A 230,686-nucleotide genomic window follows, 5' to 3' on the forward strand; every position below is an offset into this window, starting at 1 on the left:
TGATACGGCTGGTTTTTTCTTGCTTGGAATATGTTGTAGACAAATGAAAAATCCTTATTCTAATTACATCGTTTGTTGTCGAATAATGATGAAACTCTGAAGTATTTCAAAATTATAGGCGGAAAATATATGCCTATTTCATGCCAATTTAAAAAGCCTTTATGTAAATTTTATTAAATAGGCTTCTAAATTTTTCTCAAAAATATTCAAAGTCGATTTATTATTAATTTAATTAAACAGACTTTCTCCTATAACAACTCACCGAATTAAGCCTTGTGGCTGTAAAATGATAATCAGCGCCCCGAAAATAACCACTCCGCCACCAATGATATCCCATTTAGTAAGATCCATTTGATCCACAAACTTTAACCACAACAATGCCGAACAAATATAAATACCTCCATATGCAGCATATATTCGACCTGATGCTGCTGGATGCAAAGTCAATAACCACACAAAAGCAGCGAGTGCGACAAAAGTGGGTAGCCACAACCAATGCGAACGCCCTTGATTTAGGATCAAATATGGAAAGTAACACCCTAATATTTCCATCAGTGCAGTCAGAAAAAATAAAGCTGTCGTAGATATTACTTTTGTAACTTGTATGTCCATACTTTCACCCAAAAATTAAAGCCCGTTTAAATAAACGGGCTTTAATACAATTAATAACACACTATGCTGGTTCAGCTGCAGAATCTTCAAATACTTCCAACTTTAATCCAACAGCTTTGCCATCTTCTTTTTTAACTGTTACTGCTACATTACCGCCGTTTTCAGCCAGCTCACCAAATAAAATCATTTCAGCAAGCGGCTTTTTCAAATGCTCTTGAATCAAACGCTGCATTGGACGAGCACCCATCAGACGATCATAACCATTTTCACTTAACCAATCTCGTGCAGACTGATCCACCTCTAAAACAACTTTTTTGTCATCAAGTTGAGCTTGAAGTTCTGTAAGGAATTTATCTACCACAGAATCGATTACTGTCGTAGGTAGAGCTTTGAATTGAATAACCCCATCTAAGCGGTTTCTAAACTCTGGTGTAAATGCCTTCTTCATTGCTTCCTGATTATCACGACTATTATCTTGCTCTGTAAAACCAATACTTGTACGGGAAATACTTTCAGCGCCAATATTCGTTGTTAACACAATAATGACATTTCTGAAGTCTGACTTACGACCATTATTATCAGTTAATGAACCATGATCCATGACTTGCAGCAATAAATTAAACACATCAGGATGTGCCTTTTCAATCTCATCCAATAACAATACACAATGTGGATTTTTATGTATTGCGTCAGTCAGTAAGCCACCTTGATCAAAACCAACATAACCTGGAGGTGCACCAATTAAACGTGAAACCGCATGGCGTTCCATATATTCAGACATATCAAATCTGACTAGTTCAACACCGAGTAGTTTTGCAAGTTGTTTTGTTACCTCAGTTTTACCTACACCAGTAGGTCCTGCAAATACAAAACTACCAACTGGCTTATCTGGTGCTTTAAGCCCAGCTCGTGACAATTTAATTGCAGAGGATAATGCGGTAATCGCCTCATCTTGACCAAATACAACTCGTTTAAGATCACGCTCTAAGTGCTCAAGTACAGATTTATCATCTTTAGACACAGTTTTAGGTGGAATTCGTGCAATTTTCGAAACAATATCTTCAATATTTTCAACTGTAATCAAAGTGTTATCTTGATCAGCTCTCAAACGTCGTTGTGCCCCTGCTTCATCTATTACGTCAATCGCTTTATCTGGGAGGAAGCGATCATTGATAAATTTAGCCGATAACTCAACTGCAGAAACAAGAGCTGCATCATCATATTGAACTTTATGAAATTCTTCAAATTTAGACTTGAGTCCACGAAGAATATCAATTGTTTCATTAATTGATGGCTCATTAACATCAATTTTTTGGAAACGGCGTGATAATGCATGATCTTTTTCAAAAACTTGACGATATTCTTGAAACGTTGTTGAGCCAATGCAACGTAAAGTACCATTTGCCAATGCAGGTTTGATTAAATTCGATGCATCCATAGTGCTACCCATACTTGAGCCTGCACCAATGATCATATGAATTTCATCAATAAACAAAATTGCTTCGGGCTTCTTCTTTAGGGCATTTAACAATTGCTTTAATCGTTTCTCAAAGTCACCACGGTATTTTGTACCTGCAACAAGTGCACCGATATCTAAACTATAGATTTCCGCATTCAGCAGTGGCTTTGGTGCTTTATTGTTAACAATCAGCCAAGCCAAACCTTCTGCTATGGATGTTTTACCCACACCTGGATCACCCACCAAAAGCGGATTGTTTTTACGACGTCGACATAGAATTTGAGCTGCACGCTCAATTTCTTTTTCACGACCAATCAAAGGATCGGTTTTACCCTTTAAAGCTTCTGCATTGAGATTTAGGGTATAAAGTTCTAATGGACCTGCATTTGCTGAGGCTGAGTTTTCACCATCTAAGTCATCCGTTTCTTCTTCAGCTGGAACATCTTCCTTACGCGCACCGTGTGAAAGATATTGAGTTAAAGTAAGACGATTGATTTGGTGGCGTTTTAGCAAATAAACCGCAAATGAATCTCGTTCTGAGTACATTGCCACCAGTACATCTGCACCTTCAACCGTCCGATCTCCACCACTAGACTGAACATGGAAAATTGCACGTTGCAATATACGATCAAAGCTTTCTGTAGGATGAGGCGCTTGCTCAGCATTATCGCCTAATTTAGGCGTATGTTGCTCTACATACTCTTCAAGTTCTTTACGCAAACTGACAATTTCTGCACCGCAGGCTTTTAGTGCATTCACGGCAGAATCATTATCTAAAAGTGCGAGTAACAAATGTTCAACTGTAAGAAACTCATGTCTCTTTTGACGAGCCATGCTAACAGCCAAACGCAGTGATACTTCTAATTGACGACTGAGCATGTGATCCCCTTATTCTTGTGGCTCGATCTGGCAAAGCAATGGATGACTTTGAGAGCGCGCATAATTGTTGACTTGATTCGCCTTGGTTTCAGCAATGTCTCTAGGATAGACACCTGCGATACCTTTCCCTTGATAATGTACTGTTAGCATTACTTCGGTAGCTTGGTCAAGATTCAATGCAAAGTATTGTTGTAAAATTTCAATTACAAAATCCATTGGCGTGTAATCATCATTCAACAATACCACATTGTATAAGGGAGGTCGCTTAAATTGCGGTGGTGCTGTTGCTACAGCTAAATCGCCATCGGCTTCATCATTTTGTGCATCACTCAATCGTGGATTGAAGTGCCAATCCACCAATCCAGATTGTTGAAATGATAATTTAATGTCATTGAGACATTTGTGACGTTTATTACTTCGCATAGCACTCTATAATCTATTATTGAGAATTTGCCGCAGCTTGCGGTACTTCAGCTGCAAATGCAGCAGTTGATTCGATTGCTTCACCACGTTGCCAACTAAAGCGCTTGGTTTGAGCACTTGAGCCTTTTACACGGATTTCAATAAATTGGGGCGTAAAGCCTTTTGGCATCGTCCAACGACCAGTTAATCGCTGATAATGGTCGAAATTGAATGATTTTTCTGAAATTGGAACAACCAAGACTTCCGTACCTTGAATTAATCTGATTTCAATTTCACCAGATGCTTTACGTTTATTCGGACTGACTTGAACTAAATCAACCTGATATTCATATACATTTTCTGGAAGCGACTTAACAGCTAAATTTTGCACAGTTAAACTCAATCCACCACGTTGTCTCAGCACTTCTCGGAAAATCGCACTCTGACCTTCAATTTGAAGTTTTTCAGCGTTGGCTTGATTTAATGCAGCATACATATCGTTTGAGTTAGTTACAGCAACATCACGTTCTTGAACTGAGGTATTTAATTTCTTATTCAGCTCAGATAATTCTTTTTTTTGTTTTTCGACAACTTCAACCAATTGTTCCGCGTCAGCATCATAACCAACTACAGTTAGACCTTGACGATGACCAACCGTATAGCCCAGAAGTAAACTGCCTGCACATAAGATGATCCCACCCGCCATAAGGGGTTTATTCGATTGAAAAAAACCGATATTTTTTTCATCTTTATGCTGTGACGTATTATTTGATTCTGAGTTTTGCATCGTCATCTCTAATTTATAAAATCAAAACACACATTTAACTGCAAAGTTAAATGTGTGTGAAGTCAAAAAAGGTTTTTTATGGTAATAAACCAATCACGTTAAGGCCTGCATTTTCCGCAAATCCAAACATTAAATTCATGTTTTGAACAGCTTGTCCTGCTGCACCTTTCACCAAGTTATCTTGGGCAACTAAAATGACTAACTTTGTTGGTTGTGGTTTATACAACGCAATACGTAAATCATTTGATCCACGAACAGAACGAGTTTCTGGTGAACTTCCTGCCGGCATAACATCAACAAACTGCTCGTTTTGGTAGAACTGTTCGTAAATTGTTTGCAAATCGGCTTGCTGACCTGCTTCTGTTAAGTCGATATATATTGTAGATAACATGCCACGAATCATCGGCACCAAATGTGGAACAAAAAGGATATTGTCAAATATACCTTTCTGTCCTGATATATTTTCAAGCGCTTCAACAATTTCAGGATGATGGCGATGCCCTGCTACACTGTAGGCTTTGAAGTTATCAGCATTTTCAGTATAGATCATGCCTAAACTTGCTTTGCGTCCAGCTCCAGATACACCAGATTTTGCATCAATAATAATACTTTCAGGTTTTACCAATACTTCTGAAGATCTAAGTACAGGCGCCAAACCAATTTGAACTGTCGTTGGATAACAACCAGGATTACCAATCACTTGAGCTTTTTTAATTTTTTCACGATTGAGCTCAGAAAGCCCATACACTGAATTTTTAAGTAAATCTGGACAAGCATGCTCCATACCGTACCATTTTTCAAATTGCGCTAAATCCTGCAAACGAAAGTCAGCGGCTAAATCGATTACTTTTGTATTCGCTGCTACTAATTCTTCAGCGTGTTTCATTGCCACACCATGTGGTGTCGCAAAAAACACAACATCGCAAGACTTTAATAAATCTAAGCTTAAATCTGAAAACTCTAGATCGGTATGACCACGTAAACTTGGAAACATATCATCGACACGACGACCAGCCTCAGTACGAGAAGTCAGTGCTTTCACTTGAACATTTGGGTGTCGCAGCAAAAGACGCAAAAGTTCAACGCCTGTATATCCTGTACCACCAACAATACCAACTGAAATCACGATATCTACCTCTAAATGACTGTATTCGTTACAGGCAGTAGTATGACAGGAACTTGTGACTTTCTGAACCCTTTCATATGGGAATGCTGTTATTTTGTAAGTTTAATAATTTAGATGGCTCTGTTAAGCATCTAATAAAGTCTATCATGTGACTTCATTGATTTTCTTGCCAACTGAAATAGCATAAATATAGTGCAAATATAAACCCTGGGAGAGCAAGAAATACGATCGGATCCTGTTTCACAACAAAAGGAGTTACTCCCCATATCGAACATAACCCTCCACTCACGGAAAGCAATTTAGAAATCCTTTTTTGATTTATCCATACAGTTGCCATGATCAATAATTTCAACCACGCTATAGCCCCGCCAAAAAGCGATAAATAGTTCATCCAATGATAGTGAATAGGATTACTGGGGTTCAGTAGAATATACATGAGGATGCTATAAAGCATTAAAGCAGGTACAGACAAAATTAGAATCAAAAAACACACACCAATTCGTCTTATGAGCTTATTAGAGACAAACTAACCAAACAGAGCAATCATGATAGCCAAAATTTAGAATACCAGTCGCCAGATCAGACTAATTGACTAGCGCTAAACAATTGATTCTTTAATATCGACAAAGCAATCCCAGCATAATAATTAATTATGCATCCACCAATATGGCAACGGCGTTATTTTTAATTTTTTTCGGTTAAGTTTAAAATCTGGATCATACTTCGCCACTTCCGCCCAAAACTGAGCACTATGATCAAAATGCTTTGTATGTGCTAATTCATGCACACAAACATAGCGTGTTATTTCCAGAGGAAAAAGCACCAAAGCACTATTCAACATAATGTCATGACGTGCTGTACAACTTCCCCACCGCGTTTTTGGCTGACGAATCTTACAGCCATGATAAGCTAAACCACACTGATCAGATACTTGAGCCAGATATACAGGCAGATGCTGTTTAGCATAATCAATAACAAAGGCTTTTAAATATTGTTGAGGCTGACGATCACTCACACTCAGCTCATTCATCACTGAATCAAACTTATAGTTTAATTTCTGCTGAATATATTGAATTTTAATAGAATTTTCTAAATTAAATAACTGTAAAGATAAAGGTAAAACGCGATCAATCTGTTGAATTTTACTTTGTTGTGCCTGCCAAGTTTGAACGATCCAAGCTTCTGAATCTTGAACAAACTGTTGTATTTGTTTATGGGTACAAAACCATGGCGCAGTCACACGAATTGACGTTCCATCTATACGTAGACGTAGTCTTTTCGATCGAATACTTTTGGTGATTTCAATATCAGGAAGGTCGGATAAAGTCATTGTTATTCTTTAATTATTAAATCCCCATCTCCCCCTTTAAGAAAGGGGGAAGAAAAGCCCCTCTATTTAAAAAGAGGGAGTTTAGGGAGACTAGCTCGTCAAGGAGTTAAAATTAAATCGCTGTACGCTCTTCAATACCGTTGTTGGTCGCAACAATCGCAATGTCTGCTTTATTCAAAGCAAAGATACCGTTGCATACCACACCAGGGATATCATTCAATGTTTTTTCAAGCTCAAGTGCATTTAAGATATTTAAGTTATGCACGTCTAAAATCACGTTACCATTGTCGGTCACTACACCTTCACGGTACGCTGGGTCGCCACCTAAAGAGACAATTTTACGAGCAACAGCAGAACGTGCCATTGGAATCACTTCAACAGGAAGTGGAAAATCACGCCCCAACTGATCTACCCATTTAGAATCATCTACGATACAGACGAATTTTTTTGCAATCGATGCCACGATTTTTTCACGTGTCAATGCCGCACCACCACCTTTGATCATGTGCATATGACGATCAATCTCATCTGCACCATCTACATATGCATCAAGACCACCCACTGAGTTCATATCTACCACTTCAATACCTAGCGTCTTCAAACGCTGCGCAGTCGCTTCCGAACTTGCAACTGCAGCTTCTAATTGAAGTTCAGGAAGTAAATCAATCAAAAAGTTAACAGTACTGCCTGTGCCTACGCCTAAAATGCCCCCTTTCGGTAAGTGTTTTAAAGCTGCTTGTGCTGCTGCTTGTTTTTTCTCATCTTGGGTTGCATATAGACTCATGACTTCACTCAACTAATTTGGACTTTTGCAGTTATTTTAAACCGCTAAGCCTTATGGTTTGTTACAATAAGCGCCTATTTTAAACTGTTAGATGGAAAATTAACATGCTGTCTCGTTTGGTTCGACAAATTTTACAAGCAACGGTATACGACGTTGCTATCGAAACCCCACTCGAAGCGGCACCACGAATTAGTGAACGTCTTAACAATAATATTCGTTTTAAACGTGAAGACCTACAACCCGTATTCTCCTTCAAACTCCGCGGTGCCTATAACAGAATCAGCCAACTTCCTAAAGCTCACCTAGAACGAGGTGTCATTACCGCTTCTGCTGGTAACCATGCTCAAGGCGTAGCACTCTCAGGAAAAAAATTAGGAATTCGCGCGATTATTGTGATGCCCAAGACAACACCAGACATTAAAGTCCAAGCTGTAAAGCGTTTAGGTGGTGAAGTCGTACTTCATGGTGATTCTTTTGACATCGCAAATAAATACGCAATTCAACGTGCGCAAGAAGAAGGAATGACTTTTATTCCGCCTTATGACGATGAACTCGTTATGGCTGGTCAAGGTACAATTGCCAATGAAATTTTACGTCAATGGCGAGATGTGGATTATGTATTTGTTGCCGTTGGTGGTGGAGGTTTGATTGCAGGTGTTGCTGCTTACCTTGGTGATGTAGCACCGCATGTCAAAGTTATTCCTGTGGAATATGACGAGTCAGCTTGTTTAAAAGCTGCTTTAGAAGTAAATGAACGTGTGATTCTGCCTTCAGTTGGTTTATTCGCCGATGGTACAGCTGTGGCGCAAATCGGTGAAAAACCTTTCGAAGTGATTCGTCTGCAAAAATCTGACAATTCAGGTCCAATCGTAGAACCAGAAGTTGTTCTTGTGAATACTGATGAAATATGCGCAGCAATTAAAGACACCTATGATGAATGCCGTAGTATTGTTGAGCCGTCAGGTGCGATGGCACTTGCTGGTATTAAAAAATATGTGGCTGAGCACGGCTTAGAAGGTAAAAACATCGTTTCAATTGTATGCGGTGCAAATATGAACTTTGACCGTTTACGTTATATTGCAGAACGAACTGAATTAGGTGAACGTAAAGAAGCTATTTTTGCTGTCACGATTCCTGAACAAAAAGGTGCATTCCTCAATTTCTGTCGTGCCCTTCAAGGTCGAAATATTACTGAATTCAACTACCGTGCAAGTAGTGCGACTGCAGCGCAAGTATTTGTTGGAATTAGTTTAAAAAGCGGCGAAAAAGAACGTCAAGAAATATTCGAAACATTAAAGTTTCAGTATGATGTGGATGACTTATCTGACGATGAAGTTGCCAAATTACATATTCGCTACCTGATCGGTGGTCATGCTGATATTGAAAATGAACGTTTATTCCGCGTTGAATTTCCTGAACGTCCAGGTGCATTATTAACATTCTTGGAACGTCTTGGTCCAACGCATAACATTACCCTGTTCCATTATCGTAATCATGGTGCGGCTGAAGGTCGTGTATTGGTTGGACTCGAAGCTGAAGATGCACAACAAAACCCTGATGGTTTAGTTGAAACGTTAGAAAGTATCAATTATCCATACGAAGAAATTACCAATAATCTTGGTTATCAACGTTTCCTCAAATAAAATCAATACAGCCTGTCATTTTGACAGGCTTTTTTAATTCAATAATTGATATACAATTAAAATCGAAAGATAGAAAAAACGATCACTTTAAAATTTTAGATATTAAGATAAATCATGCAAATATGGTTCAGTTTTGTAGTAATTCCTTTTCTCATGTGGATCATCTTTTCCGCACTTCTGTTTATTTCGAAATATCTATATCCTGAAGTTACCACCTTAAGCAAATCCCTCGAAGTTTTTATTTTTTTAGGTTATGCAGCACTCCCCTATATCATGTTGGGATTAGCACCTATTTATCGTTATCGTATGACGTTGATATATATGATGGCAATTGTGCTCATGACAAGTTTCGTTCATGCTAACTTTATGATCGATCATATTCATTTAACTTATATTTACTTAGCGCTTTCATGGACATTGATTTCAATTACGATTTACTATTTTTATAGTGATCACAAATAATCCTCAATAAATGAATTGAATCAACTCAGATCAACAAGATAAACTCACTCTAAGCGAAATTAAAATCAAATCATTACTTTCTGATCTTTAAAATTTTAGGATATTCAATGGCGCTATTTGCAGTAATTGGCTTAGGCAGCTTTGGTGGTACAGTTGCATTAGAACTCACTCAATTAAAACATGATGTGATTGGAATCGATACTGAAAAAAAATACGTTGAAAATATCTCTGATAACATCAGTCATGCTGTCATCGCCGATGCCACAGATGAACATGTACTTCGAGAACTGAATGTACAGAATTGCGATGCCGTCGTTGTCGCAATTGGAGAAGATATTGAGGCCAGTATTCTATGTGTCCTCAACCTTAAAAATTTAGGCGTAGAAAAAATCCTAGTAAAAGCAAAATCGAAAGCCCATCATATGATTTTGACGCATCTCGGTATTGGTCAAATTATTCATCCAGAAGAAGACATGGGTATTCGCGTTGCACAATCATTAAGCTACCCAATGGTTAGACGCTATATGGCGTTGAATGATGACCGTTATATTGTCAAAGTGGAGGTGGGTGAAAAACTACAAGGTGTAGAATTTAAAGATATCATGGAGCACAGCGACGGCGTACAAACATTATTATTACAACGTGGCACACATGTAATTTATGACATCGCACCTGGTACATTGCTGCAAAAAAATGACATTTTAATTGTTGAAGGTCCTGTCAATCTTTTACGTAAACTCTCATCGAGATTTATTTCGAAATGATGAAATTTTATGATCAATTGATCAATAAAAAAACGCAAAGTATTAATTTGAGTCCACCAAGTTTGCTTGCTTTGGGCTTTCTCAGTTTTATTATCATTGGAACATTACTGCTAAAACTTCCCTTTGCACACGAAGGAAATGTCTCTTGGCTAGAAGCCTTATTTACCGCCACGTCTGCTGTGACAATTACGGGACTTTCTGTGGTCAATATTGGCGAGGCATATACGACTTTTGGTCAGTTCATCATTATGCTACTCATCCAATGTGGTGGCTTAGGATTCATGACCTTCGCAATTTTGGCTGCATTGAGCCTTTCCACTAAACTTGGTTTAAAGCAACAAGTGATGGCTCAAGAAACAATTGGTCAAACCAGTTTAGCAAGGGCCTCGTTCACTGTTAAAGCCGTCTTATTGTATTCTCTATTTTTCGAAGGGATTGGAACATTCATCCTGACATTTACATGGCTTCAATACTACGATTTTAGTGATGCTCTGTTTTATGCAGCCTTTTACAGTATCTCAGCATTTAATAATGGTGGTTTCTCTCTTTTTCCAAACAGCTTAATGAGCTTTTCAGGTCAATATGCTGTAACACTGACCATAAGTATGTTGTATATCATTGGTGGAATAGGTTTTGTGGTACTTATGGATATCAAACGCGCTCATAAGTGGAAAAAACTCTCAACAAACAGCAAACTCATTCTTTCTACTATCGCAGGACTCAATCTATTTGCCTTTATTATGATTTGGTGTTTAGAAGCAAATAATCCATTGACCCTCGCCCCAATGTCAATTGGAGACCAAGCATTAAATGCTTGGTTTCATGCCACAGTACCGCGATCCTCTGGATTTAATAGTATTGATATGGCCAGTATGAGTGATCCAGCAACCTTGGTGACTATGCTATTAATGTTTATTGGAGGCGGATCTTTAAGTACTGCTGGTGGTATTAAAGTAGGTACATTTATTATTGTAGTATTAAGTGTGATCACGTTTTTGAGACGAGCTGACGAAGTCACTGTTTTTAAACACTCGATTCCTGCAACTGTCACCTATAAAGCTCTTGCGGTCATTAGCATAACTGCTATGCTCATTTTCATTGGTTTCTTTACGCTGTTAATTTTAGAGCCTAATAAACGTTTTCTAGATTTACTATTTGAAGCTGTTTCCGCGGCTTGTACAGTCGGATTATCTAGAGGTATTACTTCAGAATTACAACCTGCAAGTTTATATATGCTCATGATACTGATGTTTGCGGGTCGTCTCGGTCCTTTGACATTGGCTTATTTAATTGCAACCCCTAAAAAAAGCAGGTTGAGTCATCCTAATGCTGAAATCCAAGTGGGTTAGATAGAATTCACTTGGATCTAAGGTGAAGTTGATCGATAAAACACGAACCAATCCAAAAATAGATCAGATGTTTATAGCCATAAGTGCGTTTTATGATAGCCATGATTTCTTTATGCAAAGCATTGAACTTATCATGAAAAAACACAACCTTAGAACTTTGCAATTAATATCAAAATACAATGAAATTAAAAGACTCAAAGTAACCCCAAGTCTTTTGACTATATGCTTATGATTAAAAAAATTATGATTGAAAACCAATATAACGATTGAGGTTTTCGACACCCAGTGCAACTTTATAAATTTTAAACTGAGCTAAATTAGAACGCGTAATCTCAGTAAATACATTCGAGTTTTCGTCATCTGCATGAATTTCATCTACTGTGCGAGGCATAGTTGCTTCAAATTCATCTGAAATAAATTCAAATCCCAAGTCCATAGCAATAAACAATGTATGCTCACAAGGTTGAATATATTGCTCTTCATTCCAGTCGATAACAGCATGTTGACAATGCGGGCACTGTACATTTTCTTGAGGATCTTGAAGTTCAATTGTTGTATAAGCCATGTCAACCTTAAGTATTACGCGCTATAAAACATAAGTTTAACCATTGCTTTTAGATTTTTAAATAGTCCTCTTTATTCATTACTAATTATAACAATCTTAGATTTTAGAGAAAACACAGCAACTCAATTGACTATTCAGAACAATAATGTATTTTTTAACAAAACGTTGCATATATGGAATGAGTCCATGCTTTCAGATTTAGATGATTTTTATTGCTTTGCCCTTGTTGTCGAACATGGCGGTTTTAGCGCTGCTGAACGAGCAACCGACATTCCGAAATCAAAATTGAGTCGACGTGTTTATAATTTAGAAGAAAATCTCGGTGTAAGGCTTATTCAACGTAGTTCACGTCATTTTGCTGTCACTGATATTGGGATGAACATTTATCGCCATGCGCAAGTAATGATGAATGCTGCCCAATCTGCTCATGATCTGGTAGATCATTTAAGTGAACAACCAAGAGGCTTAATTCGTATTAGTTTACCCGTATCAATTGCCCAGCATGAAATGACCAAAATACTGCCAAATTTCCTTAAGCAGTATCCTGAAATCAAAGTTCAATTGATGGTTACTAATCGACGTGTCGATATCATCAATGAAGGAATTGATTTAGCGCTTCGTGTTCGCTCAAGTTTGGATGATGACCCAAGTTTGGTCATTCGAAAATTTGAAAATATTGAACAACATCTTTTCGCCAGCCAGGCTTATCTCAATGAATTTGGATCTATCAAAAAACCTGAAGAACTCTCAAATCATCGAATATTAAGTATGGTTGATGAACATACTGATCAACAACTCGTACTACATGATTCAAACAACAAATCGATTAAAGTCAAAGTGAGTCCAGTCGTGATGGGCTCTGACTTACTTATGCTTGCACAACTTGCAAGTGACAATTGTGGGGTAGCATTACTCCCAGACAGTATTGTTGAAGATTATATTAAAGATGGGCGTCTTGTTAAGGTTCTGCCTAACTGGAATGCGCCACACGGTATTTTTCATGTGGTTTACCCTTCTCGCCGTGGTTTATTACCAGCTGTACGTGTGTTCATCGACTACTTAGTTGAGCACCTCACCAAAAGATAGTCACAACAGCACAAAGATTTAGAAGAATGTTGGCTTATTATTTGCTACCATTCACTCTGCTTTGTGCTAGTTTTTTTAGATTTTTATGACTTCTATTTATCAACAACAACTTGATGCAAAAATTGAACGTATCCGCAATCAATTTGCTGAATATCAACCACCTGAACTAGAAGTTTTTTCATCTCCTGAAAAACATTTCCGTATGCGAGCTGAGTTCCGTATTTGGCATACAGAAGATGATATGTTTTATGCCATGTTTGAACGCGCGGAAGATGGTATTCAAAAGAAAGTAGTACGTGTTGATGAGTTTCCAATCGCGGATAAATCTATTAATGATTTAATGCCAGTTCTCCTGTCTGAACTAAAATCAAATGCAGTGCTCTCTAAGCGTCTGTTTGAAGTACATTTTCTTTCAACGTTGAACGGTGAAATGCTGGTTTCATTGATTTATCGTTGTCCGCTTGATCAAGACTGGGAACAACTAGCAAAAAATTTATCTTCAAAACTCAATATTAAGATTATTGGTCGCAGCCGTGGTCAAAAAATTGTATTGACGGATGAATATGTAGTTGAAGAATTACAAGTATTTGACCGTAAATTCAAATATAAGCAAATTGAAAGTAGCTTCACGCAACCAAATGCGCAAGTTTGTCAAAAAATGCTGGAGTGGGCATGTAATGCAGCTCAAACCAGTGATAAAGATCTTTTAGAGCTTTATTGCGGTAATGGTAATTTTACCCTTCCATTATCGCTAAAGTTTAATCGCGTTCTAGCAACAGAACTGGCTAAATCATCAGTTTATGCAGCGCAATGGAATATTGAGCAAAATCAAATTAATAATATTCAAGTTGCTCGCCTTTCAGCTGAAGATTTTACCTTAGCATTCAATGCAGAACGTGAGTTTAGACGTTTACAAGAAGCCAATATTGATATTCAAAGTTATGACTTCGATACTGTATTTGTAGATCCACCTCGTGCAGGCATTGATGATGATACCTTGAAGCTGCTTCAACGCTTTAACCGTATTATTTATATTTCATGCAATCCAGATACTTTGCACGACAATTTAAAGATGTTATCGGAAACTCATAAAATCACTAAATTTGCGCTGTTCGATCAATTTCCTTATACCCACCATGTCGAGTCAGGCGTTCTTTTAGAGAAAATTTAAACAATTTATTTCTTACTAAATGGACAGTTCTTACACTGTCCATTTTTTATGCTTTTTGAATTTCACTTAAAAATCATATGAATAAAGAAAAATTTAATTTTTCAATGTCATAATTTCGTTAAACTTTAGGTTTATCATCGAAATATTTATTTTAAAATGTGCTTTAAATCACGATTACAAACTTGCATTAAATTTTAAATCGACTATATTTCGACCTATCTTTGGTTGCAAATGAAGGCTCTATGAGTTTTTGGCAAAAGCTGTTTTCATCAGATTCGCAGCAGAACGAGCATAAAAATCAAATTGCTTGTGTTGAAAATGATTGTTCATGTAAGACTAACGATCAGTTGATCGAGGCTTTACAAAAGGCATCAGATGAAGATGTAATCCGCGGAATCAAAAAAGTTCTTATTTCGCGTGGCTATTCAAAAAAAGATCTTACTGATTTATTGAGTAACAAAATCACCCTTCAGTAAAGAAAAAAAGCACTGCATAGACAGTGCTTTTTTTATGATAAATTTTCTGTTCAATTTAAAAATGTTCAATTAAGATAAGCTCATAGGATAATTAAAAATACATTTGGGGATTCAATGAAAAATATTCTATTCATTATTTTAGGGGCGACTTTCATATCGCTTAGTGGTTGTAATAAGCTACCTTCAGCATGTGAGGAAGTTTGGGGCAACATTGAAAAATTAGCGAAAGAGAGCGGTATTCCTCAAACTGCCATAGATCGTCAAAAAAACGAGTTTGAACAGCAAATTAAACAGCTTCCTAAAGAAGATGCAATTAAAAATTGTGAAGCACAAAATGCTTTCTTCTCATAACTTCATTTGAGTTGAATAAAAAATTTAGGCACCTTTTTTAGAGTGCTTATATTGTATTTATACCTCATTATTTATTTCCAATTCGGTTATACTGTGGACTCTCTTTCAATAAATGTACATCTGTAAAGTTATTGGAATATTTTATAAATGCGGCATAAACACGTCAAAACATTCCCTCTTGGTGCTCACTTAATTGTTAAGCATTTTGGTTATTCACATCATGGTATTTATGTGGGTAAGGGTCGTGTTATTCATTATTCAGGTTTTGCTCATCTCTTTAAAAAACATCCGATCGAAATTACATCTCTGCAAAAATTTGCACATGGCAAAAAAATTACGATTCGGCATTATAGCACCCCCAAATATTCAGGTCGTGCTGTCGTAAGACGAATGCGCTCTCGAATGCATGAAAATAACTATCATCTCATTATTAATAATTGTGAACACTTATGTTCTTGGGCGATCACGGGCATCGAAAGTAGCCCACAAGTCATCAAAATGATGAATAGACTCACCACTATTGGTTATATCAGCTCACTCATGAGCTACTTAAATAGTCTTCTTTTAACTTTAGCAACCACCTGTTTTGCTTTGGTATTTTATATTAAGAAAAAGTTAAATGATCAGCGCAAACTGAAAGGCCCTGTGTATATCGCTTTACAGCAGCATCAGAAACTAAAGCAAAAAAAAGCCCCGCTTAAGCAGGGTTTCGAGGAAAACAAAGTTTCAAATTAACCTTTCGGTTGAATTAAATATGCGCTTGAAAATTCAAATAGTCAAATATATATTTGAAATATAATGTTATTTTAGTTTTTATTTATAACTTATTAAATTATTCTTAAATACTCACCTTTATCTAATCATATGAATTTAATCACAAAAATTAATTATTAACCTAAATTTGAATAAAAAAAGCCTGAATCAATCAGGCTTTTTTTGATATTACCAAACTTTATTTTGCAGGCTTAAAACTGTCTTTTAAATCCAAAATACGGTTAAAGACAGGTTTTTCAACAGTATGATCAAATTGATCAGCGACAAAATAACCTTCACGTTCGAATTGGAATCGATCTTCAGGTTTCGCTTGAGCTAAAGCAGGCTCAATTACCGCTTGAACAATTTTTAGAGAATCTGGATTTAAATTCGCTAAGAAATCATCGTCCGCATCAGGTGCGGCTTCAGTAAATAGACGATCATAAATACGAACTTCAGCAGGAATCCCTTTATTTGCAGATACCCAATGAATAACACCTTTGACTTTACGACCTTCTGGATTCTTACCTAAAGTATGCGGATCGATAGAGCATTTAAGTTCAACAACTTCGCCATTTTCATCCTTAATCACTTCATCACATTTAATCACATAAGCATGACGTAAACGGACTTCACCACCAGGAATTAAGCGTTTAAACCCTTTAGGCGGCTCTTCCTCAAAATCTTTACGATCAATATACAATTCAGAAGTCAGTGGAATTACACGATCACCCATATCAACATTTGGATGGCGTGCATGGGTTAAATCCATATCCTCTGGAAGGTTGGTCAATGTCACTTTAAGAGGATTCAATACCGCCATACCACGTGCAGCAGTATTTTCTAATGATTGACGAATGCAGAATTCAAGCATTGCAACATCGACAATACCATCAGTTTTAGATACGCCCACACGCTTGCAGAAATCACGTAAGCCTTCTGGAGTAAAGCCACGACGACGCATTCCCACGACTGTAGGCATACGTGGATCATTCCAACCATTAACGTAACCACCTTCGACCAGCTTACGTAATTTACGTTTTGAGGTGATGGTGTAATCAATATTCAAACGGCTTGATTCGTACTGGCGTGGAACTGCTGGAGAATTTACCTTAGCGACAACCCAATCATAGAACGGGCGATGGTCTTGGAATTCAAGCGTACATAACGAGTGCGTAATGCCTTCAATCGCATCAGACAAAGGATGAGCATAGTCATACATTGGATAGATTTTCCACGTATCGCCTGTTTGATGATGCTCAGAATGTAAAACACGATAAAGAATTGGATCACGCATATGTACGTTCGGTGATGCCATATCAATCTTGGCACGAAGTACTGCTTGGCCTTCTCCAAGCTCACCATTACGCATTTGTTCAAAACGCGCTAAGTTTTCTTCAACCGTTGCATCACGTTGCGGAGAATTTTTACCTGGTTCTACAAAATTTCCACGATTCAGCTTAATTTCTTCAGGAGATTGCAAATCGACATATGCATCACCTTGTTTAATTAATTGAATCGCCCATTGATACAATTGATCAAAGTAACTTGATGCGTAGCGTGGTTCACCATTCCAGTCGAAACCGAGCCATTTAACATCGTTCGCAATACCATCTACATATTCTTGTTCTTCTGCATCTGGATTTGTATCGTCAAAACGAAGATTACATAAACCAGAAAATTCTTCTGCAATACCAAAATTCAGGCAAATCGCTTTAACATGTCCAATGTGTAAATAACCATTAGGCTCTGGTGGAAAGCGCGTCACGACTTTATCTGTACGCCCTGCTGCAAGATCTTCTGTAATTACTTGACGTACAAAGTCTAAGCCCGGTTGTTGTTCTTGCTGCGCAGCATCGACTGATGGATTGTTAGTCGTCGGGGTATTTGGCAGGGATGAAACAACATCATTCGGCTTCATAGTTGATAAATCACTTCTATAAGATAAAATAGGATAATTAAAACGCTATCTTCATATTATTAACAAAGAAAATAACGTTTTTGCTTGCCTTGTAGTTTACAGTTTGCTTATGCTTCTCTCAACCACAAACCCATGGCTTTTTGTCCATGATCAGGAGATTATAGAATGAGTTTTCCTCAAGTCGAATTAAACACCAATAAAGGACGTATTGTTCTAGAGCTTAACTCTGAAAAAGCACCTAAAACTGTTGCTAACTTTTTAGAGTACGTTCGTGATGGTTTTTATGATGGCGTAATTTTCCACCGTGTAATTGACGGTTTCATGATCCAAGGCGGTGGCATGGATGAAAACTTCAAAGAAAAAGCAACTCGCGATTCTATTGAAAATGAAGCTGACAACGGTTTAAGCAATGACGAAGGTACGATTGCTATGGCACGTACTCAAGCTCCTCACTCAGCATCTGCACAATTCTTCATTAACGTGAAAAACAATGCTTTCCTTAACCATACTGGTAAAACAGCTCAAGGCTGGGGTTATGCAGTATTTGGTAAAGTTGTAGAAGGTATGGACGTTGTTAATGAAATCAAAGGCGTTCGCACTGGCAACCGTGGCTACCACGCTGACGTTCCACTAGAAAACGTTGTGATCGAATCTGCTAAAATTATCTCTGAATAAAAAACCTACCCCTTAACTTATTAAGTTTTCAAGCACTGCTTTAAAACAAATATCATGTTCAAGGGATTGTTTCACCATCTAAAGTTGATGGGGATGTAGGCAAATAAGGAATATTAAGTGACCTATCTGTTTATTTCAGATTTACACCTGTCACCTGAACACCCTCGACTCGTTCGAGGGTTTTTAGATTTATTAGATCATTATCAAGACCAGCAAACCCAACTCTATATTTTAGGTGATTGGTTTAATGCATGGATTGGTGATGACTATACAGCTCCTTGGCTCGATGAAATCGTTGAACGCTTAAAAAGATTTACTGCTCAGGGAAATCAAGTTTTATTTTCTGTCGGCAATCGTGATTTTGCGCTGAATCAAATTTTTTTAAATAAATTTGGTGGTCAGTTGCTACCAGAAATTTCTTATTTACAAATCAACGATGTCAATATTCGTCTCGAACATGGCGATGCCTTGTGTACAGATGATATTTCATACCAACGTTTTAAAAAAATAATCCGAAATCCTCTCCTCATTTGGATACTGCGGAAAACCCCACTTTCTTTTCGTACTCAACTTGCAAATGGATTTAGAAAAAAAAGCCACGAATCAAAAGAATTTAAATCTTATGATGTCATGGATGTAAATCAAGATGCTGTCCACGATGCATTGAAAGAAGTTGAGTTATTAATTCATGGTCATACGCATCGCCCTCAAATCCATATCTCTCAAGATAAAAGAAGAATTGTCTTAGGCGACTGGCGTTTGGATCAAGCTCAAATTTTGGAAATTAATCAATCGAAATTCTCTAAGCAGTCAATCAATGATCTGACACTGAAAACATGGTCTTATTAGTTCCTCTATTTTTATAATGATCTCATCAACCTTTAAATTGAAATTTCACTCAATGTTTGAATATTAATCAGTATGTTTTGCTTTAAGTTTTTTTGCATATGATAATAACGACTCAATTCAATTCGTGAGTTTGTCATGTCTAATTTCAGCAATATTACTGTTCAACACCATGAAGATGATAAAGTGTCATTATTAATCGATGGTAAAGCAATCTCTGAACGTTATGATGTACGCCTAGATGCCACAATTATTGATGAACTCAAAAATCTTGCTGATGGCGCCGCATTGACAATCTTTGAACAATTTATATTTTCCCATCAAGATCTCAACTTTGAGCATTCATATCAATATGTGACTAACATCGTAAACCATAATAACGATTACGAATTGATCACCCACCTTGTCTACAAAATTAAGGCCGCAGACCAAGCACCGATCGAACATAATATCAGCAAGAATGGTCAACCTATGACTGAAGAAGATGTGCGCGCATTTATCAACCAACAAATTGCAATGTCATTAGAAAAATATACTGATTTAAAATATGCTTATTGATTTAAAGACAAGTCAGATTTTTCATATCATTTAGCATCAACTATAGAAAATATTTAAGTTCAGAGTCATTTAAAATTTTTAGATGAATATATTGTGAATAATCGGAGGATAATATGGATTTGTTAAACATCTCCCAATCTCGCTACACCACCAAAGCATACGATTCTTCAAAAAAGATCCCTCAAGAAAAGTTTGAAAGATTATTGGAATCTTTAAGGCTCGCACCTTCGTCTATCAATATTCAACCGTGGCATTTCTTTGTCATCGAAACTGATGAAGCCAAACAGCGCATTGCTAAAGCACTGGTTGGTAAGTATGTTTATAATGCACCCAAAGTCCTTGAATCTTCACACACAATTCTGTTTTGTACGCATAAAGACATTACAGACTCTCATCTAGATCGATTATTAAATCAAGATGAAATCAGTGGTCGTTTTAAAGATGACCAAGCAAAACAAGCTCAAAAAGATACGCGCTTAGGCTATGTTGATTATTATCGCAACGAAAAAGGCGATATCCAGCGCTGGTCTGAAAATCAAACTTTTATTGCACTTGGGCAAACCTTATTTGCTGCAGGTTTAGAAGGTATCGATGCCACTCCAATTGGAGGATTCGATGAAAAAATTATCGCTGAAGAGTTAAATCTTGACGCAAAAGGCCTGATTCCGTCAGTGCTATTGGCACTTGGTTATCGAAGTGAAAAAGATTTTAATGCCAAATTACCTAAATCTCGTTTGAATGCAGATCAAGTTTTCACTCGACTATAAATGTATTTGCCACAATAGTTTTCACGCTATTGTGGCTTTTCATTAAGCCGCTATTTTCTGTGAAATTTCTAAACAGATCATTGCAGCAGTTGCAGCTGACAGCGTCCAACCCAGATGCCCATGACCGGTATTATAAAAGACTCTCGGATGCTTCCCTTGTCTTACCACTGGCATCATATTCGGCATCATCGGTCTTAATCCAGCCCAAGGGACACAATGCTCAGTTGAAATATCAAAATTACGATTCACCCAATGAACCAAAGGTTGTATGCGATCCATACGGATGTCTCGGTTATAGCCATTAAATTCTGCAGTACCAGCAATTCTTAAACGATCTCGACCTAATCTCGACGTCACAATTTTTGCACTTTCATCCAATAAACTTACCCATGGTGCATGTTGTTGGCTATGTTCATCATTCAACTGAACTGTAATCGAGTACCCTTTCACTGGATAAACATTGACACGATCTCCAGCCTGTTGTGCTAAATGATAGCTTCCAACTCCACCACAAATGACCATTGCATCAGCTTGAATAAATCCATCGGGTATATCTCTACTTTTAGGATCACAAGCGCGATATTTAGCTGAAACTTGTTCTGTTGAATGATCCAGATTTAAATCTTCAACTTCTACACCGTATAAAAATTTCCCACCTTTATTCACCACCACTTGGGCTAAATGCGTGGTGTATTTGTGTATATCTCCTGTGGCATCGTCAGGACAATAAAAACCACCGTAATATTCTCCCTTCAAACTTGGTTCAATACTGTGAATTTCTCCATTTGTAACAGCGTGACGCTCTAATCCACCTTTGCATAACAAATCATTCACTCTTATTGCGACACCATAATCCTGCTGATTATGATAAAAGTGCAAAATTCCACGCTTTTCCAAATCAAATTGAATATTTTCTTTCTGTGCAATTTCAAACAGCCGTTTTCTTGCCAATAATGCCAGTCTTACCGTTTCTTGTGTGTTGGCTTCGTAATGTTTGATATTACCCATAAATTCAATCAGCCAAGCGTATTTATGCAAATCAAAAGATGGGTTGAGTAATAATGGTGCATCTTTTTGGGTCATCCATTTGATACCCTTCAGTACCGTTGCTTTCTGATTCCACACCTCTGCATTACATGCAGAAAGTTGACCTCCGTTCGCAAATGAAGTCTCCATTGCTGGATATAAGTTTTTATCCAAAATTGTGACTTGATAACCAAGTTCTAATAATTCATAGGCAGTGGTTATTCCTGTAATGCCTGCACCAATCACCATAATATGTGACATAAAAGCTCCTTGAAAATTTTATATTTTCAATGCCCCATCTGTCACGGTACCTGAGAGCTTCGGAAATCTTCATCACATATGATTTTTTCCATCCCCTTCGGTGAGTCTAAACATCATTAGACTTCTCTCCAGATGATTGAGAATAATTACAGTCCTTTTGCCTGAGAGATTCCGGGGTCGTTGCTCCTTCGGCGGATCTACAGAAGACCTCTCTCCTGCAATATTCGTTTAATTCTTATTCAGCAATTAATATGCCATAGTTAATTTTTTTATACATCTACGAGAATCAATTTTAAAAAATATTTTTATAAGCAAGGATCACCAAGTATAAGACAACAGCTAAGACAGGAGTTTTTAGCTAGGGAAACGTAACAAAGATCATTGTTTAGCTCAAATTTTTCTACCATCGAGAACAATTTAGTCATTAAAAACAAATGAGGAAACAATTTATTTTTTAAAGTTACTCTCTGAGAGCTTGGATCATCTTCCATATACACTTTCATCTTCTTCAGCATAAAAGTGTAATGACTGATTAGAGCAATTATTGAAGCTCAAAGTTTCAATAGATGTGAGAGTAAGCAGAATGTGAGTTGAAAATTTGCTGTCAACCCCAGATGTTTTAGCGATGAGTATGTATAGACATTACAATGCCCATACCTGCTAGCGTTGCAATGACTGCCGTACCACCATAACTCATGAGTGGCAATGGATCACCCGTTACTGGAAGTATTCCACTCACCATTCCACTGTTCAAAAACACAAAGAAAAAGAAAGTTAAACCTGCCGCACCCGCATAAAGACGTCCAAAATTATGGAAGCTGTTCATGGAAATAATCAAACAACGAATAATGATCGCAGCAAAAATAACAAATAATACGAACACACCAAAAAAGCCAAATTCCTCTGCATAAGCAGACATAATAAAGTCTGTATGATGTTCGGGGAGATAACCTAAATGAGACTGTGTTCCTTCATTAAAACCTTTACCAAATAGTCCACCAGAACCAATCGCAATTTTAGACTGAATGATATTCCACCCTGCACCTAGCGGATCTGATTCAGGATCAAATAAAGTTAAAATTCGCTTTTTTTGGTATTCCTGTAGAAAGAAATTCCATAATAATGGTGCAACCACTGCAAACCCAGCGACCACAGCCCCAATCAAACGCCAAGAAATACCACTTAAAAAAATGACAAAAATTCCGGGAATAATTAATCCAATGTTTAAGTCAGGCTGTAATGCGACTAAAACAAAAGGAATCATCATCAGAAATAATGCAAAGAGAATATGCATAAATTTGGGTGGTAAAGTCCGCAGACTGAAAAACCAAGCCATCATGAGTGGCATCGTAAATTTCATAAATTCACTGGGCTGCACACTCCCTAATCCAGGAATAGAAATCCAGCGTTTTGCGCCTAAGCGGACATCACCAATTAGCAATACCAAAAGCAGAAGCACAATCGAAAATGCATACAGATAAGGACTGACAATTTGATAAACTTTTGGAGGAATTTGTGCACAAATAAACAGCAAAATAAAACCGATACCAAAACTGGTTGCCTGACGAATCACCATGCTTGAATCATGATTGGTTGCACTATAAACAACCATGAGTCCAAAAGCTGCGTTTAATATCAAAAAACCAAGTAACCATGGATCTAAATGTAATTTAGTCCAACGTGACGAATCATGTTTGATTGTTCGTCCATCTCTCAAGGCATGACGCAAAAAACGGTACTGTTGTGAAGGTATCATTGGCTGAATTGCATATTCTAAGTGGCGTTATTATAAGACAATGTTTTGGCTATTTAAGCAAAGTCCCAAACATAAAACTAAATTATTTCGAGTCAGACTGTGACTGAAGAATCAGACGAGCAAGTTCTAAATCTTCAGGATAAGTAATTTTAATATTATCAGATCGTCCAATCACCACATCTACTGGATGATGAGCATATTCAAGCGCACTCGCTTCATCCGTGATTGTGATCTTGTGAGTTAATGCATGTTCAATCGAGGTTTTTAGCAATTTAATGGTCGACAATTGTGGAGTTTGTGCTTGCCACAATGCACTTCGATCTACAGTTTTTTCAATGGCACTCGACTGATCTACTCTTTTTAAAGTATCACGTACAGGCGTTGCTAAAATTGCGCTATGCTTAGATTCGATAACATGGCGAATCAAAGATTCTAAATTACTCAAGCTCACACAAGGTCGAGCAGCATCATGCACAAACACCAGATCATTTTCATCTGCAATATTGGTTAAATAATTTAAACCATTAAGTACAGAATCAACCCTCTCCTGACCACCTAAGCAGAAATGAAGGATTTCTGATTTAGCAAATTGAAGTGTTTGAGCAAATTGGTCATGCTCTGAGATTGCCAACACATAGCCAGCAATAGGCAATTGAGCAATACGTTCTACAGTATGCTCAAGTACAGTTTTATTCTGGATAATTTGATATTGCTTTAACGCTGATTTGGAAAATCGACTACCAGAACCTGCTGCCGGAATAATAGCCCATAATTTACGGTTGTTCAGATTCAGGTTGTCTAGACTCATTGGTTCTTAAATCTACGTTAGCATTTGGGTCGATGTAAATCGGCTTATAATTCGTACTGATGGTACTCATTTGAATAAACGTTTCATGAGGCTTAATTAAGCCAAGATCTAAACGTGCATGTTCTTCAATCGCCTCTACACCATTTTTTAGATCATATACTTCAGCAGCCAGAATACGATTACGCTCTTTTAACTCTTCATTTGTTTCAGCTTGTTGATTCATTTGCTGAAGTAGCGCCTGATGAGGGAAATATCCTCCTTCACCGAGCCAAAAGCGATATTGAAAGATGGCAATTAAAATTATTGCCACCAGCAAAATCACTTTACTTGAAGTAGTTTTAAAGACGTCTAACATTATATTTGAGGCTTAGTTAACATCATGAAATTAGAGCACTAATATACCCTAAAACAAAGAAAGGTAGTATGTGTAACTGTGTTAAATATGCAAATGTTAAACAAATTCACATTGATTGATTTCTTTTAAAAATATGTACTGTTAAATATCAAAAGTTATTGAATATTCTAGAGTCATTATATTTACACTTTTTATTTCATAGCTTAATAACAAAAAAAACCACTCTTTACAGAGTGGTTTTTTTGAAATTCAAAATAATCTAAACGATTAATTTAAACCTTTAAACTCAGCTTTACCGCGGTAAATAGCATTCGTTAATTCTTCAATACGAAGTAATTGGTTGTATTTCGCTACACGGTCAGAACGGCAAAGTGAGCCAGTTTTGATTTGACCAGCACCAGTACCTACTGCAAGATCCGCAATTGTAGAATCTTCAGTTTCGCCAGAACGGTGAGAAATCACTGTAGAGTAACCATTTGCTTTAGCAAGATAGATCGCATCTAAAGTCTCAGTCAACGTACCGATTTGGTTATACTTAATCAGGATAGAGTTACCAACTTTTTCGTTGATACCACGTTGAAGGATTTTAGGATTTGTAACAAACAAATCATCACCAACCAATTGAATCTTGTCGCCAAGAATCGAAGTTAGGTAAGACCAACCTTCCCAATCAGATTCATCTAAACCATCTTCAATAGAGATAATTGGATATTGGTTTACAAGACCTGCAAGGTAGTCAGAGAATTGGTTGTTTGTGAATGCTTTATTGCCTTCACCAGCAAGGATGTACTGACCATCTTTGTAGAATTCTGAAGATGCACAGTCAAGCGCAAGCATAATGTCAGAACCTGCTTTGTAGCCAGTTTTTTCAATTGCTTCAAGAATAACTGTAATTGCTTCTTCGTTTGAACGTAAGTTCGGCGCGAAACCACCTTCATCACCAACAGCAGTATTTAAACCTTGTTTCTTTAAAACTGATTTTAAAGAATGGAAGATTTCTGCGCCTGCACGAAGTGCTTCAGAGAATGAAGTGAAGCCAACTGGCTCAATCATGAACTCTTGGATATCAACGTTGTTGTCCGCATGTGAACCACCGTTTAAGATGTTCATCATTGGAACAGGCATTGTTAAAATGCTGTTGTTACGAAGGTCTGCGATGTATTGGAAAAGAGGAATTTTCTTTTCGTCAGCAGCAGCACGCGCAGCAGCCAAAGACACTGCCAAAGTTGCGTTCGCACCTAATTTTTCTTTGTTTTCAGTTCCGTCTAAAGCGATCATCGTATTATCGATGTCTTTTTGTTCGAATACTGATTTACCCACTAACGCGTCACGGATTAACGTGTTTACGTTGTTCACAGCAGTTTTAACACCTTTACCTAAGTAACGTGCTTTATCGCCATCACGAAGTTCTAAAGCTTCACGAGAACCAGTTGAAGCACCAGATGGTGCACATGCACGGCCAACTACGCCAGATGCTAAGATAACGTCTGCTTCGATGGTTGGGTTACCACGAGAGTCCAAAATTTCACGTGCACGAATGTCAACGATTTGGCTCATGAACAATTCCTCAGTTGATTAATAAAACGATGCGTCTAACGCTGCATCAGTGTGTATCTAATTTTTTGAAACCTTTAACCAAGGTATCCAATTCTTTAAGCTGAGCTAAGAATGGCTCAAGTTGAGACATTCGAAGAGCGCAAGGTCCATCACATTTTGCTTTTTCTGGATCAGGATGTCCTTCCAGAAAAAGACCTGCTAGACCTGTCGCCATACCCGCACGCGCTAATGTCGTAATTTGTGCGCGACGACCACCTGCTGAATCTGCACGACCACCCGGGGTTTGAAGTGCATGTGTCACATCAAAGAAGACCGGCACATTCATTTCTTTCATGATGTCGAAACCAAGCATATCGACAACTAAGTTGTTGTAACCAAATGCTGAGCCACGCTCACATAAAATCAGCTTGTCATTCCCTGCTTCCAAACACTTATGCAAGATATGACGCATTTCATGCGGTGCTAAGAATTGCGCTTTTTTGATATTGATAATGGCTTGAGTTTTTGCCATTGCCTCAACAAGATCTGTTTGACGGCTGAGGAAAGCAGGTAATTGAATGATGTCAGCCACTTCAGCCACAGGTGCTGCTTGATATGGTTCATGAACATCTGTAATGATGGGTACATTAAAATGTTTTTTAATGTCAGCTAACCACTCAATTCCTTTTTCAAGACCAGGTCCGCGGAAAGAATTTAAGCTCGAACGATTTGCTTTATCAAAGCTTGCTTTGAAAACATATGGAATATCCAAACGTTTGCAAATATCAACATAAGTTTCTGCAATTTCAAAAGCTAAATCTTTTGATTCAAGTACATTCATTCCGCCGAATAATACAAATGGCAAATGATTTGCCATTTGTATATCGCCTAAACGTACAATTTCTTGTGCTTTTAATTGTGACATTTAAACTTCCTAGTTATGTCCTAAGACATTCATTATTTCGATTTTTGATACTGTTTTTTAGCAGCATCAATAAAACCAGCAAATAATGGATGACCATCACGTGGAGAACTTGTAAATTCCGGGTGGAATTGTACAGCAATAAACCAAGGATGTTGAGGAATTTCAACAGTTTCAACTAAACGTTGGATTGGTGAATAACCAGAAATTTTCATACCTTTTTCTTCTAAAGTAGGAATATAACGATTATTCATTTCGTAACGATGGCGATGACGTTCAATAATTTCTACTGAACCATACACTTCTGCAGTTTTAGTGCCTTCAACCAATTCTGATTTTTGAGCGCCAAGACGCATTGTTCCACCAAGATCAGAATCTACAGAACGTTGCTGTACTTCACCACGTTCGTCTAACCATTCCGTAATTAAACCAATTAAAGGCGATTTAGTTGAACGGTTAAATTCTGTTGAGGTTGCATCTGCAATACCAGCAACATTACGTGCGTATTCAATGACCGCAAGTTGCATACCTAAGCAAATACCAAGGAATGGAATTCCATTCTCACGTGCGAATTTAATCGCTTGCATCTTACCTTCAGTACCGCGCTCGCCAAAACCACCAGGAACTAAGATTGCGTCAGCATCTTTCAACACTTCTGCTACATCTTGGCTTTCTAGTTCTTCGGCATTGACATAATCAATTTGAACTTTAACGCGGTTTTGGATACCTGCATGTAAAAGTGCTTCGTTTACAGATTTATAAGCATCTGGAAGTTCAACATATTTACCCACCATCGCAACACGAACAGTGTACTCAGGATTTAACAGTGCTTCTACGACATTATCCCAATCTGAAAGATCGGCTTCTGGTAAATCGTTATAACCAAAACGCTCGCAAATTAAATCATCAACGTCTTGTTCATAGAACGTACGTGGAATTTCGTAAATTGTGCGTGCATCTTTACACACCACAACTGCACGAGCTTCTACGTTCGTGAACAACGCAATTTTACGCTTTGTATCAGCATCAACATCGTGTTCAGTACGACAGATCAAAATATCTGGTTGAATACCGATTGAGAGTAATTCTTTCACTGAGTGCTGAGTTGGTTTTGTTTTCAACTCTGCAGCTGACTTGATATATGGCAACAACGTTAAATGCATCAGCATTGTGCGTTTGTGACCAAGTTCAACCATTAACTGACGAACAGATTCCATGAATGGGAGAGATTCTATGTCACCTACTGTACCGCCAATCTCAACAATAGCAACGTCATAGCCTTCGCCAGCGCGAAGAACACGTTCTTTAATATTGTCTGTAATGTGTGGAATAACTTGAACTGTTCCACCAAGGTAATCACCGCGACGCTCTTTATTTAAAACGTCTTGGTACACGCGACCAGATGTAAAGTTATTAAGCTTGGTCATTTTCGCACGACGCAAGAAACGTTCGTAATAACCCAAGTCTAAGTCAGTTTCCGCACCATCCTCTGTGACAAAAACTTCACCATGTTGGAACGGGCTCATCGTCCCTGGATCGACATTAATATATGGATCCATTTTCACCATGGTTACTTTTAATCCACGGGCTTCTAAAAGTGCAGCAACTGAAGCAGCTGAAATACCTTTACCTAGTGATGAAACAACACCACCAGTAACGAAAATAAAATGGGTCATTGGGTTTCTCGTACAATCGAGCCTAAATCGGCCTGCAATGTTGCGCAATTTTACTTTACTCTGTACCTATAAAGCAAAGTCAATCCGCATCAATTCAAAGAACAATAAACAATTGGTTATTCTATCATCATTTCCAATAAAGATTCACGCACACTTTCAGTGATTTTCATCTGTTAATTTGCTGTTATACTACGTCAGTCGATCTAGCTAGTTTGTTTTGAGCAACTATGAATAAAAAACTTTTAATCGGTGGTGCAATCTTATCTGCACTCCTCGTTACTGCATGTGTAAAAAAAGAAGCGCCTAAGGAAGAAGAACAGGAACAAACTGTTGAAACAACTGAACAGGCAGAACAAATTGAGAACATAGAGATTTCTGAACCTGAAATCGAACCTGAGCCACCAACTCAAGTTGAAATTGAGCATCAGGAGACAAACAATACGTCAGCGACTATTCGTCGTGAATACCGTGATGCTCCTGCACAAACGAATCCTGCCCCAGCACCAGCTGTTGAAAATGTAGAACGCCCTACACCTTCTCCAAGTGCATCAACAGGTGGTTCTCAATCTGAAGATGATGCTGTTGCCGCTGCTATTGCTGCTGCTACCCCTGCTTTAGAAAACTAATTTTCGAATTTAAAAAAACCGAGTGACAAGACTCGGTTTTTTTATGTCAACATAAATGAAAGTCAAATTGTTATTCATTTATAAACAACAAAAATTTTCAGGCTTTCTCTAATTCTAACAAAAATTCTGCAATTAATTTGTGTGCCCAAGATTCTGGATTTTTATTACCTTCATAGAAACAGCAATGGCTTCCTTTTTTTGTGGTCACTACTGCCATGTTCGGCATATGTTGAATCACTTCTTTATAAGGCTCTAAATTGCGGATATGGCATACTGGATCGTCTTCCGAATTTAAAATCATCAACGGCACTCTAATCTTCTCAAAGACATAGATGGGATTTGTCGCTTTACAATATGCGTCATAATTTTCAAATCCAGCGAACTGATAATATGTTTTTTCAAAATCAAATAAATCTATAGCAACACTCAGTTGCTTAAAACTTTCTAAATTTCGCCAATGTTGCTCATATGGTTTTAAAAAATGTGCATTTAACTTTTTTGCCATCAAACGGCTATAAAAAGGATGAACATTTGAAAAACCAGTTTCCGTATTGTATCCAGGACAAAGTGCGAAAGCCGCTTGAATTGGTGTGGAACTTTCTTCCTCCCCTAAATATCTGACCAATAATCCAGTTCCTGCTGAAGACCCAACTGCATACAATTTAGAATATGGCAAGCGCTGTTGAATACGTTCAATCTGCTCTCTTAGATCTTGCGTGTCTCCAAAAAGATTAATTTTAGGAACTGAAAGTGGTAGACCTGCATGCCCTCGTCTTAAACACAATGCGATACGCCAACCAGTTACTTGATGTAAGTCTCTGACCAATTCTCTCATACTGGCTGGGCTTCCAGTAATGGTATGTAGCACTAAAATAGTAGGTGTTTCCGCAGGCAGATGCATACCATACCAAGCAATACCCGTCGTTCCCCCGTCAGACATTGTTAACTGTTCAATGAAGTCATATTCTAATTTTACGGTTTTCTTTCGAATTTTATCAAAATACACCAAGTGAGCATGCGTATTCGAGAGCCACGGCGTTGGTCTATATTTATAATGCAGACGTTTCAAGTTTGAAATCACATGCGCTAACTCACCTTGCGGATTAAAATAGATTGAAGGTATAGCTGCACCAGTAAAATGATCAAGTTGGGTTTGAGTGAATTCTTGCATCCACTTGAAACGCTGATTAAGATTCATACAGACTCCGAATTTACTTACTCCAATTCATAAGCCAAAAACATGCCTAATTTATTTTGGTAGAAATTGAGCCATACGTTGGCCCATTTGCAACGCCAAAGCCTCTAAACCACTTTTAGGCCGAATCATCACCTCAAAGTCAATAATTTGACCTTGCTCATTAAACTGGATCATATCAATCCCTTTTAATGTTTTTTCACCGACATTTGCGGAAAATTCGAGCACAACACTGAGCCCATCTGCTGTATAGAACTCACGGTGATAACGAAAATTTTCAAAGATCTCAATCACATTGGTCAAAATAAAAGTAACAACTTGTTTGCCTGGATAAGGCTTAAATGCGACGGGTGATTTAAATACGACTTCTTCAGACAAAAGCTCATTCAATAGACTTAAATCACGCGTTTCAAGCATGTGGTGCCAACGTTGAATAGATTTTTGTGTGGTTTCGAGTGTCATTTTTATGTCCTTTTTGTTGTATCAGTCCAATGGTTTAGAAGAAAAGGGAGAATACTGCGTCAAGGAGAGGTCTCATTCAATTAAGCACCCTCTCCAAATCCTCTTCTCGCACTTTCATCTAGAATACAGGAGAGAAATTTTCTGGCTTAAATCTTGGCAGCCAATTCAGCACCTTGACGAATCGCACGTTTTGCATCTAGCTCACCCGCTTCTTTCGCCCCACCAATTAAATGAACTTTTTTACCTGCCTGCTCAAGTTGATCAAACATAGCCGTATATGACTCTTGACCTGCACAAATCACCACATGATCCACGTTTAAGACGGTAGTTTGATCATTGATTGTGATATGTAAACCTTGGTCATCAATCTTGTTATACGTTGCACCTGGAATCATTTTTACATCGCGATTTTTTAATCCAGTACGATGAATCCAACCCGTCGTTTTACCCAAGCCTGCACCAACTGAAGTGGCTTTACGTTGTAATAAGTAGATTTCACGTGATGGCTGTTCTACTTGAGCAGGTTTTAAACCTCCTACATTAGAATATGATGTATCAATTCCCCATTCATCATAAAATTTTTGAGGATTCAAGCTTCCACTTTCCCCCTCATGGGTTAGATACTCAGCAGTATCAAAACCAATACCACCAGCACCAATAATCGCAACACGCTGTCCGACTGGTTTTTTCTCTCTTAAAACTTCGATATAAGACAACACTTTTGGATGATCAATTCCTTCAATATCTAAATGTCGAGGTGTCACACCTGTAGCGACTACAATTTCATCAAACTGATCTGTATTGAGCTCTTCAAAAGTTGCAGTATGGTTAAGTTTCAATTGAATTAAAGGCTGCAACTCAATTTTTCGCTTAAAGTAACGCAATGTCTCATAAAACTCCTCCTTTCCTGGAATCGTTTTTGCAATATTAAATTGCCCCCCAATTTGATCGGCTGCCTCAAAAATGGTGACCTGATGACCACGGTCAGCAGCATAAGTAGCAAAACTCAATCCTGCAGGACCTGCACCAATGACAGCAATTTTTTTAGGCGTATGGGTTTCTTTAAAAATGAGTTCAGTTTCATGACATGCACGTGGATTAACCAAGCATGACGCAATTCTGAGTGAAAAAATATGATCCAAACACGCTTGGTTACAGCCAATACACGTGTTGATTTCGTCACTTCTACCCTGTTCAGCTTTTAGTACAAATTCTGCATCTGCAAGCATTGGGCGAGCCATAGAAATCATATCTGCATGACCTGAAGCTAACACGTGTTCAGCCATTTCAGGGGTATTGATACGATTTGAGGTAATCAATGGAATATTAACTTCACCTTTTAGCTTTTCTGTCACCCATGTAAATGCTGCTCGAGGTACTTTCGTTGCAATCGTGGGTATACGCGCTTCATGCCAACCAATCCCTGTATTAATGATAGTCGCTCCGGCTTTCTCAATTTCTTTTGCAAGATGGATGACCTCTTCAAGCGTTGAACCGCCCTCAACCAAATCGAGCATCGAAAGTCTATAAATGATAATAAAGTTTTCACCCACCTCTGCACGGGTACGTTTTACAATTTCAATCGGCAAACGAATGCGGTTTTCATAACTCCCACCCCATTCGTCATCACGGTGATTGGTACGTGCTGCGATAAACTCATTGATGAGGTAACCTTCAGACCCCATAATCTCAACACCATCATAACCTGCATATTGAGCCAGCTTTGCACAGTTGGCAAAATCATCAATGGTTTGATGAACTTCAGCCGAGCTTAAAGCATGAGGTTTAACTGGATTAATTGGTGCCTGAATTGCTGATGGTGCAACATTTTCAGGCTGATATGAATATCGACCAGTATGCAAAATCTGCATTGCAATCTTACCGCCAGCATCATGTACTGCTTGTGTAATGATTTTATGTTTCTCAGCTTCAGCAATCGAGTCTAATTTTGACCCTCCAGCAAAAGTCACACCAGCATCGTTGGGTGAAATCCCCCCCGTCACGATAAGACCGACCTGTCCTTGAGCACGCTCAGCATAAAATGCGGCCATACGTTCATAGCCACCTTCAACCTCTTCTAAACCTACGTGCATTGAACCCATCAATACACGATTTTTTAAAGTGGTAAAACCTAAATCTAGTGGTGCAAGTAAGTTTGGATAATTTGACATTCTGACCTCATGGCTCGCGTTTGCTTGCTATTATTGTGTGCTTCATGCAACTTGTTGCATAAATATATATTCTAATTTTGCTTTTTATGCAACATGTTGCATAATAAAGTTGATTCAAGATTTTACGATATATGATTTATGTCTTTAGCACATGTTTTGTTGACCAGTCTCATTGAAAAACCAAGTACAGGTATTGAACTTGCGCGTCGCTTTGACCGTTCTATGGGATTCTTTTGGAATGCAACTCACCAACAAATCTATCGTGAACTCAATGCTATGCAAAAAAAAGGTTGGATTTCGACTATTGATGAAGGTGATCCCAACTCGAGAAAGAAAAAATATAAAGTTGATGCTCTAGGTCGAACTGAACTTGCCAATTGGATGGTACAGCATAGTGAGCCTGCCCAACTCAGAGAAGAATTGATGGTGCGTTTAAGAGCTGAAGCACAACTAGGTGGTAATAATGTGTTGACAGAATTGGAATCTCATTTAGAGATTCATAAAAATAAGTTAAAAATATATCAAGCGATTTACGATAAAGATTTTGCTAATAAAGATAATGATGATCGTACACTCTATATTCATAAAATGATTCTTCAATTAGGCATTGAATTAGAGCAAGGTTGGATCAGTTGGTTAGAACGTGTAATTCCACAATTGAAAATAATGAATACAAAATAAAGGATATATCTATGCCATTTTATACCATGCAAGATGCCGAAAAATTATATGTTCGTGAAATAGGTCAAGGTGAACCTGTTTTGGTGCTATCTGGTTTAGGAATGCAAAGTTGGCAATGGATTCCTTTTTTTGCATTTAATTTAAAGAAATATAAATTTATTATTCCTGACTGGCGTGGTTTTGGTGGGTCTAAGCATTGTAAAATTCCAGATACTGATGCTATTTCAAGTCACTGGAACGATATTCAGGCATTGATCAGTCAACGCCCTAGACAACAATATAAAGTGATTGCTTATTCTATGGGGGCAACTACTGCCATGCATGGTATGCAATATGGTCAATTTGCTGATCAAATCCAAGCATACTTGCATATTGATCAAACCCCTAAAATACCTTCTGATGAAACTTGGAGTTTCGGGCTATTGGGCGATCGCTATCCAGAGTTCAAAAAGCTACTCATCGAACTTTCTTCTTTTTTACATCAACATGAAAATTATCAAAACCTGAGTGAATTACCTACTCACTTAAGCCGCGAATTAGTCGAGCTTTGGGTTAAATTTTTATCTTTACAAGATAATCATCAATTGAGCGCTAAAATTTTTAAAACAACACTCAATCAACCGAAAATTCAAAAGTTAATCCTCCCTATGCAACGTCTCGACTATATGCGTTGGTACATTGACAACTATCTAAACCATAAAGAAGATTACAGAGCCGCGATCTCAAAGTTAGAATGTCCAGCAACTTTTTTTATCGGCGCTAAATCCGCACTCTATCCAGCGCAAGGGCAAAAGCTCATTGCTGAATCGGTTAAAAATCATCGTATCGTACTGTTTGAGCGCTCAGGGCATACGCCTTTGATCAATGAACCCATTAAATTCGCACAAGAAATTTCTAAATTTCTGAATCAAACTATATAAGCTCTAATGAATATTTGAATATTAAGTTGATCCAGACGTCATACGTGGGCATAAAATCAATAGGATGGAGATTGGATGAATCAGTCTAAAAAAAAGCTTGTGATTTTTTCGGGTGCTGGTATGAGTGCTGAAAGTGGTATCAATACATTTCGAGATAGCGATGGACTTTGGGAAAACCATCGCATAGAGGATGTCGCAACGCCCGAAGCTTGGCGTAACAATCCTGTTTTAGTACAGCGCTTTTACAATGAACGGCGAAAAAAAATTTTAGCATCTGAACCTAATGCAGCACATCTTGCGATTGCAGCACTTGAACAACATTATGATGTACATGTGATCACGCAGAATATTGATGACTTACATGAACGAGCTGGAAGCAAAAAAGTACTACATCTCCATGGAAATATAAGACTGGCAAAAACCTCAGGGCCAGATGCTCAATTCACAGACAAATTTTACACAATTGAAGGTACTGAACTGGATATTTCTCGTGACTTCTGTGACGCTGGATATCCGCTTCGTCCACATGTCGTATGGTTTGGTGAATCCGTTCCCGCTTTTGAAGAAGCAGAAGTCATTTGCCAGCAAGCTGAAATCTTTGTTGTGATTGGAACAAGCTTAGCTGTTTATCCTGTTGCAATCTTAGTACACAGTATTTCACCAAGCTGTGATGCGTATTATATCGACCCTAAAGCCGATCTCGGCCGTGTGCCACAACACTATACATGTATCTCAAAATCAGCAACCGAAGGAATGCAAGATTTGGCTAAACTTCTTTCTTCAGTTCAGCCAAATTGAGGCATGGGCTTATTTGAGTTTATCAAAATAAGGTTTTAACCATCGATATAACAAGAAGCCAATTAAGACAATCAAATAAAAAGGCCAAATCATTAATAAAAACACCAAAAGATCGAGCACAAATTGCCAGCCATATTTGATGCTATTCCAAGCACGCTGAATAAAGTGATCACCATTTAATCGCGCCACTGCATCAATATCAATATCAACCCTTTCTCGGACCAGTGTTGGTTGATTCAGTTGTAAACTGATCGTACTGAATTTAACACGGTCTTGAACTTCGAGTTGAGTGAGCCGTGTGATTTCATTCAAATGAGCTGGTCGTGCTTGACTTGAAATAGTCTGTGCTTGATTCATTTTTTCTTGAAGAAGCTTCAATTCAAAACGTTGTGCACTATAGCGTTGCTGATTCAGAAAAAACATTAAAGGTAAAAGTTGATTAACAACATGTGGGGCACGCTCACTCGGTACACGTAGCACCATAAAAGATATAGGTTCAACTTTTTCAAATACTTTTACTTTACCTTCTGAAATATTCTGACGTTTAAGATCAACCACATTGAAATCAATATCTTTTCTTTCAATAAATCCGCCTGCTTGAAGGGTTATTTTTTCAATCTCTAAACTGCTTTTCACCACATCTTTAACGGTAAAGTTCACTTGCGCCTCTCGAACCATACGACGAGTAAGATCAACCGAATTAACCTCTTGATTTAATATGACCTCAGGTTTTTGCTCCTGGACGGGCAAAGTATTTGGTTCAGCCGCTTCTTGCATATCAACTTGCGTATCAGCAGTGTTTTCTTGAACTGCTTCAGCAGAGTGTTCCTCTATTTTTTTGAACAGGATGCCAGCATCATCGAACACAGCAGCGTGCTTATTACTATTCTTTTCATTCATTTTCTCTAAATTATAATGTTTGTATTGATGGCTCAAAATTTTAATTATTATAAACATTCAATTAAGAAATTATACTTAAAAGTTTCAATGAAAATGGCATACCTCATTGAATGAAATATGCCATCAATTCATATTCAATTGACTTTCAGATTCTACCTACTCTATTAGCTTACTTTGTCCATGTTCATATCATCGACAACATGACCCGCGATCTCAGACACTAAATTTTCAAAAGAGAAAATTTGATTTAACTGCTCTTGCGTCAAAAGACTCTGCTCAATGACAACTTGCTGAATGGTTTTATTTTCTGCAAGACAAACCTTCCCAATTTCATCACATTTGGCATGACCTAAGATCGGATCTAATAATGTGACGATACCAACACTTCGCATCACTGCATCGTAACAAGACTGTTCATTTGCAGTAATACCTTGAATACACTTGTTTTCCAGTGTTTGCATTGCTTGAATTAATAAATTGGTCGATTCATTCATGGTCAGTGCAATTACAGGTTCCATGACATTTAATTGTAACTGCCCCGCTTCAGCTGCCATGGTCACTGTCAAATCATTACCAATGACTTTAAAAGCAATTTGATTCACTACTTCAGGAATAACTGGATTGATTTTCGCAGGCATAATGGATGAGCCAGCTTGTAATTCAGGTAATCTAATTTCAGCTAATCCCGTACGAGGCCCTGAACTTAATAAGCGCAGGTCATTACAAATTTTTGAGAGCTTGACGGCTAAACGCTTTAAAGTACTTGATAGAATAATAAATACGCCACAATCACTGGTGGCTTCAACATAGTCTTCAGCACCTTGTAATTTCAATCCAGTAATTTGAGAAAGCGTTTGAACCACTTCTAGTGCATATCCATGAGGTGTGTTCACACCCGTTCCAATCGCAGTCGCACCCAAATTTATTTCTAGCAGTAAATGACGCATCTTTTGGATGAGGCGATAGTCTTCTTTTAATAGCGTCGCAAATGCACGAAACTCTTGTCCGAGTGTCATGGGTACAGCATCTTGGAGTTGAGTTCGCCCCATTTTAATTACGTGTTGAAATTCAGATGCTTTGATCTCAATAGCAGCGATTAATGAGCGAACTTGAGACAATAAATCTTCTAAACTGTAATATGTTGCTAGTCTCAATGCAGTTGGATAAACATCATTGGTCGATTGCGATTTATTCACATGGTCGTTTGGATGAATTACATCATATTGACCTTTAGGCAAGCCGAGATGCTCGAGTGCAAGGTTAGCCACCACTTCATTACTATTCATATTAATAGAAGTTCCAGCCCCACCCTGATAAATATCAATTGGAAATGATGATTTCCAACTTTCAGGCTGCTCAATCAATTGATCACAAGCCCATTGAATCGCTTGGCTGACATCTTGACTCAATTTGGAAAATTTTAAATTTGTCTGTGCTGATGCTTTTTTTACCTGTGCCAATGCACGAATAAAATGTATGTTTTCACCTATTTGTTGATGCGAAATCTGAAAATTCTCCATCGCACGCAGGGTATGAATCCCATAGTAACGATCGAAAGGAACCGCTTTTTCACCGAGCAGATCATGCTCTATTCTTGTTTTATCAAATTGAACCGTAGACACTTTTATTACTCAACAATAATGCACCATTATCGTGCAATATCGATGATAGGCTTCATGCTTATTTTCACTATTGATTTAATACTTCTTTATGCAATAAAAAATTACAACTTCGCTGTTTAAGTGACAAATGTAACTTTATGTTAAAAATAATCATTTATAGAATTGTTTTAAACTTCAAAGTAAACTTTTTTGAAAAAATAGTCTTTGTAACCAAAATTACATTCAGTTTCACTAAACAACTATAAATCTCACTCAAATGTAACAGAGCGTAATTTTCAAAACGTGCTTGAATCAGCTCCTCGAATAATTCGATTAAAAATTCATCTCGGAAAGATGGTCATTTAGGACAGACAAAGGATGGCATAGCAATGAGCCAATTAAATCCTACGCTAATCACATTTATTTTTTATATTGTGGCGATGCTTGGCATTGGGCTTTATGCCTACAAAGCCACGAATAATTTTGATGATTATATTTTAGGTGGTCGGAGTTTAGGCAGTGTCGTCACTGCATTATCCGCAGGTGCATCAGATATGAGTGGCTGGTTACTCATGGGCCTACCTGGTGCAATTTATCTCTCAGGTTTATCCGAAGCTTGGATTGCCATTGGTTTAATTATCGGTGCTTGGTTGAACTGGCTGTTGGTCGCGGGTCGTCTACGTGTTCATACCGAAATACAACATAACGCATTGACTCTCCCCGACTATTTCACCAGCCGCTTTGGTGATCGGAAAAAAGTTCTTCGTATCATCTCAGCTTTTGTAATTTTGATTTTCTTTGCAATTTATTGTGCCTCTGGCATGGTCGCAGGTGCACGTTTATTTGAAAGCCTATTTGGTTGGGATTACAACACAGCCCTATGGATTGGAGCAGTGGCAACGATTAGTTATGTCTGTATTGGCGGTTTCTTAGCCATCAGTTGGACAGATACATTCCAAGCAGGCTTGATGATCTTTGCGCTTTTACTTGCTCCAGTAATGACCTATTTAGCCATTGGTGAAAATGCTCAGCAAGTTAGTGTCATTGTGGAATCCGCACGCCCATTAGCAAATAATTTACTTTCAGATCTCAGCACTGTAGCAATTTTATCTTCAATGGCATGGGGACTTGGCTACTTTGGTCAACCACATATTCTTGTGCGCTTTATGGCAGCAGATTCCGTGAAGTCTATTCCAGCAGCACGTCGAATTGGAATGACATGGATGATTCTATGTCTTGGTGGTGCAGTCGCTGTCGGTTATTTCGGAATCGCTTACTTTGATACGTTTCCTCAACTCGGTGCTGCAGTCAATGCAAATCCTGAAACAGTCTTCATGGAATTAACTAAAATCTTATTTAATCCATGGGTTGCAGGAGTGATTCTTGCCGCGATTCTTGCTGCAGTGATGAGTACCCTAAGCTGCCAACTATTGGTATGCTCTACCACGCTTACAGAAGACTTATACAAAGCATTTATTCGTAAATCTGCCTCACAAACCGAGCTGGTTTGGGTAGGTCGTTTGATGGTATTAATCGTTGCGATTATGGCAATCTTCCTTGCAATGAATCCGAACAGCAAGGTACTCGGTTTAGTTGCTTATGCGTGGGCTGGCTTTGGTGCAGCATTTGGACCACTGATTATCCTTTCTCTCTTCTGGAAGCGAATGACCATCAATGGTGCATTGGCAGGTATGATTGTTGGTGCTGTTACCGTCATTGTATGGAAAAACACCATGGCTGATACTGGCGTCTATGAAATCATTCCTGGCTTTATTTTATCTTGGGTGAGTATTATGGTGGTGAGTTTATTAGGCCGCCCGCCAGCGCAAGATGTGACTGACCGTTTTGATGAAGCTCAACAGAAATATGAAATTGAAATGCAAGAAATCAAAAATGGAAGGTAATGAGAAATAAAAAATTAAGGGGCTTATAGCCCCTTTCTTATACATTTACTTTTTAAATGTTTGCTTAAGTTGCACTTGCGAAGATTCCTTAATAACTTCCATCACTGGATAGCTACGGGTTTCTTTGATGCCAGGCAGTTGCCATAAAACCTGTCCAGAGATCTTACGAAACTCTTCCATGTTGGCGCAACGAATTTTAACTACAAAATCAAACCCACCGCTGATCATGTGACATTCAACAATTTCAGGGTAACTTCTCACTGCATCAGAAAATTCTTCTAATACATTTGGAGTTGTTTTATCTAATAAAATTTCGACAAATACCACAAAACTTCGATTCAGCAGATCTGGATTTAACTTGGCTTCATAACCTGTAATATATCCATCTTTGGTTAGTTTTTGTACTCGAGCAAGCGCTGCTGTGGGAGAAAGATTGACCATTTCAGCAAGTTTTATATTTGATAGACGCCCATCTTTTTGCAAGATATCTAAAATTTTTAAATCTGTACGATCCAACGTCATCATTTGAGTCTGCATGCGAATTATTCTCTAAATTTAACTCTAATTATAGTGAGTTATGCACCATATTTTCTGTAATTATAAATTAAATAAACCTTATAGATAAATCTATTTCATTGTCACAGGACGCTGGCGTATATCTCATGGAACAACTTAGCTCACCCCTTTCTCGCCCAATAGACATTCAAGACATTACTGAATTTAAAGATAAATCAGATCTAGAATTAGAAATAAATCGTGCATGGCGCCGTGATGAATCTGAATGTGTCGAAACACTTCTCGAACAGACCGAGATTGATCAAGAAATTTCAGACAAAATTTATCAATTAGCCTTCAATTTAGCGCATTCATTACGTGAACGTAAAGGGTCAGCGGGCAAAGCAGGCATTGTACAGGGTTTATTACAAGAATTTTCATTATCTTCACAAGAAGGTATTGCGCTCATGTGTTTAGCTGAAGCGCTGTTACGTATCCCTGATAAAGCAACACGTGACTTATTGATCAAAGACAAAATCAACCAAGGCAATTGGAAAGATCATTTAGGTCAAAGCAGCCTAATGTTTGTAAACGCGGCAGCATGGGGCTTAATGTTGACCGGTAAATTAATGGAAACACCTAAAGCAAATAGTTTATCTGGTCTACTCACAGGCATCTTGGCACGAAGTGGCCGTGGCATTATTCGCAAAGCCGTTGATGTTGCTATGCGTATGATGGGTGAACAGTTTGTTACAGGTGAAACCATTGATGAGGCGTTAAATAATGCCGAACGATTAGAAGAACAAGGCTTCCGATACTCATATGATATGTTAGGTGAAGCAGCACTTACAGATCATGATGCGGAGCGCTATTATCAAGATTATACAAATGCGATTCATGCGATTGGTAAGGCATCGTCTGACAAAGATGTTTACGAAGGCCCCGGTATCTCAATCAAACTTTCAGCACTTCATTCACGTTATCAACGTTCGCAAATTGACCGTGTACACGATGAGCTTTATCACAAAGTCTTTAATCTAGCGGTTCTAGCGAAACAATATGATATTGGTCTAAATATCGATGCTGAAGAAACTGATCGGCTGGAAATTTCATTGGAACTTCTTGAACGCTTATGTTTCGAACCAAAATTGAATGGCTGGAAAGGCATTGGATTTGTGATTCAAGCTTATCAAAAAAGATGTTTTTACGTGGTCGATTACATCATTGATTTAGCTAAGCGTAGTCAAAAACGTTTAATGATTCGTTTAGTCAAAGGCGCCTATTGGGACAGTGAAATTAAGAAAGCACAAGTTGAAGGCATGACCGATTATCCTGTCTTTACTCGAAAAGTGCACACAGATTTATCTTATATTGCATGTGCTCGCAAACTTTTAGCCGAACCAGACTTTATTTATCCGCAATTCGCGACACATAATGCACAAACCTTAGCCACTATTTATCATTTAGCAAATCCTGAACAATATTATAAGGGACAATACGAATTCCAATGTTTACATGGCATGGGCGAACCACTTTATGAACAAGTCGTCGGTTCTAAAGCAGATGATAAACTTGGCATACCTTGCCGAATTTATGCACCTGTCGGAAATCACGAAACCCTTTTGGCTTATTTGGTTAGACGATTGCTTGAAAATGGTGCAAACACGTCTTTTGTAAATCGTATTGCTGATAAAACACTCAAAATTGATGACTTGATTGAAAATCCACATCAAACCATTGATGTCACAAGTCGAATCGAAGGCAAAGTTGGATTAAAGCACCCTGCTATTCCATATCCGAAACATTTATATGCTGATCATCGCCCTAACTCTCTTGGAATTGATCTTGCAAATGACCAAGACCTTGAACATTTGAATCATACTTATCAACAATGGTCTAAAGTTCAAATTAAAGCCACCCCAATGGGTCTGAGATTAGATGAATACGTACACGATACAGAGTCAATGGCAATTCTCAATCCTGCGAACCATCAAGATATTGTCGGTGATGTGACGGAAACTCATGCCATGCAAGTGGAAATGGCGTTAGTTAATGCGACTGAAGCACAGCAGGATTGGCAAAATTTAGAAAAAGATCAACGTGCAGAATATTTAATTACAGCATCCAATGTGATGGAGTCTCGACTTGAAGAGCTAATGGTTCTGCTCAGTCGCGAAAGCGGTAAAACATTTGCCAATGCGATTGCTGAAGTACGCGAAGCAGTAGATTTCTTACGCTACTACGCAGCACAAGTGAAAGATCTAGAACACAAAGCCGTTATTCAACCCTTAGGTACAGTACTGTGTATTAGTCCTTGGAACTTCCCATTGGCAATTTTTACAGGTCAAATCGCGGCGGCACTTGTAACAGGGAATACTGTAATCGCCAAACCAGCGGAGCAAACTCCTTTAATTGCCTCAATTGCAGTTCAGATCCTTTGGGAATCTGGCGTACCACAATCTGTCTTACAGCTCTTGCCAGGACGTGGTGAAACAGTGGGTGCACAACTCAGTAGTGATCATCGTATTCAAGGTATTATGTTTACAGGGTCAACTGAGGTTGCGAAAATTTTGCAGAAAACCGTTGCAAAACGACTGAATCAATTTGGTCAATCAATACCTCTCATTGCAGAAACTGGCGGTCAAAATGCCATGATCGTAGATTCTTCTGCCCTGACTGAACAGGTGGTATTAGATGTTGTCAGCTCAGCATTTGATAGTGCAGGTCAGCGTTGTTCAGCACTGCGAATTTTATGTGTTCAAGAAGATAATGCATATACCGTGATCAAAATGCTCAAAGGTGCAATGAAGCAATTGCGTGTCGGCATTCCAAGTTTATTGAAAACTGATATTGGACCTGTAATTGATCGAGAAGCAAAACAAACCATTGATCAACATATTAATAAAATGAAATCTCTGGGTTATCACGTTCAACAACTCATGTGGGATGAAGATGACTCTCATCTCAAGCAAGGGACATTTGTTAAACCGACTTTAATTGAGTTACCACATTTAGATGATCTTGAACGTGAAGTTTTTGGTCCAGTACTGCATGTCATTACGTATAAATATGGCGAACTTGATCGACTTATTGATCAAATCAATGCCAAAGGCTATGGTTTGACTATGGGCTTACACACGCGTATCGATGAAACCATACAAACCGTAATTTCAAAAGCAGAAGTTGGAAATCTCTATATTAACCGCAACATTGTAGGTGCTGTTGTCGGTGTACAACCCTTCGGTGGAGAAGGTTTATCTGGTACAGGTCCCAAAGCTGGTGGACCGATGTATATTTATCGGTTAATGCATGAATGTACACATAAAAAAATTGAACAACCTTATGCAACGAGCAAAGGCGTTGAATTGACTGAACAGCAAAACGTATTGAATCAATATAAAGATTGGGTCAATAAGTCATTCCCTCATTATCAAATGAAGGTGTTGCAACCAAGTTGTGTCGGACATAGCTATGAATTACAAGGACCAACAGGTGAAAATAATCAATATGTTGTGTTACCGAGACATCGTGTTTTAAGCTTGGCAGATCAAGAAATAGATCAGATTCATCAACTTCATGCCATTCTCGCGGTTGGCTCTCAGCCAACTGTTCTAGGTGAGAATACGTTTGTTTTAAAATACTTACAGTCTATGCCTAAAGAAGTCGCTCAACGTATCGCCATCATTGCTGATATTGAGACAGGTAGTTTTGATGCAATTCTACATCATGGCACCAAAAATCAACTGTTAAAATTGCAAGATAAAGTGGCTCAGCGACAAGGTGCGATCATCGGAATTACACATCTAGAGCCTGGTAATTATGACATTCCTTTAGAACGCTTCTTTATTGAACGTGCAATTAGTATTAATACCGCAGCTGCAGGTGGTAATGCAAGTCTAATGACCATGCAAGCTTGATTCTGTTGAGTCAAAAAAAACCAGTGCATTGCACTGGTTTTTTATTTGTGATTTAAACAGCAAGCATACTATTTAAAGTTTCAGATACATTTTTAGATTTCACGATAGGTTTCAATGCTTCGAGTTTCGCTTTGACTTCGGCTTGTTGAGGTTGGGCTAACGTGTACCAACGTGACAAAAGTTGTAACAAACGTGAGCCTACAATCGGATTCTTTTCGTCCAAATATTGAGCCAACTGAATAATGTGATCTACCCCAAAACTCCAAGTATTCACAGGGTTTGAATTTAAACCACCAGTTACAGCACGGATTCGATTAGGTACTTTAAGATCGTAATCAGCATGTGATGTCAGTTTTTGAATCGTCTCTGCTGTCGCTTTCGGATGAGCTGCTTGGATCATAAACCACTGATCCATTGATAGAGCCTCATCTTTAAAACGCGCATAGAAATCTTCTAAAATTTCAGCAGCTTGCGGTGCATCATTCCACACCAACACTTTTAAAGCACCTAAACGTTCAGACATATTACGTGTTTGACGATACTGTTGCTCAGCTAAGTCAAATGCAGCTTCATCTCCTTGACGCGCAATAAAAGAAAGCATGATGTTCTTTAAAGCACGTGTACCCATAGCTTGGGAAAAATCTGACTGTGTTGCTGGATCTAATGATAAATAAGTTTCTTTAGCAAAATCACCTAAACGGCGAGACAAAGTATCTAATAGAGCATTACGCTTTTCATAGATCGCTGTCGGTTGATAATCGTGGTCAATACGACTACCCAAATAACCTTCACTCGGAACATCAAATAAACGTGAAGCTAACAGCGGATCTTGCTGAATTACTCTAGGTAGCGTTTTTAACATCGCTTCAATATATATGTCAGCAGATTGGTCATTTAGTAAGATGCGCTCAAGCAATGTTTGCGTCGCTTGCCACTGATTAAAGCCATTGGTTTCGTACTGTAATAAGAACGCAAGCTGTTCATCAGTATAATTAAACTCTAAATTCACGGGTGCAGAGAAATTTCGTAATAGTGAAATTACAGGCACCTTCGCCACGTTTTTAAACTCGATCGTTGCTTCATCAGTCGTGAATAAGTAAACACCATCTTTGACTTGATCTTCAACTAAAGCTGAGCATTCAAGTTGAAGTTGCTCACCAGTGTGTTCATCAAACAAAGCCAAAGCGACAGGAATTGGAACCGCTTTTAAGTTTGGATATTTTGGATGTGGTTTTAAACTTTGCTTAAAGTTTAAACGATAAGTTTTCTGCTCAGCATCATACTCACCTTTGGCTTCAAGCTTAGGTGTACCCGGTTGGTTATACCAAGTTAAAAATCCTGATAAATCCACACCAGAACCTGCTGATAATGCAGCAACCCAATCTTCCACAGTCACAGCTTGACCATCATGGCGACGGAAATACTCATCCGTTCCTTTACGGAATTTTTCTTTACCTAATAAAGTCGCCATCATGCGGTTAATTTCTGCACCTTTTTCATACACAGTCGCTGTATAGAAGTTATTAATTTCTACGAAATGATCTGGACGTGGAGGATGAGACAATGGTCCTGAATCCTCAGGGAATTGGTGCGCTTTAAGCACTGCTACATCATCAATTCGTTGAACAGCAGCAGACTGCAAATCCTCAGAAAAAGATTGATCACGGAAAACGGTTAAACCTTCTTTCAGACAAAGTTGGAACCAGTCTCGGCAAGTAATACGATTACCCGTCCAGTTATGGAAATATTCATGAGCGATAACAGATTGAACACGCATAATCGCAGCATCAGTCGTGTATTCTTCATCAGCTAAAACACATGATGTGTTAAAAATATTAAGCCCTTTGTTTTCCATTGCACCCATATTGAATGCACTGGTCGCGACAATCATATAATTGTCTAAATCATAAGGTAATCCATAGTGTTCTTCATCCCAACGCATAGAATGTTTAAGTGCTTCCATGGCAATATGGCACTTCGGAATATCTTTTTCTTCAGCATAAATTTCTAGAGCTACGTCACGACCTTCAGACGTGACGTAACGATCTTTTAATACCGCTAAGTCACCAATGACACATGCAAAGAGATAGGCTGGTTTCTTGGTTGGATCTTGCCAAATGGTATAATGACGTCCTTCGCCCACATCACCCGCTTCAATTAAATTACCATTCGCCAGTAGGACTGGAAATTTCTTATCCGCTTCGACACGTGTTGTGAAAACAGACAGCACATCTGGACGGTCTGGATAGAACGTAATTTTACGAAAGCCTTCTGGTTCGTTCTGTGTAACAAACAGATCAGATGCTGCTTGGTATAAACCTTCAAGTTGTGTGTTTGATTCAGGATGAATTTTAACGACTGTAACGATGCATGCATCATCAGGTACAGCTTTAATCACCAATTGTTCATCATCTAGATAATATTGCGAAGAATTTAACTCTTGACCATTCAGTGTAATTGACTTCAACTCAAGATCACGACCAAGCAAAACCAAATCACCTTCAGTCTGACGTTGCATTTTTAGTGTGCCTGTCACCATCGTATGATCGTCATAGACTTGGATATTTAATTCAATCGAATCCACGACAAATGCTGGCTTCTGATAATCTTTCAAAAAAATCGTTTGATCTGCTTCGATCACTGGATTTGCCGCGATATTCATAACTCGTCCTATAAGCTGTTCTTTACAGCGATTATGCTTTTATGTGAAGTCAATTGATCATAGGTCAAAATTGACGAATTGTCTGTGTTTGACGCTCTATTTAATATGGGTCTATTCATTTTTTTTCAATTTAATTTATTTGTAGTAACAACAGTTTGCTTCTTTATTACCCGTTTCAAATATCTTGTCTAAGTACGATAGAAATGTAACAAAAATTCACTTCTTAATTTTCAAGCATAATTATTGCTTCAGTTTAAGAGCGGTAATCATCAAAAAAATTATAAATCATAAATGAGGTGAATCATGCTCATCAGGGACCATATAGTCAGAGTAGAAAACATCAAAACCATGCAGATGATGGATGCTGCTAAAATTGATCATCGCGTGATTGCAGCATTTTTAACCAGCGAGGGAATGCCTATTGAAACATCAGAAGTCACAGCTGTATTGAAAAACTATGATGCACTCGGAATCAAGAGATTATCTCAAAAGAAATCTCAGGTACTTATCCAAGCTAAAATGCAACATTTTTCCGATTCAGAGCTCCCTTGCCCTTTAACCTATTAAATCCTACATCTAGGTCGATCTAACACTTGAGGAAATAATTTTCCGGTTCGATCTATTCATATCTTTCACATAAGCAGGCATTCACCTGCTTATTTTATTGATCGCAACACCAGTCAGATTTGTTTTCAATCCTGACTCAATCAAGCGATGTTGAACAATCGTGTGTATAATTCTTTTATCTTGAAATTAAAGTGCTGCTATGTTGCAAATTCTCCAAAAAAATGCTGATGAAAGTAGTTTCTGTCCACTTTGTCAGGCCAGTATGTACTTTATTGAAGCAGAAGAATTTGATAAAGAAATCCTATTCCATCAATGCTCTCACTGCCATCATCAAGTCTTTCAAGATGAAAACCGCAACTGTCATTGCGAGCGTTGCACAGCAAAACGAAAGAAAATGATGCAGGAAACTCGCATTCAAGAACAACGTAAAATTGCATCGAAGAATAAAGACATACAAGAACTCGATTTGCATCAACTGAGCTTTATGCACAAGTTGTTTTTACTCTCAATATTAGATCAACAAGTTCATGAGCATACCCAACATCAAGAATTCATCGATTGGGAAAATATTAAATATCACACCATTACTCCAAGTTATTTATTTCAAAATCATTTGATGAAACAACTTTTGAAAGACAATATTCTTGTCCCACGTGACTTTTCGAGTGAACTCAGTCAATACTATATTAATGTCCGTCTTGACGGCTATTCTGAACCGAGCTTGTTTAGTATTACCCAAGCGTTACGTCAGCTCTTTTATGAAAATCTGAGCCAAGGTGTACCATTTATAAATAGTGATGAAGTCAAAAGTGCACTCTATACTCTGTTGTACCAAGAAATTATTCAATTTGCGCAATACTACTGTCGTACTTGGGGCGTTCAAATTGCTGGAAATCAGAGTTTTCAAACCTTTTGTTTTAGATTATTAGACTCTCTCGCTGTGGGTCAAATCTATTATTTAGTTCAAACTGCGCTTGAGTATTTGCACCATCAGAAAGCACTCCAAGCCCGTAATGAAAATTTTATCAATACCAACCTTTTAAAAAAGACCTTACAGCAATATCGTGAACGTTCTTTAGCTGAAAAATGGGAAACCTCAACACTGCCAAGGCTACCTAACTTGCCTTTAAGTAAAATGAGCGAAATCTTATTTTTTCATTTTCTAGGCTATGATGAATCAATCTTTTTTCAACCCGTTTGGCGATCGTGGAGTAAAATTGAGCCACGTTTAAATTTTTACTCACAAAAACGTTGTATGAATTGTGGCTCGAATGAACTTTCTGTGGATTATGACGCAGATGACTATGTCAGTTTAATTTGTCGTAATTGTAATCACCAAGACCACTATTTTACACGCTAGCGAACGACTATGAATCATCCAGAAAACTTGATAGCAAATGCTCCAAAAGATATTGAGGTTCAAACCCAAGAGATTCTTAAACAGGTCATTGAAGCATGGCATCTGTTAAAAACCACTCAACCTTTAGTGCATTGTATGACCAATCAGGTTGCTGCCAACTATGTCGCAAATGTACTGTTAGCTGCTGGTGCCTCACCTGCCATGATTGATAATCCTTTTGAAGCTGAAAGTTTCGTGAGTATTAGTCAAGCTTTAAGTATCAATTTAGGGACTCCTCATACAGAACAAGTTGCCGCAATGAAAATTGCCACAGAAACTGCTCACAAAAAAAATATACCTTGGGTATTAGATCCTGTTGGCTATAGTGCTGTTTTGCCATGGCGTACTGAAATTACAAATGATTTATTGCGGTTTAAACCCACCATTATCCGAGGTAATGCTTCAGAAATTGGGAGCTTAGCAGGACAACAAAATCAATCTAAGGGTGTAGACAGTACCCTCGATAGCGCTGCCGTAGTAGAACAGGCAAAAACTTTATTAGATTACTCTGAATGTATCGCAATTTCTGGCGAATCTGATTTTATTCTTTCTAAGTCTTATGGATGTATGGTTAAGATTAATGGAGGTTCACATTTACAGCCAAAAGTTACCGCTACAGGATGCGCCTTAGGTGCATTAATTGCTGCTTATGCTGGCGTAACAAACCCAACCATTGCCTGTATTGCTGCCCATGTACACTTTGCCATCGCAGGGAAGCTCGCTTATACGCAGGCTCAAACTGTCGGAAGTTTTAATGTCGCTTTTATCGATGAACTCTATAGCTATTCGGCTGAAAAAATTCAAAATAGTGCAGATATCGAAATACTGACTTTTGCTGCATAACAAAAGGCTGAAGATCACTTCAGCCTTTTTTGTCTTACTTCTGAACTCTACCTTTACGATAATGCTCTTTTGGCATTTCCGCCAACTCAATGATCAATTGAACCGTTAAGCCTTGAGCATGATAACCATTAAAGCTATGAAGATACTCATTTAAGCGATCTGAAATAAGATTCTTTTGCTCTTCATTACGCCCCGTCATGATCCCTAAACGAACATGAATATAGGCTTGAGGCTCTTCGCCAAAACCAATCAGGAAATCACTATTAGCACGAATACGTGATTTGATATCAGAAGGATGCCCCACTAGACCTGTATCAAATAAAGCGTGGTTTAAGCCTAAAAGCAACGCTTTCGCATCTAAATTTTGAATATTATCCGAATACTCAACGATCATCTGTGGCATCTTAATTCCCTTTGCTTATGTGTTAAAAAATCAATTTCAAATGCGTAACTCATTATTCAATAAATAATAAGGCTAATCTCACTTGGTCATAGCCCATACGCGGATTGGTATTTTCCACGATCGGACGCAACTTGATCGCACCATCTTCACCGAAATGTTCAGGACTCTGTCTTTTAAGTAATTTTTTATAGATTTTACGTACTTGTTCAACGACTTCATCCCCAGGATGAGCAACCGAGATATCTAAGCCCTGCTCTCGATGAAGTTTGGCTAAGTGGTTAATAATGGTTGCTGGCGTTAAACCACGCTCAACCGCAATATCCTGAATTTCATAACCATTTTCAAAGAGCTCGCGAGTTTCATCGAGAGTCGCGGTGGCATAATTGGCTTTACCTGCATTTTTGGCAATTTTTTTCTCATTACGACTAATCTCAAGCTCATTGAGTGTGCCACCACAGTGCCGAATAAATGCCTTATGTTGCGCTTCTAAATCAGCATCACCAAAATGCGCTTCTGCTTCATCAGAGAGTTCTTGAAATCTTCGGTCGGCTTTAATCGCTAAACTGTCCAATTCTAATGCTTGCTCATTGAAACCGAGTAACCTTAGACCATCAATAGATTTCAAACGAGATAACGCGACATAGCCCTGACCCTTTTCAAAGGTATTCGCCAAATTGATTTCTGCCGCCGATAAAGTCATCCCTTGAGACTTATGAATAGTAATCGCCCAAGCTAACCGTAAAGGAACTTGGGAAAAACTCGCGATTGTCTTTCCTGCATCATTATCAACAGACCAGGTTTCAGGTTCGACCACCAGAACAGTGCCGTCTGTTAATTTAACTTTAGGTAATACCCCGTGATCATCTACTTCTTCAAAGCCAATGACTTCACCAAGGCTGCCATTGATATAACCCACATCAAAATTGTTTTTTACAAACATGACTTTGGCATGTTTCTTTAAGGTCAATTCTTCTGGTGCACGTACGGAAGATTTTAATGTCTCGATTAATTTTTCATTACCATCCATTTGTGCACAAAATTGATGACCATCCCCATCAATCTCATTTAAATGACGGTAATTAATGGCATCAACATCCATATTATGGGTATACAAACGTGTAAATGTTTCACCAATATCTTGCTCACGGGTTTGTTGTAAAGCTTGAATATGCTCAGCTTGAATATTTTGTGCACGAATTGCATTCAAAATATCATTCAAGGCTGAGTCATCTTGTCGATGTTGTTCAGTTAAATAACAAACACGAAATTTCGCCTCTACCCAAGCTTGGGACATAAAACAGAATTTATCTCGATTTTTTTCGTCATTGCGTCCGACTGGTGGTAACTGGAAGAAATCTCCAGCGGCAATCACCTGTATGCCACCAAATGCTTCATCAGACTCTTTAAAAAACTTGAGCACTTGATTAACTAAATTAAGCTGCTTCGCATGTAGCATCGAAATTTCATCAATGATCAATACCTGCGCATTTTCTAGATGCTCTTTAAGATATTTGCGCTCTTTCATGCGCTTTAGATCATCATCTGATAAAAAATCTTTGATGCCGATCCCCGCCCACGTATGAATGGTCATCCCATTCATGTGTGTGGCTGCAATGCCTGTAGATGCAGTAATGGCGACTGAAACTTTTCGTGCCTTAAGATAATTAATATATCGATTAAGCGTATACGTTTTTCCTGCACCTGCAGAACCTGTCAAAAAGACATTTTCTCCTGCTTTCATTAACTTCAGTGCAGTTTCTTGTTTCATATGTGCTTAACCTAATTTGAACGCTCATAGCCTAACGACATTTCATCAAAAAGTTAAGCCAAAAATCAGCCTTGTGATCATGTTAACGCGTGAATACGTCAATTTAAGGCGCATCAGTTGTTGATTTGTTCCGGATCTCCAAAATTCCAAATCAACATTTCATTGACTTGGTGTACAAACTCTTTGGCCTCCCTCACAACCTTTAGATCAGCAACTTCATTATTGGGCAAACGCAGTTGGTCAAAATGAAGCTGATCGAATTTAAAAAAACAACCGAGTGTCAAATGCTGTGAGGGATCATGTAAATTTGACATATGGAACGCCACATATTCACCATCAATAATTCTTTGGGTATAAGATAAAGCCAGACAATGTTTATAATTTACAGACTCTTGAATAATTTGCTCTAATTCATTCAACTCCACAAATTTCCAATTCTCTGTATACATGACTGCTTGAGGTGATACTCGTTTCCAATGACTTTCAGCATGTCTCAATTTCAAAGTCGTCAATGTATCCACATAATGTAAATGCTGATGCCAACGTATTGCTTGCTGATACCATGCGGGCCAAGTCATGTTTTTCGCAATGGTTCGATCTTGTTGAAAAAAATCAATGAGATAATCTGCGACATAAGAGTCAAAAATACTATTGCTGCGGTTATATTGAGAGTTTGGATGTTTAAAGCGCTGCCTAAACTCATCTAGATTGATATGATACTGCTGCATCAAGAAATGAAAATGCGTTTGATGTTGTGTTGAGGGCTCAATAAATTTGATGATTTCATCAGGTAGATCTTTAACTAAGTCATTTAAAAACAACATATAAGACTGCATCACTTGAGAAATACGTTTAAAGACATATTTCACTGAACTCAATCCTTGCTGATCCAATGACCATAACAAGTCCAACCATTCATTAAGATATAAAATAGAAGCCGTGAGAGGTTGTGATTTTTTAGAATATTGAACATTTAGCGGCTCATGCTCAGCAGATAGTTCAAACCATGATTGTTGCTGTGAAATACGTAAACACTCAGAAATAAATAAACGACCGATAACCTGTTCAAAATATTGAATCGAGAGTTGTATGACATGCGGATGTACTTTAGAGCAATCCACAAAACTTAAAGCGGTGACGGCCAATCGAATATTGGGATCTTTTAAATTTTCACTTACCCAGTCGATGACAAGATAATCTTGTTTAAATAACCAATTCACTGCTCTTTTGTGTATAAACAGTGGCGACTGTTGCGCTATATCTTCTACCCAATATTGCACATCTTTATTTAAAAAATTTTGTTTATTGAAAATATCTTGATACTGCCAATACCCTCGTTTGATCCAACGTGTAAAACCTAATAAATGCGGTGTTTGCTCGTTATGCTGTTTGAGTAAATTGAAATCAGGCTCTAAGTCTACCAATTGAGATAAGCTAAATTGTTCTTCGAAAGAAATTTGTGCCATACGATATAACCGTTTTGGCAACATTAATTCTGCTGAAGTGCTTAACCGATCGTATACTGGAATCAATTTTTGCACTGCAAGAAAATTATCTCCCATGACTGAATTGACCAAACACAGATGTTTAAAATTTAGTTCAACTTCCAGAGGTATTTGAGCACCAAATCGACTGAAATTCAGCAAATGAGGTTCATCATAATACTCACTTTGTATCATGATTCGATCTAACTGCATCGCTTGCTGATCGGTCAAATTATAGAGGCACTGTTCAACACGATTTTCTCCATCGACCCATTTAAAGACTTCTTCAACCAGCATTTGACGAAATAACTGCACTTTCGTTTTTAAATATAAAGAATGATGTGAGGCCTTATGATTAAAGATAAAACTAAAATCATTGAACATGAAATCCGCAATTTTTTGAATCTCGATATTTGCGTGAGATGTATAAAATTGAATTTTATAATCATCGATACACTCAACTGTGAGCAATCCATCTGCGATTATTAAGCTATTATTTTCCTGATCAATTACGAATAAATTTTCAGGCGTAATCGTCCATAGATATAACCACTGATCCTGAAATACAGCTTTGAGTGTATCGCAATGATCAATTAATGCCTGTGCAGTATATTGATGACGTTGCTTTGGATTTTGCGGAGGACACGCCAGCATACAGTTTGCCTAAATATGAAAGACTGGAAGATTTTTAAAAATAACAACGATATAACCACATTATTCTATCTTAAAATGAGTTGTGCTATTCAGATTCTGTAACTTTTGTATGAGTCACATTAGCAGTTCGTATCATGCAGCAATTATATGAAAATTTCTTGAAAGTAGGTTTGACTCACTGCTCTGACTGTATTAAAACAATCTCATACTAAGAACTTTAGAGACAATAATGAAAACAGTGGTGATTACAGGTGCAAATACAGGAATTGGATTAGCGACAGCAAAAAAATTTGTTGAAGATGGTCATCACGTCGTGCTTGCTTGTCGTAATTTGGATAAAGCTCAGAAAGCTAAAGCAGAAATCAGCACCAAAGGTCATGGTCAAATTGATATTGTAGAATTAGATTTAAATGATTTAAATCAAGTCAAATCTGCAGCACAAACCTTAAAAGAAAAATATTCACAGATTGATATTTTGGTCAACAATGCAGGTCTGATGACGCCTAAATTAGAAGAAACGGCTAATGGTTTTGAAAAACAAATAGGTGTCAATTATCTAGGACATTTTGTGTGGACAATACAATTGTTACCTTTACTTCAAAACGCGCCTTCAGGCCGTATCATTCATCTTGCATCCATGATGCATGTTCTGGGTAAAATTGACACACATCAATTTAAATTTCATTCTGTTAAAAAGTATAACGGTGTACTCAGCTATGGAAATAGTAAATTAGCAAATTTACTATTTAGTCATGCCTTAGCTGAAAAGCTCAAAGGCACATCTATCACCAGTAATGCAATTCATCCAGGTGGTGTGGATTCCGAAATTTATCGCGAGCTTCCTAACTATCAATATCGCGCTTTAAAATTGTTCTTAATCTCACCCAACAAACCAGCAAATCTTATTCATCAAATTGCGTTATTACCTGAATGGTCTAAGAAAACAGGTCAATACAAAAGTTTGCAAACACCAGCTTTTCAATCTGCACATGCGAAAAATCGTAGTTTAGCTCAGCGATTGTTTGACGAGACAGAACAACTTTTAAAAGAATATTTATAATCAACCTAAACAGTTTTGAATCAGGGAATGAATCAATAGATGATCGAAAAAATGAGTGCTGAGACCACGCTACACTACCAACCCGACATTTTAGGTGAAAAATTTGAGCAACATATTTTCAAATTTTCGCCTGATTATGATGGTGAGGTTATTGCAACATTAGTACGTCGTCCATCAGATATTCCATCAACTAAAGCTGTGCTGTATATCCATGGCTTTATTGATTATTTCTTTCAACAAGAAATGGCGAAAAAATTTAATGCCCAAGGTTTTCAGTTTTACGCCATTGACCTTAGAAAATACGGTAGATCACTACTTCCGCATCAAAAACCTTATTTTGTGAAACACCTAACCGAATACGATGAAGATATTCATGCCGCATTGAATACAATTCAAAGTGAGGGAAATGAATCGGTATTATTATGCGGTCATTCTACAGGCGGTTTAACTGCCACTTATTTTTCAATTCGACACCCTGATCATCCATTGATTAAAGCAATCTGGGCCAACAGCCCCTTTTATGATTTCAATATGAATGTATTAAAAAAGAAATATGCGCTTCCAATGATTGCAAAATTAGCTCAGCAATTTCCGTTGATGCAATTACCAAGTGAGTTAAATAAGTTTTACGTGAAGAGTTTGCACGAAAATTTGAACGGTGAATGGAGTTTTGATCTCAAGCTTAAACCTAAAACCTACACCAAAGTGTATTTGAGTTTTATCGGTGCTGTTGTGAAAGCACAACAGAAAATCCAATCTGGTCCTAAAATTTCAGTTCCGCTTCTTGTTATGCACTCAAGTCGCACGACCAATCCCAAGAAATATAACATTGATGCTCAGACCTCTGATGTGATTTTAGATGTAAAAACCATTGAAAAATATGCAAAAGAATTACAAGGTGATGTCACTGTAATGACAATTAAAGATGGTCTGCATGATTTGGTTCTTTCCAAAAAACTGGTTCGTCAGCAAGTGTATGACCAACTCTTTGCTTGGCTTGCTTCAAAAAATCTCTAAATTCTGTTCATCTAAGACCTCATTTTACTGGTCTTGATTGTTAATGTGTAATGATCAAGCTGAATAGACTTTCTCTTGGTCATACAATATTACTATTCTTCAACCTCCCCATCGCTTCACATACCTTTGCTACCAATCTCCTTTTCACCCATTTGAAATATTATTTCTTGCTTGCTGTTTCTTGTTTTGAGCCATGGAGAAATTGGGTTGGTATTTGGTAGGTACACATCATCGCAAGAGTGTCCAATACTGTAAACACGGTAAATATCACCGAACACAACAATAAATGGTAAAAGGAATCTCACCATGGCTTTTAAAAATATTGCAGACCAAACAAACGGTTTTTATATCCCTTGTGTTTCACTTTTCGGACCAGGTAGTGCTAAAGAAGTTGGAAGCAAAGCTCAAAATTTAGGGGCTAAAAAAGCACTGATTGTGACTGATGCAGGTTTATACAAATTTGGTGTCGCAGATATCATCGCTGGCTATTTAAAAGAAGCGCAAGTGGAGAGCTACATATTTGCTGGTGCCGAGCCTAATCCGACTGATATTAATGTCCATGATGGTGTGGAAGCCTACAATAATAATGCTTGTGATTTTATTATTTCTTTAGGTGGTGGCTCTTCACACGATTGTGCTAAAGGTATTGGTTTAGTGACTGCAGGTGGTGGGCACATTCGCGACTATGAAGGAATCGATAAAAGTACGGTTCCGATGACACCTCTTATTGCAATCAACACAACTGCAGGAACTGCTTCGGAAATGACGCGTTTCTGTATTATTACCAATACAGAAACCCATGTAAAAATGGCAATCGTCGATTGGCGTTGCACTCCACTGATTGCCATAGATGATCCTAAACTGATGATCGCAAAACCTGCAGCATTGACAGCTGCAACAGGTATGGATGCGCTTACTCATGCCGTCGAAGCCTATGTTTCAACAGCAGCAAATCCAATTACGGATGCCTGTGCTGAAAAAGCTATCAGCATGATCAGTCAATGGCTGAGTCCAGCGGTTGCTAATGGTGAGAATATTGAAGCACGTGATGCAATGAGTTATGCACAATATTTGGCAGGCATGGCATTTAATAACGCCTCTTTAGGTTATGTACATGCCATGGCTCACCAATTAGGCGGTTTTTATAATCTTCCCCATGGTGTATGTAACGCGATTTTGCTCCCCCATGTCTGTGAGTTCAACTTAATTGCCTGCCCTGATCGTTATGCCAAAATAGCTGAATTAATGGGTGTAAATATTGAAGGATTAACCATTAATGAAGCTGCATATGCAGCAATTGATGCGATAAAAATCCTCTCTCAATCTATTGGCATTCCAACAGGATTAAAAGAGCTTTCGGTTAAAGAGGAAGATTTAGAAGTGATGGCTCAAAATGCACAAAAAGATGCCTGCATGCTCACTAACCCACGTAAAGCAGATCTCCAACAAGTCATCAACATTTTTAAAGCTGCAATGTAAACTTTTGAGTTGCTAGATCTAAAAGAGAATCTGGATACACTTCAGATTCTCTTTTTTACTCTTTGATTCTCAATCGAATCTGATAGTGCATTACATCAGGAACGGCGGCGTTAAATTTTTGTAGGTATAAATAAATGAGGATAAAATACGTTAACAATACGAAGAATATGCTTTAGGCCGTTGTGTTTTACTTTAATTCGGCTCAATTACGATAGTGCTGTAAAAGTTGTTGCGTTGAATGATCTTGCGGTGACAACTCCATTAAACGCTCCATTGCATCAACTGCATCAGGATTTCGTGCAATGTATTTTAAAAGCACTTCAACATCACAATAGTTAAAAATTGCTTCACTCAAACGCGAATCTAAACAATTTCGCCAAGAACATAAGAATGGGCTTTCTGTTTTTGCGAGCATTACACCATTGACCTGCTGTAAAGCTTTATCAATAAATCCAACGTCTAAAGCATTTTCGATTTGGAGGAAATCAGCCTCAATATGCGCCAGTAATTTATAGGGTCTTGAGCCTAACATTCCACCCAATAAATCTCGAAGCTGGGACATTTCAGCTTTTAAAGTTCCCATGCTTACCTTTCGCTCCCCATACAAAGCTTGATGAAGCGAATCTAAGCTAAGCCCTTGAGGACATAATGCCAATATTGTCAAAATTTCAATCTGTCTAGGGGTAACCACCAAGGTACGTCCGTTAAATATGACTTGAGGAATTCCAAAGGTACGAATAAATAAATGTTGGCGTTGATAATTCAGTAATGCTGATTGTATTAAAGATGCACAACGTTCTGCTGCGAGTAGTCCAAAACTATTGTGATGATCCCATGTCGTTGATAAATCTAATACACCAATGAGTTGCTTCGAAAATGGATCAACAATTGGCGCTGCATAGCACACCCAATCATGAATAGACTCCATATAGTGTTCATTTGAAAACACACAACTTGATTTTTCAGTTTTCAAGGTTAATGCTAAAGCATTGGTTCCAACCACTTCCTCCCGCCATTGACCGCCTTCAATAAAGTGAACACGTTCTGCAGCCTTACGCATTTGTTGACTAGCTTCCGTCCAAATAATGGTGCTGTTGATATCGCCTACCGCAAGTACCATAGATGATTGTTGTGCAACATGTTTTAACTCTTGTTCACATATTTTCAATGCTTGATTTAGGCTGTTACTTTCAACAGTACTCGTTGTGATCAACGGCGCTACCATTCGCTCTTTAGGAATTTCTGCCAACTTCGATCTTTGCCAAGACTTTAAAATATGCTGACCAAGTTGTTTCGCCTGTACAGTTGAAAGACTGATTTTCTCTCTAAGTGTTTCTATTTGTTGTCTTTGCTTGATTAGAGTCTGCATTGAGTTCATTCCTTATTATCTCAACATTTCCCAATATGCATGTGTTGTACTTATTATAGTTATAGTATTTGTTGATCAGTTGTAAACCTTCATCATTCCAACCTTTTTCCAACCTTATAGTGGTTATGTTAACTCATCAATAATAGAAGATATCTAATACCAAAGACGAAGATATTTTCCATAACTTTATAGCACAACCAAAGGATGGACACTATGCGCTACGCTGATCCCAATCAACCAGATTCTAAAGTTCAATTTAAAGCACAATACGAAAATTTCATTGGTGGGAAATGGGTTCCTCCAGTAAAAGGTGAGTATTTTGATAATCTTTCTCCCGTAGATGGGAAAGTCTTTACTCGAGTTCCCCGTTCTTCAGTCGAGGATATTGAGCTCGCTTTAGACGCAGCTCATGCCGCTAAAACTGAATGGAACAAAACGTCTGCAACAACTCGCTCTAACATTTTATTAAAAATAGCAGATCGCTTAGAAGAGAATCTAGAATTACTTGCTGTGGCAGAAACATGGGACAATGGTAAACCTATCCGTGAAACCTTAGCTGCAGATATTCCACTGTGTATTGACCATTTCCGCTATTTTGCTGGCTGTATCCGCGCACAAGAAGGTGGTATTTCAGAAATTGATGAAGATACTATCGCTTACCATTTTCATGAGCCGTTGGGTGTCGTTGGACAGATTATTCCTTGGAACTTTCCGATTTTAATGGCGGCGTGGAAACTTGCTCCTGCATTAGCAGCGGGGAACTGTATTGTTTTAAAACCAGCTGAGCAAACTCCAGTTAGTATTCTAGTTTTAGTTGAACTGATACAAGATATTTTACCACCAGGTGTGCTGAATATCGTCAATGGTTATGGTGTTGAAGTAGGACGCCCTCTTGCCACAAATCCACGTATTTCAAAAATTGCATTTACTGGCTCAACTGCGGTTGGTCAATTAATTATGCAATATGCCACCGAAAATATTATTCCAGTGACATTAGAACTGGGTGGCAAATCTCCAAATATTTTCTTCGAAGACATCATGGATAAGGATGATGAATATCTAGATAAAGCGCTTGAAGGTTTTGCCATGTTTGCCCTGAATCAGGGAGAAATTTGTACTTGTCCATCACGCGCTTTAGTCCAGGAAAGTATTGCTGATAAATTCTTAGAGATGGCTGTAGAGCGCGTGAAGCGAATTAAAACAGGACATCCACTTGATACAGAAACCATGATTGGTGCTCAAGCCTCGCAAGAGCAACAAGATAAAATTTTAGGTTGTATTGCGACAGGTCGTGAAGAAGGTGCTCAAATTCTTACAGGTGGTCAAGCACGTGAAGAAATTGGACAAGGTTTTTATATTGAGCCGACGATTTTCAAAGGCAATAACAGCATGAAAACATTCCAAGAAGAAATTTTTGGACCAGTTTTGGCTGTGACAACATTTAAAGATTTCGACGATGCTATCAACATTGCCAATGACACCATTTATGGATTAGGTGCTGGTGTTTGGTCACGATCAGCGCATACTTCTTATCGTGCAGGACGTGCAATTCAATCAGGTCGAGTCTGGACAAATTGCTACCATATCTACCCTGCTCATGCTGCTTTTGGCGGTTATAAAAAATCAGGGATTGGTCGTGAAAATCATAAAATGATGCTGGATCATTACCAACAAACTAAAAATTTATTGGTGAGTTACTCAACTAAACCAATGGGTTTCTTCTAAAACAAAAGCTAAAGAAGCGGCTGATTGCCGCTTCTTTTCTGCTACAGGAGCTTAATGGATTAGCTGGCTTGTAGACTTTTCATATCAATCACAAAACGATATTTGACATCACTTTGAAGCATTCGCTCAAATGCCTCATTAATATTTTGCATATCAATGACTTCAACATCTGACACGATATTGTGCTGACCACAAAAATCAAGTAGTTCTTGAGTTTCTTGAATCCCACCAATCACCGATCCAGCGATTGATTTTCTTCCCATAATCATGGGCACGGAATTGCTGCTAAATTCTCCGAGATAGCCTACCAATACCAGTGTCCCACTCAATGCAAGTGTCGGAATATAAGGCTTTAAATCATGATCATAAGGCACAGTATCAATAATTAAATCAAACTGATTTTTCACTGATTTCATTTGTGTTGGATCTGTTGATAACACGACATGATCTGCACCTAAATCATGTGCATCCTGTTCTTTATTTGCTGATCGTGTAAATAAAGTCACTTCTGCACCAAGTGCATGAGCAAGTTTAATCGCCATATGACCTAAACCACCGAGTCCAACAACAGCCACTTTAGAGCCTTCACCGACATTCCAATGTTTTAATGGCGACCATGTCGTGATCCCAGCACATAAGATGGGTGCAATGGATTGTGTATCTAAATTTTCAGGTACTTTCAATACAAAATCTTGGCTCGCAATGATCGTTTGTGCGTAGCCACCATAAGTAGGTGTTTGATCATGACGATCTAAACTACCATACGTTTGTGTATTGCCAGCTTCACAATATTGCTCCAAACCTTGGTGACAAGCAGAACAAGTACGACATGAATCTACCATACACCCGATTCCGACCAGATCTCCAACCTTAAACTTCGTTACCGATGCTCCGATGTTTTTTACGCGACCAATTACTTCATGACCAGGTACAATTGGGTAACGACTAAAACCCCAATCATTACGCGCTTGATGTAAGTCAGAATGACATACACCGCAGTATTCAATATCAATAATGACATCATCGGGGCGAGCTTGACGTTGCTGAAACGTATATGGAACCAATGGACTTTTAGAATCAAGCGCTGCGTAAGCTAAAACATTATGGGTCATCGTGACTCCCTCAAGCTGTTAATTTCGTACTCTCTTATTCGTTATATCACATCAATATTTTTAATAAATTTAGCTGAGTCTCAATTTAATTTCTTTTTCACTTATTTTTGTAATTCGCGCTCTACAAAATGCAAGCGATCTTGCCCCCAGTACATATTTTCCCGCAAAAAAAATGTAGGTGCTCCGAATACCCCTCGTTGTACGGCATTGTTTGTTTCATCAATCAATTTTTGTTTTACTACCTGATCTTGGCTTAAATCCAAAAGTTGCTGACCGTCGATTGCATCACCTTGAAATAAATTTATCAGAACTTCTGGATCGGCTAAATTCAAGGGCTTTCTAAACATCGCATCGAAAAGCTTGGTCAAAATCACTTCAAAATATTCATCATGATAGATTTTGACTCCCGTTAATATACGCATTAAAGTTAATGTATTCATTGGAAAATATGGATTCATCTGCATCGGGATCTGATAATAATCTGACCAACGACTTAAGTCTTGCATTGAATAGATCCCTTTAGCAGGCACCTCAATTGGACTCTTGTTACCAGTCGATTTAAAAATCCCACCCAATAAAATTGGTGTGTAATCAATCACTGCATTATATTTTTTGGTGATTTCTTGTAGCTTGTAAAAAGCCAAATAACTAAATGGACTGCCAAGGTCGAAATAAAATTCAACTTTTTGTTGTTGTGTAGTCATGTCTTATCCTTATTAAATATGATTACCACTGTTCAGACCATGGACGCAAATCCAATTCATGTGTCCAAGCATCTCGTGGTTGATGAGCAATATGCCAATAGTTATCAGCTATATGTTGAGGATTTAAAATACCGTCATGCTGTTTTTTTTCATACAAATGAGGGAAAGTATCTTTAATAAAATCAGTATCAATCGCCCCATCAATAATGACGTGCGCAACATGAATATGATGAGGCCCTAACTCTTTCGCCATACTTTGGGCTAAGGCTCTTAACGCATGTTTAGCGCCAGCAAAAGCGCTGAAGTATGATGAACCACGAATACTTGCTGTTGCACCAGTAAAAATGATAGTGCCGCGCTGCCTTGCGACCATCCGTTTAGCTACTTCACGACCATTTAAAAAAGCACTAAAACAAGCCATTTCCCAGATTTTAAAATATTTACGTGCTGTTTCTTCTAGAATGCTACACGGCACATTTGCTCCAATATTAAAAACCAATACTTCAATCTGACCAATGTCACGTTCAATTGTGTCAATCAGTTGAATCACTTGATCTTCTTTTCTTGCATCTGAAGCAAATCCATAAGCTTTACCACCGTGTGCTTCAATCTCTCGGATGACAAGTGCAAGCTTGTCTGCATTGCGTCGAGTCATACAAGCAGTATATCCACCTCGTGCAAAGCGTTTTGCGATCTCACTGCCTGTGGCATCTCCTGCACCAATGATCAGTGCGACCTTGTTATATGTTGATTTTTCTTCTGAATGATTAATTTCTGACTGCTGATCGTTCATCATCTCTCCATTAAATAACGATCGTTATTATAACGATCACTATGTTATAGTTTTGAGGCACAGTCAATGGTTATTGAATATTCAATATGAGATATAAAGCAGGATATAAAGAAGAAAAACGTCGTGATATTTTAAAAACCAGTGGTGAACTTGCAAAAAAACAAGGTTTTAACAATACTGGGGTTGATGGTTTTATGCACGCTGCAAATATGACCAGCGGTGCTTTCTATTCTCACTTTTCTTCAAAAAACGACTTATTTAAAGCCTTAATCGAATCTGAAATCGGAGCAAGTATTCAACAGTGGGAAATGAATCCTCATCAAGATCCAGAATCTTGGTTAGATTTTGAAATGAACCGATATCTTTCTCTATTACACGTTCAACACCCAGAAAAAGGCTGTGTTTTACCCTCACTTGCTGCTGAAGTTTCACGCGCTGATGCTGACATTAAACAATGTTTTGAAAAAGAACTTCAGCGTGGTTACAAACTATTTGCGCAGCATGCTCCAGAACCTGATTTCGCTTGGGCAATACTCTGTCAAATGGTGGGCTCCGTACTATTAGCACGTGGAGTTCAAGATGAACGCTTAAAAAAAGATATTCTCAATTCTAGTCTAGCTATGCTCAAGACATTATTAAAAAATGGGATTGCGAAATAAATCGTTTTATATTGTTTTATGGACGAAACCTTAGTTCCAAAAGCTCTATAATTTCCTCATCATTCTTTTAAGAACGTCACATCATGAGAAAGCTTCCTGAAACAGTATATGCAATACAGCATTTAGCCTTTGAAGATCTAGGTTCTTTTGAGGAGACACTATATCAACTGGGTTATCGGGTCAGATATTTTGATGCAGGTGTGGATGATCTTTCAGTAGCATTAAACTACGAAGGTCTGACCATTATTTTGGGTGGACCGATTGGTGTTTATGAAACAGAAGATTACCCTTTCCTACAAACAGAAATAGACTTACTTAAAGAAAGATTAAAACTTCAACGCCCTACGCTTGGCATCTGTCTAGGTGCTCAACTCATTTCAAAAGCCTTGGGTAGTGCAGTATATGCCGGCCACACCAAAGAAATTGGCTGGAGTACGGTAGATATTATAAATGAGCAAGACAACGTTCTAAATTCTTTAAATGGTGTGCCAGTTTTGCATTGGCATGGTGATACCTTTGATCTTCCCGCGCAATCGAAACTTCTGGCGAGCACTCAAATTTATAAAAATCAGGCTTTTCAAGTTGGATCTAATATTTTAGCACTCCAGTTCCATCCTGAAGTGACCTCAGATAGTTTAGAGAAATGGTTGATTGGTCATACTTGCGAATTGCGTAAAGCGGGTATAGATATTACTCAATTACGTGCAGATAACCATCGTTATGCTGAAAAACTTGAATCTGTGGCAGGTTCAATCTTAAGCCGTTTTATTGAACAGATTAAATGATTTTGATTTAATTGCCTTCAACCCAACTGTAGATCAGGATATTGGATTGTGCTATACCTAAATTCAATATCCAAAAATTATAATGAAGATATAAATGTCACCACTGTTCAGTTTAGCCATCATTCATTTCTTTGCACTTATTAGTCCTGGACCAGATTTTTTATTTGTCACGCAAAGTGCGGTTCGACAGTCTCGCATACATGCACTTTTTGCAGCATTAGGAATTTCTCTTAGTATTTTAGTTTGGGCAATTTGTGCTATGAGTGGATTACACTATCTATTCCAAAAAATGGCTTGGCTCCAAACAATTATGATGATTTTAGGAGGGGTTTATCTCATTTATTTAGGCATTCAACTCTTTAAATCAGGGCTAACGAAATTAGAGCCTGCTTCAGCTTACGTTACAAAAGGCATAGTCAAGAAAAAATACAGTTCTTTACTGATTCAAGGCTTTCTCACCAATATGGCAAATCCTAAAGCATTAGTTTACTTCAGTAGTGTTTTCGCGCTTGCGATGAATAGTGATGCAACTCTGATACAGCAGAGTTCCCTGTTAATGTTAATTTTTGTTGAAAGCTTGATTTGGTTTGCGATAGTTGCTTTTATTTTTTCTGCTAAACAAGTAAACACAATATATCAAAAAATCAGCAAGAAGATTGATCTTATAACAGGTAGTATTTTTATCAGTTTTGGATGTTTCTTAATTTTTAATCGTGATTAAAAAAGCACCCGTAGGTGCTTTCTAAAATGTACTGTTTTTGAAGAATATTATTTCTTATCAGTTGCAACTGAAGCTTCAGTCGTAATATTCACCGTGATTTTGTCGCCTACATTAGGCACATATGCGCCTACACCGAATGCAGAACGGTCAAATGAAGTCGTTGCATTGAAACCAATAGACTGCGCTTTCGTCATAGGATGTTCAGCTTGTTTATTCAAAACAGCATCTAGTACGACAGGCTTAGTAACATTTTTAATCGTTAGATCACCTGTGATCTTATACTTGTTCTTACCATTTGGTTGAACTTTAGTACTTTTAAAAGTGATATTCGGATATTTTTCAGCATCAAAGAAATCTGGTTTCAATAAATGTTCATCTAAAGCTTTGACATTTGTATTGATACTTGAAAGTGGAATTGTGACATTCACCGCTGAATTTGCAGGCTTTTCATTGTCTACTTTGATCGTCCCTTGGATATCGCTAAAATTACCTGATGGTGTAGAAAAGCCAAAATGATCCCAAGTAAATACTGTCGCTGTATGAGTTGGATCAATTTTATACTCAACTGGTTCAGCAACTGAAACTGTTGCTACAGAAAGCACTACGGCACTTAACGCTATTGTTTTAAAGTTCATCAATTTTTCCTCAAATTTTTTAAAAACATTTATGAAATGGATAGTGAATAATGTATAGCATTCTGAAATTCTTGCATCAGTACAGATAGAACAGTTTGTTGCAAGATTAGAACGCACCTTAAGAAGGTGTCACTTTTATCAAATCAATTTGATCAGATTATGACTATCACTTGTGTATAGATCATGTTTTTCATCTTTCAGCTTTCTACTAATAAGCAGTTAACATCAACACATATCTTAAATATGAGATTAAATTAAACATTTATACAATATACTAATATTTTGTCTCATTTATAATACTAAAATTACCACTTTGAACTGGAGAATAATGATGAGTGAACAACAACAAGCGATTGATAAAGCGCTTAAAACTAAAGCACCTAAAGATGTCGTATTGGCTTTTTTATATAATACTGATAAATCAAGAGTAGCGATTGCTTCAGAAAAGTTAGTGGCTGAAGATGCCATTTATACTTCGCTAAATTTCAACAATCCTGAACTTAAACAAATTGAACCTTGGGCTGGTACTTCTACAGGTCGTGATGCCTATATATATACTTTTTCTAATGTCGGAACTTATTGGACGATCGATGATTTTCAAATCACAGATATTTTAGCTGAAAATGAAACAGTGGCTGTATTCGGTCAATTTACTTATACATCTGTTCACGCTAAGCGCACTTTTACTTCACCTTTTTCAATTAAAGCAATAGTTAAAGATGGCTTAATCACGTATTTCCAGTTTATGGAAGATACTTACGCTTCAGCTGCATCTTTCAGAGTAAGTGGTGAATGGACAATTCAACAAAATGCTGATCCAAAATTAAATTTTACCGTGTCAGAAACTACGGCTAATTAACTGTAAAATAATAAAAATAGGATAATAAAAAAGCCTCATAAGAGGCTTTTTTTATGACTGTTAAAGCTTTTCAATCAGAATACGATCAATCTGTTTTAATCCTGAAGTTTTTTCACGATTTTTTCGACGTACTTTAATGATTTTCTCTTCAGCCATATCTTGTAGCAATAATTCTACTGCTACCATCGCTTCAAGTGGTAAGTCTTCACCAATCCACTTTTGCTCACCCGCATCCATTAAAGTAATTTCATCACTAATTTGCTCATACAAACTCATTGCGCTACTCACTTCCAATCTGAAATCTAGGGAATGAATGTATCTATATAGATACATAAAAATAAAAAGACGCCCCACAGTTGGGACGCCTTTTAAAACACTTAATTCTAAGAATTAAGCAGTAATTTCTTTCACTGCTGCGACAACTGCTTCAGTCGTAATACCGAAGTGTTGGAATAAATCTTTTGCAGGAGCAGATTCGCCATACGTAGTCATACCAATCACACGACCATCAAGACCTACGAATTTCCACCAGTAGTCAACATGAGCCGCTTCAACAGCAACACGTGCACGAATGTTAGATGGAAGAACTGCCTCACGGTAAGCAGCATCTTGCTTAACAAATTCTTCAGCACATGGCATAGACACAACACGCACACCTTCAAGCTGTGCATAAGCTTCCATTGCCAATGCAACTTCCGAACCTGTTGCAATGATAATCGCTTTCAATTCGCCTTTTTCTTCAGCCAATACATAACCACCTTTCGCAACATCAGCGATTTGTGCTTCTGTGCGTGTTTGGAATGCTAAGTTTTGACGAGAGAAGATCAAAGCAGTTGGACCTTCAGAACGAGTTAACGCAGATTTCCAAGAAATTGCTGCTTCAACTGTGTCACATGGGCGCCATGTGTTGAGGTTTGGTGTACCACGTAAAGATGCGATTTGTTCAATTGGTTGATGCGTAGGACCATCTTCACCCAAACCAATAGAATCGTGTGTGTAAACATGAATCACACGTTGTTTCATCAATGCAGACATACGTACTGCGTTACGTGCATATTCCATAAACATGAGGAATGTTGCTACGTAAGGAATGAACCCACCGTGAAGTGCAACACCGTTTGCGATTGCAGTCATACCGAACTCACGTACGCCATAGTGTACGTAGTTACCTGCAGCATTGTCTTGAACGCCTTGTGCGCCTTTCCAAAGTGTTAAGTTAGAACCTGCTAAGTCAGCAGAACCACCTAAGATTTCAGACAGCATTGGGGCAAATGCTTGGATTGCATTTTGGCTTGCTTTACGTGTTGCGATAGTTTCAGCTTTTGCGTTTACTTCTGCAATATACGCATCGGCTTTTGCAACGAAGTCAGCAGGTAATTCACCGCTTAAACGACGTTTAAGATCAGTCGCTTCAGTTGGATATTTTGCTTCATATTGTGCAAATACTTCGTTCCAAGCTGCTTCTGCTTGTTGACCTTTTTCTTTCGCGTCCCATGCAGCATAAACGTCAGCGGGAATTTCGAATGGACCTTCAGTCCAACCCAACGCTTCACGCGTTAATGCGATTTCGTCGTTACCCAGTGGTGCACCATGGCAATCTTCTTTACCTTGTTTGTTTGGTGAACCTAAACCAATAATCGTTTTACAGATAATGATTGTTGGTTTCTTCGTTTCAGCTTTAGCTTCTAAAGTTGCCGCACGTAATGCATCTGCATCGTGACCATCAACTTTCAATACTTGCCAGCCATAAGCTAAGAAGCGTTGTTCTGTATCGTCAGAGAACCAACCTTCTACTTCACCATCAATTGAAATACCATTGTCGTCATAGTAAGCAATTAATTTACCTAGACCCAAAGTACCTGCCAATGAACATGCTTCATGAGAAACACCTTCCATTAAACAGCCGTCACCTAAGAAACAGTAAGTGAAATGATCAACGACTTTAATGTCTTCTTTGTTGAATTGCGCTGCTAAGGTTTTTTCAGCCAAAGCAAAACCAACAGCATTCGCGATACCCTGACCCAATGGACCAGTGGTTGTTTCGATACCAGGTGCATAACCTAATTCTGGGTGCCCCGGTGTTTTTGAGTGCAATTGACGGAATGCTTTTAAATCTTCAATTGAAAGATCATAGCCAGTCAAATGTAATAATGCATATTGAAGCATTGAGCCATGACCATTTGATAATACAAAACGGTCACGGTTAGCCCACTGAGGGTTTGTCGGATTGTGATTTAAGAATTCACGCCATACAACATCAGCAATATCAGCCATCCCCATTGGTGCACCTGGATGTCCAGAATTTGCTTTTTGCACAGCATCCATTGCAAGTACACGAATTGCGTTAGCAATGCGACGTTCATTCAGCGGGGTTGTCATAGATCAGTGTCCGATAAATTAAAGATGGGAAATGAATAAAATTCAAAAACTGGGTGTATTGTCTTAAAAAAATCAAACAGCGTAAAGCCCAGAAACGTATATTTCAGCCCTAAAGCGAAAAAATTCATACAAAGCGAGTCGGTTTTATCAATATTCAATTCAATCCAATATTTTTTGGTCGCGTGGCCTATTTTTAAAGTACTGATGTTGAATCATATATTCACATTCTTTCGAAGCAACTTAAGCTGTTTTTTATTTCAGTTCAGCTTTAAAAAGAATAAGTCTTGTACAAAAGATTTCGCTTATCAATTTAACAGATGATGATATCAATTAAAAAAACACAAAAATGACATAAATTCATGCTTTTTAGTCAGGTTAAGCTAGTCCTTAACGTTAAGTCGATGTACCATATTGCGTCTTTAGAAATAACTGTGATAGGACTTATGCGCGAGTACGCTGTATTTACTTCAGAATCTGTAAGCGAAGGCCATCCAGATAAAATGGCTGACCAAATCAGTGATGCTATTTTGGATGCAATCTTAAAAGAAGACCCATATGCGCGGGTTGCTTGTGAAACGCTTGTAAAAACAGGTGCTGTTGTTCTTGCAGGTGAAATCACAACAACTGCAAATGTAGACTTTGAAGCAATTGTACGCCAAACCGTAAATGGCATTGGATACCATCATTCTGATTTAGGTTTCGATGGTTCAACTTGTGCTGTTATCAACATGATTGGCAAACAATCTCCTGAAATTGCTCAAGGTGTAGATCGTCAAAAACCTGAAGATCAAGGTGCTGGCGATCAGGGCTTAATGTTTGGCTACGCAAGTCGCGAAACAGATGTTTTAATGCCTGCTCCTATTTCGTATGCGCACCGTCTTATGGAAAAACAAGCAGAACTTCGTCGTAACGGAAGTCTGCCATGGTTACGTCCAGATGCGAAAAGCCAAGTGACTTTTGCATATGAAAATGGCGTACCTGTTCGTTTAGATGCGGTCGTATTATCGACTCAACACGATCCTGAGATTTCACAGACTGATTTAAAAGAAGCTGTCATTGAAGAAATCGTGAAAAAAGTGATTCCAGCAGATATGTTCCATGCGGATACCAAATTCCACATCAACCCTACGGGTATGTTTGTGATTGGTGGTCCAGTCGGTGACTGTGGTTTAACAGGTCGTAAAATCATTGTAGATACATATGGTGGTATGGCTCGTCACGGTGGCGGTGCTTTCTCTGGTAAAGATCCATCTAAAGTAGACCGCTCTGCTGCTTATGCTGGTCGATATGTTGCAAAAAATATTGTTGCCGCTGGTTTAGCCGATAAATGTGAAATTCAAGTGTCTTATGCGATTGGTGTTGCTGAACCAACATCTATCTCAATCAATACATTCAATACTGCTAAGGTTTCTGAAGAATTGATTATTGCATTGGTACGTGAGCATTTCGATTTACGTCCATATGGAATTACACGTATGTTGAATCTCATTCAACCGATGTATAAGCAAACTGCTGCATATGGTCACTTTGGTCGTGAAGGTTCTGATACTGCATTCACTTGGGAAAAGACAGACAAAGTTGAAGCGCTTAAAGCATCAGCTGGTCTGTAATTTCCAAATAAAAAAGCCCACATTGATGTGGGCTTTTTTATAGATTCAATTTGCTTTATCACTTTGATGAAGCGTGTCCAAAAACGACTGCTTCACAGGGACATTTTGGTTATCTTGTAAATATAAATGGGCCACTTTAAACACAATGGCTGCGGCTAAACACGCAATGATACAAAATATCCAAAAACCATAAGGTGTTCTGATATTTTGTGATCCGCATTCAGAACACACTTTGTCTGTCGAAGCAACCACCTTGTCGCAACACGCACAATGATACTGATACAGCATACTCATCCTCCCGATTTGACTGTCTTTTTTATTTTTATCCACATCACCTTAGAGGCTAATATTTATACTATATAAGCCTTCACCAATAATCAACCTTATGATGTAGCTATAAAACAGCAACCATCTATGTCTTCATTCAATATCTTGTATTATCAGATATCTATATGAATTTTTTTTGACAACCTGCTCTATCATTCTTTTTTCTTCTAGAGATTATCCATATTTTATTCACGCACTCGCCCATCATATCCGCATGGAAATCATAAATTGAAGTAAAATAAACGTAGTGAAAAAATGATGATATGACGATGGTTCAATTAATTAAGAAAGGCGGCTTGAGAGAAAGAGCAAACAGAAGTCGCTCTTATCAAGGTTCTGAAAATACTGAAGCAACTTTGCGACCAAGACGTTATCAGCAAGACACGCTCGTTCTGACTCAAACAGAAGAGTTAGATCAGGATTCAGTTAAGCAAAATAAGCGCATCTATCCACAACCAGACTGCAAAGATCAAAAATAGACCACCCGATGCCATATCTATGTAATGCCCTGAACGCTGGTAGAGCTGTTTAATTTTAGGTCGTGCTAAAACGACCATCAAAAACGTAAAGGTTAAAAACGTTTGAATCGGAATAATGACTGCCAGTTGTATTTTCAACATCTCTGGTGCTGAAGCAGTTAAGGCAAGTGAAAATACACTACTAAAATAAATCAGTGTTTTAGGATTGGATAGGTTTGTAAACAACCCCATCAGAAAGTATTTTTCAGCTTTTAAAGGTAACTGATTTTCATCAATTGCATCAAATTTGAAAGACTTATAAGTTTGCCAACCACCCTTTAGCATCGCCCAACCCATTTTTGCCAAAAATAAACCACCGACTAACATTAAGACTTGTTGAATCCATGGGAACTGGGCAATCAAAAGCGCAAAACCTGATAAGGTTAAAATCACCCAAAATAAAATTCCAATAGAAATGCCTAAAATAACTTTCAACGTATTTGCGATTGTGGTTGACGCTGCGCATTTGGCAATCAACAAAATATCAGGTCCAGGACTCAATTGAGCAACAAGATGTAGGACACAGATGGTAAGTAATAGAGACATAAATCAAAAATGAATAAAAATTGTTTGAATTATACTGTTTTTTAGGAAAATCGAGATACAAAAATAAAAAAACCAGACATTACATCTGGTTTTGAACATGCGCAATTTACTTTTGATTAACGTCTTTCATTTCAATTTTCTTTGCTTCAGGTGTAATTTCTCTTGCTTCACCATCAATGATAGTAGAGTCATTTGAACCACGACCGTGCTGCTGGCTTTGCATTTCTTGCATTTGGCGCATTAAATCTGCAAATGGATTCTGACCATTTGCTTGACCACCCATGCCGCCCATATCTCCCATCATACCACCCATCATTTTTTCCATCATGGCTTGCTGACGCTTCATCATGGTTTTCATCATCACCGCTTTAAATGCTGTTTGAACAGGTGGAATTAGAATAAGTAAGGCGAATAGATCGGAAATTAACCCCGGAATCAAAAGGAAAATACCCGCAATAATTTTAGGTAAGTTATTGGTCAAATTCGGATCAGCACTCATATGACCTTGTTGCATTTGCTGCATCTGTGGCATTAAACCTGATGCATGAGAACGAACCATATTTAAACCAATAAAGAATGCAGCAATAAACCAGAAGAATACATACCACATACTTCCGACTAGATCACCCACACCGACCCATACGAAGATTTCAAGGACTATACCGATTAAAACAATAAGAGCTAATTTCATGAAATGTAATCTAATCTCAAAAATTTAAATATAGGGTCGTAATCATCTGCTCAATCTGTATCAAGCTTTTTTCATACGCTTATGTAACAATATGGGCATTATTTTATTTTTAAAGTCATGGAATGTCATTAATTATCGGAATTGATCCTGGTTCACGTCTAACAGGTTACGGTATTATTCAAAAAGAGGGGCAAAAACTCACTTTTGTTGATGCTGGAACAATTCGCACTGAAACACCTGACATGCCTGAGCGTCTAAAACGAATTTTTTCAGGCATTGAAAGAATCGTTAAATTTCATGGTCCTACTGAAGCTGCTGTTGAACAGGTTTTTATGGCGGTCAATCCTGACTCTGCCTTAAAACTTGGTCAAGCACGCGGTGCAGCTATAGCGGCATTGGTCAATTTAGATCTACAAGTGGCTGAATATACTGCGCGTCAAATTAAACAATCTGTTGTTGGCTATGGCGCTGCTGATAAAGAACAGGTTCAAATGATGGTCATGCGCATACTTAATTTAAATATTAAACCACAAGCCGATGCTGCAGATGCACTTGCCGCAGCAATTTGCCATGCACATGCCTCTGGCAGTATGAGTAAATTGGCCGTCTTAAATGCTTTAGGTGGAATGGCACGTGGACGAAGCCGCAGCAGTAGTCGTCGACGTTAAAAGTCTCTCGACACTCAATGCACTTATTGGCGAATTTTAAAGCTATCGAAATCACGCTCTTTGATGTCAATTAAGTCTTCATAGAAGATTTGCTTAACTTTACTATTATGAGGCCCTGCCATGGCCAGTTTGATCATGTCATTGACATCTTGATATGTACCAACAATGACAGCTTCCACATCCCCATTATCCATATTTTTAACGTAACCAGTTAAATGCAACTTTAAGGCTTGTTCCATAAACCAGCGACGAAATCCGACCCCTTGAACAAGACCTTGTATGGTTAATTTTAAATATCGCATATCTATCCCTGAATTTTATTTTAGATTTACTATTTGATAAATCGCTTGAGCCATATTCTGAGCTAACAAACCACGTTCACCCTGTTGAGCCAATACATCACCTGCCACGGCATGTAAGTTAACAATTTCATGAAGCTGGATGGAATTAGACAATTGTCCTTTAAGACTAGCAATCATTCCTGCAAGAATATCCCCCATTCCACCTGTACCCATTCCTGGATTACCCTGGGTGCAAATCCAAATGGTTTGCTGCGTGTCAATTGTTAAACTTCCTGCACCTTTTAAAACCCATTCACCAGCATACAGTGTTTGTAATCGTTTAATTGTTTTGATGCGGTCATGCTCAACTTCCGCCACGCTAGAGTGTAAAAGTTTTGCAGCCTCACCAGGATGTGGCGTTGCGTAAGTTCTCTCATTGAGTCGAATGGGCTTTTCAGATAAGAACCACAATGCATCAGCATCGAGTACAGTCGGTTTGTTCGTAGAGGACAGAATACTCATCCATTGATCATATTGCTCAGCTGCCCAATCATCACGTCCCAACCCCATTCCAAAACAAATCGAATCGACTTGCTGTAGCAAATTTTTTCGTTGTGATGGATCGAAACGATTAATATCCTGCACCATTACATTGGGAGATCGTGACAAAATTGCTGAATGATGTTTAGCATCACACACGATCGTGACTTTACCCGCCCCAGCGGCAAATGCAGCTTCAGCCGCCATAATCACCGCACCTCCCATTTGTGCATGACCGCCAATCACGAGCACATGCCCATACGTTCCTTTATGTCCTGTAGAGTGTCGTCGCGGCAAAATTGTTTTGACTGGGCTTAATCGGGCCACAGGTTTTAAATCTGAGTCACATGGTAAAATGGGAATGAGTTTTAGATGTCCTATAAAATCCTGTGCACGCCCTACAAATTGCCCTACCTTATATGCGAGTGCGGTAAGCGTATGCTGAGCATGAATAGCCATTGGTAATGGTTGACCTGTATTTGCATCTAAACCGCTCGGCATATCAATCGCAATTTTGACGCCGTCTTGCTCATTAATATGATGGATAATTCTCTGCCAGTCTTCACTTAAAGTACGATTAATTCCAATTCCAAACAATGCATCAATATAGACATCATAACCCTTACAATGGTTCAGATCGGTGAACTGCTTAAGTGGTATGGATTGACTCATTTTATAAGCACTCTGCAAGGAGTCAGCCGAGTGATGATCGACTTGTGAAAAAGAAAAAATATCGATTTCTAGATTTTGGTTGAATGAACAATGTCGTGATAAAGAGTGCTGTGCTAAATAGTACGTAACAAGATAACCATCCCCTGCATTATTTCCTTTGCCGCAGCAGACTGCGATACGGATTTTCTTTTTTTCAATACCTTGAAGAATTGTGATGATTTCTTGTGCCATCATCCAAGCAACTTGCTGCATAAGACCAAAAGCACTATTTTGATCGTCAAACCAGCGCTGTTCCCAAGCTTGTATCTCACTGCTGTGATAAACTTGTTGATGCATTATCGTTCCTTTTTTTATTTATGACTCAATCTCTCTCATCTATACCAGCTCGTATTCCAACACAGCAATTTGATCCTCATGCGCTTAAAGCTTGGATTAAATCTCAAGCATTGGAACTGGGCTTCGCTGATTGTGTCATTGCCCGACCTGATGCTCAAGATGAATTACCTCGATTAAAAGCATATTTAGATCAAGGATTTCATGGTGACATGAAGTTCCTCGAAGAAAATTTGGAAAAACGTGCTAATCCAACACTGTTGGTTCCCCATACAAAAAGTATTATCTGCGTCAGAATGAATTATTTGGTTGAACGACCTCAACCTCGAACAGTACCTGATTTCCCTAATTCTGCCGTTATTGCGCGATATGCACGCGGACGGGATTACCATAAAACCATGCGCGGTAAATTAAAAACACTTTCAAACCTTATTCGTGAAAAAGTCGGTCCGTTTGAATCAAGACCTTTCGCCGATTCAGCCCCTATTTTTGAAAAATCACTCGCTGAATCTGCAGGTATGGGTTGGACAGGTAAACATACCCTGCTCATCCACAAAAAATCGGGTTCCTTTTTTGTACTCGGTGAACTGTTTAGTTCTCTTGAATTACCCTTTGACGAGCCTGCCAGTGCACATTGCGGATCATGTACAGCATGTATTGATATTTGTCCAACGCAGGCGATTGTAGCGCCATATCAATTAGATGCCCGAAAATGTATTGCCTATCTGACCATTGAATACCAAGGTGTGATTCCTGAAGAACTACGCCGTGGCATAGGTAATCGCGTATTTGGATGTGATGATTGCCAGCTGATTTGTCCTTGGAATAGTTTCGCACAAACCACAACGGTTACTGATTTCCATCCCCGTCATGGGCTGGATCGTCTTTCTTTAATGGAATTATGGCAATGGGACGAAGCAACATTCTTAGCCAACACAGAAGGCAGTCCACTGCGTAGAACAGGCTATGAAAGCTTTATGCGGAATATTGCGATTGGAATCGGGAATGCACCCTATCATCCAAACAATATTGAGCAATTGATACTAAAAAGAAATCAGTCTAGTGAGATTGTGCAAATCCATATTGACTGGGCAGTACAAGAACAACACTCAAAAAGAAACAATTAACACTACTTTTCCAAGATGACTTGACAAGACAAAATCACCATTTTGAGCATGATCTGAAATTTTAAGCACACGTTAGCAACAAGTTCTCAACATCAAGTTCCCAAAAAATAATTTTGCGGCGAAAAACGCATAAAAATAGTCAAGTTTGTAACTAAATCCACAATGATTAATTTCTATTGAGTTGGCAAATTTGATAATTTTTTTGAGTCATTATTGTCATATTTTACGATTTTGCATTATTAAAATTACAGTATGATCAAATAAGTAGCTTTTCAATTGATGGATAAATTATGCAAGTACGCAATGATTGGACGCGTGAAGAAATACAAAAACTCTATGAACAACCCTTCATGGACTTAATTTTCGAAGCACAACGCGTGCATCGTCAACACTTTGATGCAAATACCATTCAGGTCAGTACATTACTATCGATCAAAACGGGTAAATGTCCTGAAGATTGTAAATACTGTTCTCAATCTGCACGCTATGATTCCAAACTTGAAGCCGAAAAAAGAATTGCTGTTGAAAAAGTAATTAATGAAGCCAAAGAAGCTCTCGCTTCTGGATCATCTCGTTTTTGTATGGGTGCTGCATGGCGAAATCCTCATGAACGCGATATGCCTTATGTACTTGAAATGGTACGTGAGGTAAAGGCCCTAGGACTTGAAACTTGTATGACCTTAGGGATGCTCAATCAATCACAAGCGGAACGTTTAAAAGAAGCAGGTTTAGATTATTACAATCACAATTTAGATACCTCTCGTGAGTACTATCCAAATGTGATTACCACACGCACTTATGATGATCGTTTAAATACTTTAGACTTTGTACGCCAAGCAGGCATGAAAGTGTGTAGCGGTGGAATTGTTGGCTTAGGTGAAGATACTCAAGATCGTATTGGTCTATTACATGAACTTGCGACCTTAGCTATTCATCCAGAATCGGTACCAATCAACATGCTTGTACCGATCGAAGGCACACCCTTAGCAGATGTTGAAAAACTCGATGTGACTGAATGGATTCGCACTATTGCCGTAGCGCGTATTATCATGCCAAAAAGTTATATAAGACTTTCAGCGGGTCGTGAATCTCTTTCTGATTCGGATCAAGCATTAGCGTTTATGGCGGGTGCTAACTCTTTGTTCTCAGGTGAAAAGCTTTTAACGACACCCAATGCTGGTGAAGGCAAAGATAAACAGTTGTTCGATAAGTTAGGTCTAAAAGCCGAAAAAGCGAAGCCGACTGTATCAGAGCTGACTATAGATGCAATGGCAAGTTAATTTATAAGATTCGCTCAATCAAAAACCGAAGCTTTGCTTCGGTTTTTTATGATGTGATCAATATGCCATAACTGGCATTAAGATACTGTCCTGGCTTAATTTCATCTGTTCCATTGGCATGGTGTACCGTTATTTTTTGACTAAATGCATCAAACTCAAAGCGATCATAACTATCTTGGTGGTGCATCAACCAATAAATCGTATCTATGACATGATCATCACAAATATAAGTATTCGATTTAAAATCTTTACTCATTTAATTTAAATCCTTTTTTTTCAATCACAATATTATTATATCTCAATTCATTTTATTGAATATCATTTTCTTTATTTAAGATAATGTCTATTTTTTTATTAATCCAACATATTATATTTACATATCACAATAAATCGATTTTCACCCATTTTATAAGCGCTATTATTTTATTTCAATTTAAAATAAAGACTGAGTATTATGAGTATCGTTAATTTAAAAACTCAAACTGCATTGCAACATCGTCCCAGCGCACTGACCACACAAATTAATGCTGTATGGGGACAAGGACCTTCTTCACGTTATGAAAGCCTCGCCTCGTTATTCAGACCTACATTTGAAAAAATCAAAGCTTCGCGATCAGAACGCGAAAAAAAACGAATTTTAGCTTTTGAACAGATTCAATGGTTAAAAGACATCGGTTTTACGAAACTTCGCTTACCCAGTTCGCAAGGGGGATTTGATGCAACTATTCCAGAATTATTTAATCTATTAATCGAACTTGCCGAAGCTGATGCAAATTTACCTCAGGCACTTCGCGTACATTTTGGCTTTGTGGAAGATTTACTGCTCAGCCGCGACCCACAGTTTAAATCTATATGGCTTCCTAGAGTAGCTCAAGGTCAAATTATTGGAAGCGCATGGTCTGAAGGTGGAAATGAGTCCATTCATGAATTTAAAACGAGACTTTCCAAAGATGCTGAGGGACGCACGATATTGAATGGACAAAAATTTTATACCACAGGAAGCTTGTATGCAGACTGGATTGATGTGGGTATTACTGATTTGTATGGAGAATCAGCCAGTATTCTAATCCCTCGACATGCTGAAGGTGTTGAGATTGTGGATGACTGGAATGGTTTTGGTCAAATTCTTACAGCAAGTGGTACTACTAAGTTCACTGATGTTGTTGTGAATCAACAAGATGTCATCGGAGACCAACAGCGCTTTAAATATTCAGCAGCATTCTATCAACTGATTCAATTGGCAATTATTTCAGGACTTACAAGAGCAGCAAGCTATGAAGTATCAGCTGAGGTTTATAAACGTGAAAGAAATTATACGCATGCCAATGCTTCCTTCGTCCGTAATGATGCTCAAATCCTACAAGTGGTGGGTCAAATTCGTGGTGTCGCGTACACCACTGCAGCAATTATTGGAAAAAATGCACAGGCTATACAACGTGCTTTTGAAGCTGGGTTGAATGATAATGAACAACTCGAAGCAGATCAAAATGCCATAGCAGAATTAGAGGTTGCTCAATCTCAAACCATTATCACCACACTTGCATTAAATGCTTCGACCATCATTTTTGATGCTCTAGGAGCATCAGCCACTGATAAAAACTTAGCTTTAGATCGTTTCTGGCGAAATATTCGTACGCTCGCATCACACAACCCAAGAATTTATAAAGATCGAATTGTCGGAGACTTTAGCGTAAATGGTGCATTGCCCCCTTATCAATGGCGTATCGGTAAAGTTGATGAATCAGGGCTTCTACAAACAGATAAGGCTTCTTGAGCTCGCTTTAAATCTTTAAGACACTATTCTTTAGTGTCTTTTTTTAGTGTTTTTTAAAGTGATCTATCTAAATCGCTTAGGCTATTAGAGCTCTTATTTACGAACCTAGTAAAAAGGTCCTTAACAGGACCTTTTTAGCATCATCGAAATTACATCAATTAGGCAGCTTGAGTTTTCAAATGTTTCGCCAAAGGACTATTACCAATTTGCCATACAAATGGCAATTCAGTTTGATTCACGACAAAAGCACCCACCACTTTCTCCTTATAAATAATCGGATTATGTGAGGATACGACTCGTGCATTACGCCAGAAACGATCTAACTGTTTTGATGAAGCGCTGGCTGAAGCGCCCAAACTATTGAATAGTTTAGTTGTTAAATCAAGTACAAGATCTGAAATGACGACCTGCCCTTGAGCAGATTCTAGTTCCGCAATTTGGTTAATCTCATGATCTTTTTCAGATGACGCATTAAAGTGACTTAAATATGCATCATCCAGTGCTGCAGCTGTTTTTAAAGTAATGGCTTGACTGGCAAATGCTTGAGCAGATGCCTTACCAATCACTTGTAGAATCTGAGCATCATCACGGACAAGATCAGCATTCCCGTGGCTAAAGATTCGAGTACGCTTACGCACTTCCTCACTAAAGGTCTCCACCGCAGAAAATGCGATGCCGGTCAGTGTTGCTAGATGTACAACTTGATAAAAAGCTGTTTGATATTTAAAACGCTGATCAAACGGGTAAATATGATCTCGTTCAATCGACACTTGGTTGATTTTTAGCGTCCCGCTTCCAGTGGTTTTTTGACCAAATCCATCCCAATCATCATGTACTTTAATTCCATTAGCTTTAGTTGAGACCGCTGCAATCACATGCTGATCAGTGGTCTCATCATAGGCAAAAAGATCAATCCAATCGGCAAAAATAGTACCTGTAGAATAGAACTTTTCTCCTGAAACTTCATATTCGCCTTGTTGATTTTGTTTCACTCGGGTAATGACGTCGCCTATCTCAACATTACCGACTTCTGTCCAAGCGTTTCCTGCGATTTCACCATTTACAAATCGCTTAAACCAAAACGCTTGTGATTGATCTTTATGCGCCACTAAACGGTCTTCGACAAATGCAAAATGTCCACGTAAAGCTTGCACAATATTTGAATCCGCTGTCGCCAACTCGATTAAGATTTGGAAAAGTTGCTGTTGGGTAAAACCTGCACCGCCATATTTTTTTGGTACACGTAATGCACCAAAACCTACATCGTTTAACCATTTAATTTGTTCATGAGGCAAATCACGATCGGTTTCTCGTTGAACGGCCCCTTCTGCAATCTGCTTAAAAATCGGTCGAAACTTTGCTGCAACCTCTTCATAGTTGGCACCAAGTGAAAGTTCTTCATTCTGATTTAATATAGTCATAATAAATTTCTCCTTAGCTCCATGGATGACGTGGTGGTGGGACATCATTTAGAAAATAATTTCCTACAATGTTGTATTTCCAACGCACGGGATCATGCAAAGTGTGTGTTCTAGCATTGCGCCAATAACGATCTAAATTTAATTCTGATAAGGTCGAACGCGTGCCAGAAAGCTCAAATAATTTATTCGCTGCTAAAATCGCAATGTCAGTCGTTAAGACTTTTGCTTCAGCCACGAGCAATGTTGCTTCATTAATATGATCTTCGGTCGGTTCAGCAAGTGCTAAATCAATCGCTAATCCTGCCAAATCCAGAACGGCTTCAGCAGCACGCAGCTTAATTTTCAATTCACCAATATTGGCAATGGTATATGGATCTGAACTTGCTTTATCTAAACCTGAATCAATCCATGGACGTGCAAAGTTACGAACGTAATGAATCGTTTCTTGAATCGCACCACGTGCAATCCCAGCATCTACAGCAGCTTGAATAAATTGAGAAATTGCTCCAGCTGCTGTCGGTCTTACAAAAGCTTGATAAATTGGAACGATATATTTTGCATCTACTTTAACGTTGTTTAATTCGACTGATCCACTGACCGTTGTACGCTGACCAAACCCACTCCAATCATTGGTAATTTTTACACCTTCTGTCCCTTGTGGCACGATTGCAGCAAATGGTTTTCCTTCAGCATCAATCGCAACAACTGGAATGCGGTGTGCCAGTAAAGCTCCAGTCGCAAAGAATTTTTGTCCATTCACAATCCCATTGCCAGAAGCATCAAATTCTATTTTTGTGGTGAGATCGGCAACCGTCTTAGACCCTTTTTCTGAGAAAGCATTCCCCAAACGCTCTCCACCCAGTACTGCTTTAAAAAAGAATTGTTTTTGTTCTTCGGTGGCATCTAAACGGATATGCTCTAGAAACACCCAATGATTTTGTGCGATTTGACCTAGTGATGGATCAGCGCTAGAAATGGTTTTAACAACTTCAGCGAGAGTCTTGTAGCTCGCTCCTGCACCGCCATATTGCTTTGGAATGTTAATTGCCCAAAGCCCTGATTGAGAATACTTGTTTATTTCACTCAAAGGTAAACGGCGTTCATGATCACGAATGGAGGCTTCCTTTGCAAAATCTTCAGCGAGCTGTTGTGCGATTTGAATCGCTTCTTGATCTGTCTTAATCACATGCGCTGGCTGATGAATTTGGTAGAATTCTTTTGAAATTTCAGCCTCATGCAATTTTATATCTATTTGTGCAGTCATTTTATTCTCTTCAAAAAAATTGAATAAAATTAAACTAGCACTAATTATTTTAATTTTTTATACGATTATTTTATTTACTAATCTAATTTCAAACAAAATAAATCATTTATTTTTTTATTATGTATATTGCAGTTTTTCTCATTAAATAATAAGTATGACATTTCATATAATCAGAATATAAACATTTAATTATTTTATATTTTCATTATGACTAAACATATACGATTTAATGCTTTTGAAATGAATTGCATTGCACATCAGTCCCCAGGCTTATGGCGTCATCCGCTCGATCGCTCTACGGAATATAAAGATTTGGAATATTGGACTGATTTAGCAAAAATATTAGAAAAAGGTATTTTTGACGGTATTTTTCTTGCAGATGTTTTGGGTATTTATGATGTGTATCATCAATCGGCTCAACATGCTTTAAATGGTGCTGTTCAAGTTCCTGTGAATGATCCAATTCAAATTGTTCCAGCAATGGCAGCAGTCACCCAACATTTAGGCTTTGGCGTAACCACCTCTATTTCATTCGAGCATCCTTATCCCTTCGCACGACGTATGAGCACGTTGGATCATCTCACCAAAGGTCGCGCGGGTTGGAATATTGTGACTTCATATCTAGAAAGCGGATCCAAAAACTTAGGTTTAAAAACCCAAGTAAGTCACGACAATCGTTATGATATTGCAGACGAGTATCTGGAAGTTTTATATAAACTCTGGGAAGGTTCTTGGGAAAATGATGCGGTACGACGCGACAAAGCTGCTGGTATTTTTGCGGATCACACCAAAGTTCATCCAATCCTTCATGAAGGTACATATTTTAGCGTGCCAGGTATTCATATCTGTGAACCTTCTCCGCAACGCACACCTGTATTATACCAAGCTGGTGCATCAAAGCGTGGACAGAAATTTGCCAGTCAAAATGCAGAGTGCGTATTTATATCTGCACCAACGAAAGTTGCTGTAAAAAAGTTAGCACAAGGAATTCGTCAGAATCTTATTGAGGAAGGTAAAGATCCAAACGCAGTTTTAATTTATACAATGCTTGCGATTGTGGTCGATGAAACTGATGAAAAAGCGCAGGCTAAATTTGCAGAGTATCAATCTTACGGAAGTTATGATGGTGGATTAACACTCGCTTCAGGGTGGTCTGGTGTAGATTTTTCACAATTCAAAGCTACAGACCAGGTTGAATATATTCATACCAATGCCATTCAATCTATGTTGCAATCATACGTAGAAGCAGATCCAGACAAAGTTTGGACCATAGAAGAAATTGCAAAATGGACCAGTGTTGGTGGAAATGGACCCGTGATTGTCGGCTCACCAAGCACAGTTGCCGATCGTCTTCAAGAATGGGTGGATGAAACTGGCATTGATGGATTCAATTTGGCTTATATTTTGGCACATCAATCTTTTGAAGACGTGGTCGAATACGTCGTTCCTGAGTTACAACGTCGCGGTGTTTACCCTACTGAATATACCAAGGGGACACTGAGAGAAAAGTTGTTTGGTCATGGACCATTACTTCCAGATGATCATCGTGGTGCTCAATACCGTAAGTCATCAACGAATGGGTTGCACACTTCAACCCAAACCGCAACACTTGAATCTGTGTAGATCAATTTAAATTCTCTATATGTAAAAAAGCGCTTTTCGGGGCTTTTTTTAATGCTGATGTTCTAGTTCATGGTGATATGCATCATCTTCTATCTGCAAGGTCATTTCAGTAATATGGTGATCATGACTTAACATTTCAAAAGCTTGTTGATGTAAACGTTTAGGATCGACATTCGGTGCAACCAAATGAACTGTGAGCATGACTTTTTTTGATGTGATCGCCCAAACTTTTAATTGGTGAATGTCCTTAACTCCTTCAAGCGATAATAAATCTGTACGGAGCTTTTCAATATCAATCTCATCAGGCACACCTTCAAGTAGGATATTTACACTTTGCTTGGCGAGAATCCAAGCACGTGGTAAGACCCAAAATCCGATCAGGACTGCGATAATCGTGTCAATAAGTACCCAGCCTGTAAAATAAATAATCACAGCACCGATGATCACACCTACAGAACCAAGTGCATCACTTAATACTTCTAGATATGCACCTTTGACATTGAGGCTATCTTTACTACTCGAAAAAAGAATCTTCATCGAAATTAAATTAATGATTAAGCCAATGACGGCGACTATCATCATTCCAACACTCTGAATTTCAGGAGGATTACTTAATCGATGAATCGCTTCTATCAAAATATAAATTGCAACGATAAATAACATCACCGCATTAAATAGAGCTGCCAAAATTTCAAATCGCTGGTAACCAAAAGTTCGCTTATTGTCTGCAGGCTTTTGACCAATCTTAATTGCAACCAACGCGATGGCTAGAGCAGCAGCATCAGTAAACATATGTGCAGCATCTGACAGCAAAGCTAAACTTTGAGTAATAAATGCAGCAACAACTTCAATAATTAAAAATGTCGTGGTTAAGGCTAAAGCAAAAGTTAGTTTCTTTGCGTTGTCTTTACTGACTTCCACATGACTGTGATCATGATTATGCGAACTACCCATTTTATACTCCTCATCAGAAGCCTCACTTAAAATAAAGTGAGGCTTCTGATTCATATACATAATGTTATTGTTTAATTTATTGTTCTGCTTTTGCTTGATTCATCCACCTATACAATACAGGTAAAAGTAGTAGCGTCAGTATGGTGGATGAAATAATTCCACCGATAACCACTGTCGCAAGCGGTCGCTGTACTTCAGCACCCGTACCCGTAGCAAGCGCCATTGGAACAAATCCTAAAGACGCCACAAAAGCAGTCATCAGCACAGGACGTAATCGCAACATTGCACCTTGCCAAATGGCATCTTTTAAACTGTATTCACTTCTTAGCTCCTTAATAAAGGTCAACATAACCAGTCCATTCAGAACAGCGACACCTGATAAAGCGATAAAACCAATACCGGCAGACATTGAGATAGGAATATCACGTAACCATAAAAATAAGACTCCACCCGTGAGAGCAAAGGGTACGCCCGTGAAGACCAATAAACTTTCTCTTATATTTTTGAATACAGCCATCAGCAGGATAAAAATCGTAATCAAAGCCAATGGAATCACGATAGTCATTCTAGCTTTGGCAGATGCCAAATTCTCAAACTGTCCACCATACTCAATCCAATAGCCGCTCGGTAATGCATATGTCGTGAGGCTAGATTGCAACTCTTGGACAAATGAACCCAGATCTCGCCCTTCAACATTTGCCGTCACAATAATCCTACGCTTGCCATTTTCACGACTCACCTGATTCATACCATCAATATTTGAAACTGTAGCCACATCTGCCAGTCTTACTGTCCCACCATTGGGGAGTTGTATGGGTAATTGTGCAATCCCCATGACTGTCCGATCTTGATCAGTAAGTCGAATAACAAAATCAAAACGGCGGTCGCCTTGTAGAATTTCACCGACTTGTTGACCACCGATACTTGAAGCGACTAAATTTTGTATTTCACGAACCGAAAGACCATATTGCGCTGCTAAAGAACGATTTACGTCTATATTTAATAAGGGTAAACCTGAAGTCTGTTCTACTTTGACTGCGGTACTGCCACTGATTTTTTGCACAATCTTGGCAATATTGGCAGCTTCATCATTTAACACCTGCATATCATCGCCAAAAATTTTTATACCTATGTCACTGCGCACCCCGGAAATGAGCTCATTAAAACGCAGTTCAATGGGTTGAGAAAATTCACTATTGTTGCCAGGCAAAGTCTCCAAAAAAGTTTCAATACGTGACCTTAAATCATCTAAGCTTTCTTTGGGATTCGGCCACTCTTGGCGAGGTTTCAACATGATGAATCCATCTGAGATATTGGGTGGCATCACATCTGTAGCCACTTCAGCAGTACCCGTTCGTGCGAAAACATTTTTAATTTCTGGAAAATTTTGAAGCAAAAGTTTCTCAGTCATTTCCTGCATTCTTAATGATTCTTCTAAGCTGGTGCTGGGTGAACGCATTTGTTGAATAGCAAAATCACCTTCGCTTAATTGCGGTGCGAATTCACTTCCTAGACGTGTAGCCAACAACCCTGTTAAAACCAAAATACTAACTGCGAGCGTTAACATGACCGTTCGATATAAATAAGTCATATCCAATGCTTTTAGATATTTTTGCTTTAACCATAACATCCATCTACTTTCAGTTTCTTTTACTTCACCTGTTACAAATAAAGCAACTGCAGCAGGAACAAAAGTGATGGATAAAATGATCGCAGCAATAAGAGCTAATACTACGGTAAGTGCCATAGGGTGAAACATTTTTGCTTCAACACCACTTAAAGCAAATATGGGCAAGTACACCACTAAAATAATCGTTTGACCAAAAATTAAAGGACGGCGCGCTTGACGAGCAGCAAGGAATACTTCTTTAAATCTCTCTGAACGTGTTAAAGGTCGTCTTAACTGTTCTTGGGCATGAGCTAATCGGCGAATACAGTTTTCGACAATTACCACCGCGCCATCTACAATAATTCCGAAATCTAGCGCACCTAAACTCATAAGGTTGGCACTAATCTTTTGCTGTGCCATACCTGATAATGTAAATAACATCGAAAGTGGAATCACGCATGCTGTAATTAAAGCTGCTCGAATATTTCCCAAGAAAATGAATAAAATCACAATCACCAAAATCGCACCTTCGACTAAGTTCTTTTGAACTGTCTTAATGGCTTTCTCGACTAAGGTGGTACGATCGTAAACAGTTTCAATTTTTACGCCTTCGGGCAGTGTGGTTTGAATTTCTTGAATTTTTTGATCAACAGCTTGTGCAACACTACGGCTGTTTTCACCCATCATCATCATGGCGATGCCGAGTACGGTTTCTTCTCCATTATTGGTCGCACCACCTGTTCTAAGATCATGTCCGATCGACACTGAAGCAATATCTGAAACACGGACAGGATTTCCATTCAAGGTAACCACCGTTGTATTTTCAATATCCTGTATCGTATTCAGTGTTCCAGGAACTCGTACTGTCAGTTGTTGACCTCCATCTTCAATAAATCCTGCTCCACGATTTTCATTGTTCTCAGTGAGGACCTGTTGAAGTTGCGTCAAACTGACTTGTAATTGCTGCATACGATTCAAGTCTGGCGAAACAACATAAGTTTTATTGAATCCTCCAATAGTATTCACCTCTGCAACGCCTTTTACGCGTTGCAATTGTGGACGCACAATCCAATCTTGAATTTCGCGTAAATCCATTGCTGTGTATGAAGCACCATCAGGCTTTTTAGCCTTTGGGTCTGCTTTTAATACCCATTGATAAATTTCACCCAGTCCCGTAGATACTGGAGACATGGTAGGTGCGATATCATCAGGTAATTCGGATTGAACCTCTTGCACATGCTGATTGATTTGTTGACGTGCCCAGTAAATATCTGTGCCATCTTTAAAAACAATGGTGACCTGAGATAAACCATACCTAGAGATCGAACGTGTTAATTCAAGATCTGGTATCCCCGCCATGGCATTTTCAATTGGAAACGTAATGCGTTGCTCAACTTCGAGCGCAGTAAATCCATTGGCTTGGGTATTAATTTGAACCTGTGTATTGGTAATGTCTGGAACTGCATCAATTGGCAATTTTTGATAACTATAAATTCCAACAGCAATCCAAGCACAGGCAAACAGCATGATCCAAATCGCATGTTGAATTGAAAACTGAATAATTCGCTCAAATAGCCCTTCAGCCTTCGGCATGTCATGATTAGTGCCCATGGTCAGCTTCTCCTTTTTCTAACTCCGATTTCAGTAAGAAGCTGCCTTGATTGACATATTTTTGCCCCGTTTGAAGACCAGACTTAATTTCTGCCCATTGACTATCTGAAGACATTTCACCTACTTCAATGGGTTGTGCTTTAAAGTGGAGTTTTCCATTTTTTTGTTCTGTAACAATAAATACTGCTGATTTACCTCCGATTTGTTGCACTGCATTTTTTGCAACGCGTAATACATTCGATGCATCGGGACTTTGAAGTTCAACATTTACCATCAGATTTGGTCTTAACTCACTTGCCTTTCCTCGAACTTTAGCGCGAACAATCAAGCGACCAGTCTGCGCATCTGCTTGCGACGTTAACGATTGCACAACTGCTGTATAGGTCTGACCTGATTGTAAAGATTTGAATTGAATATTTTGTTGTGCACGCATTTGATTACTCGCATCTGCAGGCAATACAAATTCGAGCCATAAATCTTTTAATTGTTCGATGATGAAAATCTGATCTGCAAGTTGCACATTTTCACCCACCACAATGTCTTTTTGGCTGATCACGCCCGAGATTGGCGAACGAATGGTAAAACGACCATTCGAACCTGCTGAGGCACCCAAAGCTTGTAAACGTGCATTGGCACTTTGCACTGTGATTTGTGCTTGACGATATGCATTTTCAGCACGTTGCAAATCCTGTTTTGCGGAGATCCCCTGCGACCACATCTGTTGTTCACGCTGCAAATCTTGACGTGCCAAATCTAAATTGGATTGCGCCATTCTCAAATTCGCTTGTTGGTCAATAAGTTCTGGGACACTTAGTACTGCAAGTACTTGACCTTTAGTCACTTCTTGTCCCAGTGCCACATTCACTTGCTCAACATGACCAGCAAAATTAGGGGAAATATGCGCTTGCTGATCTGTATTTACCATCAATTTTGCAGGCAAGTTTGTGTATCGCGGAATTGCACCTAATTGAGCTGATTCTATTTTTATACTATGTTCGACTAGCTGTTTAGATGTGAGTTCAATCTCACCTTCTTCTGCATGATCAGCTTCTGCGCCATTCGACGTTTCAGCTTGCTCTTCACTCTCAACAATTGCTGTTTTCTTATTATCTTTGAAAAAAATCCAAATCCCGAAAACTACGGTCACCACAATAATGAGGGCGATGAGGAATGCTTGGTTTATTTTTCCTTGTTGTATAGATCTCATTTTATTCTGCCCCTATATTGATGAAATTTTCTGACTGTGACACAGCATCTTTGAGTAATTGGGTATAGGCATCCGAACGACTAATTTGTTCATAACTGGTACCAATACTTAATGCCTCAGCAGCTAGTGCGGTTTGCCATGCCTCTCTTAAGAGCTGAATTTGACTGAGCCGAATATTTTGTAATTGTGTCGTTGCTTGTTGCACCTCAGTGATTGAAAGTTTTCCATTTTTAAAACCGAGCAAAGAGCGCATCTGTACTTTTTCAGACAAATCTTTTTGTCTCAGTACAGCGTCAAATTGAAGCTTTAAGCCACGCACCTGATGAAATGAGTTTGCAATCTCTAAAATTTGTTGTTTGAGTTCTCTTTGTTGTTGACGCTCAAGTAGAGATTGCTGACGTTGAGCAAGCGGAATTTGGTATTGCTGACGATTAAAAATATTGAACGGAATATCGACACCCACAGATAAACTAGTATCGTTTGTCTCATTGGGCGCTTTTGTTCGCGTCATTCCTACATTCAAATTTGGATTTGGTTTTGCTTTTACTTTAAGTTGCTCAATTCGTTGATTAGCCTGCACAACATTGAGTGCATAAAGCTTTTCTAAATAACCTGCAGAAATATAATTTTGAACATTCTGTTCAACTTGGTCAGGCCAATAAATCCGATTTGAATCAACCTTCACCTCTGCTTCAGTTTCTCCCCAGAGATTAGAAAGATTACGTTTTGCAATTTCCTTATTTAAAATGGCTTGCTGATAATTGCGTTCATTTTCTGCCGCTTCAATCTGCGCTCGTTCATACTCAACTAAGGCTATGCTTCCTGCCTGATATCGTTTTTTAGCGCTGTCTAAAGTTTCACGACTGACTTGCAGTTGAGACTTTTGAATTTGCGCTTCAGATTGCGAAATTAAAAACTGTGACCAAGCATACTTCACGATTAATTGGCTTTGTGCTTCCCACAACTTTTCTCGCAATTCATTTTGTTGCCCAGCCAAACGCGCTATATTTTTTTGAATCCGTCTTTGACCAAAAATGTCGATCGGCTGACTAATACCTAGACTTAACTCTTGATCTTGATTCGAGCCAAAGCCATCTCGAGAGAGATTGATAGTCGGGTTTTGCCAAAGTCCACTTTGCTTGACTGCAAGTTCTGACATTTCTTGTCGTTGCTGCCAAATCTGTTCTGATTGTTGATATTGAGACACTTGAACCAGTGCTTGTTCAAGCGAATTGACTGTCATTGCTTGAGCATTTGCACCCAAACTAAGCGAACCTAAAACCAGCCATAATCGAATGGAATGTTTTAATTTAAAAGACATGTGAATTTCCCACTAATTTAAAAATAAGTGGTGGGAAATTTTTAGGCTACCCCACCAATAGCGGGGTTAATTCAGGAGGCGGAGGGATTTTACCTAAATGAGGCGATTGATAGGCATTAATCCAAAGAAAGTGATTTTGGTAAATCTTTTCGATGTGTTGTGACGAAGGCAAATTCTCGTTTACAGCAAGAATAAACTGAGACATTGACGGCAGATGATCTTGATGATCCAAAAAATCGATTTGCGCTTTTTCTTCTAGCGTCACGCTTTGATCATCACCAAGCACGAAGCCTTTTTCAATTTGGGACTTCGGACTTTTATTTGAAAGATCGGCTTGGCAAAGTACAGGTTGATGATGACCAAAGTGAAAACTTTGTGTCGATGTTGAGTCGCTTTCATGAACACAAAAAGCCGCCGCCACATTCCAAAGGCTTTGGAACATGAACATACATGCTAAGAATGTCACAAATTTAGCCGATCTCATTTAAGCAGGCTCTCATCTTTTCTATCTGCATTTAAAACGTGATAGTGATCACCATCAAGTGAAGAGTTGTAATTCTCCATCATATTTTGATGATCGAAACCTTGATATTGAAAGAATGTACATAAGAAAAATGAATGAAAACTTAAAAATTTAGCGCTTTTAAAGCACGCTTCGAAAATGGCATCGATTTTGCAACCTAATCATACGAATTTTATTTTTTGTATTACTGAGGTGGCAACGATGAGCTATGTTGCACGAGAATTGAGTCAAAAGCATAAATTTTTGCTTGGTTTTGGATCGTTTTTAATTCCAATTTTAATCTGGTGTGCAGTGAGTTATTTGCCTTTTATTTGGCATCCCCAAGTTCAAATCACAGATTCTGGTAGCACAACATTTTTACAATTCGATAGCCGTGTCAGTAGAGAAGTTTATTATGCTGAAGCGCAATTGGCAGTCGATCAAGGACTGCCACCACCTCGGGGAATTTTGGTCAATCCCATTTACCTACCCGCACCAGATGAAGTCGCTACAGCCTTAGTGACCGCATTTACAACGCCACCCGCTCAAGCAAATGCACCATGGTTTCATGAAAGTTTATGGCACAGCATTAAACTGGTGTTTACCGCATTTTTTATTTCTTCTTTGATCGGGATTCCTTTGGGTATTCTTTGCGGTTTTTCTCATAAAATTTCTCAGTTAACTGAACCTTTTGTAGAGTTCTTTCGCTATCTGCCTGCACCAGCCTTTGGCGCTCTTGCTGTTGCGATTTTGGGCATTAATGACGCACCTAAAATTGCCATTATTGTGATTGGTACCTTGTTCCAACAAATTCTGATTATTGCCAATACCACCCGTCTGGTCGACCGCAGTCTTATTGAAGCTGGATTCACCTTAGGAACTAATAAAATCAAAAGTTTATTTTATGTGGTCATCCCTGCTGCACTCCCAGAAATTTATCGAAACCTTCGTGTACTTTTAGGTTGGGCTTGGACCTATTTAATCGTTGCAGAACTCATAGGAAGTACATCCGGTATCACGTGGTTCATCACTCAACAAGCTCGCTATCAAAACTTTGACAATGTTTTTGCCGCAATTTTGATTATCGGTTTGATTGGTCTGATTTGCGACGTGATTTTAATGAAACTTGGACAGCAATTATTTAAATGGAAAACGGGAGTTCGCTAATGTCTTCAGCACTTCAACCCTCAGATTTTGATGCCCGCGCTTACTTTGACAAAATTTACGCTCGTCCCGTCATTTTAGAAGCAAAAAATCTCACCCAAAAGTTTAGCCACGGAAAAACTGAGCGCACCATTTTAAATACTTTAGATTTAAAAATTCATAAACGTGAATTTATCTGTGTTATTGGTCCTTCAGGATGCGGTAAATCTACCTTTAGCCGTATTGTGGCAGGTCTTGATCCATATACCAGTGGTGAATTACTGGTAGACGGTGAAACCATCACAGGACCGAGTCCAGAGCGTGGCATGGTTTTCCAAGGCTACACACTGTTTCCATGGAAAACGGTAAAAGAAAATGTCATGTTTGGTCCACTCATGCGAGGTGCCAGCAATGCTACAGCTGAGGCGCAAGCCCGTGAATGGATCAACATTATCGGACTTGAAAAATTTGAGCAGCAATACCCTCATGAACTTTCTGGAGGGATGAAACAACGCGTTGCCATCGCTCGCGCGCTCGTGAATCAGCCAAAAATTCTCTTAATGGATGAACCCTTTGGGGCTTTAGATCCTCATACGCGTCAAAAAATGCAAAAGCATCTGATCGATCTTTGGGCCAATATCGATATCACGATTATTTTTGTGACACACGATATGGACGAGGCAATTTTACTGGCCGATCGGATTGTGGCATTGAAGGCCAATCCTGGCGAAATTAAGGAAATCATTGAGGTTGATCTACCAAGACCACGTCAGCATGAATTGATGCTCACTGAAAAATTTAAATCGTTAAGACAACGTGTAGATGCTTTGGTACATGCTGAAGAAGATGAACTTGATCCAGCACTCGCCGACTTACCTAAAATTCCAAGAATGACCAAGGTCAGTCATTCTAAATAAGACGCTATATCCTGATCACACAAACGGTCAGGATAAAGCATACAACATCAATCCTTTTGACCACACCATTTTAAATGCAGACTTGGATTAATCACGACTTCATGTCATCACGCTCAATTCGCCCATCTACCAATTGAATGGTTCGATCACATGTAGCGGATAATCGTGGATCATGGGTCACTAACAATACCGCACAATTTTGTTGCTCATTTACTTCACGAAACAGCTCAAAGACTTCGCTCGCTGTTTGACTGTCTAGATTACCTGTAGGTTCATCAGCGAGGAGTAAAGCAGGCTGAGTGATTAAAGCTCTGGCGATTGCGACACGTTGTTGCTGCCCACCAGAAAGTTGACTGGCTTTTCGTTGTGCAAATTGACTCAATCCTACCGCTTTTAACAAATCATGTGCTCGATCCAAAGCTTGTTGATTGGGTTTGCCATGCGCCAACATTAGAGGCATCAAAACATTCTCAATAACGGTGAACGCTTGAATCAAATGATGAAACTGAAACACAAATCCAATGCTCTTCCCACGCAATTCCGTTCTTTGTTGATCTTCCATTTGACTGGTTGGTTGACCAAGTAAATAAATTTCACCACTGGTGGGTTGATCCAGCAAACCTAAAATATTTAATAACGTACTTTTACCTGAACCAGAAGGTCCAATTAACGCAGCAAAATCTTGACGATGTATGGCAAAATCAATCCCATGCAGCACTTCAATTTCATTGGGTTGTCCAATATTATAAGACTTTTTCAAAGCCTCTAAACGCAGTACTTCATCATCATTAGACATGACGGATTGCCTCCACAGGATCTAAACGCGCTGCACGACGGGCAGGAATCGCCGCTGCAATTAAACCGCTCAATGTTGCAAGTAATAAAGCGGATCCAATCAAATAAGGTGAAATTGGAATGTAGAATAATCCTGGGCCAAATTCATTAAATGACCAAACCAATGCATAACTGGTCAGGATTCCGACAATAGAACCAAGTAAGCCGAAAATCGCACCTTGAATGAGAAAGATCATCAAAATTTGTTCTCGGCTCGCACCTGTCGCACGCAAGATTCCGATCTCACGTGTACGCTGTACCACTGTAATGGAGAGTACGCTGGCGATCGCAAATGCAACAGATATTCCAACAAATATAATAATCATATTGGTTGAAAGACTTTGCGCTGAAATCGCATTCATCAATTGCGCATTACTTTCAATCCAACTTTCAGCTTTTAATCCAGTGAGACGATGAATTTGAGTTGCGACCTGATCTGCGGAGAAAATATCAGAAATACGAAGATCAATAATGGTAACCCCACCCGGCAAACCCAATAAAGACTGTGCCCGCTTTAGATCGATATACATATAGCGTGAGTCTAGTTCTTTTACCCCGAGTTCAAAAATACCCGTTACATTCATGACGGCGTTAATATCTTGACCGTTATCAACGCGAATTTTACTGCCTACGCGCACACCAAGGTCTTTGGCCAACTCACTTCCGATGAGTACATCATCTGCTTTTAAACGAAGCTGACCAGTTTTTAGATACTCTTGCAAAGGTACAATACGTTGATACCGTGGTAAATCAATCCCCATAATCGCAACTGACTGAATCGCTTCCCCCCGTTTTACCAGTGCAGGTCCTGAAACCATGGGAGAAACGGCATTGAGCGTCTTGATATTGTCTAGATTTTCAAGAACTTCTTGCCAGTTATTGATCGACTTGAGTCTTTGAGCCCTTTGATCTTCATGGATGATGTGTGCTACGCCCTCAGGCACTTTAACGACGCGATTGACCTCATCTGGTGCATGTAAACTAATATGTGCCTGAGTGCCCAACGTACGCTCAATCAAATTGGACTGAAGTCCCTGAATTAATGCACTAATAAAGACAATAACGGCAACACCAATAGCAACACCACCAATAATCATCAGTGTTTGACTGCGACCTTCGCGTAAAAACCCAACAGCGATGAGCCAATTGGTCCATAAACGCTTCATCTTCAAAGTGCTTGTACCTGCTTAGTTCTGACACGCTGATCCGCTTTTACTTGATCAGGCTTAATAACGACCTGATCATTGTGATCCAACCCTGATAAGATTTCAGACATGGCAGTCCCACGCAACCCTAATTTTACAGATTGACGTTGGACCTTGCCCTCTCTTACCACCATAACTTCAGCTTGCGTGGTTGAAGGGTCAATAAGCGCGTCATTGGCTATTACTTTGGTTTTATTTCGACGTGCTGTTTCGACATTCACTGAGACTGTCATATCTTGCTTCAAAAAATTGGGTACAGAATTCACCGCCAATTTTACTTCAACCGTACCACGTTGAGGATCAATATTAGGTGCAATAAAGTTAACTTCAGCTGGAAATGCTTGCTCTGGATAAGCATCTGCAATCACTTCCGCTTTTTGACCCAATTTCAGATAAGGTAAATTTTGCTCATCCACCGCCACTTTAATTTGCGTTGGACTATCAACTGCGACTGTAAAGAGCACCTTTCCAGGTTGAATCGCATCCCCTTTTTCGACTTCACGCGTTAAGATCGTACCCGATACTTGTGCCCGAATTTCACTTTTTGCCAATTGGGCACGTAGTGCATTTAATCTTTCACTTAAGGTTTTTTCTTCCACTTGACCTGGAGCAAGGCTTTGCGCCTTCAGTTTTGCCGCAGATAATTGATTTCTGGCTAAGCGTTCAGCTTCTAAAGCTTGTTCTTTTTCTTCAACAGAAAGCACTCCCGGTTCCGTTTGCTGACGACGTCTTGCTTCGCGACTGGCTTGTTGTAATTGGAATTCTGCCGTTTTCAATTCAACCTGCGCTTGTGGATAGCGAATTTTCCGCAATTCCTCTAGCGCAACTTCTGCTTCACGGACTTGTGCTTTTAAATCATCAGATTGAATAATTAACAGTACATCTCCTGCTGCTATTCGTTGACCTTCTTGCACGCGTCGCTCAATCACCACACCCGAAATTTCACTCCCAATTTCACTACGTACTACATTTTCAGCACGACCTGAAGCAACCACTGTTTGAATCAGTGGTTTTTCTTCGATTAGGTAAGTTTCGACTACAGGACCTTGCCACCAACGGAAAATGAAATATATCCCACCCATCGAAATAAGCAGAATGAGAATCCACCATTTTCGTTGTTTTAAAATACGCAAAGCTTTATCTCCCAATAGGCCTACTTCGGTTTATATTGTCGAGTACAGTAAGCTCTTAAAATATCTGGTGAGCGCTTGTGAAGATGCTTGGTATTCCGCCCCGCAACACGTTTACGCCAGATTTCAAAACTACTTTTTTTTAATTGTTGTCGCATCAATCGAATAACTGCACTTTCGTTTAATCCGTATTCCAGCAGAATGGCTTCAAAGGGTGTCCGATCTTCCCATGCCATTTCAATGATTCTAGAAATATCAGCTGTTGTATACAACGCACATGATCCTTTTTTATACGCATTAAACTTCGATGTTAATTGTTCATTCGTGAAAAATATGTGATTTTTTGTGGATTTATAGACACTTCATACACGCTAATGCATTAATCGCATAAAACGATTGATTTTATAATTTTAATCCGTTTCCTAGTTTTTTCATTTTTATCTATTCTTAATCCATACAAGGTAGGCAACTCTGTTGCTCTACCGACCAATCATTCAGTCCAACTTTGTGCCCAGTGCAAGCCCCTCTGCACTGGGCTTTTTTTTATTTAAATGACTCAACCAATTTTGGATAAATCAGTCCATCAATATCTAGTTTTACCGTATAAACTCCATTTTCAAGATTAAACTTATTGACATGATAAGTTGATCCATAAATAGAATCTAAAGTTGAAGAGCGTTTAAATACCTTTTGATTTGCCTCAAGATCCAACAAATGTGTGCCTTGAATAAATTGTTCATATTGCTCAGGTTCAACACCAACACGCTTAGACATAATCATCAAAGCATCGTTTCTCGTCTCAGGGTCTTGAATATATTTGACGGTTCGATCCCATACTTGCAGCACTTTTTTCCACTCTGCTTGATGTCTAGATAAATGCGTCATATTTACCGTCAACGTATCATAGATCAATCCTGGTTTATCTTGAGAACTATAGATGATTTTGGACCCAGCTACGCTTTTTAAAGCTTGATTTGCTACTGGTTGCCATACAGCGATGGCATCCACATCTGGGCTGCTAAACACTTGGGGTAATTCGTTGGTTGCTGCATTAATCAGTTTGATTTCATTGGCTGATATATTTTGATCTGAAAGTGCGGTATTTAATAAATTATGATCGACCAGCCCTTTTTCGACTGCAATCGTTTTACCCTTAAGATCTGCCACACTATGAATGCCCTCTTTTGCAAGAATGACATCATTCCCTGATGAATAATCAGTTGCTAAAATCATAATGCCACGTGTTCCACCTGAGGCGATGACCAAATTATCCCCATGAGAAACAGAAACCGCATCCAATTGGTTTGCTGCAAAAGCATTCATAGAGGCTGAATAATCAAACCATTTAAACTCTACGTTTAATCCAGCTTCTTTAAACCACCCTTTCTCAATAGCAACTTGCCATGCCACCCATCCCGACCAATCACTGTAACCAATCCGAATCGGTTGCATTGATTTTTCGGCTTGAGCATGTTGACTTGGTTCTGGAATTTTTGCGGTTTTATCACAACCCACGAATAACAGTGCAGTTCCAATGACTCCCCAGACCATCGTTTTCATTGCACCACCTCACCAATGCTCGTGCACTTAAATTTAGTATTGGTAAAATTTGAGGCTTGAATATAATCATGCCATCCACCAAAGTGACTGATATCAAGTGCATCTGCTAAAGCATGGTTTTCACATATAAAGCCTTTCACCCATGTTCCATCAATAAGTTGTACATTGCCAATACCAAGTGGTGCTGGGACTTCAGCAACAATGTCACCGAACAATGCTCTTGGTACATCCCACACTTCCACTTCAATAGAATGACCTGAAGTATCTCGTTGTAGCCCCGGCTTAGGTGGCTGAGTATTTTTTAAAGCAAATAGTTTGTAATACGGCGCAGTACGCGTTTTTTTAACTAATGTGGCTTGTCTGCCCGTTAACTGAAAATTCAGCGGCATGCCTGTAAGATGTGCTCCCACCACTGCCAATTTAACGGTGTGCTCAGATCCTATTGATTTATGAATTTGATAGCCTTGCTTTGACGTTGCTAAATTTAATCCTGCAGTCGCTTGCCATTGCTGACCGAAGTGTGCCAAAGCTTGATCCATCCAAGCGCCAGCAATTAGGGTGATACCACTTGGCAAACCATCATCACGGATGACATTCGGAAGTGCCAATGCAGATAAATCAGCAAAATTAACAAAATTCGTATAAGCCCCCATATGCGAATTCTTTTGGATCGGATCTGCTTCAACATCTGCAATGCGATAAATCGTAGGAGCTGTTGGCACCATCAACGCATCATAATTTTCTAATTGATGATTGATCTGCCTAGCCCATTCTGCACGCTGATACTCATCTTGCATCACATCTACAGCATTGAAGTGATCAGCTTGATCAATAATTTGCTTAATTACCGGATGACATTGCTCACGTCGAACTTTGTGTTCGACGGCATGCGTACGCTCCGCAACCCATGAGCGGTTATACAATGCAGCAGCCAATTGATTAAATACTGTGAAATCAATCTCTTCAACTTGAAATCCGAGCGATTTCATTCGAGCAATGGCTGTTTGAAATGCTTGCTCACTTTGAGTATCACCATAAAATTCTAAGTGATCTGGGATTGCAATCTTGCCCTTCGAAAATTGTGTCGGGACTGTTCTCGGATGCTGTCTTGAATAAGCATCGGTCGCATCATAACCTTGCATCAATTGCGCTACCGCCCAAGCATCGTCTACTTGAGTTGCAAAAATTGAGATCACATCAATACTTCGACATGCAGGGATTAAACCTGTGGCTGAAAACCAGCCTTTGGTTGGTTTGAGTCCGACAATATTATTGAAACCCGCGGGAACTCTGCCAGAACCTGCTGTATCAGTACCGAGGGCGAATGGTACATATCCATTTGCTACTGCAACCGCTGAGCCAGAGCTTGATCCACCGCTAATATAATCCGGATTGAAACTGTTTTTTACAGCCCCATAGGGTGAACGCACGCCAACCAATCCCGTGGCAAATTGATCTAGATTGGTCTTGCCCACCACGATTGCACCAGCAGATTTAAGCTTAGCCACGACGGTTGCATCTTGCATTGCTAAATAAGCAGCATCTGGACACGCCGCAGTGGTATAGAATCCAGCAACATCAATATTGTCTTTGACAGCAAATGGCACACCATATAACGGAAGATCAGCGATATCCTGATGGGCTAATGCATCAATCTGCGCCTGTATTTGCTCGGCACTGGCTACTGATATCCAAGCGTGATCATCATTGGATAATTCAGCAACATAACGCTTTAAGTCATTCAGCTGAATAGTTTGATTTGCATAAGCCTGCTGCCAATCTTGTATAGTCCATAATGTCTGCACGGCGGTGCTCCTTATACGTGTTCCGAATTTTGAGGAATAGGTGGCATGACTGCATCCATCAGCTCTAAATGCCCCTTAATTACCCCTTTTAATGCTTTAAATTGCTCACTTATGGCTTTTAGGTCACTGCTGACCCCTTGCATCAACATCACCTGCATGACTTTGTCATCATCTAATTGGATATGTAGTGAACTAATCACCTGAGTCAAAAACTGTTGCTGTAAATCAATAAGTTGTGTTCTTAATGGCTTTAAACTGACGTCATACAATAAGGTTAAAGTACCGACCATGACTTCATTGCGGCTAACAAGGTCATTGATCAAATGGTGGTTAATCATGTCAACAATGGCTTGAGATCGGCTTTCATAATGTTGATCTACAATTTTTTGATCCATAGCCTGCAATGTATTTTCAGGTAAAGTGATGCTGATCCGCGCCAGCTTCTGTTTAGGCACGTTTGAGCTCCTTAGGTTTTTGAGATTGTTGTAGGTGTAAACCCGCACGGACACTCATCAGTTCAATGAAGAATTGAAGGATGGGATGCTTCGATTGTTTGGATTGATTTGTCATCATCTGCAGCACCTCTAGGTATTACAAAAAAAAGAATTGGTAAGACTTAGTAAATGCAGAAAACGTGCCAAAACTTTTCTTGAGATATATAAAAGAGAGCTAGAAAAAAAGTCGTCGGAAAGATTCAAAAATGTGCATGAATCAAAATTGTGCACTTGATTTGTTCAATGTTCAGAAATGCAAAAAGACCGCCTTTCTGGAGATAGACGGTCAACTCGAATGGTTATTATTTTGTCTTCTTGTTCTAATGAAATACTTTACTGGATATCAGTGACGAACTCCTCACGTGGAATACGGAATTTCTTCAATCCAATTAACCAATCTTTTTCTGGGTTACGGCGACCTAGTGCCAATAGCACCACAGACTTTAAGCCTTTTGCTTTTAAACCTAATAATTCATCCAGAGCGTCTTTATCAAAACCTTCCATTGGCGTTGCATCTACACCTAACTCAGCTGCTGCCGCAATTGCCATACCAAAGCCAATATGTGCTTGTTTTGCAGTATGGTGGTATTGCTGCTCTTCAGTAAACGTCGAGAACAGGTTCTTTAAGTTTTGCACCACATCCATGGTCGTATCTAAAGGTAAATGACGCTCACGATTCATTGCGTTATAGCGTTCATCGATACGCTCGTCTGGAATCGTATCCCAAGCCGTAAATACCAAAAGATGCGATGACTGGGTAATTTGTGGTTGATTCAATGCAACTGGTGAAATTTTCTCCTTAAGTTCTTGGTTGCTGATCGAGATAATATGGAACGGTTGTAAGCCCGCTGAGGTCGGTGCTAAACGCGCAGCTTCAAGAATTTGATCGACTAATTCTTGCGGTAGTTTTTCACCAGTCATTTGTTTGGTTGCATAACGCCACTGTAAAGCTTCTAATAATTTCATGTATTTACCTATAATGTTTAAATGTGAATATTTTTAATTCTTTAAGCGTATAAACTCGCCAACATTGATTTGAGTGATTGGCTTGGACGACCTAAAAGTTGTTCTATATCTTGGCTTTGAACTTCATACTGTCGATGTTTAATATCTACGACTGTGCCATGTGTGAGATAGATCAGAAATTCGGGCAAACCGATTCTTTTTAAGAACTGTTGATAGGCTTCTTCAGTGAGATCGTGATATTCCACTGGTATTGTTTTGAGTTGACTTAGCTCATCAGCAATATCTTGATAACTATAAGCTTGGCTGCCGACTAACTCATAGACCTTGTTCTCATGATCATTTTGAATTAAGGCATTTGCTATTGCTTCTCCTAACTCTGCTCTTTGCACATAAGGCACTTTTCCCGCACCTCCAGAGAGCTGGATGCCTGTATCGATTACTCCCTCACCGATAATTTGTGGAATCGCTTCTGCATACATGGTGTTGCGTAGGAGTGTATATTTCAGTCCGCTTGCTTTGAGGTAATCTTCAGTTTGAAAATGACTGATCATCAAATCCTTCACCGCTGAATTTTCAATATTTTGAATGGACAAACCTGTGTAATACACATGTTGAACACCTGCTTCACGCGCAGCATCAATGACATTCTTATGTTGTTCAAAGCGATTCATTTCCATCGTTGAAATGAGAAGTAGCTTGTCGATACCCTGAAAGGCTTTGACTAAACTTTCAGGTTGATTGAAATCTCCTTCACGGACTTCAATATGTTCATTGACATAAGGTTTGGCTTTTTCTAAGTTTCTCGCCAATACAGCAAATTCATTGTTTTGTAGCTGTTGCTTTAATTGTTGCACTACACTTCGCCCTAAATGGCCAGTAGCACCAGTAACTAAAATCATTCAATAACCTTGGATTATTTTTGCAATGATGTAATTTATAGGCGAGTTAAAAAACGAGATCACTATACTGTTGTATAGTGAATTTAGGATTTCATTTGATTAAATTTTATGACGAGATGGGAGGATAGATGGCTGATTTTATGAAAGAGAATGCAGAAACATTAAGCGAGGATGACCAATGTAATTTGATGTTTATTGTGGCGCTTAAAAATGCCATGAACGTCATTAATGGCAAATGGAAACTTGCGATTGTTGCAACCATGATTAAACAGCCACGCCGTTTTAATGAGATTGAACGTCTGCTGCAAGGCATTACACCAAGAATGATTTCTAAAGAGCTCAAAGAACTTGAATTGAACAATGTTGTTGAAAAAATTGAGTCTCTTGATGAAATTACAGGTAAAACAACTGCAATGTATGATCTGACGCCATCAGGTCGGAGATTAGAAAAGTTGATGGTACAAATGGCGGTTTGGGGACAAGAGCATAAAGAGAGTTTGAAATAATTATTATTTATAAATCGTATCACGGCTGTCTATATCTAAAACCAATACCACTATTTTTGAATCAATGCTTTGCTAAATCAAACGATAGCCTGGCGACCTGAGTTTTACCTTACACAAATCAACCGATCCACTGAGTTTGTTTTTCGGAATCTAGGGATTGTCTAAAATGGCATCATATTACGAATAAACTGTTCCACTTTTTTTGGATTAAGCTTATCAAACTTTTTAAGCGTGGTTTTTATGAACTCGAGCTCGTAGCTCGTCTAAAGTGAGTTTAATCGTTTTTTGCCCTTTAGCTTTTTCTGCTAGTTTTGTTAAATGCACATCTTCCCAAAGACAATCGTTCAAAATTATTTTTGCATTTTCCATAATTCGCTTTTGACTTTCAGAACTACGATTGCTCAAAAGATCTTGTAATTTTTTACCCATATTTGAAATCTCTTTAAGTCGTTTTTGGGTATGAAAAGCTAGAAAAAATGCGTTTTAATCAACCAATAATTGTTACATATACATCATCTTGCTCTTGTGTAGGAGTAGCTTTTATTCCAAATAGATTAACAATATTATCTAGTAATGGAGCAATTTTATTTAAATTAGAATCTTCAAATGCATCATTTCGTATTTTATCGTATGCATCGGATAAGACTTCTTCGAGTTGAAGAATATGGTCAATAAACCAAGTATCTTTTAGTTTGTGGTATAAATCAGTTCCTGTAAATTTTTGATTTAATCCATGAATATGACCAAGAAAGTAGGAACATGATTTTAATAAAACGGCAATAGGCATATAAATTTCATTCATCAAAACACCATGATTACCTGTTTGATAGAATTTTTTGAATGCATTTTCTACTTCATTTGGACAATCGTTAAAATGGATTAATACGTTATCTTGAAGTGATCTATAAGTTTCGGGCTGGTTAATTCTAATTGAGGAGGATGCATATAGACAGGCAAGATATTCATTTATACATGCTTTTTGGGTTGAATGATGAAATCGAGTATATAAATTGCGTGTGTCAAAATCCTTTTCTAGAACAAGCTTAGAATTTGAAGCTAAAAGTCGATTGTTAAAATGAACATGTCCTAATTCATGGAAACAAATATTCAATGCATGTTCCAACTGAAATAATCTATCCGCTTCATTGATATTCAAGAGATCATTATTTTTTTCATTTAAAAATATTAATCCCCATATTTTACTGATATCAAAAAATAATTGATGTGAAATTTTATCACTTGAAGTTATATGGTGCATTGCAACCCCAACAACTTTCCCAGCACTCGGTTTTAATCCATGATCATCTAAGGCTAGTGGATAGCTTTCTTCATCTGCAAATATAAAATTATTAGTCAACCCAGAAAAATCAGAATCTTTTTGTAAGTCAAAATATATTTGAGCAAAATATTGGATTACAAATTGATAGATGTCATTATTTTGATTATTTACAGTTTTTAATTGTGCGGAAAAAGACATTACTAACCCTAATTTATAAATTATTTCTTTGACTATTATAAGAAAAAACCGCCCTTATGGACGGTCTTTTTTATTCCTATCTCATCAAGCAACTGGCGCCAACGTAAACAACACCTGCCCCGTTTTTACCGTTTGCCCTTTTTCAATCGTTATCGCATCTACACGCATACGCTCAGGCGCAACAATCGGAATCTCGATCTTCATTGCTTCAATCACCGCAAGCGTTGCACCTTCTTCCACAATATCGCCTGATTGACATTCAATTTTCCAAATTGAACCCGGCATATGCGATTCCACCGCACAGCCCCCTTCAGGCACTTCCAAGCCTTCACTATCATCCACAATATCAAGGCTTTCAGACACGTATTCTGCAAGTCCTGCCTCATGCCAACGACGACGTTCTGCATCAAAGTTGGCTTGTTGCACAGACTTAAATGCCGAAATGGACTCTTGGTTTTCAGTTAAGAAGTCGTTGTACTCTTTTAAGTTTAATACGCCTTCTTCAATACGCAGTTTTAAGCGACCAGCTTTAAAGTCCTCACGCATCTGCATAAGTTCTTCTTCAGACACTTCATAGAATTTAATTTGGTCAAAGAAACGCAGTAACCACGGTTTGCCTTGCTCAAAGTCAGCATTTTTACGGTAGCGTGACCACATTTGCGTGGTACGACCAACAAACTGATAGCCCCCCGGACCTTCCATGCCATACACGCACATATAAGCACCACCAATGCCCACGGCATTTTCAGGGGTCCATGTACGTGCAGGGTTATATTTGGTCGTCACCAAACGCTGACGCGGATCAAGTGGTGTTGCGACAGGAGCACCGAGATAAACATCGCCCAAGCCCATGACCAAATAACTTGCGTCATACACCACATCTTTCACAGCTTGTTTATCTTTTAAGCCATTAATACGACGAATAAATTCGATATTGTCCGGACACCACGGTGCATCTGGACGAACGGTTTGCATATAGCGCTCGGTGGCAAGTTGCGTTTGTGAATCTTCCCAAGCCAGTGGTAAATATACAGTCCGTGATGGGACTTGCATCTCGGTCACATCAGGCAATTCAGCTTCAGCCACTTGCAATAAACGCAGTAAATCAAGCTGATCGAGTTTGATCGAGTCAAAATGGATTTGTAGCGAACGAATACCCGGTGTTAGGTCAATAATGCCCTGAATATTCTGTTTTTGAACCCATTGCATGAGGGCATGAATACGGAAACGTAAGTTTAGATCCAGCACCAATTCGCCATATTCCACCAACATGTAGTTGTTGCCGGCAGGACGATACACCACATCAGGCGCACCATTTTCACCTTTTAAGGTATCGAGAACCGCATTTTTTAGAGTTGCGAGTTCAGGATAGAAAGACTCATCAAATGCCACCGCTTCTGTATCTGAAGCTTCTAATTGCGCATGATATTTTTCATTTAAAAGTTTGGCTTGGTGATAGCTTACAGGGACAAATTTCACTTTGTCACCGGCTTTAAGCTGACCGAGTTTCCATAGTTCAGAATTAATCACCACTGCAGGACAAACGAAACCGCCGAGACTTGGACCATCTGGACCCAAGATAATTGGCATGTCACCGGTAAAGTCGATGGCACCAATGGCATAGGCATTATCATGAATATTGGATGGATGTAGACCCGCTTCACCACCGTCGATACGTGCCCATTCAGGCTTTGGACCAATCAAGCGGATACCGGTACGGCTTGAGTTAAAGTGAATCTCAAAAGTATTGGCAAAGAAAGTATCAATATCATTTTTGCTAAAGAAATCAGGCGCACCATGTGGGCCATACATCACCGCAATTTCCCATTCATGGCTAAATGACGGCAATTGTTCAGGTGCAAGTGCTTTCACTTCATCGGAACTAAATGCCGTAATTGGAAGCATATCGCCTATCAGTAAGTTACGCCCTGCATGACCTCCAAACTGACCTAAAGTAAAGGTTGCTTGTGAGCCGAGATATTCAGGTACATTCAAACCACCTTTAATGCCGATATAAGTACGGCAACCTGTGGCGATTTTGCCACATTTTAGCACCTGACCTTTACGTACATTGACAGTTTGCCACATCGGCACAGACACACCATCCAACGTTGATGGCATATCACCACCGGCAAGTACGATTTGGCTGTCACAATGGAATTTTAAGGTTGGCCCTTGTAGGGTACATTCAAGCCCTGCAGTGTTATAGGCATTACCAAGCAACTGGTTTGCAACATTCAGCGATAATGGATCTATCGCACCTGAGGGTGGCACACCGACATCCCAATAGCCCAAACGCCCTGTGACATCTTGCACGGCGGTTTGAATGCCGGCTTGTAGCACTTCAATCTTTTGAGTTTTCCACTCAAAGGTATTTAAGAAGCGTGTGGTTTGTGTGCCGGCTTTAAACACTTCACAGTCGATGATGTTTTGTAGATATTCAAGATTGGTTTCAATCCCCGCAACAGAGGTTTTCGCCAAAGTATCGGTCATGGCTTGAATTGCAGAAGCACGATCATCTGCAGTGACAATGATTTTAGCAATCATCGGGTCATAGAATGATGATACATTTGAACCTGTTTCTACCCATGTTTCATTACGGGCATTAGCATCAAACTCAACATGTGTCAGTAAACCGGCACTGGGTTGGAAGTTTTTAATTGGGTCTTCAGCGTACAAACGCACTTGAATCGAATGACCTTTGGATTCGAGTTTTTCAGTTGGCGCAGTCCAATCACCGCTGGCCAATGTCACCATCCAATCCACCAAGTCCACACCAAAGACTTGCTCGGTCACACCATGTTCCACTTGTAGACGGGTATTCACTTCCAAGAAATAGAATTCTTGTGTGTCGGTATCCATCACAAATTCAACCGTACCCGCAGAACGGTAATTTACCGACTGCATCAGTTGAATGGAAACATTTTGGATGTAGGCACGTTGTTCATCATTGATATGCGGTGCCGGGGTTTCCTCAATCACTTTTTGGTTACGACGCTGTACCGAACAATCACGCTCACCGAGTGCGATCACCTGACCTTGACCATCGCCAAAAATTTGCACTTCAATATGACGGGCATTTTGTACAAATTTTTCAAGATACAAACCGGCATCTTTAAAGTTGGCTTGGGCTAAATAAGACACGGTTGCATAAGCATCTTTCAGTTCAGCTTCATTCCAGACCAAGCGCATGCCGATCCCACCGCCACCTGCGGTACTTTTCAGCATCACAGGATAACCAATACGATTCGCTTCCGTTAAGGCTTCAGCTTCATCTGCAAGTAATTGACTACCCGGTAATAATGGCACATTGGCTTGAATCGCAAGCTCACGCGCCGTGTGTTTCAGACCAAAGGCACGCATCTGCGCAGAATTTGGTCCAATAAAAGCAATACCCTGTGATTCACATAGGTCGCAGAATTCAGCATTTTCAGACAAGAAGCCATAACCCGGATGAATGGCTTGTGCGCCGGTTTGTTTAGCAACCTCTAAGATTTTTTCAACGTTTAAGTAGCTTTGGCTGGCTGGTGCTTCTCCGATATACACCGCTTCATCCGCTAAAGTCACATGCAGTGAATCACGATCGGCCTCTGAATAGACTGCAACTGATTGGATACCGAGTTTTTTAAGGGTACGAATGACACGACACGCAATTGCACCACGGTTGGCGATCAAAACTTTATTCAATCCATATTTTTTAGTCATGGTTATGCGTCCTCGCCTTCACGGATGATCAATTGAATTTTGGTTGGGTTATAGGCATTACAAGGATTATTCAGTTGTGGGCAGTTGGAGATCAGCACGATTAAATCCATTTCCGCTTTAATTTCCACATATTTACCCGGTGCAGAAATACCATCATCAAACTTTAGATGCCCCTCAGAGGTCACGGGCACATTCATAAAAAAGTTAATATTTGGACCGATGTGGTGCACGTTTAAGCCATGTTTTTTGGCAATTGGATGCTGAGACAATGCAATCATGAAATTGTTACGGCAACTGTGCATTGGATATTTGTCATGTGCATAACGAACGGTGTTACTTTCACATGAACAAGCACCGCCTAAAGTGTCATGGCGACCGCAGTTATCATCATGGATGGTGGCAATTTTGTTGCCAAAGTTGGTGTATAGAGCTGTGCCTTTTTCTAAATAGATTTGTTGATTAATCGCTAAGGTATCAGTTGCGCTATAACGCTCTTCAGGGTTTGATGCCGAGATAAACAGCGTATCCACCGCTTGGTTGCCTTCTAAATCCACAATACGGAAATACTGTCCTTTTTTGACTTCGCACATCCATGCTTCACCGGCAGGACAAACTTCGCTTAAAACTGATTTTTCTAATTTCACTAATGCAGTCATGTTGTATCCCCCAATTAAGCGCTGAGTGCGTAGTAACGATTATTGTTTTGAAATGCACGCTGATTTTGCGGGCATGAATCACGACATACATCGCTGTCGCTTAAAGGAAGTGCTTTGTATAAAGACAATTGAACATCGACAGGCGCATATTCCGTGCTGTTATCTAAAGCATGCGGTGCGGATGATAAGAACACTAAGCAATCCATTTCAAAGCGCAGTTCAATCACTTGATCAGTATTGTCAGATGCCACATAACTGAGGTTGCCATTGTCATCTGGTTGAACTTTGGAAAACAGATTTAAAGTACTGCTAAGGTCTGTTGCGGATAAGCCGAATTTGGTCATTTCAAGCAGTAAAGAATCTTTGCCGTTACGGTACATGTCATTACGGGCATCTTGAAAGGTTTGCGTGCCAAATTGTTTTTCGATTTGTTGTGCATTACTTGGTGCGCAGAATGCATCATTCCACCCGTGGTCGTCTTTGACAATGGAAATCATCGCGCGACCCAGGTCAGATGCAAGGATATGCCCCGTGCTTAAAAATGCCGTATGTTGCCCTTTTAAGCTGTCTGGCATGTTATAGCGTTCGAGTTTATCTTCTGAATTTACACAGTATAGAGCCACATTGGCATTTTTGCCTAAGGATTTGAGTTGTAATACTGCGCCACGCTGAATGCGTGCTGACCAGTGGTGTCCACCCGGTAAACGTTCCGTCCAAAGGACTTGATCTTCGTGATAATTTATTGTGCTCATATGCATCCATCCCAATCTTTTACGGTTTACCTCCCGGGCTTTTATCCCTCCGTGTAGCTTAAGCTTGCAACTTAAGCCGTGAACTCTCGGTCGCAGACCTACATGAAACTTCATGTATCGGAACCCTAGATCACTTTATGATTGAATAAATAGATGCAAAGGCTGTGCCAAAGTAATACTCTTTTGTGTTTTAGTATTACTGTCGCTTGATATATAACATTTCTCTTAGAGCTGATTGTATTGAACGGAACTTTATTGAAGTAAACCTGTTGAATCAGTCGGAGTAAAGAATACTCGGTAAGCACCGAAATTAACCTGCGTGCAATTTTCTTGTGCAAAGAAAAAAGCTAACACATGATTCTATTTTGTTTGTTATGAGCGGTTATTTTCTGATTGCTTAAGTAGGTTTAGACTCTGGTTGATATCACGCACAGTGATTAACTTAAAAATCATAACTAAGCTTCCAAGTGCTACGAACAAAAGAAATACAAGTAAAATGATTAAAGTCATCCCTGTGTTTAATGCGCTATCTGAAGTATAACGAGCTAAAAACCAAGTAAAATTTGAAAATATAAAAAAAGCTAAAGAACCGGTGACGGTATATAAGGCACCATACGCTAACCCTTTAAAGACTAATTCCCGTTCTGAATAAATACATTGAATTTCTCCATTTTCAACTTTAAAAAATTTCCATGTAGTGCGAAGGGACTTCACTAAGTAAAAATAGTAATCTGCATATTTGCGTATAAGTATATCGGTTAAAAATGAAGGAATCTCGACACCGCCATTGAGTTGATCACTGGCAATTTTCTTCAAAAAAGGATCTATTGTTTTATTCGGGCTTACAGAGATAAATTCTCGAATGTAAAAAGATGCAGCCTCATATAAATTTTTATTTTCATTAAAACTTTTCAGACTCACAAAATACGTTTTTCGACCGTAAAAGACAGCGACGATACCTATAAGCGTCGTACAAATAATCGAAAATAAGCTGAGATAGTCTGAAACTGAAAATGAAGGTATGAGTTGTATCATGGATATAATCTTAAATTTATAATGAATTGAGTTTTATAATTAAAAAAAAACACTTAGATAAATGACCAAAATGGTGGACAATGGACTGAGATCAGATCGTTTACTTTCTACAAACAGATGATGAGTCCAATGTCTCGATGTCAGACATCAATCTTAGTTAAAAAAGTATAATCAAAAGCAAAAAATTCGTCTTCATACAAATAATAGCGACTATCTAATTTTCATCTTAACTTCGCTCATTATTGATATGAAGATTCATTCGAGGTTCAATCTTCACTTTATTCAGAATGATTAAACTTTATTACATGTAATAAAGTTTTCTTGATTCTGAAAATTTAGCTAATTTTTTTATAAATGAATCGAAATAATCTTTTTCCTTATCTTCAGTTCGAAAACCTGCATATAAAGTACGCCTTAACCCCTCTGGTGCAACGCAATCTAGGCGACGTGAAGTGACCCACCCTTTGGTTTCATATTCGTTTACCACCCAATCTGGTAAAGCTGCGATTCCACGCCCACTTGCGACTAACTGAATCAGCATCTGGGTCAGATCTGTGGTTCGAATATTTTTTGGAAGAATATTTGCAGGAATGAACAACTTCGACATGATATCTAAACGATGTTTGTCTACTGGAAATGTAATCAGCGTTTCATCAGCTAAATCTTGAACAGTAATGTTTTTTGCACGTACCAAAGGATGTGTTGTAGATAAAACAAGTCGTGATTCATATTCAAATACTGGGAAATATTCAACTCCCTTTAATGCAATTGGGTCTGCAGTAATCAACAAATCAAATTCGCCATTTTGTAGCAATTCATGAGGATTTGCTTCAAACCCTGATGCGAAATCTAAATCAACATCAGGATATTGGTTTCGATACTGATTTAATATCGGCATGAGCCAATCAAAACAACTATGGCATTCTGAAGAAAATGTAATTCTGCCAGTTTGCCCATGGATAATACGCGTGATATCGCTTTGAGCAATCTGAACTTGCGGTAAAATTTCATCCGCTAACTGCAACAGTCTTAAGCCAACATTAGAAAAAGTAATTGGTCTCGTCTTGCGGTTGACGACTTCAACCCCCATCCACTGATCAAGCTCACGTAACTGATGAGATACGGCTGAAGGTGTAATGCAGAGATCACTCGCTGCAGCGACTAAAGAGCCATGCTCTCTCAAAGCCAATAGCATTTTCAAATGTTTTAGTTCGATCATATGGGAAAAAACTCAAATCATGATCCCTCTAGGGACATATTAAAATCTTCGCTTTAGCCCACATTAAGTGAGCTATCTAGGCTGATAAGACATTTGGGTGAAATTAAATCAATCCTTTTACAAGGAAGATACTTCCTATGATAACCAACAAGACAGCGAAACATTTCTTTAACATTGCTGGCGATAAGGCATGTGCAGTTTTGGCACCAAATTTTGCTGTTATAAAACTCATCACACTAATGCCAATGAAAGCATAAATATGAACATACCCGATGGTATTCGGCACATTGATCTCAGCAGTCATACCAAAAACCATAAACCCTATAGCACCAGCTAGAGCTATTGGTAATCCACAAGCAGCAGATGTACCGACAGACTTTTGCATCACCACCCCATAACGATTCAGATATGGAACGGTCAGACTACCACCACCTATCCCAAAGAGTGCAGATGCAATCCCAATGACACTACCTGCTGCAACTTGCTGACTTGATGAAGGAAGAGCCATTGTTGAATTAACTGCTTTGTTCGCGCCTGTAAACATAGTATACGCCACCCAAATCAAAAATAAGCCGACCATGATTTGAAGATGTAATCCCGGTAACAAACCAGCAATTCCAGCACCTGCAAAACAGCCGATGGCCATGGGTGGAGCTAAATTTTTAAATACAGGCCATAGCACAGCACCATTTTTATGGTGTGCCATTAATGAGCTAATCGAAGTGACAACGATTGTTGCTAAAGATGTTCCTAGTGCCAGATGCATAATGACATCAGGATCATAACCCATTTGGGTAAAGACAATAAAAAGTAGTGGCACAATAATCGTACCACCGCCTACACCAAACAGCCCAGCCGCAAAACCAGCAAATGCACCGATGATTAAAAAGGTTATAAGTTCCACAATAGACTAACTTTTAAAAAGATGAAGGGATTAAGGGGTTGAATTAAGCGTGTTCCAACTGACCCACTTGATGATAAGCACGGTTAAAGTACACCAAACTTTCTTCTTGATTACTTTGCTTTACTGCAGTCACACGGCATAAAAAAATACTATGTGTACCGACTTGTTGAATAGTCTCAATCTCGCAATCAAAACTGACTAAAGCATCTTCTAAAATCGGCGACCCAGTTTTTAAATCAATCCAATCACCTAGTCTGAAGCGATCTTCTGAGCTGAGCTTGCTTGAAGCAAAAGCATTCGAAAGCTGTTCATGCTGAGTACTCAGTACGTTTACAGCTAAGATTTTATTTTCAACAAAATGTACATGTGAACGAGAGGACTGATTCATACAGACTAATAGTGTTGGCGGAGTATCTGTGACACTACATACCGCAGATGCAGTAAAGCCATGCATCCCTGCTTCGCCTGTGGTTGTAATCACATTTACCGCAGTTGTAAGTAAAGACATTGCATTTCTAAAGTCTGTTGCTTCAATCATCTCTTTCATCTCAAATATACATATGACGTGTCGTACATTAGACAGAACAAATGATCTTGCGACGATTTGCCCTGATTAATACAAGACTACGTTTGATTAAGCTTCTAGCTCTTTACGGACAATGGCAGCTCCAGCACTTAAAGCCTCAAGCTTGCCACGTGCCACTTGACGAGAGAGCGGCGTCATACCACAGTTCGTTGATGGATAAAGCTTATCCGCGTCCACAAATTGCAAAGCTTTACGCAGGGTATTCGCGACTTCTTCTGCGGTTTCAACTTGATTAGTTGCCACATCAATTGCACCGACCATGACTTTCTTACCACGAATCAATTCAATCAAATCCATTGGCACACGTGAGTTTTGGCATTCAAGCGAAATAATATCGAGCTTAGATTGTTGTAGCTTCGGAAATGACTCTTCGTATTGGCGCCATTCATTACCCAAAGTTTGTTTCCAATCGGTATTGGCTTTAATACCGTAACCGTAGCAAATATGAACCGCAGTTTCACATTTTAAACCTTCAAGTGCACGCTCTAGGGTTGGTACCCCCCAATCATTTACTTCATCGAAGAATACGTTAAACGCCGGTTCATCGAATTGGATAATATCCACGCCTGCTGCTTCAAGCTCTAAAGCTTCTTGGTTTAAAATTTTGGCAAATTCCCAAGCCAATTTTTCACGGCTCTTGTAGTGACCATCAAATAAAGTATCAATCATGGTCATTGGACCAGGCAACGCCCATTTAATTGGCTGATTGGTTTGGCTACGCAAGAATTTCGCATCTTCAACAAATACCGCTTGTTTACGAGAAACTTCGCCCACAACAGAAGGTACACTTGCATCATAACGATTACGAATACGCATGGTTTCACGCTTTTCGAAATCCACACCATCAAGATGCTCAATAAATGTGGTGACGAAGTGCTGACGGGTTTGTTCACCATCACTCACGATATCAATACCAGCAGTGACTTGCTCATGTAATGATAATTTCAATGCATCACGTTTTGCCTCAAGAAGCTCTTCCCCTTCGAGTTTCCATGCAGACCATAGTTTTTCAGGCTCAGCTAACCAAGATGGCTTCGGTAAACTACCCGCAGTTGAAGTTGGGAGTAATAATTTCGGTGGTGTAAGTGCCATGTCTAATCTTCTTTCTCTAAATTCGTGAATCTGTATATCAATTGGATGTTTTAAGCAGCTGTTTCGACTTCGAAATTTTCAGCCCATTCATTTAAAATGTCTTGATAAGGCTTAATGAAATTTTCTTCTGTCCATTTACCTTGTTTGACTGCTAACTCAGCACGTTCTACACGGTCATACACCACACGTGTAAGTGAATAATCGCCATAGCTTAGACTTGGTTGATACACCACACCTGCAGGAGAGTTGGTGTTGTAGATTTCAGGTCGATAGATGCGTTGGAAACTTTCCATAGTTGCAATCGCACTGATCAATTCAAAATCAGTGTAATCACGAAGTAAATCTCCAGCGAAATAGAATGCGAGTGGTGCGTTACCACCTTCAGGTTTGAAATAACGTACACGTAAGCCCATTTTGGCAAAATATTCATCGGTACGTGAATATTCATCATTTTTGTATTCCACACCCAAAATAGGATGTACGTTGGTGGTACGGTAATAGGTTTTAGAGGTTGAAACACTTAAGCAAATTACCGGTTCTTTGTTGAATTCTGCTTTAAATACTGCTGAATTCACCAGATGTTTATACAATTTGCCATGTAGATTACCAAAATCTTCAGGTTTTTCACCCACGCCACAACCCAACTGAGGCAATACCACACTGAAGTCATAATCACGCACATAAGATGAGAAGCTATTGCCAATCATACCTTCAATACGTTCACCTGTTTGGTGGTCAATCACCACACTTTTCAGTGTTTCAATAAATGGGAAAGTTTGTCCATTGCCTTCGATATCAATTTCTGCAGAAATGATGTCGATCTCAAGTGAATAGCGATCACCTTTAGGATTATCGACAGTCGCCAAGCTATTAAAACGGTTGTTGATCATCGCAAGTGTACGGCGCAGATTTTCCTGACGACTTTCACCACGAGCCAAATTAGCAAAGTTTGTAGTCAAACGTGTACTTTCTGCTGGCGTATAGTTTTCATCAAAACGGATACGTTTAATTGAACACTCAAATGCTGTACTCATGGAGATTGCCACCTAAAATTTTATAAAAAACTAAATTTCTGAATGGCTGTATTTAAACGTGAATAATAAAGTGAGTAAAACGATATAAATTCAGCTTAAGATGAGAATCCCTCATGTTAAAGCATATTCGCTATTTCAAAGCGATTTAGAATAGATGAGCTAACTTATCCATGCAGTTAATGAGTAGATCACTGGTATACGGATGCGATTCCGTTCACTCAAATGGTGCACAAGTGAATTTATCTCAACCTAACCTTAGAAAATATCAGCTTATTAGAGGTTTAATTATCAACTCAATCTTTAAAATATAGGGTTTAAATTTAAACCTATATAACCATGTCAAACAAACTTGAACGTCAAAAACTGTCTCTCCCAGCAGGTCACGACAAACTTCTACTTCATTCCTGCTGTGCACCATGCTCGGGTGAAGTGATGGAAACCCTGATTGAATCAGGCATCAACTTTTCGATCTTTTTTTATAACCCCAATATTCATCCTGTCAAAGAATATGAAATTCGTAAAGAAGAAAATATTCGCTTTGCCGAAAAACATAACATTCCTTTTATCGACTGTGATTACGATACAGACAATTGGTTTGCACGCGCCAAAGGTATGGAAAATGAACCTGAAAAAGGCATTCGTTGTACTATGTGTTTTGACATGCGTTTTGAACGTACAGCTTTATATGCAGCTGAAAATGGCTTCAGTCTAATAAGTAGTTCGCTTGGTATTTCCCGTTGGAAAGATATGAAGCAAATCAACGACTGTGGTCATCGTTCAGCTTCACATTATGAAGGGATAACTTATTGGGATTACAACTGGCGTAAGAATGGTGGTGCTGTGCGTATGCTCGAAATCAGCAAAAAAGAGGAGTTTTACCAACAGGAATATTGTGGTTGCGTCTATTCCTTACGTGATACTAATCGTTGGCGTATGAGCCAAGGGCGTGATCGCATCAAAATAGGTGTGAAATTCTATTCAAATGCTCTGGATGATCTAGACTGATTACTTCAGTATTTAGCTATAATCTATATAAATAATTAAGCTTATGGCTAAATTTCAAAATCGTTGATCAGATTTTATAGTTCTTAACATATGAATGGTATCGTATGTTTTTAACCATTCACGCTTAATTATTTCGAAACCTTGTAAACACCAAAACTTCTCCGCCGCAGGTAAAAATGGATGTGTATGCAAATACAAGGTTTCTATGCCGTGTTGCTCGGCATGTGTAAATAATAACTGACACAGTTGCGTGGCAATGCCTTGTCGACGATATTCAGGCAGTACAAAAAGTTTGACCACCTCAACAGCACCTTCAGCAATATCCAAATCAAAACGTCCGTCATAGGCACGGTAAGCAAGCGTTGCAATAATTTTGGCTTGATTTTTGACCACGATAAAACAGCCTAAAGGACTGTCCACATAGTACTGCTCAAACTGGGCAATATCTTTTGGAATACAAGCACCATACAGTTCTGGAAATAAAAGCTGCCGTGAATCTAAAGCAAATTGAATGACAGATTGATCAGCGGATTGCAGTGTTTCATAGGATAAATTCATTTTACAACCAAGAATGATCAGGGATAACAATGGTCTTGTCTTGAATCATGGCTTCATGAAACTCCACATCGTAGACGCTTTTTAAAAATTTCGGATCGGTGAGACGCGCTTTTGAATCAGGGCGAATCACTTCATGTTCACGCATAAAGAACAAATGATCGGCAAATAAAAATGCCAAATTCGGGTCATGCATAATGGCGATCACAGTAAAATTCTGCCGTGACAATTGACGCAGTTTTTTCATCAAATAAGATTGATAATAGACATCCAAATGATTGGTCGGCTCATCTAATAAAATCACTTTTGGTGCTTGCACCAAAATACGGGCAATCATCACCAATTGACGCTCTCCGCCTGACAGCTCGGTATAAGGGCGTTCTTTTAAATGTTCGATATCGAGATCAATTAAAGCCTGATCGACCATGTCCCAATCTTGTTTAGATGGACGAAATCGACTAAATGCAGCCCGACCTGTAATCACCACATCTTTAACTAAAAATGGGAAAACCGTTTTATGGAACTGCGATAAAAATCCAAGTAGCGCGGCCCTTTCTTTACCTTTTATGTTTTCTAAAGCTCGACCTGCATAAAGTACTTGCCCATCTGTGGTCTGTTCTAAACCTGCCATCAGTTTAAATAGGGTCGATTTGCCACAACCATTGCGACCTAAAATCACCGAGAACTGATGGGCTGGAAATTCAAGCTGAATATTTTTTAACACGTGTTTATGCCCATAGGCATAGTTCAACTGTTCAATATGAATCATGCCCAAGCCGTCCTTTGTGTTTTGATTAATAATAAGAAAAATGGCGCACCGAGGAGCATGGTGAAAATGCCGATTGGAATTTCAAAGCTCAGTAAAACTCGTGAAAAATTATCAATCAGCAGTAAAAAACTACCGCCTAGAATCATGTTGGCAGGAATACTGTAGCGGTGGTCAGGGCCGACCAGCATGCGCACAATATGCGGCATAAATAGTCCGTATAGACTGATAATGCCTGCGGCAGCTACTGAAGTGGAGGTGCATAGCGTCACCAATACAATCAGTATGAGTTGCTCCCACTTCGGATTCACCCCCACCGCTTGTGCTTCATCAGCTCCCAATGCCATCAGATTCAAGCGCCAACGCATGGCGTATAAGCCCATTAAAGCCACCGTAATCGGCACAACCGCATATTGGACTTTCTGCCACGATGCCTGATGTAAATTCCCCATGGTCCACTGCACGATCGCTTGTAATTTAAAAGGATCACTTAAATATTGAATAATGGTCAGTCCTGCTAAAAACAGACCTGAAACAATCATGCCGGATAAAATCACCATCACCAATGAAGTTTGGCTTTCATGCTTTTGCTGGGCAAACACATAGGTTAATGCCACTGCACATACGCCAAAAATAAACGCCGATAAATTGGGCGATAACCAACTCAAAGATAATGCTAGGGCGGCACCAAAGGCGGCACCTGATGAAATCCCCAGCACATAGGAATCCACTAAGGGATTGCGGAACAAAGCTTGCAAGCCATTGCCGGCTGTTGCCAAAGCAGCCCCGACCATAAAGGTCAATAAGATGCGTGGTAGGCGAATATTGAAGACAATATTTTGCATCAAGCTAAATTGTTGCGCATCAAAATACGCTGTACCCAACATCCACTGGATAAACCACAGTGCATAATCCCCTGCGCTTAATGTTTGACTCGGTCCTAGCAACAGCGACATAAAAATCAGTAGAATCGGCAATGGATAAAACCAGGTGTATTTCAATTTTGCCTTATTCATGACATCAACTCCTTGGCAATTTTCTGACCATAGAGTTTCTCTAAAATTTTGAGTTGCAAGGCTTCAACTGCTAAGTCTGAGGTGTCAGGGTAAATGTGATGATGCAGATAAATCGCAGTCACAAGAATTTTGATGGTATGTGGGTTATAGATAAATGCAGGGCTGAGATTAAACACTTTCTGTTGTTGTACTGCTTTTAGACCTTGCAATTCTTTACGCTGATAAATCAGGTTTGGGTCGGTATTCCACAGTACAATATTGTCAGGATTCCACTCAATCAACGTTTCTGGATTGACATTCGGTTGATTGGTCTCCGTTTTAACCACGTTGTAAGCCCCTGCCAATTCAATAAAATCATTGGTAATCGATTTACGGCCTGAGGTTGAATAAATTCGTCCACCTGACCATGCGTAATATATTGATTGCTTATATTTTTGCTTTGAGGTTTTGAGTGCCACTTCAGCCAGAAGCACATCTGAAAAATCCAGAATTTCTTTAGCCCGTTGCTCAGCACCTGTAAGCTGTGCAATTTCATACAGCTCTTCTTTCACCTGATCGTAAGTGCCTGATTCCATCACATAGACTGCAATACCAAATTGTCGAAGCAATTGAATGGTTTGTGTTTGCCCACTACCTAAAATCACCAAATCTGGCTTTAATAGCATTAAGCTTTCAATGTTGGTGGCATTTGAGCCTTGTGAAGGTGTAGCGAGTTGCTTATTGGCAATACGTGGATCCATTTTGGAATAAGCATGAAACAACAAGGTCTGTAAATAGACCTCAGCAGGAATCCCCACGACCTTTGCACCCTGCCCCAACATATATAGCCCGTCTAAACCTGATTCAAACAAGGACACAATACGCTGTGCTGGCTGAGCTAGGCAGACTTCGGTCTGTGAGCTATCCATCACACAACGCGATGTTGGGCTTTGTATTTTTGCTGGTATCGGTTGCTCTGTTGCCGTACAAGCCAACAGTACACAGCTCAGTAAAATGACAATAAATCTTTGCATTAATATTGCCACTGTACCGATAACGCTGCTTTGATCGGCTCACCGGGTTGAATCCATACATGGCTATAACTGGATAGATAATATTCTTCGTTTAACAAATTATGAATATTCAATTGATAGCGTAAATTTGGATTTGCTTGGTAATAAGCCCCAAGGTTCAATACGGTATAGGCAGGTAAGCTGAAACCATTAGCCGTATTGGTTGGGCTGTCTCCACTCCGTTGCCCGACATAATGGAGATTGAAATTTAGACCTGCTGCATGTTGCGTATTTTGCCAAAGGTCATAACTTGCCATGACATGTGCACTATGTTTGGGTACGTTGCTCAGTGCTGAGCCTGCAGGTAACACATCATCTTTGCTGACTTTGGCATCCATATAGGCGTAGCCTGCTGACACCATCATCTGGTTATTGATACGATGGTTGAAGTCAATTTCGAGCCCTTTGCTTTTCACTTCGCCAACCGCAGCTTCAAAATTGGGGTCAATTGCATCTGTCATCAGGACATTTTTTTTGGTCATATCAAACAAGGCGATGCTAAGCATACTGTGATCTTGCGATTGGTATTTCGCGCCAATTTCATAGCTTTTCGCTGTTTCAGGTGCAAACGTCTCCCCTGTACGACCCATGCCATTATTCATGGAAAAAGCTTCGCCATAATTGGTATAAAAAGACAGTGCTGGTGTAGGACGATAATTCAGACCAATTCGTGGGCTAAACTTTTGTGCTGTGCTCTCATCTTTGAACTGCGTGCGATGATTGATAAAGCGCTGTTCGACACGATCTAATCGACCACCGAATAAAATATTCCATTGATCATTAAAAAAGACCTGATCTTGTACATTCACAGCCATGTACTGCTGACGTTCATCCGAATTGGTATGTAAAGGCAGTTCAGGGCTAAATTGCCCATAAATAGGAGCGTAAATGTTGATCCAATTGGGCTGAGCAGCCGAGTGATTGAGACGCAATTGACGTTGCATAAAATCTAAACGCCCTGTTTCTACACCGAGTACAAATTCATGCTGAACATGACCGAGTTGCAGTTGGCCAAGTACTTCAGCTTGGAGCAAAATATCATCGGTCTGATAATCACGATGACGACGCTGACGCTCTAGCGTTTCTAAGTCTGCTTGTAATTTGCGTGGTTCTGTCGAATAGCCCACCATCTGGGCGTCTTTATAACTGATCGCAGCATTCATCTGCCATGCGTCATTGAACTGATGCTTTAATCGAACTTGATAGAGATTGTCTTTGACGCGCATATCATCATCAGAAGGCTCACCGGTAAAGGTCTTTGGATCCATCAATAACTGGTTATTTACAGCCGTGATACCACGGTCAAATGTGCCTAAATGCTGGGTAAATTCAGTATCTAAATGCACTTGGGTATTTTCAGATAATTTCCATGAGAATTGCGGTGCGACAAATAAACGTTGGCTACTGACATGATCACGGAACGACTGATTATCCTCAACTGCAACTGCCATTCGATACGCCAACGCATCGCTGATTGGCGCAGTCTGTTCTAGACTTAAGCGATATTCATCTTGTGTTGTCCCACGAAGATTAAGTTCTGTTTCAGACGTCCATTTCGGTTTTTTTGTGGTGACATTCAATGCCCCACCGACCTCACCACGTCCATACAGTGCGGCACTGGGACCTTTTAAAAAATCCAGTGATTCAATATTGACCATATCTTTAGGTGCAGAAATGCCACGATTGACACTCAGCCCATTACGAATGGCATCCACACCCATATTGGGATTGCCTTGAAATCCCCGGAATGAATAATTATCCCAAAAGCCCCCACCATAATTATTTTGATGCAGTACCCCACTCACGATGCTAAGGGCTTGATCCATGCGCTGAATATCTTGCTGCTGGATGATGTCTTGCGACAGATGACTTTTACTAAACGGGATATCAAATAGATCATGCTGAAATTTGGTAAGCGCTTGAGCGTGCTGTGTAGATTCTGAGGCTAAAGCTGTGCTGACATAAATCGTATCTAGGGTTTTGACCTGATCTGTTGCAAACACCCCTTGATTGATGCCAGTTAAACCTATTAATAAAGTTACACGAGATCTCAAAAAAACTATCCTCATTTATACGCACAATATTGATGCGTTTACAAATATTGAATTCAAATTGGTGCACTATTCATTAAATCTATGCACTAAAACTAAGCAAATGTTGTTCTGGCATCGCTGGATTAGTTTTGTGTACATTCTTGTATACAAGATATGAATTAGAGGCAAAAAAAATGCCAATTTTTTTAAAATTGGCATTTTTTTAATAATTTATCCTAAACAGTCGAAAATATTTTAAGAGTAATTTTCTTCACGTCCTCAATACTATGTAAGACATGATGTTCTGCTAAATGGATCGCCCCATCAGCATCACGAGCTAAAATACATCTAAGTATTGCAGCATGATCTTGATAAGCATGCTGGATATCGAATTCACGCATGGCGCCTAGACTGAGCACAATTCGGATTTTTTCACTGATTTCATGATGAATCTTGGCGATTTGACGATTTCCTGCAGCTCTAACCAAGGCACAATGAAAATCTTCACTTTGCAGCACCAATGCTTGGGTGTTCTGGTTATAGTCCTGTTCGTCTACAAGCCATAATCGCTTTAAATTCTGTAATTCTTCAGATTGCTCATGATCCATTACGCATAAACGTTTAACAGCCTCTTTTTCCAAGATCATACGTAAATCAAAGAGCTCCTGATAAAAGGTAAAATCTAAAGGCTTAATTTCCCAACCACTGCGGAAATGCACATTCACATAGCCTTCCTGTTCAAGACGATACAGTGCTTGCCGTGTTGGGGTACGGCTGACCTCATACTTTTCAGAAAGGTCCGTTTCAGTAAAACGTTGTCCAGGTTTGAGCTTAAAGCTAAAAATATCATCTTTTATTTGTTGATAAATCACATTAGCTAAATTGCCAGTGCCTGACTTAATGGGCGTTATGCTCATCCTTAATTCTCGTTTTACATCTATGTAATAAATAAATAAATTATAGAGTCATCATGAGAATTTAAGAATCAGTAAATGTTGATATATAGGAAAATAGATTAAATTTTGGCTTGAAGATTTATACGATAATTTAATTTAAGCCCCTATATAACGTTAATTAATAATTGAATTTCAATACTATAAATCAACTCATACAAGAAATTGAACACACTCAAACTTTTCCCAAAAACCAATTTTTCCAAGAACTGGTTCCACGAACTTCAACGGGTACGGTTGCAATCAGGGTATCTTTTAAAACGTCAGTTTGTCCTACAGCTTTGGCTAATCGGGCTTTTACAGAGTGAATGCATTCACGATCTCCAAACTCACATCGATCTAATGTGGTGCCACCGCAAGGGCCATTTGCAAGTCCTTTAGGACATGTTTCAGGGCAAATATATAAAGTATCAGCCAATCTACATTGACCACAATTTTCGCAGCCCACAACCATATGTTTTGTCTTAAATTCGCTTTTTAACAAAGTTTTTGATGCTAGCTCGTTATTCCAAAAGGACGCTTTAAAAATAAACCTACCTACACCTTTAGAGATTTTGGACTCAAAAAGGGCTTTATGCATGACATGCAAATGATGATATTTAATCAGCTGACCTAATGTCGGTTGACGTGCATAATAAGTCAATTCTGGAACAAACTCATTTCCAGTCTTAATCTGCCAAAGAGATTTCCACCGTGCTTCTAGTTCCTCCAAATCATCATCTTGATATTGCTCAATATAATTTTGAAGAATCTTCTGTTCTTCTGACTTTTCACATGCTGAAAGATGAACACCATTAAAACCTAAAAGCTTACACATCAATATTTGTATGGCACACCGCTTATACGCATTTTCAGCCAATCCATTCTGTTTTTCCTGAGCCAACACTCTCAACATATAAGGTGTAATCACAATACCAGCGACTTTATTTTTCACTATAAAATTGGCCCGTGCCAAGCTCAGTGGCATAACGCAAGCCAGTATTTTTTGTTTGTAATGGTAATGCTTTAGGAAAAACTTTAGCTGTTTTAAGGCATCCATGTCATACCCTAATTGGGTAATAATAAAATCTGCGCCGGCTATAACTTTTTTATGTAATTTTAAATATTGAGCATAATGCTCAGCCTCAGTATATTTAAAGGGATTAAATGCTACACCTATATTAAAGCCACCATAATTCTTTGCGGACATCACTGCATTAATCGATTCTAGATATCGGGTACGTTCAAATTGATCATTCCCATCACTATGCTCTTTAAGCTTATCACCAGTGATCAAAAGTAAATTTCTAATCTGAGCTGAACTAGCCTGATGAAGAAATAACTCAAAATCCTTAATATCACGACCTTTCCCTGAAAAATGCAAAACTTTATCGATTGATTTTGGATAATCCTGACTTGCTTCAAGGGGTGCCATATCGTCATCCGATTGGACACGATCGGCAATGGCTACAAAGGCTGGAAAGCCCGCTATATTACGTGTGATCTGTTGGCTTTTGGTTGAGGTTAAATACTCTACTAAAATACAGAATTTTTGAAGTTCTAAGTGTTGAAAAAAATTAAGCATGTGTCTTGATTGACCGGATTTTTTAGACTGCAATCATCTTCTAAATCCAAATGAATAGAATTCATGCACTTATTCAAGGATTAACAGAATTTATTAAATTAGATGTAACCCATTTCCAAGTTATCTATTAAATTTAAATAGCTTGGGAAAAATCGGCTTTTGAACAAGATTGTAAAACAACCATTAAATTTGATTAAATCAGGATATTCTATCTTTGAACTCTTTGTGCCCTAAAGCTCATTATAAATAATTGATGATTTAAGCTGTTATCATTTACTTACCAAAATTTAAAAAAAAACCACTTACGATTAATGCACGTAAGTGGTCGTTTTATTTGGTGGGCCCAGACAGACTTGAACTGTCGACCAACGGATTATGAGTCCTGAATTTTACCAATTTACCACTATTTATCAATGTTGAAAAACACACTAAATATCTTATTAAATTAAACACTTAATCAAATACAGCATTTATTTGTGTTGACCGTTATTGGATTAATTTGCTTACATAGTGCTTACACCACCCCTGATGTAAACACTTGTAAGCAAATGAAGCTCAAATTTACGACCGCCAAGGTCTTAAAACTTGAAAAGCCCACTGATGGCAAAAATCAAATTTTCTATTGGGACCTAGATTCACCTGGTCTTTCTGTTCGCGTCACTCAAAACGAAAATCGATCTTACATCTTTCAAGGACGTGCTTCAGGTAAAAGTTTACGCATAACCATTGGTGATGTAAATGTTTGGTCGCTTGATGATGCGCGAAAAGAAGCGAGACGACTGCAGCAGCTTTGTGACCAAGGTATTGACCCTAGAAGAAGCAAGGCTGAGGAAGATCAAAAGAATGATGAATTTTCTCAATCTAAGCAAAATGAAAAAATCACGTTTGGCGATGTGTTTGCAGAATATGTAAATGCAAATAAGCATCTGTGGTCGGATCGCCACTTGAGAGATCATATTGAGCTATCACATCGTGGTGGTGAAGAAAAAGTACGCGGCAAAGGTTTAACTGTACCTGGTGCTCTCGCCTCAATGTTGGATATCCCACTTGTTAAAATCACATCAGACACTCTGATCGATTGGCAGACCAAAGAAGCCGAGACACGACCAGGGCGTGCAGCACTTGGCTTTAGAATCGCGAGATCATGTATAAATTGGTGTCAAGAGCATGACATCTATATGCATTTAATTGACGCTAAAGTACATCAAGCCAAACGTGTACGTCGAGCTGTGCCGGTATTAAAGCCAGTTAAAAATTCTGTACAGCGAAACCAGTTAAAAGATTGGTTTTTAGCGGTCAATGACATTCAAAACATTATGCATAAGACATTTTTACAGATCAGTATCTTGTGTGGTCCACGATCTGAGTCAATGCGATCACTCACCTACTCACAATTAGATTTTAAATGGAAAACGATTTCTATATGGGATAAGGTCGAGCAAGAAGATCGTATTATCCCTATGACCCCCTATGTGGAAAAATTGTTTAAAAAACTCCCAAAACACCCCGAGTTAGACTTTGTTTTTTGGTCAGAACAGTCTAAATCGGGTCATATTACTGATATACGAAGAAGCTACTATGCAGCTTTAGAAGAAAAAGGCTTACCGAAATTTACTATCCACGACTTACGTCGATCATTCTCAAATTTAGCTGAATGGCTCGAAATACCAACTGGTGTTGTAGCTCAGATTATGGGTCATAAGCCAAGTGCTACTGCAGAGAAACATTATAAGGATAGACCGGTGGATCTATTGAGATTACATCATACAAAGATTGAAGAATGGATTTTAAAAGAGGCAGGAATGGAATAATGAAAACATGGACCTACTTTTATATAGAACACGCGATTAAGAATGGGGAGATTTTTAGGAAGGAGCCTGGGTGGGGTTTGGGTAAATTGGAGATTAGCAGTGAATAAATTTTTTAGTTTTTTTGATCGCGGTTTAACTTGGGCTGATCTGCTTTGGAGATTGGTTACATTTATCATTGTTCTTTTTGGTGGCACTACAGCGGCTTTACTTGCAAAAGCATCTGAGCTATTTAAAGGAAGCTCACCTTTTGTTTGGCTGACAATAGGGATATTTTCCACTCTTATTTTATCTTCAGTTTTTTGCTTAATAAACATTTCTCGCAAGCAGGCTGCTAACGCAAAATACTTGTCCTTGTTGTCTTCGCCTATTTCAACTATAAATCCGCTTATGAATACTTTTGAGGACAAAATTATTAAACTCTCGGATTTGCAATTACCCTTAAATCAAATTCATAAGTTTAAACATTTTAGGCGTTGTAAAATTGTTGGACCTGGAACTATTGCAATGCTTGGAGGAACCTATAGTAACTCAGGCTTTATAAATTGCGGGGATATAATTATGGTTCCAGAAGATACCTTTTTGACAGGCGTTATTGGTTTAGATAGTTGTACCATAGAATCCTGTGAGTTAATCGATATAACAATTATTACTCGGTCCAGTCCGGAAAATATTGCAGCATTTAAGGGGTTAAATTCAAGAATTATAGTTGGGGAATTTAGGTAAATACCCCTCAAAAAGCCTTCACACATATCCCCACCTTCACATTCGTCGTAATCGAATGAGCTGTGCAAGCCCTCATTTAGAGGGCTGATGGATTTTAATAAATGCTTTAACTTTAGCTCTACAATCTGCGTATTGCTCAGAAGTATCAACAATCCAAATTAATGCCTCACCCATTTCGCCAGTCTCCAATTGATTTAAATCTTGGCAATCAGTCAATAGGCTTGCTGGAATTTGCGGTAGCGATGGCGGTTTGGGCGATACGCAAGCCGTCATCAGTAAACTTGCAATCAGTGTAAATGCGGTCAGTAATGATTTTTTGAGTCTCATGTCGAATATCTCTAAATTCAATTTTGATGTTGTTGCGTTCGGCTTCGAGTTCGTTTTCAACAATGAATACTTTTGCTTTCCAAGCCTCTAAAGCGCTTTGGTAGGCTTCATTAACTTTGTTTATTCGCTCAACACATTCTGCATCAGCACCATTAAATTTGTTTTGCCAGTGGCTTACACGCCATGACTGAACACCAAGCCCAATAAGTGTGAGTAATAAAAAAGCCGTCAGAGCAATAATGACGGCTTCGTAAAATTTGGCGATGAATGTTTTTATCATTAACCACCCCACTTCTTATAAGCATTTGCAAGTTTTGTGTTGTAACTATTTTTTGCATATGCTGGACCATTATAGCCACGCGCAAAACCCTTCCAGTCTTTACGCTTAAGCTTATCAATCAATCCATTGACTTTAATATAACGACACATTGCTTCAAGCTGTGATTCTTCATCCTTATACATTGCATTAATAAATGCTTGTAGTGATGCATACCCTAAAGCTTTCCAATGATAGCCCATGACTTGCCCTAAACCCCAAGAACACGATTCTAGTGCTACTTCACGATTCAGTTTTGATGCTCGCTCAAGTTTGCTGTGTTGCTGTGAAAACTTGCCATAATTACCAGAAATAGGATTGCATAGGTCGGGATGTGTTTTAGACCATTCCACAGATTTTGATAGCCAGTTTATTACGCGTAATCGTTGATAGAAAACATGACGCTCATAAAGAATGACTGGTGTTCCATCACTATTAAACCCAGAGCTTTTACATTCAACCTCAATTACCGCACGCAAAGCAGCATACTCAACGCCAAGCAATGCAGCTTGATTATGAATTTGTTGGGTTGTTATCTTTTTTGACATTTAAATCAACCTTATCTATTTTATCACTGACGTAATGAGTACCTTTAAAACCAATTGCAGATGAAACACCCACTGCAACAATTTCAGGTATTCCAAACCAAGTCATTACCGACCAAGCGCCGATGGCAAATAAACCACACATAAAAGCTTCAAGCCAGTCTGCCTTGCCGTGTTTTCTAGCCGTGCGAAAAATCGCCATTAAAAAAGCCATCACGAAAGACGCAATGGCTGTATAGAATGGCTCAAGTGACGCAATGACTATTTTTAAGTCATCCATATATTCCCCATAAAAAAAAGGGCGCCTATTCCTAGACACCCATATGTAAATTTTGTAGCTGTGGACGCAGCAACCGCTGCATCAACTGCTAACTGCGCCTTTTCGGACATAGCTTCCTCAACACTAAAATTAAGCTTAGATTAATTAAAGAACAGGGTTGATATAGAATTTTGGGTTTATCACGGATTCTGCAGCAAATAGCGTAACGTAGAATACAAGCAATCTGCTTGCTGAGCTGCTGATATCCATGACGAATGAACTATGTCGGTCGTCATGGGGTATTCATCCATCCAGCGCTCTAAAACACGTTCTTTAACTTCAAGTCCATAATCATTTACAACTCTGTCTGTCGCTTGTTCAAGCGTCATCCCCTCTTGAACATACTTATTAATAAGCAGATTCTTAGCATCAACAATACGCTTGTATGGTTCACGGTATGGGCGAACTTGACGACTTCCGTAAATATTGTCAGTCCATATACCGGTCGCAGCAATAAATACTTTTTCTGCATATTCAGGTTTTGTAAACTCTTGAATCAATGCTTCATAGTATTCAATGTTCCACTTTCTACGTGCATCCATCGACCAAAACTTACTACCCTGCGTTGGCATAGAAACAATGAACACACAGTTAGGAAAGTCTCTCCACAATAAATCTAGCATAACCTTGATTCGAGCAATGATATTTGGAGTTGAGACCCCGTTCGCATAATCATTGACCCCCATAGGGAAAATGAAATAATCAAACTCATCATTTGCATTAAAGTCAGGGTTCGATGCAGCAAGATTCGCCATGTAGTTCTTAAAATCAATTCCCGCACCACCAACCTTGTTAGGGTTCCAGAAGGGGGAAGTGCTTGTTGTGAAATAAGTAACCTGCTGCCCACCGTAACCTTCAGCTAAACAATTGATTGTGCGATTCTCTTCAGGAGTATCACCGTAAATTGTCAAAGGAAAATTCTTTGTTCCAGCAAATAGCATATTCATGTCACCTTGCTGCTCGAACAAATCTTTCAGATAAGGCGCAAACGAAGTCTTGCGTATAGATGAATCAGGTTCAATCTGAGAATCGCCGCAAATCATGGTGATTTTCCTACGCCCTGCACCATTGTTATTTGGTACAGATATAAGATCAAAGGTTCGCTTATTTAAAGCAACATAAGAGTTTAGTTCTCTAATCTCTGCTGTAATTGTTTCTGTTAAACCTGCTGTCGTTGGAGTCCACTGCAAGGCTCGTTCAGTCTGAAATGTACTGTAGATAAAAGGATTTGTTAAATTTGATGCAGGTTTAGCACCTTCGTACATAAACAATTCCGTAGTCGAGTTAACTGGATTTGCTCTAAAATTATCGTAGTACAGGTTCATCTGCACACCCACAGCGACAGGAATTAGCGGCGGCAAACTTAAATTGGTATTCACTTGTTTAGTAGTTTTTGGCTCACCACCAGCCGTCATTATAAATGTTGCATATTTACCAGCGGTCAAATTCTTAGAAATGTATTTGGCACCTATTGGTATTTCTGAAGGTGAAATCGTGACATTACCAAACTTAGACAATGTTCCAACTATTGAGTATTTATCATCAAAGAAAGAGATAACACCCGATTCAGTATCATCTGTTTGAATTGTTACAGGATAATCTGAATTGAACGATACTGGTGATGTTAAACGGTACTCTGCAATATACTCATAAATCGGGGCATTAGCACCACCTGTTCTAATTCTTCCGGGATGAAGCATGTAATTTTGAGTAGACATTTCATACACAACATCTGTCGGTTGCGTTGGTTTTGTAACATGAAGTTCATCAACTACTGTATATAAAGAAAATTTAACTTGCGAAACATCCGTGACACTTTGCGGGGCTACATTCAATACAATGTATGCTTTATGCAGCGTGTTTGATGCAGTGGGAACGGGGTTTGTACCTGGATTTACCAAACTTAAATCGCCAGACCCCATGTATAAATTCTTGTTCTCAACTTCTGATCGATTAATTTTTACTACTTTCTCACCAAATTCAATCGGGATTCGCACATGAAATCCTCCTGCCACCACGCCAGACTGGTAGTAGCTTCCAGCCAGTAGCTCAATATTTGCTTCAGAGTAGTATTTTTTCTTCCGAAAAATAACTGGTTTAGACAAAGTTTCACTTAGCTCATCTATTGTCTGAGTTACTACAAAATCAACTTCCTGAGTTGTTGTAATATTTGTATTTAATCCGAGATATGCGGCATTTGCAGGGATGTAAACTGCTTGCTCAGCTAGACCTGTCACATTTCTGCGGTTTGTAGCCACAATTGCTTGCCCATTTTTGTCAAACCAGTACATCCCTCCATATTCTGAAGCTGAGCTAATACCAGTCACATACACATCAAAGTTTGGATTAATTGGAATGAGTTCAGTACACATTCCTGTAGCTGTTGGATCATAAAATCCTTCAACAGTAGAAAAATATCGTCCTGCTTTTCGTGCAATATTGTTTTTATTGTGCACTTTTGTTTGAGGTGTTTTGAGTAACGAATTATTGTTCGTATAACGCTCAGCATGAATAACTGGATCAAAAGCGCTTTTAGTTAAACTTGACGCTTCGGATGTGGCCTTATAATAATCCCCGCCTTCCACTACATCACGAACTTTAACAGTCGCATCAAGCGGAATGTTTGCAATATCAGCATTCGCTTCTGCTAAAGTATTGTATGTTTTAAAATAACCACCACGTAGGCGAATTTCTTCTACGACTTGGTCTGTGGCTTGCTTAGCTTCTCTTGCAATCATTGGGAGCGACTCAAAAGTATTGCCATAGCGAGTCACTACAATTTTATCCTCTTTAAGTGCTTCACCCATTGTCCCAGCATCAATGATCGTGCCTTCAATAATTTCATCAAAATTCTGAGTCATACCCCACCCATAAAAAAGCCCTCAAATGAGGACGTGGATTAGATTAAATTGTTAATGTGATCAAAGTCGTTTAGATAATAACGACTGTCATAGTTCATAGCTGTTATTGAGCTTTCCAAATAACCTGAATTGGACTTTTCCATGATTAGGAATGCCTCACTCTCTGCTTCTGTATCAGGTGTAATTGAGTATTTAGCCCCTTCATCACTCTGATCAGCCGTAATTAAAGGCATGATTGGAAGCCTACCTAGAATCAACTCACATTCATCGTTACCTTGCGTCACACTCATAGTCTCGACACTGCGGTTGATGTGCTGGATGTGAATTGTGTAAGACAGATTTGGATCTAGATTTGTAGGTATCGAAACACGAATGGTTTGTAAATCCCACTCCACAATCTCGCCACTCAGTAAGCCCAAATCAAGATTATTCAACATCTTGTAGAGCTTTCGATCATCAGTCACGGAGATGCGGTCATTGATTGTCACCAAGTCAGCTTCACCATAAGCTGTAAAGCTCACAGTTCGCTTGTGATGCTTCATCTTGTTCCAGGCTCGATGACCAATGAAGTGAGCTTGAAACTTGTTGGTCACACCATTCAGTTCGATCTTTTTAGGGTTTGAAATTAAGTCATTTGGAATTTTGACAGTCTTTTCAATCCATTCGTCATCTGGATCTTTCCAAGTGATTTCAACCCCATCAAACTCACGATTTTTTCCCCATTTTCGAGATCGAGTCTCGGTGAATGGCTTTTTATTTGCGTGGTTAAAAAGAATGGCTGAGTGCGGATTTAGCTTTTCAAATCTAAAGTGAAACTTAGATCCCTCTCGTCGAGCATTAGAAAACACACATGAAGCAATCTGTGCCAAGCTCTCCTCATATGAAAAGTTAGATTGATCAAATGTATAGTTGAATTCCGTCGATTTTGGTGTGCCAAAATAACCTTCAATTTCACTCTGCGCTGAATACAACCCCTCAACATCAAGCGTGCTGATATCTCTACGACCAATCAGTGGATCGGTATGCAGATGACAAACGATGTCAGCAAATCTTGTTGTGGCTATCCGTGTAATTGATTTTTCGCCAGTTGAGTAACTGTAAAGCTTGCTGGTGAGTTCTGCATTTAATTCACGCTCTTTAAGTGATAATGCGCCAGTTGTTGCAATAGTTTTACTACGAACAATAGTCACATTCTCATAAACCAGCTTATCCATATCTTTAACTAAAAACACAGATTTCAACTTTGCCTCTGTTACAGGTGAGTTTCGAGTTTCTGCACGAACCTTAGCTGCTCTAAATCTGACTCGATGTGTGCCTACTGGTAAATCAATGGAGATAGTGCGGGCAATTTGATCTCTTGTTGCATCCTGCACAAACATAACTTCTGTAATAGTTGGTCCAAGTTTATTATTGTCCACATCGTAAGCTTCGCACTGAACATGCATTTCTGCAAACGCATGTGTAAATGCACCTTTGTTGGTCACGTTTGAAATACCATTTGGCATAATGATATTAAAAACGCATTTCTCAGCACCGTCTAATTTGCCTTCAAACCAACCAACCCACTTATTGTTTAATTTCTCAATTTGAATAGGCGTATCGGTTAGCAACCCAAGAGTGGACCCATTGTTAAATGTTGGCAACTTTAACCAATCGCTATTAATTGATGAGGCGTTTGTCAGCTCTAGGGTTGTTGATGTCAGGCTGGCAACAGTGTAATAACCATCTAAATCCATCACATTTGATGAATTTAATAACTCCACACCCACGTTTAGGGATTTTTCTGAATCAATATGTGTCCAACTTGGGTTCACTGATTCAGGATTATCTAATGTCAATGTGTAGATAAAATTTGAGCCACTTGTTGTTTTGGTTGCTGCTGAAATTGAATAAGTTCCAGATAGATCAAAATAAATTCTCTGAATTTCTTCTTCGAGTGTTTCAGCATTCGTAACTGTTATATCTTTATAGGCTGTCGCACCAGTAATGGTGACAGTTTTAAAAGCATCTATTCCCGATATGTCTACTGGTCTTGTGAAAACCAACTGATCATATTGATTAAAATTAACAGCACCCGATGTAATCAAACCTTGAGCAACAAATTCAGCATAGTTGATCGATACACGATCATTAACAGCGAATAATGATGTAAAATCTGAGCTTGTTGAATGAATTATTCCACCGCTGGTAAAGTACACTCCACCTTCAATCATCACCTCATTTGGCTGCTCTAACGACTGCCCATTCACAGAACTTGAGCGTACCGCCAAAGGTGGTTTATGTGTAAAAGTTTCGCCTATCTGAAGTGCAGGTATGCCAATAATGCTTGTACCGGGATCATAAAAACTAGCTGCAGAACCTTCAATTGCACCTAACGGTGTATTGCCGTCTTGAACCTCTTGTATATCGTAATATCCACGACCTGCACACATTAAGTTTTCTTCAACAGCAATATTGTTTTCGTAATACTCGAATGGTGGCGCAATGAGATCAGGGATTGATTTATCGCGACCCATAATATCTGGAACACGACCGTTTATACGCTCTCGGTTGGTTCGATTTGCTAACTCATTATTAGGCGATCCGCGTGTTGGTGCATCCATGTCTGGCATATTGAGGTAGGTATATAAAGCCATACCTGCCGACACTACAAGAGAAACCACAGCAATAATTGTTGCTGCTTCACCAGCACAACAAACAATATCTAATTCATTGTAACTTGCTAATAATTTAAAGCGCTCTAGGCTTTTTTGATCGGTTGGCGTGATATCGTTTTGACTACACGCAGGGCGTAAAAAAACCCGCGCTTGCGGGTGTTTTTTCTTAATAATCTTGAATGTTTCGAGAGCATCTTTGACTCTCATCTGAGTAAAATCTTGGCTATCAAGTTGGTTTGGATAAATACGCACACGGGTCATAATATGTAAAATCCTTGTAGAACTTTTCTAGCGAAATTTTTGGCAAGTAATGAACACCCAACTCAGTTAGATGTAGAATTTGACCACAATAAAAAAGCCCCACATGTGAGGCTCCCTTTGCATTTTTCATTCGGACAATACAGCCCTGAATCGGCACTTCTATTTCTTTGTTCTTCACCATCGTACGTCTTTCAGCTTTTAGGCCTTCGTGTAATGACGATGTAAAACCAATGAAATTTTGTGAATAATCCAAACCTAAAAGATATGCGGCTGCGTCAATCACAAAATGAACACAGTGGTAAGACGATGAGTATTTTTTACCCAACAATGGATCAATGCTTTTCATAAGAAGAAGCCTCTCAAACCCGGGAATTCTTCGACTGTATAGCGCATGCCAGTCTCATTCATGTTTGCGCTTGGTGTTGAAGCATCAAAAGTGGTTGCCTGATCATCACCAACATCTTCATCTACAAATAAGCCATCTATCACCCATAGGGGTGAATCAAGATTCTCTGAAGAATAACTTCTGTATATAACTTCTGGCTTTTCGTCTGATTCGGCATCCTCAATGATTTTCAGAAGTTGCGGAACTACTTCACCCAAATCACCCACCGTAATTTTGATGGTTTGATCTAAGTCATTGGTGGTAGCACCACGGTCAAGCTGTAGAGGCATAAACTGATAAAAATACTCAAGCCTATCCTCATGCTTAACAGTGACACCATCACCGTGATTACGCACAAATCTTAGCGATTCAGGCCATAAGCTATGTTTAACTTCAACACACTCAAGCATTACAGCTGATGGTGAGGAATCTAAATAAAACTCATTCGTTTCACTCATTGTAAATTCTCAGGCATTACCACGTTAACCAGGTGCTCAAGGAGATTTGAAATATTTGGATTAAAGCCAGATGAGTAATACTCAACAATCGTTTGATCCATAACGGCGTCACGATGGAGAGGTTTAACCCATATATTGAAATTAATCCGTATGTGTTTACCCCCAAGCTGCTGAACTTGTGGTGTTGATACTGAAAACTGACACTCATGATCCTCTAGTTCAAAATTGTCAGTTTTAATAGCCCATAAAAAACGACCTGGCTTGCGTTGCTTGTGACGCCAAAATGCCCAAAAATATTTCTGCTCTAACTCGGTAGAGCATAAAACACTTGCTGAAACCTGATGAGGAACACCTATTGCAAAAGCTCTTTGCCTCGGCATTCCTATACCACGGTGCTGCTCCATCACATTTTGACCAGGTGCAAAGTTATATCCATCCAGCAAAGGACAGAGAACAAAACGATCCATTATTTATCTCTTTGTGTTGGCTGTGGTGTGGTTTCTCAAGCTTTTCATTTCATGAGAGTTAGGGTTTTGCAAGCGTGACCAACTGTAAGCAATTTCTTTTTTAACCATCTCAATAGTCACTTCACCATTGGCACCAATTGACTGTCTAGCCTCATAGCCCGGTGGTGTAATAATATTGATGTTTGGTTGATTCCCTTTTGCATGGGAAAGATACTGCTTTAAATCAGCATTCGTTCGCTTATCAACAACGCGCTCGCCTTTATCTAAAAGCCAAGTACCTTCCCTTGGCACATTGTCAATACCATCGTGAGCCATGCCTGCAATAGTCTGACCGGCGATTAGACCGACGTTGGCGTAACCCATTCCGAGAATTAATGATGAGTACATGGTCTTTTGAGCCATCGTTAAAGCAGTGGGGTCTGCCATTACCTGAGCGGCAGCTAAATGAGTTGAAACTAGCGCTGAACCAATGGCAAACATTTGCTGCATAAGGAACATTGCTTTATAGGCACTTGATTGCTCCCCCTCGCTATCTTTGACAAGCTGGGTCATGTCCCCCCAAACCGATGAGGCTTGAGAAAGCAAACTGCCGTACATATTCATCGTGCTTTCATATTGAGCATTTTGAAGTGAATCAACCTGCTCGAGATACTCAGCATCGATCGCAGCCAGCCCTTCACGATAAGCCCTATGCGCTTCAGTTAAAGCTTGATATCGCTCATCATCAGAGCCATAAGCATCGCTTGACATGATGTCGCGTTCGACACCTACACGCTGATTTTTAAGACCTAGTTGCGCCTCCGATCTGTTACGATCCAAAGCCCAGCGTTGATATTCAAGAGATGACATTGAACTGCGAGCAAACACATCTTCAGAGTCGTAACTCAATTCTTTGATTGAGTCTTCAATCGTTTGGCGCATTTCGAGCGCATGCCATTGAGCTTTTCTAAGTTCAATAGCGTATTGCTCATCTAGCGATTGGAGTTTTTGTTCGCGTTGCTTTTTGGTTAAACTTGCATCAGCTTTGATTTCTTGTTCTTTGATATTGAAACTTAAGCGAAGCTTTTGTTCTTCGTTGTAACGATGGTTAGTTAAATCCCAAGCAAACTGCATCTCTGCAAGTTTTTTGCCCTGCTCGTATTGAGCTTTAGCCAGTGGGATATACTGCTCCATTCGGTTTTGCGTAAGTCGTGATATCTCTAAATCAAGATCCTGCTTAAGCTTATCTTCACCAGTAGAATAATCATAAAAAATTCGCTTTTGCTCTTCGAGCATGCGGTTATGCTCTGTCAAAGCTTTGGTGTTTTCTCTGCTTGCTTTCGCTGCCTTGTTCTGTTTATCGATCCACTCATCAGAACCTTTTATCACCCCATTTTGGCCTGATTGAAGTTCTGCCATGGCTTTTACAGCTTTATTGGTTGCATCACCATAAATATTCTCAATCGCAGCAGCCACATCCTCGGCGACCTTTTTATTATCAGCCGCTGCCATAGATACGCCGCTATTTTCTGCTCCCATAGTTGCAGATGTAATGAGTGCAGACTTAAATAGCTTAATACCAGGAAATTTATTAAGCCAATTACCCTCTTGAGCTGCTAAATCAACATTCTTCTTTGCGTTTACAGCATCAAAACTAAGACCAGCTATTGCGTTTGAAATCATTTTAATTGTGGCATACACACCCATGCCAACTACAGCAACACCTTTAAACACCTCACCTAAAGTTTCACCAGCGTCTGCCATCATATTTGTTTCAACGGTAGCATCGGACATTGCACCACCAACAGAAACTATCGCTGGCATTAAACCTTGTATGAATTGATTTTTAGCACCTTGCACTTGCAGGCTTAATAAATCCATTTGAACACGTAATTCATTCGCCTTAGCAATTGCATGTTCGTCCATGATTGCACCAGCGCGTTCAGCTGCGTCAGCCCAATATTTAAATCCCTCTCCACCATTTCGCAGTAATGGAATTAGGTTGGTAGTATCAGAAGCCATGCTTTCTAAATAGAAAGACATTTGCTGCTGTGTAACTCCAGCCTCTTCCAATTTGTCTACATACAATTGAAGCGCTTGAGGTCCTGATAGGTTTTGCATTTCAAGCGCGAGTTGTCTTGCGCCTTTAGCCGACCCCTCTGTCTTAATTGCAATTTGCTCAAAGAAATCAACCGCACCACCTGAACCTATTGTGATGAATTCGCCTAATTTTTCATTAAAGTCTTTTAATTGATCTGATAGTTTTTCTTGGCTAATTCCTACTGTATTTGCACCAACTGCTAATTTTTGAAATTCTTCGTTTCCAGCCTTAGCAATTTGGGCAAATGTTTGAACTTCTCTTGCTGCATTTGAGTATTCATTTGCCATGGCGAAAACCCCAGCACCTACTGCTGCAGCACCCGCAACAGCAACTGCACCATAGGTATTGATATGTTTTCGCATATTATCAAAGCTTAGTTTGACCTGCTTTTCACCCTCTTTTATTGGACCTGTAAAGTTACCAATTTTAGCAACCAAGTCTAGAGTTAATGTTCCAAGTTTGGTGCTCATAAAAACCTCAGGCAATAAAAAAGCGCCTTATTAGGCGCTTAGATGTTTTTTATTTAAATTAGTCATTCCATTCCAGGTTGGTTACATCGAAAGTGAATTGCTTCCGTCCTTCTCTATAAAATGGAACTTCTATAATTAGTTTCTTACTGTTTTTTAGCTGTGAGATGATTTCTAACTCAGTTTTGTCGTACTGAACAAATAACGTATCTGAAGAGTGGTTATCAGGTTCTGACATCGTTATAGATTTAACTGGCTTATCATCAAATTTGAAAGCAACCTCACAACCACGGACAGAACAAAGAATTTGACCCTTGGTTACACTCACTATCACATCTATCTCATCACCCTTTTTACGGAGAGTCAAAATTAAACTTGAACCACCATTGTACGGGAAATCGAAATCTACAGAATTGGTGCTGACAGTTGATGCAAACTTAGTTACAAGGTTGCGCATATCATCTTTTGAGGTTTTATAGAGCCAATTTTCAGACAATTCCTTCATGTCTACATTTTCACTAGAATGCTCAGAAGTGTTTTGGGATTTACTAATAGGTTGAGTCGATTCTTTACCACTTTCAACAACCCACATCACAGCAAAACAAATAACTGCAATTAAAAATAACCATGTAACCCGGCTCGTCGGTTTTGGTTGTTTAAAACCACATGCTGGACAAGATTCCGCTTTATCACTTACAGGACTTCCACATTCCTTGCACGGCTTAATCCCCATAATCCCCTCGTCTTTATAATTAAATTAAATCTTAAGATATTAATTTATGAGCAAAAAAGAAACCAATCTAAATTGATTTCTTTTTATTTAACGCTTTAATTCGCTCTTCTTCAAACGATGTCTCAGGGATAGTTTCGTGAATCATAAAGACACGGTCATCATCAACCCACTTATCTTCAGGTAACTTAGAATTAATGTATCTTGCAAAAAGTCGACCAATTTCCTGTTCGAGCCTCCGAGGTAAGGATATTGAACCAAATTTTAAGCAATATGCCCTCCAAATCTTGAGCTCAGCTAAACTTATGTTCTTTTTTGCTTCCGCGATGGTTTTACCGCCGATTCCGTTGATGACGAGTTCACAGTAGAATTCATCGACATCATCGAGATCCAATGCTTTCCCGAGAAATTAATCACTTCATCTGAAACGACAAACATTGCATTTTTGATTTCATTGTTGACTAAGCCTAAATCAGCAATCTCATTGAAAAACTTTTTTTCTTTCGTTTCGTAAACCGAATTAAAGATTAGTGCATCACGAAACTGATGATTTGTTGGTGTTTGCCCTTCAGGTAAACTTAAAACATTCGTGATATTTTCCAGTTCATCTGCTGATAGGACTTTAATTAAGACCTCACCTTCAAATTCTTTTTCATCAACATCACGAAATTTAATTGTTTTTTCTACAAAACTCCCAACACCAATGATCTTTTTGGTAGTTTCTAAATTAAGTTTAGCCATTATTAAGCCACCTTAAATTCGTCAGTTACTTCGGTTTGACGCTTGAATGGTAATGTGTGGTTTACCAAAGCATCAGGATCAAATACAGCAGAGTTTTTACGAATAATTGCACTTGCATAAGACCAAGAGCGAGTTTCAGGCAGTGTTACTGTGTTGCCCGTTAGTTCAGGCTCACCCACACCATCCGACCAACCCACATAAATTCCGATTAACTCTTTGTTTGCAGCTAAATCCAATACCGTTAAATGTGTTGCATTTTTCGGATCTGTGTTGATTACAAGATTGCCCTCACCTGGTGTAGTGAGTCCGTAATCGTTTGTTTTGGTTGTTGGTTCATCGAGACATGTATTATCAATTTCAGTTGCAGAGTCATCACCCCAAGCAATTGATTTAATACACATGATGCGTGTAAGTGTTGGAACTGTACCGTGTAGAATCCACACATGAGTACCTTGTGAAAGAACGCCTTTTTTCGCCATGAGTAGCTACTCCTCAATATTTTGGCAATAAAAAACCGCCGAGTGGCGGTCTATGTTGAAAAATTAAATTTATAAATCTGATATTGGTTTTAGGTGGTCAAGAATAAATAGGTCTGAGCCTGAAACAGCTACCCATCTCGTAAAAGCCCAGTATTCATAGTCATCACCATTTTTGCGCAAATAGTAAATTTGCCCTGTTAGTGATTTAAAATAATCACTGTAAAATTGAGTACCCTCGGGAACTGAATTTTCAAACATATGGAACCCCCAAAACTCTGATTTCCACAAGCGCTGATACGTTTACAGCTACCATTGCTGCTAGTAATCCAGCACTATTTGCACCCTTTGTTCTAAATCTAAAACCAGTATTTGTGACAGATCCTTGAAAGATTGAAGCCCATGCTGCATTACCAGCAGCGGTACCGGTTTCTTGGGTGTGAGCTGTCAATTGAATAGATACAATTTCTGCAAAGTTACACTGTGGAAATGATGCATCCGCCCACCCATCTGAATCTGTTTGAATGCGATGAACCCACTCTTCAAGATTTTCTCTTGGAGTTGTTTCTTCACCCACCCATATACGACGCGGAACTAATTGTGATTTTTTGGCGTAAGTAAGATCTACATAGCTCTGATAATCTGTTAGGTCTGCAATCAGACTATCTACTAGGCTTTTATTGGCTTTTAGTAAATTAATATTGACGATTTCATTCTGAATAAGCGTTAACTCATAATTCAGATCATCAAGAGTTACATAATCACCTAGTGTTTCGATTAGATTGTCAATACGTCGTGATAGCTGATTTAAAACTTCTGGATCTGCGTCTTGGCCATCTGCACCCTTAAGTGAATTAAGCCAATCATTAACAGAGCCTACAAACCCATCATCAACAGCTAGTTGGTATGCTGATTTACCATCTAATCCCGATTCACCCTGATCACCCTTATCCCCTTTTGGGCCTTGGGGACCTGCGGGACCACTCTCCCCTTGTGGGCCTTGAACACCTTGCTCACCTTGCTCACCTTGGTCGCCTTTATCTCCATTTTCACCTTTCGGCCCGCGTGGCCCCATTTCACCTTGAAGTCCTTGCGGTCCTTGTGGCCCAGATTCCCCCTGTGGACCTTGCTCACCCTGTACCCCCTGTTCGCCTTGAGGACCCTGCGGACCAATGGGCCCAATTTCTCCGGGTTCACCTTTAGGACCAGGAGGACCTTGAAAGCATGAAGCCATCAGTTCAACCTTAACATCGTGTGACTTAACCTCTACAGCCTCATCACATGTTTCAGCATCAATGTTTTCAGAGTCTGTATAGGCTTGATGCATTAGCTGGCACCTTGAGTAATTTTAAGTGTTGCGTTTCTTTCTTCGGGTAAATAAAGCACGTCGCCATTTGAGAAAGTGATTTTTATGTCCCACTTATAATCCCCAACAGGGATTGTGGATGTATCGCCAGTGTCGACAATAATCTGACCAGGTTGCTCACCTTTAACAATATTGAATTCAGCAACACGGATGAACTCTTCATCCACAACTGCACTTTCAAATTGTGTGTCTTCATCAAATAATAAGGGTTCGCCTTTTAGAGTCGCCCAAACATTGAAAGTGCGCTTTACACCCTGTTTAAATGATTTATCCATGACTCTTCCAAAGAAAAACCACCCGAAGGTGGCTTATTAACGATCTAACCAATAATTCATATCCCAACCCCGACCATACAGATTAGTTTCTTCGTCATGGTTATCAGGATGTGCGCCTTCGTAATAAAAACCTGCTGTATTTAAAATTTTAGATGCTTTAAGTCTGATTTCTTCGGCTTTTCTGGCATCAGTATGCCATACAACAAATTGTGTTCTAGAGTTTTCATTTGTAGCACCACAGTCCAATTGATTTTCAGGTGTTGACCTCATTCCACTCCAAACCAGGTACGGCGCCCGCGTACCTTTTGGTGCGACGGTTGGATACATTCGATCACCAAGTATTGCAACCAATTCAGCATCTGCACTCAGTGTTTTATAAATCGGCACAATATTCATGGTTTCATCAACTCTTTTTTAATTTCAGCATTAAATACTTCTGAAAATTTATTGGTAACTTGCTGAATATTGTTTGCTAAAGCTGGTCGCATGAATGGAACAGGTGTGTGGTTTGCTGTTGGGAATTCTAAGAATCGCCAATGGCGAGTATCCCCACCACTCAGTTTTGGTACATTTCTATTTGAAAATGACGCACCACCACGAACCCCAACTCGCATTACTATCTCGTTTGGATTTCGAGAGCGACCACCCTGTGTGGCAATGTTTTTCCAGATTTTTTCTTGTGTTTCAGGATCATCAATCGCTTTTGCATTGCTTCTTGCTGCATCACGAACTAAATTCATGCCCTGACGTGCTGACTTACGAGTGATACGCTTGATAGTGGTCTGACTTTTTGCCTTATCAAACCTGCGTTTCAACTCTTCCATACCCTCAATTTTGAGATCAAAAGACATTTAGCCTCCTGGGAATTTTTCCACATCAGTTGAAAGCAGAAAGGTTACATAAGTGTAAGAGTCACCATTGTCATCAAGCGATGGGCTATCAATTGCGTATGTCTGACCTTTGTGTACGACACGCATACCAGTTTCTATATCTTCTCGATAACGCAACTTAATGCGAGCAACAATCTTTGATTGACTGGCTTGAGCTGCAATCAACTTATCGCCCGAAAGATGGGTGACTTTAGCAAAAAGTTTTTTGTGTAATTGCCAACTGCCTTGAATTGGATATCCATCCTCATCACGCCCACCTTGGACATACTTTTGGATCGTTACACGGTGTCTGAGTTCAGATGCTCTTTGTGACATAAGACACCTATATCGCAGTAGGTTTACGGAACGGGTAAAGCAAACTCACAACAGGCTGTGGCAAATAATTCCCATTGATCGGAGTTTCTTTTTCTGCGTTTCGATGCTGATCGAAATAACCAAGTAAGATTAAAACTGCTGTTTTAAATTGCTTTGGGTACTGACAATCTGCAAATTCATCTGTGACATAACTAAGTACCGCAGATTCAGCAGCCTCAATGTACGCTTCTATAAGTGAGTCACTATCATCATCGTCATATCGCAGATGAAGCTTAGCTTCTGTAAGAGTTATGATTTTAGACATTACTCACCCCAAATTTTCTGAACCAGCTTAAAGCTTTCATGGCTAAACTCACCCTGATGGTCCTTCTCACAATGCCAAAGTGACCCATTTTTAGTCACAAATTCACCAACACAATATTGCTTGTCAGATTTAAAAACTCCCTGATAAAGTGATTTTGATGATGTATTTGTTGGCTCATTTTTTCCAAACGGATCGTCCTTTTGATCACGTTTGGATAAGGCTTCAAGTGAGAAGTTTTGTTGTTGCATATAAACTGTATTGCCACCTTCTAATGGCTTATAACCAAGCTTTCTACGTGCTTCATTAGGTGTAAGAATTGCAGATCCAACACCTTCTTTCAGGCGATTCATTTGACTAGTTGAATCCATACGAATAAGAACTTCGATATCAAAGAATGCTTCAACACCATAAGATTTAAGATTTAACTCTTCATCAAATAGGTTCTCGCGTGACTCAACATAGCTCTGCAAACAGTCAGAAAAATAGGTTTCATTCCGATCAGAGATTTTTACTGCAGCATTCGCATCGACTAATCCAATTTTATCCGGATGAACATTGAAGGCGACACACACTGTTCGAGCCGAGGTATTTAACTGCTCCATCATTTGCGCTTCCGCAGCACTTATAGCAATTGGTTGGTATTTCAAATCATCGCCAAGTACCGCAGTTTTCCCAATGTTTTGACCTGAATAATTGGCGTTCCATGCTTCACCTATCGCCTTTGCTTTTTCAGCAGAAATTGCACCTGGTGCAGTCAAAATACCACTTGGACGACTCATGTTTCCAAAGAATCGGCTTGAATTTCGTTGAATATTTAATCCTGTGGATGCTGATAACCCGCACGCCATCATTGGAGATAAGCCAATTAGGGGATGGTAAAAACAGTTTATCCGGTCATGAATAATTTCTGACGCTGGCAAAACGACTGAGCCTGTTTGATTTAACTTGTCATCGCCTAGTTGGTAGAAAACATTGCCAAAATCATCAACCAATGGCTTTACTTGATCAGGATTTAATACAACAAGTCGAAACACATTACCGAAAGCGTCACGCTGTTTTAAAACGTATGTATTGCCCCGTAACAGCAGTGATGATGTCCAGAACTCATTGAACTGTTGCCAAGTTTGGTATTTGTTGGGCTTCTTTAGAAAGGAAAGTTGCTCAGGGATTTCTACGTCCACCAAAACACCATCTTCTTTCTTTTTTAGCAATAATGGCATCTTGCCAATGTCTTTTGAAATCAGGCTTACACAAGCAAATACAGCATAAAATGCCGTCATATCCTCTCGTTTAAGCTCATCATTCTTCTGCCAAGCACCAGAATAAGGTTCATGAACAAATAAAGAAGTCCACCCTTGGTTTGAATGGACTCCTTGGAGGGATTTCTTTTTGCTAAATAAATTTCCGAAAAAGCCCATTCTTTACATCCTATTCTTTGGTTTTATCTTCTTTTTTCACTTTTGGTGCTGTTTTTTTTGGCTCAACATAGGCTTCTGCCACGCCAATCTTAATTAAGACATTCGCAGCCATATCAGGAACATCTTTAATATCCCCCACCAGTGAATCGTGCGTGTCTTTTAAATACTTAATTTTCATAGACTGTTCTCATAGCTAAACAATTGTGATGCTTAGATATAAAAACAGCCCCGATTAAGGAGCTGTTTTGACCTAAATTAAATTAGGCGTATTGAATGAAACTTGCTGCAATTGGACGACGTTTAGCCCATGAGACGAAACGCTCAGCACGAATTGCAAACTTGTTTTCTTGCCATAGGTTATGAGTTACAGAGCCGTCAATAAGTGTTGCTTGATCGCTGTATGCAATATCAACTTGACCAGCATCAGCCATTAATATTTCTGATGTTTTAACAAGAATAATTACATTACCTACGTTTTCAGATTCAATAACAGGAATACCATTCAGTGTTTTTTGGTTTAAACCAGCATCCATGCCTTTGAAGTAAGTATTACCCAAGGTATCACGCAGATCTGCGATTTCCGATGCACGAACCTCACTCATCAAATAGTAAGCACCACCAAGTGATAAATTATTACCCAAGAACTGAGCGCGTAACGCTCGAAGATCTGTTGCAACTGCTTCAGCTGTCAAACCAGTCGAAGCAATTGGGGTTACACCATTCAAGAGACCAGCAGGTTTTTTTGTTGTGCCAGCAGAAGCACTCAAGAATTCGGCATCTGTAAATTGAGCAGATGATGCAACAAGATCGTCGCGAATTAATACATCTACCGCTGGATCACTACCTTCAAGTAATTCGAGCGTATAAACAACAATTGCAGCTGATTTATGCTTGCCAACTTTTACGTCTGCAAATGTTGGGTTCGTTAAGGGTTTAGCCTCACCCTCACCAACCCATGATGTCATTGAACCTGTTGCTTGCGCAGGAATTTCAACATTAAAAGGAACTTTGCGGAAATTGAGCTTATCAAGCACAGTGTTAGCTCGTAACAGCTCAACATATTCTCCAACTAGGCGGTTGGTTTGTACTAATGGAGAAGCAAAGCCAGCGTCTGTTGTTGTGCCTAACGTTGCTTTTTCAATTAAAGCAACAACTTCGGGTGGCTCACCCAATCCTTTTGCAATATCAACAGGCGAGGTAATAATGCCTTGTTTAGCATTTATCGAGGCAATCATTTTGCATTTTACAAACTTTGCAAAACCTACACCTTTTTCCAAATTGCTATGAACTTCAATTTTTGGTTGTGCATGATGTGGATTGCCTTCCGCTGTTGCTTTTGCTTCTGCTTCATTTTGACCAGCAACAGGGGTTAAAGTCGGAGTTGCTTTTTCGACATCGGCGATTAATTTTTCAATACGACCAGCTTCTTTTTCAAGTTGCTCAACTTCTTTTTCCAAAGCTTCATATTGTGTATTTTGCTCAGCATTCAAGGTTAAACCTTTTTCGTGAGCTGCTTGGTGTAAAGCTTGCATTGCTTTTTGTTTGTCAGCGATGGTTGCTTTAACTTTCGCTAATTGTGCTTTTAACATAGCGGAATACTTCCTTCATTTAAATTAACTAATTGGATTGGCTTAACGCCTTTGGTTTCTTCTGCCACATCGCTGACAGGTAGATCTTCATCTTTTTTGGTTGGCGGAACCACACCAAGCGCGGTGTCTTTCTGCTCAAAAGATTTAGAAATTGATTTGATTTCGGTTATGGATGCTTCGGCATTAGCAGGAATTGTTACAGCTGAAAGTTCAAACCATTCCCATTCTTTAAAATGCAAACCCCAAGATCGTGGAATATCTTCAACTGTTAAGCCGCGGAACCCGATAGATAAGCCTTTCACCAAGCCTGATTTAATAGATTGCCAAGCTTCATCAATGCGGTCTTTTAACTTCCCAACTTCATCGATCTTTGCGATCTGAACAGTTACCTCGATACCTTTGTCTGTCACCACTGCGTCAATAACCTCGCCAATCGGTTGTGAATGCATGTGCTGCCAAAGAAAAGGAATCGGTAATGCGAACTTTGCGCCTTGTGGATCAACAATATCGTCCGCACGATCTGGACTAGGTGTTGAAGCAATGCCTTTAATGATTCGCTGCTCATCATCAAATGATTTAACTTGAAGCAAGCTGTAAGCCTTTTTCATGCAGGCTTTCTCCTAAAATGAAAAAAACCTCCATAAAGGAGGTTGTTAAATTGAATGTTTTATACAAAATAGACGTTGTATTCTTTTTCTGCTTGCTCTGGATTCATACTCATAAGTGCCACGGCGTTAAATGTGGCTATCAATGGGTCGATCTTTCCAACACCTGATTCTTGTTTGCTAATCATCATGCCGTTACCTTTCACAACAGCACGCGCATTGCCAACACACCAAGTCATTAAACCTTGCCCTGCGTGGTAAAGATTGCCTTCTGCAAGCTTTCGCTCAGCCGTCATGATGTAACCCATCAATTTAAAGCCTTGCGGTACAGCGGTTAGTTTGTCTTCAGGAATTCCAGCATCAAGCAAGCCATCTAGCAGACCACCCAAACCAAGAGGATCTAGTCCAATTTTGTCGAGCTTTCCAGAGTCAAAGCACTTCTTTGCGATTGCTGCGAGCTGATCAATATCATCGCCAATACGTTCAACAATTGTCAGACTACCCTCACGCTCGTAATCCGCATATTTAGGAGCGTTCTCTTTGCGTCTTTCAACAGCAGTTTTATTGCACCAAGCATGATTCCATAACCACCATTTTCGGCTTTTGTTATGTCGTCCCAAAACAGCAAATCCAAGCAAATCATCAAGACCACCACCATCAATCCCGCAGGTGATAATGTCTGACTGCTCAATCAGCTTATCCAAAGTGAATTGCTCTGATTGTTGCAACCAATATTCAGCACCAGCCCAGCGGTTTGCGCGGAGGTTTAAGCCGATTGGCACATTTAAGTGTTTTGCAAGAAAGTCACGTAGTGATTCTTCGCCAGCTTCTTTTACCTTATTGAATTCGGAAACCAAGTAATCTATATCAACGGAAGCACCCAAGTTTGGATTAGTAATATAGAAGTTGTCGGGTTTTAAGTGCTCACCATCCTCAAGCATCTGATTTGGAAATTCATAAACCAAAGGTAAGAATTGCTTATCCTCTTTCACACCATCGCGCACATCGCGAGCATAGTCGAGTAATTGCTTAAATACCCCACATGGTTGCTCATCTGACATCGTAGACAAGTAAATTACACAGCCTTCAGGACGTGATGCTAAACCACCTTTTGCTTCACGAAACATTGATTCAGCAGTAGCTCGTTTACCAAAGAGCCAGATTTCATCAAAAAGAATAATTGAGGCTTTCTTACCAGCGGCAGCATTACTTTCTGCAGCAATCACTTTAAGACTTGCGCCAGTACCCAGGTGAGTCACTGTTTTTGTGTGCTCGGAGATATTAAGCATTTCGCTTAACTTCACATCCCCATCCTCACCACCATCGTCAGCCTTTATAAAGTCTCGAATAGGGTTAAATGAGTTATCAGCAACTTCTTTTGTTGGCGCTAAAATAATTAATTCAGCAGAGAAGCGTTCATTGAGAAGCAATGCAACAAGCATGATGCCTGCAGCTATTGTCGACTTGGTGTTTTTTTTTGATATTAGTAGAAAGAATTCACGAATTAAACGTTTTTTCTGTACTGGATCATATGCACCAAAGATTGCACGAACAAATTCAATCACCCACGGCAATGTAACTTCGCCCATCTTCGGACTACCCATCACATCAACAAGAATTAATTCTTTAAATATTCGTTCTGCAACGTCTGCCACTTCTGGAAAGAGTGGAGCGCAAGGCATTAATGATTGCTTATTTACAATCTTTTCCTCCCAGTCTGGGCAGGAAGTTGTCCATTCTGGGAGCATTGCTGTCATATTTTTTCCAAGAGCTTATTTGACTTGAATGATTACCAATGGAACACGATTGCGACGCGATATTTCTTGCTCCATCTCGCTTGGGTGCTCACTATGCAAAGCAAGCATTGATTCTGCTATTTGCTCATCAGAATCATGCCCTAAACTCCAAGATGTTCCAGATCCACGGATATTATTTTTTATATCTAAAATAGTGTAATAACCACGACCAAATAATTTGGTGCAACAAATAACATATGGGTGACGGACGCATTTAACCTCAAACCATATATTTTCGTTATCAAATTTAATTTTCTGCCCAACTTTTACGGCTTTTGGATCAATCATGCGAATCTCTCTTAGCTCCTCAACTGTGAACCCAGTGTTCCAAACCTTCCACCTTGAGTAGCTTTCTTAGCCTCATCAGCTTTAGTCTCTTTCTTGCCCTTGTCGGCAACTTTGCCGTGAACATACGGGAGCGCTGCACGTGCTGCATTAACTCGAAGCATCATTTCATTACCGCCATTCTTCATGACATTAATTAGAAATTCGAGTGGGTCATCAGACGTAAACTCATCTTCAAGTGGGTCGTCATCTTCATGACTTGATGTATTTTGAGCTTTAACTTTTGGTTTTTCAGAAGTTAAACTTTTACCCTCTTTATCTGCCTTTAACTTTTCAATATAAACACAGACTTCAGGGTCTTTTCTTAGTTTTGAGCCTGCTTGGGATGCTGTTTTTTCCGCATAACCTGCTGAAATTGCTGCATCTTTATTGGTCATACCGTCAACCACGGCATGAGCAAATTTTCTCATTTTTTCGCTTAGTGCCATGATTAACCTTTTAACTTTTCACTTTAACTTTTTAACTTTTCGCTTTAACTTTTACTGAAAAGGGAAATTTTTTTATAAATGAGTTAGGGCGCGGTGTCCGCTGGCTTTGGGCTTCAAACTTTTTGACTCCCCCCACCGTCCTCAGCTTTAACAATCACATACCCATGTTTTAAAAATGTTTGAACAATATCATTTATAACTATCTCATCAATAAATCCCTGAACATCTCTAGTTACGTGTGCAAGATCACTTTTGAGCTCTTTAAATTCTTCCGTTCTTCCTAAATGAAACCAATTAACCTCATGTAATGCTCTACTCACTGCCGACTCTCCATCTGTGTCTTCTTCTTATGACAAGGCACACACAACGATTGAAGATTAGCTTCATCATCTGTACCACCCTTGGCCACATTCACGATGTGATCCAGCTCTAGTTGTGTTGTAACGTGACCACACTGGCAACATGTCCACTGATCTCGTAAGTGAATCTTCTGCTTGAGTCTGCGCCATGGTCTACCACCACGACCTTTACCCCAACTTTGCTTGATTGGCTCCGAGGGCTTCTTAGGTGTGATCGCTTGCAGTTTGGTTTGTAGTCTTGGGAGTTTCATTAGTGATTACCTTTTCAAGCAATGCATCAATCTGCACTTGATTAACAGGCCACACTTCAATAATAGCTTTCCACGGCTTATCAACCTCAGCCACAAGCGTAACCTTATGCACACCTTCTAATTTGTCACCATTATCAAGAAGCACTTGGGTACCTTGAGCAATGTGCGCACCATGCTTCCGTTTGTTTTCAGATGGAATAATTGAAACCACTTTAGGCATAATCGTCATCCAAATTACCATTGAGAGACATAGGTTCATCACCACCAGCAACATCAAACCGATCAATCAACTGATTATTCTGATCCACGATCTGAGCCATTAGTTTGTTCTGTTCGCACATCGCTTTCGTTAGTTCGCTCATCGCTTCCAGTGTCTTGACCAGTAAGTCGCTTGATGCACAACTGCATTCTTTCTTTTGCTCGCTCATAAGTTTTTCTCATCATTTCACGGCGCTCTTCACAACCCTTACATGTCATTCTTATCCACCAGCTCAACATGAATCTCGTTTAGCAAATTCTTATATGGCTCATCTACTGTGTTTATTGGGTAGAACACCAATTCAATATCTTTAATGGTTTCGTTTGTTTCGGCTTCAAATGTATGGATTACGCTTGTTATGGCTTTGTGTAAATCACGTTTGAGTTGGTCGATATGATTTTGATCTCTCATCTTACTCACCCTTACAACGAGCATTAAAAAACCACCCGAAGGTGGTCTTATTTGATTTGAGCTTCTATTTTCTTCTTGGTTTTTATCTACAATCTTCCGAGTCGGGATTCTAAGCAGCTCAATTGTTTCTTTACTAAATTCTAATGGCATAGCTAATCCTCGGGGTATACATAATCACGTATAGCAACCGGAATACTTATTTGCTCAATTTGTCTCTCGATATTTACCCTTTCAATCGTGATATGTGTAGTATTTTCGTCCCAAGGCTCATCTTTAGTTACTCTCAAAAGCCTTAGATCTCTGTCTGACAGCCATAAATAAGGCTCATCCATTCTTACTACATATACTGGGCAATTAAATATAGTAGAAACCGGATTGTTTTGCGGTTGTATTTTAGGAATTAAATGGGGATCACGAAGTAAATATTCATAGGTTTCCCAATTAATAAAAAGCTCTACTGGCTTATTACGATAATTTTTCGGATAATCCACAAATGCATTGTTTATGTCTTGATACATCTCTCCAACCTTTTCTGTTTATTTTTAATGAATAGCATACATCAAGTCATCAGGGGTGTTTAAATAACATCCCTTGCTTAAACAGAAAGTATGGATATCGTTTAGGTACTCAGTGAATTGATCCACTGTTGCATCGGTGGTGCTTATCAACTCATTCAATCCATCTGCCACAGCTTGGTATTGCGGATGCTTTTGTTCTTTTAAAACTTTGACTGCAGCGAAAGTCTGTCTGTATTGAGACACTTCATCACGATCATAGATCCGTGCTAAGAATTTTTTCTTGAAATACAAATGCTCTGTATCTTTATCAGTGCCTTGGTGTTTAGCCCATTGTGAAAGCCACATCCAGTAAATACGGTTCTGCGCCTTACTTCGATCATCTTCTTTCTGATTAATGCGAACGACTAATGGTTTGCCCTGATCAATTGCTTGGGTATGCCATGCATTTAGAAAGCCGATAGTTTTGGTTATGTTTTGATGTGAGTCGATGATGAATGTAGCTTCGAGTTTCTGATTCATCAAAACACCTCTTCACCCTTACTCATCATCACTTCTGTCTTAACCAACCATTGCTCAAATAGCTTTTCAGATTGCTCTCTATTTCCAAGCTTAAATTGATCAAATTTACTATGGCATGAATAGCAAAGCGGAATGGTATATGCGTCTGAACTTTTAATCCCTCTGCCCTTACCATGCTTGGAACTATTTGAATGAGCAGCTTGGCTATGTGGATTACCGCAACGGATGCATGGCAGCTTTCTGATTGCTGCTAATCGCTTTGAGTCACGCATACAATGCTTCACGCAAATTCTTAATGCGACCCTTAAGCTTGATCATGATGCCATCAATTGCCAGTAGCTCATTTCGTGTCAATCCCGATCTACTGAGGTTCTGATACTTAGACAGCTCAGCACAGCAGAATTCTAAATCTTTTTTCGCCTGTACTTTGTCTGTCATGTAATCACCAGTAGGAAAAGAAAAACCCCTCAACATCTAGAATGCGAGGGGGCTTGAGAATGCTTCTAATATTAAAAATTAGCTAAAACTTAGTATTTCTATATTTTTTAATTCAAATTGCTTTTTTTGAGGATTATATTTTTCATGGACGATTATATCAGCCTTGATCTTTCTCTTACCGTAAGAGTGTAGCTGAGCAGGATCTATATTTTCACCAAGTATAAAATTTACTCTTTTATCGTGGATATCAGGAACCAATCCTGCCCACCCCCTTGTCTTGTTATCTTGGTCTGAGGCATATACCCATGCATCAACATTTGAATATTTTTTTTCACGCTCATCTTGAACAGGTGGCTTATAGTTATCTGGAACATTATCGACAAAATTATCGTCAAATTTAACCTGCTCTAATTGCACATCCTTACTATCAACTGTGATTTCAGCACCTTTTTCTAACTTTGCCGGCTGAACAAAATCAATAGCATTTTTTGCAATCTGTTTTTGAGGCAAAGCATCTATTACTTCTTTAACTTCGTCACCTGTCAAAATCATTGTGCCGTTTGAATTCATAATGCCATTATTCACAACTACTACGGATGGCTTGGTTGGCTCCGATGAGCCCCCTAAAGCATTCATAACAGCTATTGTTGCGCCCACTGAAAGAATAGCGGTAGCGCCTGCAACAACGAGACTTTTCACTACACTATTGTCCTTAGCTATTTCTTTTAAACACTGCTTAGCATCATTCCCAAGTTTTTCTACTTTGGAGTAATTTGCTTCACCTAATGTTTGCTTAAGAAGGAATTTTAAATCTAAGCTTCCGCTCTCTAAGTGCTCAATAAAAATTTCAGAATTAGTAACTTTTATCCCTGGATATGCTTTCTCAATAAACTGAGGCGTTTTAAGCAAAGTATTTTCGATTGCTTTCAAGCTATTGATAACAAAATCAATTGGAATGTAATTTTTATTTGAATAGTAAACATGATATTCGGTTTCAACGATAATTTCTTCAGCAACCACTTCTTACCCCCAAAATGTAAAATTTTAGGTTTTATATCATAAATCAAATCATTATTCTTGCTTCAATAATGAACAAATTAATATTTCAAATAGAAAAAGAAAACCCCACTCAGCTATTTAGTTGAGTAGGGCATGTGCCGTAATACGTTCGGCAAAAATGCCACCGAAGTGGCGAGGGTTCATTTAACCTCTTTCAAACAATCTCGGCACACTTTTATTTGATCACCATCAATCGTGTAATCAATTTCAGTAGCACCATGAAAGCCTAAAATACAAAGCAATTTACGGAGCATGTGGTTCTCCCTGTGTAAGCTGATTTGCTGTGAATTCAACTCTCATCTAATTAAAATAATTTAATTACACTACTGTTCCTCAAGCCATCTTTTTGCTTGATACAGGTCCTCATAGATTTCTATAGAGTAAAAAATTTGTTGTTTTGCTAATTCAGGAGTATTTCTAAGTGGATCTTTAATATTCACTCTTTTATGGATAATTTCCTGTGAAATCAGACTCCTTAAAGCTAAAGGATCATAAATCCCAATGAATGGGTTACCGGAGTCAATATCTCCAAATGTCCGAATGTGGTCAAGTTGATGCTGAAGAGTTTTATTGAGTTGTGTTCTAATTTTTTGGTTAAGTTCAGGATGGTTTAATACTCCTTCATTCCTGATGTCACAAATTACGTCATAAAACTTTATTCTGCTTTCAAAAATATTTGATCCGTCATCCCAAAATCCTGTGGGTGTAAATGCCAGCTCTAATCGCATTTTGAAGTATTCAATTTGTAAGGCTTCAAGTAGCTTCTCTGACTTATTATTTAATTCTTTCAGTCTAAAAATAGTACCACCCAAGGATACTTCACTTATTCTATCTATAAACAAGAGCATAAATACGAAAATTGCCCCACCCAATACCAAAGTGACAAAATTTTGAGGTTCGATATATTCGTTTAATAGTAAGCAGAACGATAAGCCAGCATTCAAAGCAAATATTAAAATTGCAATAACAACCAACCAACCGCTTGATATTTTTTTCATTTAAACTCTTATTTAAGTTAAAAGTCAGCTAAATCATAACATGCAACAAAAAAGCCCACCATTTGGCGAGCTTTATTTAAACATGGTCTGAAACTGCGTAATACGACCAGTATAGTTTTACTATACCATTCCAAGGAAAATTTTCCTAGAACTATTTTCACATTTCTTTAAAGGTATTTTTCTTATACTTCTTGATCGCCTCAGATGCTCCATTTATAGCAGTTTCAATCGCAATAACCATCAATTTCTCATATTGCTCCCAAGTGCATTCATAAGCCTTAAGAGACATTTGATGATCGCCAATGCCCATGTAATACATACACCCATATTTCGTATATGCATTTTCAAGTCTTGGGTTCATTGCAAAATCCAATACCTTTCGAGCCATTAACCATGCCAGGTGATACATTGCAATTCCCTGTGGCTCGCGCTTCTTATCTGCTTGCGCATTAGTGAGCATTATCTTCGCTAGATGATTTCTAATGTACTCATAGTCTGATTTAGCTAAATCCCCATAAATAATCAAACTCGTCACCGACTTCTCTAATTGAGTATCCATACTCGCAATAGCACCAAGGCGATCTTGATAATCTAAAGGCTTTTCTGCAGTTCCTCGAACAGTAGGCTCATAATTTGCAGTTTTAGCTGTAATGCCTTTAGCCAGCCATTCAAATGGTTCAAATTTTTCAATCGCTAAATCAATATTAATTGTGCTCATCCCCATCCCCTTAAATCTTTTTAACCAATACTTTTAATAATCCATTTTGCTGAACTGGCAGACGTTCGACTACCAGCTTTTCAACCTGCCTATCGTCCAAAATCAATCCGCATTTCGATAAGGAATCAAAGATTGGCTTCACTATGTTGTCTATATCCCTTACTTTTGCATCAGGTGGCGCAAATTGGATGTTTACCACCACTTTCCCATCGTACCTACACGGATTAATAAATCGCTCCATAACAGCCTTAAAATGCAGTGCACGCTTACTTAATCTTTTCTTGGCTCTTCCTGAATCTAACCAATAATTATTTACCGATGGTGGGATAATCTCGATCTCACACATAAGTAAGTCATCTTCAAATAATCCATCACTTGCAAAACCTTTAACCATATGAGCTGGTATTTTTGGCGCTGGATCAGGATTACGTTTCTTCTTGGGTGTAGCTTTTGCCACACCTTGAAGCCTTCTGTATTGAGAGGTGGTCATTCGTTCAGTCACTCTTTCTCCCACTCCTTACGATCTCGAATATGTCCCTCAAGAACCGCTTTGGAGATTTTTATCTTCTTGATCTCGATGTCAAAATTACCTTTATCAATCTGACTTTTTGACAACCTCTTAACCAATTCAGACTCTCCTGGTGAAAAGTAAGCAACATCACCCCAACCAACTGAGAAAATCCCTCTAGTTTTAAAACACTCAACCTTTTCAGCATCTTCAAATTTTTGGCGCAATTCGCGACATTCAGATTCAATGAATCGAACATCATCAAGACTTAGGTTTTCAAAACGAACACTACTAATTTCCATCAAAGCTCTGAGATCAACACCGCCATTCTGAAAACATGCATTTAATTTGTCTGAAAATTTCATAACTCACCTCGCAGGGTTTTCTTGATCTCACCAATGCAATATCGAATCGCAAAAACACGCTCCGATTTTCCAAACTTCTTGTTTTGCTCCAATGCAAATTCAAGATGACTGATAAGCCGACTCGCTGCGTTTCTCAACTTATCGTTTTCAATCTTTGCGTTATGTAATTCTTGAGCAAGTCGATCAACCTCTAAAATTGCTTGTTCTCTGGTGAGTTCTTGGTCCGCAAAACACTCACCACCTACATGGCAATATCCGTCAGCGCCACAATAAGGACTTCCACCCTTACAGCGCATCACAGCATTAGCCCAAACATTGTGGTTTTTGCTTAGCAAGTCATGTTCACAAGGTATTTTTATTGCTTTCATGACCCACCTCGCAAAACATCACCCAATTCACCGATTAACTGCTCCATATCATCACGAAATGTTTGATCACCCCAATCTTTAAGCATTTGCAAAGCTTTGGCTGTTCGACCCTCCAACACCGCCTTTTCCGCTTTAAGCTGATCGATTTGCTCTTGACGAGCGTTCCAACCCTTTGTATGCCATTCTTGGGTTATAGCTACACGCTCATCCTTGGTTATATATTTAACTGTCTGCCATGCTTGATAAGTCATCTGCACTGGCAACACTCGGTATACATCGCCATCTTTAGCAAACAATCCATCACCATGAATGAATCGCATATTGGTGTAGAAGTCTTGGTTCATGAACCATTTTTCAAAATCAGAATTCACCCTCTCCACCCCTCAACTTCTCCAAAACCTACATAATTTCGCTCATCTTCCGCTTTCAGCAATTCAAACTCAGCGTGAATAGCATCCCATTCCTGTTTTAATGATTCATGAGTTTCACCAGAATCTAGATTTGCAGAGCCGTTTAATTTGTCTCTTAATGTTTTTAGATCGTTCATGCAGCTACCCTCTTATATCCTTGCTTCAAAATTCCCTTTTTAACTGCCCACTCAACACAAACTACACATCGACATGAACGCTTATTAAATTGATGTCCAGTGCCATGCTTAATTTTCACTACTCTGTTATTAAACTGAGATTGTTCGTTTCTATTAGCACTATCCAATTGCTTAATTTGACCACCATTATTTAAAAACTCGGCCATTTGAGCCTCAAGCTCCGCTCTAAGCTTCTCTTTATTCGCGCCTGCTAACGACAAACCCATTGCTTGGCTTCTGTTGATAGCATCTCTTAATTCTTCATTTGTCATGCTGCCACCCCAACTTCATGCATTGATCTGATTCGATTTTTGTTTTTAACTTTTCCTGGTCTGTATCGAACGTTGTAACAACACTTGCAAGCCGATTCATAGCGCTTGACCTTTTCACCACTAGCCAACTTCACATTTCGATGCCACCAAAACTCATCATCCAAAGGCCAGTATTCTTGACATTCAATACAAAGCTTTTCGCGACCTAACTCTGTTTCGATATATTTGGGTTTTTTATTCACGCCGCACCCCCAACACTCTTTCTGCGCTGCTCTACCATTTCCCCAAGAGTCATTTCCCAATTTCTAACCGCTTGTGGTAGTGGTTTTTTCTCTAAAGCAAGACAAGCCTTGTATTGCTCCATGTTGTCAAATGGGTCGATATGTACCTGCTCTACCGTCTCCCATGGTTGGATTTCCTTGTGTTCATCTTGCATCTTGTTCACATTGCGCTTGATGTGTGGTGCAAGTTTCGCTAAAGCCTCTTGAGCTGTAGTCCTATATCGCTCCGCATCACACTTAATTTCTTGAGTGGTTTGTTTGTGCTCTAGCAAGTTTTTAGCTTCAGGTGCTGGTAAAAACCCATCAACTTCTGCTTGTTTAATCGCTGCAATCGCCTGGTCTTTATCTGTACCGAGTGAAGTGACATAAATCGGCTTCAATCCCTGATCTTTAGCTTGTGTTACAAGTCGGTCGTACGCATCACAAAATATTTTTTTTGCTTCTGCGCGTTGATACTTATCACCAGTCTTTACAAGGTCTTCGCAGCGACTAAACGCTTGAGCCATTTGCTCAGTCCAAATCACTGTTAATTCCTGACCATCAAAGCCAATCGACTTTTCAGCAATCGCCCATGCTTCATGTGAACCTAACCAGTCGTCGGTCTTTGGTTCGCACCATGCACGAAATTCAGGAATGGTTGGGCAAAACGTAGATTTCTGCATACGCAAGTAACCGCGTTTAAAATCCTCTTGAGTTAAGCCTTGCAAGCACTCAACCATCGCATCCGCAATTTCTACTGCTGGGATATCACCCCATTGCTCAGCATATTTTTTCCCATAGAACGCCTTCATCTTGTTCATTAGGCGAGCCGCGTGTTCAATTGTAAAAATACTCATTGCTCATGCTCCCAAGTGATTGCATACGAATGGTCTGGGTTTACATCAATGGCTTGCTCTTGACGCTCTGTTCCAATGCCGTACTGAGCAAAGAAGGCATCATGGTTATTCAGGGTTTGGCTGTTTTTTGATGCTGCTGATTGGTAGCCAGTTTGCCGATTGTTGTTCAACTTTGCCCAGTCATCGCGAATTGCTGTTTTGAAAGCAGCATCCCAATTCAGGTACTTGTACCCATTGGCTTCACACTTGGCAGTGAAATACTCAAGATGTTGCTCAAGGTGTTTGTAGTTTTTTTCCTGCGCCCAAGTTCGGACTTGATCACTGATTGCGAAGTTTTTAGGAATTGAGGTTTTTACTTTTCCAGATTCACGTTTTTTGGCAGTAGGTTTAGTTTGTTTTTCACCCTCTGTTTTTTGCTCGGTTTTTTCGTGTGCGGATACACTATCTGATACTTCATGGTAGTTATTGGTAGTTAATGGATGTTTGTGTGACTCTGCGTCACTACTTTGTGCGCTTAAAGTCACTACTTCATGCATTAAAGTCACTACTTCCATGTCGTCAAAGTCACTACTTGTTTTTCTTAGGTGGTGACTCTGCGTCATTGCTTTGGTGATATTTTCAACAACAAATTTGTATTTTGAATTGCTTCCTCTTGCTCTTTTTGCCAACAAAAAACCAAGTTTTTCGAGCTGCTTGATGTGGTGACTAACAACACGGTTTGACAACCCAGTGTCATCCATTAATGTTTGGATTGTTGGGTAGCAGATGCCTGTTTCAAAATCAGCATAGGTAGCCAAGGTTAAAGCAACATGCTTTGTAGTTGAGTGCATCTTGATTGAGCGAATGCTGGTGACGTAATTAAACTTTTTTTCCGACATGGCTTTTCGCTCATTTTTTGGAAAACGAACAACCTCACCTTGTGGGTATGATGGTTCATGTGCTAAATTTGTGTTCATTCAATGCCCTCTAAGTTTTGAATACAAAAGCCTGATCCACGAAATCAGGCTTTTTCTTTGTCTATATCCCCGTTAATCCCTTCCGATCCCTCATAGAATTGAACCTCAGTGCTTAAGTCCCGCAATAAAGCTGCTACTCCCAAGCGCTCAAAGGATTTTGCTTGTAAATTAAGGACATGCCATTCACCAGCAATTTCCTTTTCCAGGAGATAAGCAAGGTATTGAGCTAAGTCCTTACCTTTAATATTTGAGAGAACCTTTGCACGCTCATGGTTTTCGGGAGACAAGCGAACATGTGTAGATTTCTTTTCAAGACTCATAAATTCACCTATGCAACTTCTTTGCTGTGTTTGATTGGCTGCTTGCCAGCAGCTAAATCTCGAATTTGGTATTCACGTGCTAATGGGATTTTGTTGTTAGGCCACTGGTAAACAGCAGAAGGTTCAATTCCTAGCAAGCCCGCTAGTTCAACGCCATTAACCCCAAGCAACTTGTATGCTTCTTGTTTGGTCATTGGTATCTACCCAATAAAGTAAGATTTCTTATTATTTAATCAAAGAAAACTTATAAAAGCAATATGTAAGATTACTTATATGGAAAAAACAACTATTGGTCAGCGCATACGTGCGCTTAGACGTTCGAAAAAATTAACTCAAGTGCAATTAGCAAAGATTGCTGGAGTGAGTTCGCCTGCTGTAACTGAGTGGGAAAAAGATAGCTATTTGCCTAAAGCGGGATCATTAGAGGCGATGGCAAATCATTTTGGGGTAACAACTGAATACATACTGACTGGCAAAGGCGATCCTAGTGCCACACAAAAAGAGCAATCTAACGTGGCTCCTGTGGCTCCACGCATGGCCCCTGTCTTGTCATGGGTTCAGGCAGGTACGATGACCAATGTCGAATCTGTTGACATGTCCCAGGTGGAAGAGTGGCTGCCAATTCCAGATGGTGATTGTGAGAAGTGTTTTTACCTGAAAGTTCAAGGCTTGAGTAATTACCCAGAGTTCCATGAAGGTGATTACATTCTTGTGGATCCGACCCTGCCATTTGGTGACATGAACTCAGGCGATATTATTGTTGTTAGAAAGTTTGATGATGCAACTTTTAAGCGGTTGGTGATTGAACCAGATGGTACTAAATACCTGCAAGCAATCAATCCTGAATTTAAACCAAATATCATTCCACTTGATCAAGATTGTGAATTTGTTGGCGAGGTAGTGGATTGTATTCGCTATGTTTATCGGGCTAAGAAGAAGCCGCGCAAGAGCTAAGAATTAAGGCCGCTAGTCATGCGGCTTGGCAACGAGAGGAAAAGTGCGGCGACACCCAATGTCGAGCTGATATCAAACATATAATGAAACTATGAACGCAGATTGATACTATATGAATAAACCTGAAGATGATGTGGTTGGGGAAATGGCTGAGCGATTTTATGTAATCTATGATGGATGGGCGTTAGAGCATCATTTGATGGATGTTCGTGACCTTGCGCCAGCGATGATTGCTGTAAATGATCTGCTATCAAATGCCAATAAGGCTTTAAATGGGGACAAAGCTGATCTTAATTTAAAAGTGAACGCCTCATTTAGGGCGGGCAGTTTTGGTATGGAGTTGCATACAGTTGTGCATTTTCTTAGCCAAATTCGAGATATGTTTGCTAGCGATAATGCATCTGCGATCTCTAATGCCTGGACTATTCTTGAAATTGTTGGTTTTGTTGGTGGTGCTGGTCTTATTGGCTTGATTAGATTCCTGAAAGGCAAAAAGCCCACCAAAATCATTGATGAAGATGGCCGCCTTAAAGTGTATCTCAATGAAACTGAATACTATGAGACTGATGGCAAGGTAGTAAAGCTTTATAAAAACCGAACTATTGTCAGCGATCTCAACAAGATGCTGGAACCCTTAGAAAAGGATGGAATTGATTCATTCTTTGTGTCCAGAACTGGCGATAAAAAGGATGCTGATCTAGCAATCGATGAGTCTGAGTTAACCTACTTTGAATATCAAGAAATTGAAAATGATTTGAGTGAAAATATCACCGAGACATTCGTGCAAATCGAGGCTGCTGTTTTTAAAGATAATAATAAATGGAAATTTGATAATGGTGGCTCACCAATCAACGCGGCTATTCTTGATGAGGAGTTTTTAAGAAAAATTGATGCTGGTGAGTTAAGGTTTGGGAAGGGTGATCTTCTGAAGGTTAAATTAAAAACCATACAAACCTTCGCTCATGGAAAATTAAAAACTGAGTTTCAGGTTATCGAAGTTCTTGAGCACAAGATTGTTAAGCAAGGACACTTAGAGTTTTAAGAAAAAATATCTAACTACAACCCACCCTGTGTGGGTTTTCTTTTGTCTATTAAATCATAAAAAATAAGTTTTCTAAAAATAAAACTAACATTTCTTACATTTATGCTTGACACTAAAACTAAGTTTTCTTATATTTGATCTCGTAAACACAAAAAAGCCCGCAGACGGTCAAATCAGGCGGGCTTGCATACAACGGGGTCATTATGAATCAAACCGCATCACACAGTCAAACGCCGAAGTTTGACAAAGTTCAGAGTCAAACAACTCAAATCCTATATCAGCCACCTACTAAAGCTGAAATCAAACCTAAGTCATTCATTAAAGACACCATTCACAACATTGTTATGGCTCTTGTCGTAGTTTCAATTATGAGTGGTCTCACAACTGCTTGCTTCTATGCAGCCGATAAAGAAGCTGAGATTAAAGAAATTCAAAATCGATAAAACTAAAGCTTTCAAGAGTAATAGATGAAGAACCCAATCGAAAACAAGAAATTTCAAAAGCCTTTTCGAGAATTTCTAGGTAGACAAGGTCAAAACTTTCTAATTCGTTTGGGTCCAAGAATCTACTGCATTAAAGCCGATCTAAACATTTCACTTAAAAAATTCGATTGGTCAACAGTAAGAATTAAGGAATCAAACTCCGACTTATTCAGACCAATCACCAAGGATGAACTTGAAAAGCCATGGGTTCAAAAGTGCCTGTTAGCTGAAGTTTCTTACCAAATTCGTAGAGAGCAAAAGGTTTTACTACTGCAATCAATGAACGAAACAAGATTAAGAAATAAGCGTAAGTACGGCGGATCTTGGCTAGGGCGAAAATAATGAGCTACACATACAACAGTCAAACTCGCACAGTTGAAATCACATGCAGAGGCAGAGTTAAAACTTATCGAGATATTAATCTGCATGATATCGAAGCTTGTATTAAAGACTTTGTGAGTACGTGGGGGTATAGATGATTTTTAGAATAAAACAGCGTGACCTTCAAGCCTTCAAAATTTGGCTTGTACTGCTCGGGTATGTACAGAAAGACCTTGCTGACGGTGGCGCGACATTTAAAGGCAAAGGCACAAAGCTGGATTATGTGCTTATTGATTCAAAGATGAGTGGCAACTCTGCATGTCAGAAGTTGTATGAAGAATTTAAAGTCCATTTGGTTAGTCCATTGGATGTGAAATTGGCGAAGGTGGCGTGATGGATATTTCAAAAAAACCTACACTGGCAGAAAAACAGGCTTTTTGGACTGAACAACTACCGAAATTTGAATCAAAATATTGGTTGCCAAGTCATTTTGAATTTCTAATTTTTGATATGGATCAAGGCAACTATGTCATCAAAGATGGTTTAGATCCAAGCTTCGACGATGATGCTACAGAAATTTGGCATCGCGTAAATACTGGCTGGGCAATGTGGAAAAAAGCCATTAATTTCACTAAAGCCCCAGCGGTGCCAGAGGTAAAAGATATTGGCAATGAATTGCAATCATGGGTAGCTGTATGGTCGTTTAAAGCAAGACATGATCGTGAAGACTACATTGTTGTAGACGCAAACCTTCTTGCTGAAAAAATCGAAAAACTAACTGGGGCGAATGCGTGATGGATATTCAGAAAGAAAGAGAGGCGTTTGAGGATTGGTTTGTTGTTAATTATCACGATGGCGATATTCACCCAAATCATCATCTTTTGGATTTTAAAGAGTGCGACCAAGAATATGTAGATGATCTAGTGAATATGCTTTGGGAAGCATGGCAAGCAGCCAAAGAGAATGCGGTGCAAGCAAGTAGAACTGACTTTGAAATTATTGATTCGACTATTCAGTTGGTTGATTTACTGGCTAATGCAAACCGCTTCCAACGCGATAAATCAAAACCACTCCCTTTTGAGTCTGAAAACCCACGAAATATGGAGTGGTGGCGTTTGGCTTGTCAAATCCAAGAGTTACTTACCGCTACCGATCCAAATAACTGTGACTTTGAAGAATATAAGACCATGATCGAAGCACAGGAGCCAACCAATGACTGAAATTCAACGCACAAACATTGATTTTGCAAAGAACTTTCTTGAATTGATTGGTCCTCGTGTAGGAAATGGAACAGGTATTCAAGGCACATTAACAGATGGTGAATTAGGCGCTCTATATCACATCGTTCAAGAGTGGTTATTTGAACATGATTTACCTGGAAGCGTGGTTGAGAGCTTAAGGGAGGTCTCATGAAAGCCGTAGAATTTATTGCTAAGTTTGGGTGGCAAGAAGCTATTGATTTGTGTGAGTTAGGTAGTGGTCGCTGTGATTTTGGTGAAGTGACGACACACACGGATGATCTAAAACACTACGTTGATGCTTATGAGTTGATTAAGAAACTCGGCGGCATCCAAGCTGCTAAAGATGCAGCTTATCAAAACACGATGAATGTAGATGGTTTTGATCCAAGCAAAATTGAAAGTGCAATTGCCTTGGTTGAAGAAGTGGAAAAATTTAAGGGGGGTGGCTCTATGAGTACATCGGATCTAAAACCTGAAGAGCGATTAACTCAGCTCATACAATCTGGCGCAAGTCTTGTGGGTCATACCGACTTTGCCAAAATCATGGGACTTAAAGCAAATACAATCCGAGTTTGGGCTACTCGAGGCAATGGACCAATTAAACCAGTGATCATTAATGACACTTATAAATGGCGTTTGACTGATATTAGAAATTTGGTGGGTGTGTGATGGGGTCTAATTATTATTTATTTGGTGATGTCGGTACCAGTAAAAAAATTGAAGTACTTCATGGGGATTGTCTTGATGTGATGATCTCCATACCAGATAAATCTATTGATTTAATTCTTTGTGATTTACCCTATGGTACCACCTGTTGTGCTTGGGATGTTTTAATTCCTTTCGACCTGTTATGGCGCCATTATGAGAGAGTTATTAAAGATAATGGGGCAATTGTATTGTTTTCAGCCCAACCATTTACATCTTTACTAGCCTGCTCTAACCTAAAGTTATTTCGGTATGAGTGGATATATGAAAAACCTGCAGCTACCGGATTTTTAAACGCTAATAAACAACCATTACGCGCTCATGAAAATGTTCTGATTTTCTATAAATCACAGCCAACATATAATCCACAAAAGACCTATGGACACCAGAAAAAGAAATCTAAACGAAAAGATGTGGGCAGTGAGGTTTATGGAAAAGCGTTAAAGGTTCAGGATTATGAATCAACAGAACGCTATCCTAGATCGATACAGACGTTTAATAGTGATAAACAGAGAAACTCATTACACCCAACCCAAAAACCTGTCTCATTATGTGAGTTTTTAATCAAGACCTATAGCAATCCTAATGATTTAGTCTTGGATAATTGCATGGGTAGCGGTACTACTGGTGTTGCATGCATTAATACAAATAGAAGGTTTATTGGAATTGAAAAGGATAAAAAATATTTTGATATTGCTTACAAACGGATCCTGGGGGCATCAAGACTTCAAGATGTTGCATAAAATAAAATTTTAAAAGCCACTTAAATAGTGGCTTTTTTATTGCCTGCCCTGCTTACACTGATTTATTTTGACTGCTTACATAACGCTTACATGGATTCAAGAATTAAAAAAGCACCTAGAAGAATCACCTCTAAGTGCTTGAAATATTTGGTGGGCCCAGACAGACTTGAACTGTCGACCAACGGATTATGAGTCCGCTGCTCTAACCAACTGAGCTATAGGCCCTATAAATACTGATTTCTCAAGTATTTTCGAATCAGAATACTAGCCAATATCAAATTCAAAAACAAGGTTTTTCATTTTTTTATCTTCAGCTTGACCAAAATTTATTCATTGCAGTTTACAAATCACGTACGATCTTGATCATCTATAGAATTTCAGTCACAAATATGTGAAAAATTATGAATTTTCGGTAAGCGTCGAGGATGTAAAGTTTGCAGAGAAGATCTAAATTTAGTAGTCATTTTTTCTATAATTTATCACTAAAGGGATTGAATTTTTTAAAATGAAGTAAGAAACTCTGCCATATAAAATTCAAATATCTCTGTGAATCATGAAAAAACACATTGCCGAAATGGCATTTAAACTTGCTGGTGTCAAATATCATGTTGAACCGAATGTGCTTGGTGATAAACAAGTCATTATCGGTTTTGAACATACCACGATGATGGATGCTGTACTCTCAATCGCACTGTTTCAAATCCATGATATCCCGATTCACACACTAATTAAAAAAGAACTATTCAAAGGACCTTTTAAGCCAATTTTAGAAGGGGTTGGCGGTATTCCAGTTGACCGTCACTCAAATAAAGATATCGTGGCTCAAATGGTTGAACTCTTCAACTCCAATGACAAATTTAATCTCGTGATTGCGCCTGAAGCGACTCGTGCGAAAAATGGTGAACAACGTAAACCGATCCGCACCGGTTTTTGGCATATCGCAAAAGCCGCAAACGTTCCTATCGTTTTCTTGTTTGTAAACCAAAAAACCAAACAAGGCGGAATTTTTGGCAAAATCATGCCATCAGACTTGGATCATGATTTGAAGTTGATTCAGGAACTTTATAAGGAACATACAGGTTTAGACATTATTATTCCTGAACCTAAGAATAAAGCCTGATCTTGAACAATTGCTAAAATAAGGGTCTTTATTAAAAAAAAGCCCTTATGGTAGAATTTCGCAGATTTGATTAGGCATAAGGCCAATCTACAAGGAGCATATTTCGCATGGCGGGTCATTCCAAGTGGGCCAATATTAAGCATCGTAAAGCTAAACAAGATGCTAGTCGTGGTAAAGTTTTCACAAAATATATTCGTGAAATTGTTACAGCTGCAAAACTCGGTGGTCCAGATGCAGCAAGCAACCCACGTCTTCGTGCAGTTGTTGAAAAAGCATTGTCCGTTAACATGACTCGTGATGTCATCAACCGTGCCATTCAGCGTGGTGCTGGTGGTGAAGACAATGATGATTTAAAGGAAGTCACATACGAAGGTTATGGTGTTGGTGGTGTAGCTGTTATTGTTGAGACAATGACTGATAACTTAAACCGTACCGTACCAGATGTTCGTCACTGCTTCTCTAAAACAGATGGTAACTTAGGTACTAACGGCTCAGTTGCTTTCCTTTTCACAAAACGTGGCGAAATTACTTTTGAAGATGTTTCTTTAGAAGACCAAATTATGGACGTTGCGTTGGAAGCTGGTGCAGAAGACATTGAAGTGACAGAAGATGAAATTCTTGTGATCACTACACCAGAATCTTTTGGTACAGTGCAAGATGCTTTAGCGGCTGCAGGTTTAAAATCTGACAATGCTGAAGTGGTGATGAACCCTTCAACTAAAGCAGAAATCACAGATATCGATCAAGCGAAAAAAATCATGAAAATGATTGATATGCTTGAAGATTTAGATGATGTTCAAAACGTATATACCAACGTTGAATTCTCTGAAGAAGTTTTAGCACAATTGGATGCTTAATCTATATTCAGAATTAGAAAAACGCACCTTCAGGTGCGTTTTTTTATAACTGATGGTCGTCTTTATTTTGTAATTGCTTGAATTATGCTTTACTCAATAAACCATGACAGTTAAATACATCATATTCTTTAATGACAAAGCTTGAATGCAATGCCACAACATGATCAATTTTACCAATGCGCTGTAACAAAATCTGGCTATAATTTTCCATATCACGAGCAACAACTTCTATAATAAAATCAGCAGATTGCCCTGTGACTAAAAAAGCATTGATCACTTCAGGAATACTTTTAAGTTCATCTAAAAATTTTGCAAAAGTATCTGAGTCATGCTTACTCAATGATACTTGTAACAACACATGTAAATTAAACCCCAATTTTTGATAATTAATATCACGCTTTAAATTTGTCATGATATTGGTTTCAATGAGGTGTTTAATACGACGGTGCACTGAACTTACAGACAGGTTAATACGCTCCGAAAGCTCGTTCAGATTCAAATCTTCATGCGTAAGGATTTCTAAAATTTGTTTATCGTATCGATCTAATTCCATCTTCTTCTCAATATTTTCATGGCACAAAATGATTATGCGTTATTTTTTCAAAAATATCGATTAAAATGAAAATAAATTAACTAATCAGACAACTTAATAGAAAATATGCTCTGTTATATCCCGCGCCAATCTACCCGCGCATTTCGTTCGTTGGCATAAATACGTTTGACATATTGCCCTATCGGCAAATCAAGCAATTGATTTTGATAGTCCTCAAATTCAGATGAAACTGGCTGATGATATTCTCTTTCCCATGGTGTACCAGAGATCTCAAGTAGTGGAGCAAGCATTGAACAAACAGCGATATCTGCCAAACCTAAACGATCTCCTACCAAATATCGAGCTTGATTCTGAATCAATTGGTCGTTTAACTGCAAAATAATTTCATGCATATTTTCTTTAGCAAGCGCAACTTGTTCATCATCAAGTTGGTAGCTAGTTGAAACTAAAGTTTTAATAAGTGGCTTACTGATCTTTTGAAATTTTCTCAGATATCCTTTTTCACCAATCATGATTTCTAGCGGCTCATCGCTTTCAGATAAAGCTTGAGCAAGCCCCCAGCGCCTCACTGATACACCCAATTGATTACTCAGGTCATTAATTTCAAGTGCTTTTTTTCTTAACTTTAAATCTGATCTGAGCAATGAATGCTCTGGATAAACATCATCCAAATACAGGGCAATTTGGGTTGAATCTGCAATCCACTTTTCTTTATCACGTAATATCGGTAGAGAGTTTTGACCTGTTTTTAATTTTGCGAATGCACGATGTACGCCCGGAATCATATTTTGAGCAACATAATCCAATTCCTTATGATCAAGTAACCAGCGAGCTTTTTCACAAAAGTGAGATAAAGGAAACTGGTAAAGGATGCGCATAAAATCTCCGAAGTCTTGATCAATCATAGGATTTATTGTTTTGCTTACTTTATGCAACCCTATGCCAAAACACAATGTGATAATGCATCAATTGCAACTTAAATTGTTATTTTTGGAAATATGAATCCGTTAAATTATAAATGTTTAGCAAATCTTTATCTTTTTTATTGCAAAGTCTAAATGAATTCAACGTGTTTAGAGCACTGAAATTTATTAAAATTCATTATTAATCAAAATTTTAAGTTTTCTAATATTTTTCAATCGATATCTATATTTGTCTTAAGCATTTTTTTTGAATAGTTCAACGAAAACCAGCATTTAAAAAAAATATTCTATGGGCGTAGCGTATATCTCCTCAAAGAGGAATTGATCTATGTCTCGTTTAATTACTGAAAATGTTCATGTTATTGAAAATGATCAAGATGCCATTCATGCAGCCTATCATGTTGCTGATTATGCGCTCGAAGGTCGCAATCAGCGTGACCAACAACGAGCTTTACCATTTGCAGAAATTGAATTATTCAGCCAAAAAGGTTTAGGAGGCTTACGCATCCCCCACGTATATGGCGGTGCTGAAGTATCTCATCGTACCCTTGCCCAAGTATTTCGTATTCTAAATAAAGCGGATTCAAGTTTAGGGCAAATTCCACAAAATCAAATTGCATTGCTCAATATGATCAACATCATGGGAAGCGATGAACAAAAGCAATTTATTTTCAACGAAATTTTAAAAGGTAAGCGTCTTGCCAATGGGGGGCCAGAACGACATACCAAAGATACCAAGACTTTAGACACACACCTTGTTTTGGAGGATGGGAAATATCGAGTTTCAGGAAAAAAATTCTATTCTACAGGCAGTTCATTTGCACATTGGTTAGCCATCAAAGCCATACACCCTGAAGGTCACGTGGTTTTAGTTTTAGTGAACCGTGAATCCACTGGTGTCGAAGTGATCAATGACTGGGATGGATTTGGTCAACGTACCACTTCAAGTGGCACAGTGATTTTAGATCATGTTGAAGTTGATCCATTACTGATTTTTGATGAAAGAAAATTATTGGACGTCCCTAATTTTAGAGGTGCGTTTTCACAGCTGATGCAAGTGGCTATCGATGTTGGTATTGCTGAAGCAGCGTTTGAGGACATGTTGTTTGCGATCCGTAAAGCACGCCCAATTGTGGATGCACAAGTTGAACGTGCCAGTGATGAGCATTTCACCTTACAAGAAGCTGGCAAAGCTAATGTTTTGTTAGATGCCGCCATTCTTTTGCTTGATGAAGCAGCTGATTATTTAGATTCACTCAGTGTGGTTGAACAAATCTCCGATGAACAGATTGCTGAAGCTTCGATCAAAGTTGCTGAAGCTAAAGTCTATGCCAATGATGCTGCACTACATATCTCAGAGAAGTTGATTGAGCTCGGAGGAAGTCGCGCCAGCCTCAATGTCCATAATTTTGATCAACACTGGCGAAATGCACGTGTACATACCCTTCATGATCCTATTCGCTGGAAACTTCACGCGCTGGGTTCGTATTACTTAAACCATACTTTTCCTGCACGTCATGCCTGGATTTAAGGAGTCATCATGTCATCTTTACAAGCTTTAGAGATCCAAGAATCAGGCAGTTATAGACCAGCGCATATTATTCGCTCTGATGAAGAAGCATTAAAAGTCGCACACGAACTTGCAGAAAAGTTTAAGTACCGTACATCTGAACGAGATTTAAATCGTGAGCTTCCTCATGAAGAAATCGAAGCGTACAGTCAATCTGGCTTATGGGCCATTACAGTACCTCAACAATATGGCGGTGCCGATGTTTCTATTCATACACTGACAAAAATCATCGCATTAATGAGTGGTGTTGATGGCTCTATCGGACAAATTCCACAAAATCATTTCTATGCACTTGAAATTTTGAGGAATACTGGGTCTGAGGCTCAAAAAAGACGTTTATTTACTGAAGTTTTACAAGGTGCTCGCTTTGGAAATGCCTTGGCTGAGTTTAAAACTAAAAATGCAGCACAACGCCATACCTCTTTAAGACAAGTCGAAAATGGTTATGTCCTCAATGGAGAAAAATTTTATTGCACTGGCAGTCTATTCGCTCACCGTATTCCAACCCTTGCTAGTGATGAACAAGAGCGCCCGTTTCTAGTCATTGTTCCATATGATAGCGAAGGCTTAAGCCTATTAGATGACTGGAGTGGATTTGGTCAACGTACCACAGGCAGTGGGACTGTTAAATTTGAAAATGTACAGATTGACCCAGAGGATATAGTCCCTTTTGATTTGGCTTATTCAACTGCCACCATTTCAGGTCCATTTGCACAAATTATTCATGCCTCAATTGAAACAGGCATTGCTCGAGCTGCTTTTGAAGAAACATTAATACGCGTTCGTCAAGCACGCCCTTGGATAGATGCAAAAGTTGAACATGCCACTCAAGACCCTTTGACACTATACGAAATTGGTCGAATTGCAACAGACGTCAAGGCCACCGAGTTACTACTAAAACAAGCAGCGCAAGCGGTTCAAGATGCCAAAGTCTCCCCTTCAGAACATTCAGTTGCACATGCTTCTATTCAAGTGGCTAAAGCACGTGCACACAGTACCGAGACTGCACTAAAAGTCTCGTCAAAACTGATTGAACTGGCTGGTAGTCGTGGAAGTCAACGACAAGATAATCTTGACCGATACTGGAGAAACGCACGTGTTCACACCTTGCATGATCCAGCGCGTTGGAAATATTTCTTCATAGCCAATTATGTTTTAAACGGCGTATTCCCCCCAAGACGAGGTACGCTGTAATGACAAAAATTCAATCGAAACCTCAAAAACAGATCCTGTTCAATGCATTTGATATAAATTGTGTAGGTCATATCAACCATGGGCTTTGGACACACCCACGTGATCAATCCTACCGATTTAATGAATTAAGTTATTGGACAGAACTCGCTCAAACTTTAGAGAAAGGTCTTTTCGATGGATTATTCATTGCCGATATTACTGGCGTTTACGATGTCTATCAAAATGGCATTGATCTAACCTTGAAAGAATCGATTCAACTGCCGAGCCATGATCCAAGCACGCTGGTGTCTGCAATGGCAGCCGTCACACAGCATTTGGGTTTCGGTATTACAGTGAACTTAAGTTATGAATCTCCTTATCAATTTGCTCGTCGCTTCGCGAGTCTGGATCATCTGACCCAAGGACGTTTGGGATGGAATATCGTCACAGGCTATTTGGATAGCGCAGCGCGATTGGTCGGTCAGCAAGGACTGAAAGATCATGATTTACGTTATGAACAAGCTGAAGAATTTTTAGAACTCTGCTACAAATTTTGGGAAGGCTCTTGGGAAAATGATGCTGTCATCCAAGATAAGCTCAATCGCATTTTTACCGATCCGACTAAAGTACATACGATCCACCATCAAGGACAGTTCTATAACAGTCACGGCGTCTTCCAAGTCTCGCCTTCAGTGCAACGTACACCTGTGCTATATCAAGCAGGAGCATCACCTAAAGGACTACAGTTTGCCACTCGGCATGCAGAAGCCATGTTTATTGGTGGAGATACTGCTGAAAAAATTGCGTCGCAAACACAAAAGATTCGCCAATTAGCCCATTCACACGGTCGTGATGGTACAGCAATTAAATTATTTGCGGGTATCACTGTCGTTACTGCTGAAACAGATCAACAAGCGCAAGAAAAACTGCAGGACTATATTCAATATGCAAGTCCTGAAGCAGGGATTGCGCATTTTTCAAGCTCAATCGGAACAGACTTAGGTCATCTAAAAGATGAGGATGCTATTCCATATAAAAAAACCAACAGCATCGTTTCTGTAAATGAGCGCTTTAAGGAAAACAAAGTCACTTTGGCAGATTTAAAAGCTCAGCATGTACTCGGTGGACGTTATCCCTTATTTGTTGGCAGTGGAGCAACAGTTGCTCAACAGCTAATCGAATTCATTGATATTTCTGGATTAGATGGTTTTAACCTTGCCCGTACAGTCGCTCCAGAGTCACATCAAGATTTTATTCGTTATGTCATTCCTGAACTCCAACAACGTGGTCGCTATAAGACCGCCTATGCTGAGGGTAGCTTAAGGCACAAGCTATTCAATGCGGGAGATCATTTACCACTTTCACATCCTGCACATCATTTCCGATGTCCAAGCTCAACACAAGATATACAACAATCAAATTTAAATCCTATACACCAACATTCAGCTTAAGTTTTTAATATTTAGGGGTCTTTCTATGGCACAAGCTCAGTCTTCTCGACTTAAATGGATCGGCGTTGCAATCGCCATTATTGTGATTGCAGCGTTTGCATGGTCCTTATTGAAAAAAAATGATCAACAAGAAATTGTGATTGGCATTAGCCCACCATTTGCAAAACCACTTCAAGCCGCAATTGAAGAAGCAAAGGCTCAAGGCATTCATGTACGTTTGGTAGAATTTTCAGATTGGAATACACCCAACATCACCCTAAATCATGGGGATATTGATGCAAATTATTTTCAGCATCAACCTTTCTTGAATAATGCGTTAAAAGAAACCAACTTTAAGCTCAAACCCTTGGGCATCGGCTCAGGAACCCATGTCGGTTTATATTCAAAAAAATATAAAGCGATTAGTGAAGTTAAAAATGGCGCTCGAGTTGTACTGCCAAATGATCCTGTGAATCAGGGTCGCGCCCTACTCCTCTTACAACACGCTGGATTAATACAACTTAAGGATTCCAACAACCACTTATCCAACTTAAAAGATATTAAATCCAATCCAAAAAAATTAAACTTTATTGAAGTCGAAGGCCCGCAAACTGCGCGTGCCGTAGATGATGCAGACCTCGTATTTAGCTATCCAATGTACCTACGCTTAGCGCAAACAATTGATCCAAATGATGCCTTAATTTTGGATGAAATTAACAACACGCTTTATGCCATCTTATTTGTTGTTCGCGATGACTTTGAACAAACTCAGCCTGAAAAAGCAGCTCAACTGAAAAAATTTATCCAAATTTATCAAAGCTCAGACAAAGTTAAACAAGCATTGAATGAGGATATTGGTGAAAAACTATGGTTCAAAGGCTGGAAATAAGGAGTGTTCATGTCTACTTCAACTCAATCATCTAAATTCATCCAAATTGCAGTCGTCGTCGTCGCAGTACTGGCGGCCTTAGTGGGATATCGTTATATCAGTCAAAACTCAAATGATAAAGTGATTAAAATCGGCATTAGCCCACCCTATGCTGAATTACTGCAAAGTGTCGCTGAGGATGTAAAAGCACAAGGAATCCATCTCGAGTTGATTGAGTTTTCAGACTGGCAAGCACCCAATGTCGCTGTACAAAATGGTGATATTGACGCTAATTTCTTTCAACAAAGTGTTTTTCTAGCGAATGCAGTGCGTGAAACAGGCTATGACCTTGTGCCTTTTGCGAAAGGTTCAGGAAGTCATGTCGGACTTTATTCAAAAAAATATCAATCCCTACAGGAAATACCTGATCAAGCAAAAGTAGTCGTACCAAATGATCCAGTTAACATGGCACGTGGTTTAAATTTGCTGGCTCGTGCAGGCTTAATTCAAGTTAAAGATATTAATAATGAACTCACCAGCACCCGAGACATTATCAGTAATCCTAAAAGACTCAAGATTATTGAAGTTGAAGGCCCGCAAACCGCGCATGCTTACAATGAAGCTGACTTAATTATGGGTTTTCCTCATTATTTGAAAATGGCAAAAGTTGCTGATCCTACATCTGCACTGTTATTAGATCCGATCAATAAAAAATTTGCGATTTTGTTTGTAACGCGTCGGGATTATCAAGATCAGGATGAAAAATTAAAAACTGTGGTTGAAACCTTCCAAAACTCTGCAAAAGTCCGTCAGATTCTAGACAAAGACTTTGGACAAGGTTTGTGGTTTGAAGGCTGGAAATAAGGAGAATGATCATGGTGAGTTTTGGTTCACACATTGAATTTGCAGTACCCCACATTACGATTCGTCATTTAAATAAGTATTACGATGTACAAGGAAAACAAGTTCACGCACTCAAAAATATTAATTTGGATATTCCCGAAGGAAAAATTTTCGGCATTATCGGCAAAAGCGGTGCGGGCAAATCCTCATTGATTCGCACCTTAAATGGGTTAGAAACTATTTCTGATGGTAGTATTCATATACATCAACATGATCTAGGGCAACTTAATCACAATGAGTTAATCGTCCTACGCCAGCGTATTGGCATGATTTTTCAACATTTTAATTTACTATCTGCCAAAACAGTTTGGGAAAATGTCGCGCTTCCATTGAAAATCGCAAAAGTGCCTGCTGCTGAGATTCAAACTCGTGTAGATGAGGTTTTAAATCTATTCGGTTTAGCTGAAAAGCATCATCACTATCCATCACAATTATCGGGTGGACAAAAACAACGAGTTGGGATTGCCCGCGCATTGGTCAGTAAACCGGAAATACTATTGTGTGATGAGGCAACATCGGCACTTGATCCAGAAAGCACATCTGTTGTTTTATCTTTACTGAAAGAAATTAATCAAAAATTAGGACTCACCATCGTTCTCATTACACATGAAATGCAGGTGATTCGTGAAATTTGCGATCAAGTGGTGGTCATTGATCAAGGTGAAATCGTTGAATCAGGGCAAGTTTGGTCAGTCTTCTCTCGTCCCCAGCAGAAAATCACGCAAGAACTCCTCAATTTGGAACAGCTAGATTTGCCATTCCAGTTACATCAAGAGCGAGCTACACATTTAACGCATACCATTTTGAAAATCAGCTATGCAACTGATTTGAAAAATCCTCCCAACTTAAATGATGTACTTTCTAAAATTGCACTGCCTGTGCATTTATATCAAAGCCATGTAGACACTATTCAACATCATCTGGTTGGCTCACTCATCGTAGGTATTCCTCAATTAGATGTTGATGTGCATTCACTCCATAAGCAATTCCACCATAAAACATCACAAATCGAGGTGCTTGGCTATGCACAACCAGCTCATTGATCTTTTAATTACGGGTACCATTGATACTTTGTTAATGGTCGGTATTTCTGCATTTTTAGCGCTTCTTATTGGATTGCCTATGGCTGTAATCCTCGTCAATACCTCAGAAAATGGGATTTATCCATCAAAAAAAATCAATCATGCCTTGGGTTGGGTGGTAAATATTACGCGCTCTATTCCCTTCTTAATTTTAATGGTGGCACTCATTCCCTTCACTCGACTGATTGTAGGGACCAGTTATGGGGTATGGGCTGCGGTTGTACCTTTAACTATAGCGGCTACACCTTTTTTCGCACGTATTGCGGAAGTCAGTCTACGAGAAGTTGATCATGGACTCATAGAAGCTGCACAAGCCATGGGCTGTAATCGCAAACAAATTATTTGGCATGTGCTTTTACCAGAAGCACTGCCTGGTATTGTTGCAGGTTTTACTGTCACGCTTGTAACCATGATCAATTCCTCTGCGATTGCGGGTGCTATTGGTGCGGGTGGTTTAGGTGACATCGCCTACCGATATGGCTACCAACGCTTCGATATGCAAATTATGTTGGCGGTGATCATCGTATTAGTCGTATTGGTCATGCTGATTCAAGCTTTGGGTGATCAATTGGCACATAGTTTGGACAAACGTAAAATCTAATTCACACTATTCAATTGAGTCTCATCTGTCTTTTCGAGAAACATCCAAGCCATGACCTGACTTTGTCATGGCTTTGATGTAAAATCACCGACAATTTTTAAATAACACTTTGTGAGTCTTTTCATGGGTTTTAATTGCGGTATTGTCGGCTTGCCGAACGTTGGTAAATCTACACTTTTCAATGCATTGACGAAAGCTGCTATTGCTGCAGAAAACTTCCCATTCTGTACCATTGAACCAAACACCGGCATCGTTCCTGTTCCAGATCCACGTTTAGATAAATTAACTGCTATTGTTAAACCTCAACGTGTTATTCCAACCACAATGGAATTTGTAGACATCGCAGGTTTAGTTGCTGGTGCTTCTAAAGGTGAAGGTTTAGGGAACCAATTCTTAGCCAACATTCGTGAAACTGATGCAATTGCACACGTAGTACGTTGTTTTGAAGACGAAAATGTTATTCACGTGAACGGCAAAATTGACCCACTTGATGACATTGCAACTATTAACACTGAGCTTGCTTTAGCAGATTTAGAAACAGTATCAAAAGCGGTTACACGTTTAGCAAAGTCTGCGAAAGGTGGTGATAAAGAAGCTGTTGCAACAAAAGCTGTACTAGAAAAAATTCAGCCATTACTTGATGAAGGTCGCCCTGCTCGCGCAGCTGATCTTGATGACGACGAGCGCAAATTAGTTCGTGGCTTTGGTTTATTAACCCTTAAACCAACAATGTATATTGCTAACGTTGCTGAAGACGGTTTTGAAAACAATCCACACCTTGATGCTGTTAAAAAATTAGCAGCAGAAGAAAATGCCATTGTTGTCCCACTTTGCAACCAAATCGAAGCTGAAATTTCTTTGCTTGAAGATGATGAGCGTGCTGAATTCTTAGAAGCGATGGGCATGGAAGAACCAGGTCTTAACGTGGTTATTCGTGCAGGTTATGGCTTACTTGGCCTACAGACTTATTTCACTGCAGGCGTTCAAGAAGTCCGTGCTTGGACTGTAAAAATTGGTGCGACCGCTCCTCAAGCTGCTGGTGTGATTCACACTGATTTTGAGAAAGGCTTTATTCGTGCAGAATGCATTGCCTATGACGATTTTGTTCAATACAACGGCGAAGCTGGCGCTAAAGAAGCTGGAAAATGGCGTCTTGAAGGTAAAACTTATGTCGTTCAAGATGGTGATGTTTTACATTTCCGTTTCAACGTTTAAGTTATTAAAAAACAGCCGAAAGGCTGTTTTTTTTTGCAAAGATTATTTAAAAGAATGAGATCATGGATTTTGAGTTGAAGTACTCGAGTGATTTACGTGTTTATGGTCCATGTCATAGCGTAATTGTTTAGCTCGAACCAATACTTTCTCTTCCAGTTTCTTACGTAAACCAATAAGAAATATAAATTCTGCTACGACAAATAAAGGACCTATAGCGAGTCCAACAAGATCATCCACAAAAGCTGGTTTTTTCTTTTCATAATAATGCCCAATAAATTGAATAATCCATCCCACAATAAAAAATCCAGCACTTACCAATACCCAAGAGGATGTCGCTAAAGCTGCTACTTGTGTGGCTGGTTGATAAATTAAAGCAAATAGCACTGCCATTACCACACCAAAAATGAGATCCAAACTCAAGTAATAAATCACTGATGCGACGATCAATAACATTGCAAGATCAATGGAATATCCAGCAACTGTAAATTGCGCTTTGGCTGCAAAACACAAGATCGAAAATACAATCAAGGGAATTCCAATAAAATGCGAAAATACGTTTTTACGATCTAGGTGATAAGCTGCATATTGTCCAAGCAAGCTCTCTAAACGAGTCATGTTATCATTCCTTTTTCTGACTATTTCCTTCAATATATATAAATGTAAACCAATAAGTTGTCGACTAGACGACAAATAAACAGCATAAAAGGGATAATTTTGCTTTTAAATCAATACGTTTATCTTTTAAAAAATAATTGGTGGTTTAGCCAGTTTGATCATGAACTACAACAGCTGATGCTCGAACATGCTCAGCTCATTGAATATGGCAAAGAGCAACTGATATTTTCTAAAGCTGATCAATTTGATGGCATTTATGCCGTGATTGATGGTGCTGTTCGTTTAGCACATATTGACGTAGAAGGTCGTGAGGCGGTGACAGTTATCGCAGATCCCATTATGTGGTTTGGTGAAATTTCGTTGATTGATCAACAACCCCGCTCTCATCATGCGATTACCAGTAAAAAATCCAAAATCCTCAAAATAAGCCGTGTAGGACTTGATCTAATTTTAGAACAATATCCAAAATTTTGGTTTTATCTGGCCCAATTGGTCAGTCATAAACTTCGTTATGCTTTCATGGAGTTAGTCTCTATTCAAACACAACCCCTTATTCAACGCTTAGCCCAGAGATTAATCTTTATCTTAAATGGATACGGTAATCTCAAAGAAATTGAAAAAAACACCATCAACCTATCTCAAGAACAATTGGCACAAATGTTGGTCTGCTCAAGACAGACCATTAATCAAGAACTACAACATTTAGAAAAAATTGGCGCAATTAAAATTGCATTTAAAAAAATTGAGGTGATTAATCTCAATCAACTTAAAGCTTTAGCCGATCAAACTTAACCGACTAAAGATGAAGAGCTTTAGTAAAATCTGGATTAATCATTGTATTGGGGTTGCTAGGGTCACTTAAAATAATTTTGTATACGCCTTGGTGTTTCCTAATTCTGGTTGCTCAATTGCAGTTTTGCACTGGGCTTTATCGCGTTCATAATTGGCTTGACGCTGTGCGAGCTGCCCCTCACTTTCCACGATTGCACGCGCCCAAGCATCTATGGTTGTTAGCGCTTTTCGACAAAGCGCATATTTCCCTTCAGTCACTGAGTCGGTCATTTTGACATTAATACGCCAATCCAACACCAATTGACGCACAGGCTCGCGTACTTGTGATGGTATAAGCGCTTTATTGGCTTGATACAGAATAGGATCAACCTGATTAATCAATTGCCAAGCATGATTTGCATATTCAGTTGCATCATTGGTCAACTTCGGTGCTTCTTTAATTTCAACCTTTTGATCGGCAGTTTCTGCCTGACCACCACAACCGGATAAAGTGAAGATGAGGAATGTAGTCAATGCAGCTAATTTAAAGGGAGATTGAATCGCAAACATGACATCGCTCTAATAAACTATTCGGCACTATGCTAGTAAATTCGGGTAGAATACTCAATCTCGTTTTATACCTTTTGTTCCAATCTCCAATTAGGTTTATCGTGACCCAATCAAGCTCCCCACACATGACACCGGCAGGTTTTTGGCAAGGTGCCAAAGACAGTCAAGCCATCATTTTCACCTATTTGCCTGTTTCATTCGCGTTTGGTGTATCGGCAACTCAATTTGGATTTACGGCGTGGGAAGCATTATTTTTATCCTGTTCGATGTATGCAGGTGCCAGTCAATTTTTGGTGGTTGCCTTACTCGGCAGTGGCACTTCCATCTGGATGACAGCCTTAACTGTAATAGCGCTTGATATTCGACATTTGTTATATGGTCCTGCTTTACAAAACTTAATTCAAGATAAACTCAATCTGAAAAAAACTGCAATTTGGTCATGGGGCTTGACCGACGAAGTCTTTGCATCAGGCATGATTAAACTGTCGCAACGCCGTCAAGAATGGTCTGAATCTTGGATGTTAGGTCTCAGTCTGTTTAGCTGGTTGTCTTGGGCACTCGGATCTTTTCTCGGGGGCTTATTTGCAGATCAAGTCAGTCATCTCCCCCAATTTTTGCAGGCAGCGCTCGACTTTCTATTACCTGCACTTTTCTTGAGCTTCTTACTAGCTGCATTTGAGAAAAAACATACCTTTGTCGTGACCATCACCATTATTGTTTCTGCTATTGCCTGTTACTTTATCGATTTATCTGCAGCGATATTCATTGGCATAAGCTCTGGTATTTTGGCTGGTTTGTTTAAACATTATGTACTGAAGCAACATGATCCTTTGCACACAGGTGAACAATCATGAATCTAGAAATTATTTGTGTCGGTATTCTGGTCGGCATCGCGAATTTCGCCTCACGCTTTGGTCCTTTTTTTGTGATTCAGAAACTACAACAAGGTCGCCAGAAACGCGGTGCTCTTTGGCTTAAAATCGCCCTTGGATCTATCGGTATTGCAGCAATCAGTTCAATGCTCGTGGTCGCGACTTTACCGCCGCTCTTAGAAACACCCAATAAGAGCGTTGCCATGTTAATTGGTTTTATTGTGCTCTCGGGTTTGTATTTCAAATTTAAACAGATTGTACCTGCAACACTCACAGCGGCACTCACATACGGTTTGGTGTATACCTATTTCCCACTTTAAAACATTTCTCGCGTATTATTCATTCAGATTCTAAATTTATAAGCCTGATCCTCGGATAAGGCTTATAAATTTTTATCAATAAAAAAATTAAACGATATCAAAATAATTTCTTGCTTTTTCTTGTATTCATCGCTCTCAAGAGGTTTTAGTTCTGATATGCTAAAAGTCCATAATATCAAGCACGGATGAATCAAATGCTTATTACACTCGGTACTCCACTTCAATCTTCGGCGTTTAAAGTTCTATTATTGGGTTCAGGTGAGTTGGGTAAAGAGGTGGTAATATCATTACAACGATTAGGTGTAGAAGTACATGCGGCAGATCGCTATGACAATGCACCTGCCATGCAAGTTGCTCATCACTCCTACACATTGAATATGGCGGATCCAAAAGAATTAAAAAAACTGATTGAACAAGTTCAACCTCATTTAATTGTTCCCGAGATTGAAGCCATTGCCACTGAAGTCTTAGTGGAAATCGAAGATTCTAAAACTGCCGTAGTTATTCCCTCTGCGAAAGCCGTCAATCTCACCATGAATCGTGAAGGAATTCGTCGCCTCGCAGCTGAGGAACTAGGGCTACCAACCTCGGCTTATCGTTTTGCCAATAGTTTGGAATCATTCCGTGCAGCATGTGATGATATTGGCTATCCAAATTTTGTAAAACCTGTGATGTCATCATCAGGTAAAGGACAGTCACGCGTAAAATCTTTTGATGAAGTCGACGCGGCTTGGGAATATGCTCAAACAGGTGGTCGTGTCAATCAAGGCACTGTCATCGTAGAATCGCAAATTGATTTTGATTTCGAAATTACATTACTCACAGTACGGGCAAAAAATCCTGAAACAGGAGAAATCGAAACGCACTTCTGCGATCCTATTGGACACCGTCAAGATGCAGGTGACTATGTAGAAAGCTGGCAACCTCAACCTATGAGCACAGCTGCCCTTGGTGAAGCAAAACGTATTGCCAATAAAGTCACAGTAGCACTAGGCGGTTGCGGTATTTTTGGTGTGGAATTATTTATTAAAGGTGATCAAGTTTGGTTCAGTGAAGTTTCTCCTCGTCCACATGACACTGGATTAGTCACACTTGCATCTCAATATCAAAGTGAATTTGAACTTCATGCCCGTGCGATTTTAGGTCTTCCAGTAAATACGCAACGTCACAGTGTTGCTGCAAGCGCTGTGATCTATGCAGGTGTTGATGATACGAATTTGTCATTTTCTGGCTTAAATCTTGCTATGCAAAACCCTAATGTCGATTTACGACTTTTTGGTAAACCTGAAGGCTTTAAACGTCGCCGTATGGGGGTTGCAACTGCACGTGCTGAAACAACTGACTTAGCACGCGAATTAGCGTCTGAAGCCGCTTCAAAAGTAATTGTAAATCAAAACAAATAATTCATTAGGTAGGCCATCATTTCATGATCAATACGTCTCCATTAGCAAACTATGTTTCGAGTAATCACGACATCAAGGCAATTAATCAATGGCGCTCAGATGTTGAAAATCAATTACAACATGAGTTTGAAAATGGTAAGGCGATACGTGAGATTATTCTCACTCGATCAAATCTGATTGATGAGGCGCTTAAATTCCTTTGGCAACATGCTGAGTTAGATCAAACCGATCTAGGTTTGTTCGCTGTAGGAGGTTATGGTCGTCGTGAAATGATGCCCTACTCTGATGTCGACATTCTGATCCTTTCAGAAGATGATCTTACACAAGAACAAGAAAATGCCATTACCATTTTTATTTCCTCTCTATGGGATGTTGGAAATTTTAAACCTGGCGTAAGTGTAAGAACCATTCAACAGTGCTTTGAACAGGCCATGAATGACTTAACGGTAGCTACATCTCTCATTGAGTCTCGTTTAATTATTGGCAATGAACACTTAGCGAAATGGCCTCGTCGTGTTGTTTCACAAACTTGGACGGATAAAACCTTCTTTGATGCCAAGATGGAAGAACAAGCCAAACGCTACGCTCAGCACAACAACACTGAAAGTAATTTAGAACCTGATATCAAAAATGCACCGGGCGGCATTCGAGACATTAACCAAATTGGTTGGATTGCAAAACGGCATTTCCGAGTAAATCGTATATACGATCTTGTACATTTAGGTTTCATTTCTGAGTTTGAACTTGGGGTTCTCGAAGATGCTGAGAATTTTCTCTGGGAAATTCGTCATCATTTACACCGCTTAACTAAGCGTGATGAAAACCGACTATTGTTTGATTACCAACGCGATATCGCAGCAAAATTTGGTTACCACAAAGTCGAAGGTGAACATATCAATTATCCAATTGAACAGTTCATGAAACGCTACTATCGAGCAGCTCAGCAGGTTTCAACCCTGAATGAAATGCTACTCGCCTATTTTAATGAGTCTGTCATCACGCCTCGCTTACCCAACTATGAGCGTAAAATTGAAGAAGTGAATGAAAACTTCAAATTGGTGGATGGTAAACTCGCAGTTCAACACCATAAAATTTTTGCAGAGAAGCCTACAGCCATCCTTGAGATTTTCTATATCCTAGCAAATCGCCCTGATATTGATGGTATTCGAGCTCGTACACTTCGATTGCTTACTTTAGCTGCAAAACGCATTGATCAAGCGTATAGAGACAATCCAGTTAATCAAGCCTTGTTTATGGCGATCATCCGGTCACCAAATAACTTATATGAAACATTGCTTGCGATGAAACGTTATAGTGTACTCGGCAACTATATTCCTGCATTTGGGCAAATCATGGGCCTTATGCAATACGATTTATTCCATATCTATACTGTAGATGCACATACGCTCCTACTCTTACGTAATTTAAATCGTTTTAAAGCACCCGAATTTGCTAAAGATTTTCCTGTCGTAAGTTCGGTATTCCAGCGTCTGGTGCGCCGAGACATCGTATTCCTCGCTGCTTTGTTCCATGATATCGCCAAAGGCCGTGGTGGAGACCATAGTGAATTGGGCGCGGTTGATGCCATTGAGTTCTGTAGCAAGCACGGTTTTACTGAGCGTGAGTGTAATCTTGTTGCGTGGTTGATCCAAAATCATCTATTGATGTCGATGACTGCGCAGAAAAAAGATATTTCTGATCCAGATGTTGTAAAAGATTTTGCCGAGAAGCTCGGTGATATGGAACACTTAGACTATCTGTATACGCTTACAGTGGCTGACATTAACGCAACCAATCCTAAGCTTTGGAACACATGGCGCGCATCGCTCATGCGTCAGTTATATACCAATGCTCGTGACGTTATTCGTAGTGGTTTGGGTCGTCCTGTCGATTACCAAATGCTGATCGAAGATACCAAATTTGCTGCAAGTGAATTACTTGTCAATGATTATGCTTTAGAAGCCGTTGAAAAAGTTTGGCAAGAACTTGGTGACGAATACTTCCTCAAAGAAACTGCAGATGAAGTCGCATGGCATACACGTGCAATCCTAGATCATGGTGATAATTCAGCACCATTGGTGATGATGCGCGCGCACCGTAAATCAGCGCAAGATGCTGTGCAGATTTTTATTTACACTCAAGATCAACCTAATCTTTTTGCAACCACTGTTGCAGTTCTAGATCGTATGAATCTAGATGTACAAGATGCACGCATTATTACAGCAACTAAATCCTTTAGCTTAGACACCTACGTGGTGCTTGATCGTTTTGGCACATTAGTGACAGATCCAGAACGTGAAAATACGGTAAAAGAATCATTGGTGCACGCATTAACAGATTCACAAAATTATCCAGGTTTAATGCAACGCCGTATTCCACGCCAACTTCGTCATTTTGATATCGAAAACACAATTGATATTACTTTGAACGAGGCGCTACAGCAAAATATGGTCGAGATCTCTACCCTCGATCAGCCTGGATTACTTGCCCGTATCGGTGGCTTATTTATGATGCAAGGTCTCGATATCCATTCCGCGAAAATCGCCACCTTGGGTGAGCGCGCAGAAGATATTTTCTTTGTAACCAAAAAGAATGGCGAACCTATGAATTTAACTGAAGCTCAGGCTTTTGCTGAACAATTAAAAGCAGCATTAGATGAGGCTTCAAATCAGGTCTGTAATCATCATTAAAATTTAGATTTAACCCGACGGTAACTGTTTCATGAACTCTAGTTTAAACCTATTACATCCTTATCCATTTGAAAAGTTGAATAAACTTTTTCAGGATGTAAAACCTGCAAATCTTCCGTTAATTCCATTGTCAATTGGTGAGCCAAAACATCCTGCACCTGAATTCGTAAAACAAGCTATTGTCGATAACTTCAATCATCTTTCGACATACCCAAACAGTAAAGGCTTACCAGAATTACGTGAAAGTATTTCGCAATGGCTCACACGCCGTTTCAAATTAAATGCTATTAGCGCAGAAGATCATATTTTACCTGTGACTGGCACACGTGAAGGAATTTTCTCATTCGTACAAGCGCTGATCAATCGTGATGAAGCGCCTTATGTAGTTATGCCGAATCCCTTTTATCAAATTTACGAAGGTGCAGCTTTACTCGCTGGCGCTCAACCCTATTTCATCAACTGTACTGAAGAAAATGGTTACCTTGGCGACTTCGATGCTGTCCCTGCGGAAGTATGGGAGAAGACAGTTTTGCTCTTTGTCTGCACCCCCGGAAATCCGACAGGTGCTGTGCTTTCAAAAGAACAGTTCAAAAAATTAATTGCGCTCTCTGATCAATACAATTTTGTCATCGCATCTGATGAATGTTATTCAGAACTATGGTTTGATGAAGCACCAGTTGGCTTATTAGACGTTTGTGCAGAATTAGGTCGTGATGACTATAAAAACTGTATCGTATTTCACTCTCTGTCTAAACGTTCTAATTTACCAGGTATGCGATCTGGCTTTGTTGCAGGTGATGCTAGTCTATTAAAACCTTATTTAAAATTCCGCACTTACCACGGTGCTGCAATGCCAGTACAGCATCAATTGGCATCGATTGCTGCATGGAATGATGAAGCACATGTTGAAGAAAACCGTAAACAATACCGTGCTAAATTTGATTTATTCCAACAAGAATTAGGTCATTTGCTACCACTGAAAAAGCCTGATGCGGGTTTCTATTATTGGTTAAAGGTCGATAATGATGAAACTTTTGCCAAAATGCTGATGGAAAAAGCACATATCAAAGTTTTACCGGGTCGTTATTTATCTCGTGATACTGAACAAGGCAACCCAGGTAAAAACCATGTTCGTCTTGCTCTCGTAGCAGATTTAGACCAATGTAAAGAAGTTGTTAAACGCTTAAAATCAATTCTCTAATCGTGCATGATCTTTAATTTTAAGCCCTCTTTTTAGAGGGCTTATTTTTTTTATTGATGATTCTAGGCATAGTTTGAGCGGAAATTGATATTTTCTAACAAACCTCTCTCTAACACTATCCCAGAGGAGGATAGAATTTAAAAGAATGGTTGTTCACGATAGCGTCTAGGGTTGGTTGTAAAGCTATTATTATTGTTTGAGGAGTTAGAGCTATGACAATCTTATTCTGCTTTATCGCTGTGGCTTCAATTATTTATCAGATTATAAATTTGTAAATCCGAGTCCAAGATTCACCCCGTTACTCTTACATATGAGATACGATGCGCCTAAAGGTTGTTATAAAAAATCTATATTTTATGTATGGAAATAAGCTATCTTTAATTTCTGCAATAGTACTTAACACATGATTATAACCAACACTTTCGTGTCTAGATTCATCACCACCAAATCGTTGAAGTTTGTTATGTACAAAATTATCTGATTTAAACTTTTCAATTAATTTCTCTGTGCTTTCCACAACTTTACTATCATTATTTGTAAGTTTTCTTACCAAGTTAGTTCTAGATAAATTTACCTCTTGCCATTTTTTTCGTTTCCCATAAAATTCTTTACAATTATCGCTTTTAAAGTCTGCATTCTTTTCTAAGTTTTTATAAATTCTTTCTAGATCGTCAAGCCTTTCCCAATATGCTTTACATTCACTGGCTGTAACCTCAAGCCCTTTCTGTAGATGCCAAACTAAAAAATACTTAAAGCGACTATATATGGTGTCCATCCTTTAAATGTTACCCAGCCATCTGTAACACAATTATCCATACCTTATCCTTTTAATACTCTATGAACAGTAACAACGTGACAACCAGCAGTTTTAGCAATTTCTTCTTTTGTTAAAACTTTTTAACTCTCTGATTTTACCATATTTTTAGTAGCAACTTTTTCTATTTGGATTGTATCTGCTTCTTACTAAACCTTGTTTAAAACTTTCTTGAGTCTAACAATAATGGTCAGTAGTTCCCTTTAGAGATAATATAACTTTAACTATTGATACATCATAAAATTAAAAAAAACGCCATGAATTTTCATGGCGTTTTAAAACACTTAAAGACTGTAATTTAAAAATTACAAAGTAGCCAGAATGTCTCTTAAAGTTTGATTTGGATTTTCTGATTTAGTAATCGGACGGCCAATCACCAAGTGTGTAGAACCATCTAACATTGCTTGCTTAGGTGTAACAATACGTTTTTGATCATCCGCTGCAGAACCTTCCGGACGAATTCCTGGAGTGACGAGAGCAAAGTTCTGACCTAAAGTTTCACGTAACATTTTTGCTTCTTGCGCAGAACATACAACACCATCCAAGCCACTTTCTTGAGTTAAAGTCGCTAGACGTTTTACATGTTCAAAAGGCTCAATATCCAAACCTAGATCACGTAGATCTTCTCGCCCCATTGAAGTTAATACGGTTACTGCAATCAACTGTGTTTGATAGTTACCTGCTTTTAATCTTTCTACACAAGTTTCCATCATTTTTCGTCCACCAGATGCGTGAACATTAACCATCCATACCCCTTGATCTGCAGCAGCGCAAACGGCTTGTGCTGTCGTATTTGGAATATCATGAAATTTTAAATCTAAAAATACTTCAAAACCCTGATCATGCAATGCTTTTACAACAGTCGGACCTTCATGTGTAAAAAGTTCTTTACCGACTTTTACACGACAAAGTTTAGGATCCAAATTTTCAGCCATTTTCAATGCGTCGTATTGGCTTTTTGCATCTAAAGCAACAATGATACTCAAGGTTGTTCTTCCGTCCATCTAAAGTTGCGTCATTATAAAGATGTTCAACTTAAGCTGCAAAATTAACTTTTAAAAACTCAGTTTAAAACTCAACAGTTTATTTTCAATAAAAAAAACCTCTAAAATAAATTTTAGAGGTTTTTTAAATATTTATAAATTACAGCGGATTTGAGTTACGCGGATCTGAATGCACATCTAGTACTGTCTTTTCATGACGTACATTTGCAGCAGCTTCAGCAGCAGCTAACTGAGCATTTTGGATTTGTTCTTTACGTAGATATTCAATATCTTTGCGAAGACGCTTAATTTCCCAACTATTTTGGAATACACGGAAAACTTGAACTCCGAGTAATAATCCAACGATGATCCCAAGTGCCAAAGTCAACAAAAGCAATAAACCTAATCTCATTGCCGGTACTTGAGTAAATAGAAGATCAACAGTCAGTTCTGTACCATTTTGCAGAACCAATGCCAATGCATATCCGAAGATTACAACTAACAGTGCAACTAATACGTAACGCATAACCACCCCTGAGTAATTTATTATTTTCCTGCTGATTCGTTTACAGCATCTCTTAGTGCTTTACCTGGTTTGAAATGAGGTACAGCTTTAGCAGCCACTTCAACTGACTTACCTGTTTTAGGATTACGTCCAACTCGCGGTTCGCGATGATGTAAAGCAAAACTTCCAAACCCACGAATTTCAATACGGTTATCAGCTGATAATGACTCAATCATTTGATCGATCATAATTTTAACAGCTTCTTCGACCAATGGCTCAGCCAAATGAGGATTTTTGATAGAAATACGTTCTATTAAGTCAGACTTATTAAGTGCTTCAGTAGTCATCTGCGACCTCTTTAATTATCAAGCTACTCTGTGCATAGCGAGATAATAACCTGTTTAAATACAAAACGGTAGCGCAGTAAGTCAATACTACGCTACCGTTTACAGTATTTGTGTAAAAAGTATTAGTTAAATTACATTAACAATACATTGAACACGAAAGACTTAGTGGTTCATTTGAGCTTTGATCAAATCACCAATTGTCTTAGGACCGTTGTCTTGACCTGCAGAAGCAGTTTTCAAGTTAGCAACAGCTTCTTTCTCTTCAGCTTCGTCTTTCGCTTTGATAGACAAGTTGATTGCGCGTGATTTGCGATCAACATTGATGATCTTAGCTTCAACTTCTTGACCAACTTCTAAGAATTTAGTTGCATCTTCAACGCGGTCACGGTTGATTTCTGAAGCTTTAAGAGAAGCTTCAACTTCGTCAGCCAACTTAATTGTTGCGCCACGAGCATCAACTGCAACTACAGTACCTTTAACAAGAGCACCACGTTCATTAGCAGCTAAGAAATCGTTGAACGGATCGCTGTTCATTTGCTTGATACCAAGGCTGATACGGTTGCCTTCAGCGTCTACAGAAAGGATAACCGCTTCAACAGTGTCACCTTTCTTGTAACGACGAATCGCTTCTTCGCCTTGTTCATTCCAAGAAATGTCAGATAAGTGAACTAGACCATCGATACCGCCTGGTAAACCGATGAAGATACCGAAGTCAGTGATAGACTTGATTGTACCTGAAACTTTTTCACCTTTGTCGTGAGCCTTAGCAAACTCTTCCCATGGGTTAGCACGAGTTTGTTTGATACCAAGAGAAATACGACGACGCTCTTCATCAACTTCAAGAACCATAACATCAACTTCATCACCAATCTGAACAACTTTAGATGGGTGGATGTTTTTGTTTGTGTGGTCCATTTCTGAAACGTGTACTAAGCCTTCAACGCCTTCAGCGATTTCAGCGAAGCAACCGTAATCAGTTAAGTTAGTTACACGCGCTTTAACGATAGAACCTTTAGGGTAACGGTTCATGATCGCTAACCATGGATCTTCACCAAGTTGTTTAAGACCTAATGATACACGGTTACGCTCTTTGTCAAATTTAAGTACTTTAACAGTAACTTCTTGACCAACTTCAACAACTTCTGATGGATGCTTGATACGTTTCCAAGCCATGTCAGTGATGTGAAGAAGACCATCAATACCGCCAAGGTCAACGAAAGCACCGTAGTCAGTAAGGTTTTTGATTGTACCAGTAACTGTTTGACCTTCTTCAAGTTGAGAAAGAAGAGCTTCACGGTCAGCTGAAGATTCAGCTTCCATAACTGCACGACGTGATACAACAACGTTGTTACGTTTAGCGTCAAGTTTGATAACTTTGAATTCTAACTCTTTACCTTCAAGGTGAGTCGTGTCACGGATAGGACGAGTGTCTACCAAAGAACCTGGTAAGAACGCACGTACTGGACCGATGTCAACAGTGAAACCGCCTTTAACCTTACCAGAGATAACACCAGTAACGATCTCGCCGTCTTCAAAGATTTTTTCAAGTTTAGTCCAAGTTTCAGCACGTTTAGCTTTTTCACGTGATAAAACTGTTTGACCCATACCGTTGTCAAGCGCTTCAACAACTACGTCAACTGTGTCACCAACGTTAACTTCAAGTTCACGTTGTTCGTTTAAGAATTCAGAGCGAGCTACTACGCCTTCAGATTTAAGGCCAGTATCTACAGTTACCCAGTCAGAATCGATGCTAACAACGATACCTTGGATGACTGCACCCTTTTCAACGTTGAGGTTTAATTCGCTTGCTTCAAAGAGGGCTGCAAAAGATTCGGTCATGATATACCTAGAAAAGTCAGCGGTCTTGGATCAGACAAGGCCGGTTTAGTTAAGTATCGACATAGTCCATATAGAACTGATCAAGCTATGCTTCCACTAATATTCATTAATTTATCTTATTGCGCATCAATATATGCGGTCATCAGGTTAAATACAGCGTCAATGTCCAGATCTGAACTATCGATAATGTAAGCCCCTTCAGCCGGCTTAAGCGGCGCAACGGTTCTTTCCATATCACGCTTATCACGTGCTTGGATATTAGATAAAATGTCGCTTATTTTAACATTTTGCCCCATGGCCTGCAACTGCTTTACACGTCGCTCAGCACGCGACTCAGCAGAAGCCGTCAAATATATTTTTGCTTGGGCTTCTGGGAAGATTGAAGTCGCCATATCACGGCCATCGGCAACAAGACCTGGTGCTTGAGCAAATGCACGTTGTCTTTCGAATAATGCCTGTCTTAATTCAGGTACAACTGCAACCTTGGATGCAAACTCACCGACTTTTTCAGTGCGAATTTCATCCGTTACATCATGCCCGTTAAGTAAAATTTTTGTTTTTAAATGATCACTAACAAATTGAATATCGAGATGAGTCGCTATTTCTACGCATTTAACCAACACATCTGGATTGTGAATTGAATCAATTAAATTCAGCTGATGTAATGACAATCCCAACAAACGATACAAAGCGCCAGAATCTAGTAAGTGAAACTGGTAATGCTGTGCCAATTTTGCTGCCAAAGTTCCTTTGCCTGAACCGCTTGGTCCATCGATCGTGATAATTTGAATTGTCATTACTTTACCAACTTCGCCTTAAAGGCGTTTTGCTAATTTCTTAAAACCAAGTGTAATAGCAAGTTTGAGTTGTGCAAGAATTAATTTGCTCACAAACGGTGCTCTTGCCTGTAATTCGATCGTGTATGTGACTAAAGTTTTAGCTGTTGAAAGCTCTTTAAATTCAATAATTCCAAGATGATGTTTGATTAATGGATTCTTGATAATTTTGTATTCAATACGCTTATTTGGCTCTAGTACAGTAATTTGTTCTTGAATTGGCTTTATTGGGCCTAATCCCATTTTTCGTATTGATCCAATCCCATCAGGACGACTCGGATCAGCTGCATCTTTAATGCGTACAACCTGAATCGGTGCAAATACATCATTATAAGTCGCATGTTTTGACAAAACTTCAAATACACGATCTATAGGCTGGTTAAATTCTTGTTTAACTTGGATTGAATTCATTTTTATTCCTTTTCATTGAGTCCGCTTCATACTGACAATACATTATGTCAATTTTTCCACAATCAACAATAGCAATCATTCCTGATTATTTTCTATTTTTTGTCGTACACGCTGTTGTTTTTTTTGTTCACGTCTGAATTTAAAAAATTCTGAAAGTTGATGAGCACACGCTGATTGCATGCAGCCCCCTTCAAATTCAAATATATGGTTGTAATAACCTTGATTATTCAATAGCTGTCGCGCACTGACTAGAGAACCCGCTTTCGGCTCTAAAGTACCAAATACAACACGGTGAACTCGAGCATGAATTAAAGCCCCCACACACATCGTGCATGGCTCAAGGGTTACATAAAGGGTTGCATCTTCTGGTAGACGATAGTTCTGAATTTGATTACATGCTTGGCGAAGTGCGACCACTTCAGCATGAGCAGTCGGGTCATGACTCAGGATGGGTTGATTATATCCTTCACCAATTACTTTTCCTTGACTCACAATGACAGCTCCAACAGGGATTTCTCCCAGTTGAGCTGCAAATGCAGCCTGCTCATAGGCACGCTGCATCCATTTTAGATCTTCGGCATCAAATTGAATTTCAGTCAAAATTAAATAATACCGTACTGTTTTAACAAGTTATTCCAGCTCTCGATATTTGTAACTGGTGGGTGCGCACCTAAAATTCCTTTTAAGGACATAGATTCTGCAGGTGTCCATTCAGGAGATAAATCTTTATCCACTAAACGTGCACGTACGCCTTCAACAAAATCAGGATGTCTAATTTTCCAATCAGAAATTTGAGTTTCAAGTTCAAATACTTCTTGCCAAGGATGAACTTGACGCCCCCATTGCCATAACAACCAGGTAATCGCAGCTGTACTTGGTGATCCTTTTGCCAGATTTTCACTCGCTTGTCTTAGCCAATCACTTCGTGCATCACTTAAACCGATAATTGCTTCGTAGTCATTTTCAAAGTTTGCACCACGACAGACACTGTGAATCACGTCTAACGAGATTTGCAGTGGCCCTGGAGAAACTGGTCGATGCAAACTATTTAAAGTGTCATCTAATGCCCTAAAATCACCAGCAGGATAATGATCCCAATCGATATTGATCAACTTTTGTAAAACAACATCGCGCTGAGCATCACAAATATGAGTCGCCCAGCCAATACCATAAGCTCCTGCCGCAGTCATGATCGATCCAGTTAAACCTGTAAATAGACCAATTGGGCCACGATCTGCCAAGAAACGACTAGCACCAACATCTGGATATAAACCAATATTTACTTCTGGCATTGCAAGACGCGAATAAGGTGTAACGAGTCTGAATGGTGCAGCCATAAATAAACCAAGCCCACCACCCATCACATAACCTTCTCCCCAAACGACAATCGGCTTAGCGTAGTCATGCAACAAAAGATCTAGCGCGTATTCTTGTTCAAAAAATTTATTTGCCGCATCAACCTCATTATTGATGACCAACTGACGGAGTTTGCGTACATCCCCACCGGCACAAAAAGCTTTAGGGGTTGTTGAATCAAACCAGATCGCTTTAACCGCATCATCATGATGAAACTTTTCAAAAACAGCCAATAAAGCCGTCACAATAGATTCATCAAGTGCATGTAAAGATTTTGGACGATTTAATCGAACCACTCTCCATCCATTCTGTGCTTCTTCAACAATTAAGTCAGGATGATATTGATTCGTCTCAGGAGATATTGTCATGCTTCCAGCTGCCATTTAATTGGCTCAATGCCATTTTGTTTAAGATAATTATTTGTTTTTGAAAAAACTTTACACCCAAAAAAACCACCTCGGTTTGCTGCCAATGGTGATGGATGTGCTGCTTTTAAGACCAAATGCTTATTTTGGTCAATTCGTTGACCTTTCTTATGCGCGTACGCACCCCAAAGAATGAAAACGATCTTTTCACGTTGCTCATTTAGAACATCTATCGCAGCATCGGTGAAATCTTCCCAACCTTTCTTTTGGTGTGAAGTCGGCTGGCCCGCTTCAACAGTCAATACACTGTTCAGCAACAAGACACCCTCTTCAGCCCATTGGGTTAAATCACCATACTTGGCAGGCGCTATTCCAAGGTCAGTGCTGAGTTCGTGATAGATATTACGCAAAGACGGCGGTAATGCAACACCCTTTTGCACTGAAAAACTCAATCCATGTGCTTGATTTGGACCGTGATAAGGATCTTGACCGAGAATCACGACCTTTACACGATCTAAGGGTGTGGTGTTGAAGGCATTAAAAATAAGAGAATTAGGTGGGTATATCACCTTATTCGCCTGTAATTCAGATTTGAGAAAAGCTTTCAGCTGATCCATTTTATCGCTGAGCAAAAACTCTGCTAAAGCATACTTCCAACCATCCTCTAACCGAACTTGATTCAGTTGACTTAATTCTTGTTCGGTGAGTTGCATTGTGTTCATCCCTAAATCAATCACAGCTTTAAAGTTTTACTTGTAAATCTACACTTGGGTTCTTAAAAGTTAAGCCTTGTTTCAATTGTTCGTACATTTTAGGATCAGACCATTCATTTTGAATTTGTTCTGAGAATACGATTTGATCAAGCGCCAATAAGCCCATCTGTTCATTTACGATATCTTCAGCAAAACTTTGCGCATAGCCTGTGTCAGTTTCATGCACGATCACTGAATAGACTTCAACATCACCTTCACCATTTTGCGTGACAGTTGATTTCAGTACTTGTTCTGCCAAATAAAAGAAAATTCGAGAAAATTGTTCAGCAGAAGGTGAAACGGGTAATGAAACCCAACGCGCACTAAAAGTTTTACATGCTTGAATATATTCAGCTGAATCTTCTTGCCAAAAACAAATCGCATGATCAAAACTATCATAAAGTTCTTTGATCACACCTTTCAGCAAACCAAAATCATAGACCATTTGACCATGGTCTAGCTTTGAGGCTCTCAATAATAATTCGACTTTATAGCTATGACCATGAATTGAACGCTTACAGCGGTCTGATGTGCAATTTCGCACAATATGCGCGTTTTCAAACTTAAATAATTTTCGAATTAACATATGTCAGAGCAATAAAAAATCATGGGTTAAAATGATTATAGTGCATATTCACACAACTCATCATTAATTTTAACGTTTTAAGCAATTGGCAAAACGTATTAAAAACAAAAAAAATAAAAAGCCATCATTCAATTTGTTTAAATTAATAGTTTAGCAATTTAATCAATTGGTTTGAAGAGGTGCCAAACTTCTTGAGAAGACATAAACCTTATCTTCATCACGCATCAGATAACTCGAAAAATATCGCTTTCGATCAGATAGCATGATTTCAATATCTGCTCGATAGAATGCAGATTTAACATCAAAATTATTTTTTGCTGTGCTTTTTGCTTCTTCACTTAACTGACTTAGAGTGTTGAGTTCCCAGAGCTGATCTACGGACTCAAAAAACTCACCATTGGCTTTTTTCTGATCCAAATCACGCTGCACATTTTGCACATCCAAACTTGGGTCTATAGCAGCAATAATCATCGCTGGTGCTGTATTAATATTAATTTTAATTTCTTTTAAAGGAATCGCTGTAACATAAGGTTTTATCAATAAAAACTTATCACCTTCAAATCCTCGCACTTGCTTCAACTCTTCAACGCTATGAAAAGGACCATTCGCTGGCAAATAGGGACGCGTTAAACTTAAATAATAATTACTCTCTGCCCCCATCGCACCAATCGTCAAATCATCTTGATCTTGCCAATCAATTACCGCTTCATTCAATTCTTCTGGCAAACCAAGCTTTGTTAATAATCCCTTAAAGTAATTCACCGCATTATCATTCGGCACGCCATCATCTTTGACCAAACTGTTTAAATTAAACTTACCCGTTTCATCAACAATTCGCCCTGCGACATAACCACCATCAATTGGAAATGGTGGCATCGGTTGAGCCCAAGTTTCTTGAAGATTATCTGATTTTGAATTGGACTTAGCATCTTGAACCAATAATTCTGAGAAAAAAGCTTCAGCACTTTTTGCATAATACAGTGCTTGGTTTTGACGAATCACATAGGCCGTATTTTCACTGGTATTGTATTGACTATGGGCAATCGTCGCAGCAATGATAGTTGCCAAAGCGACTAACATTAAAATCGTAATCAAGGCGATTCCTTTTTGCTGCTTCATGCATTTTCCTAATGATTATTGACTAGATGTCGGTTTTAAATAGTCAGTATTAAGCAAACTGAAAATCCACTCGTATTCAACATCTTGTTGCTTAAATCTAATTCGCATACCTTTAGGCAATAGTCGAGCAACACCATCTTGAGCATCATTACCATTAGAACTTATTGTTGATGCATCCGGCCACAAATTCAATTCATTCGGGTTCAAAATTGTGATTTGAAACTCATCCACATTCTCTAGGATCGTACTGGATAAAGGTTGGGTTGTTTGAAGAACATTCAGATTGGGATACTTTAAACGATAAACTTTTCGATCTTGTGCATTATAACGATATTCTATTCTCTCAAATGGAGACAAACCCTGTTTCAGCGGATCTGTGACCCCTGCCTTACTAAATTGTAAAGACTGATCATCCAGTAAAAATGCAGGTTGGATTTGTCCTGCGATATTTGCAGTCAGCGGTACAATTTGCAAAGCATCTCTTTGCATTTGTAAATAACTATCTTGCAAACTGAGAAGCTGCTGCTCATGCACCGCATTGCGATCTTTGACTTTATTTAAATAATCAAAAATTTTCCATCCTAAAGCAGACAATACTGCAAAGATGGCTATGGCAACCAAAAGCTCTACCAAGGTAAAACCTTGTTGTTTACTCTTGATCATGAGTTGGATTGCTCTCTGATAGGATAGTTATAAAACACCATGGTGGTGACACCTGATTCAACTTTACCTAAATCATTGTTATATAGACTCACTTGCACTTCTATTTTCTGAACATCTGGGCTAATAGTCGCTTCTGATTTTTTATCAATTTGCCAACTTAACCCTTGAGAGGTAATTTGCTTCGATTGAGTTCCCTCTAACCATTCACCACTAATTTGCATTGCAGCGACTTCATTTTGTGCGACGAATTGTGCTTTTGTTCGTAAAATTGCATTCGCAGTCGCCTGTGTGTACTGCATAGCCACCTTCGTCAATGACATTGCTGCTACAGCGAAAATAGCCAAAGCCACCACAACCTCAATCAAGGTAAATCCTTTAAGCGCCCGCATCGATTTTACCTAAGTAATCTATTTGAATAAGATCACCAATTGCTTTTTGTTCATAATACATTTGAATTGTGACAGGTTTAACCTCGCCATTGCCCAACCAAATTAATTTCGGTGCATTATTATTCATCAAGTCTGCATTAGTTGCATTTTCAAAACTATAGTCGCTACTTTCGATCTGAAATGAAACCTTAGCAGGTAGCTCTCTCGCAGAAAACTCTGGCATTTCAACCCAAGTGGAAGGTTGACGATTATTGTTCGATACAAGCGTCTGCTCAGGACGAGTTAAATCATTATATTTTTGAAATGTATAGCGAAACTGATCACCATTCCATTGTGGCACCAATGCAACCACTAACGATTGATCAACAGCCTCTCGTTGAATACGTTTTAAATCTAATATTAAAGCTTCTCTAGCTTGCATTGCCTTACGTTGATCAATCCCACCAATATTCATCACCACCAATGCCGCCATGATGCTGATGATCACAATGACCACCATCAATTCGATTAAAGTAAATCCGCCTTGACGGTGATCTAGAGATTGCATATTAGGCCACTGATTCTGTCAAATTAATCTGTTTAGGCATCATCAACGCTTGATCAATTAAAGCAACCCTTAACGTATCTCGACAGCCTAAATAGCGTTGATAGAAACTCGAATTTAATATCGCAGCACCACCATGAGTAATCGACCAAATGGATGCTAGATAATCCCGAGAACTCATCTTACTTTGAATGGATGCTAGATGATTTTCTGTCATACGAATGATAATTCTGAGTCTACTTTTGCGGATCTGATACATTTCATTAAATAAATGATTAATACCTTGACCGGTTGTAGACAATCGCTCTTCAATTTGATGAAAGAGTACAGTACGTTCTGGATGATGCAAATGGTGCAACATAAAAAAAGCTAAATGTTCAGGAAAGCCTTTTTCAGTATCTCGAACCATTTCTAATAACATGCGCTCATTACGAATAATAAGCAACATGTACAATTCATCTTTACTTTGGAAGTGCTTATAGAGTGTTCCTTTTGCTAAATCTAACTCAGCGGCCAATGCATCCAATGTCATGCCCGCTTCGCCGTTTTCCAAAAGAAGTTGTTCTGCGACCTGAAATATTAATGCTTCTCTCGCTCTAAACTGAGCCTGACGATCCATCTTCACTCTATAAACTCTCTTCTTTCTATTTTCCGTATTAAATTTTTACTGCATTCGTAGAAGATTCTCGAAATTTTGCGTTGTAATAAAGGCAATCTCCTCGACTGACTTATCATATACATCACTTAATGCTTTGGCTACATATGGGACATACTTTGGTTCATTAGACTTTCCTCTATATGGCATTGGTGCTAAATAAGGGCTATCAGTCTCAATTAATAGTCGATCTAATGGAACTTGCTTGGCCACATCACGTAAATCCTGAGCATTTTTAAACGATACTATTCCTGAAAATGAAATGTAATAACCACAATCTAGAACCGCTTTTGCCGTATCCCAATCCTCAGTAAAACAATGCAAAATTCCGTGTGTCGACTTTTCAGCTCTTATAATATCTATCGTATCGTTTTTAGATGAGCGTGTGTGTACAACCACTGGCTTTTTCACCATCTGTGAAGCTTGAATATGTCGTGCAAAACATTCTTTTTGTTCTTTAACAAATTCAGTACTGTGATAATAATCTAGACCCGTTTCACCAATTGCCCAGACCTTATCTTTACTCGCCAATTCAACCAAAATTTCAACAGTAGCACGCTGCATGACTGCTGGATCTTCACATGGATGCACCCCAACACTGTAGCCTACTCCTTCGTGTCGAGCTGCAATTTCTGACAGAATAATATGATCATCTAAATCAACCGATATCCCCATCATTTTTGTGACACCAGCATCAATCGCTTGCTGAATTGCTAAATCGATATTTCCCTCGTAAGGTTCAAGATTGAGCATGTTTAAATGACAGTGTGTATCTACAAACACAAGGACACCTTTTAATTTTTTAAGTCAGAGCCTACATTGTAAAGCTTGCGCGTGCTGTTGACATACTTCCAGCGAGTATTTTTTCTGCTTCCATTTTGTAATAGGCTCCTTTATCTCCAGTTAACTGCAATCCAAAACCTTGTGGTTTAATGCCCGATTGCTTATAGGAAATCCAAATCACCTTACCCGTAATTGGTATTTTTTGGGTTTGATTAGGAAGTGTTGCCAAGATAAAAATTTCTTCACCCATTTTGACTGGATGTTTGGTTGGAATAAATAATCCACCACCATCAACAAAAGGCATATAACTGGATTGCAGAGTTTCGCGATCATTAATATTGACTTGTAATAAACCGCCCGGACGTGGCTGCATCTCTATCCCCTGTATTCAAACATGATTATTGAACATTCATTAATTTTATAAAAAGCTGATCAACAATTAAATTTGATTGAACATTCTGCTCAACCATTTGTTTTGCTTGATGCACATCATTATAAATATCAAATAATTGCTCTAATTGATATTGCTCAGCCAACAAACTAAAGTCTAAATCGCTATTTTTTACATTTTGTTCCATTTTATAGGCAACAAGATCAGCTAATAAGTACTCAAACATAACAATCAACTCGGAAAAGTTGAGTTGCTTATTCCATTTAGAAGCGTACTGCATTGGCATATTTTTTTGACTGACTAAATGATACCAATCATTTATAAACTCACTTCGCAGAGTTAACCATTCACTTGAGGCCAACTCAATAGCAGCTAAAGGCATACCATTCGACAGGTTAAGCAACAGTGTGCCCAAAGTCTGCTGCTCCGCATTCAAGTGCTCATTCAAATACGCATTGGCTTGATCATCAGACAACCGATCTAAGGCGTAATGTTGTAGGCGACTTCGTATAGTGGCTGGTAATTTTAAATAATGATCCGCCAAAAGAATAATCACAACACGCTCACCTGGTTCTTCAAGTGTTTTCAATAAAGCATTTGACGATGCGGTATTGAGCGCTTCCGCCGGTTCAATCACAATAACCCGCCAACCATCGACGGTTTGTTGCACGAATGGCTGTAATTCACGAATTTTTTCAATTTTAATTTTAGCGTTTTGTTTCTTGTTGTCCTCATCCGTCGTGACGTAAACATAATTTGGATGAGTATCTGATTTTAGCCACAAACAACTCGTACACTGACCACAAGCTTGATTTGGCTGCTTATCTAAACATAGCAGCCAAGTAACAAATTGCTGGGTAAAAGCTTCTTTACCACAGCCTTTTTTGCCATAAAAAAGTAATCCATGACCAACTTGAGGAAACCGCTGAGTCAGTGTGCTCCATACATTAAGTTGCCAAGGATAAACATGCTGAGTCTGAGTCATTGACTAATCTATACTATTGGAAATGAGAAATAGGCATTGCATTAAGACGGTCTAAATCTTGTTGCGTATCCACACCTGGTGGTAAGCTCATCTCTGCCACATCAATTGCGATTCGATGACCATTTTCTAAAACACGCAGTTGCTCAAGGCTTTCTAAAACCTCGAGATCTCCCTGATCCCATGTCACGTACTCTTGTAGCAACTTCACTCGATAGGCATATAAACCAAGATGTCGGTAGGCTTTTCGATGTAGTATCTGAGGTTGTTGCTTTGATCCATCACGATCATATGGAATGGTTGCACGACTGAAATAAAGCGCTTCATTGAACTTACTCATGACGACTTTGACAATACTATCGCGTTTAAACTCTTCTAATTCTTGGATCACTTCACACAAAGTGGACATTGAACATTCAGGCTTTTGCTCTAACAAAGAAGCAACCTGTTGGACTAAAGATGCAGGCAATAATGGTTCATCACCTTGCACATTTACAATAATATCTTCACTCGCCCAACCTTTGATTCGTGCAACTTCACTCAATCGGTCGGTTCCAGAAGGGTGTTCTGCACTGGTCAACACAACATCAATTTGTTCTGCCTTACAAAGATCAACAATTCTTTGATCGTCAGTAGCAACACATAAATCATCAAACCCAGTCACTTTTCGCGCCTGATCTACCACACGTAAAATCATTTCACGCCCGTGTATTTTAAGGAGTGGTTTTCCAGGTAAACGCGAACTTGCAAAGCGAGCAGGTATTACAATATGTTTCATGGATATTCCTTATGTGTTTACGATACCAAGTTTTGCAAGCTGTTGATCCAGCAAATCATAACAAGCTGATGATAAAGCTGCTTCAACAGGAACCACCCAAATTTCACGACTAAATTCTGGATGTTGTTTTAACAAAGGGAGGAGTTTCACAGCATCTTTTTCAGTGGTGATGATTGGATTTGAATCTTCAAATTGTAAATCATCAATCTGATAATCATAATGATCAGGAAATTCATGACACTGAAAATGCTTTAAGCCCATACTTTCAAGGGTTTTATAAAACCGTTGCGGGAACCCAATACCTACGACCGCATAATAATTCAAATCAGTGGCAAAATATTCAACTTGATCTTCGACTGGATTTAACAAGTACGGCGCTGCGACTTGTAATTGCATATACAGATCTGAACTTGGTTGTTCAGCATGCTCAATTACTGTACCACTGCATAACCGTGCTACTGGCTCACGCAAAAAGCCTTCTGGCAACAGTTTCTGATTGCCCAAACCACGATTGTTATCCAGCACAATCCATTCTAATTGACGATCAAGTGCCCAATGTTGCAAACCATCATCACTTATGATCAAATCAAGTTGATGCTGAGAGAGAAGTAACTCTATACTTTTCTGTCGTTGCCCACCTACGACCATCGGCACGCCAGTAGATTGCACAATTAAACAGGGCTCATCACCCACTTCATTTGGCTCAGAATCGAGATTCACGCTTGCAGGAAAAGGACCTTTACCACCATAGCCTCGACTAATTACTCCAACTCGAATATTTTTTTGTTGAAGATATTTAACCAATTGAATTAATAACGGTGTTTTACCACTGCCACCTACCGTTATATTGCCAATGACCATGACAGGAACTGGTGCAGTATAAATAGGTTTTATACCACGTTGATACAAGGCTTTGTTCAGGAAAAATCCTAATCGATAAAGCAATGACAGGGGTCGCAATACAATCAACCACTTGGATTGCTTATTCCAAGCGTTTTGAATGACCTGCGCAATAGACATAACTTATTCCTCAAAATTACGTTGATGCAGTTGGAAATATGCACCACGCAAATCGAGTAATTCCTGATGTGTTCCCTGCTCTAATATTCGACCTTTATCCATTACCACAATAAGATCTGCATTCTCAATCGTTGATAATCGATGTGCAATGACAATCGTTGTCCGATCCTGCATAGCTGCATCAAAAGCACGTTGAATGAAGTATTCAGACTCATTGTCTAATGCGCTGGTCGCTTCATCAAGAATTAAAATCGGAGCATTTTTTAAGATTGCTCGAGCAATTGCAATACGCTGTCTTTGTCCGCCAGATAAATTTAAACCTTGAGCACCTAATGGTGTGTCATAGCCTTGAGGCAGTGCCATAATAAAGTCATGGGCATAAGCAGCTTTCGCAGCAGCAATAATCTGCTCTTCCGAAGCATCTTGTAACTGACCATAAGCAATATTCTCACGAACAGTTCGGTTAAACAGCACGACTTGCTGATTGACCATAGCCACTTGTGAGCGTAACGCTGTAACTTCGATATCTTGAATATCATGGCCATCGAATTTGATTGACCCTGAACTTAATTCTTGAAAACGAACCAATAAGTTGACTAAAGAAGACTTACCAGCCCCCGAACGCCCCACCAACGCTACAGTCTGCCCAGCTTTAACATTTAAATTGAAATCATGGATGGCATGGAAACCATCGCTATATGTTAAATTTGCCTGATTAAATTCAATATTGCCTTTGAGTTGTGGTTTTAACTGCCCTTCATTTTTTTCTTCAGGCATATCCAATAATTCAAATACTGAATGTGCTGCAGCCATTCCTCGCTGTAATTTTTCATTGATATCGGTTAAAGCTTTAATCGGCTTACTCAACATACCGGCTGCAGTAATATACGCAACAAACTGACCCGCTGAAGTATCCTGTAATATCTCAGGTCTTAAAGCAATCCAAATCACAATACTTAAAGCGATCGCCATAATAAGTTGTACAACAGGACTATTTAATTGTTGTACTGCAACCATTTTTAAACCACGACGCAAGTTTTCGAGTGAGGTTTCTTTAAAACGAGTTTGCTCGTATGCCTGTCCACCAAAGCCTTTAACAACCAAATTACCATTCACGGTTTCTTGCACTACATGGTTTACATCACCCATCGTATCTTGCACTTGAGTAGACAGCTTACGCATACGTTTAGCAGCTTTTCTAATCAAAAAACCGATTAAAGGCGCAAAAATCAAAATACATAAAGTCAAGCGCCAGTTGGAATAGAACAAATATCCTAACAGCGCAATGGTGATCAAACCTTGTTGTAATAAGGTTCTTAATGACTCCGTTGAGGCAGCAGTCAGCTGTTCAACGTTGTACATAATTTTGGCAGTAATATGACCACTAGTGTTATCTAAATAATATTGCGACGGTAATCGCATTAATTTAGCAAAAACTTCTTGGCGAATATTAAAAATTAGATTTCGAGAAATCACCGAAGTGTAGTATCCACCTAGAAATAGCCCCACTCCTCGTACAAACATCAAAACAACAACCAAAAACGGGAATAAGTTCGTGAAACTTCGATCCTGTTCTTGAATGGCATTGATAATATGCTCTAATAATTTCGCAACAGAAACTTCAGTCGCGGCATTCAGCACAAAACCAAATACAACAATCAATGCAATCGTCCAGTACTGTTTTAAGTAACTCAACAAACGCATATAAACTTTAAAATCTTGCTTCACTCACTACCTCTAATTGGTACGGTATTCTTAAACACCTAAACAGATTCAGCACGTATGCAATTTAATCATACATAATTCGAACATCGAATGCTAAAGTCTGCCCCACTCTAAAATCAATGGCCTGATTGTATGGAATGATCAAAGTAAACCTTAGCTCAATTGGAGTATTGAGACCTAAATGACTTAAATCTCAAACTCATCTAAATAAATCACATTTACTGCTTTTAAATTAATTATTTTTCATCTAAACAGATATTTAGAATACCATCTAACTCATCAAGTGAATGGTAATGAATCACAAGCTTACCTTTACCTTGCTTATTGTGATCAATTTTAACATCTGCACTGAAACGTTCAGAAAGACGCTGAGTCAGTTGCTCTAAATCAGCTGAAATTGATGGTTTTGGCTTATCCTGTTTTGGTGCATTAAAATCACGCACTAACTGTTCTGTTTGACGAACAGAAAGGTTTTTTTCAATGACAATTTTTGCAATTTCAATTTGGTCTTTTGCACGCAAAGTCAATATTGCACGCGCATGCCCCATATCTAATTGACCTTGTTGGATATGGTCTTTAATCGGATCCGCTAAGCTTAATAAGCGCAATAAATTACTTACTGTAGTACGTGCCTTGCCCACCGTTTCAGCAATTTCTTGGTGACTTAATCCAAACTCTTCATGAAAACGCTGCAATGCCATAGCTTGATCAATTGGATTTAAATCTTGGCGTTGAATGTTTTCAATTAATGCCAACGCAATTGCAACTTGATCTGACAAATCACGAACAATTGCAGGAACTTCATTTAGTCCAGCGATTTGAGCTGCTCGCCAACGGCGCTCCCCTGCAATAATTTCATATTGATGCACATTATCCTCAATTGGACGAATGACAATCGGCTGCATGATGCCATGCTTTTTAATAGAAGATGCTAATTCCTGAAGGTCTTCTTCATGAATAAAACGTCGCGGCTGATAATTACCACGTTTAAGAAGTTTGACATCTACTTGTTTGAGCTGACCATGATCTAATGACTGTGCTTCTAATTGTAATTTTTCTTTTTGAATAGAGCCCAATAACGCATCTAAGCCACGACCCTTTGCTAAGCCTCTTTTCTTCACGGTCATGCTTTACTTCCTTTTTTCACTTTGGTTTTTTTTAACATTTCAGCAGCAAGATTCAAATAAGCCACTGCACCCTTAGAACTTTTTTCAAAATAAATAATCGGTAACCCATGTGCTGGCGCTTCCGCTAAACGCACATTTCGAGGAATAACCGTTTCGTATAATTTTTTACCAAAATACTGCTCCAACTCATCCGACACATCACGTGTCAGCGCATTTCGAGCATCGTACATGGTACGCAATACACCAATGATTTCTAAATCAGGGTTTAACGCTTGTTGAATACGATCAATCGTTTGTGTTAAATCTGCCAAGCCTTCCAATGCATAATATTCACACTGCATTGGAATGATCACGCTTTTAACAGCAGCCAATGCATTTACCGTGATCAAACTTAAGCTTGGTGCACAATCCACAATGATGTAATCAAACTTATCTTCAATTTGTTGGATCGCATCACGCAGAATAAATTCACGACCGTCTTGCTCAGCAATGGCTAATTCAACACCTGCTAAATCACGATTGGAGCCAATTACGCGATATCCAACTTCAGCTTTAGTGATGGCAGTTTCAATTGGCACTTCACCCAGTAAAACATCAGTTACTGAGTATAAGAGATCATTCTTTTGAATACCTGAACCCATAGTGGCATTGCCTTGAGAGTCCATATCAATCAACAATACTCGCTTTTTAAGCACTGCTAATGATGCAGCCAAATTTACAGCAGTCGTGGTTTTACCTACGCCACCTTTTTGGTTCGCAATAGCAATAATTTGAGCCATGGTAACCCCAATCCCTAGAATTTTTAAATTTGTTTAAGTAGCAATAAATGACGTTGTTCATCTAAACGAGGAACGTGAAGCTCAATAATTTCGCAACTCAACTCATCTTTATGGTTTTCAATTTCCTCAGCAGGAATTAAACCTTTCATAGAAGCAATAATACTGTTTTCATGCATAAAAGGACGAGAAGCAGTAATAAAATCTGTCAGTGAGGCGAAAGCACGACTGGTAATTACATCGAATTTACCCAGTTCATTAATACTCTCTTCATTCTCTACTCGAGTTTGAACTGCCACAACATTTTTTAGTTTTAGATCAGCAATAAACTGTTTGAGAAAACGAATTTTTTTTCCATTCGAATCCAGAAGCACACAGCTTCGCTCAGGTTGACATAGCGCGATGATCATCCCCGGCATACCACCACCGGTACCGATATCAAGCAATCGCCCTTGAGGCAAGTCTTTCAAGATGCTGAGGCTATCCAATAAATGCTTAACTAACATTTCTTTAGGATCACGAATCGCGGTCAAGTTGTACGCCTTATTCCACAATACAAGCGCATCTTGATATTTTAATAATAAACTCAACGCCTCATCACTGAGTGATAAACCTAGTTTTTGACTACCTTGTTGTAACTCATGAAAAAAAGGATGCATAAACAGTAAACATCTCAATAAAATTAATCAAAGTATACCGTTTTATGCATCGTGGAACACTATTTAACGCTTAGTGAATACTCAGTTAGTTAAATTGTCCTTCTCGAATTTGCTGATCCAACTGCATCAACCTTTCTGGAGTACCCACATCCACCCACATTTCTGCCATTTTTGCAGCAGAAATTCTGTGGTTGTGCATAGCATCTTTAAGCAAAGGTGCTAAAGGACGCTTGCCCCACTCTAGACCTTGAAATAAACGAGGATGAATCACCGCAATACCACTATAAGTCAGATTTTCGCCCTCTTTTTCTTGCTCAAAAGTATAAGCACGACCATCTAATAGTGTGAAATCACCTTGAGGATGTTGTAGCGGATTTGGTACAAGTACCAAGTGTGCTAGATCTTCTTGTAAATCAAGCTCAAGTAACTGAGCAAAATCAAACTGAGTCCACACATCCCCATTGACGAGAATAAATGGTTCTTCACCCAACAACGGCAAAGCATTGATGATTCCACCAGCTGTTTCCAAACCCTCATCTTCACGCGTCCAGCGAATGTTCACACCAAACTGAGAACCATCGCCTAAAGCACCGATCAATTTGTCTGCCAGCCATGCCGAATTAATAATAATTTCACTAACACCAATAGACTTTAATTTTTCAATATGCCATACAATTAAAGGCTTTCCACCCACTTCCAACAGTGGCTTTGGTTTATAAAGCGTCAAGGGACGCATACGGTTACCCAGACCCGCTGCTAAAATCATGGCTTTCATGCAGCTACTACCTCATAGTGACCATACTTGGCTTCAAATGCATGAAGCACTTTATCTTCAACCCATTGAATAAATGGAGTGAGTTCAGCGTAAGGCTTCGACTCTTCGAGTAAATACCACATGACACGAGGCAGGTCTTTTAAATAGCCCGACTTTCCATCACGTTCAAACAATCGCACAAAAATACCTAAAATCTTCAAATGACGTTGAATCGCCATGAAGTCAGCATCTTGAATAAAGCGCTCTAAATCACGATCAATTTTTGAATCATCTGGTAATAATTCATAGAAAGTTTTAAACCATTGTTTTACGCGTGCTGGAGGCCATTGCACGTATGCATCACGTGTAATTGAAATCAAGTCGTAGGTATCCGCACCGATTACCGCATCTTGAAAATCAATTACGCCTTGTTCTTGTTCATCATTCAACAACATGAGATTACGACTGTGAAAGTCTCGATGAACAATCACTTGTGGTTGAGCTAAAGCCGCATTTGCCAATATCGCAAAAGTACGCTTAATCAAACCTTCTTCATCAGCATTTAATCGAATATTTAATGATGGAAGCAACCAATCTGTGAATAACTCCATTTCACTGATTAATTTTTCGTAACTATATTCTGGAAACTGATCCACACCATGAATAGACTGTAATTGAATGAGTTGTTTAAAACTCTGTAAATAATGCTGATCTACCGTGTCATTGTTTAAATGGTTCGCTAAAAGCTCATCCCCAAAATCTTCAAGAAGCAATAACCCTTGCTCTAAATCCTTTGCAACAATATGTGGAACACGAACACCATGACGATCAAAGAATTCATCAATCGTCACAAAAGGTACACAATCTTCTTTTTCTGGAGGTGCATCCATTAACATAAATGATTTATTATTCAAGGTGATTCGCGCATAGCGACGGAAACTGGCATCGCCTGCTAAATATTTTATTTCGAACTGCTCTGATTGAAGTACAGATTGCACCCACGTATGTATCAATTGTTCACGTTGTGTATTCATTTGCTATAAATTCTAGTACAGGCTGAATATTTAAAGTGCTAAGTGTAGCCACTAATCCGTTTTTTCTCTATGATGCGACAATAATTAATTGCAATTTGCATACTTGGTTAATGATATAAATGAAGCATCAGTTTACTTTCAGCCCTTTGGCGACTGCTATTTTAACCTTATTGTGTGGTAGCACAGTCTCAAGTTATGCCGACTCAAAAAACAGTACAACTGAGGTGGACAATCAAGCACTTCAAACTGCAATTAAAGAAAGCTACCCTGGTCAGCGCTTCTTTGATCAATATTATGTCAATAAAAATTCAGCCGAAGCGCAACAACGTAGCACATTCTCCCCAAGCTCGAAATTTTGTGCTCAAACTTGGTTGACACCAATCAGCCCTGATACTAAAGCAGTTGATCCTGAGCAAGCAACATCGATCATTACCGCTGATCGTGCATATTACAATCCAAATGGTGATTCAGAATTAGAAGGCAATGTCATCATCGATCAGCAAGGTCGCATGGTTCGTGCGGATAAAATTAAAATTGACAATACTCAAACTCATGCCAAAGCTTCTGGCAATGTACAGTTGGCACAAGCGGGTTTATTGGCTCAAAGTGATCAAATTGACTACAATTTAAAAACCCAAACGGGACGCCTCAATAACAGCTTTTATATTTCAGAAGCGACACATGGGCATGGTCGTGCAGAAAATATTGAGCGTACCTCACCCAATATTTTACTCCTTCAGAATGCAACTTATAGCACGTGTCCACCTGAGCAAAGCCCAACATGGAAGATTCAAGCCAATTCGATTGAGTTAAATCAAGACACTGGGCGTGGCGTGACCAAAGGCACTAAACTATATATTAAAAACACACCAGTGCTGGCTGTGCCATATTTCAATTTCCCTATTGATGATCGTCGTACCACTGGCTTATTAAACCCAGGTTTTGGCTATACCAACGATGGTGGTTTAGAACTTGAAGCGCCAATTTATCTCAATTTAGCACCCAATTATGATGCGACTATAACCCCACGTTTCATTGGCGGTCGTGGATTGATGGCTGAGGGTGAGTTCAGATATCTGACTGAACAATATGGTGGCGGTCGTATTTGGGGTGGTTATTTAGCACAAGATCGTAAATATGATGATGAAGATCGTAAAGATTTACACCTCGTGCACAATTGGAAAATCAATGACCAATGGACGACCAATTTAGAATACAACTATGTTTCTGATAAAGACTTCTTTGCCGATCTAGACAGCAATCCGAATACAAGAACAGAGTTAAATCAACGCCGCGCTTGGGATCTTAATTACGCGAATGGAATTCCAGGGTTACGCGCGCAACTCAAAGTTGAAGACTTCCAGACGCTAGACCCTGATGTTGATGATGTTGATCGCCCCTATGCACGACTACCGCAATTGCTCGTCAATTATATCACTGGTAATCCGCAAGGACTGGAATATGAATTTAATAACGATACAGCATATTTCCAAAAAGATATTAATGACTTAAATGCTTCAGACAACTCAAATGTGGACACCATTTATCAACCAAGTGGTACACGTCTTTATAATGAGTTTTCTGCTCGATATAACTTCCGCAATCAGTGGTCATTCTTTATACCACAAGCATCAGTTCGCTCTATAAATACTTTCTTTGATCAAAATACGATTGATCGTATCACTGAAGAACAAAGAAAAAACACCAAAGATAATGCAGTTATAGTTCCAGAGTTTACTTTAGATGCTGGTCTTATCTTTGAAAAAGATGGAAAATTCTTACAAACCATCACACCACGTGCATTCTATGCTTATGCACCACACAGAAATCAAAACAGTTCACCGAACTTTGACTCAACCGCAGCGTCCCTGAATTACGATCAACTCTTTAATCCACGTCGCTTTTATGGCCACGACCGCCTAGAAGATAATAACTTCTTATCACTCGGAGTAAGTTACAGCCTCTTTGATACAATCGGATTAGAACGTTTACGTGCCAGCATCGGACAAAGTTACTATTTTGAAGACCGTAAGGTGACTTTGAATAATAGTCAAAATGACCCATTTAATACTGAGCGTCAAACTGGTCCTGTGATCAGCATTGCCAGCCAGCTTTCTCAGAACTTTACTGTGAATGCAAACTCAATGTGGATGTCTAACGGAGATAATGCTCAACGTGATCTACAAGTGTATTACACAGGTGATCAAGGTAACCTATACAACTTTGGTTATTTTAATCGTAAGCGACTTGAAGATCGTCAAGACCACTATGACCAAGTTACAGCATCCTTTATACAACCTGTGAAAGGTAATTGGAATTTGATGGGTCATATGCAATATGATCTAGACAACAGTGTTGCACGCGAGTACCTTTTAGGTATTAATTATGAGTCGTGCTGCTGGGGTGTTTCGGTCTATGGTCGCTCTTATTACAATGACTTAGATGATGTTAATGCACCAGACACCAAACAAAAACGTGCTGTAATGGCAGAGTTTACACTTAAAGGACTTGGTGGCTTAAACAGTAAGTTAAACTCTTTACTGGAAAATCGAATCTTGGGTTTCGATAAAGTTAAACAAAATTGGACGAATTAATGAAGATGCAAAATTTAAAACAACTCTTTAAAGCTTCAGCGTTAGCACTTGTTATTTCTGCATCAGTGTCAAGTTATGCAAACCCATCAGATCAAATCGTTGCTATTGTTGGCAAAAGCGCCATTTTAAAAAGTGACATTGCACAAGGTGTCGCTGAGCTACAACATCAGCTTAAAGCTCAAAAACAGGATGTACCACCACTTCAGGTACTTGAAAATCAAGCTCTGAATAAACTTATCATCCAAAATGCGCAACTTGAACAAGTAAAACGCTATGGCATTCAAGTTGATGAAAAAACTTTAAATGATGCTGTACTTAATGTTGCTCGCCAGTCGAACAGTAATAGCCTAGAAGACTTCCAGCAAAAGCTTGACCGTATGGCTCCAGGCACTTATGAAAACCTACGTGCTAAAGTCGCTGATGATCTTGCTATTCAGCGCTTACGTCAACAACAAGTGATGTCACGCATCAAAATCAGCGACCAAGATGTTGAAAACTTCCTCAAATCACCGGAAGGTCAAGCTGCTGTGGGTACTCAAGCTCACGTGATTCACTTCAGAATTTCTGGTGAAGCCTCTCAACAAGAACTCACTCAAGTCGCGCAACAAGTTCAAGATGCACTTCAAGCTTCGAATGATGTAGATGCGATACAGAAACAATTTTCTACATCTACAATTAAAGTTGAAGGTGCAGATATGGGCTCGCGCTCAATCGCAGATATTCCAGAAGAACTTGCATCGAGTATCGCTTTAGTTTCACCAGGCAATACTACTGATTTAATTCAGGCTCGAGATGGCATCCACTTGTTGAAACTCTTAGAGCGCAAGTCAAATGAGAAAAAGACAATTGTGCCACAATACCAAACTCGCCATATTCTGATTAAGACTTCTGAAGTGGTGAGCCCTGAAAATGCCAAACACACTATTGACAGTATCTATAGCCGTGTAAAGGCAGGTGATGATTTTGCAGTTCTTGCTGCAACTTATTCTAATGATCCAGGCTCTGCACGTGATGGTGGTAGCTTAGGTTGGGTGTCACCAGGTATGATGGTGCCAGAGTTTGATCAAAAAATGCAGACTGCGAGAATTGGCGAAGTCAGTGAACCTTTTGAAACACAGTTTGGTTGGCATATTTTGCAAGTTACTGATGCACGTCAGCAAGACATGACTCAGGAACAGCAAAAACGCATAGCGCGCCAAATTCTTGGTGACCGTCAATTTGATGCAGAGTTAGATGGCTGGTTAAGAGAGCTTCGCGCAAGTACATACGTTGAAATTAAACAACCCAACCAAAACTAATTTTTGTTAATTAAGAGCCTCCACTATGGGGGCTTTAATTTTTTGGCTGTTCACATAAAAAAGGCACCTTCATCAGGTGCCTTTTTGATTACTCAAAAATTAACGATTGTTTTCGTCTTCTTGAGCATCATCAAATTTTGTTTCGCCATCAAAGTTTGGTGTAGAAGTCGCACCAAAGCCACCTTGACCACCGAAGCCACCTTGACCACCGAAGCCACCTTGACTGCCAAAACCTTGACCGCCACCGAAGCCACCTTGACCGCCAAAGCCACCTTGACCGCCAAAGCCACCTTGACCACCGAAGCCGCCTTGACCACCGAAGCCACCTTGACCACCGAAGCCACCTTGTTGACCACCGAAGCCGCCTTGAGCACCAGCAGGAGCGCCTGCAGGAGCACCAGCAGGACGTGGATTACGTGCAGGTACAACTGTTGAAATAGCGTGTTTGTAAACCATTTGGCTTACCGTGTTTTTTAATAATACAACGTATTGGTCAAATGATTCGATATGACCTTGTAATTTAATACCGTTGACTAAAAAGATTGAAACTGGAATACGTTCCTTACGGAGAGAGTTTAAGAACGGATCTTGTAAAGTTTGACCTTTAGACATGTTATACTCCAAAAAATAAAATCAGCGCAAAAAAACTATCTTTATTTTTCAATTAAAATTTATAAAAAAGATAGTGAGTAAATTTTGCTTTATCCATATAAGTTTCGCAAGTCTTCTTGAGCTTGCTTTATCGTCAAAAAAGTTTGAAAACTGTGCGCTTCTTGCAAAGAACGTAACCAAGTGTATTGACGTTTAGCAAGTTGTCGTGTTGCAAACAAACACTTGTCTTCCATATCTTGCTTAGATTTGAGACTTCTATCACTATTTTTAAGAAAATCTAAAGCTTGGCGATATCCAACAGATCTCGCCGATGGCAAATTATCGTTTAAATCGTATTTTTCAATCAGATACTCCACCTCATTTAAAAAACCGATATCCCACATTATTTTTAGGCGCAGTTCAATTCTTTTGTGCAATTCTACACGATCAGGTAATAGCGCATAATTATGAAAATTGTAACGATATGGCTGTTTTTTAGGCTGTTCAGCTTGAAGCTCAGTGATAGGTCGACCTGTCAGACGATAGACCTCTAGCGCGCGTATAATGCGCTGACGATCACTCATTTTAAACTTCTCACCTGCCATAGGATCGACACGTTTTAACTCTTCGTAGACGCCCTCCCAACCCAATGCCATGGCTTCATTTTCAATTTGTTGACGTACCTTTTCATCAGCATTAGGGAGATTAGTTGCCAAGCCTTCCAACAGTGCTTTGTAGTACAACATCGTCCCACCCACCAAAATTGGGGTCTTACCGCGTGAATGTATTTCATCAATCAGCAGCGATGCATCTTCAACGAATTGAGCTGCCGAATAAACCTCGAGCGGTGTAATAATATCAATCAAGTGATGTGGATATCGTTCCTGCTCTTCTTTTGATGGCTTTGCCGAACCGATATCCATATCCTTATAGATTAACGCAGAATCCACTGAAACAATTTCAAAATTACCGCGCTCATATAGCTCGCATGCCAAAGCAGTTTTCCCACTCGCAGTCGGCCCCATTAAGTTGATGACTGGCATTTGATTTGACATGTACAATTACTCTCCTCGAGCAAATAATTTATCTAATTGACTAAGTGGAAAAGCTCTCCAAGTCGGTCGTCCATGATTACATTGACTTGCAAACTCAGTTTGTTCCATCTGCCTCAAAAGTGCATTCATTTCAGAAATACTTAACATTCGATGCGCACGCACTGCGCCATGACATGCCATCCCTGCCAAGATATGGTCTCTTTTTTGTTGTAAAGCACTGGCCTCATCATTGGGATCAAGATCATTCAAAAGTTCTGGGATTAATGCATTAAAATCAGCTTTGTGCAAAATAGCAGGCACACCTCTCACTATCACTTGCTCATCGCCATATTGATCAATTTCTAAACCAAGCCGCGCCAACTGAGGCTTAAGGTCTTCGATACGCGTGGCTTGCATACGTGTAATTGAAATCACTTTTGGAATAAGCAACTGCTGTGATGTCCAAAATTCAGGTTTATCCCAAGCAGATTTCATTTGCTGCAACAAGATTCGCTCATGCGCAGCATGCATATCCACAATGATCAAACCTTCAGAATTTTGCGCCAGAATATAAATTCCATGAAGTTGTGCAATTGCAATCCCCAAGGGGAACTCATCAACTCTAGACGATGTTGATTCCATCTCAGCATCATGAGGAACTTCAAAATTAGATGACGTATCTTTCAAAGGTGCCAAATAAGATTTGAGTGCATTACTGATATTAGAATTTGAATAAGGCTGGCTCGGCGCACTATATTGAACTGATTGAGGCTGTTTAACACTAAAATCTGTTAAATACCCCTCATGACTCGATTCCTGCAACGTCTGGGACATAGGGGGCGATGCTTGAGCATTTTGATGCAAATTAAATTGCTCTTGATAACGTGGTAGCTGAACTGATGGTGCGATGACATCTTGATCAAGCTTTAAAGCTTGGGCTAAATCCGCAGTCGCAGTCTGAAATTGCGACAATGTTTCTTTGGCAAAATGACGTACAAATTCGTGTACTTCACGTTGATTCAAAAAACGAATTTCATGCTTAGTCGGATGCACATTCACATCAATAAATTCAGGATCAACTTCTAAGAACAACAAATAAGCTGCATGTTGATGCCCATGTAAGATGCCATCATAGGCCATTCGCAAAGCATGAGAGATTGTTTTATCTTTTACGATACGACCATTGACGTACACATACTGCAAATCACTTTGTGCTCGAGCATCAGAAGGATGACCTAACCATCCTGATAAGCGCATATTGACACTATCAGCATCGATCCAATACGCATTTTCCGTAAATTGTCGGCCTAAAAGCTGCTGTACACGTTGAAATCTGAGTTGACCACTGTCTGCGACAGGCAAATTTAAACGGATAGTACCATTATGTTCCAGCACAATCCGAATATCGAAATGCGTTAAGGCTAAGCGCCGTACGATTTCTTCAATGTGACCAAATTCCGTATTTGGCTTTTTTAAAAACTTTCGTCTTGCTGGCACATTAAAAAATAAATCTTGTACACGTATGTGTGTGCCTTGCTGAGTAGCAACAGCTTGAATCTCTTGATGATCAAAGGCCGTGCCGTTTACTTCGACCTGATAACCAATTCCTGAATCATCACGACTACTGGTCAAGGTCAAGCGCGAAACAGCAGCAATGGAAGCCAAGGCTTCTCCGCGAAAACCTAAGCTCACAATTGCATGTAAATCTTCAGCAGTTTGAATTTTACTGGTCGCATGACGCATGACCGCAAGCGGAAGATCCTCAGGATGAATTCCTTTGCCATTATCGATAATCTCAATCAGCGTACTACCGCCTTGTTCGACTCGAATGATTAATTCAGTCGCACCTGCATCAATGGAGTTTTCTAGAAGTTCCTTCACCACTGATGCAGGACGTTCAATTACCTCTCCCGCAGCAATTTGGTTTGCTAATGCAGGAGATAAGGTTTGAATTCGATTCAAGCTAAGATCATGCGCCATAGAATTATTTAAAACTGTGTCTTTAATTTTGCTAGTAAAGCTTCATCATTTGAAGAAATCGTGACATGACGTACTGATTCATCATCAGATTTCTCAATATTCAAGATAACATCTGCATTTGGAATTTCGTCACCACCTTTAGAGGGCCATTCAAACAAGAATAGCGCATCAGCAATATCCAGATAATCACGAATACCCATCAACTCAAGTTCATAAGGATCATTCAAACGGTACAAATCAAAATGAAAGACATCCTGCTGATTGATTTTATAGGGTTCAACCAGTGTATAAGTCGGGCTTTTAACCGCACCACGATGACCTAAATTTTGTAGCCAATAACGCGTCAGGGTGGTTTTACCCGCACCCAAATCTCCAATGAGGTATATGACACCCTTTTCAATACACTGCCCTAAACATGCAGCTAATTTTTGAGTATCTGCTTCATCATTTAAGTTGAGTTGAAAAGAATATTGCATCTGGATCACATTAGACATCTGTTGAAGAGGTATAATAGCATGCTCCTGAACAGTGCCTATCTAGACTTGTTCAAAAACTCATTCATCTGATCATTTTTTTATTCTGTTGTCTTGTTATGCCAAAATCAAATTCAGAAAGTGCCCCAAGTTTTACGCCACCGATGATCAATGGTGTAACAGCCAGCAAAGTATTTCTTCCAAATCTACAAATCTCCCCAATTACGATTTATGATTTTCTCATTCAAGCCTTTTCTCATATAGACGCACTGGAGTGGCAACAACGTTTTCAAGATGGTCTTATTTATAATGCAGATGGCAACAAACTTTCCATCAACTCGGCGTATCAACCTAATTCTCATATTTTTTATTATCGTTTTTTAGCAAACGAAATTCATGTTCCGTTTAAGGAAAAAATTTTATACGAAAACGATGATCTGCTCGTGGTGGATAAACCTCATTTTTTAACCATGAGTCCGACAGGTCAATATGTTCAAGAAACCTTATTGGTGAGATTAAAGCAGTTCACTGATAATCCTCATCTCACACCGATTCATCGTTTAGACCGCGAAACAGCAGGTGTTGTTTTATTTTCAAAAAAAGTCGAAAGTCGCGGAGTCTATCAACAACTTTTTGCAGATCGAAAGGTATCCAAAACATATCAAGCCATCGCACCTTACTCAAAAGATTTAGTCTTTCCACAAACAGTAGAATTGCGCATGGAAAAGGGAAATCCATTTTATATAATGAAAGTATGTGAAGGCGTCACCAATTCTGTCACTGAAATTGACCTGATAGAACACAATTCACAGTGGGGACGATATATTTTGAAACCACTGACCGGTAAGCAACATCAACTCCGCGTTCACCTCAATGCGCTCAACATTCCAATCAAAAATGATCCTTTTTATCCGCTAATCGCGCATAAAGCTGAGGATGATTTCAGTGCTCCGTTGCAATTACTTGCTGATGAGCTTCAATTTATTGATCCGATATTAAATATTGAAATGCACTTTAAAAGCACGCAAACACTGACATTGTAGATTCATTGTAATGACAAATTTATATAATTTTCACGTTCAGACATTGAAATTACATTTACTTAGATTAAAATAAGCACTTAAATTTAGAGTCGTTTGGTTTTAATTCATGAGAAAAACAGAAGTTTATCAAGTCCGACTTGACTCACAAGAAAAAAAACAAGCCTTTGCAGTTTTTAAGCAATTGGGGATTACACCAGCGCAAGCAGTGCGTTTATTTTTCAAACAAGTTGTACTGACAAAGTCCATTCCTTTTGCAATCGAAAATCAAACGATCAACATGGATCAATTGTTGAAACTCAAAAAGCTTAAGCAAGAACAACAAGAATCCAATACTACAACTTCGAGTTTAGATGACGACGATTTTTTTGCAGAATTGAATGCACTTTTGGGTGAAAGCGATAAAGATTAATTTTTGACATAAGTTAACTTTGTCGTATTTCTAAACAATTTAATTTACAGCGCCCTGCGCAAATATGTTTAGCTCTTCATCATAACAAGATTAAAAATAATGATCTGAGGAGAGCTCAACAGTGATAGTACGGAAAGCCACAACAGAAGATCTCAATCAACTCGCTGTACTTTTTGATGAATACCGACAGTTTTATGGTGCATCATCCAATATTCAACAATCCTATGATTTTCTAAAACAGCGATTCGAAAACCAACAAAGTGTTATTTTTATTCACATCAAAAATGATGTAATCACTGGGTTCGTGATTCTTTATCTAGGTTTTTCGTCCCATGCTTGTTCAAGCTACTACATTTTAGATGATGTATATGTCACTCCAATTTATAGAAGACAAGGTTCAGCCAAACAACTCATTGACACTGCAATTTTGTTTGCACAATCCGAAAAAGCCAGTCGAATTTCATTAGAGACACAACGAAGTAACTTTCAATCTCACCAACTTTACGAAAAGATGGGCTTCGTCAAAGACAATGAATTCCAAACCTATCATTGCTTTCTATCTTAAGGCATTACATAACATATCGTCTTGAGAATAGAGTCTTTAGCATTGATGATTTAAATCTTAAGGAGTTGAGCATCAGGACTTTGATTTTTTGCGGCGCGTATTTGCTGTTCAGTGAGATAGCAATATTCACCTTCAGCAAGCTGATCTAATTTTAATTGTCCAATTTGCAGTCGATGCAATGATTCAACACGATTTCCCACAGCAGCAACCATTCGCTTTACTTGATGATAAACGCCTTGATGCACTGTAAATTGTAGGTGTTGTTCGCTTATGAGTTGAATGTCTGTTGCTTGAAACAATCCTGTTTCATTGCGAAGCTCTACACCTTGACCCAATTGAATGATTTGCTGCTCAGTGACTGGATCTGCTGTATGCATTTGATAAACTTTAGGAACATGTTTTTTAGGATGTGTCAGCGCTTGCAGAAATTGTCCATCATCTGTAAGTAACAATATACCAGTCGTGTCTTGATCTAAACGTCCGACTGTTTGCACTCCCCTTTGCAACAATATGTCATCGATCAATTCAAATACACTGAAGTGATGCGTCGCTTGATGCGAGCATTCATAACCTACAGGTTTATTGAGTGCTATATAAACTTTTTCACGATAAGTATATTCCTCGTTATACACGTGGAAACTAAGTTCCTGAAGCTTCAGTTTATATTTCGGGTCCGTGATCACATTACCATCAATGACCACTGCACCAGATTTAATTAATTGTTGACAATATTTTCGTGATCCAAAGCCTTGAGACTGTAACATTTTTTCCAGAACCATGAATCACTTCCATTAATTACAATATTCGTTGAAATTTAAAGTATGTCATCTGAATGCAGACTTTAAATCAGTTAAACTATTATAACTTTCAAGTACTGTCCTGATAAGCACTGGATCTTCTTTATGTCTCAATTAGACCTCAATTTAATCGTTCTAATCATTTTATTGGCATGTGGAATATTCAGTCAAAATACAGCTGTCACAATTGCAGTCGCAGTACTTATTGTTTTTCGTATCACCCCTTTAAACGAGTATTTTCCATTGCTTCAACAGCATGGTTTAAATATCGGCATTATTATCCTCACTATTGGCGTACTTACGCCAATTGCCAGTGGCACCATTCCGGGTAAAGATATCCTCAAATCATTCTTGAGCTTAAACTCAATTTTAGCCATTGGAATCGGGTTACTGGTGGCATGGTTAGGTGGTCGAGGCGTAACGCTTATGGCGAATCAGCCAAATATTGTCGCTGGACTGCTCATTGGTACTGTAGCAGGTGTGGCTATTTTACGTGGTGTCCCCGTTGGACCTTTAATTGCAGCAGGAATACTTTCCATTATTATTGGCACTTCTTGAAACAGGTTGCTTTAACGACTGAACAGTCATTTCACAAACGCAACAGTCATCATTTGTTGGTTTGATTTTTTAGAACTGCGGTAAAGTATTTTGATTACGGATACTTGCACAGTTTAAATTATGCAAAAAATTAAAATTATTCGTCAGGATCAATACGAACTTGCTGCTACCTTTTTTCCTGCCGAGCATTCAAAGCGTCTTCCTGTCTTGGTGTGCCCTGCCACTGGAATTACTCAAAAGTTTTATCATCGATTTTGCGAATGGCTTAACCATCAAGGCTATGCCGTAATGGTGTTTGATTTTAGTGGTATTGGTGCTTCTCTTTATGGCCCATTGAAGCAATCCAAAGCAAGTATTGTGCAATGGGGACAGTTAGATATTCCCGCTGCGATTGATCAACTCTTACAACTCACCCATGCCAAGCAAGTCATTCTTGTCGGTCACAGCGCTGGCGGACAACTGATTGGGATTACCCCTAACCATGATAAAGTTGCAAAAGTCGTTGCAATTGCAGGTTCGACTGGGCATGTAAAAGGGCTCAAAGGTCGTACGAAACTACTTGCCCCTGTGATGTTTAAAGGTATTTTTCCTCTCGCACGTATGACGCTCGGTTACGGCCCTACCCAAGCCATTGGTATGGGGGAAAATCTACCGAAAGATGTTGCACGTGACTGGGCTCAATTTTGTAGTCAACCAGGCTATGTTATTAATGCGATTGGCAAAACGGTTGCCCTAGACCAAGACTATCACCAAGAGATACGAATTCCTGTCACTGCTATTTGGGCAAGTGATGATGAGATTGCAACCGAAGCAAATGTTCAGGATTTACTTCGTTTATATCCTAATGCGCCTACTGAAGCGATCGAACTCAAACCCAAAGAGCTTGGCCATAAAGCGATTGGACACATGATGATGTTCAAACAGTCGCATCAAAATATTTGGCCGATGATTGAATCTCAACTGCATATATAAATCTCCATAAGTAAAAAACCGCCTTTAAGGCGGTTTTTTTAAACTTAGTCTATCCCAATATCCCAATGGAGAGCTGGATCACTATCGCATTTACAATATCGATGAAAAATGCACCTGTGAGTGGAATGAGTAAGAATGCTTTGTGTGAAGGACCATAGGTATTGGTTACTGCTTGAATATTGGCAATAGCCGTTGGCGTCGCACCCATACCAAAACCACAATGACCTGCTGATAAAACCGCAGCATCGTAGTTGCTCCCCATCACCTTAAATGTCACAAAAGCAGTGTATAAAATCAATACCAGCATTTGCACAATCAGAATCGTGACTAACGGACCTGCTAAATCTGCTAATAACCACAGTTGTAATGATAACAATGCCATAGATAAATAGAGCGATAACGATGCATTTCCAAACACATCAATCGCACGATCAAAGATATTTACTTTGAATACATGTTCAAGCAGATTTCTCAAAATCACACCTGAACCTAGCGCCCAAACAAAGGTTGGAAGCTCAAACCATTTACCCTGACTAAAATCTGTCATTAAGTTTGCCGTGAATATACAAAGTGCAAACATACCAAGGGTCGAAACCGCATTACTTGCAGTAATTAATCGTGTCTTTTTTGGATATTCAAATGGTGCAGATTTTAACTGATCATCCAATTGTGATTCGTTTTGATCATTGTCAATTTTGTCAGCCAGTTGATGACGTTTAATTAAAAATTTAGCAACTGGACCACCCACGATACCACCAATGATCAGACCAAAGGTCGCACTTGCCATACCCAATACAATAGCACCTTGAATGCCATGCTGGGTTTCAAGCACTTGGCCCCATGCACCTGCCGTCCCATGACCACCCGTTAAGGTGATTGAACCTACAATTAAACCGATGAGCGGATCTAAACCTAATACCGTCGCTAAACTCACCCCAACAATATTTTGAACGATCACAAATCCAATCACACAGAACAAAAATATAAATAGGGCTTTACCACCATCTTTTAATTTAACAAAATCTGCACCTAAGCCCACAGAGGTAAAGAACATCAGCATTAAAATGCTTTGAATTTTCGCATCAAAGGTGGCACTAATATTAAAGAATTTAAATAAGATGAATGCTGTAATTGCTGCGACCAAACCGCCAATCACAGGTTCAGGTAAATTGTAGTTTTTAAAGAATTGGACGCGGTTGACTAGATAGCGCCCAATAAATAGAAAAAATACGGCAATCACGATGGTGCCAAAGGCATCAACTTCAAAATTCATTGTATTTCCCTAATGTTTTAATTTTAATCAATTTTCACAAAGAATTTTGCTTTATTCAGCTACTGAAATGTAATTTTCCAGTGATTTATAGGCAGTACATTTATTTGTACTGCCCTGTTGGTTTATTGCGCCTGTTTTCTTCTTTGTTCTCGAATTGATTCGCGAACTCGATTTGGCTCGACTACACCTAAGTGATGCTGATTGTAATAGCGTTGTTTATCATATTCAGACATATTTACTGTTTCATCTTTATATTTCTGATAACGTGCATCTTCTTCTGGATCATAATTTTTAATCTCCACACTTGAACATGCAATGAGCGATAGACTGATTAAACTTAATGTGAGTATGCTTTTCATTATATTCATGCTGTGTTCATTTTTCGCTTATTCTATTTATTTCACCTTTCTGGATTGTTGCTGTCTGTTTTATTTATGGTTATGGGCTTGTAAGCTTTTCACAGTAGTCGATTTGAATTTATATTCGACTCAGCATGACGAATCTGTGTGAATGTGTTTTAATGCAGGCAGTATGAGATGAGCCTTATATGAGTATCACGTGAGTGGTACGACTAGTCCCGTTAATTTTTTAATTACGGGGCTTTTTCATGGGCTTTCTTTTTCGGTAAATGACGGTTTCGCCGTATTTTTGAAACACCCACTCTTTGGCTTGCTGTTCAGTGATATTTTCAAACACATAGTAGTCATGATCCCATGCTTCTTGATGGAAAATGACCATCTTTGTATAAGTTTTACTCTTTCCATTGGTCATACAAACAAAGCTGTCACCTTGGTCTTTGACTTGAGTTCCGTTGAGGAAACCACCGATACAGAGGAAACGGGATTGTGAGGACATATACGGATTCAATTTTAGAATTACGACTAATCTAACAAAGATCTTATTTAAAGCATACTTGAATAAAAAATTATTTATTTTTGATATGATAAACGCTTAAAATAGAATCATTAGGTATTTCCATTTTTATATACTTTCCATTTTTTACAAAACCAATAAATGTATTTTTACCACCACCCCTAAATAAAATATCGACATTAACAATTTCTGTATATCCTTCATCAACATTTTTCTTTTTTAAAATCAAATTTGAAAACTCATTTTTTACATAAATTCTACTTTTCATAACTCTAACATTTGATTTTTCCATTGAGAAGTTGATTATTTTTTCAATTACATTATATTGACCACCCATTACAAACGGAACTATTAAAAAAGCCATCAGAAGAATTGATAATACATTCTTTTTTTCTCTACGTTGATTTTCTAGTAATAATTCATAATCAGTTGTAATTTTTGACTCATTATGCAGAATTTTAGCAAGATAGTTATATTCCAAAGAGACATTGTAAATTAATATATAAAATATATAGAAATATATACTAACCAACCCATAAAACAGTAATCCTAAAGAGTTCTCTTTAACATATACTATTAACAAAAAAAGTATGGCGACTGGATAGATAAAAAAATTATTAATTTTTTCAACTTTAGGAATAATTATAGGATTTTTAATATTTATCTTCTCTTTAATATAGCTTTTTACTTGATGTGGTAAAAATGAATAAATTAAAAATATAAGATCAAAAAAAGCCTTACCTTGCATCCACAATAATAAGAAAATAAGACAAAAAATTATACCTATTACAGTCGATAGCATAAGTAAAAGTATTCCATCACCTAGTGCAAATTCACTTGGTAGATATCCTATTTTTAATAAATAATAAACTAATCCTACACCACCTATACCTGCCCCAAATTTAATCAGATTAATAAAAGAATTACTGAGCTTAGAAAAATTTTCGAGCATTAATAAACTTAATGGGTTCATAATATTGACTTTTTATTTATATAAAATAAGGGCTGATTACTCAGCCCTTATCTTATACCGCTTATTGCTTAATTATTAATCAATTAAGACAATTGAGCAGCAGCAATTTTCTTCGTATCAACGTCTTTAGCAGCGTCTGTATAGTCGCTCATTTGATCGAAGTTCAAGTACTTGTAGATATCCGCAGACATGCTGTCGATTTGAGCAGCATACTGTTGGTATTCTTCAGGCGTTGGCAACTTACCAAGTACCGCAGCAACAGATGCAAGCTCAGCAGAAGCCAAGTAAACGTTCGCACCTTGACCTAAACGGTTCGGGAAGTTACGAGTAGAAGTAGATACAACAGTTGTATTTGGAGCTACACGTGCTTGGTTACCCATACATAATGAACAACCTGGCATTTCTGTACGCGCGCCAGCTTTACCATAAGTATTGTAGAAACCTTCTTCCATCAATTGGCGTTCGTCCATACGAGTTGGAGGAGCTAACCAAAGACGAGTAGATAAAGAACCACCAGGTACTTTGTCTAAAAGTTTACCAGCTGCACGGAAGTGACCGATGTTCGTCATACAAGAACCGATGAATACTTCATCAATTTTGTCGCCTTGAACGTCAGAAAGAAGTTTTGCATCATCTGGATCGTTCGGGCAGCAAAGGATAGGTTCTTTGATGTCAGCAAGGTCGATTTCATACACTTTCGTGTATTCAGCATCAGCATCAGCTTTAAGAAGTGATGGGTTCGCTAACCATTTTTCCATGTTCTCAACACGGCGTGCCATAGTACGAGCATCGCCATAACCTTCAGAGATCATCCACTTCAACATTGTGATGTTTGAACGAAGGTATTCAGCAACTTTCTCTTCAGAAAGTGTGATCGCACAACCAGCAGCAGAACGTTCAGCAGAAGCATCAGAAAGTTCGAATGCTTGCTCAACAGTTAAGTCTGTTTCCATTTCTGATAAGTCGATCTCTAAGATACGACCAGAGAAGATATTTTTCTTACCTTTCTTCTCTACAGTTAAGTCACCTTCTTTAATTGCGTAGTAAGGAATCGCATGTACTAGGTCACGTAAAGTGATACCAGGTTGCATTTTACCTTTGAACTTCACAAGTACAGATTCAGGCATATCAAGTGGCATAACACCAGTTGCTGCAGCGAACGCTACAAGACCAGAACCCGCTGGGAAAGAAATACCGATTGGGAATCGAGTATGCGAGTCACCACCAGTACCTACTGTATCTGGAAGAAGCATACGGTTTAACCAAGAGTGGATAATACCGTCACCTGGACGCAGTGATACACCACCACGGTTCATGATGAAATCAGGAAGCGTGTGTTGCATTTGAACGTCAACTGGTTTTGGATACGCAGCAGTATGACAGAAAGATTGCATTACGAGGTCAGCAGAGAAACCTAAGCAAGCTAAGTCTTTCAATTCGTCACGCGTCATTGGACCTGTTGTATCTTGAGAACCAACAGTTGTCATCTTAGGTTCGCAGTAAGTACCTGGAAGTACACCTTGACCTTCTGGAAGACCACAAGCACGACCAACCATCTTCTGAGCAAGCGTGAAGCCTTTGCCAGTTGCAGCTGGTTGCACTGGAGTACGGAACAAGTCAGAAGCAGGAAGACCCAATTCTTCACGTGCTTTAGTAGTCAAACCACGACCAATGATCAAGTTAATACGACCACCCGCACGTACTTCGTCTAGAAGTACTGGAGTTTTTAACTCAGCTTCAGCAATTTGAGCGCCATCTTTGAACGCTGTAACTTTTGCAGTCGCTTTGTCAATCTTCAACGTGATTTCGTCGCCCATGTTCATGTTTGCAACGTCGATCTCAACAGGTAACGCACCAGCGTCTTCCATAGTGTTGAAGAAAATCGGAGCAATCTTAGAACCTAAGCAGTAACCGCCTTCTTTCTTGTTTGGAATGTGAGCGATTTCGTCACCAAAGAACCAAAGCACAGAGTTTGTTGCTGATTTACGAGATGAACCTGTACCAACAACGTCACCCACGTAAGCAACAGTATTGCCTTTCGCGATTAATTCTTTGATTTGAGTTAATGGACCAACTTCACCTGGAACTTCTGGCTTAATACCATCACGTTCGTTTTTCAACATTGCGTTAGCGTGTAACGGAATGTCTGGGCGGCTCCAAGCGTCTTGAGCTGGAGACAAGTCATCTGTATTTGTTTCGCCAGTAACTTTGAAAACTGTAAGTTTGATTTCTTCTGGAACGTCTTTACGGCTAGTGAACCATTCAGCGTCAGCCCAAGATTGAAGCACAGCTTTCGCGTTTTCGTTACCTGCTTTTGCTTTATCAGCAACGTCATGGAACGCATCGAAAACAAGAAGTGTTTTCTTAAGCGCTTCAGCAGCTAAAGCACCAAGCGCTGCGTCTTCTAATAATTCTACTAAAGGAGCAACGTTGTAACCACCAAGCATAGTACCTAGTAAGTAAACCGCACGCTCTTTAGAAACTAATGGAGAAGTCGCTTCACCTTTCGCCAAAGCAGCCAAGAAAGCAGCTTTTACGTAAGCAGCTTGGTCAACACCTGCTGGAACACGGTTTTCAAGCAAATCAACTAAGAATGCTTCTTCGCCAGCTGGTGGATTTTTTAATAATTCAACTAATGCAGCTGTTTGAGCGTCATCAAGTGGCTTCGGTGGGACTCCGAGTGCGGCACGTTCTTCAACGTGTTGGCGGTAAGCTTCTAGCACGGTGTTATTCCTCTTCTTTAAAAAATTACTTGCAATATCCTGCTTATAAAGCCTGCAAATAATATGGACTGCTAAATTTTACTAAAATTCCGGTTAAAAGTTAATGCAAGAAGAGTGTTTCTTTGTGATGACCATTATTTTCTTACTAAATGATCTCTCTTCTGATTACTCATTGTTCAATATGTTGTTTTATCGAACAATTCTGACATTAACATGAAGCTTTTACGGATCTGAAATAAATAAAAGGCAACAAGATGTTGCCTTTTAAATCCTTTTTTGACTATTCAACCTTAGTGGACAGTCGTGCGATCTAAATATTGTTGCAGACTTTCTCGTGTTCCTTCGAATCTGACCAGAATTTCATCATCATGTAGCATGCGGTGTTCGGCACAGGCAAAACTAATGTGTACCTGATAAATTTTGGCATGTTCATTGATCATATTTTTAAGATAGACTCGATCCCCTAGACTTAGGACGTAATGGCTGCCATTAATTACAGCAACACCATTGGCATCTTCAAGCAGAAGATCGGCATTATTCAGGTATGCGACCACTTCCATTGTTTCGCTCCTTTTGTTTTATTTATCTTATTTTTATATAAGCTTTTCTATTTTAATGCTAATTAAAATTTGTAATTAATTTCAACAAAAAAAGGGAAACTTACGCTTCCCTCTTTTTTATGATCAATCTTTTTGTAGCGCCTTAAAACTGTTTGTAGTCAGGCAGATTATCTTTATCGTAAGGAGTGGCTAAACACTCATCCGTTGCTTCTTTTTTGAATTTAGCCATTAATGCATCACGATCCAATTCTAATTGATTCGCAGGATAAGCATAGACCTTCTCAATTTGAGCATCTACGAATTTCTTCGTCGTCGGATCGGTCAGTTTAGAAGCATGTTCGACCGCCGCAGTTTTCTCGATACCATTTTGACGGTCTAGCAAAATAGAGCGTGCAGCATTACCAATACTGGTACAGTAACCATGCCAGACTTCTTCAGGGGTTAGTGGCTTTTTTTCTTCACAAGCACTGAGCAAAACGGCTGAACCAAGTACAGCACCCAGAATCACGAATTTGTTCATACATCTCTCCTGTTGCGGCTATGATAATCGAGTTAAACCGAATAGGAAATCGTGTAATGACATTTCTCGTTCATTAACCGCAGCTTGAACGAATAATTTTATTCTGATCATCCACGGTTACTGTAATACGATCATTTCGATAATCCATAGTAACCAGATCATTTGGTCCGACACGGCGAATAATTATGGCTTTGGTTTTATTCAAAATCTGTTGATCATCAAGATTATGCATGCCGACTAATTTTTTTGCTTCTTCAGGCTTGCAAATATTTTGATGATGTCTAAATAGTTCCCATTCTTCTACCACAACACCATCTGGCAACTGGCAATAACCCACTTGACCATTTACCTCATCACGTATTTCTAATTTTCCACCTTGTTGAACACAAAATTTGCTTGCAGGATTAGCCATTCCAATTTTTGGAGTAAGTTGCTCAGTTTGAGTGGTTTGACAGCCCGCCATGAGTGTTGCCGCTATCATCGCGATGAATATTGCAATTGTTTTCATTTTTTAATTCTTTCTTGTCCGATAAATTTTAAGTCTAGCATTTTAACAATAGGGCTTAAATTTAATTTCGGTTTATACATTGAATTAAAAAGGGCTTCGATTGAAGCCCTTTTACCTTTTAGAATCGCCAGTTGTAGAAAATATCAATGGCTTTTTCTAAAGACTGACTTGCTTCCAGATAGAGTCTTTGGTTCATCTGATATCGTAGCGTCAATTTATTGACTGGCGTAAAGACACCAACACCATAACGGATATATAAATCAGGGGTCAGATAACCTGTCACACTCACTTGAGTATCATCGCCTGTTCCTTGCGCATCAAGAGCAAGACCACTTAACCCAAATGTCTGTCCAATTTGATTGGTTAAAGCACGTGTACCACCAAGCCCTAAACTAATCCCCGCTGCAGCAATGGTATTGTTCACATCTGATTTAAAGCCTTCTGCTTGACTCAAGCTACTAGAACCTTCATTGATTCGACCTGTAATCAAGGCATTCATCGCCTCTTGTTCAGATAATCCCGCATCATTAAATACTTGGATATTTGGACTACTTGCGGTTCCAGTAACACGCACACCAACTGTACTGCCTGAAATGAGTTTACTTGCTTCAACCTCAAGGGTTGGGTTGGACAATGCACCATTGAAACGCGCAATTGCACGACTTAGTTCTAAAGACTGCCCATAAGCTTCAATAGTAACGCGCTTACTTACACCAATCGCACCATTGGCACGCATGGCAGTTTCTAAACCGCGTTGCGTTAAGTAAATTCGCCCAAGCAATGGAATACGACTATTAAAGCCTTGGAAAATCACTTGGTTTCCTAAATTTAATTCTAAGTCAGCGCGGATATCCCATGGCTTTGCAGCCTTAAGTACCGCGAGTTGATTATCACCTTCACGTACTACTCGAACATCGGCGGATAAAGGCACTACGGATGCGCTCGATTCTGGCATTGAAATCAGCGCACGCGGAACTTCAACTTTACCATTCAAAGTTAACTGCTTACTGACAGGACGTGCATCTAAATCCATTTCAGTGTTCACAACAGCTGTGATTAATGGTGCTTGGCGAATAAATAAATTATCACCTTTGAGTTTTAAACGAATTCTAGGATCATTTTTCCAATCGATATCACCCGTTAACTTACCCACACCTCGACCACTATTGAAAGCGCCATCGATCGTCGCTTGGTTTTGACGAATAGATGAATACAGCTGAATATTCGTGAGATTAACAGGTAACGAAATCATGCTGATTGAACCATTTTTAAGTCGCATTTCGCCGTTAAATAACGGTTGAGTCAATGTCCCACTGATTTTACCCGCAAGGGATAAATTACCATCGATTTTACGCACATCCGAAATGAATGGTTTTAAAATTTTCAGTTGTACTTGACTCAGAGCAACTTCACCACGCATTGGTTTCGAATCAACAAATGGATTCACCACAACATTTGCATATCCAGTCCCAATATTCGGAGCTTTCAAATCAGCACGAAGTAATAATCCTTCACGAATACTTCGTGCAATAAGACTTACTTCATCGTAGTTCATTGTAGTGCTGATATCATCAGGATCGGCAGCTGCTAGACCGACAACACCATTACGCGTAACAAGTTTGGCATCGATTTTTGGTTGAATGCCTTGCCCCCAAGACGCTTTAGCATAACCATCCAATTTACCCGTAATTGCGAAACCTTCAGGCATAAATGCGGCAAAGTCACCAAGATCTAAATTCCGACTCACAAATGAGGCGCTACCTTTGGTCTTACTCACACGTAAGGGCTGATCAAAGCAAAGTTGGCTCTGATTACTGGTCCAGCAATGAGCACCCACAAATAATTCTGTTTTCGCAGTATTATAAATCACAGGGGCAGATTGGGCCTGTTTCAAATGCACCCGTGCAGAGTCAAAGTCACCTTTTTGAATTTGACCTAACCAATCATTCGCAGGATTAAATCCACCTGCCAGTTGCACATAAAATTTAGACAGCTTGTTCGAGGCTTGCACTTTCAATAAATGTGCTTTTCGTGTACCAGCAATTGAGACTTCAGCGTTTTGAATCTCACGATTGCCACTTCTTAAACTGTCCATTCTTGCAGTTAATGCAGTAGGCACTGTGTCTGAAGTTGGTAATTCCCCTTGGATGTTGAGTGATTTGATACTGACAAGATCATTGAAACCAAAGTTATTCACCCTCACATTCGCAGTTGCAGACAATCTCGGTTGAGACTGCACGTTTACAAAACCTTGCGCACGACCACGTAAACCAGGATAAAGCTCAAATAATGCAGGCGCGTCAATCTTAACGCGAAGATTCTGAGCATTCCCTTCGGCTTGAATCTGATTCTGCGCATACACAAAATACAAATTATTGGCTTCAAACTGTTGTGGTAGGAAACCTGTCTGATTCGAATTAAGAATAACAGCAAGATTACCTTTTGCTCTCAGCGGTTTTTTATTGATCATGCCAGCGAGATTGAGTCGATCAATATTAATTTTTTTCAAACGATCTGACCAAACACCATCCGTTTTGACATTACCTGAAATTTCCCCTTTAACACTTGAAACAAAATAATGAGGCTTAAAACGTATTAAAGAAGCATTAATGTCCCATCCGATTCCATTGGCTAAATTGACTAAACCATTGGCATTGATCTGACCCGCAGCACCCTGATGTTTAAATTCGGAAATATTGATGCGCTGAGGTGTGCCTGCTACACGTATTTTAAGCTGACCATCCCCTTGTGGCAGTTGGCTTGCATGTAATGCACCATCATAATTGACTGCGAAACCTTTAAAGCCACCACCCGACTTTTCATCATGTAGAAGAATGGCTGCTGTACTTGAGCCAGTCAGCTTAATTGTTTCCGGTGGATTTTGATTGGCAAGTTGACCTGAAAGATTGATCTGATTTAACTGAATAATTTGCTGGTTAGGTCGAGCAAAGC

At 39.1% G+C, this 230,686-nt stretch carries 244 protein-coding genes, 1 tRNA gene, 1 pseudogene and 2 riboswitches (2 of these 248 running past the window's edge); of the genes and pseudogenes, 76 read left to right on the plus strand and 170 right to left on the minus strand.

Annotated elements, in window-relative coordinates; all coding sequences use genetic code 11:
* The 8 genes from AC1M9K_RS00900 to rpiA all read right to left on the minus strand — a co-directional run.
* Window positions 1-43: the beginning of an MFS transporter gene (locus AC1M9K_RS00900; protein ID WP_092766357.1), read on the minus strand. 1,250 nt of this gene lie to the left of the window's left edge; the window shows 43 of its 1,293 coding nt (coding positions 1-43); it begins with the start codon at window positions 41-43; its stop codon lies beyond the left edge, outside the window.
* Between the two features lie 215 nt (window positions 44-258).
* Window positions 259-612 carry a YnfA family protein gene (locus tag AC1M9K_RS00905; protein ID WP_092766358.1) on the minus strand — a complete coding sequence of 118 codons (354 nt, stop codon included), beginning with the start codon at window positions 610-612 and terminating at the stop codon, window positions 259-261.
* Between the two features lie 61 nt (window positions 613-673).
* The gene (gene clpA, locus AC1M9K_RS00910) at window positions 674-2,950 is read right to left on the minus strand and encodes an ATP-dependent Clp protease ATP-binding subunit ClpA (protein WP_481588198.1); all 2,277 of its coding nucleotides are present in this window, start codon (window positions 2,948-2,950) and stop codon (window positions 674-676) included.
* Window positions 2,951-2,959: 9 nt separating this feature from the next.
* The gene (gene clpS / locus AC1M9K_RS00915; protein WP_035263688.1) at window positions 2,960-3,373 is read right to left on the minus strand and encodes an ATP-dependent Clp protease adapter ClpS; all 414 of its coding nucleotides are present in this window, start codon (window positions 3,371-3,373) and stop codon (window positions 2,960-2,962) included.
* 16 nt (window positions 3,374-3,389) lie between these two features.
* Window positions 3,390-4,139: a DUF6776 family protein gene (locus AC1M9K_RS00920; protein ID WP_035263690.1), complete on the minus strand. Its 750-nt coding sequence runs from the start codon at window positions 4,137-4,139 to the stop codon at window positions 3,390-3,392.
* Window positions 4,140-4,215: 76 nt separating this feature from the next.
* Window positions 4,216-5,265, minus strand: coding sequence for an N-acetyl-gamma-glutamyl-phosphate reductase (argC, locus tag AC1M9K_RS00925; protein ID WP_481588199.1), 1,050 nt, complete (start codon window positions 5,263-5,265; stop codon window positions 4,216-4,218).
* 646 nt (window positions 5,266-5,911) lie between these two features.
* Window positions 5,912-6,595, minus strand: a complete 684-nt coding sequence (locus tag AC1M9K_RS00930; RefSeq protein ID WP_481588200.1) for a M48 family metallopeptidase — start codon at window positions 6,593-6,595, stop codon at window positions 5,912-5,914.
* 112 nt (window positions 6,596-6,707) lie between these two features.
* Window positions 6,708-7,379, minus strand: coding sequence for a ribose-5-phosphate isomerase RpiA (gene rpiA, locus AC1M9K_RS00935; RefSeq protein ID WP_481588201.1), 672 nt, complete (start codon window positions 7,377-7,379; stop codon window positions 6,708-6,710).
* 104 nt (window positions 7,380-7,483) lie between these two features.
* Here rpiA and ilvA point away from each other — a divergent pair, with 104 nt between their 5' ends.
* The 4 genes from ilvA (at window position 7,484) to AC1M9K_RS00955 (ending at window position 11,597) form a co-directional block, all read left to right on the plus strand.
* Complete coding sequence (ilvA, locus tag AC1M9K_RS00940; protein ID WP_481588202.1) at window positions 7,484-9,022, plus strand: threonine ammonia-lyase, biosynthetic; 1,539 nt, start codon at window positions 7,484-7,486, stop codon at window positions 9,020-9,022.
* Window positions 9,023-9,136: 114 nt separating this feature from the next.
* A complete protein-coding gene (locus AC1M9K_RS00945) occupies window positions 9,137-9,484 on the plus strand; it encodes a hypothetical protein (RefSeq protein WP_481587510.1) in 348 nt (115 codons plus the stop codon).
* A gap of 107 nt (window positions 9,485-9,591) precedes the next feature.
* Window positions 9,592-10,248 carry a potassium channel family protein gene (locus AC1M9K_RS00950; RefSeq protein ID WP_035263698.1) on the plus strand — a complete coding sequence of 219 codons (657 nt, stop codon included), beginning with the start codon at window positions 9,592-9,594 and terminating at the stop codon, window positions 10,246-10,248.
* Entirely contained in the window at window positions 10,248-11,597 is a 1,350-nt protein-coding gene (locus tag AC1M9K_RS00955) for a TrkH family potassium uptake protein (RefSeq protein WP_481588561.1), read from the plus strand. The genes AC1M9K_RS00950 and AC1M9K_RS00955 overlap by 1 nt, the downstream gene beginning before the upstream one ends.
* Before the next feature lie 241 nt (window positions 11,598-11,838).
* Here the strand turns inward: AC1M9K_RS00955 and AC1M9K_RS00960 are convergent, their stop codons facing one another.
* The gene (locus AC1M9K_RS00960; RefSeq protein ID WP_481588203.1) at window positions 11,839-12,162 is read right to left on the minus strand and encodes a hypothetical protein; all 324 of its coding nucleotides are present in this window, start codon (window positions 12,160-12,162) and stop codon (window positions 11,839-11,841) included.
* Window positions 12,163-12,348: 186 nt separating this feature from the next.
* Between AC1M9K_RS00960 and AC1M9K_RS00965 the strand changes: the two genes are divergently transcribed.
* The 5 genes from AC1M9K_RS00965 (at window position 12,349) to AC1M9K_RS00985 (ending at window position 15,981) form a co-directional block, all read left to right on the plus strand.
* On the plus strand, window positions 12,349-13,248 hold the full coding sequence (locus AC1M9K_RS00965) for a LysR substrate-binding domain-containing protein (protein ID WP_481588204.1): 900 nt from the start codon (window positions 12,349-12,351) through the stop codon (window positions 13,246-13,248).
* A gap of 85 nt (window positions 13,249-13,333) precedes the next feature.
* A complete protein-coding gene (trmA, locus tag AC1M9K_RS00970) occupies window positions 13,334-14,419 on the plus strand; it encodes a tRNA (uridine(54)-C5)-methyltransferase TrmA (RefSeq protein WP_481588205.1) in 1,086 nt (361 codons plus the stop codon).
* 242 nt (window positions 14,420-14,661) lie between these two features.
* Entirely contained in the window at window positions 14,662-14,895 is a 234-nt protein-coding gene (locus AC1M9K_RS00975) for a hypothetical protein (RefSeq protein WP_035263705.1), read from the plus strand.
* Between the two features lie 114 nt (window positions 14,896-15,009).
* Window positions 15,010-15,246, plus strand: coding sequence for a hypothetical protein (locus AC1M9K_RS00980; RefSeq protein WP_481588206.1), 237 nt, complete (start codon window positions 15,010-15,012; stop codon window positions 15,244-15,246).
* A gap of 147 nt (window positions 15,247-15,393) precedes the next feature.
* Window positions 15,394-15,981: a lecithin retinol acyltransferase family protein gene (locus AC1M9K_RS00985; protein WP_051586486.1), complete on the plus strand. Its 588-nt coding sequence runs from the start codon at window positions 15,394-15,396 to the stop codon at window positions 15,979-15,981.
* A gap of 217 nt (window positions 15,982-16,198) precedes the next feature.
* Here AC1M9K_RS00985 and AC1M9K_RS00990 read toward each other — a convergent pair whose 3' ends face one another.
* Window positions 16,199-17,920, minus strand: coding sequence for a glutamine--tRNA ligase/YqeY domain fusion protein (locus AC1M9K_RS00990; RefSeq protein WP_481588207.1), 1,722 nt, complete (start codon window positions 17,918-17,920; stop codon window positions 16,199-16,201).
* A gap of 165 nt (window positions 17,921-18,085) precedes the next feature.
* On the opposite strand from AC1M9K_RS00990, the gene AC1M9K_RS00995 reads away from it, so the two are divergent.
* From AC1M9K_RS00995 to nfsB, 4 genes are all read left to right on the plus strand, one after another.
* A complete protein-coding gene (locus AC1M9K_RS00995) occupies window positions 18,086-18,595 on the plus strand; it encodes a peptidylprolyl isomerase (RefSeq protein WP_035263711.1) in 510 nt (169 codons plus the stop codon).
* A 117-nt stretch (window positions 18,596-18,712) separates the two neighbouring features.
* Entirely contained in the window at window positions 18,713-19,444 is a 732-nt protein-coding gene (locus AC1M9K_RS01000) for a UDP-2,3-diacylglucosamine diphosphatase (RefSeq protein ID WP_481588208.1), read from the plus strand.
* Between the two features lie 135 nt (window positions 19,445-19,579).
* The gene (locus tag AC1M9K_RS01005) at window positions 19,580-19,999 is read left to right on the plus strand and encodes a hypothetical protein (RefSeq protein WP_035263715.1); all 420 of its coding nucleotides are present in this window, start codon (window positions 19,580-19,582) and stop codon (window positions 19,997-19,999) included.
* Between the two features lie 113 nt (window positions 20,000-20,112).
* The gene (gene nfsB / locus AC1M9K_RS01010) at window positions 20,113-20,766 is read left to right on the plus strand and encodes an oxygen-insensitive NAD(P)H nitroreductase (protein WP_481588209.1); all 654 of its coding nucleotides are present in this window, start codon (window positions 20,113-20,115) and stop codon (window positions 20,764-20,766) included.
* 42 nt (window positions 20,767-20,808) lie between these two features.
* On the opposite strand, the gene AC1M9K_RS01015 is transcribed toward nfsB, so the two are convergent.
* The 7 genes from AC1M9K_RS01015 to AC1M9K_RS01045 form a co-directional block, all read right to left on the minus strand.
* Entirely contained in the window at window positions 20,809-22,053 is a 1,245-nt protein-coding gene (locus AC1M9K_RS01015) for a D-amino acid dehydrogenase (RefSeq protein WP_481588210.1), read from the minus strand.
* Window positions 22,054-22,192: 139 nt separating this feature from the next.
* Window positions 22,193-22,281, minus strand: a riboswitch (glycine riboswitch).
* Window positions 22,282-22,672: 391 nt separating this feature from the next.
* On the minus strand, window positions 22,673-23,809 hold the full coding sequence (gene rodA / locus AC1M9K_RS01020; RefSeq protein ID WP_092766373.1) for a rod shape-determining protein RodA: 1,137 nt from the start codon (window positions 23,807-23,809) through the stop codon (window positions 22,673-22,675).
* 82 nt (window positions 23,810-23,891) lie between these two features.
* Entirely contained in the window at window positions 23,892-24,617 is a 726-nt protein-coding gene (gene ispD / locus AC1M9K_RS01025; protein WP_179998116.1) for a 2-C-methyl-D-erythritol 4-phosphate cytidylyltransferase, read from the minus strand.
* On the minus strand, window positions 24,583-24,972 hold the full coding sequence (ftsB, locus tag AC1M9K_RS01030) for a cell division protein FtsB (RefSeq protein WP_035263725.1): 390 nt from the start codon (window positions 24,970-24,972) through the stop codon (window positions 24,583-24,585). The genes ispD and ftsB overlap by 35 nt, the downstream gene beginning before the upstream one ends.
* 267 nt (window positions 24,973-25,239) lie before the next feature.
* A complete protein-coding gene (gene eno, locus AC1M9K_RS01035; protein WP_180027787.1) occupies window positions 25,240-26,529 on the minus strand; it encodes a phosphopyruvate hydratase in 1,290 nt (429 codons plus the stop codon).
* Window positions 26,530-26,575: 46 nt separating this feature from the next.
* Window positions 26,576-27,433: a 3-deoxy-8-phosphooctulonate synthase gene (kdsA, locus tag AC1M9K_RS01040; protein WP_035263729.1), complete on the minus strand. Its 858-nt coding sequence runs from the start codon at window positions 27,431-27,433 to the stop codon at window positions 26,576-26,578.
* Between the two features lie 32 nt (window positions 27,434-27,465).
* The gene (locus tag AC1M9K_RS01045; protein ID WP_481587523.1) at window positions 27,466-29,106 is read right to left on the minus strand and encodes a CTP synthase; all 1,641 of its coding nucleotides are present in this window, start codon (window positions 29,104-29,106) and stop codon (window positions 27,466-27,468) included.
* Window positions 29,107-29,333: 227 nt separating this feature from the next.
* On the opposite strand from AC1M9K_RS01045, the gene AC1M9K_RS01050 reads away from it, so the two are divergent.
* Window positions 29,334-29,732, plus strand: a complete 399-nt coding sequence (locus tag AC1M9K_RS01050; protein ID WP_481588211.1) for an internalin — start codon at window positions 29,334-29,336, stop codon at window positions 29,730-29,732.
* Between the two features lie 97 nt (window positions 29,733-29,829).
* On the opposite strand, the gene AC1M9K_RS01055 is transcribed toward AC1M9K_RS01050, so the two are convergent.
* From AC1M9K_RS01055 to AC1M9K_RS01065, 3 genes are all read right to left on the minus strand, one after another.
* On the minus strand, window positions 29,830-30,930 hold the full coding sequence (locus AC1M9K_RS01055; protein ID WP_481588212.1) for a YheT family hydrolase: 1,101 nt from the start codon (window positions 30,928-30,930) through the stop codon (window positions 29,830-29,832).
* 51 nt (window positions 30,931-30,981) lie between these two features.
* Window positions 30,982-31,389: a nuclear transport factor 2 family protein gene (locus AC1M9K_RS01060; RefSeq protein ID WP_035263736.1), complete on the minus strand. Its 408-nt coding sequence runs from the start codon at window positions 31,387-31,389 to the stop codon at window positions 30,982-30,984.
* A 146-nt stretch (window positions 31,390-31,535) separates the two neighbouring features.
* Window positions 31,536-33,560: a 2,4-dienoyl-CoA reductase FMN-binding domain-containing protein gene (locus AC1M9K_RS01065; RefSeq protein WP_481588213.1), complete on the minus strand. Its 2,025-nt coding sequence runs from the start codon at window positions 33,558-33,560 to the stop codon at window positions 31,536-31,538.
* A 138-nt stretch (window positions 33,561-33,698) separates the two neighbouring features.
* Here AC1M9K_RS01065 and AC1M9K_RS01070 point away from each other — a divergent pair, with 138 nt between their 5' ends.
* The 3 genes from AC1M9K_RS01070 (at window position 33,699) to AC1M9K_RS01080 (ending at window position 35,959) form a co-directional block, all read left to right on the plus strand.
* On the plus strand, window positions 33,699-34,241 hold the full coding sequence (locus AC1M9K_RS01070; protein WP_481587528.1) for a PadR family transcriptional regulator: 543 nt from the start codon (window positions 33,699-33,701) through the stop codon (window positions 34,239-34,241).
* Window positions 34,242-34,252: 11 nt separating this feature from the next.
* Complete coding sequence (locus tag AC1M9K_RS01075; protein WP_481588214.1) at window positions 34,253-35,161, plus strand: alpha/beta fold hydrolase; 909 nt, start codon at window positions 34,253-34,255, stop codon at window positions 35,159-35,161.
* 75 nt (window positions 35,162-35,236) lie between these two features.
* Window positions 35,237-35,959 (plus strand): SIR2 family NAD-dependent protein deacylase, encoded by a 723-nt coding sequence (locus AC1M9K_RS01080; protein WP_481588215.1) that lies wholly within the window; start codon window positions 35,237-35,239, stop codon window positions 35,957-35,959.
* A 9-nt stretch (window positions 35,960-35,968) separates the two neighbouring features.
* On the opposite strand, the gene AC1M9K_RS01085 is transcribed toward AC1M9K_RS01080, so the two are convergent.
* Both AC1M9K_RS01085 and AC1M9K_RS01090 read right to left on the minus strand, forming a co-directional pair.
* Entirely contained in the window at window positions 35,969-36,859 is an 891-nt protein-coding gene (locus tag AC1M9K_RS01085; RefSeq protein ID WP_481588216.1) for a DUF4349 domain-containing protein, read from the minus strand.
* A gap of 164 nt (window positions 36,860-37,023) precedes the next feature.
* On the minus strand, window positions 37,024-38,481 hold the full coding sequence (locus AC1M9K_RS01090; RefSeq protein ID WP_481588217.1) for an aspartate ammonia-lyase: 1,458 nt from the start codon (window positions 38,479-38,481) through the stop codon (window positions 37,024-37,026).
* Window positions 38,482-38,849: 368 nt separating this feature from the next.
* Between AC1M9K_RS01090 and putP the strand changes: the two genes are divergently transcribed.
* Window positions 38,850-40,364: a sodium/proline symporter PutP gene (gene putP / locus AC1M9K_RS01095; protein ID WP_180027777.1), complete on the plus strand. Its 1,515-nt coding sequence runs from the start codon at window positions 38,850-38,852 to the stop codon at window positions 40,362-40,364.
* A 45-nt stretch (window positions 40,365-40,409) separates the two neighbouring features.
* Here the strand turns inward: putP and AC1M9K_RS01100 are convergent, their stop codons facing one another.
* Window positions 40,410-40,901, minus strand: a complete 492-nt coding sequence (locus tag AC1M9K_RS01100) for an Lrp/AsnC ligand binding domain-containing protein (RefSeq protein WP_035263751.1) — start codon at window positions 40,899-40,901, stop codon at window positions 40,410-40,412.
* Window positions 40,902-41,026: 125 nt separating this feature from the next.
* Between AC1M9K_RS01100 and putA the strand changes: the two genes are divergently transcribed.
* A complete protein-coding gene (gene putA / locus AC1M9K_RS01105) occupies window positions 41,027-44,776 on the plus strand; it encodes a trifunctional transcriptional regulator/proline dehydrogenase/L-glutamate gamma-semialdehyde dehydrogenase (RefSeq protein WP_481588218.1) in 3,750 nt (1,249 codons plus the stop codon).
* Between the two features lie 52 nt (window positions 44,777-44,828).
* On the opposite strand, the gene pepN is transcribed toward putA, so the two are convergent.
* Window positions 44,829-47,438 (minus strand): aminopeptidase N, encoded by a 2,610-nt coding sequence (pepN, locus tag AC1M9K_RS01110; RefSeq protein WP_481588219.1) that lies wholly within the window; start codon window positions 47,436-47,438, stop codon window positions 44,829-44,831.
* Between the two features lie 303 nt (window positions 47,439-47,741).
* Here pepN and AC1M9K_RS01115 point away from each other — a divergent pair, with 303 nt between their 5' ends.
* The 3 genes from AC1M9K_RS01115 (at window position 47,742) to thiM (ending at window position 50,247) form a co-directional block, all read left to right on the plus strand.
* Window positions 47,742-48,005: a hypothetical protein gene (locus AC1M9K_RS01115; RefSeq protein ID WP_035263756.1), complete on the plus strand. Its 264-nt coding sequence runs from the start codon at window positions 47,742-47,744 to the stop codon at window positions 48,003-48,005.
* 199 nt (window positions 48,006-48,204) lie between these two features.
* Window positions 48,205-49,365: a hypothetical protein gene (locus AC1M9K_RS01120; RefSeq protein ID WP_481588220.1), complete on the plus strand. Its 1,161-nt coding sequence runs from the start codon at window positions 48,205-48,207 to the stop codon at window positions 49,363-49,365.
* A 9-nt stretch (window positions 49,366-49,374) separates the two neighbouring features.
* Window positions 49,375-50,247 carry a hydroxyethylthiazole kinase gene (gene thiM / locus AC1M9K_RS01125; protein ID WP_481588221.1) on the plus strand — a complete coding sequence of 291 codons (873 nt, stop codon included), beginning with the start codon at window positions 49,375-49,377 and terminating at the stop codon, window positions 50,245-50,247.
* A 34-nt stretch (window positions 50,248-50,281) separates the two neighbouring features.
* On the opposite strand, the gene AC1M9K_RS01130 is transcribed toward thiM, so the two are convergent.
* The 3 genes from AC1M9K_RS01130 to AC1M9K_RS01140 form a co-directional block, all read right to left on the minus strand.
* The gene (locus tag AC1M9K_RS01130; RefSeq protein WP_180027772.1) at window positions 50,282-50,650 is read right to left on the minus strand and encodes a 5-carboxymethyl-2-hydroxymuconate Delta-isomerase; all 369 of its coding nucleotides are present in this window, start codon (window positions 50,648-50,650) and stop codon (window positions 50,282-50,284) included.
* Window positions 50,651-50,702: 52 nt separating this feature from the next.
* A complete protein-coding gene (locus tag AC1M9K_RS01135) occupies window positions 50,703-52,418 on the minus strand; it encodes an AAA family ATPase (protein ID WP_481588222.1) in 1,716 nt (571 codons plus the stop codon).
* Window positions 52,419-52,531: 113 nt separating this feature from the next.
* A complete protein-coding gene (locus tag AC1M9K_RS01140) occupies window positions 52,532-54,556 on the minus strand; it encodes a hypothetical protein (protein ID WP_481588223.1) in 2,025 nt (674 codons plus the stop codon).
* A 229-nt stretch (window positions 54,557-54,785) separates the two neighbouring features.
* On the opposite strand from AC1M9K_RS01140, the gene AC1M9K_RS01145 reads away from it, so the two are divergent.
* The 3 genes from AC1M9K_RS01145 (at window position 54,786) to mdh (ending at window position 58,112) form a co-directional block, all read left to right on the plus strand.
* A complete protein-coding gene (locus tag AC1M9K_RS01145; RefSeq protein ID WP_481588224.1) occupies window positions 54,786-55,616 on the plus strand; it encodes an SDR family oxidoreductase in 831 nt (276 codons plus the stop codon).
* 51 nt (window positions 55,617-55,667) lie between these two features.
* The gene (locus tag AC1M9K_RS01150; protein WP_481588225.1) at window positions 55,668-56,633 is read left to right on the plus strand and encodes an alpha/beta hydrolase; all 966 of its coding nucleotides are present in this window, start codon (window positions 55,668-55,670) and stop codon (window positions 56,631-56,633) included.
* A gap of 306 nt (window positions 56,634-56,939) precedes the next feature.
* Window positions 56,940-58,112 carry an iron-dependent methanol dehydrogenase gene (mdh, locus tag AC1M9K_RS01155; protein ID WP_035263769.1) on the plus strand — a complete coding sequence of 391 codons (1,173 nt, stop codon included), beginning with the start codon at window positions 56,940-56,942 and terminating at the stop codon, window positions 58,110-58,112.
* A 202-nt stretch (window positions 58,113-58,314) separates the two neighbouring features.
* Here the strand turns inward: mdh and AC1M9K_RS01160 are convergent, their stop codons facing one another.
* Window positions 58,315-59,490 carry a sigma-54-dependent transcriptional regulator family protein gene (locus AC1M9K_RS01160; protein WP_481588226.1) on the minus strand — a complete coding sequence of 392 codons (1,176 nt, stop codon included), beginning with the start codon at window positions 59,488-59,490 and terminating at the stop codon, window positions 58,315-58,317.
* Window positions 59,491-59,694: 204 nt separating this feature from the next.
* Between AC1M9K_RS01160 and exaC the strand changes: the two genes are divergently transcribed.
* Complete coding sequence (gene exaC / locus AC1M9K_RS01165; RefSeq protein WP_035263774.1) at window positions 59,695-61,206, plus strand: acetaldehyde dehydrogenase ExaC; 1,512 nt, start codon at window positions 59,695-59,697, stop codon at window positions 61,204-61,206.
* 59 nt (window positions 61,207-61,265) lie between these two features.
* Here exaC and AC1M9K_RS01170 read toward each other — a convergent pair whose 3' ends face one another.
* The 3 genes from AC1M9K_RS01170 to AC1M9K_RS01180 form a co-directional block, all read right to left on the minus strand.
* Window positions 61,266-62,318: an NAD(P)-dependent alcohol dehydrogenase gene (locus tag AC1M9K_RS01170; RefSeq protein WP_481588227.1), complete on the minus strand. Its 1,053-nt coding sequence runs from the start codon at window positions 62,316-62,318 to the stop codon at window positions 61,266-61,268.
* A gap of 101 nt (window positions 62,319-62,419) precedes the next feature.
* Window positions 62,420-63,022 carry a 2-hydroxychromene-2-carboxylate isomerase gene (locus AC1M9K_RS01175; protein WP_481588228.1) on the minus strand — a complete coding sequence of 201 codons (603 nt, stop codon included), beginning with the start codon at window positions 63,020-63,022 and terminating at the stop codon, window positions 62,420-62,422.
* Window positions 63,023-63,044: 22 nt separating this feature from the next.
* Window positions 63,045-63,815, minus strand: a complete 771-nt coding sequence (locus AC1M9K_RS01180) for an SDR family oxidoreductase (protein ID WP_481588229.1) — start codon at window positions 63,813-63,815, stop codon at window positions 63,045-63,047.
* A gap of 86 nt (window positions 63,816-63,901) precedes the next feature.
* Between AC1M9K_RS01180 and AC1M9K_RS01185 the strand changes: the two genes are divergently transcribed.
* The 3 genes from AC1M9K_RS01185 (at window position 63,902) to AC1M9K_RS01195 (ending at window position 65,980) form a co-directional block, all read left to right on the plus strand.
* Window positions 63,902-64,474: a TetR/AcrR family transcriptional regulator gene (locus AC1M9K_RS01185; RefSeq protein WP_481588230.1), complete on the plus strand. Its 573-nt coding sequence runs from the start codon at window positions 63,902-63,904 to the stop codon at window positions 64,472-64,474.
* Window positions 64,475-64,557: 83 nt separating this feature from the next.
* Window positions 64,558-65,259, plus strand: a complete 702-nt coding sequence (locus AC1M9K_RS01190) for a glutamine amidotransferase (RefSeq protein ID WP_481588231.1) — start codon at window positions 64,558-64,560, stop codon at window positions 65,257-65,259.
* Between the two features lie 94 nt (window positions 65,260-65,353).
* On the plus strand, window positions 65,354-65,980 hold the full coding sequence (locus tag AC1M9K_RS01195; RefSeq protein ID WP_035263786.1) for a LysE family transporter: 627 nt from the start codon (window positions 65,354-65,356) through the stop codon (window positions 65,978-65,980).
* Between the two features lie 47 nt (window positions 65,981-66,027).
* Here AC1M9K_RS01195 and AC1M9K_RS01200 read toward each other — a convergent pair whose 3' ends face one another.
* Complete coding sequence (locus AC1M9K_RS01200; RefSeq protein ID WP_481588232.1) at window positions 66,028-66,615, minus strand: YceI family protein; 588 nt, start codon at window positions 66,613-66,615, stop codon at window positions 66,028-66,030.
* 331 nt (window positions 66,616-66,946) lie between these two features.
* Between AC1M9K_RS01200 and AC1M9K_RS01205 the strand changes: the two genes are divergently transcribed.
* On the plus strand, window positions 66,947-67,474 hold the full coding sequence (locus AC1M9K_RS01205; protein WP_481588233.1) for a nuclear transport factor 2 family protein: 528 nt from the start codon (window positions 66,947-66,949) through the stop codon (window positions 67,472-67,474).
* Window positions 67,475-67,534: 60 nt separating this feature from the next.
* Here AC1M9K_RS01205 and AC1M9K_RS01210 read toward each other — a convergent pair whose 3' ends face one another.
* Together AC1M9K_RS01210 and tkt are read right to left on the minus strand one after the other, a co-directional pair.
* On the minus strand, window positions 67,535-67,750 hold the full coding sequence (locus tag AC1M9K_RS01210; protein WP_035263790.1) for a hypothetical protein: 216 nt from the start codon (window positions 67,748-67,750) through the stop codon (window positions 67,535-67,537).
* Window positions 67,751-67,864: 114 nt separating this feature from the next.
* On the minus strand, window positions 67,865-69,853 hold the full coding sequence (gene tkt, locus AC1M9K_RS01215) for a transketolase (protein ID WP_481588234.1): 1,989 nt from the start codon (window positions 69,851-69,853) through the stop codon (window positions 67,865-67,867).
* 443 nt (window positions 69,854-70,296) lie between these two features.
* On the opposite strand from tkt, the gene metK reads away from it, so the two are divergent.
* A complete protein-coding gene (metK, locus tag AC1M9K_RS01220) occupies window positions 70,297-71,463 on the plus strand; it encodes a methionine adenosyltransferase (protein ID WP_035263794.1) in 1,167 nt (388 codons plus the stop codon).
* A 45-nt stretch (window positions 71,464-71,508) separates the two neighbouring features.
* Here the strand turns inward: metK and AC1M9K_RS01225 are convergent, their stop codons facing one another.
* The gene (locus AC1M9K_RS01225) at window positions 71,509-71,751 is read right to left on the minus strand and encodes a hypothetical protein (protein ID WP_035263796.1); all 243 of its coding nucleotides are present in this window, start codon (window positions 71,749-71,751) and stop codon (window positions 71,509-71,511) included.
* A gap of 308 nt (window positions 71,752-72,059) precedes the next feature.
* On the opposite strand from AC1M9K_RS01225, the gene AC1M9K_RS01230 reads away from it, so the two are divergent.
* Window positions 72,060-72,269, plus strand: a complete 210-nt coding sequence (locus AC1M9K_RS01230) for a hypothetical protein (protein ID WP_035263798.1) — start codon at window positions 72,060-72,062, stop codon at window positions 72,267-72,269.
* Here the strand turns inward: AC1M9K_RS01230 and AC1M9K_RS01235 are convergent.
* Complete coding sequence (locus AC1M9K_RS01235) at window positions 72,213-72,854, minus strand: LysE family transporter (protein WP_481588235.1); 642 nt, start codon at window positions 72,852-72,854, stop codon at window positions 72,213-72,215. The genes AC1M9K_RS01230 and AC1M9K_RS01235 overlap by 57 nt on opposite strands.
* A gap of 106 nt (window positions 72,855-72,960) precedes the next feature.
* Window positions 72,961-73,545 (minus strand): FxsA family protein, encoded by a 585-nt coding sequence (locus AC1M9K_RS01240; protein ID WP_035263802.1) that lies wholly within the window; start codon window positions 73,543-73,545, stop codon window positions 72,961-72,963.
* Between the two features lie 122 nt (window positions 73,546-73,667).
* Between AC1M9K_RS01240 and ruvC the strand changes: the two genes are divergently transcribed.
* Window positions 73,668-74,213 (plus strand): crossover junction endodeoxyribonuclease RuvC, encoded by a 546-nt coding sequence (ruvC, locus tag AC1M9K_RS01245; RefSeq protein WP_481588236.1) that lies wholly within the window; start codon window positions 73,668-73,670, stop codon window positions 74,211-74,213.
* A 23-nt stretch (window positions 74,214-74,236) separates the two neighbouring features.
* Here the strand turns inward: ruvC and AC1M9K_RS01250 are convergent, their stop codons facing one another.
* Together AC1M9K_RS01250 and AC1M9K_RS01255 are read right to left on the minus strand one after the other, a co-directional pair.
* Window positions 74,237-74,515, minus strand: coding sequence for an acylphosphatase (locus tag AC1M9K_RS01250; protein WP_481588237.1), 279 nt, complete (start codon window positions 74,513-74,515; stop codon window positions 74,237-74,239).
* Window positions 74,516-74,530: 15 nt separating this feature from the next.
* Window positions 74,531-76,042, minus strand: coding sequence for an NAD(P)H-hydrate dehydratase (locus tag AC1M9K_RS01255; protein ID WP_481588238.1), 1,512 nt, complete (start codon window positions 76,040-76,042; stop codon window positions 74,531-74,533).
* A gap of 20 nt (window positions 76,043-76,062) precedes the next feature.
* Here AC1M9K_RS01255 and queG point away from each other — a divergent pair, with 20 nt between their 5' ends.
* A complete protein-coding gene (gene queG, locus AC1M9K_RS01260; RefSeq protein WP_481588239.1) occupies window positions 76,063-77,166 on the plus strand; it encodes a tRNA epoxyqueuosine(34) reductase QueG in 1,104 nt (367 codons plus the stop codon).
* A 290-nt stretch (window positions 77,167-77,456) separates the two neighbouring features.
* The gene (bioB, locus tag AC1M9K_RS01265) at window positions 77,457-78,446 is read left to right on the plus strand and encodes a biotin synthase BioB (RefSeq protein WP_481588240.1); all 990 of its coding nucleotides are present in this window, start codon (window positions 77,457-77,459) and stop codon (window positions 78,444-78,446) included.
* Between the two features lie 46 nt (window positions 78,447-78,492).
* Here the strand turns inward: bioB and AC1M9K_RS01270 are convergent, their stop codons facing one another.
* Window positions 78,493-78,702 carry a hypothetical protein gene (locus AC1M9K_RS01270; RefSeq protein WP_481588241.1) on the minus strand — a complete coding sequence of 70 codons (210 nt, stop codon included), beginning with the start codon at window positions 78,700-78,702 and terminating at the stop codon, window positions 78,493-78,495.
* Window positions 78,703-78,900: 198 nt separating this feature from the next.
* Here AC1M9K_RS01270 and AC1M9K_RS01275 point away from each other — a divergent pair, with 198 nt between their 5' ends.
* Window positions 78,901-80,220 (plus strand): acyl-CoA dehydrogenase family protein, encoded by a 1,320-nt coding sequence (locus AC1M9K_RS01275; RefSeq protein ID WP_481588242.1) that lies wholly within the window; start codon window positions 78,901-78,903, stop codon window positions 80,218-80,220.
* 158 nt (window positions 80,221-80,378) lie between these two features.
* Here AC1M9K_RS01275 and AC1M9K_RS01280 read toward each other — a convergent pair whose 3' ends face one another.
* Both AC1M9K_RS01280 and AC1M9K_RS01285 read right to left on the minus strand, forming a co-directional pair.
* Window positions 80,379-81,641 (minus strand): acyl-CoA dehydrogenase family protein, encoded by a 1,263-nt coding sequence (locus AC1M9K_RS01280; RefSeq protein ID WP_481588243.1) that lies wholly within the window; start codon window positions 81,639-81,641, stop codon window positions 80,379-80,381.
* A 13-nt stretch (window positions 81,642-81,654) separates the two neighbouring features.
* Window positions 81,655-82,905 (minus strand): SfnB family sulfur acquisition oxidoreductase, encoded by a 1,251-nt coding sequence (locus AC1M9K_RS01285; protein WP_481588244.1) that lies wholly within the window; start codon window positions 82,903-82,905, stop codon window positions 81,655-81,657.
* A gap of 207 nt (window positions 82,906-83,112) precedes the next feature.
* Between AC1M9K_RS01285 and AC1M9K_RS01290 the strand changes: the two genes are divergently transcribed.
* Window positions 83,113-84,528, plus strand: a complete 1,416-nt coding sequence (locus AC1M9K_RS01290; protein WP_481588245.1) for an LLM class flavin-dependent oxidoreductase — start codon at window positions 83,113-83,115, stop codon at window positions 84,526-84,528.
* A gap of 48 nt (window positions 84,529-84,576) precedes the next feature.
* Here the strand turns inward: AC1M9K_RS01290 and AC1M9K_RS01295 are convergent, their stop codons facing one another.
* From AC1M9K_RS01295 to AC1M9K_RS01315, 5 genes are all read right to left on the minus strand, one after another.
* The gene (locus AC1M9K_RS01295) at window positions 84,577-85,482 is read right to left on the minus strand and encodes a cation diffusion facilitator family transporter (RefSeq protein WP_092766410.1); all 906 of its coding nucleotides are present in this window, start codon (window positions 85,480-85,482) and stop codon (window positions 84,577-84,579) included.
* Window positions 85,483-85,558: 76 nt separating this feature from the next.
* Window positions 85,559-88,702 (minus strand): efflux RND transporter permease subunit, encoded by a 3,144-nt coding sequence (locus AC1M9K_RS01300; protein WP_481588246.1) that lies wholly within the window; start codon window positions 88,700-88,702, stop codon window positions 85,559-85,561.
* Window positions 88,692-89,909, minus strand: a complete 1,218-nt coding sequence (locus AC1M9K_RS01305; protein WP_481588247.1) for an efflux RND transporter periplasmic adaptor subunit — start codon at window positions 89,907-89,909, stop codon at window positions 88,692-88,694. Before AC1M9K_RS01305 ends, AC1M9K_RS01300 begins: the two co-directional genes overlap by 11 nt.
* A 1-nt stretch (window position 89,910) precedes the next feature.
* The gene (locus AC1M9K_RS01310; RefSeq protein ID WP_481588248.1) at window positions 89,911-91,230 is read right to left on the minus strand and encodes a TolC family protein; all 1,320 of its coding nucleotides are present in this window, start codon (window positions 91,228-91,230) and stop codon (window positions 89,911-89,913) included.
* 46 nt (window positions 91,231-91,276) lie between these two features.
* Complete coding sequence (locus AC1M9K_RS01315; RefSeq protein ID WP_481588249.1) at window positions 91,277-91,714, minus strand: cation efflux protein, CzcI-like; 438 nt, start codon at window positions 91,712-91,714, stop codon at window positions 91,277-91,279.
* A 240-nt stretch (window positions 91,715-91,954) separates the two neighbouring features.
* Here AC1M9K_RS01315 and AC1M9K_RS01320 point away from each other — a divergent pair, with 240 nt between their 5' ends.
* Entirely contained in the window at window positions 91,955-92,899 is a 945-nt protein-coding gene (locus AC1M9K_RS01320) for an ABC transporter permease (protein WP_481588250.1), read from the plus strand.
* Complete coding sequence (locus tag AC1M9K_RS01325; protein ID WP_481588251.1) at window positions 92,899-93,792, plus strand: ABC transporter ATP-binding protein; 894 nt, start codon at window positions 92,899-92,901, stop codon at window positions 93,790-93,792. Before AC1M9K_RS01320 ends, AC1M9K_RS01325 begins: the two co-directional genes overlap by 1 nt.
* Before the next feature lie 91 nt (window positions 93,793-93,883).
* Here the strand turns inward: AC1M9K_RS01325 and AC1M9K_RS01330 are convergent, their stop codons facing one another.
* The 10 genes from AC1M9K_RS01330 to AC1M9K_RS01375 form a co-directional block, all read right to left on the minus strand.
* The gene (locus tag AC1M9K_RS01330; RefSeq protein WP_481588252.1) at window positions 93,884-94,588 is read right to left on the minus strand and encodes an ABC transporter ATP-binding protein; all 705 of its coding nucleotides are present in this window, start codon (window positions 94,586-94,588) and stop codon (window positions 93,884-93,886) included.
* Window positions 94,581-95,792 (minus strand): ABC transporter permease, encoded by a 1,212-nt coding sequence (locus AC1M9K_RS01335; RefSeq protein ID WP_035263833.1) that lies wholly within the window; start codon window positions 95,790-95,792, stop codon window positions 94,581-94,583. Before AC1M9K_RS01335 ends, AC1M9K_RS01330 begins: the two co-directional genes overlap by 8 nt.
* A gap of 2 nt (window positions 95,793-95,794) precedes the next feature.
* A complete protein-coding gene (locus AC1M9K_RS01340; RefSeq protein ID WP_481588253.1) occupies window positions 95,795-96,964 on the minus strand; it encodes an efflux RND transporter periplasmic adaptor subunit in 1,170 nt (389 codons plus the stop codon).
* Between the two features lie 20 nt (window positions 96,965-96,984).
* Entirely contained in the window at window positions 96,985-97,233 is a 249-nt protein-coding gene (locus tag AC1M9K_RS01345) for a TIGR03643 family protein (RefSeq protein ID WP_481588254.1), read from the minus strand.
* Between the two features lie 271 nt (window positions 97,234-97,504).
* On the minus strand, window positions 97,505-98,521 hold the full coding sequence (locus tag AC1M9K_RS01350) for an ABC transporter substrate-binding protein (RefSeq protein WP_481588255.1): 1,017 nt from the start codon (window positions 98,519-98,521) through the stop codon (window positions 97,505-97,507).
* Window positions 98,518-100,326 carry an allophanate hydrolase gene (gene atzF, locus AC1M9K_RS01355; RefSeq protein ID WP_481588256.1) on the minus strand — a complete coding sequence of 603 codons (1,809 nt, stop codon included), beginning with the start codon at window positions 100,324-100,326 and terminating at the stop codon, window positions 98,518-98,520. The genes AC1M9K_RS01350 and atzF overlap by 4 nt, the downstream gene beginning before the upstream one ends.
* 11 nt (window positions 100,327-100,337) lie before the next feature.
* Window positions 100,338-100,781, minus strand: a complete 444-nt coding sequence (locus AC1M9K_RS01360) for a CopG family ribbon-helix-helix protein (RefSeq protein ID WP_035263841.1) — start codon at window positions 100,779-100,781, stop codon at window positions 100,338-100,340.
* Window positions 100,774-100,899, minus strand: coding sequence for a hypothetical protein (locus tag AC1M9K_RS01365; RefSeq protein ID WP_481588257.1), 126 nt, complete (start codon window positions 100,897-100,899; stop codon window positions 100,774-100,776). Before AC1M9K_RS01365 ends, AC1M9K_RS01360 begins: the two co-directional genes overlap by 8 nt.
* A gap of 254 nt (window positions 100,900-101,153) precedes the next feature.
* Window positions 101,154-101,786 (minus strand): NAD(P)H-dependent oxidoreductase, encoded by a 633-nt coding sequence (locus AC1M9K_RS01370; protein WP_481588258.1) that lies wholly within the window; start codon window positions 101,784-101,786, stop codon window positions 101,154-101,156.
* Between the two features lie 41 nt (window positions 101,787-101,827).
* Window positions 101,828-102,685: an SDR family oxidoreductase gene (locus AC1M9K_RS01375; protein ID WP_481588259.1), complete on the minus strand. Its 858-nt coding sequence runs from the start codon at window positions 102,683-102,685 to the stop codon at window positions 101,828-101,830.
* Between the two features lie 128 nt (window positions 102,686-102,813).
* Between AC1M9K_RS01375 and AC1M9K_RS01380 the strand changes: the two genes are divergently transcribed.
* Window positions 102,814-103,191, plus strand: coding sequence for a winged helix-turn-helix transcriptional regulator (locus AC1M9K_RS01380; RefSeq protein WP_481588260.1), 378 nt, complete (start codon window positions 102,814-102,816; stop codon window positions 103,189-103,191).
* 225 nt (window positions 103,192-103,416) lie between these two features.
* Here the strand turns inward: AC1M9K_RS01380 and AC1M9K_RS01385 are convergent, their stop codons facing one another.
* The 11 genes from AC1M9K_RS01385 to AC1M9K_RS01435 form a co-directional block, all read right to left on the minus strand.
* Complete coding sequence (locus AC1M9K_RS01385) at window positions 103,417-103,620, minus strand: hypothetical protein (RefSeq protein ID WP_481588261.1); 204 nt, start codon at window positions 103,618-103,620, stop codon at window positions 103,417-103,419.
* A 58-nt stretch (window positions 103,621-103,678) separates the two neighbouring features.
* Window positions 103,679-104,668 carry a hypothetical protein gene (locus AC1M9K_RS01390; RefSeq protein ID WP_481588262.1) on the minus strand — a complete coding sequence of 330 codons (990 nt, stop codon included), beginning with the start codon at window positions 104,666-104,668 and terminating at the stop codon, window positions 103,679-103,681.
* Between the two features lie 84 nt (window positions 104,669-104,752).
* A complete protein-coding gene (uca, locus tag AC1M9K_RS01395; protein ID WP_481588263.1) occupies window positions 104,753-108,373 on the minus strand; it encodes an urea carboxylase in 3,621 nt (1,206 codons plus the stop codon).
* Window positions 108,374-108,375: 2 nt separating this feature from the next.
* On the minus strand, window positions 108,376-109,029 hold the full coding sequence (locus AC1M9K_RS01400; RefSeq protein WP_481588264.1) for an urea amidolyase associated protein UAAP2: 654 nt from the start codon (window positions 109,027-109,029) through the stop codon (window positions 108,376-108,378).
* Window positions 109,030-109,043: 14 nt separating this feature from the next.
* Window positions 109,044-109,781: an urea amidolyase associated protein UAAP1 gene (locus tag AC1M9K_RS01405; RefSeq protein ID WP_481588265.1), complete on the minus strand. Its 738-nt coding sequence runs from the start codon at window positions 109,779-109,781 to the stop codon at window positions 109,044-109,046.
* 28 nt (window positions 109,782-109,809) lie between these two features.
* Window positions 109,810-109,921, minus strand: a riboswitch (guanidine-I (ykkC/yxkD leader).
* 232 nt (window positions 109,922-110,153) lie between these two features.
* Window positions 110,154-110,816 carry a hypothetical protein gene (locus AC1M9K_RS01410; protein WP_092766425.1) on the minus strand — a complete coding sequence of 221 codons (663 nt, stop codon included), beginning with the start codon at window positions 110,814-110,816 and terminating at the stop codon, window positions 110,154-110,156.
* A gap of 301 nt (window positions 110,817-111,117) precedes the next feature.
* Window positions 111,118-112,035, minus strand: coding sequence for a LysR family transcriptional regulator (locus tag AC1M9K_RS01415; RefSeq protein WP_092766426.1), 918 nt, complete (start codon window positions 112,033-112,035; stop codon window positions 111,118-111,120).
* Window positions 112,036-112,138: 103 nt separating this feature from the next.
* Entirely contained in the window at window positions 112,139-112,939 is an 801-nt protein-coding gene (locus AC1M9K_RS01420) for a sulfite exporter TauE/SafE family protein (RefSeq protein WP_092766427.1), read from the minus strand.
* A gap of 43 nt (window positions 112,940-112,982) precedes the next feature.
* Window positions 112,983-113,477 carry a flavin reductase gene (locus AC1M9K_RS01425; RefSeq protein ID WP_481588562.1) on the minus strand — a complete coding sequence of 165 codons (495 nt, stop codon included), beginning with the start codon at window positions 113,475-113,477 and terminating at the stop codon, window positions 112,983-112,985.
* 96 nt (window positions 113,478-113,573) lie between these two features.
* Complete coding sequence (locus AC1M9K_RS01430; RefSeq protein ID WP_481588266.1) at window positions 113,574-114,617, minus strand: methionine synthase; 1,044 nt, start codon at window positions 114,615-114,617, stop codon at window positions 113,574-113,576.
* Between the two features lie 50 nt (window positions 114,618-114,667).
* The gene (locus AC1M9K_RS01435) at window positions 114,668-115,651 is read right to left on the minus strand and encodes a putative oxygenase MesX (protein WP_481588267.1); all 984 of its coding nucleotides are present in this window, start codon (window positions 115,649-115,651) and stop codon (window positions 114,668-114,670) included.
* Between the two features lie 336 nt (window positions 115,652-115,987).
* On the opposite strand from AC1M9K_RS01435, the gene AC1M9K_RS01440 reads away from it, so the two are divergent.
* Window positions 115,988-116,656 carry an epoxyqueuosine reductase QueH gene (locus tag AC1M9K_RS01440; RefSeq protein WP_092766431.1) on the plus strand — a complete coding sequence of 223 codons (669 nt, stop codon included), beginning with the start codon at window positions 115,988-115,990 and terminating at the stop codon, window positions 116,654-116,656.
* A 54-nt stretch (window positions 116,657-116,710) separates the two neighbouring features.
* Here the strand turns inward: AC1M9K_RS01440 and AC1M9K_RS01445 are convergent, their stop codons facing one another.
* The 7 genes from AC1M9K_RS01445 to AC1M9K_RS01475 all read right to left on the minus strand — a co-directional run bounded on the left by AC1M9K_RS01445 (window position 116,711) and on the right by AC1M9K_RS01475 (window position 124,595).
* Window positions 116,711-117,214, minus strand: a complete 504-nt coding sequence (locus AC1M9K_RS01445; RefSeq protein WP_481588268.1) for a GNAT family N-acetyltransferase — start codon at window positions 117,212-117,214, stop codon at window positions 116,711-116,713.
* Window position 117,215: 1 nt separating this feature from the next.
* Complete coding sequence (locus AC1M9K_RS01450; protein ID WP_481588269.1) at window positions 117,216-117,980, minus strand: ABC transporter ATP-binding protein; 765 nt, start codon at window positions 117,978-117,980, stop codon at window positions 117,216-117,218.
* Window positions 117,977-118,993, minus strand: a complete 1,017-nt coding sequence (locus AC1M9K_RS01455) for a FecCD family ABC transporter permease (protein ID WP_481587080.1) — start codon at window positions 118,991-118,993, stop codon at window positions 117,977-117,979. The genes AC1M9K_RS01450 and AC1M9K_RS01455 overlap by 4 nt, the downstream gene beginning before the upstream one ends.
* Complete coding sequence (locus AC1M9K_RS01460; protein WP_481588270.1) at window positions 118,990-120,006, minus strand: ABC transporter substrate-binding protein; 1,017 nt, start codon at window positions 120,004-120,006, stop codon at window positions 118,990-118,992. The genes AC1M9K_RS01455 and AC1M9K_RS01460 overlap by 4 nt, the downstream gene beginning before the upstream one ends.
* Window positions 120,006-122,099, minus strand: a complete 2,094-nt coding sequence (locus AC1M9K_RS01465; RefSeq protein ID WP_481588271.1) for a TonB-dependent receptor — start codon at window positions 122,097-122,099, stop codon at window positions 120,006-120,008. The genes AC1M9K_RS01460 and AC1M9K_RS01465 overlap by 1 nt, the downstream gene beginning before the upstream one ends.
* A 215-nt stretch (window positions 122,100-122,314) precedes the next feature.
* Window positions 122,315-122,995 (minus strand): GntR family transcriptional regulator, encoded by a 681-nt coding sequence (locus tag AC1M9K_RS01470; RefSeq protein ID WP_035267952.1) that lies wholly within the window; start codon window positions 122,993-122,995, stop codon window positions 122,315-122,317.
* A 211-nt stretch (window positions 122,996-123,206) separates the two neighbouring features.
* A complete protein-coding gene (locus AC1M9K_RS01475) occupies window positions 123,207-124,595 on the minus strand; it encodes a methylenetetrahydrofolate reductase C-terminal domain-containing protein (RefSeq protein ID WP_481588272.1) in 1,389 nt (462 codons plus the stop codon).
* A gap of 476 nt (window positions 124,596-125,071) precedes the next feature.
* Here AC1M9K_RS01475 and AC1M9K_RS01480 point away from each other — a divergent pair, with 476 nt between their 5' ends.
* Together AC1M9K_RS01480 and AC1M9K_RS01485 are read left to right on the plus strand one after the other, a co-directional pair.
* On the plus strand, window positions 125,072-126,406 hold the full coding sequence (locus AC1M9K_RS01480; protein ID WP_481588273.1) for a tyrosine-type recombinase/integrase: 1,335 nt from the start codon (window positions 125,072-125,074) through the stop codon (window positions 126,404-126,406).
* 99 nt (window positions 126,407-126,505) lie between these two features.
* Complete coding sequence (locus AC1M9K_RS01485; protein ID WP_481588274.1) at window positions 126,506-127,129, plus strand: hypothetical protein; 624 nt, start codon at window positions 126,506-126,508, stop codon at window positions 127,127-127,129.
* A 72-nt stretch (window positions 127,130-127,201) separates the two neighbouring features.
* On the opposite strand, the gene lysC is transcribed toward AC1M9K_RS01485, so the two are convergent.
* The 48 genes from lysC to AC1M9K_RS01725 all read right to left on the minus strand — a co-directional run bounded on the left by lysC (window position 127,202) and on the right by AC1M9K_RS01725 (window position 159,766).
* The gene (gene lysC / locus AC1M9K_RS01490) at window positions 127,202-127,456 is read right to left on the minus strand and encodes an Rz1-like lysis system protein LysC (RefSeq protein ID WP_481588275.1); all 255 of its coding nucleotides are present in this window, start codon (window positions 127,454-127,456) and stop codon (window positions 127,202-127,204) included.
* Window positions 127,338-127,736 (minus strand): hypothetical protein, encoded by a 399-nt coding sequence (locus AC1M9K_RS01495; RefSeq protein WP_481588570.1) that lies wholly within the window; start codon window positions 127,734-127,736, stop codon window positions 127,338-127,340. Before AC1M9K_RS01495 ends, lysC begins: the two co-directional genes overlap by 119 nt.
* Complete coding sequence (locus AC1M9K_RS01500) at window positions 127,736-128,320, minus strand: N-acetylmuramidase family protein (protein ID WP_481588276.1); 585 nt, start codon at window positions 128,318-128,320, stop codon at window positions 127,736-127,738. Before AC1M9K_RS01500 ends, AC1M9K_RS01495 begins: the two co-directional genes overlap by 1 nt.
* Complete coding sequence (locus tag AC1M9K_RS01505; protein WP_481588277.1) at window positions 128,286-128,597, minus strand: phage holin family protein; 312 nt, start codon at window positions 128,595-128,597, stop codon at window positions 128,286-128,288. The genes AC1M9K_RS01500 and AC1M9K_RS01505 overlap by 35 nt, the downstream gene beginning before the upstream one ends.
* Window positions 128,598-128,776: 179 nt before the next feature.
* Entirely contained in the window at window positions 128,777-131,497 is a 2,721-nt protein-coding gene (locus AC1M9K_RS01510) for a hypothetical protein (RefSeq protein ID WP_481588278.1), read from the minus strand.
* Window positions 131,498-131,535: 38 nt separating this feature from the next.
* Complete coding sequence (locus AC1M9K_RS01515) at window positions 131,536-134,415, minus strand: host specificity factor TipJ family phage tail protein (protein ID WP_481588279.1); 2,880 nt, start codon at window positions 134,413-134,415, stop codon at window positions 131,536-131,538.
* Window positions 134,381-134,761, minus strand: coding sequence for a hypothetical protein (locus tag AC1M9K_RS01520; RefSeq protein WP_481588280.1), 381 nt, complete (start codon window positions 134,759-134,761; stop codon window positions 134,381-134,383). Before AC1M9K_RS01520 ends, AC1M9K_RS01515 begins: the two co-directional genes overlap by 35 nt.
* On the minus strand, window positions 134,758-135,258 hold the full coding sequence (locus AC1M9K_RS01525; protein ID WP_481588281.1) for a DUF1833 family protein: 501 nt from the start codon (window positions 135,256-135,258) through the stop codon (window positions 134,758-134,760). The genes AC1M9K_RS01520 and AC1M9K_RS01525 overlap by 4 nt, the downstream gene beginning before the upstream one ends.
* Window positions 135,255-135,725, minus strand: coding sequence for a hypothetical protein (locus AC1M9K_RS01530; RefSeq protein WP_481588282.1), 471 nt, complete (start codon window positions 135,723-135,725; stop codon window positions 135,255-135,257). The genes AC1M9K_RS01525 and AC1M9K_RS01530 overlap by 4 nt, the downstream gene beginning before the upstream one ends.
* A 3-nt stretch (window positions 135,726-135,728) precedes the next feature.
* Window positions 135,729-138,275 (minus strand): hypothetical protein, encoded by a 2,547-nt coding sequence (locus AC1M9K_RS01535; protein WP_481588283.1) that lies wholly within the window; start codon window positions 138,273-138,275, stop codon window positions 135,729-135,731.
* A gap of 58 nt (window positions 138,276-138,333) precedes the next feature.
* Window positions 138,334-139,005 carry a zinc ribbon domain-containing protein gene (locus AC1M9K_RS01540; RefSeq protein ID WP_481588284.1) on the minus strand — a complete coding sequence of 224 codons (672 nt, stop codon included), beginning with the start codon at window positions 139,003-139,005 and terminating at the stop codon, window positions 138,334-138,336.
* Between the two features lie 300 nt (window positions 139,006-139,305).
* Window positions 139,306-139,743: a hypothetical protein gene (locus AC1M9K_RS01545; RefSeq protein ID WP_481588285.1), complete on the minus strand. Its 438-nt coding sequence runs from the start codon at window positions 139,741-139,743 to the stop codon at window positions 139,306-139,308.
* A gap of 2 nt (window positions 139,744-139,745) precedes the next feature.
* A complete protein-coding gene (locus AC1M9K_RS01550; RefSeq protein WP_481588286.1) occupies window positions 139,746-140,222 on the minus strand; it encodes a phage tail tube protein in 477 nt (158 codons plus the stop codon).
* Between the two features lie 250 nt (window positions 140,223-140,472).
* A complete protein-coding gene (locus AC1M9K_RS01555) occupies window positions 140,473-141,546 on the minus strand; it encodes a hypothetical protein (RefSeq protein WP_481588287.1) in 1,074 nt (357 codons plus the stop codon).
* Window positions 141,546-141,860 (minus strand): hypothetical protein, encoded by a 315-nt coding sequence (locus AC1M9K_RS01560; protein WP_481588288.1) that lies wholly within the window; start codon window positions 141,858-141,860, stop codon window positions 141,546-141,548. The genes AC1M9K_RS01555 and AC1M9K_RS01560 overlap by 1 nt, the downstream gene beginning before the upstream one ends.
* A 36-nt stretch (window positions 141,861-141,896) precedes the next feature.
* On the minus strand, window positions 141,897-142,256 hold the full coding sequence (gene gp17 / locus AC1M9K_RS01565; RefSeq protein WP_481588289.1) for a tail completion protein gp17: 360 nt from the start codon (window positions 142,254-142,256) through the stop codon (window positions 141,897-141,899).
* Entirely contained in the window at window positions 142,253-142,711 is a 459-nt protein-coding gene (locus AC1M9K_RS01570; protein ID WP_481588290.1) for an HK97-gp10 family putative phage morphogenesis protein, read from the minus strand. Before AC1M9K_RS01570 ends, gp17 begins: the two co-directional genes overlap by 4 nt.
* The gene (locus AC1M9K_RS01575; RefSeq protein ID WP_481588291.1) at window positions 142,712-143,065 is read right to left on the minus strand and encodes a phage head closure protein; all 354 of its coding nucleotides are present in this window, start codon (window positions 143,063-143,065) and stop codon (window positions 142,712-142,714) included.
* Window positions 143,066-143,072: 7 nt separating this feature from the next.
* Window positions 143,073-143,369, minus strand: a complete 297-nt coding sequence (locus AC1M9K_RS01580; RefSeq protein ID WP_481588292.1) for a head-tail connector protein — start codon at window positions 143,367-143,369, stop codon at window positions 143,073-143,075.
* A complete protein-coding gene (locus AC1M9K_RS01585; RefSeq protein ID WP_481588293.1) occupies window positions 143,369-144,787 on the minus strand; it encodes a phage portal protein in 1,419 nt (472 codons plus the stop codon). The genes AC1M9K_RS01580 and AC1M9K_RS01585 overlap by 1 nt, the downstream gene beginning before the upstream one ends.
* A 10-nt stretch (window positions 144,788-144,797) precedes the next feature.
* Window positions 144,798-144,965, minus strand: coding sequence for a hypothetical protein (locus AC1M9K_RS01590; RefSeq protein WP_481588294.1), 168 nt, complete (start codon window positions 144,963-144,965; stop codon window positions 144,798-144,800).
* Window positions 144,966-145,047: 82 nt separating this feature from the next.
* Window positions 145,048-146,376, minus strand: coding sequence for a phage major capsid protein (locus AC1M9K_RS01595; protein ID WP_481588295.1), 1,329 nt, complete (start codon window positions 146,374-146,376; stop codon window positions 145,048-145,050).
* Window positions 146,370-146,984 (minus strand): HK97 family phage prohead protease, encoded by a 615-nt coding sequence (locus AC1M9K_RS01600; protein ID WP_481588296.1) that lies wholly within the window; start codon window positions 146,982-146,984, stop codon window positions 146,370-146,372. The genes AC1M9K_RS01595 and AC1M9K_RS01600 overlap by 7 nt, the downstream gene beginning before the upstream one ends.
* 59 nt (window positions 146,985-147,043) lie before the next feature.
* Complete coding sequence (locus AC1M9K_RS01605) at window positions 147,044-148,738, minus strand: terminase large subunit (RefSeq protein ID WP_481588297.1); 1,695 nt, start codon at window positions 148,736-148,738, stop codon at window positions 147,044-147,046.
* 15 nt (window positions 148,739-148,753) lie between these two features.
* Window positions 148,754-149,065 carry a hypothetical protein gene (locus AC1M9K_RS01610; RefSeq protein ID WP_481588298.1) on the minus strand — a complete coding sequence of 104 codons (312 nt, stop codon included), beginning with the start codon at window positions 149,063-149,065 and terminating at the stop codon, window positions 148,754-148,756.
* Between the two features lie 11 nt (window positions 149,066-149,076).
* Window positions 149,077-149,550: a terminase small subunit gene (locus AC1M9K_RS01615; protein WP_481588299.1), complete on the minus strand. Its 474-nt coding sequence runs from the start codon at window positions 149,548-149,550 to the stop codon at window positions 149,077-149,079.
* 113 nt (window positions 149,551-149,663) lie between these two features.
* The gene (locus AC1M9K_RS01620) at window positions 149,664-149,870 is read right to left on the minus strand and encodes a hypothetical protein (RefSeq protein WP_481588300.1); all 207 of its coding nucleotides are present in this window, start codon (window positions 149,868-149,870) and stop codon (window positions 149,664-149,666) included.
* Window positions 149,867-150,160 carry an HNH endonuclease gene (locus AC1M9K_RS01625; protein ID WP_481588301.1) on the minus strand — a complete coding sequence of 98 codons (294 nt, stop codon included), beginning with the start codon at window positions 150,158-150,160 and terminating at the stop codon, window positions 149,867-149,869. The genes AC1M9K_RS01620 and AC1M9K_RS01625 overlap by 4 nt, the downstream gene beginning before the upstream one ends.
* Window positions 150,114-150,380 carry a hypothetical protein gene (locus AC1M9K_RS01630; protein ID WP_481588302.1) on the minus strand — a complete coding sequence of 89 codons (267 nt, stop codon included), beginning with the start codon at window positions 150,378-150,380 and terminating at the stop codon, window positions 150,114-150,116. The genes AC1M9K_RS01625 and AC1M9K_RS01630 overlap by 47 nt, the downstream gene beginning before the upstream one ends.
* The gene (locus AC1M9K_RS01635) at window positions 150,373-150,522 is read right to left on the minus strand and encodes a hypothetical protein (protein WP_481588303.1); all 150 of its coding nucleotides are present in this window, start codon (window positions 150,520-150,522) and stop codon (window positions 150,373-150,375) included. Before AC1M9K_RS01635 ends, AC1M9K_RS01630 begins: the two co-directional genes overlap by 8 nt.
* A 104-nt stretch (window positions 150,523-150,626) precedes the next feature.
* Window positions 150,627-150,980, minus strand: coding sequence for a hypothetical protein (locus AC1M9K_RS01640; RefSeq protein ID WP_481588304.1), 354 nt, complete (start codon window positions 150,978-150,980; stop codon window positions 150,627-150,629).
* 2 nt (window positions 150,981-150,982) lie between these two features.
* Window positions 150,983-151,348, minus strand: a complete 366-nt coding sequence (locus AC1M9K_RS01645) for a hypothetical protein (protein WP_481588305.1) — start codon at window positions 151,346-151,348, stop codon at window positions 150,983-150,985.
* A gap of 24 nt (window positions 151,349-151,372) precedes the next feature.
* Entirely contained in the window at window positions 151,373-151,867 is a 495-nt protein-coding gene (locus AC1M9K_RS01650) for a NinB/YbcN family protein (protein ID WP_481588306.1), read from the minus strand.
* The gene (locus AC1M9K_RS01655; RefSeq protein WP_481588307.1) at window positions 151,867-152,139 is read right to left on the minus strand and encodes a DUF968 domain-containing protein; all 273 of its coding nucleotides are present in this window, start codon (window positions 152,137-152,139) and stop codon (window positions 151,867-151,869) included. The genes AC1M9K_RS01650 and AC1M9K_RS01655 overlap by 1 nt, the downstream gene beginning before the upstream one ends.
* Window positions 152,132-152,305, minus strand: a complete 174-nt coding sequence (locus tag AC1M9K_RS01660; protein WP_481588308.1) for a hypothetical protein — start codon at window positions 152,303-152,305, stop codon at window positions 152,132-152,134. Before AC1M9K_RS01660 ends, AC1M9K_RS01655 begins: the two co-directional genes overlap by 8 nt.
* A gap of 78 nt (window positions 152,306-152,383) precedes the next feature.
* Window positions 152,384-153,325: a hypothetical protein gene (locus AC1M9K_RS01665; RefSeq protein ID WP_481588309.1), complete on the minus strand. Its 942-nt coding sequence runs from the start codon at window positions 153,323-153,325 to the stop codon at window positions 152,384-152,386.
* A gap of 362 nt (window positions 153,326-153,687) precedes the next feature.
* Window positions 153,688-154,362 (minus strand): hypothetical protein, encoded by a 675-nt coding sequence (locus AC1M9K_RS01670; RefSeq protein ID WP_481588310.1) that lies wholly within the window; start codon window positions 154,360-154,362, stop codon window positions 153,688-153,690.
* A gap of 157 nt (window positions 154,363-154,519) precedes the next feature.
* Window positions 154,520-155,080: a hypothetical protein gene (locus AC1M9K_RS01675; protein WP_481588311.1), complete on the minus strand. Its 561-nt coding sequence runs from the start codon at window positions 155,078-155,080 to the stop codon at window positions 154,520-154,522.
* Between the two features lie 10 nt (window positions 155,081-155,090).
* Window positions 155,091-155,582: a RusA family crossover junction endodeoxyribonuclease gene (locus AC1M9K_RS01680; RefSeq protein ID WP_481588312.1), complete on the minus strand. Its 492-nt coding sequence runs from the start codon at window positions 155,580-155,582 to the stop codon at window positions 155,091-155,093.
* Complete coding sequence (locus AC1M9K_RS01685) at window positions 155,579-155,953, minus strand: hypothetical protein (protein WP_481588313.1); 375 nt, start codon at window positions 155,951-155,953, stop codon at window positions 155,579-155,581. The genes AC1M9K_RS01680 and AC1M9K_RS01685 overlap by 4 nt, the downstream gene beginning before the upstream one ends.
* Window positions 155,950-156,321, minus strand: coding sequence for a hypothetical protein (locus AC1M9K_RS01690; RefSeq protein ID WP_481588314.1), 372 nt, complete (start codon window positions 156,319-156,321; stop codon window positions 155,950-155,952). Before AC1M9K_RS01690 ends, AC1M9K_RS01685 begins: the two co-directional genes overlap by 4 nt.
* Window positions 156,318-156,692 (minus strand): hypothetical protein, encoded by a 375-nt coding sequence (locus AC1M9K_RS01695; protein WP_481588315.1) that lies wholly within the window; start codon window positions 156,690-156,692, stop codon window positions 156,318-156,320. The genes AC1M9K_RS01690 and AC1M9K_RS01695 overlap by 4 nt, the downstream gene beginning before the upstream one ends.
* Window positions 156,689-156,868, minus strand: a complete 180-nt coding sequence (locus AC1M9K_RS01700; protein WP_481588316.1) for a hypothetical protein — start codon at window positions 156,866-156,868, stop codon at window positions 156,689-156,691. Before AC1M9K_RS01700 ends, AC1M9K_RS01695 begins: the two co-directional genes overlap by 4 nt.
* A complete protein-coding gene (locus AC1M9K_RS01705; protein WP_481588317.1) occupies window positions 156,865-157,179 on the minus strand; it encodes a hypothetical protein in 315 nt (104 codons plus the stop codon). Before AC1M9K_RS01705 ends, AC1M9K_RS01700 begins: the two co-directional genes overlap by 4 nt.
* A gap of 238 nt (window positions 157,180-157,417) precedes the next feature.
* A complete protein-coding gene (locus AC1M9K_RS01710) occupies window positions 157,418-158,296 on the minus strand; it encodes a hypothetical protein (protein ID WP_481588318.1) in 879 nt (292 codons plus the stop codon).
* On the minus strand, window positions 158,293-159,252 hold the full coding sequence (locus AC1M9K_RS01715) for a helix-turn-helix domain-containing protein (RefSeq protein ID WP_481588319.1): 960 nt from the start codon (window positions 159,250-159,252) through the stop codon (window positions 158,293-158,295). Before AC1M9K_RS01715 ends, AC1M9K_RS01710 begins: the two co-directional genes overlap by 4 nt.
* A gap of 44 nt (window positions 159,253-159,296) precedes the next feature.
* The gene (locus AC1M9K_RS01720) at window positions 159,297-159,572 is read right to left on the minus strand and encodes a hypothetical protein (RefSeq protein WP_481588320.1); all 276 of its coding nucleotides are present in this window, start codon (window positions 159,570-159,572) and stop codon (window positions 159,297-159,299) included.
* Window positions 159,573-159,580: 8 nt separating this feature from the next.
* The gene (locus AC1M9K_RS01725) at window positions 159,581-159,766 is read right to left on the minus strand and encodes a Cro/CI family transcriptional regulator (RefSeq protein ID WP_005103769.1); all 186 of its coding nucleotides are present in this window, start codon (window positions 159,764-159,766) and stop codon (window positions 159,581-159,583) included.
* A gap of 79 nt (window positions 159,767-159,845) precedes the next feature.
* Here AC1M9K_RS01725 and AC1M9K_RS01730 point away from each other — a divergent pair, with 79 nt between their 5' ends.
* The 10 genes from AC1M9K_RS01730 (at window position 159,846) to AC1M9K_RS01775 (ending at window position 165,060) form a co-directional block, all read left to right on the plus strand.
* The gene (locus AC1M9K_RS01730) at window positions 159,846-160,526 is read left to right on the plus strand and encodes a LexA family protein (protein WP_481588321.1); all 681 of its coding nucleotides are present in this window, start codon (window positions 159,846-159,848) and stop codon (window positions 160,524-160,526) included.
* Between the two features lie 112 nt (window positions 160,527-160,638).
* On the plus strand, window positions 160,639-161,568 hold the full coding sequence (locus tag AC1M9K_RS01735) for an LAPAL motif-containing putative phage structural protein (protein ID WP_481588322.1): 930 nt from the start codon (window positions 160,639-160,641) through the stop codon (window positions 161,566-161,568).
* 203 nt (window positions 161,569-161,771) lie between these two features.
* Entirely contained in the window at window positions 161,772-162,011 is a 240-nt protein-coding gene (locus AC1M9K_RS01740) for a hypothetical protein (RefSeq protein WP_481588323.1), read from the plus strand.
* Between the two features lie 24 nt (window positions 162,012-162,035).
* The gene (locus tag AC1M9K_RS01745) at window positions 162,036-162,392 is read left to right on the plus strand and encodes a hypothetical protein (protein ID WP_481588324.1); all 357 of its coding nucleotides are present in this window, start codon (window positions 162,036-162,038) and stop codon (window positions 162,390-162,392) included.
* A gap of 133 nt (window positions 162,393-162,525) precedes the next feature.
* Complete coding sequence (locus AC1M9K_RS01750) at window positions 162,526-162,765, plus strand: hypothetical protein (protein ID WP_481588325.1); 240 nt, start codon at window positions 162,526-162,528, stop codon at window positions 162,763-162,765.
* Window positions 162,765-163,166 (plus strand): hypothetical protein, encoded by a 402-nt coding sequence (locus AC1M9K_RS01755; protein WP_481588326.1) that lies wholly within the window; start codon window positions 162,765-162,767, stop codon window positions 163,164-163,166. The genes AC1M9K_RS01750 and AC1M9K_RS01755 overlap by 1 nt, the downstream gene beginning before the upstream one ends.
* The gene (locus AC1M9K_RS01760) at window positions 163,166-163,591 is read left to right on the plus strand and encodes a phiTE_015 family protein (RefSeq protein ID WP_481588327.1); all 426 of its coding nucleotides are present in this window, start codon (window positions 163,166-163,168) and stop codon (window positions 163,589-163,591) included. Before AC1M9K_RS01755 ends, AC1M9K_RS01760 begins: the two co-directional genes overlap by 1 nt.
* The gene (locus tag AC1M9K_RS01765; protein ID WP_481588328.1) at window positions 163,584-163,784 is read left to right on the plus strand and encodes a hypothetical protein; all 201 of its coding nucleotides are present in this window, start codon (window positions 163,584-163,586) and stop codon (window positions 163,782-163,784) included. Before AC1M9K_RS01760 ends, AC1M9K_RS01765 begins: the two co-directional genes overlap by 8 nt.
* Entirely contained in the window at window positions 163,781-164,281 is a 501-nt protein-coding gene (locus tag AC1M9K_RS01770; protein WP_481588329.1) for a hypothetical protein, read from the plus strand. The genes AC1M9K_RS01765 and AC1M9K_RS01770 overlap by 4 nt, the downstream gene beginning before the upstream one ends.
* Window positions 164,281-165,060, plus strand: a complete 780-nt coding sequence (locus tag AC1M9K_RS01775; protein WP_481588330.1) for a DNA-methyltransferase — start codon at window positions 164,281-164,283, stop codon at window positions 165,058-165,060. Before AC1M9K_RS01770 ends, AC1M9K_RS01775 begins: the two co-directional genes overlap by 1 nt.
* Window positions 165,061-165,208: 148 nt before the next feature.
* Here AC1M9K_RS01775 and AC1M9K_RS01780 read toward each other — a convergent pair.
* A tRNA-Ile gene (locus tag AC1M9K_RS01780) sits at window positions 165,209-165,285 on the minus strand.
* 328 nt (window positions 165,286-165,613) lie between these two features.
* On the opposite strand from AC1M9K_RS01780, the gene AC1M9K_RS01785 reads away from it, so the two are divergent.
* Window positions 165,614-166,180: a 1-acyl-sn-glycerol-3-phosphate acyltransferase gene (locus tag AC1M9K_RS01785; RefSeq protein ID WP_481588331.1), complete on the plus strand. Its 567-nt coding sequence runs from the start codon at window positions 165,614-165,616 to the stop codon at window positions 166,178-166,180.
* A 107-nt stretch (window positions 166,181-166,287) separates the two neighbouring features.
* Window positions 166,288-167,037, plus strand: a complete 750-nt coding sequence (locus tag AC1M9K_RS01790; RefSeq protein ID WP_035264495.1) for a YebC/PmpR family DNA-binding transcriptional regulator — start codon at window positions 166,288-166,290, stop codon at window positions 167,035-167,037.
* A gap of 82 nt (window positions 167,038-167,119) precedes the next feature.
* On the opposite strand, the gene AC1M9K_RS01795 is transcribed toward AC1M9K_RS01790, so the two are convergent.
* Both AC1M9K_RS01795 and AC1M9K_RS01800 read right to left on the minus strand, forming a co-directional pair.
* Entirely contained in the window at window positions 167,120-167,590 is a 471-nt protein-coding gene (locus AC1M9K_RS01795) for an Lrp/AsnC family transcriptional regulator (RefSeq protein ID WP_035264497.1), read from the minus strand.
* A 113-nt stretch (window positions 167,591-167,703) separates the two neighbouring features.
* Window positions 167,704-168,468, minus strand: coding sequence for a glutathione S-transferase family protein (locus tag AC1M9K_RS01800; RefSeq protein WP_180027696.1), 765 nt, complete (start codon window positions 168,466-168,468; stop codon window positions 167,704-167,706).
* 373 nt (window positions 168,469-168,841) lie between these two features.
* Between AC1M9K_RS01800 and AC1M9K_RS01805 the strand changes: the two genes are divergently transcribed.
* From AC1M9K_RS01805 to ychF, 8 genes are all read left to right on the plus strand, one after another.
* Window positions 168,842-170,044, plus strand: coding sequence for an SfnB family sulfur acquisition oxidoreductase (locus AC1M9K_RS01805; RefSeq protein ID WP_481588332.1), 1,203 nt, complete (start codon window positions 168,842-168,844; stop codon window positions 170,042-170,044).
* A gap of 9 nt (window positions 170,045-170,053) precedes the next feature.
* Window positions 170,054-171,277 (plus strand): SfnB family sulfur acquisition oxidoreductase, encoded by a 1,224-nt coding sequence (locus AC1M9K_RS01810; protein ID WP_481588333.1) that lies wholly within the window; start codon window positions 170,054-170,056, stop codon window positions 171,275-171,277.
* Window positions 171,277-172,707 (plus strand): LLM class flavin-dependent oxidoreductase, encoded by a 1,431-nt coding sequence (locus AC1M9K_RS01815; RefSeq protein WP_481588334.1) that lies wholly within the window; start codon window positions 171,277-171,279, stop codon window positions 172,705-172,707. Before AC1M9K_RS01810 ends, AC1M9K_RS01815 begins: the two co-directional genes overlap by 1 nt.
* 25 nt (window positions 172,708-172,732) lie before the next feature.
* Window positions 172,733-173,575, plus strand: a complete 843-nt coding sequence (locus tag AC1M9K_RS01820; protein ID WP_481588335.1) for a MetQ/NlpA family ABC transporter substrate-binding protein — start codon at window positions 172,733-172,735, stop codon at window positions 173,573-173,575.
* A 9-nt stretch (window positions 173,576-173,584) separates the two neighbouring features.
* On the plus strand, window positions 173,585-174,418 hold the full coding sequence (locus tag AC1M9K_RS01825; protein ID WP_481588336.1) for a MetQ/NlpA family ABC transporter substrate-binding protein: 834 nt from the start codon (window positions 173,585-173,587) through the stop codon (window positions 174,416-174,418).
* 11 nt (window positions 174,419-174,429) lie between these two features.
* Window positions 174,430-175,500, plus strand: coding sequence for a methionine ABC transporter ATP-binding protein (locus AC1M9K_RS01830; RefSeq protein ID WP_481588337.1), 1,071 nt, complete (start codon window positions 174,430-174,432; stop codon window positions 175,498-175,500).
* On the plus strand, window positions 175,481-176,140 hold the full coding sequence (locus AC1M9K_RS01835; RefSeq protein ID WP_092766235.1) for a methionine ABC transporter permease: 660 nt from the start codon (window positions 175,481-175,483) through the stop codon (window positions 176,138-176,140). The genes AC1M9K_RS01830 and AC1M9K_RS01835 overlap by 20 nt, the downstream gene beginning before the upstream one ends.
* Window positions 176,141-176,263: 123 nt before the next feature.
* Window positions 176,264-177,355 carry a redox-regulated ATPase YchF gene (ychF, locus tag AC1M9K_RS01840; protein WP_035264512.1) on the plus strand — a complete coding sequence of 364 codons (1,092 nt, stop codon included), beginning with the start codon at window positions 176,264-176,266 and terminating at the stop codon, window positions 177,353-177,355.
* 60 nt (window positions 177,356-177,415) lie between these two features.
* Here ychF and AC1M9K_RS01845 read toward each other — a convergent pair whose 3' ends face one another.
* A complete protein-coding gene (locus AC1M9K_RS01845) occupies window positions 177,416-177,970 on the minus strand; it encodes an Mpo1 family 2-hydroxy fatty acid dioxygenase (protein ID WP_481588338.1) in 555 nt (184 codons plus the stop codon).
* A gap of 99 nt (window positions 177,971-178,069) precedes the next feature.
* Between AC1M9K_RS01845 and AC1M9K_RS01850 the strand changes: the two genes are divergently transcribed.
* Window positions 178,070-178,762 carry a Crp/Fnr family transcriptional regulator gene (locus AC1M9K_RS01850; protein ID WP_481588339.1) on the plus strand — a complete coding sequence of 231 codons (693 nt, stop codon included), beginning with the start codon at window positions 178,070-178,072 and terminating at the stop codon, window positions 178,760-178,762.
* 66 nt (window positions 178,763-178,828) lie between these two features.
* Here AC1M9K_RS01850 and AC1M9K_RS01855 read toward each other — a convergent pair whose 3' ends face one another.
* Window positions 178,829-179,311, minus strand: a complete 483-nt coding sequence (locus tag AC1M9K_RS01855) for a hypothetical protein (RefSeq protein ID WP_481588340.1) — start codon at window positions 179,309-179,311, stop codon at window positions 178,829-178,831.
* 125 nt (window positions 179,312-179,436) lie between these two features.
* Between AC1M9K_RS01855 and AC1M9K_RS01860 the strand changes: the two genes are divergently transcribed.
* From AC1M9K_RS01860 to dapC, 5 genes are all read left to right on the plus strand, one after another.
* Window positions 179,437-180,165, plus strand: coding sequence for an AzlC family ABC transporter permease (locus AC1M9K_RS01860; RefSeq protein ID WP_092766232.1), 729 nt, complete (start codon window positions 179,437-179,439; stop codon window positions 180,163-180,165).
* Window positions 180,162-180,503 (plus strand): L-valine transporter subunit YgaH, encoded by a 342-nt coding sequence (gene ygaH / locus AC1M9K_RS01865; RefSeq protein ID WP_179998205.1) that lies wholly within the window; start codon window positions 180,162-180,164, stop codon window positions 180,501-180,503. The genes AC1M9K_RS01860 and ygaH overlap by 4 nt, the downstream gene beginning before the upstream one ends.
* A 185-nt stretch (window positions 180,504-180,688) precedes the next feature.
* Window positions 180,689-181,906, plus strand: coding sequence for a formate-dependent phosphoribosylglycinamide formyltransferase (gene purT, locus AC1M9K_RS01870; protein WP_481588341.1), 1,218 nt, complete (start codon window positions 180,689-180,691; stop codon window positions 181,904-181,906).
* A 23-nt stretch (window positions 181,907-181,929) separates the two neighbouring features.
* Window positions 181,930-184,596, plus strand: a complete 2,667-nt coding sequence (glnD, locus tag AC1M9K_RS01875; protein WP_481588342.1) for a [protein-PII] uridylyltransferase — start codon at window positions 181,930-181,932, stop codon at window positions 184,594-184,596.
* 31 nt (window positions 184,597-184,627) lie between these two features.
* A complete protein-coding gene (dapC, locus tag AC1M9K_RS01880; protein ID WP_481588343.1) occupies window positions 184,628-185,797 on the plus strand; it encodes a succinyldiaminopimelate transaminase in 1,170 nt (389 codons plus the stop codon).
* A 304-nt stretch (window positions 185,798-186,101) separates the two neighbouring features.
* Here dapC and AC1M9K_RS01885 read toward each other — a convergent pair whose 3' ends face one another.
* From AC1M9K_RS01885 to AC1M9K_RS02020, 28 genes and pseudogenes are all read right to left on the minus strand, one after another.
* A complete protein-coding gene (locus tag AC1M9K_RS01885; protein ID WP_481588344.1) occupies window positions 186,102-186,572 on the minus strand; it encodes a hypothetical protein in 471 nt (156 codons plus the stop codon).
* Between the two features lie 44 nt (window positions 186,573-186,616).
* A pseudogene (locus tag AC1M9K_RS01890) lies at window positions 186,617-186,685 on the minus strand (recombinase family protein); the annotation flags it as partial.
* Between the two features lie 231 nt (window positions 186,686-186,916).
* Window positions 186,917-187,615: an orotidine-5'-phosphate decarboxylase gene (gene pyrF, locus AC1M9K_RS01895; RefSeq protein WP_171076736.1), complete on the minus strand. Its 699-nt coding sequence runs from the start codon at window positions 187,613-187,615 to the stop codon at window positions 186,917-186,919.
* A gap of 139 nt (window positions 187,616-187,754) precedes the next feature.
* Window positions 187,755-188,120, minus strand: a complete 366-nt coding sequence (locus tag AC1M9K_RS01900; RefSeq protein ID WP_035264552.1) for a lipopolysaccharide assembly protein LapA domain-containing protein — start codon at window positions 188,118-188,120, stop codon at window positions 187,755-187,757.
* A 20-nt stretch (window positions 188,121-188,140) separates the two neighbouring features.
* Window positions 188,141-188,446: an integration host factor subunit beta gene (locus AC1M9K_RS01905; RefSeq protein ID WP_035264555.1), complete on the minus strand. Its 306-nt coding sequence runs from the start codon at window positions 188,444-188,446 to the stop codon at window positions 188,141-188,143.
* Window positions 188,447-188,608: 162 nt separating this feature from the next.
* Window positions 188,609-190,285, minus strand: a complete 1,677-nt coding sequence (gene rpsA, locus AC1M9K_RS01910) for a 30S ribosomal protein S1 (RefSeq protein WP_035264556.1) — start codon at window positions 190,283-190,285, stop codon at window positions 188,609-188,611.
* A 116-nt stretch (window positions 190,286-190,401) separates the two neighbouring features.
* On the minus strand, window positions 190,402-191,082 hold the full coding sequence (gene cmk / locus AC1M9K_RS01915; protein WP_035264559.1) for a (d)CMP kinase: 681 nt from the start codon (window positions 191,080-191,082) through the stop codon (window positions 190,402-190,404).
* Window positions 191,083-191,100: 18 nt separating this feature from the next.
* Window positions 191,101-191,532 carry an SRPBCC family protein gene (locus AC1M9K_RS01920; protein WP_481588345.1) on the minus strand — a complete coding sequence of 144 codons (432 nt, stop codon included), beginning with the start codon at window positions 191,530-191,532 and terminating at the stop codon, window positions 191,101-191,103.
* Between the two features lie 75 nt (window positions 191,533-191,607).
* Window positions 191,608-192,132 (minus strand): tRNA adenosine(34) deaminase TadA, encoded by a 525-nt coding sequence (gene tadA / locus AC1M9K_RS01925; protein WP_481588346.1) that lies wholly within the window; start codon window positions 192,130-192,132, stop codon window positions 191,608-191,610.
* 2 nt (window positions 192,133-192,134) lie between these two features.
* Window positions 192,135-193,256: an enoyl-CoA hydratase/isomerase family protein gene (locus AC1M9K_RS01930; RefSeq protein WP_179998211.1), complete on the minus strand. Its 1,122-nt coding sequence runs from the start codon at window positions 193,254-193,256 to the stop codon at window positions 192,135-192,137.
* Complete coding sequence (gene ung, locus AC1M9K_RS01935; RefSeq protein WP_481588347.1) at window positions 193,253-193,966, minus strand: uracil-DNA glycosylase; 714 nt, start codon at window positions 193,964-193,966, stop codon at window positions 193,253-193,255. The genes AC1M9K_RS01930 and ung overlap by 4 nt, the downstream gene beginning before the upstream one ends.
* A gap of 28 nt (window positions 193,967-193,994) precedes the next feature.
* Window positions 193,995-194,591, minus strand: coding sequence for a 6-pyruvoyl trahydropterin synthase family protein (locus AC1M9K_RS01940; RefSeq protein WP_481588348.1), 597 nt, complete (start codon window positions 194,589-194,591; stop codon window positions 193,995-193,997).
* A 162-nt stretch (window positions 194,592-194,753) separates the two neighbouring features.
* Entirely contained in the window at window positions 194,754-195,710 is a 957-nt protein-coding gene (gene gspK, locus AC1M9K_RS01945) for a type II secretion system minor pseudopilin GspK (RefSeq protein ID WP_481588349.1), read from the minus strand.
* A gap of 15 nt (window positions 195,711-195,725) precedes the next feature.
* Window positions 195,726-196,373 carry a type II secretion system minor pseudopilin GspJ gene (gspJ, locus tag AC1M9K_RS01950; protein WP_481588350.1) on the minus strand — a complete coding sequence of 216 codons (648 nt, stop codon included), beginning with the start codon at window positions 196,371-196,373 and terminating at the stop codon, window positions 195,726-195,728.
* Window positions 196,370-196,762, minus strand: a complete 393-nt coding sequence (gspI, locus tag AC1M9K_RS01955; RefSeq protein WP_481588351.1) for a type II secretion system minor pseudopilin GspI — start codon at window positions 196,760-196,762, stop codon at window positions 196,370-196,372. Before gspI ends, gspJ begins: the two co-directional genes overlap by 4 nt.
* Entirely contained in the window at window positions 196,749-197,309 is a 561-nt protein-coding gene (locus tag AC1M9K_RS01960; protein ID WP_179998217.1) for a pilus assembly FimT family protein, read from the minus strand. The genes gspI and AC1M9K_RS01960 overlap by 14 nt, the downstream gene beginning before the upstream one ends.
* Window position 197,310: 1 nt before the next feature.
* The gene (locus tag AC1M9K_RS01965) at window positions 197,311-197,925 is read right to left on the minus strand and encodes a TetR/AcrR family transcriptional regulator (protein WP_035264575.1); all 615 of its coding nucleotides are present in this window, start codon (window positions 197,923-197,925) and stop codon (window positions 197,311-197,313) included.
* A gap of 45 nt (window positions 197,926-197,970) precedes the next feature.
* Entirely contained in the window at window positions 197,971-198,744 is a 774-nt protein-coding gene (locus AC1M9K_RS01970; RefSeq protein ID WP_180027681.1) for a TatD family hydrolase, read from the minus strand.
* A gap of 31 nt (window positions 198,745-198,775) precedes the next feature.
* A complete protein-coding gene (locus tag AC1M9K_RS01975) occupies window positions 198,776-199,117 on the minus strand; it encodes a PilZ domain-containing protein (RefSeq protein ID WP_481588352.1) in 342 nt (113 codons plus the stop codon).
* A 25-nt stretch (window positions 199,118-199,142) separates the two neighbouring features.
* Entirely contained in the window at window positions 199,143-200,120 is a 978-nt protein-coding gene (locus AC1M9K_RS01980; RefSeq protein WP_481588353.1) for a DNA polymerase III subunit delta', read from the minus strand.
* 13 nt (window positions 200,121-200,133) lie between these two features.
* Window positions 200,134-200,895 (minus strand): 3-deoxy-manno-octulosonate cytidylyltransferase, encoded by a 762-nt coding sequence (gene kdsB / locus AC1M9K_RS01985; RefSeq protein ID WP_481588354.1) that lies wholly within the window; start codon window positions 200,893-200,895, stop codon window positions 200,134-200,136.
* A 9-nt stretch (window positions 200,896-200,904) separates the two neighbouring features.
* Window positions 200,905-201,915: a tetraacyldisaccharide 4'-kinase gene (gene lpxK / locus AC1M9K_RS01990; RefSeq protein ID WP_481588355.1), complete on the minus strand. Its 1,011-nt coding sequence runs from the start codon at window positions 201,913-201,915 to the stop codon at window positions 200,905-200,907.
* Between the two features lie 3 nt (window positions 201,916-201,918).
* On the minus strand, window positions 201,919-203,643 hold the full coding sequence (msbA, locus tag AC1M9K_RS01995; RefSeq protein WP_180027676.1) for a lipid A export permease/ATP-binding protein MsbA: 1,725 nt from the start codon (window positions 203,641-203,643) through the stop codon (window positions 201,919-201,921).
* A 233-nt stretch (window positions 203,644-203,876) separates the two neighbouring features.
* The gene (locus AC1M9K_RS02000) at window positions 203,877-204,767 is read right to left on the minus strand and encodes a ParB/RepB/Spo0J family partition protein (RefSeq protein WP_481588356.1); all 891 of its coding nucleotides are present in this window, start codon (window positions 204,765-204,767) and stop codon (window positions 203,877-203,879) included.
* The gene (locus tag AC1M9K_RS02005) at window positions 204,764-205,546 is read right to left on the minus strand and encodes a ParA family protein (RefSeq protein WP_092766214.1); all 783 of its coding nucleotides are present in this window, start codon (window positions 205,544-205,546) and stop codon (window positions 204,764-204,766) included. Before AC1M9K_RS02005 ends, AC1M9K_RS02000 begins: the two co-directional genes overlap by 4 nt.
* A 23-nt stretch (window positions 205,547-205,569) precedes the next feature.
* Complete coding sequence (gene rsmG, locus AC1M9K_RS02010) at window positions 205,570-206,202, minus strand: 16S rRNA (guanine(527)-N(7))-methyltransferase RsmG (protein ID WP_092766213.1); 633 nt, start codon at window positions 206,200-206,202, stop codon at window positions 205,570-205,572.
* A gap of 85 nt (window positions 206,203-206,287) precedes the next feature.
* Window positions 206,288-206,977, minus strand: coding sequence for an N-acetylmuramate alpha-1-phosphate uridylyltransferase MurU (murU, locus tag AC1M9K_RS02015; protein WP_481588357.1), 690 nt, complete (start codon window positions 206,975-206,977; stop codon window positions 206,288-206,290).
* Entirely contained in the window at window positions 206,974-207,990 is a 1,017-nt protein-coding gene (locus AC1M9K_RS02020; protein ID WP_481588358.1) for an aminoglycoside phosphotransferase family protein, read from the minus strand. The genes murU and AC1M9K_RS02020 overlap by 4 nt, the downstream gene beginning before the upstream one ends.
* Window positions 207,991-208,109: 119 nt before the next feature.
* Between AC1M9K_RS02020 and AC1M9K_RS02025 the strand changes: the two genes are divergently transcribed.
* Together AC1M9K_RS02025 and AC1M9K_RS02030 are read left to right on the plus strand one after the other, a co-directional pair.
* On the plus strand, window positions 208,110-210,584 hold the full coding sequence (locus AC1M9K_RS02025) for an LPS-assembly protein LptD (RefSeq protein ID WP_481588359.1): 2,475 nt from the start codon (window positions 208,110-208,112) through the stop codon (window positions 210,582-210,584).
* Complete coding sequence (locus AC1M9K_RS02030) at window positions 210,584-211,882, plus strand: peptidylprolyl isomerase (protein ID WP_481588360.1); 1,299 nt, start codon at window positions 210,584-210,586, stop codon at window positions 211,880-211,882. The genes AC1M9K_RS02025 and AC1M9K_RS02030 overlap by 1 nt, the downstream gene beginning before the upstream one ends.
* Window positions 211,883-211,981: 99 nt before the next feature.
* Here the strand turns inward: AC1M9K_RS02030 and hfq are convergent, their stop codons facing one another.
* The 4 genes from hfq to tsaE all read right to left on the minus strand — a co-directional run bounded on the left by hfq (window position 211,982) and on the right by tsaE (window position 215,963).
* Window positions 211,982-212,494, minus strand: a complete 513-nt coding sequence (gene hfq / locus AC1M9K_RS02035; protein WP_481588361.1) for an RNA chaperone Hfq — start codon at window positions 212,492-212,494, stop codon at window positions 211,982-211,984.
* A gap of 89 nt (window positions 212,495-212,583) precedes the next feature.
* Entirely contained in the window at window positions 212,584-213,528 is a 945-nt protein-coding gene (gene miaA, locus AC1M9K_RS02040; RefSeq protein ID WP_481588362.1) for a tRNA (adenosine(37)-N6)-dimethylallyltransferase MiaA, read from the minus strand.
* A gap of 6 nt (window positions 213,529-213,534) precedes the next feature.
* On the minus strand, window positions 213,535-215,487 hold the full coding sequence (gene mutL, locus AC1M9K_RS02045; protein WP_481588363.1) for a DNA mismatch repair endonuclease MutL: 1,953 nt from the start codon (window positions 215,485-215,487) through the stop codon (window positions 213,535-213,537).
* 8 nt (window positions 215,488-215,495) lie between these two features.
* Complete coding sequence (gene tsaE, locus AC1M9K_RS02050) at window positions 215,496-215,963, minus strand: tRNA (adenosine(37)-N6)-threonylcarbamoyltransferase complex ATPase subunit type 1 TsaE (RefSeq protein ID WP_179998232.1); 468 nt, start codon at window positions 215,961-215,963, stop codon at window positions 215,496-215,498.
* Between the two features lie 116 nt (window positions 215,964-216,079).
* Here tsaE and AC1M9K_RS02055 point away from each other — a divergent pair, with 116 nt between their 5' ends.
* The 3 genes from AC1M9K_RS02055 (at window position 216,080) to AC1M9K_RS02065 (ending at window position 217,977) form a co-directional block, all read left to right on the plus strand.
* On the plus strand, window positions 216,080-217,003 hold the full coding sequence (locus tag AC1M9K_RS02055) for an RluA family pseudouridine synthase (protein WP_481588364.1): 924 nt from the start codon (window positions 216,080-216,082) through the stop codon (window positions 217,001-217,003).
* A 106-nt stretch (window positions 217,004-217,109) separates the two neighbouring features.
* The gene (locus AC1M9K_RS02060; RefSeq protein ID WP_180027665.1) at window positions 217,110-217,412 is read left to right on the plus strand and encodes a type II toxin-antitoxin system RelB/DinJ family antitoxin; all 303 of its coding nucleotides are present in this window, start codon (window positions 217,110-217,112) and stop codon (window positions 217,410-217,412) included.
* Window positions 217,413-217,533: 121 nt separating this feature from the next.
* Entirely contained in the window at window positions 217,534-217,977 is a 444-nt protein-coding gene (locus AC1M9K_RS02065) for a GNAT family N-acetyltransferase (RefSeq protein WP_035264628.1), read from the plus strand.
* Between the two features lie 50 nt (window positions 217,978-218,027).
* Here the strand turns inward: AC1M9K_RS02065 and AC1M9K_RS02070 are convergent, their stop codons facing one another.
* Window positions 218,028-218,756 carry a pseudouridine synthase gene (locus AC1M9K_RS02070; RefSeq protein WP_481588365.1) on the minus strand — a complete coding sequence of 243 codons (729 nt, stop codon included), beginning with the start codon at window positions 218,754-218,756 and terminating at the stop codon, window positions 218,028-218,030.
* Between the two features lie 123 nt (window positions 218,757-218,879).
* On the opposite strand from AC1M9K_RS02070, the gene AC1M9K_RS02075 reads away from it, so the two are divergent.
* Together AC1M9K_RS02075 and AC1M9K_RS02080 are read left to right on the plus strand one after the other, a co-directional pair.
* Entirely contained in the window at window positions 218,880-219,332 is a 453-nt protein-coding gene (locus tag AC1M9K_RS02075; RefSeq protein ID WP_092766204.1) for a DUF441 domain-containing protein, read from the plus strand.
* A 120-nt stretch (window positions 219,333-219,452) separates the two neighbouring features.
* Window positions 219,453-220,304, plus strand: a complete 852-nt coding sequence (locus AC1M9K_RS02080) for an alpha/beta hydrolase family protein (RefSeq protein WP_481588366.1) — start codon at window positions 219,453-219,455, stop codon at window positions 220,302-220,304.
* 49 nt (window positions 220,305-220,353) lie between these two features.
* On the opposite strand, the gene gltS is transcribed toward AC1M9K_RS02080, so the two are convergent.
* The 9 genes from gltS to AC1M9K_RS02125 all read right to left on the minus strand — a co-directional run.
* Window positions 220,354-221,577, minus strand: coding sequence for a sodium/glutamate symporter (gene gltS, locus AC1M9K_RS02085; RefSeq protein WP_481588367.1), 1,224 nt, complete (start codon window positions 221,575-221,577; stop codon window positions 220,354-220,356).
* Window positions 221,578-221,699: 122 nt separating this feature from the next.
* Window positions 221,700-221,936, minus strand: a complete 237-nt coding sequence (locus AC1M9K_RS02090; RefSeq protein ID WP_481588368.1) for a hypothetical protein — start codon at window positions 221,934-221,936, stop codon at window positions 221,700-221,702.
* A 229-nt stretch (window positions 221,937-222,165) separates the two neighbouring features.
* Window positions 222,166-222,432: a hypothetical protein gene (locus tag AC1M9K_RS02095; protein WP_481588369.1), complete on the minus strand. Its 267-nt coding sequence runs from the start codon at window positions 222,430-222,432 to the stop codon at window positions 222,166-222,168.
* A 70-nt stretch (window positions 222,433-222,502) separates the two neighbouring features.
* Window positions 222,503-223,423, minus strand: a complete 921-nt coding sequence (locus AC1M9K_RS02100) for a hypothetical protein (protein WP_481588370.1) — start codon at window positions 223,421-223,423, stop codon at window positions 222,503-222,505.
* An 83-nt stretch (window positions 223,424-223,506) separates the two neighbouring features.
* Complete coding sequence (locus AC1M9K_RS02105) at window positions 223,507-226,146, minus strand: bifunctional aconitate hydratase 2/2-methylisocitrate dehydratase (RefSeq protein ID WP_481588371.1); 2,640 nt, start codon at window positions 226,144-226,146, stop codon at window positions 223,507-223,509.
* Between the two features lie 290 nt (window positions 226,147-226,436).
* Window positions 226,437-226,706: a hypothetical protein gene (locus AC1M9K_RS02110; protein WP_035267100.1), complete on the minus strand. Its 270-nt coding sequence runs from the start codon at window positions 226,704-226,706 to the stop codon at window positions 226,437-226,439.
* Between the two features lie 142 nt (window positions 226,707-226,848).
* Window positions 226,849-227,226 (minus strand): hypothetical protein, encoded by a 378-nt coding sequence (locus tag AC1M9K_RS02115; protein ID WP_180027655.1) that lies wholly within the window; start codon window positions 227,224-227,226, stop codon window positions 226,849-226,851.
* A gap of 73 nt (window positions 227,227-227,299) precedes the next feature.
* A complete protein-coding gene (locus tag AC1M9K_RS02120; protein ID WP_481588372.1) occupies window positions 227,300-227,734 on the minus strand; it encodes an I78 family peptidase inhibitor in 435 nt (144 codons plus the stop codon).
* Between the two features lie 118 nt (window positions 227,735-227,852).
* Window positions 227,853-230,686, minus strand: partial view of a translocation/assembly module TamB domain-containing protein gene (locus AC1M9K_RS02125; RefSeq protein ID WP_481588373.1) — the 3' portion only. The gene runs 1,690 nt beyond the window's last position; the window shows 2,834 of its 4,524 coding nt (coding positions 1,691-4,524); its start codon lies beyond the right edge, outside the window — the gene reads right to left on this strand; it ends in the stop codon at window positions 227,853-227,855.

Source organism: Acinetobacter sp. 24-47-67, from assembly GCF_056779735.1.

Coding starts and splice junctions, on each gene's coding strand:
- AC1M9K_RS00905 (WP_092766358.1), bottom strand. CDS start 612: ATGGACATACAAGTTACAAAAGTAATATCTACGACAGCTTTATTTTTT.
- clpA (WP_481588198.1), bottom strand. CDS start 2,950: ATGCTCAGTCGTCAATTAGAAGTATCACTGCGTTTGGCTGTTAGCATG.
- clpS (WP_035263688.1), bottom strand. CDS start 3,373: ATGCGAAGTAATAAACGTCACAAATGTCTCAATGACATTAAATTATCA.
- AC1M9K_RS00920 (WP_035263690.1), bottom strand. CDS start 4,139: ATGCAAAACTCAGAATCAAATAATACGTCACAGCATAAAGATGAAAAA.
- AC1M9K_RS00930 (WP_481588200.1), bottom strand. CDS start 6,595: ATGACTTTATCCGACCTTCCTGATATTGAAATCACCAAAAGTATTCGA.
- rpiA (WP_481588201.1), bottom strand. CDS start 7,379: ATGAGTCTATATGCAACCCAAGATGAGAAAAAACAAGCAGCAGCACAA.
- ilvA (WP_481588202.1), top strand. CDS start 7,484: ATGCTGTCTCGTTTGGTTCGACAAATTTTACAAGCAACGGTATACGAC.
- AC1M9K_RS00945 (WP_481587510.1), top strand. CDS start 9,137: ATGCAAATATGGTTCAGTTTTGTAGTAATTCCTTTTCTCATGTGGATC.
- AC1M9K_RS00950 (WP_035263698.1), top strand. CDS start 9,592: ATGGCGCTATTTGCAGTAATTGGCTTAGGCAGCTTTGGTGGTACAGTT.
- AC1M9K_RS00955 (WP_481588561.1), top strand. CDS start 10,248: ATGAAATTTTATGATCAATTGATCAATAAAAAAACGCAAAGTATTAAT.
- AC1M9K_RS00960 (WP_481588203.1), bottom strand. CDS start 12,162: ATGGCTTATACAACAATTGAACTTCAAGATCCTCAAGAAAATGTACAG.
- AC1M9K_RS00965 (WP_481588204.1), top strand. CDS start 12,349: ATGCTTTCAGATTTAGATGATTTTTATTGCTTTGCCCTTGTTGTCGAA.
- trmA (WP_481588205.1), top strand. CDS start 13,334: ATGACTTCTATTTATCAACAACAACTTGATGCAAAAATTGAACGTATC.
- AC1M9K_RS00975 (WP_035263705.1), top strand. CDS start 14,662: ATGAGTTTTTGGCAAAAGCTGTTTTCATCAGATTCGCAGCAGAACGAG.
- AC1M9K_RS00980 (WP_481588206.1), top strand. CDS start 15,010: ATGAAAAATATTCTATTCATTATTTTAGGGGCGACTTTCATATCGCTT.
- AC1M9K_RS00985 (WP_051586486.1), top strand. CDS start 15,394: ATGCGGCATAAACACGTCAAAACATTCCCTCTTGGTGCTCACTTAATT.
- AC1M9K_RS00990 (WP_481588207.1), bottom strand. CDS start 17,920: ATGAAGCCGAATGATGTTGTTTCATCCCTGCCAAATACCCCGACGACT.
- AC1M9K_RS00995 (WP_035263711.1), top strand. CDS start 18,086: ATGAGTTTTCCTCAAGTCGAATTAAACACCAATAAAGGACGTATTGTT.
- AC1M9K_RS01005 (WP_035263715.1), top strand. CDS start 19,580: ATGTCTAATTTCAGCAATATTACTGTTCAACACCATGAAGATGATAAA.
- nfsB (WP_481588209.1), top strand. CDS start 20,113: ATGGATTTGTTAAACATCTCCCAATCTCGCTACACCACCAAAGCATAC.
- AC1M9K_RS01015 (WP_481588210.1), bottom strand. CDS start 22,053: ATGTCACATATTATGGTGATTGGTGCAGGCATTACAGGAATAACCACT.
- rodA (WP_092766373.1), bottom strand. CDS start 23,809: ATGATACCTTCACAACAGTACCGTTTTTTGCGTCATGCCTTGAGAGAT.
- ispD (WP_179998116.1), bottom strand. CDS start 24,617: ATGAGTCTAGACAACCTGAATCTGAACAACCGTAAATTATGGGCTATT.
- ftsB (WP_035263725.1), bottom strand. CDS start 24,972: ATGTTAGACGTCTTTAAAACTACTTCAAGTAAAGTGATTTTGCTGGTG.
- eno (WP_180027787.1), bottom strand. CDS start 26,529: ATGAGCCAAATCGTTGACATTCGTGCACGTGAAATTTTGGACTCTCGT.
- kdsA (WP_035263729.1), bottom strand. CDS start 27,433: ATGTCACAATTAAAAGCACAAGAAATTGTACGTTTAGGCGATATACAA.
- AC1M9K_RS01045 (WP_481587523.1), bottom strand. CDS start 29,106: ATGACCCATTTTATTTTCGTTACTGGTGGTGTTGTTTCATCACTAGGT.
- AC1M9K_RS01050 (WP_481588211.1), top strand. CDS start 29,334: ATGAATAAAAAACTTTTAATCGGTGGTGCAATCTTATCTGCACTCCTC.
- AC1M9K_RS01055 (WP_481588212.1), bottom strand. CDS start 30,930: ATGAATCTTAATCAGCGTTTCAAGTGGATGCAAGAATTCACTCAAACC.
- AC1M9K_RS01060 (WP_035263736.1), bottom strand. CDS start 31,389: ATGACACTCGAAACCACACAAAAATCTATTCAACGTTGGCACCACATG.
- AC1M9K_RS01065 (WP_481588213.1), bottom strand. CDS start 33,560: ATGTCAAATTATCCAAACTTACTTGCACCACTAGATTTAGGTTTTACC.
- AC1M9K_RS01070 (WP_481587528.1), top strand. CDS start 33,699: ATGTCTTTAGCACATGTTTTGTTGACCAGTCTCATTGAAAAACCAAGT.
- AC1M9K_RS01075 (WP_481588214.1), top strand. CDS start 34,253: ATGCCATTTTATACCATGCAAGATGCCGAAAAATTATATGTTCGTGAA.
- AC1M9K_RS01080 (WP_481588215.1), top strand. CDS start 35,237: ATGAATCAGTCTAAAAAAAAGCTTGTGATTTTTTCGGGTGCTGGTATG.
- AC1M9K_RS01085 (WP_481588216.1), bottom strand. CDS start 36,859: ATGAATGAAAAGAATAGTAATAAGCACGCTGCTGTGTTCGATGATGCT.
- putP (WP_180027777.1), top strand. CDS start 38,850: ATGAGCCAATTAAATCCTACGCTAATCACATTTATTTTTTATATTGTG.
- AC1M9K_RS01100 (WP_035263751.1), bottom strand. CDS start 40,901: ATGCAGACTCAAATGATGACGTTGGATCGTACAGATTTAAAAATTTTA.
- putA (WP_481588218.1), top strand. CDS start 41,027: ATGGAACAACTTAGCTCACCCCTTTCTCGCCCAATAGACATTCAAGAC.
- pepN (WP_481588219.1), bottom strand. CDS start 47,438: ATGAATATCGCGGCAAATCCAGTGATCGAAGCAGATCAAACGATTTTT.
- AC1M9K_RS01115 (WP_035263756.1), top strand. CDS start 47,742: ATGCTCATCAGGGACCATATAGTCAGAGTAGAAAACATCAAAACCATG.
- AC1M9K_RS01120 (WP_481588220.1), top strand. CDS start 48,205: ATGTTGCAAATTCTCCAAAAAAATGCTGATGAAAGTAGTTTCTGTCCA.
- thiM (WP_481588221.1), top strand. CDS start 49,375: ATGAATCATCCAGAAAACTTGATAGCAAATGCTCCAAAAGATATTGAG.
- AC1M9K_RS01130 (WP_180027772.1), bottom strand. CDS start 50,650: ATGCCACAGATGATCGTTGAGTATTCGGATAATATTCAAAATTTAGAT.
- AC1M9K_RS01135 (WP_481588222.1), bottom strand. CDS start 52,418: ATGAAACAAGAAACTGCACTGAAGTTAATGAAAGCAGGAGAAAATGTC.
- AC1M9K_RS01140 (WP_481588223.1), bottom strand. CDS start 54,556: ATGCTGGCGTGTCCTCCGCAAAATCCAAAGCAACGTCATCAATATACT.
- AC1M9K_RS01145 (WP_481588224.1), top strand. CDS start 54,786: ATGAAAACAGTGGTGATTACAGGTGCAAATACAGGAATTGGATTAGCG.
- AC1M9K_RS01150 (WP_481588225.1), top strand. CDS start 55,668: ATGAGTGCTGAGACCACGCTACACTACCAACCCGACATTTTAGGTGAA.
- mdh (WP_035263769.1), top strand. CDS start 56,940: ATGGCTTTTAAAAATATTGCAGACCAAACAAACGGTTTTTATATCCCT.
- AC1M9K_RS01160 (WP_481588226.1), bottom strand. CDS start 59,490: ATGAACTCAATGCAGACTCTAATCAAGCAAAGACAACAAATAGAAACA.
- exaC (WP_035263774.1), top strand. CDS start 59,695: ATGCGCTACGCTGATCCCAATCAACCAGATTCTAAAGTTCAATTTAAA.
- AC1M9K_RS01170 (WP_481588227.1), bottom strand. CDS start 62,318: ATGACCCATAATGTTTTAGCTTACGCAGCGCTTGATTCTAAAAGTCCA.
- AC1M9K_RS01175 (WP_481588228.1), bottom strand. CDS start 63,022: ATGACTACACAACAACAAAAAGTTGAATTTTATTTCGACCTTGGCAGT.
- AC1M9K_RS01180 (WP_481588229.1), bottom strand. CDS start 63,815: ATGAACGATCAGCAGTCAGAAATTAATCATTCAGAAGAAAAATCAACA.
- AC1M9K_RS01185 (WP_481588230.1), top strand. CDS start 63,902: ATGAGATATAAAGCAGGATATAAAGAAGAAAAACGTCGTGATATTTTA.
- AC1M9K_RS01190 (WP_481588231.1), top strand. CDS start 64,558: ATGAGAAAGCTTCCTGAAACAGTATATGCAATACAGCATTTAGCCTTT.
- AC1M9K_RS01195 (WP_035263786.1), top strand. CDS start 65,354: ATGTCACCACTGTTCAGTTTAGCCATCATTCATTTCTTTGCACTTATT.
- AC1M9K_RS01200 (WP_481588232.1), bottom strand. CDS start 66,615: ATGAACTTTAAAACAATAGCGTTAAGTGCCGTAGTGCTTTCTGTAGCA.
- AC1M9K_RS01205 (WP_481588233.1), top strand. CDS start 66,947: ATGAGTGAACAACAACAAGCGATTGATAAAGCGCTTAAAACTAAAGCA.
- AC1M9K_RS01210 (WP_035263790.1), bottom strand. CDS start 67,750: ATGAGTTTGTATGAGCAAATTAGTGATGAAATTACTTTAATGGATGCG.
- tkt (WP_481588234.1), bottom strand. CDS start 69,853: ATGACAACCCCGCTGAATGAACGTCGCATTGCTAACGCAATTCGTGTA.
- metK (WP_035263794.1), top strand. CDS start 70,297: ATGCGCGAGTACGCTGTATTTACTTCAGAATCTGTAAGCGAAGGCCAT.
- AC1M9K_RS01225 (WP_035263796.1), bottom strand. CDS start 71,751: ATGCTGTATCAGTATCATTGTGCGTGTTGCGACAAGGTGGTTGCTTCG.
- AC1M9K_RS01230 (WP_035263798.1), top strand. CDS start 72,060: ATGGTTCAATTAATTAAGAAAGGCGGCTTGAGAGAAAGAGCAAACAGA.
- AC1M9K_RS01235 (WP_481588235.1), bottom strand. CDS start 72,854: ATGTCTCTATTACTTACCATCTGTGTCCTACATCTTGTTGCTCAATTG.
- AC1M9K_RS01240 (WP_035263802.1), bottom strand. CDS start 73,545: ATGAAATTAGCTCTTATTGTTTTAATCGGTATAGTCCTTGAAATCTTC.
- ruvC (WP_481588236.1), top strand. CDS start 73,668: ATGTCATTAATTATCGGAATTGATCCTGGTTCACGTCTAACAGGTTAC.
- AC1M9K_RS01250 (WP_481588237.1), bottom strand. CDS start 74,515: ATGCGATATTTAAAATTAACCATACAAGGTCTTGTTCAAGGGGTCGGA.
- AC1M9K_RS01255 (WP_481588238.1), bottom strand. CDS start 76,042: ATGCATCAACAAGTTTATCACAGCAGTGAGATACAAGCTTGGGAACAG.
- queG (WP_481588239.1), top strand. CDS start 76,063: ATGACTCAATCTCTCTCATCTATACCAGCTCGTATTCCAACACAGCAA.
- bioB (WP_481588240.1), top strand. CDS start 77,457: ATGCAAGTACGCAATGATTGGACGCGTGAAGAAATACAAAAACTCTAT.
- AC1M9K_RS01270 (WP_481588241.1), bottom strand. CDS start 78,702: ATGAGTAAAGATTTTAAATCGAATACTTATATTTGTGATGATCATGTC.
- AC1M9K_RS01275 (WP_481588242.1), top strand. CDS start 78,901: ATGAGTATCGTTAATTTAAAAACTCAAACTGCATTGCAACATCGTCCC.
- AC1M9K_RS01280 (WP_481588243.1), bottom strand. CDS start 81,641: ATGACTATATTAAATCAGAATGAAGAACTTTCACTTGGTGCCAACTAT.
- AC1M9K_RS01285 (WP_481588244.1), bottom strand. CDS start 82,905: ATGACTGCACAAATAGATATAAAATTGCATGAGGCTGAAATTTCAAAA.
- AC1M9K_RS01290 (WP_481588245.1), top strand. CDS start 83,113: ATGACTAAACATATACGATTTAATGCTTTTGAAATGAATTGCATTGCA.
- AC1M9K_RS01295 (WP_092766410.1), bottom strand. CDS start 85,482: ATGGGTAGTTCGCATAATCATGATCACAGTCATGTGGAAGTCAGTAAA.
- AC1M9K_RS01300 (WP_481588246.1), bottom strand. CDS start 88,702: ATGGGCACTAATCATGACATGCCGAAGGCTGAAGGGCTATTTGAGCGA.
- AC1M9K_RS01305 (WP_481588247.1), bottom strand. CDS start 89,909: ATGAGATCTATACAACAAGGAAAAATAAACCAAGCATTCCTCATCGCC.
- AC1M9K_RS01310 (WP_481588248.1), bottom strand. CDS start 91,230: ATGTCTTTTAAATTAAAACATTCCATTCGATTATGGCTGGTTTTAGGT.
- AC1M9K_RS01315 (WP_481588249.1), bottom strand. CDS start 91,714: ATGAGATCGGCTAAATTTGTGACATTCTTAGCATGTATGTTCATGTTC.
- AC1M9K_RS01320 (WP_481588250.1), top strand. CDS start 91,955: ATGAGCTATGTTGCACGAGAATTGAGTCAAAAGCATAAATTTTTGCTT.
- AC1M9K_RS01325 (WP_481588251.1), top strand. CDS start 92,899: ATGTCTTCAGCACTTCAACCCTCAGATTTTGATGCCCGCGCTTACTTT.
- AC1M9K_RS01330 (WP_481588252.1), bottom strand. CDS start 94,588: ATGTCTAATGATGATGAAGTACTGCGTTTAGAGGCTTTGAAAAAGTCT.
- AC1M9K_RS01335 (WP_035263833.1), bottom strand. CDS start 95,792: ATGAAGCGTTTATGGACCAATTGGCTCATCGCTGTTGGGTTTTTACGC.
- AC1M9K_RS01350 (WP_481588255.1), bottom strand. CDS start 98,521: ATGAAAACGATGGTCTGGGGAGTCATTGGAACTGCACTGTTATTCGTG.
- AC1M9K_RS01365 (WP_481588257.1), bottom strand. CDS start 100,899: ATGATGACAAATCAATCCAAACAATCGAAGCATCCCATCCTTCAATTC.
- AC1M9K_RS01370 (WP_481588258.1), bottom strand. CDS start 101,786: ATGAAATTATTAGAAGCTTTACAGTGGCGTTATGCAACCAAACAAATG.
- AC1M9K_RS01375 (WP_481588259.1), bottom strand. CDS start 102,685: ATGATTTTAGTTACTGGTGCTACTGGCCATTTAGGGCGAAGTGTAGTG.
- AC1M9K_RS01380 (WP_481588260.1), top strand. CDS start 102,814: ATGGCTGATTTTATGAAAGAGAATGCAGAAACATTAAGCGAGGATGAC.
- AC1M9K_RS01385 (WP_481588261.1), bottom strand. CDS start 103,620: ATGGGTAAAAAATTACAAGATCTTTTGAGCAATCGTAGTTCTGAAAGT.
- AC1M9K_RS01390 (WP_481588262.1), bottom strand. CDS start 104,668: ATGTCTTTTTCCGCACAATTAAAAACTGTAAATAATCAAAATAATGAC.
- uca (WP_481588263.1), bottom strand. CDS start 108,373: ATGACTAAAAAATATGGATTGAATAAAGTTTTGATCGCCAACCGTGGT.
- AC1M9K_RS01400 (WP_481588264.1), bottom strand. CDS start 109,029: ATGACTGCATTAGTGAAATTAGAAAAATCAGTTTTAAGCGAAGTTTGT.
- AC1M9K_RS01405 (WP_481588265.1), bottom strand. CDS start 109,781: ATGAGCACAATAAATTATCACGAAGATCAAGTCCTTTGGACGGAACGT.
- AC1M9K_RS01410 (WP_092766425.1), bottom strand. CDS start 110,816: ATGATACAACTCATACCTTCATTTTCAGTTTCAGACTATCTCAGCTTA.
- AC1M9K_RS01415 (WP_092766426.1), bottom strand. CDS start 112,035: ATGATCGAACTAAAACATTTGAAAATGCTATTGGCTTTGAGAGAGCAT.
- AC1M9K_RS01425 (WP_481588562.1), bottom strand. CDS start 113,477: ATGATTGAAGCAACAGACTTTAGAAATGCAATGTCTTTACTTACAACT.
- AC1M9K_RS01430 (WP_481588266.1), bottom strand. CDS start 114,617: ATGGCACTTACACCACCGAAATTATTACTCCCAACTTCAACTGCGGGT.
- AC1M9K_RS01435 (WP_481588267.1), bottom strand. CDS start 115,651: ATGAGTACAGCATTTGAGTGTTCAATTAAACGTATCCGTTTTGATGAA.
- AC1M9K_RS01440 (WP_092766431.1), top strand. CDS start 115,988: ATGTCAAACAAACTTGAACGTCAAAAACTGTCTCTCCCAGCAGGTCAC.
- AC1M9K_RS01445 (WP_481588268.1), bottom strand. CDS start 117,214: ATGAATTTATCCTATGAAACACTGCAATCCGCTGATCAATCTGTCATT.
- AC1M9K_RS01450 (WP_481588269.1), bottom strand. CDS start 117,980: ATGATTCATATTGAACAGTTGAACTATGCCTATGGGCATAAACACGTG.
- AC1M9K_RS01455 (WP_481587080.1), bottom strand. CDS start 118,993: ATGAATAAGGCAAAATTGAAATACACCTGGTTTTATCCATTGCCGATT.
- AC1M9K_RS01460 (WP_481588270.1), bottom strand. CDS start 120,006: ATGCAAAGATTTATTGTCATTTTACTGAGCTGTGTACTGTTGGCTTGT.
- AC1M9K_RS01470 (WP_035267952.1), bottom strand. CDS start 122,995: ATGAGCATAACGCCCATTAAGTCAGGCACTGGCAATTTAGCTAATGTG.
- AC1M9K_RS01475 (WP_481588272.1), bottom strand. CDS start 124,595: ATGCTTAATTTTTTTCAACACTTAGAACTTCAAAAATTCTGTATTTTA.
- lysC (WP_481588275.1), bottom strand. CDS start 127,456: ATGAGACTCAAAAAATCATTACTGACCGCATTTACACTGATTGCAAGT.
- AC1M9K_RS01495 (WP_481588570.1), bottom strand. CDS start 127,736: ATGATAAAAACATTCATCGCCAAATTTTACGAAGCCGTCATTATTGCT.
- AC1M9K_RS01500 (WP_481588276.1), bottom strand. CDS start 128,320: ATGTCAAAAAAGATAACAACCCAACAAATTCATAATCAAGCTGCATTG.
- AC1M9K_RS01505 (WP_481588277.1), bottom strand. CDS start 128,597: ATGGATGACTTAAAAATAGTCATTGCGTCACTTGAGCCATTCTATACA.
- AC1M9K_RS01510 (WP_481588278.1), bottom strand. CDS start 131,497: ATGACTCAGAATTTTGATGAAATTATTGAAGGCACGATCATTGATGCT.
- AC1M9K_RS01515 (WP_481588279.1), bottom strand. CDS start 134,415: ATGACCCGTGTGCGTATTTATCCAAACCAACTTGATAGCCAAGATTTT.
- AC1M9K_RS01520 (WP_481588280.1), bottom strand. CDS start 134,761: ATGAAAAGCATTGATCCATTGTTGGGTAAAAAATACTCATCGTCTTAC.
- AC1M9K_RS01525 (WP_481588281.1), bottom strand. CDS start 135,258: ATGAGTGAAACGAATGAGTTTTATTTAGATTCCTCACCATCAGCTGTA.
- AC1M9K_RS01530 (WP_481588282.1), bottom strand. CDS start 135,725: ATGGATCGTTTTGTTCTCTGTCCTTTGCTGGATGGATATAACTTTGCA.
- AC1M9K_RS01535 (WP_481588283.1), bottom strand. CDS start 138,275: ATGAGCACCAAACTTGGAACATTAACTCTAGACTTGGTTGCTAAAATT.
- AC1M9K_RS01540 (WP_481588284.1), bottom strand. CDS start 139,005: ATGGGGATTAAGCCGTGCAAGGAATGTGGAAGTCCTGTAAGTGATAAA.
- AC1M9K_RS01545 (WP_481588285.1), bottom strand. CDS start 139,743: ATGGCTAAACTTAATTTAGAAACTACCAAAAAGATCATTGGTGTTGGG.
- AC1M9K_RS01550 (WP_481588286.1), bottom strand. CDS start 140,222: ATGGCGAAAAAAGGCGTTCTTTCACAAGGTACTCATGTGTGGATTCTA.
- AC1M9K_RS01555 (WP_481588287.1), bottom strand. CDS start 141,546: ATGCATCAAGCCTATACAGACTCTGAAAACATTGATGCTGAAACATGT.
- AC1M9K_RS01560 (WP_481588288.1), bottom strand. CDS start 141,860: ATGGATAAATCATTTAAACAGGGTGTAAAGCGCACTTTCAATGTTTGG.
- gp17 (WP_481588289.1), bottom strand. CDS start 142,256: ATGAATATTGTGCCGATTTATAAAACACTGAGTGCAGATGCTGAATTG.
- AC1M9K_RS01570 (WP_481588290.1), bottom strand. CDS start 142,711: ATGTCTTTTGATCTCAAAATTGAGGGTATGGAAGAGTTGAAACGCAGG.
- AC1M9K_RS01575 (WP_481588291.1), bottom strand. CDS start 143,065: ATGTCACAAAGAGCATCTGAACTCAGACACCGTGTAACGATCCAAAAG.
- AC1M9K_RS01580 (WP_481588292.1), bottom strand. CDS start 143,369: ATGTCTAAAATCATAACTCTTACAGAAGCTAAGCTTCATCTGCGATAT.
- AC1M9K_RS01585 (WP_481588293.1), bottom strand. CDS start 144,787: ATGGGCTTTTTCGGAAATTTATTTAGCAAAAAGAAATCCCTCCAAGGA.
- AC1M9K_RS01590 (WP_481588294.1), bottom strand. CDS start 144,965: ATGAAAATTAAGTATTTAAAAGACACGCACGATTCACTGGTGGGGGAT.
- AC1M9K_RS01595 (WP_481588295.1), bottom strand. CDS start 146,376: ATGTTAAAAGCACAATTAGCGAAAGTTAAAGCAACCATCGCTGACAAA.
- AC1M9K_RS01600 (WP_481588296.1), bottom strand. CDS start 146,984: ATGAAAAAGGCTTACAGCTTGCTTCAAGTTAAATCATTTGATGATGAG.
- AC1M9K_RS01605 (WP_481588297.1), bottom strand. CDS start 148,738: ATGACAGCAATGCTCCCAGAATGGACAACTTCCTGCCCAGACTGGGAG.
- AC1M9K_RS01610 (WP_481588298.1), bottom strand. CDS start 149,065: ATGATTGATCCAAAAGCCGTAAAAGTTGGGCAGAAAATTAAATTTGAT.
- AC1M9K_RS01615 (WP_481588299.1), bottom strand. CDS start 149,550: ATGGCACTAAGCGAAAAAATGAGAAAATTTGCTCATGCCGTGGTTGAC.
- AC1M9K_RS01625 (WP_481588301.1), bottom strand. CDS start 150,160: ATGAAACTCCCAAGACTACAAACCAAACTGCAAGCGATCACACCTAAG.
- AC1M9K_RS01630 (WP_481588302.1), bottom strand. CDS start 150,380: ATGCCTAAAGTGGTTTCAATTATTCCATCTGAAAACAAACGGAAGCAT.
- AC1M9K_RS01635 (WP_481588303.1), bottom strand. CDS start 150,522: ATGAGCGAACTAACGAAAGCGATGTGCGAACAGAACAAACTAATGGCT.
- AC1M9K_RS01640 (WP_481588304.1), bottom strand. CDS start 150,980: ATGCCATTAGAATTTAGTAAAGAAACAATTGAGCTGCTTAGAATCCCG.
- AC1M9K_RS01645 (WP_481588305.1), bottom strand. CDS start 151,348: ATGTATCAAGACATAAACAATGCATTTGTGGATTATCCGAAAAATTAT.
- AC1M9K_RS01650 (WP_481588306.1), bottom strand. CDS start 151,867: ATGAATCAGAAACTCGAAGCTACATTCATCATCGACTCACATCAAAAC.
- AC1M9K_RS01655 (WP_481588307.1), bottom strand. CDS start 152,139: ATGCGTGACTCAAAGCGATTAGCAGCAATCAGAAAGCTGCCATGCATC.
- AC1M9K_RS01660 (WP_481588308.1), bottom strand. CDS start 152,305: ATGACAGACAAAGTACAGGCGAAAAAAGATTTAGAATTCTGCTGTGCT.
- AC1M9K_RS01670 (WP_481588310.1), bottom strand. CDS start 154,362: ATGAAAAAAATATCAAGCGGTTGGTTGGTTGTTATTGCAATTTTAATA.
- AC1M9K_RS01675 (WP_481588311.1), bottom strand. CDS start 155,080: ATGAGCACAATTAATATTGATTTAGCGATTGAAAAATTTGAACCATTT.
- AC1M9K_RS01685 (WP_481588313.1), bottom strand. CDS start 155,953: ATGAAATTTTCAGACAAATTAAATGCATGTTTTCAGAATGGCGGTGTT.
- AC1M9K_RS01690 (WP_481588314.1), bottom strand. CDS start 156,321: ATGAAAGCAATAAAAATACCTTGTGAACATGACTTGCTAAGCAAAAAC.
- AC1M9K_RS01700 (WP_481588316.1), bottom strand. CDS start 156,868: ATGAACGATCTAAAAACATTAAGAGACAAATTAAACGGCTCTGCAAAT.
- AC1M9K_RS01705 (WP_481588317.1), bottom strand. CDS start 157,179: ATGACAAATGAAGAATTAAGAGATGCTATCAACAGAAGCCAAGCAATG.
- AC1M9K_RS01710 (WP_481588318.1), bottom strand. CDS start 158,296: ATGAGTATTTTTACAATTGAACACGCGGCTCGCCTAATGAACAAGATG.
- AC1M9K_RS01715 (WP_481588319.1), bottom strand. CDS start 159,252: ATGAACACAAATTTAGCACATGAACCATCATACCCACAAGGTGAGGTT.
- AC1M9K_RS01720 (WP_481588320.1), bottom strand. CDS start 159,572: ATGAGTCTTGAAAAGAAATCTACACATGTTCGCTTGTCTCCCGAAAAC.
- AC1M9K_RS01725 (WP_005103769.1), bottom strand. CDS start 159,766: ATGACCAAACAAGAAGCATACAAGTTGCTTGGGGTTAATGGCGTTGAA.
- AC1M9K_RS01730 (WP_481588321.1), top strand. CDS start 159,846: ATGGAAAAAACAACTATTGGTCAGCGCATACGTGCGCTTAGACGTTCG.
- AC1M9K_RS01735 (WP_481588322.1), top strand. CDS start 160,639: ATGAATAAACCTGAAGATGATGTGGTTGGGGAAATGGCTGAGCGATTT.
- AC1M9K_RS01740 (WP_481588323.1), top strand. CDS start 161,772: ATGAATCAAACCGCATCACACAGTCAAACGCCGAAGTTTGACAAAGTT.
- AC1M9K_RS01745 (WP_481588324.1), top strand. CDS start 162,036: ATGAAGAACCCAATCGAAAACAAGAAATTTCAAAAGCCTTTTCGAGAA.
- AC1M9K_RS01750 (WP_481588325.1), top strand. CDS start 162,526: ATGATTTTTAGAATAAAACAGCGTGACCTTCAAGCCTTCAAAATTTGG.
- AC1M9K_RS01755 (WP_481588326.1), top strand. CDS start 162,765: ATGGATATTTCAAAAAAACCTACACTGGCAGAAAAACAGGCTTTTTGG.
- AC1M9K_RS01760 (WP_481588327.1), top strand. CDS start 163,166: ATGGATATTCAGAAAGAAAGAGAGGCGTTTGAGGATTGGTTTGTTGTT.
- AC1M9K_RS01765 (WP_481588328.1), top strand. CDS start 163,584: ATGACTGAAATTCAACGCACAAACATTGATTTTGCAAAGAACTTTCTT.
- AC1M9K_RS01770 (WP_481588329.1), top strand. CDS start 163,781: ATGAAAGCCGTAGAATTTATTGCTAAGTTTGGGTGGCAAGAAGCTATT.
- AC1M9K_RS01775 (WP_481588330.1), top strand. CDS start 164,281: ATGGGGTCTAATTATTATTTATTTGGTGATGTCGGTACCAGTAAAAAA.
- AC1M9K_RS01785 (WP_481588331.1), top strand. CDS start 165,614: ATGAAAAAACACATTGCCGAAATGGCATTTAAACTTGCTGGTGTCAAA.
- AC1M9K_RS01790 (WP_035264495.1), top strand. CDS start 166,288: ATGGCGGGTCATTCCAAGTGGGCCAATATTAAGCATCGTAAAGCTAAA.
- AC1M9K_RS01795 (WP_035264497.1), bottom strand. CDS start 167,590: ATGGAATTAGATCGATACGATAAACAAATTTTAGAAATCCTTACGCAT.
- AC1M9K_RS01800 (WP_180027696.1), bottom strand. CDS start 168,468: ATGCGCATCCTTTACCAGTTTCCTTTATCTCACTTTTGTGAAAAAGCT.
- AC1M9K_RS01805 (WP_481588332.1), top strand. CDS start 168,842: ATGTCTCGTTTAATTACTGAAAATGTTCATGTTATTGAAAATGATCAA.
- AC1M9K_RS01810 (WP_481588333.1), top strand. CDS start 170,054: ATGTCATCTTTACAAGCTTTAGAGATCCAAGAATCAGGCAGTTATAGA.
- AC1M9K_RS01815 (WP_481588334.1), top strand. CDS start 171,277: ATGACAAAAATTCAATCGAAACCTCAAAAACAGATCCTGTTCAATGCA.
- AC1M9K_RS01820 (WP_481588335.1), top strand. CDS start 172,733: ATGGCACAAGCTCAGTCTTCTCGACTTAAATGGATCGGCGTTGCAATC.
- AC1M9K_RS01825 (WP_481588336.1), top strand. CDS start 173,585: ATGTCTACTTCAACTCAATCATCTAAATTCATCCAAATTGCAGTCGTC.
- AC1M9K_RS01830 (WP_481588337.1), top strand. CDS start 174,430: ATGGTGAGTTTTGGTTCACACATTGAATTTGCAGTACCCCACATTACG.
- AC1M9K_RS01835 (WP_092766235.1), top strand. CDS start 175,481: ATGCACAACCAGCTCATTGATCTTTTAATTACGGGTACCATTGATACT.
- ychF (WP_035264512.1), top strand. CDS start 176,264: ATGGGTTTTAATTGCGGTATTGTCGGCTTGCCGAACGTTGGTAAATCT.
- AC1M9K_RS01845 (WP_481588338.1), bottom strand. CDS start 177,970: ATGACTCGTTTAGAGAGCTTGCTTGGACAATATGCAGCTTATCACCTA.
- AC1M9K_RS01855 (WP_481588340.1), bottom strand. CDS start 179,311: ATGTTTGCGATTCAATCTCCCTTTAAATTAGCTGCATTGACTACATTC.
- AC1M9K_RS01860 (WP_092766232.1), top strand. CDS start 179,437: ATGACACCGGCAGGTTTTTGGCAAGGTGCCAAAGACAGTCAAGCCATC.
- ygaH (WP_179998205.1), top strand. CDS start 180,162: ATGAATCTAGAAATTATTTGTGTCGGTATTCTGGTCGGCATCGCGAAT.
- purT (WP_481588341.1), top strand. CDS start 180,689: ATGAATCAAATGCTTATTACACTCGGTACTCCACTTCAATCTTCGGCG.
- glnD (WP_481588342.1), top strand. CDS start 181,930: ATGATCAATACGTCTCCATTAGCAAACTATGTTTCGAGTAATCACGAC.
- dapC (WP_481588343.1), top strand. CDS start 184,628: ATGAACTCTAGTTTAAACCTATTACATCCTTATCCATTTGAAAAGTTG.
- AC1M9K_RS01885 (WP_481588344.1), bottom strand. CDS start 186,572: ATGGACACCATATATAGTCGCTTTAAGTATTTTTTAGTTTGGCATCTA.
- pyrF (WP_171076736.1), bottom strand. CDS start 187,615: ATGGACGGAAGAACAACCTTGAGTATCATTGTTGCTTTAGATGCAAAA.
- AC1M9K_RS01900 (WP_035264552.1), bottom strand. CDS start 188,120: ATGCGTTACGTATTAGTTGCACTGTTAGTTGTAATCTTCGGATATGCA.
- AC1M9K_RS01905 (WP_035264555.1), bottom strand. CDS start 188,446: ATGACTACTGAAGCACTTAATAAGTCTGACTTAATAGAACGTATTTCT.
- rpsA (WP_035264556.1), bottom strand. CDS start 190,285: ATGACCGAATCTTTTGCAGCCCTCTTTGAAGCAAGCGAATTAAACCTC.
- cmk (WP_035264559.1), bottom strand. CDS start 191,082: ATGACAATTCAAATTATCACGATCGATGGACCAAGCGGTTCAGGCAAA.
- AC1M9K_RS01920 (WP_481588345.1), bottom strand. CDS start 191,532: ATGAATTCAATCCAAGTTAAACAAGAATTTAACCAGCCTATAGATCGT.
- AC1M9K_RS01930 (WP_179998211.1), bottom strand. CDS start 193,256: ATGACAATATCTCCTGAGACGAATCAATATCATCCTGACTTAATTGTT.
- ung (WP_481588347.1), bottom strand. CDS start 193,966: ATGCAACTCACCGAACAAGAATTAAGTCAACTGAATCAAGTTCGGTTA.
- AC1M9K_RS01940 (WP_481588348.1), bottom strand. CDS start 194,591: ATGTTAATTCGAAAATTATTTAAGTTTGAAAACGCGCATATTGTGCGA.
- gspK (WP_481588349.1), bottom strand. CDS start 195,710: ATGAAGCAGCAAAAAGGAATCGCCTTGATTACGATTTTAATGTTAGTC.
- gspJ (WP_481588350.1), bottom strand. CDS start 196,373: ATGATCAAGAGTAAACAACAAGGTTTTACCTTGGTAGAGCTTTTGGTT.
- gspI (WP_481588351.1), bottom strand. CDS start 196,762: ATGCGGGCGCTTAAAGGATTTACCTTGATTGAGGTTGTGGTGGCTTTG.
- AC1M9K_RS01960 (WP_179998217.1), bottom strand. CDS start 197,309: ATGCAATCTCTAGATCACCGTCAAGGCGGATTTACTTTAATCGAATTG.
- AC1M9K_RS01965 (WP_035264575.1), bottom strand. CDS start 197,925: ATGGATCGTCAGGCTCAGTTTAGAGCGAGAGAAGCATTAATATTTCAG.
- AC1M9K_RS01975 (WP_481588352.1), bottom strand. CDS start 199,117: ATGCAGCCACGTCCGGGCGGTTTATTACAAGTCAATATTAATGATCGC.
- AC1M9K_RS01980 (WP_481588353.1), bottom strand. CDS start 200,120: ATGACTCAGACTCAGCATGTTTATCCTTGGCAACTTAATGTATGGAGC.
- kdsB (WP_481588354.1), bottom strand. CDS start 200,895: ATGAAACATATTGTAATACCTGCTCGCTTTGCAAGTTCGCGTTTACCT.
- lpxK (WP_481588355.1), bottom strand. CDS start 201,915: ATGTCTATTGCGCAGGTCATTCAAAACGCTTGGAATAAGCAATCCAAG.
- AC1M9K_RS02000 (WP_481588356.1), bottom strand. CDS start 204,767: ATGACCGTGAAGAAAAGAGGCTTAGCAAAGGGTCGTGGCTTAGATGCG.
- AC1M9K_RS02005 (WP_092766214.1), bottom strand. CDS start 205,546: ATGGCTCAAATTATTGCTATTGCGAACCAAAAAGGTGGCGTAGGTAAA.
- rsmG (WP_092766213.1), bottom strand. CDS start 206,202: ATGCATCCTTTTTTTCATGAGTTACAACAAGGTAGTCAAAAACTAGGT.
- murU (WP_481588357.1), bottom strand. CDS start 206,977: ATGAAAGCCATGATTTTAGCAGCGGGTCTGGGTAACCGTATGCGTCCC.
- AC1M9K_RS02020 (WP_481588358.1), bottom strand. CDS start 207,990: ATGAATACACAACGTGAACAATTGATACATACGTGGGTGCAATCTGTA.
- AC1M9K_RS02025 (WP_481588359.1), top strand. CDS start 208,110: ATGAAGCATCAGTTTACTTTCAGCCCTTTGGCGACTGCTATTTTAACC.
- AC1M9K_RS02030 (WP_481588360.1), top strand. CDS start 210,584: ATGAAGATGCAAAATTTAAAACAACTCTTTAAAGCTTCAGCGTTAGCA.
- hfq (WP_481588361.1), bottom strand. CDS start 212,494: ATGTCTAAAGGTCAAACTTTACAAGATCCGTTCTTAAACTCTCTCCGT.
- miaA (WP_481588362.1), bottom strand. CDS start 213,528: ATGTCAAATCAAATGCCAGTCATCAACTTAATGGGGCCGACTGCGAGT.
- mutL (WP_481588363.1), bottom strand. CDS start 215,487: ATGGCGCATGATCTTAGCTTGAATCGAATTCAAACCTTATCTCCTGCA.
- tsaE (WP_179998232.1), bottom strand. CDS start 215,963: ATGCAATATTCTTTTCAACTCAACTTAAATGATGAAGCAGATACTCAA.
- AC1M9K_RS02055 (WP_481588364.1), top strand. CDS start 216,080: ATGCCAAAATCAAATTCAGAAAGTGCCCCAAGTTTTACGCCACCGATG.
- AC1M9K_RS02060 (WP_180027665.1), top strand. CDS start 217,110: ATGAGAAAAACAGAAGTTTATCAAGTCCGACTTGACTCACAAGAAAAA.
- AC1M9K_RS02070 (WP_481588365.1), bottom strand. CDS start 218,756: ATGGTTCTGGAAAAAATGTTACAGTCTCAAGGCTTTGGATCACGAAAA.
- AC1M9K_RS02075 (WP_092766204.1), top strand. CDS start 218,880: ATGTCTCAATTAGACCTCAATTTAATCGTTCTAATCATTTTATTGGCA.
- AC1M9K_RS02080 (WP_481588366.1), top strand. CDS start 219,453: ATGCAAAAAATTAAAATTATTCGTCAGGATCAATACGAACTTGCTGCT.
- gltS (WP_481588367.1), bottom strand. CDS start 221,577: ATGAATTTTGAAGTTGATGCCTTTGGCACCATCGTGATTGCCGTATTT.
- AC1M9K_RS02090 (WP_481588368.1), bottom strand. CDS start 221,936: ATGAAAAGCATACTCACATTAAGTTTAATCAGTCTATCGCTCATTGCA.
- AC1M9K_RS02095 (WP_481588369.1), bottom strand. CDS start 222,432: ATGTCCTCACAATCCCGTTTCCTCTGTATCGGTGGTTTCCTCAACGGA.
- AC1M9K_RS02100 (WP_481588370.1), bottom strand. CDS start 223,423: ATGAACCCATTAAGTTTATTAATGCTCGAAAATTTTTCTAAGCTCAGT.
- AC1M9K_RS02110 (WP_035267100.1), bottom strand. CDS start 226,706: ATGGAAGTGGTCGCATACCTGAATAATGCCGATCTTCTGCTTGAAGAT.
- AC1M9K_RS02115 (WP_180027655.1), bottom strand. CDS start 227,226: ATGAACAAATTCGTGATTCTGGGTGCTGTACTTGGTTCAGCCGTTTTG.
- AC1M9K_RS02120 (WP_481588372.1), bottom strand. CDS start 227,734: ATGAAAACAATTGCAATATTCATCGCGATGATAGCGGCAACACTCATG.